The organism is Draconibacterium mangrovi, assembly GCF_010586825.1.
Lineage (GTDB): Bacteria > Bacteroidota > Bacteroidia > Bacteroidales > Prolixibacteraceae > Draconibacterium > Draconibacterium mangrovi.
This window is the reverse complement of the sequence record NZ_JAAAGB010000005.1, coordinates 1-230,686: the sequence shown is the minus strand read 5'-3', so window position 1 is coordinate 230,686 and position 230,686 is coordinate 1. Positions and strand designations below refer to the sequence as shown.

At 41.1% G+C, this 230,686-nt stretch carries 178 protein-coding genes and 3 tRNA genes (1 of these 181 cut by a window edge); 80 read left to right on the top strand and 101 right to left on the bottom strand.

Annotated elements, in window-relative coordinates; all coding sequences use genetic code 11:
- From G4420_RS14440 to G4420_RS14420, 5 genes are all read left to right on the top strand, one after another.
- Positions 1-960, top strand: the 3' portion of a protein-coding gene (locus tag G4420_RS14440) for a RagB/SusD family nutrient uptake outer membrane protein (RefSeq protein WP_163324612.1). 630 nt of this gene lie to the left of the window's left edge; 960 of the gene's 1,590 nt are visible here — the last part of the coding sequence; its start codon lies beyond the left edge, outside the window; its stop codon occupies positions 958-960.
- An 11-nt stretch (positions 961-971) separates the two neighbouring features.
- Entirely contained in the window at positions 972-2,810 is a 1,839-nt protein-coding gene (locus G4420_RS14435; RefSeq protein WP_163324610.1) for a hypothetical protein, read from the top strand.
- 82 nt (positions 2,811-2,892) lie between these two features.
- Complete coding sequence (locus tag G4420_RS14430) at positions 2,893-4,374, top strand: cellulase family glycosylhydrolase (protein WP_204273700.1); 1,482 nt, start codon at positions 2,893-2,895, stop codon at positions 4,372-4,374.
- A 110-nt stretch (positions 4,375-4,484) separates the two neighbouring features.
- Positions 4,485-7,322: a TIM-barrel domain-containing protein gene (locus G4420_RS14425; protein WP_163324608.1), complete on the top strand. Its 2,838-nt coding sequence runs from the start codon at positions 4,485-4,487 to the stop codon at positions 7,320-7,322.
- Positions 7,323-7,490: 168 nt separating this feature from the next.
- Positions 7,491-11,705, top strand: coding sequence for a hybrid sensor histidine kinase/response regulator (locus G4420_RS14420; protein ID WP_163324606.1), 4,215 nt, complete (start codon positions 7,491-7,493; stop codon positions 11,703-11,705).
- Positions 11,706-11,880: 175 nt separating this feature from the next.
- On the opposite strand, the gene G4420_RS14415 is transcribed toward G4420_RS14420, so the two are convergent.
- A complete protein-coding gene (locus tag G4420_RS14415) occupies positions 11,881-12,210 on the bottom strand; it encodes a cupin domain-containing protein (RefSeq protein WP_045028115.1) in 330 nt (109 codons plus the stop codon).
- A 449-nt stretch (positions 12,211-12,659) separates the two neighbouring features.
- Between G4420_RS14415 and G4420_RS14410 the strand changes: the two genes are divergently transcribed.
- The 9 genes from G4420_RS14410 to G4420_RS14370 all read left to right on the top strand — a co-directional run bounded on the left by G4420_RS14410 (position 12,660) and on the right by G4420_RS14370 (position 31,073).
- Positions 12,660-14,762, top strand: a complete 2,103-nt coding sequence (locus G4420_RS14410; RefSeq protein WP_163324604.1) for a beta-galactosidase — start codon at positions 12,660-12,662, stop codon at positions 14,760-14,762.
- 24 nt (positions 14,763-14,786) lie between these two features.
- Complete coding sequence (locus G4420_RS14405) at positions 14,787-17,630, top strand: glycosyl hydrolase (RefSeq protein ID WP_163324602.1); 2,844 nt, start codon at positions 14,787-14,789, stop codon at positions 17,628-17,630.
- A gap of 9 nt (positions 17,631-17,639) precedes the next feature.
- On the top strand, positions 17,640-19,778 hold the full coding sequence (locus tag G4420_RS14400; protein ID WP_163324600.1) for a hypothetical protein: 2,139 nt from the start codon (positions 17,640-17,642) through the stop codon (positions 19,776-19,778).
- A gap of 19 nt (positions 19,779-19,797) precedes the next feature.
- A complete protein-coding gene (locus G4420_RS14395) occupies positions 19,798-21,696 on the top strand; it encodes a glycoside hydrolase family 28 protein (RefSeq protein ID WP_204273699.1) in 1,899 nt (632 codons plus the stop codon).
- Positions 21,697-21,706: 10 nt separating this feature from the next.
- Positions 21,707-24,616, top strand: coding sequence for a glycoside hydrolase family 2 protein (locus tag G4420_RS14390; protein WP_163324598.1), 2,910 nt, complete (start codon positions 21,707-21,709; stop codon positions 24,614-24,616).
- Between the two features lie 39 nt (positions 24,617-24,655).
- On the top strand, positions 24,656-26,164 hold the full coding sequence (locus G4420_RS14385) for a rhamnogalacturonan acetylesterase (RefSeq protein ID WP_163324596.1): 1,509 nt from the start codon (positions 24,656-24,658) through the stop codon (positions 26,162-26,164).
- A gap of 43 nt (positions 26,165-26,207) precedes the next feature.
- Positions 26,208-28,817 carry a glycoside hydrolase family 88 protein gene (locus G4420_RS23275; RefSeq protein ID WP_204273698.1) on the top strand — a complete coding sequence of 870 codons (2,610 nt, stop codon included), beginning with the start codon at positions 26,208-26,210 and terminating at the stop codon, positions 28,815-28,817.
- A gap of 96 nt (positions 28,818-28,913) precedes the next feature.
- Positions 28,914-30,038, top strand: a complete 1,125-nt coding sequence (locus tag G4420_RS14375) for a glycoside hydrolase family 88/105 protein (RefSeq protein ID WP_163324594.1) — start codon at positions 28,914-28,916, stop codon at positions 30,036-30,038.
- Between the two features lie 39 nt (positions 30,039-30,077).
- Positions 30,078-31,073, top strand: coding sequence for a glycoside hydrolase family 43 protein (locus G4420_RS14370; RefSeq protein WP_163324592.1), 996 nt, complete (start codon positions 30,078-30,080; stop codon positions 31,071-31,073).
- A gap of 331 nt (positions 31,074-31,404) precedes the next feature.
- Here the strand turns inward: G4420_RS14370 and G4420_RS14365 are convergent, their stop codons facing one another.
- Together G4420_RS14365 and G4420_RS14360 are read right to left on the bottom strand one after the other, a co-directional pair.
- Positions 31,405-32,262, bottom strand: a complete 858-nt coding sequence (locus tag G4420_RS14365; RefSeq protein ID WP_204273697.1) for a DUF4861 family protein — start codon at positions 32,260-32,262, stop codon at positions 31,405-31,407.
- Positions 32,263-32,286: 24 nt separating this feature from the next.
- Complete coding sequence (locus G4420_RS14360; protein ID WP_163324588.1) at positions 32,287-33,468, bottom strand: glycoside hydrolase family 88/105 protein; 1,182 nt, start codon at positions 33,466-33,468, stop codon at positions 32,287-32,289.
- 394 nt (positions 33,469-33,862) lie between these two features.
- On the opposite strand from G4420_RS14360, the gene G4420_RS14355 reads away from it, so the two are divergent.
- Positions 33,863-34,528 carry a hypothetical protein gene (locus tag G4420_RS14355; RefSeq protein WP_045028091.1) on the top strand — a complete coding sequence of 222 codons (666 nt, stop codon included), beginning with the start codon at positions 33,863-33,865 and terminating at the stop codon, positions 34,526-34,528.
- 291 nt (positions 34,529-34,819) lie between these two features.
- Here the strand turns inward: G4420_RS14355 and G4420_RS14350 are convergent, their stop codons facing one another.
- The 4 genes from G4420_RS14350 to G4420_RS14335 all read right to left on the bottom strand — a co-directional run bounded on the left by G4420_RS14350 (position 34,820) and on the right by G4420_RS14335 (position 43,654).
- On the bottom strand, positions 34,820-37,057 hold the full coding sequence (locus G4420_RS14350) for a carbohydrate binding family 9 domain-containing protein (RefSeq protein WP_163324587.1): 2,238 nt from the start codon (positions 37,055-37,057) through the stop codon (positions 34,820-34,822).
- A 150-nt stretch (positions 37,058-37,207) separates the two neighbouring features.
- Entirely contained in the window at positions 37,208-39,523 is a 2,316-nt protein-coding gene (locus tag G4420_RS14345; RefSeq protein WP_163324585.1) for a glycoside hydrolase family 3 protein, read from the bottom strand.
- A 27-nt stretch (positions 39,524-39,550) separates the two neighbouring features.
- Positions 39,551-41,110 carry a carboxylesterase/lipase family protein gene (locus tag G4420_RS14340; RefSeq protein ID WP_163324583.1) on the bottom strand — a complete coding sequence of 520 codons (1,560 nt, stop codon included), beginning with the start codon at positions 41,108-41,110 and terminating at the stop codon, positions 39,551-39,553.
- Positions 41,111-41,224: 114 nt separating this feature from the next.
- Complete coding sequence (locus G4420_RS14335) at positions 41,225-43,654, bottom strand: glycoside hydrolase family 3 C-terminal domain-containing protein (protein WP_163324581.1); 2,430 nt, start codon at positions 43,652-43,654, stop codon at positions 41,225-41,227.
- A gap of 185 nt (positions 43,655-43,839) precedes the next feature.
- Between G4420_RS14335 and G4420_RS14330 the strand changes: the two genes are divergently transcribed.
- The gene (locus tag G4420_RS14330; RefSeq protein WP_204273696.1) at positions 43,840-44,592 is read left to right on the top strand and encodes an NUDIX hydrolase; all 753 of its coding nucleotides are present in this window, start codon (positions 43,840-43,842) and stop codon (positions 44,590-44,592) included.
- 4 nt (positions 44,593-44,596) lie between these two features.
- On the opposite strand, the gene G4420_RS14325 is transcribed toward G4420_RS14330, so the two are convergent.
- From G4420_RS14325 to G4420_RS14310, 4 genes are all read right to left on the bottom strand, one after another.
- Positions 44,597-45,799 (bottom strand): multidrug effflux MFS transporter, encoded by a 1,203-nt coding sequence (locus tag G4420_RS14325; RefSeq protein ID WP_163324579.1) that lies wholly within the window; start codon positions 45,797-45,799, stop codon positions 44,597-44,599.
- A gap of 90 nt (positions 45,800-45,889) precedes the next feature.
- Positions 45,890-46,684, bottom strand: coding sequence for a rhamnulose-1-phosphate aldolase (rhaD, locus tag G4420_RS14320; RefSeq protein ID WP_163324577.1), 795 nt, complete (start codon positions 46,682-46,684; stop codon positions 45,890-45,892).
- Between the two features lie 32 nt (positions 46,685-46,716).
- Positions 46,717-48,192 carry an L-fuculokinase gene (gene fucK, locus G4420_RS14315; protein ID WP_163324575.1) on the bottom strand — a complete coding sequence of 492 codons (1,476 nt, stop codon included), beginning with the start codon at positions 48,190-48,192 and terminating at the stop codon, positions 46,717-46,719.
- 5 nt (positions 48,193-48,197) lie between these two features.
- On the bottom strand, positions 48,198-49,985 hold the full coding sequence (locus tag G4420_RS14310) for an L-fucose isomerase (RefSeq protein ID WP_163324573.1): 1,788 nt from the start codon (positions 49,983-49,985) through the stop codon (positions 48,198-48,200).
- Between the two features lie 121 nt (positions 49,986-50,106).
- Here G4420_RS14310 and G4420_RS14305 point away from each other — a divergent pair, with 121 nt between their 5' ends.
- Positions 50,107-51,018 carry an AraC family transcriptional regulator gene (locus tag G4420_RS14305; protein ID WP_163324571.1) on the top strand — a complete coding sequence of 304 codons (912 nt, stop codon included), beginning with the start codon at positions 50,107-50,109 and terminating at the stop codon, positions 51,016-51,018.
- 243 nt (positions 51,019-51,261) lie between these two features.
- On the opposite strand, the gene G4420_RS14300 is transcribed toward G4420_RS14305, so the two are convergent.
- The 3 genes from G4420_RS14300 to G4420_RS14290 form a co-directional block, all read right to left on the bottom strand.
- Positions 51,262-53,070, bottom strand: a complete 1,809-nt coding sequence (locus G4420_RS14300) for a glycoside hydrolase family 2 protein (RefSeq protein ID WP_163324569.1) — start codon at positions 53,068-53,070, stop codon at positions 51,262-51,264.
- A gap of 12 nt (positions 53,071-53,082) precedes the next feature.
- Positions 53,083-54,264 carry a glycoside hydrolase family 43 protein gene (locus G4420_RS14295; protein ID WP_204273695.1) on the bottom strand — a complete coding sequence of 394 codons (1,182 nt, stop codon included), beginning with the start codon at positions 54,262-54,264 and terminating at the stop codon, positions 53,083-53,085.
- Positions 54,265-54,418: 154 nt separating this feature from the next.
- The gene (locus G4420_RS14290) at positions 54,419-58,573 is read right to left on the bottom strand and encodes a two-component regulator propeller domain-containing protein (protein ID WP_163324567.1); all 4,155 of its coding nucleotides are present in this window, start codon (positions 58,571-58,573) and stop codon (positions 54,419-54,421) included.
- A gap of 324 nt (positions 58,574-58,897) precedes the next feature.
- Here G4420_RS14290 and G4420_RS14285 point away from each other — a divergent pair, with 324 nt between their 5' ends.
- The 4 genes from G4420_RS14285 to G4420_RS14270 all read left to right on the top strand — a co-directional run bounded on the left by G4420_RS14285 (position 58,898) and on the right by G4420_RS14270 (position 65,991).
- Complete coding sequence (locus G4420_RS14285) at positions 58,898-59,800, top strand: glycoside hydrolase family 16 protein (RefSeq protein WP_163324565.1); 903 nt, start codon at positions 58,898-58,900, stop codon at positions 59,798-59,800.
- A gap of 51 nt (positions 59,801-59,851) precedes the next feature.
- Positions 59,852-62,911, top strand: a complete 3,060-nt coding sequence (locus tag G4420_RS14280) for a SusC/RagA family TonB-linked outer membrane protein (RefSeq protein ID WP_204273694.1) — start codon at positions 59,852-59,854, stop codon at positions 62,909-62,911.
- Between the two features lie 11 nt (positions 62,912-62,922).
- A complete protein-coding gene (locus G4420_RS14275) occupies positions 62,923-64,635 on the top strand; it encodes a RagB/SusD family nutrient uptake outer membrane protein (RefSeq protein ID WP_163324563.1) in 1,713 nt (570 codons plus the stop codon).
- A 138-nt stretch (positions 64,636-64,773) separates the two neighbouring features.
- Positions 64,774-65,991 (top strand): glycoside hydrolase family 88 protein, encoded by a 1,218-nt coding sequence (locus G4420_RS14270; RefSeq protein WP_163324561.1) that lies wholly within the window; start codon positions 64,774-64,776, stop codon positions 65,989-65,991.
- Positions 65,992-66,258: 267 nt separating this feature from the next.
- Here G4420_RS14270 and G4420_RS14265 read toward each other — a convergent pair whose 3' ends face one another.
- The 7 genes from G4420_RS14265 to G4420_RS14235 form a co-directional block, all read right to left on the bottom strand.
- On the bottom strand, positions 66,259-67,533 hold the full coding sequence (locus G4420_RS14265; protein WP_163324560.1) for a zinc-binding dehydrogenase: 1,275 nt from the start codon (positions 67,531-67,533) through the stop codon (positions 66,259-66,261).
- Between the two features lie 143 nt (positions 67,534-67,676).
- On the bottom strand, positions 67,677-67,883 hold the full coding sequence (locus G4420_RS14260; RefSeq protein WP_163324558.1) for a hypothetical protein: 207 nt from the start codon (positions 67,881-67,883) through the stop codon (positions 67,677-67,679).
- 148 nt (positions 67,884-68,031) lie between these two features.
- Positions 68,032-69,993: an SDR family NAD(P)-dependent oxidoreductase gene (locus G4420_RS14255; protein ID WP_163324556.1), complete on the bottom strand. Its 1,962-nt coding sequence runs from the start codon at positions 69,991-69,993 to the stop codon at positions 68,032-68,034.
- A 103-nt stretch (positions 69,994-70,096) separates the two neighbouring features.
- Entirely contained in the window at positions 70,097-71,314 is a 1,218-nt protein-coding gene (locus tag G4420_RS14250) for a PHP domain-containing protein (protein ID WP_163324554.1), read from the bottom strand.
- A gap of 95 nt (positions 71,315-71,409) precedes the next feature.
- Positions 71,410-73,878: an alpha-ketoacid dehydrogenase subunit alpha/beta gene (locus G4420_RS14245; protein WP_163324552.1), complete on the bottom strand. Its 2,469-nt coding sequence runs from the start codon at positions 73,876-73,878 to the stop codon at positions 71,410-71,412.
- 53 nt (positions 73,879-73,931) lie between these two features.
- A complete protein-coding gene (lpdA, locus tag G4420_RS14240; protein ID WP_163324550.1) occupies positions 73,932-75,293 on the bottom strand; it encodes a dihydrolipoyl dehydrogenase in 1,362 nt (453 codons plus the stop codon).
- 7 nt (positions 75,294-75,300) lie between these two features.
- Entirely contained in the window at positions 75,301-76,614 is a 1,314-nt protein-coding gene (locus G4420_RS14235) for a dihydrolipoamide acetyltransferase family protein (protein WP_163324548.1), read from the bottom strand.
- Between the two features lie 194 nt (positions 76,615-76,808).
- On the opposite strand from G4420_RS14235, the gene G4420_RS14230 reads away from it, so the two are divergent.
- Complete coding sequence (locus tag G4420_RS14230; RefSeq protein WP_163324546.1) at positions 76,809-77,528, top strand: GntR family transcriptional regulator; 720 nt, start codon at positions 76,809-76,811, stop codon at positions 77,526-77,528.
- A gap of 241 nt (positions 77,529-77,769) precedes the next feature.
- On the opposite strand, the gene G4420_RS14225 is transcribed toward G4420_RS14230, so the two are convergent.
- The 5 genes from G4420_RS14225 to G4420_RS14205 form a co-directional block, all read right to left on the bottom strand.
- Positions 77,770-79,065 carry a class II aldolase/adducin family protein gene (locus G4420_RS14225; RefSeq protein WP_163324544.1) on the bottom strand — a complete coding sequence of 432 codons (1,296 nt, stop codon included), beginning with the start codon at positions 79,063-79,065 and terminating at the stop codon, positions 77,770-77,772.
- A 49-nt stretch (positions 79,066-79,114) separates the two neighbouring features.
- The gene (locus G4420_RS14220; RefSeq protein ID WP_163324542.1) at positions 79,115-80,476 is read right to left on the bottom strand and encodes an FGGY-family carbohydrate kinase; all 1,362 of its coding nucleotides are present in this window, start codon (positions 80,474-80,476) and stop codon (positions 79,115-79,117) included.
- A gap of 69 nt (positions 80,477-80,545) precedes the next feature.
- On the bottom strand, positions 80,546-81,805 hold the full coding sequence (locus G4420_RS14215) for an L-rhamnose isomerase (protein ID WP_163324540.1): 1,260 nt from the start codon (positions 81,803-81,805) through the stop codon (positions 80,546-80,548).
- Between the two features lie 18 nt (positions 81,806-81,823).
- Positions 81,824-82,138 (bottom strand): L-rhamnose mutarotase, encoded by a 315-nt coding sequence (rhaM, locus tag G4420_RS14210; RefSeq protein ID WP_163324538.1) that lies wholly within the window; start codon positions 82,136-82,138, stop codon positions 81,824-81,826.
- Positions 82,138-83,265, bottom strand: coding sequence for an L-rhamnose/proton symporter RhaT (locus tag G4420_RS14205; RefSeq protein WP_163324536.1), 1,128 nt, complete (start codon positions 83,263-83,265; stop codon positions 82,138-82,140). Before G4420_RS14205 ends, rhaM begins: the two co-directional genes overlap by 1 nt.
- Positions 83,266-83,398: 133 nt before the next feature.
- On the opposite strand from G4420_RS14205, the gene G4420_RS14200 reads away from it, so the two are divergent.
- Together G4420_RS14200 and G4420_RS14195 are read left to right on the top strand one after the other, a co-directional pair.
- Positions 83,399-84,271 (top strand): AraC family transcriptional regulator, encoded by an 873-nt coding sequence (locus tag G4420_RS14200; RefSeq protein WP_163324534.1) that lies wholly within the window; start codon positions 83,399-83,401, stop codon positions 84,269-84,271.
- A gap of 151 nt (positions 84,272-84,422) precedes the next feature.
- Positions 84,423-85,175, top strand: coding sequence for an NUDIX hydrolase (locus G4420_RS14195; RefSeq protein ID WP_246241641.1), 753 nt, complete (start codon positions 84,423-84,425; stop codon positions 85,173-85,175).
- Positions 85,176-85,184: 9 nt separating this feature from the next.
- Here the strand turns inward: G4420_RS14195 and G4420_RS14190 are convergent, their stop codons facing one another.
- From G4420_RS14190 to G4420_RS14165, 6 genes are all read right to left on the bottom strand, one after another.
- The gene (locus G4420_RS14190; RefSeq protein WP_163324532.1) at positions 85,185-85,895 is read right to left on the bottom strand and encodes a hypothetical protein; all 711 of its coding nucleotides are present in this window, start codon (positions 85,893-85,895) and stop codon (positions 85,185-85,187) included.
- 10 nt (positions 85,896-85,905) lie between these two features.
- Positions 85,906-86,604 (bottom strand): fluoroquinolone export ABC transporter permease subunit, encoded by a 699-nt coding sequence (locus G4420_RS14185; protein WP_163324530.1) that lies wholly within the window; start codon positions 86,602-86,604, stop codon positions 85,906-85,908.
- Positions 86,597-87,451 carry an ABC transporter ATP-binding protein gene (locus tag G4420_RS14180; protein ID WP_163324528.1) on the bottom strand — a complete coding sequence of 285 codons (855 nt, stop codon included), beginning with the start codon at positions 87,449-87,451 and terminating at the stop codon, positions 86,597-86,599. Before G4420_RS14180 ends, G4420_RS14185 begins: the two co-directional genes overlap by 8 nt.
- Before the next feature lie 4 nt (positions 87,452-87,455).
- Complete coding sequence (locus G4420_RS14175) at positions 87,456-88,115, bottom strand: TetR/AcrR family transcriptional regulator (protein WP_163324526.1); 660 nt, start codon at positions 88,113-88,115, stop codon at positions 87,456-87,458.
- An 80-nt stretch (positions 88,116-88,195) separates the two neighbouring features.
- On the bottom strand, positions 88,196-88,909 hold the full coding sequence (locus G4420_RS14170) for a LytR/AlgR family response regulator transcription factor (protein ID WP_163324523.1): 714 nt from the start codon (positions 88,907-88,909) through the stop codon (positions 88,196-88,198).
- On the bottom strand, positions 88,902-89,987 hold the full coding sequence (locus tag G4420_RS14165) for a sensor histidine kinase (protein WP_163324521.1): 1,086 nt from the start codon (positions 89,985-89,987) through the stop codon (positions 88,902-88,904). The genes G4420_RS14170 and G4420_RS14165 overlap by 8 nt, the downstream gene beginning before the upstream one ends.
- Before the next feature lie 211 nt (positions 89,988-90,198).
- Between G4420_RS14165 and G4420_RS14160 the strand changes: the two genes are divergently transcribed.
- Together G4420_RS14160 and G4420_RS14155 are read left to right on the top strand one after the other, a co-directional pair.
- Positions 90,199-90,576 carry a MotA/TolQ/ExbB proton channel family protein gene (locus G4420_RS14160; protein ID WP_045028021.1) on the top strand — a complete coding sequence of 126 codons (378 nt, stop codon included), beginning with the start codon at positions 90,199-90,201 and terminating at the stop codon, positions 90,574-90,576.
- Positions 90,577-90,764: 188 nt separating this feature from the next.
- Entirely contained in the window at positions 90,765-91,517 is a 753-nt protein-coding gene (locus G4420_RS14155; RefSeq protein WP_204273693.1) for a DUF5995 family protein, read from the top strand.
- A 54-nt stretch (positions 91,518-91,571) separates the two neighbouring features.
- Here the strand turns inward: G4420_RS14155 and ftcD are convergent, their stop codons facing one another.
- Positions 91,572-93,269, bottom strand: coding sequence for a glutamate formimidoyltransferase (ftcD, locus tag G4420_RS14150; RefSeq protein WP_163324519.1), 1,698 nt, complete (start codon positions 93,267-93,269; stop codon positions 91,572-91,574).
- Positions 93,270-93,594: 325 nt separating this feature from the next.
- A complete protein-coding gene (gene hutI / locus G4420_RS14145; RefSeq protein WP_163324517.1) occupies positions 93,595-94,848 on the bottom strand; it encodes an imidazolonepropionase in 1,254 nt (417 codons plus the stop codon).
- 283 nt (positions 94,849-95,131) lie between these two features.
- Between hutI and G4420_RS14140 the strand changes: the two genes are divergently transcribed.
- Positions 95,132-95,887: a YybH family protein gene (locus G4420_RS14140; RefSeq protein ID WP_163324516.1), complete on the top strand. Its 756-nt coding sequence runs from the start codon at positions 95,132-95,134 to the stop codon at positions 95,885-95,887.
- A 71-nt stretch (positions 95,888-95,958) separates the two neighbouring features.
- Here the strand turns inward: G4420_RS14140 and G4420_RS14135 are convergent, their stop codons facing one another.
- The 4 genes from G4420_RS14135 to G4420_RS14120 form a co-directional block, all read right to left on the bottom strand.
- A complete protein-coding gene (locus G4420_RS14135; RefSeq protein ID WP_163324514.1) occupies positions 95,959-96,465 on the bottom strand; it encodes a nuclear transport factor 2 family protein in 507 nt (168 codons plus the stop codon).
- Between the two features lie 51 nt (positions 96,466-96,516).
- Positions 96,517-96,852, bottom strand: coding sequence for a DUF6616 family protein (locus tag G4420_RS14130; RefSeq protein ID WP_163324512.1), 336 nt, complete (start codon positions 96,850-96,852; stop codon positions 96,517-96,519).
- Between the two features lie 282 nt (positions 96,853-97,134).
- Complete coding sequence (locus G4420_RS14125) at positions 97,135-98,691, bottom strand: arylsulfatase (protein ID WP_163324510.1); 1,557 nt, start codon at positions 98,689-98,691, stop codon at positions 97,135-97,137.
- A gap of 217 nt (positions 98,692-98,908) precedes the next feature.
- On the bottom strand, positions 98,909-99,244 hold the full coding sequence (locus G4420_RS14120; protein ID WP_163324508.1) for a DUF6616 family protein: 336 nt from the start codon (positions 99,242-99,244) through the stop codon (positions 98,909-98,911).
- A 252-nt stretch (positions 99,245-99,496) separates the two neighbouring features.
- Between G4420_RS14120 and G4420_RS14115 the strand changes: the two genes are divergently transcribed.
- The 7 genes from G4420_RS14115 (at position 99,497) to G4420_RS14085 (ending at position 107,561) form a co-directional block, all read left to right on the top strand.
- Entirely contained in the window at positions 99,497-100,729 is a 1,233-nt protein-coding gene (locus G4420_RS14115; protein ID WP_163324506.1) for a nickel-binding protein, read from the top strand.
- 298 nt (positions 100,730-101,027) lie between these two features.
- A complete protein-coding gene (locus G4420_RS14110) occupies positions 101,028-101,771 on the top strand; it encodes an energy transducer TonB (protein WP_163324504.1) in 744 nt (247 codons plus the stop codon).
- Between the two features lie 77 nt (positions 101,772-101,848).
- Positions 101,849-102,211 carry a helix-turn-helix domain-containing protein gene (locus tag G4420_RS23490; RefSeq protein ID WP_163324767.1) on the top strand — a complete coding sequence of 121 codons (363 nt, stop codon included), beginning with the start codon at positions 101,849-101,851 and terminating at the stop codon, positions 102,209-102,211.
- Between the two features lie 167 nt (positions 102,212-102,378).
- On the top strand, positions 102,379-103,803 hold the full coding sequence (locus G4420_RS14100) for an FAD-binding oxidoreductase (RefSeq protein WP_163324502.1): 1,425 nt from the start codon (positions 102,379-102,381) through the stop codon (positions 103,801-103,803).
- Between the two features lie 282 nt (positions 103,804-104,085).
- Positions 104,086-105,756 (top strand): tetratricopeptide repeat protein, encoded by a 1,671-nt coding sequence (locus G4420_RS14095; RefSeq protein ID WP_204273692.1) that lies wholly within the window; start codon positions 104,086-104,088, stop codon positions 105,754-105,756.
- Positions 105,757-105,797: 41 nt separating this feature from the next.
- On the top strand, positions 105,798-106,361 hold the full coding sequence (locus G4420_RS14090; RefSeq protein WP_163324499.1) for a hypothetical protein: 564 nt from the start codon (positions 105,798-105,800) through the stop codon (positions 106,359-106,361).
- Between the two features lie 624 nt (positions 106,362-106,985).
- Complete coding sequence (locus G4420_RS14085) at positions 106,986-107,561, top strand: hypothetical protein (RefSeq protein WP_163324497.1); 576 nt, start codon at positions 106,986-106,988, stop codon at positions 107,559-107,561.
- A gap of 347 nt (positions 107,562-107,908) precedes the next feature.
- Here G4420_RS14085 and G4420_RS14080 read toward each other — a convergent pair whose 3' ends face one another.
- A complete protein-coding gene (locus G4420_RS14080) occupies positions 107,909-108,820 on the bottom strand; it encodes a nuclear transport factor 2 family protein (protein ID WP_163324495.1) in 912 nt (303 codons plus the stop codon).
- A 270-nt stretch (positions 108,821-109,090) separates the two neighbouring features.
- On the opposite strand from G4420_RS14080, the gene G4420_RS14075 reads away from it, so the two are divergent.
- A complete protein-coding gene (locus G4420_RS14075; RefSeq protein WP_163324493.1) occupies positions 109,091-110,215 on the top strand; it encodes a succinylglutamate desuccinylase/aspartoacylase family protein in 1,125 nt (374 codons plus the stop codon).
- 56 nt (positions 110,216-110,271) lie between these two features.
- Here G4420_RS14075 and G4420_RS14070 read toward each other — a convergent pair whose 3' ends face one another.
- Positions 110,272-110,724, bottom strand: coding sequence for a hypothetical protein (locus G4420_RS14070; protein WP_163324491.1), 453 nt, complete (start codon positions 110,722-110,724; stop codon positions 110,272-110,274).
- Between the two features lie 565 nt (positions 110,725-111,289).
- Here G4420_RS14070 and G4420_RS14065 point away from each other — a divergent pair.
- The 3 genes from G4420_RS14065 to G4420_RS14055 all read left to right on the top strand — a co-directional run bounded on the left by G4420_RS14065 (position 111,290) and on the right by G4420_RS14055 (position 113,950).
- A complete protein-coding gene (locus G4420_RS14065) occupies positions 111,290-111,658 on the top strand; it encodes a DMT family protein (protein ID WP_163324489.1) in 369 nt (122 codons plus the stop codon).
- A gap of 284 nt (positions 111,659-111,942) precedes the next feature.
- Positions 111,943-112,614: a hypothetical protein gene (locus G4420_RS14060; protein ID WP_163324487.1), complete on the top strand. Its 672-nt coding sequence runs from the start codon at positions 111,943-111,945 to the stop codon at positions 112,612-112,614.
- Positions 112,615-113,089: 475 nt separating this feature from the next.
- Entirely contained in the window at positions 113,090-113,950 is an 861-nt protein-coding gene (locus G4420_RS14055) for a sigma-70 family RNA polymerase sigma factor (RefSeq protein WP_163324484.1), read from the top strand.
- A gap of 633 nt (positions 113,951-114,583) precedes the next feature.
- Here G4420_RS14055 and G4420_RS14050 read toward each other — a convergent pair.
- The 21 genes from G4420_RS14050 to G4420_RS13950 all read right to left on the bottom strand — a co-directional run bounded on the left by G4420_RS14050 (position 114,584) and on the right by G4420_RS13950 (position 142,576).
- Entirely contained in the window at positions 114,584-115,558 is a 975-nt protein-coding gene (locus G4420_RS14050) for a PliI family lysozyme inhibitor of I-type lysozyme (protein ID WP_163324482.1), read from the bottom strand.
- A 263-nt stretch (positions 115,559-115,821) separates the two neighbouring features.
- Entirely contained in the window at positions 115,822-116,310 is a 489-nt protein-coding gene (locus G4420_RS14045) for a hypothetical protein (protein ID WP_163324480.1), read from the bottom strand.
- Positions 116,311-116,880: 570 nt separating this feature from the next.
- On the bottom strand, positions 116,881-117,372 hold the full coding sequence (locus G4420_RS14040) for a hypothetical protein (protein ID WP_163324478.1): 492 nt from the start codon (positions 117,370-117,372) through the stop codon (positions 116,881-116,883).
- An 897-nt stretch (positions 117,373-118,269) separates the two neighbouring features.
- Positions 118,270-118,491 carry a LapA family protein gene (locus G4420_RS14035; RefSeq protein WP_163324476.1) on the bottom strand — a complete coding sequence of 74 codons (222 nt, stop codon included), beginning with the start codon at positions 118,489-118,491 and terminating at the stop codon, positions 118,270-118,272.
- A gap of 109 nt (positions 118,492-118,600) precedes the next feature.
- Positions 118,601-119,035, bottom strand: coding sequence for a HEAT repeat domain-containing protein (locus G4420_RS14030; RefSeq protein ID WP_163324474.1), 435 nt, complete (start codon positions 119,033-119,035; stop codon positions 118,601-118,603).
- A gap of 102 nt (positions 119,036-119,137) precedes the next feature.
- Positions 119,138-119,359, bottom strand: coding sequence for a LapA family protein (locus G4420_RS14025; protein ID WP_163324472.1), 222 nt, complete (start codon positions 119,357-119,359; stop codon positions 119,138-119,140).
- A 344-nt stretch (positions 119,360-119,703) separates the two neighbouring features.
- Positions 119,704-121,449 (bottom strand): DUF262 domain-containing protein, encoded by a 1,746-nt coding sequence (locus tag G4420_RS14020; RefSeq protein ID WP_163324470.1) that lies wholly within the window; start codon positions 121,447-121,449, stop codon positions 119,704-119,706.
- Positions 121,450-121,633: 184 nt separating this feature from the next.
- Positions 121,634-122,797: an SIR2 family protein gene (locus tag G4420_RS14015; protein ID WP_163324468.1), complete on the bottom strand. Its 1,164-nt coding sequence runs from the start codon at positions 122,795-122,797 to the stop codon at positions 121,634-121,636.
- A 39-nt stretch (positions 122,798-122,836) separates the two neighbouring features.
- A complete protein-coding gene (locus G4420_RS14010; protein WP_163324466.1) occupies positions 122,837-123,691 on the bottom strand; it encodes a hypothetical protein in 855 nt (284 codons plus the stop codon).
- Positions 123,692-124,202: 511 nt separating this feature from the next.
- Positions 124,203-124,955, bottom strand: a complete 753-nt coding sequence (locus G4420_RS14005; RefSeq protein ID WP_163324464.1) for a putative signal transducing protein — start codon at positions 124,953-124,955, stop codon at positions 124,203-124,205.
- A 109-nt stretch (positions 124,956-125,064) separates the two neighbouring features.
- The gene (locus G4420_RS14000; protein WP_163324462.1) at positions 125,065-125,628 is read right to left on the bottom strand and encodes a hypothetical protein; all 564 of its coding nucleotides are present in this window, start codon (positions 125,626-125,628) and stop codon (positions 125,065-125,067) included.
- 83 nt (positions 125,629-125,711) lie between these two features.
- Positions 125,712-126,128, bottom strand: a complete 417-nt coding sequence (locus tag G4420_RS13995; RefSeq protein ID WP_163324460.1) for an RDD family protein — start codon at positions 126,126-126,128, stop codon at positions 125,712-125,714.
- Positions 126,129-126,826: 698 nt separating this feature from the next.
- Positions 126,827-129,250 (bottom strand): ABC transporter permease, encoded by a 2,424-nt coding sequence (locus G4420_RS13990; protein WP_163324459.1) that lies wholly within the window; start codon positions 129,248-129,250, stop codon positions 126,827-126,829.
- A gap of 1,599 nt (positions 129,251-130,849) precedes the next feature.
- Positions 130,850-131,551: a hypothetical protein gene (locus tag G4420_RS13985; protein ID WP_163324457.1), complete on the bottom strand. Its 702-nt coding sequence runs from the start codon at positions 131,549-131,551 to the stop codon at positions 130,850-130,852.
- 242 nt (positions 131,552-131,793) lie between these two features.
- Positions 131,794-133,338, bottom strand: a complete 1,545-nt coding sequence (locus G4420_RS13980; protein ID WP_163324455.1) for a flavodoxin domain-containing protein — start codon at positions 133,336-133,338, stop codon at positions 131,794-131,796.
- Positions 133,339-133,340: 2 nt separating this feature from the next.
- Positions 133,341-134,510, bottom strand: coding sequence for a PepSY-associated TM helix domain-containing protein (locus G4420_RS13975; protein WP_163324453.1), 1,170 nt, complete (start codon positions 134,508-134,510; stop codon positions 133,341-133,343).
- Positions 134,511-134,774: 264 nt separating this feature from the next.
- Positions 134,775-136,004 (bottom strand): DUF4374 domain-containing protein, encoded by a 1,230-nt coding sequence (locus G4420_RS13970; protein WP_163324451.1) that lies wholly within the window; start codon positions 136,002-136,004, stop codon positions 134,775-134,777.
- Positions 136,005-136,028: 24 nt separating this feature from the next.
- The gene (locus G4420_RS13965; protein WP_163324449.1) at positions 136,029-138,461 is read right to left on the bottom strand and encodes a TonB-dependent receptor; all 2,433 of its coding nucleotides are present in this window, start codon (positions 138,459-138,461) and stop codon (positions 136,029-136,031) included.
- Between the two features lie 208 nt (positions 138,462-138,669).
- On the bottom strand, positions 138,670-139,176 hold the full coding sequence (locus tag G4420_RS13960; RefSeq protein ID WP_163324447.1) for a hypothetical protein: 507 nt from the start codon (positions 139,174-139,176) through the stop codon (positions 138,670-138,672).
- A gap of 110 nt (positions 139,177-139,286) precedes the next feature.
- Complete coding sequence (locus tag G4420_RS13955; protein ID WP_163324445.1) at positions 139,287-141,476, bottom strand: DUF748 domain-containing protein; 2,190 nt, start codon at positions 141,474-141,476, stop codon at positions 139,287-139,289.
- Between the two features lie 23 nt (positions 141,477-141,499).
- Positions 141,500-142,576 carry a BamA/TamA family outer membrane protein gene (locus tag G4420_RS13950; protein ID WP_163324443.1) on the bottom strand — a complete coding sequence of 359 codons (1,077 nt, stop codon included), beginning with the start codon at positions 142,574-142,576 and terminating at the stop codon, positions 141,500-141,502.
- A gap of 188 nt (positions 142,577-142,764) precedes the next feature.
- Here G4420_RS13950 and G4420_RS13945 point away from each other — a divergent pair, with 188 nt between their 5' ends.
- Positions 142,765-144,360, top strand: coding sequence for a YfcC family protein (locus G4420_RS13945; RefSeq protein WP_163324441.1), 1,596 nt, complete (start codon positions 142,765-142,767; stop codon positions 144,358-144,360).
- Positions 144,361-144,405: 45 nt separating this feature from the next.
- On the opposite strand, the gene G4420_RS13940 is transcribed toward G4420_RS13945, so the two are convergent.
- The 4 genes from G4420_RS13940 to G4420_RS13925 form a co-directional block, all read right to left on the bottom strand.
- On the bottom strand, positions 144,406-145,152 hold the full coding sequence (locus G4420_RS13940) for a hypothetical protein (protein ID WP_163324440.1): 747 nt from the start codon (positions 145,150-145,152) through the stop codon (positions 144,406-144,408).
- A 157-nt stretch (positions 145,153-145,309) separates the two neighbouring features.
- On the bottom strand, positions 145,310-145,480 hold the full coding sequence (locus G4420_RS13935) for a DUF362 domain-containing protein (RefSeq protein WP_082063502.1): 171 nt from the start codon (positions 145,478-145,480) through the stop codon (positions 145,310-145,312).
- A 344-nt stretch (positions 145,481-145,824) separates the two neighbouring features.
- On the bottom strand, positions 145,825-147,012 hold the full coding sequence (locus G4420_RS13930; protein ID WP_163324438.1) for a glycosyltransferase: 1,188 nt from the start codon (positions 147,010-147,012) through the stop codon (positions 145,825-145,827).
- A gap of 72 nt (positions 147,013-147,084) precedes the next feature.
- Positions 147,085-147,681: an OmpH family outer membrane protein gene (locus tag G4420_RS13925; protein WP_163324436.1), complete on the bottom strand. Its 597-nt coding sequence runs from the start codon at positions 147,679-147,681 to the stop codon at positions 147,085-147,087.
- Between the two features lie 285 nt (positions 147,682-147,966).
- Between G4420_RS13925 and G4420_RS13920 the strand changes: the two genes are divergently transcribed.
- On the top strand, positions 147,967-148,878 hold the full coding sequence (locus G4420_RS13920) for a proline dehydrogenase family protein (protein WP_163324434.1): 912 nt from the start codon (positions 147,967-147,969) through the stop codon (positions 148,876-148,878).
- Between the two features lie 290 nt (positions 148,879-149,168).
- Here the strand turns inward: G4420_RS13920 and G4420_RS13915 are convergent, their stop codons facing one another.
- Positions 149,169-149,741, bottom strand: coding sequence for a nitroreductase family protein (locus G4420_RS13915; protein ID WP_163324432.1), 573 nt, complete (start codon positions 149,739-149,741; stop codon positions 149,169-149,171).
- 308 nt (positions 149,742-150,049) lie between these two features.
- On the opposite strand from G4420_RS13915, the gene G4420_RS13910 reads away from it, so the two are divergent.
- The 4 genes from G4420_RS13910 (at position 150,050) to xylE (ending at position 155,606) form a co-directional block, all read left to right on the top strand.
- A complete protein-coding gene (locus G4420_RS13910; RefSeq protein ID WP_163324430.1) occupies positions 150,050-151,039 on the top strand; it encodes a GntR family transcriptional regulator in 990 nt (329 codons plus the stop codon).
- A 113-nt stretch (positions 151,040-151,152) separates the two neighbouring features.
- Complete coding sequence (locus tag G4420_RS13905; RefSeq protein WP_163324428.1) at positions 151,153-152,634, top strand: xylulokinase; 1,482 nt, start codon at positions 151,153-151,155, stop codon at positions 152,632-152,634.
- A 62-nt stretch (positions 152,635-152,696) separates the two neighbouring features.
- Positions 152,697-154,013, top strand: a complete 1,317-nt coding sequence (gene xylA, locus G4420_RS13900) for a xylose isomerase (protein ID WP_163324426.1) — start codon at positions 152,697-152,699, stop codon at positions 154,011-154,013.
- 216 nt (positions 154,014-154,229) lie between these two features.
- On the top strand, positions 154,230-155,606 hold the full coding sequence (xylE, locus tag G4420_RS13895; RefSeq protein WP_163324424.1) for a D-xylose transporter XylE: 1,377 nt from the start codon (positions 154,230-154,232) through the stop codon (positions 155,604-155,606).
- A gap of 184 nt (positions 155,607-155,790) precedes the next feature.
- Here xylE and G4420_RS13890 read toward each other — a convergent pair whose 3' ends face one another.
- From G4420_RS13890 to G4420_RS13880, 3 genes are all read right to left on the bottom strand, one after another.
- The gene (locus G4420_RS13890; RefSeq protein ID WP_163324422.1) at positions 155,791-155,964 is read right to left on the bottom strand and encodes a MarR family transcriptional regulator; all 174 of its coding nucleotides are present in this window, start codon (positions 155,962-155,964) and stop codon (positions 155,791-155,793) included.
- 14 nt (positions 155,965-155,978) lie between these two features.
- On the bottom strand, positions 155,979-156,557 hold the full coding sequence (locus G4420_RS13885; RefSeq protein WP_163324420.1) for a superoxide dismutase: 579 nt from the start codon (positions 156,555-156,557) through the stop codon (positions 155,979-155,981).
- Between the two features lie 252 nt (positions 156,558-156,809).
- A complete protein-coding gene (locus tag G4420_RS13880; RefSeq protein ID WP_163324418.1) occupies positions 156,810-157,409 on the bottom strand; it encodes a superoxide dismutase in 600 nt (199 codons plus the stop codon).
- A 274-nt stretch (positions 157,410-157,683) separates the two neighbouring features.
- Between G4420_RS13880 and G4420_RS13875 the strand changes: the two genes are divergently transcribed.
- Positions 157,684-158,994, top strand: coding sequence for an MATE family efflux transporter (locus G4420_RS13875; RefSeq protein WP_163324416.1), 1,311 nt, complete (start codon positions 157,684-157,686; stop codon positions 158,992-158,994).
- Positions 158,995-159,105: 111 nt separating this feature from the next.
- Here the strand turns inward: G4420_RS13875 and G4420_RS13870 are convergent, their stop codons facing one another.
- Positions 159,106-159,864, bottom strand: coding sequence for a GDSL-type esterase/lipase family protein (locus G4420_RS13870; protein WP_163324414.1), 759 nt, complete (start codon positions 159,862-159,864; stop codon positions 159,106-159,108).
- 175 nt (positions 159,865-160,039) lie between these two features.
- Here G4420_RS13870 and G4420_RS13865 point away from each other — a divergent pair, with 175 nt between their 5' ends.
- From G4420_RS13865 to G4420_RS13815, 11 genes are all read left to right on the top strand, one after another.
- Positions 160,040-160,477: a PaaI family thioesterase gene (locus G4420_RS13865; protein WP_163324412.1), complete on the top strand. Its 438-nt coding sequence runs from the start codon at positions 160,040-160,042 to the stop codon at positions 160,475-160,477.
- The gene (locus G4420_RS13860; RefSeq protein ID WP_163324410.1) at positions 160,467-161,591 is read left to right on the top strand and encodes a chorismate-binding protein; all 1,125 of its coding nucleotides are present in this window, start codon (positions 160,467-160,469) and stop codon (positions 161,589-161,591) included. Before G4420_RS13865 ends, G4420_RS13860 begins: the two co-directional genes overlap by 11 nt.
- Positions 161,578-163,260, top strand: coding sequence for a 2-succinyl-5-enolpyruvyl-6-hydroxy-3-cyclohexene-1-carboxylic-acid synthase (gene menD, locus G4420_RS13855; protein WP_163324408.1), 1,683 nt, complete (start codon positions 161,578-161,580; stop codon positions 163,258-163,260). Before G4420_RS13860 ends, menD begins: the two co-directional genes overlap by 14 nt.
- A 12-nt stretch (positions 163,261-163,272) precedes the next feature.
- Entirely contained in the window at positions 163,273-164,097 is an 825-nt protein-coding gene (gene menB, locus G4420_RS13850; RefSeq protein ID WP_163324406.1) for a 1,4-dihydroxy-2-naphthoyl-CoA synthase, read from the top strand.
- Between the two features lie 132 nt (positions 164,098-164,229).
- Positions 164,230-165,135, top strand: a complete 906-nt coding sequence (locus tag G4420_RS13845) for a 1,4-dihydroxy-2-naphthoate polyprenyltransferase (protein WP_163324404.1) — start codon at positions 164,230-164,232, stop codon at positions 165,133-165,135.
- Positions 165,132-166,160, top strand: a complete 1,029-nt coding sequence (locus tag G4420_RS13840) for an o-succinylbenzoate synthase (RefSeq protein ID WP_163324403.1) — start codon at positions 165,132-165,134, stop codon at positions 166,158-166,160. The genes G4420_RS13845 and G4420_RS13840 overlap by 4 nt, the downstream gene beginning before the upstream one ends.
- Positions 166,160-167,215, top strand: a complete 1,056-nt coding sequence (locus G4420_RS13835; protein WP_163324401.1) for an AMP-binding protein — start codon at positions 166,160-166,162, stop codon at positions 167,213-167,215. The genes G4420_RS13840 and G4420_RS13835 overlap by 1 nt, the downstream gene beginning before the upstream one ends.
- 88 nt (positions 167,216-167,303) lie before the next feature.
- Complete coding sequence (locus G4420_RS13830; RefSeq protein ID WP_163324399.1) at positions 167,304-168,113, top strand: ZIP family metal transporter; 810 nt, start codon at positions 167,304-167,306, stop codon at positions 168,111-168,113.
- 388 nt (positions 168,114-168,501) lie between these two features.
- On the top strand, positions 168,502-168,867 hold the full coding sequence (locus G4420_RS13825) for a DUF2200 domain-containing protein (protein WP_163324397.1): 366 nt from the start codon (positions 168,502-168,504) through the stop codon (positions 168,865-168,867).
- Between the two features lie 46 nt (positions 168,868-168,913).
- Positions 168,914-169,450 (top strand): DUF2284 domain-containing protein, encoded by a 537-nt coding sequence (locus tag G4420_RS13820; protein WP_163324395.1) that lies wholly within the window; start codon positions 168,914-168,916, stop codon positions 169,448-169,450.
- Between the two features lie 80 nt (positions 169,451-169,530).
- Positions 169,531-170,742 carry a cation:proton antiporter gene (locus G4420_RS13815; RefSeq protein ID WP_163324393.1) on the top strand — a complete coding sequence of 404 codons (1,212 nt, stop codon included), beginning with the start codon at positions 169,531-169,533 and terminating at the stop codon, positions 170,740-170,742.
- A 151-nt stretch (positions 170,743-170,893) separates the two neighbouring features.
- Here the strand turns inward: G4420_RS13815 and G4420_RS13810 are convergent, their stop codons facing one another.
- From G4420_RS13810 to G4420_RS13800, 3 genes are all read right to left on the bottom strand, one after another.
- Positions 170,894-171,526 carry a histidine phosphatase family protein gene (locus G4420_RS13810; protein WP_163324391.1) on the bottom strand — a complete coding sequence of 211 codons (633 nt, stop codon included), beginning with the start codon at positions 171,524-171,526 and terminating at the stop codon, positions 170,894-170,896.
- Positions 171,527-171,678: 152 nt separating this feature from the next.
- Complete coding sequence (locus G4420_RS13805) at positions 171,679-172,887, bottom strand: FprA family A-type flavoprotein (RefSeq protein WP_045027872.1); 1,209 nt, start codon at positions 172,885-172,887, stop codon at positions 171,679-171,681.
- A gap of 181 nt (positions 172,888-173,068) precedes the next feature.
- Complete coding sequence (locus G4420_RS13800; RefSeq protein ID WP_163324389.1) at positions 173,069-173,437, bottom strand: four helix bundle protein; 369 nt, start codon at positions 173,435-173,437, stop codon at positions 173,069-173,071.
- Positions 173,438-173,611: 174 nt separating this feature from the next.
- On the opposite strand from G4420_RS13800, the gene mltG reads away from it, so the two are divergent.
- A complete protein-coding gene (gene mltG, locus G4420_RS13795; RefSeq protein WP_246241639.1) occupies positions 173,612-174,673 on the top strand; it encodes an endolytic transglycosylase MltG in 1,062 nt (353 codons plus the stop codon).
- 102 nt (positions 174,674-174,775) lie between these two features.
- On the top strand, positions 174,776-178,093 hold the full coding sequence (locus tag G4420_RS13790; protein ID WP_163324387.1) for a glycoside hydrolase family 2 TIM barrel-domain containing protein: 3,318 nt from the start codon (positions 174,776-174,778) through the stop codon (positions 178,091-178,093).
- Between the two features lie 82 nt (positions 178,094-178,175).
- On the opposite strand, the gene purT is transcribed toward G4420_RS13790, so the two are convergent.
- A complete protein-coding gene (purT, locus tag G4420_RS13785) occupies positions 178,176-179,366 on the bottom strand; it encodes a formate-dependent phosphoribosylglycinamide formyltransferase (RefSeq protein ID WP_163324385.1) in 1,191 nt (396 codons plus the stop codon).
- A gap of 190 nt (positions 179,367-179,556) precedes the next feature.
- On the opposite strand from purT, the gene G4420_RS13780 reads away from it, so the two are divergent.
- The 3 genes from G4420_RS13780 (at position 179,557) to G4420_RS13770 (ending at position 182,238) form a co-directional block, all read left to right on the top strand.
- Positions 179,557-180,444, top strand: a complete 888-nt coding sequence (locus G4420_RS13780) for a dienelactone hydrolase family protein (RefSeq protein WP_163324383.1) — start codon at positions 179,557-179,559, stop codon at positions 180,442-180,444.
- A gap of 60 nt (positions 180,445-180,504) precedes the next feature.
- Positions 180,505-181,041 (top strand): GNAT family N-acetyltransferase, encoded by a 537-nt coding sequence (locus G4420_RS13775; protein WP_163324381.1) that lies wholly within the window; start codon positions 180,505-180,507, stop codon positions 181,039-181,041.
- 204 nt (positions 181,042-181,245) lie between these two features.
- Positions 181,246-182,238: an inorganic phosphate transporter gene (locus G4420_RS13770; RefSeq protein ID WP_246241637.1), complete on the top strand. Its 993-nt coding sequence runs from the start codon at positions 181,246-181,248 to the stop codon at positions 182,236-182,238.
- A gap of 19 nt (positions 182,239-182,257) precedes the next feature.
- Here the strand turns inward: G4420_RS13770 and G4420_RS13765 are convergent, their stop codons facing one another.
- Positions 182,258-183,658, bottom strand: coding sequence for an NfeD family protein (locus G4420_RS13765; RefSeq protein ID WP_163324377.1), 1,401 nt, complete (start codon positions 183,656-183,658; stop codon positions 182,258-182,260).
- Between the two features lie 200 nt (positions 183,659-183,858).
- Here G4420_RS13765 and purB point away from each other — a divergent pair, with 200 nt between their 5' ends.
- Together purB and G4420_RS13755 are read left to right on the top strand one after the other, a co-directional pair.
- Positions 183,859-185,205 (top strand): adenylosuccinate lyase, encoded by a 1,347-nt coding sequence (purB, locus tag G4420_RS13760; protein WP_246241636.1) that lies wholly within the window; start codon positions 183,859-183,861, stop codon positions 185,203-185,205.
- Positions 185,206-185,294: 89 nt separating this feature from the next.
- Positions 185,295-187,097, top strand: a complete 1,803-nt coding sequence (locus tag G4420_RS13755; protein ID WP_246241635.1) for an ABC transporter ATP-binding protein — start codon at positions 185,295-185,297, stop codon at positions 187,095-187,097.
- Positions 187,098-187,429: 332 nt separating this feature from the next.
- Here G4420_RS13755 and G4420_RS13750 read toward each other — a convergent pair whose 3' ends face one another.
- The 3 genes from G4420_RS13750 to G4420_RS13740 form a co-directional block, all read right to left on the bottom strand.
- Positions 187,430-188,152: a (Fe-S)-binding protein gene (locus tag G4420_RS13750; RefSeq protein ID WP_163324371.1), complete on the bottom strand. Its 723-nt coding sequence runs from the start codon at positions 188,150-188,152 to the stop codon at positions 187,430-187,432.
- Positions 188,153-188,263: 111 nt separating this feature from the next.
- Positions 188,264-188,336: transfer RNA gene (locus tag G4420_RS13745), tRNA-Trp, on the bottom strand.
- A gap of 346 nt (positions 188,337-188,682) precedes the next feature.
- Positions 188,683-188,770, bottom strand: a tRNA-Ser gene (locus G4420_RS13740).
- Positions 188,771-189,054: 284 nt separating this feature from the next.
- On the opposite strand from G4420_RS13740, the gene G4420_RS13735 reads away from it, so the two are divergent.
- Both G4420_RS13735 and G4420_RS13730 read left to right on the top strand, forming a co-directional pair.
- The gene (locus G4420_RS13735) at positions 189,055-189,327 is read left to right on the top strand and encodes an HU family DNA-binding protein (protein WP_038554490.1); all 273 of its coding nucleotides are present in this window, start codon (positions 189,055-189,057) and stop codon (positions 189,325-189,327) included.
- A gap of 85 nt (positions 189,328-189,412) precedes the next feature.
- Positions 189,413-190,093: a TrmH family RNA methyltransferase gene (locus G4420_RS13730; RefSeq protein WP_163324368.1), complete on the top strand. Its 681-nt coding sequence runs from the start codon at positions 189,413-189,415 to the stop codon at positions 190,091-190,093.
- 253 nt (positions 190,094-190,346) lie between these two features.
- On the opposite strand, the gene G4420_RS13725 is transcribed toward G4420_RS13730, so the two are convergent.
- The 4 genes from G4420_RS13725 to G4420_RS13710 form a co-directional block, all read right to left on the bottom strand.
- The gene (locus tag G4420_RS13725) at positions 190,347-191,537 is read right to left on the bottom strand and encodes a glycosyltransferase family 2 protein (RefSeq protein WP_163324366.1); all 1,191 of its coding nucleotides are present in this window, start codon (positions 191,535-191,537) and stop codon (positions 190,347-190,349) included.
- The gene (locus G4420_RS13720) at positions 191,534-192,736 is read right to left on the bottom strand and encodes a glycosyltransferase family 4 protein (RefSeq protein WP_163324365.1); all 1,203 of its coding nucleotides are present in this window, start codon (positions 192,734-192,736) and stop codon (positions 191,534-191,536) included. The genes G4420_RS13725 and G4420_RS13720 overlap by 4 nt, the downstream gene beginning before the upstream one ends.
- 6 nt (positions 192,737-192,742) lie before the next feature.
- On the bottom strand, positions 192,743-194,233 hold the full coding sequence (locus G4420_RS13715; RefSeq protein ID WP_163324363.1) for an LptF/LptG family permease: 1,491 nt from the start codon (positions 194,231-194,233) through the stop codon (positions 192,743-192,745).
- Between the two features lie 122 nt (positions 194,234-194,355).
- Positions 194,356-194,736: an START-like domain-containing protein gene (locus G4420_RS13710; RefSeq protein WP_163324361.1), complete on the bottom strand. Its 381-nt coding sequence runs from the start codon at positions 194,734-194,736 to the stop codon at positions 194,356-194,358.
- Between the two features lie 148 nt (positions 194,737-194,884).
- Between G4420_RS13710 and G4420_RS13705 the strand changes: the two genes are divergently transcribed.
- From G4420_RS13705 to G4420_RS13680, 6 genes are all read left to right on the top strand, one after another.
- A tRNA-Met gene (locus tag G4420_RS13705) sits at positions 194,885-194,958 on the top strand.
- A gap of 212 nt (positions 194,959-195,170) precedes the next feature.
- On the top strand, positions 195,171-195,386 hold the full coding sequence (locus tag G4420_RS13700; RefSeq protein ID WP_163324359.1) for a helix-turn-helix domain-containing protein: 216 nt from the start codon (positions 195,171-195,173) through the stop codon (positions 195,384-195,386).
- Positions 195,387-195,390: 4 nt separating this feature from the next.
- A complete protein-coding gene (locus tag G4420_RS13695) occupies positions 195,391-197,724 on the top strand; it encodes an ATP-binding protein (RefSeq protein WP_163324357.1) in 2,334 nt (777 codons plus the stop codon).
- Positions 197,717-198,850: a hypothetical protein gene (locus G4420_RS13690; protein WP_163324355.1), complete on the top strand. Its 1,134-nt coding sequence runs from the start codon at positions 197,717-197,719 to the stop codon at positions 198,848-198,850. The genes G4420_RS13695 and G4420_RS13690 overlap by 8 nt, the downstream gene beginning before the upstream one ends.
- Complete coding sequence (locus G4420_RS13685; protein WP_163324353.1) at positions 198,840-199,607, top strand: hypothetical protein; 768 nt, start codon at positions 198,840-198,842, stop codon at positions 199,605-199,607. Before G4420_RS13690 ends, G4420_RS13685 begins: the two co-directional genes overlap by 11 nt.
- Complete coding sequence (locus tag G4420_RS13680; RefSeq protein WP_163324350.1) at positions 199,608-201,440, top strand: Eco57I restriction-modification methylase domain-containing protein; 1,833 nt, start codon at positions 199,608-199,610, stop codon at positions 201,438-201,440.
- 639 nt (positions 201,441-202,079) lie between these two features.
- Here G4420_RS13680 and G4420_RS13675 read toward each other — a convergent pair.
- The 5 genes from G4420_RS13675 to G4420_RS13655 all read right to left on the bottom strand — a co-directional run bounded on the left by G4420_RS13675 (position 202,080) and on the right by G4420_RS13655 (position 205,515).
- Positions 202,080-202,820: a hypothetical protein gene (locus tag G4420_RS13675; protein ID WP_163324349.1), complete on the bottom strand. Its 741-nt coding sequence runs from the start codon at positions 202,818-202,820 to the stop codon at positions 202,080-202,082.
- Positions 202,817-203,080 carry a helix-turn-helix domain-containing protein gene (locus G4420_RS13670; RefSeq protein ID WP_163324347.1) on the bottom strand — a complete coding sequence of 88 codons (264 nt, stop codon included), beginning with the start codon at positions 203,078-203,080 and terminating at the stop codon, positions 202,817-202,819. Before G4420_RS13670 ends, G4420_RS13675 begins: the two co-directional genes overlap by 4 nt.
- Positions 203,081-203,150: 70 nt before the next feature.
- Positions 203,151-203,324, bottom strand: coding sequence for a helix-turn-helix domain-containing protein (locus G4420_RS23585; protein ID WP_163324345.1), 174 nt, complete (start codon positions 203,322-203,324; stop codon positions 203,151-203,153).
- Between the two features lie 116 nt (positions 203,325-203,440).
- Positions 203,441-204,142, bottom strand: a complete 702-nt coding sequence (locus G4420_RS13660; RefSeq protein ID WP_163324343.1) for a hypothetical protein — start codon at positions 204,140-204,142, stop codon at positions 203,441-203,443.
- Positions 204,139-205,515 carry a site-specific integrase gene (locus tag G4420_RS13655; RefSeq protein ID WP_163324341.1) on the bottom strand — a complete coding sequence of 459 codons (1,377 nt, stop codon included), beginning with the start codon at positions 205,513-205,515 and terminating at the stop codon, positions 204,139-204,141. Before G4420_RS13655 ends, G4420_RS13660 begins: the two co-directional genes overlap by 4 nt.
- Before the next feature lie 809 nt (positions 205,516-206,324).
- Here G4420_RS13655 and G4420_RS13650 point away from each other — a divergent pair.
- Positions 206,325-208,271, top strand: coding sequence for an ABC-F family ATP-binding cassette domain-containing protein (locus tag G4420_RS13650; RefSeq protein WP_163324339.1), 1,947 nt, complete (start codon positions 206,325-206,327; stop codon positions 208,269-208,271).
- A 7-nt stretch (positions 208,272-208,278) separates the two neighbouring features.
- Entirely contained in the window at positions 208,279-209,037 is a 759-nt protein-coding gene (gene rlmB, locus G4420_RS13645; protein WP_204273691.1) for a 23S rRNA (guanosine(2251)-2'-O)-methyltransferase RlmB, read from the top strand.
- Here the strand turns inward: rlmB and G4420_RS13640 are convergent.
- A complete protein-coding gene (locus tag G4420_RS13640; protein WP_163324337.1) occupies positions 209,028-209,495 on the bottom strand; it encodes an Lrp/AsnC family transcriptional regulator in 468 nt (155 codons plus the stop codon). The genes rlmB and G4420_RS13640 overlap by 10 nt on opposite strands.
- Before the next feature lie 358 nt (positions 209,496-209,853).
- On the opposite strand from G4420_RS13640, the gene G4420_RS13635 reads away from it, so the two are divergent.
- A complete protein-coding gene (locus G4420_RS13635; protein WP_163324335.1) occupies positions 209,854-211,182 on the top strand; it encodes an ammonium transporter in 1,329 nt (442 codons plus the stop codon).
- 68 nt (positions 211,183-211,250) lie between these two features.
- Here the strand turns inward: G4420_RS13635 and G4420_RS13630 are convergent, their stop codons facing one another.
- Both G4420_RS13630 and G4420_RS13625 read right to left on the bottom strand, forming a co-directional pair.
- A complete protein-coding gene (locus G4420_RS13630; protein WP_163324333.1) occupies positions 211,251-211,736 on the bottom strand; it encodes an Lrp/AsnC family transcriptional regulator in 486 nt (161 codons plus the stop codon).
- Between the two features lie 155 nt (positions 211,737-211,891).
- Entirely contained in the window at positions 211,892-213,208 is a 1,317-nt protein-coding gene (locus G4420_RS13625) for a mechanosensitive ion channel family protein (RefSeq protein ID WP_163324331.1), read from the bottom strand.
- Positions 213,209-213,438: 230 nt separating this feature from the next.
- Between G4420_RS13625 and G4420_RS13620 the strand changes: the two genes are divergently transcribed.
- Positions 213,439-214,713 carry a M64 family metallopeptidase gene (locus G4420_RS13620; protein ID WP_163324329.1) on the top strand — a complete coding sequence of 425 codons (1,275 nt, stop codon included), beginning with the start codon at positions 213,439-213,441 and terminating at the stop codon, positions 214,711-214,713.
- A 57-nt stretch (positions 214,714-214,770) separates the two neighbouring features.
- Here the strand turns inward: G4420_RS13620 and G4420_RS13615 are convergent, their stop codons facing one another.
- A complete protein-coding gene (locus G4420_RS13615; RefSeq protein WP_045027763.1) occupies positions 214,771-215,100 on the bottom strand; it encodes a DUF6249 domain-containing protein in 330 nt (109 codons plus the stop codon).
- 529 nt (positions 215,101-215,629) lie between these two features.
- Here G4420_RS13615 and G4420_RS13610 point away from each other — a divergent pair.
- Together G4420_RS13610 and G4420_RS13605 are read left to right on the top strand one after the other, a co-directional pair.
- Positions 215,630-216,196 (top strand): RNA polymerase sigma factor, encoded by a 567-nt coding sequence (locus G4420_RS13610; RefSeq protein ID WP_163324327.1) that lies wholly within the window; start codon positions 215,630-215,632, stop codon positions 216,194-216,196.
- On the top strand, positions 216,193-216,600 hold the full coding sequence (locus tag G4420_RS13605) for a hypothetical protein (protein WP_163324325.1): 408 nt from the start codon (positions 216,193-216,195) through the stop codon (positions 216,598-216,600). Before G4420_RS13610 ends, G4420_RS13605 begins: the two co-directional genes overlap by 4 nt.
- A 264-nt stretch (positions 216,601-216,864) precedes the next feature.
- Here G4420_RS13605 and G4420_RS13600 read toward each other — a convergent pair whose 3' ends face one another.
- The 3 genes from G4420_RS13600 to mqnB all read right to left on the bottom strand — a co-directional run bounded on the left by G4420_RS13600 (position 216,865) and on the right by mqnB (position 219,495).
- Entirely contained in the window at positions 216,865-217,542 is a 678-nt protein-coding gene (locus G4420_RS13600; RefSeq protein WP_163324323.1) for a lysoplasmalogenase, read from the bottom strand.
- Between the two features lie 55 nt (positions 217,543-217,597).
- A complete protein-coding gene (gene rfaD, locus G4420_RS13595) occupies positions 217,598-218,563 on the bottom strand; it encodes an ADP-glyceromanno-heptose 6-epimerase (protein ID WP_163324321.1) in 966 nt (321 codons plus the stop codon).
- Positions 218,564-218,808: 245 nt separating this feature from the next.
- Entirely contained in the window at positions 218,809-219,495 is a 687-nt protein-coding gene (gene mqnB, locus G4420_RS13590) for a futalosine hydrolase (RefSeq protein WP_163324319.1), read from the bottom strand.
- A 186-nt stretch (positions 219,496-219,681) separates the two neighbouring features.
- On the opposite strand from mqnB, the gene folE reads away from it, so the two are divergent.
- Positions 219,682-220,305 (top strand): GTP cyclohydrolase I FolE, encoded by a 624-nt coding sequence (folE, locus tag G4420_RS13585; protein ID WP_045027754.1) that lies wholly within the window; start codon positions 219,682-219,684, stop codon positions 220,303-220,305.
- A gap of 3 nt (positions 220,306-220,308) precedes the next feature.
- Here the strand turns inward: folE and G4420_RS13580 are convergent, their stop codons facing one another.
- Complete coding sequence (locus G4420_RS13580; RefSeq protein WP_163324317.1) at positions 220,309-221,421, bottom strand: lactonase family protein; 1,113 nt, start codon at positions 221,419-221,421, stop codon at positions 220,309-220,311.
- Positions 221,422-221,536: 115 nt separating this feature from the next.
- On the opposite strand from G4420_RS13580, the gene G4420_RS13575 reads away from it, so the two are divergent.
- Entirely contained in the window at positions 221,537-221,773 is a 237-nt protein-coding gene (locus G4420_RS13575) for a CDGSH iron-sulfur domain-containing protein (RefSeq protein WP_163324315.1), read from the top strand.
- Between the two features lie 14 nt (positions 221,774-221,787).
- Here the strand turns inward: G4420_RS13575 and G4420_RS23485 are convergent, their stop codons facing one another.
- Positions 221,788-222,528: a flavin reductase gene (locus tag G4420_RS23485; protein WP_163324313.1), complete on the bottom strand. Its 741-nt coding sequence runs from the start codon at positions 222,526-222,528 to the stop codon at positions 221,788-221,790.
- A gap of 402 nt (positions 222,529-222,930) precedes the next feature.
- On the opposite strand from G4420_RS23485, the gene G4420_RS13565 reads away from it, so the two are divergent.
- Positions 222,931-224,289: a sigma-54-dependent transcriptional regulator gene (locus tag G4420_RS13565; RefSeq protein WP_163324311.1), complete on the top strand. Its 1,359-nt coding sequence runs from the start codon at positions 222,931-222,933 to the stop codon at positions 224,287-224,289.
- A 102-nt stretch (positions 224,290-224,391) separates the two neighbouring features.
- Here the strand turns inward: G4420_RS13565 and fabD are convergent, their stop codons facing one another.
- From fabD to G4420_RS13540, 5 genes are all read right to left on the bottom strand, one after another.
- A complete protein-coding gene (gene fabD / locus G4420_RS13560) occupies positions 224,392-225,279 on the bottom strand; it encodes an ACP S-malonyltransferase (RefSeq protein ID WP_163324309.1) in 888 nt (295 codons plus the stop codon).
- 434 nt (positions 225,280-225,713) lie between these two features.
- Entirely contained in the window at positions 225,714-226,241 is a 528-nt protein-coding gene (locus tag G4420_RS13555) for a DedA family protein (RefSeq protein ID WP_163324307.1), read from the bottom strand.
- A 217-nt stretch (positions 226,242-226,458) separates the two neighbouring features.
- Positions 226,459-227,736 carry a vWA domain-containing protein gene (locus G4420_RS13550; protein ID WP_204273690.1) on the bottom strand — a complete coding sequence of 426 codons (1,278 nt, stop codon included), beginning with the start codon at positions 227,734-227,736 and terminating at the stop codon, positions 226,459-226,461.
- A 237-nt stretch (positions 227,737-227,973) separates the two neighbouring features.
- Positions 227,974-228,390, bottom strand: a complete 417-nt coding sequence (locus G4420_RS13545; protein ID WP_163324305.1) for a hypothetical protein — start codon at positions 228,388-228,390, stop codon at positions 227,974-227,976.
- A gap of 199 nt (positions 228,391-228,589) precedes the next feature.
- Positions 228,590-230,062 carry a P-loop ATPase, Sll1717 family gene (locus tag G4420_RS13540; RefSeq protein WP_163324303.1) on the bottom strand — a complete coding sequence of 491 codons (1,473 nt, stop codon included), beginning with the start codon at positions 230,060-230,062 and terminating at the stop codon, positions 228,590-228,592.
- Positions 230,063-230,686 lie beyond the last annotated feature (624 nt).

The following is a 230,686-nucleotide window of genomic DNA, read 5'->3' as shown; positions in this document are numbered from 1 at the left end:
GCTGCAAAAGCCATGTTAGCGCGTGTTTACCTGTTTTACACCGGTTTTTACGGTACCGATCTTCCGGGAGTAACAAAAGCAGAAGTACTTCAGGGATTGGAAGATGTTATTGCCAGCGGAAATTATTCATTGATCGAAGAATTCAAAAATCTTTGGCCGGCGGCTTCTACAACAGTTAACGAAGCCGGCGACGATTTGGTAACTACTTACGCCGGTAAAGACAACGCCGAAACTGTATTTTCAGTGAAATACAACATCACTTCCGATTATAACGGAAATACCGATGGTAACCACTGGATGGTAATGTACGGACTACGCACGCAGTCGTTCTCTCCTTACGGACAAGGCTGGGGTGCCGGTACTGTGCTTCCTGCATTGTACAATACTTACCAGGAAACCGATGCCCGTAAAACAGCATCGATTATCGCAGTTGCCGAAGAAGGCTTGGATTTCGATAATTCAGACCAACGCGAGTACACCGGATATGCGATTAAAAAGTACACGCCAATGTCGTATCCCGACGGTCATTCGATTCCTGAAGCCAACGGTGCTTCAAACTTTATGATCGGTCAATTCCAGGATTACGTGGTAATGCGTTATGCCGATGTATTATTAATGGCTGCTGAGCTGGGAAGCACAAATGCTCAAACCTATTTCGATCAGGTTCGTGAACGTGCAGGATTGGGCAGCATTGCAGTATCAGAAGCAAATATTTTGAAAGAACGTCGTCTCGAATTCGCCTTTGAAGGAATTCGTTACTGGGATCTTTTACGTCAGGGACTCGACGCTGCCGGCGATGCGCTTGCAGTAAACACCAGAGTATTAGACGGTGGTGCTGAAATGACAAAAGTTATTTCGAAACAAAACTTTACTGAAACAAGAGGATTTCAAATGATTCCACAAAGTCAGATTAGTTTATCGGATGGTGTATTAATTCAAAATCCAGGTTGGAACTTTTAAAAACTAAACAGATGAGAACAAAAAAATTCAATCTATATACAGCTCTTTTAGGATTGATTCTGGCTTTTACCGCCTGTCAACCTGAAGATTACTCGATGAGTGATATTTTAACAAAAGATCAGCTGAATTACAGCATCACCCAAAATCCGGATGATCCGAACATGATCATTCTCGAAAGTCTTACACCCAATGTTACACCACTTTGGCAAACACCAATGGGACGCACTACTGCATTAGAAGATACAGTAAAACTTCCTTTCTCAGGTGACTACAAGTTTGTTTACGGTGTTGAAAGCCCGGGCGGTTATGTTCAGGCCGATACGTTCAAGTTAACATTAACCACCATGAACCTGAATTATGTGAACGACCCGCTTTGGGAAATGCTTTCAGGTGGTGTTGGTAATTCAAAAACATGGTTACTCGACCTTGATGAGAATGGAGTAAGTAAATATTTTGGAGGCCCGCTTTATTTCTACGGAACTGAAAACGGCTGGTTAGCCGGTGGCGATGCCGGATGTTACGGCGCCGACTGCTGGAACTGGAATCCTGACTGGCCGGGCAACTCTTGGCTAATGGGTCAGGGCGATTACGGAACCATGACTTTCGATCTGATTGGTGGAGCTAATGTTTCGGCCGATCACCTGATGATTTCATCAAGAGGATCTGAACAGGGAACTTACTTCCTGGATGCTGATGCAAAAACACTGAGCATGACCGATGCCGCTCCGTTACACGACGAAGGCCGCGACGGACAGGTTGTAAACTGGGGCGCTCTGAGAATAATGTCGCTTACTGAAAATACAATGCAGCTGGCCGCACTTCGTGATGAAGCATTATCAGGCGAAGGACCATGTTTGTTGGTATACAACTACATCAGCCAGGAATATGCCGACAGTTGGGTACCTGAAGTAACTGAAGATCCGGAACCAACATTACCCGATGGATGGCAGGAAGATATTTCCCAAACTGTAAACACCAATATTGTTTGGAAACTTTCAGAAAGTAATCCACTGGATTGGGCAAACCTCGACGGTTCGATGATGAACGGCTGGCAAGCTCCTGAAGATTACCCTGATTGGCTGGGAACACCTGACACCGATGTGTATGGCAACTTTTCGATGACAATGAATTCTGCCGATAACTCAGTGGTTTTTGTAACGCCTGACGGAACAGAAACTGCCGGAACGTATTCGATTGATGAAAAAGGTATTTACTCATTCGATGTAACAGTTCCTTCATTTACATTAATTGGCTGGGCAAGTTTTGCTGCTGATGCCAACAATCAGCTACGTATTCTGCAAATTGAAAAAGATCCGGCCGGAAATGTTACCGGAATGTGGGTTGGTGCAATTAGTTCCGATAAACCCGAATACATGGCCTATCATCTTGTGCCAGGAGCAGGTGGCGACGGCGGCGAAGAACCACAGGGAACCGAAGTTGCATTCGATAACAGCAAGCTGGTAATTGGCGATTTGGAAAGCAACGGCAACCTCCGATTAGAAATATTTAACGAGTATGGAAGTACCGTTTCTGATCCGGGACTTGACAAAAGCGAAATAGCGTTTAACAATAGCATCAATGTTACTTTCACTTTAAGCGGAGTGACCTTAAACGAAGGCGCTGCAGGAAGTTATAACACATCGATGTATTATGCCGATTCTGACTGGAATCCGAACGGAAACGGAGACGTTATTACCGTTAACGGCGATGGAACTTATACCGTTTCGTATGCTCCGGGAACAGCAGCAGAAGGTGTAGTTGTATTTGTAATCGACGTTGCAGGAATGGGAGCCGACATAAGCGACATGGAGGCCGTTACCGCAACCATTGATAAAATTGAATTGTACTAACAACAATTAACCTGCGGAGCTTTTACACTCCGTAGGTTTTATTACATTTTTAGAATAAAAACCACTATCTATTATTATCAGCATGAAGCTAACTGTTCGATTATTACTCTTACTTTTTGTCGTTACACTGGGATCGTGTGGCGATGATGACAGCCCCGTAAACCCTCCCGATGATTTTACTCCTGAATTATCGGCAACTCCTCTGAGTTTGAACTTTGATCAGAACGGTGGCACCGAAACGATTTCAATCACGTCGAATACCACTTGGAACATCAGCAGCAATGCGTCGTGGTGTACCTCGGCCTTGCAAACCAGCAAAAACAACGCTACCATTAATATCAGTGCCGAAGCCAACACCGTTGAAGAAGAAAGAACGGCCACTATTAGCATCTCTGCTGAAGATGTTTCAACAATTACAATTGCAGTAACACAGGAAGCAAAAGAACCTGAAAGTATAGATCCTGAAAATCCGGATTCAATTGCCGCCGATATGACCGGAATGAATAGTAATGCCATAGCACTGGCCTCGCAAATACAAGTGGGCTGGAACATGGTAAATACCCTGGAAGCAATTGGTGGCGAAACCTCCTGGGGAAACCCAAAGGCTACAAACGAATTAATGGCTGCTGTTAAAAATGCAGGATTTAGTGCCGTTCGTTTGCCCTGTGCATGGGACCGGTATCTGGAAGACCAAACTTCTTACAAAATAAAAGAATCGTGGCTCGACCGCGTACAGGAAGTAGTCGATTATTGTATCGACAATGATCTTTATGCCATTCTGAACATCCACTGGGATGGAGGCTGGATGGAACAAAACTGCATTCCGGAGAACCAGGAAGCAGTAAACAACAAACTAGAAATTATCTGGAAACAGATTGCCATAAGGTTCCGCGATTACAACGAGCACCTGATTTTTGCCGGAGCCAACGAACCAAATGCAGATGAGCAGAAAAATGTTGATGTATTGAACGTGTACATGCAAACCTTTGTTGATGCAGTTCGCTCAACCGGAGGAAGAAACGCTTACCGTAACCTGATCATTCAGGCACCAAATACCGATATTGATAAAGCCGACCAGTTTATGACGATGCCAACCGACCGGGTTGAAGATCGTTTATTGGCCGAAGTGCACTATTATACACCCTGGAATTTCTGTGGATTGGATGAAGATGCAAGCTGGGGAAAAATGTTCTATTTCTGGGGCGAACCGAACCATGTTGAAGGCGCCGACGACCGCAATGCCAATTGGGGCGAAGAAGATGTGGTGGAATCGCAGTTCCAAAAAATGAAAGCCAAATTGGTAGACAACGGAATTCCTGTAATTTTGGGCGAATTTGGAAGCATCTACCGCGATCTGTCGATGTATCCTGAAGGATGGCAAGAGAAACACAATGAATCACGGGCCTATTTTATGGAAACAGTTGCCCGAAAAGCCAAAAACAATGGACTGGTACCATTTTGTTGGGACAACGGTTTAATCGACCGGAACAGTTATGAAATTATCGATACGCTTTCGTACAATAGCCTAATAAAAGGAGCTGCCGACGGTTCGTATCCATTTTAAATTTACAAGCAAAGTAACAAACCCGAATAGTGGCCGTTAAGGCAATTATGAACGAATAAAAAAGAAGAGATCAATCATCAAAATATAGCACAAATTAACACGCTACAATAATGAATAAAATTTTTATAGCAGTTCTGCTAAGTATATTCGCAATCTCTTGTTCTACAACCAACTGGGAGCAAACAGGAGAAGCCGTAATTGTTTACCCTCAGCAAGCCGGCAAACAACAGGCACAGGCCATTAAGATCACACCCGTAAACGACGAGATCATCAAGGTGTCGGCAAGCGCCACAAAAACATTTTCAACCAAGGAAAGTCTTATTGCACTACCTCAAAACGAAACTGTTCCTTTTGTAGTTGAAGAAAATGACGACTACCTCATCATTTCAACAGCAAAAACAAAAGTTAAGGTATCAACAGAAACCGGCGAAATCGATTTTCTGGATGAGAATGGAAATCCAATTCTTGAGGAAAAGGGAAACGGAGGAAAATGGTTCGAACCGATTGAAGTTGATGGCATAAGTGCTTATTCAACCCGTCAGGTTTTCGAATCGTCAGACGATGAAGCTTTGTACGGACTTGGGCAACACCAGGCCGACGAAATGAACTACAAAGGCAAAAACGAGGAGCTATTTCAGTACAACACAAAAGTTTCGGTACCATTTGTTGTATCAACAAAAAACTACGGTTTATTGTGGGACAATTACTCGTTATCGCGTTTTGGCGATCCTCGTCCTTATGGTCAGATCGATCAGTTCAAACTATTCGATGCCGATGGAAAAGAAGGTGGGTTAACTGCTACTTACATCGATAATAACGAAAACGATCACGTTTTCACGAGCCGTGTTGAGTCAACCATCGATTACGAAAACCTGGAAACAATTGAGAACTTTCCGGAAGGCTTTGATTTTAATCACGCCCGTATTGTTTGGGAAGGCGACATTCAACCGGAAGAAAGTGGAGTATTCCGCTTCCTGTTGTATTATGCAGGTTACACAAAAATCTGGGTAAATGGCGAATTAATGGCCGATAAATGGAGGACAGCATGGAATCCATCGGTGGCTAAATTCCAGTACGATATGAAAGCCGGTGAAAAATACCACGTAAAACTGGACTGGATTCCTGATGGTGGTGTTTCGTACATCGGATTAAAAGCATTATCGCCGGTTGCTCCTGAATTACAGGACGACATCTCTTTTTACTCTGAAATGGGTGATCAGATCGATTACTATTTCATGAAAGGAAACAGCATGGACGATGTGATCAGCCGCTACCGTACAATTACCGGAAAAGCACAGGTAATGCCAAAATGGTCGATGGGTTTCTGGCAAAGTCGCGAACGCTACAAAACACAGGAAGAACTGGAAAGCACTTTGAAAGAATTCAGAAAAAGAGAAATTCCTATCGACAACATCGTTCAGGACTGGTCGTACTGGGAAGTTGACAAATGGGGAAGCCAGGAGTTCGATAAAGCACGTTTCCCTGATGCAAAAGGAATGATCGATATGGTGCACGACAACCATGCACGAATCTTGATTTCCGTGTGGCCTAAATTTTATTTGGGAACCGAGCATTACAATGAATTCGACAAAAATGGCTGGATGTATAAACAAGCTATTAACGACAGTATCCGTGATTGGATTTATCCGGGTTACATTGGTTCGTTCTACGATGCCTACAGCGAAGGAGCAAGAAAACTATTCTGGGAACAGATTAACGAGCACTTATTCTCAATGGGAATTGACTCGTGGTGGCTCGATGCAACAGAACCTGATGTATTGTCGAATGCCAGCATGGATTATAGAAAAGCGTTGATGAACCCGACTGCTTTGGGATCATCAACCCAATATTTTAACGCCTTTGCACTGATGAACGCCAAAGGAATTTACGAAGGTCAGCGCGAAGAAAATCCGAAAGACCGTGTGTTTATTCTTACCCGGTCAGGTTTTGCAGGTATGCAACGTTACGGAACAACTACCTGGAGTGGCGACATTGGCACTACCTGGGAAGATATGAAAGCTCAGATTTCCGCGGGTATCAACTTCTCAATGTCTGGACTCCCCTACTGGACAATGGACATTGGCGGTTTCTGTGTACAAAAGAAATTTGAGCGTGCCACCGAAGGCAGCGAAGCAATGAATGAATGGCGCGAGTTGAATACCCGCTGGTACCAGTTCGGAGCTTTTGCACCGTTGTTCAGGGTACACGGCCAGTATCCGTACCGCGAGATTTACAACATTGCCCCTGAAAATCATCCTGCGTATAAATCGATGTTGTACTATAACAAATTGCGCTACCGTTTAATGCCATACATTTACAGTTTAACCGGTGCAGTTTATCACGACGATTACACAATAATGCGTGGTTTGGCAATGGATTTTTCAGACGACCGCCGCGTGTTGAATATTGGCGATCAGTTTATGTTTGGTCAATCGTTGCTGGTTTGCCCGGTTTACGAATACAATGCAACAAAACGCGATGTATACTTCCCGAACAACGGTGGATGGTACAATTTATACACAGGTGAATTCCTTGCAGGTGGCCAGAAATTGAGCGTGGAAGCGCCTTACGAAAGAATGCCGCTGTTTGTACGCGAAGGTTCTATCATTCCTGTAGGACCTGAAATTCAGTACACCGACGAGAAAAAAGGTGCACCGATCGATATTTATGTGTACACCGGAAAAGATGCTTCGTTTAAATTGTACGAAGATGAAGGTACAACTTACGCATACGAAGGTGGCGCCTTCAGTACTATCGAATTTACGTATTCAGAAAGTGATAACAGCCTGGTTATTGGCACTCGAAACGGCAAATATCCGGAAATGGTTAACAACCGCGAATTCCGAATCATCACAGTTTCGCGCGATAAACCGGTCGCTATGCTTGGTAAAGCAAGTAATGTAAAAACAGTAAACTATACAGGAGAAGAAATTACCATAGAACTGTAAACCTGAGTTCGACTTTAAAATAACTCAGGGAATAAGCAAGCAAGTTTAGTTTAGTTGATTCGAATTAAGGGGAACAGAATGCCTTTCTGTTTCCCGTTTTTATTTTTATGCTTACATTAGCACAAAGTCGGAAGCAGGACTGATTTACATGAACAATAGTAACCGAAGATGAAGTTTTTACCTTATAAAACCTTACAGTTTTTATTTGTTATTGCCCTTCTATTCCTGCCTGCACTAGGTTCGCAAGCTGTTTCCATTCCGGGTAATGAGCCTTACAAATTTATGCACATCAACATAAACGACGGGCTGTCTAACAACGAAATAAAAGTCATACTAAAAAATAAACAAGGATTTATGTGGTTCGGTACGGCGCAAGGTTTAAACCGTTACGACGGATCGGGTTTTAAAACATTTCTGCACGACATTAACGACAGCACTTCTATCCCGTTTAATGGAATTGAATACTTGTTTGAAGACTTCGACGGCCGTTTATGGCTTCGCTCCTATTCCGAATTTACGGTTTACGACCCGGTACTCGAAAGTTTTTCCGCACCGGGCGAAAATTACCATAACACCAACATTCCCATCTCGGGTTTGCAATCCTTTTTTATCGACAGTAAAAACAATACCTGGCTGCTGAACTCCAACTACGGTATGTACAAGTATAATCCGGCAAATCAAACGGTTGATTCCATTCAGTTTGTATCGAAAATTGACCGACCGAATTACGACAACTCCTTAAGCTATATTACAGAAGATACCCACCACATGATATGGGTGGTATCAAAAGTCGGAGAGCTGTTGCAAATCAACCCGGAAACAAAACAAACCGAGCAAACTTTTTTCCTTGGTGAAGAAGTTTTGAATGAATTCAATACTTTCCAGCTTTTCATAGATTCCGACAACGATATCTGGATTTATTCACCCGGCCTGCCTTATGGCGTGTTCTTTCTTGATCATCAAACCAAAAAAATAAGTACATACACGCAGTCGTCGTCTACTTTTAAACTTTCTACCAATATGGTTTCGTCGGTTCTTGAAGACAATAACGGAGCTATTTGGATTGGTACCGACCACGGAGGAATTAACATCCTAAACAAACAGGATAAAACCATAACGGTTTTGCAAAACAATAGCCAAAATCCACTTGGAATAGCGCAAAACAGCATCACCAACCTGTATCGTGATAATGAAGATATTATTTGGGCGGGCACCTATAAAAAAGGGATTAGCTATTACCACAAAAACCTTATCCACTTCAACCACTACCGATACTCGGCCGAGGTAGAAAACAGCCTTCCCTACAACGATGTAAACTGTTTTGTTGAGGATAACCGGGGAAATCTTTGGATTGGTACAAACGGTGGCGGACTGATTTATTTTAACCGCAACAATAACACCTTTAAAAGTTACCTGCACGATGCCAACGATCCCAACTCCATCAGTGCAAACGTAATTGTCGCGCTGCACATCGACAACAAAGGAACATTGTGGGCCGGAACTTACCAGGGCGGATTAAACCGTTTCAACGGATCGACATTTAAACATTACCTGCATATACCGGAAAATCCTAATTCATTGTCGGACAACCGCGTTTGGTCAATTTTTGAAGACTCGAAACAAAACCTGTGGGTTGGCACATTAAACGGAGGGCTGAATCTTTTCAACCGCACAAACGAACAGTTTATCCATTATACATCGAGCGATATCAATTCTGTAGGCTCCAATTTTATCATGTCGATAATGGAGGACAGCGAGCAAAACCTTTGGCTGGGAACTTCGGATGGGCTTGATGTTTTGAACCTGAATACCAAACGTTTTACGCACTACAGTCCCGATCCGAGCACACCCGGACAGTTAAGCGATAACAATGCAAACGACATCCACGAAGATGTGCGCGGTTTAATTTGGGTGGCAACCACTCAGGGATTAAACGTTTTAAATAAAACGCAGGGCACTTTTAAAGTTTTTACAGAAGCCGACGGACTGGCCAATTCCAATATAAAAACCATTCAGGAAGACGAAAACGGCAACCTTTGGATTGCAACGTTAAAAGGGATTTCAAAGATCAGTGTTGAAAATTATTCACATCAACTGCCCATCAATCAGCTGGAAGTTGACGTCGAGAACTTTGGATTGCAGGATGGTCTGCAGGGTAACGAGTTTAACCAAAAAGCAGCCTACCGTACACGCTCCGGGGAATTGATTTTTGGAGGTGCCAACGGTTTCAATCTATTTAAGCCCGAAGACATTGTTGTTCAAACGCCTGACGAAAAAATCGTACTTACAAACTTCAAAGTATTCAATCAAAACATAAAAGTTAACGAGCCTTTCCGAAAACGGATTATTCTGGATAAATCGATTACCTACAGCAATCAAATTTCGCTGAAACACAAAGAGAATGTGTTCTCCGTAGAATTTACGGCGCTCAGTTATTTCCATCCGGAGAAAAACACCTTTCAATACCAGTTGAGCGGTTTCAACGACGAGTGGCTGGAAGTAAATCGTGGCATGCACGAACTTACATTTACCAACCTTAATTCAGGTGAATACCAGCTGCGAATCAGGGTGAGCAACGATAATTCCAACTGGCGTGAAATGACCCCTCCTTTGAGCATCAATATTCTGCCGCCATTTTGGGAAACCAGTTACGCCTACTTGCTTTACATTCTGATTATCGCAGGCTTGTTATTCATTACCTGGAAGATTTTAGCCGAACGCCAGCGCCTGAAATTTGAAGCAGAACAGGAACACCGCGAGGCCGAACGGATCCACCTGGTTGACACTTTGAAAACCAAGTTTTTCACCAATATCAGCCACGAATTCCGCACACCACTTTCGCTGATTATAGCCCCCATCGATAAACTAATCGAACACAGTAAAAACGACGACGACAAGAAACACCTTATTCTTATTCAGCGAAATGCCCGCCGGTTATTGGCCATGGTTAACCAGTTGCTCGATTTCAGAAAAATGGAGCTTCAAAAAATTAAAGTGAATAAAGACTGGGGCGAAATAATAGGTTTTATCCAAGAGATCTCAGCATCGTTTGAAGACCTGATGGAAAGCAAAAATATCACGTTCAGCTTTTCAAGCAACCACAAAAGCCTGTACACCTATTTTGACAAAGACAAAACCGATAAAATATTTACCAACCTGCTAACAAATGCCTGCAAATTCACCAATAGCGGAGGCAAAATCGGCATGGATATTAACCTGAATTCATCGGCCGAAAAGCCGGTTTTAACAGTAAAAGTATCTGATACCGGAATTGGTATTGCTCCCGAGCAACAGATGCAAATTTTTAACCGCTTTTACCAAACAGATCATTCCGGAACCGAAATTAACCAGGGCTCTGGAATTGGTTTGTCGATGGTAAAAGAATACGTTACGCTGCTTGGTGGCGATGTAAATGTGGAGAGCCAGCTAAACGAAGGAAGTAGATTCACTGTGGAGATTCCTGTGGATTTATTTACCGAAGAAGAAATAGCCGCCAACAAGGAGCTTGAAGTGACAGAACGCAAAACCTACAAACAGCCAACATCAACTACAAGCGAAAAAGTTCCGGCGTACGACCGCGAGAAAAAAACACTTGCTATTGTGGAAGACAGCTCCGATTTGCGTTTTTATTTGAAGGAAAACTTTAAAGACCGATACAATATTATCGAAGCCGAAAACGGAGCAGAAGCCTGGGCTGGCTTTGAAAAACAGTTACCCGATATTGTGATAAGCGATGTGATGATGCCCGAAATGAATGGCGTTGAACTGTGTACCAAGATTAAATCGAACAGGAAAACCAAACATATTCCGGTTATTCTGTTAACGGCTAAAACCGATACTGCGCCGGTTGTCGAAGGTTACGAATCGGGTGCCGATGCCTACCTCACCAAACCTTTTGATTTTAAGGTGCTGGAATCACGAATTGAAAACCTGCTACGCTTGCGCGAACAATTGCGTGTTTCGTTCCAGTCGATGACAGGATTAAATCCTGAAAAAATAAAGGTAGACTCAGAGGACGAGAAGTTTATCAAAAAGGCTTTGAAAATTGTTGAAGACAATATTTCAGAAGCCTCTTTTACTGTTGAAGATTTTGGTGCTGAAATGGCTATGAGCCGCGTAAGTCTTTATAAAAAGCTGTTAGCATTAACCGATCGAACACCCATCGAATTCATCCGCGTTATTCGATTAAAACGAGCGGCCCATCTCCTCGAAACAAGTCAGCTTTCGGTTTCGGAAGTAGCTTATCGTGTTGGATTCAATAATCCGCGTTATTTCTCAAAGTACTTCTCGAAAGAATACGAAATGCTGCCATCGGAATACATCGAAAAAAACCGAAAAACCACAAACGATCTATCAGATGATGTAAAAGACAAGTTCTCTTAGTGTATGGCAAAAGCTTAAACACTCCTGTCATTTCGAAACGCAGCCAGAGATCTGTTCAAGTTTCTTGCAAGTGCTCAGTCGCAGTTATCAGTTTTAGAAAAAAGAATTAACCACAAAGCTGCACAAAGGAGGCACAGAGTTTCACAAAGTTACCGCGCATTCAATCCTTCAGTTCTTACAAAAAATCTTCCCGAACCGGGCTGAAAACATCGATCAGAATTCCGGGCTCCAAACAAAGCGCTCCGTGTAACATATTCGGCTCTATATACAAACCGTCGCCGGGCTCAACAATTACTTTTTCGCCGTCCATGGTAAATTCAAACTTGCCGCTAACACAATAAGTAGTTTGTGTATGAAAATGCGAATGTTCGGCACCCACGGCACCTTTTTCAAATTTTACTTTTACCATCATAATCTGGTTGTCCCAGCCCATAATCTGACGCGCCACGCCATCGCCAAGATCTTCCCAGCGTTTACTGTTTTTAAATACTTTCTCGCTTGCCATAACTTATCGGTTAAATTTTATACGGTTGATACTACAAAACTAAAAGATTTTCAACAACCTTAAAAGTATTGAGATCTTCAACTTTACAGGAAAATGGGTCGCTAAAAATACAGTAAATCAAAGTTCCTTTTGGGAATAAGTGAATCGAGGTCTCAATTTGACTTCGAATTTGTTACTCATTCATTTTTTGCCTTAAGTTATTCTGAACTTCATTCCCAACAATATCCAGAACTCTCCCATTTACAGAAAACTCAGGATATTCATTTTCAAATTTTTCAAAAAAACTTGTCGAAATTCGAGAAAATAAAAACGAAAAAAACACATGTTAAAAAGGGAGAAAAAATTGTGATTTTCGGGCATTTATTACTTAATAAATTCCTCTTAATTAGATATCTTCGGAATTCTTTACGTCATATAAAAACATGATAATCTAAACTTAAATTTCAATTATGGGTACCAACTCAATTTTCAACTCCAAATTCATTCTGGTTTATTTTATTCTTAGTCATTTTATTTTATTCAACAGTTTCGCACAAAATAAGGGCACTTATTTCCCGCCCGAAGAATTAACATCGGTCGGTGCCTATTATTACCCCGAACACTGGGACGAAAGTCAGTGGGAACGCGATATTAAAAAGATGGCCGAAATGGGATTTGAGTTTACCCACTTTGCCGAGTTTGCGTGGGCACAACTGGAGCCGGAAGAAGGCGTGTACGATTTTGCGTGGCTCGACCGGGCAGTGGAATTGGCCGACAAATACAAGCTAAAAGTGGTAATGTGCACCTCAACGGCTACCCCGCCGGTTTGGCTGGTACGCAAACACCCCGATATTCTGAAACAGCACGAAAACGGAACAAAAATGGATCACGGATCGCGCCAGCACGCCTCCTTTTCCAACGAATATTACCGCAGTTATTCACTGAAAATGATTGAGGAACTGGCCAAACATTACGGAAACGACGACCGGATATTTGGCTGGCAATTGGACAACGAACCTGCTGCCAATGTGGATTACGGCGAAGATGCCCAAAAACGTTTCAGAGCATGGTTAAAAGAAAAATACGGTAACATTGAAGCGTTGAATGAAGCATGGGGAACCAACTTCTGGAGCGGTACTTACACCCGATTCGACCAGATAAACATTCCGAAACACTCGCAATGGGGAATGAACCTGTACCAACGTTTGGATCACAGCCGTTTTTGCGATTACGAAACCTCAAGTTTTCTGGATGACCAGGCAAAAGTAATTCGACAATATGCCAATCCCAACCAGTGGATTACCACCAATTACATCCCCTATTACGATGCGCGTTATGCAGGCGCCAGCAAAGAACTGGATTTTATTACCTACACCCGCTACATGGTTTATGGCGAACATACCGGAATTGGCCCAAAAGGTTACCGCGTGGGCGAATACTCGCGCATTGCCATGGCCAACGATTACTTCAGGCCGCTAACACCGATTTATGGTGTTATGGAGCTGCAACCCGGACAGGTTAATTGGGGCTCGATCAACTCGCAACCTTTACCCGGAGCAGTGCGACTGTGGTTGTGGCATGTATTTGCCGGAGGTAGTAAATTCACCTGTACCTACCGTTTTCGTGCCCCCATTTATGGCTACGAGCAGTATCATTACGGCATTGTTGGCCCCGATGGCGTAACGCCTACACCGGGCGGCTTAGAATACGAAAAATTTATCGACGAAATAGAAGTGCTTCGTAACAATCCTTCTGATGGGCAAATTCCGAAAGACTATTTAAACCGGAAGACAGCCATTTTGTATGATCCGGACAATACAGTCGCCATAAACAACAACAAACAAAATTCGACATGGGATACCGAAGGCCATGTGCTGAAGTACTATAAAGCATTAAAAGCATTTGGTGCACCGGTGGATTTTGTCCGCGACTCTATGGACTTTTCACAATATCCGGTAATTGTTGCTCCGGCGTATCAGCAAATGAGTATAGAGCTGATTGACAAGTTAACTGAATATGTAAAAGATGGCGGCAACCTGGTAATGTCGGTTCGCACGGGGCACCAGGATGAGTTCGGACATCTGTGGCAGGCAAAACATGCCGAGCCGCTTTACGAACTGATCGGTGGCGAAATTGAGTTCTATGATTTGCTCCGTCCTTTTGCACCCGACACAGTTATAATGGACAATAAAAAATACGCCTGGACAACCTGGGGCGACATTATGCACACCAACAACGGCACCGAAACCTGGGGAACTTTTAGCGGCGATTATTATACCGGAAAAACAGCTGTAACGTTTAATAAGTTAGGCAAAGGAACAGTTACCTATGTCGGTGCCGACAGTCACGATGGCCAACTGGAACGTGCAGTTCTGGATAAACTTTATGACCGCCTTGATATCGATGTAAAAGATTACCCAAAAGGTGTTATGGTGGAATACCGCGATGGGTACGGAATTGCCGTAAACTATTCGAACATTAACTATAACATGGATTTACCTGCCGGTACCGAAATTCTTATTGGCGACACAACCATTCCAACTGCTGGTGTATTGGTCTGGAAAACAAAATAAATCAATGATAAACTACTTCTGCCGATGACACAAGCAACAAAACTAAACCGATCGTTCATTCTAATTTTCATCATCCTGGTACTCTCATCGTGCGGGGAAAAAACCGTTCCGCAATGGCCGGAACAAACCAACGAAACCAAACCATGGACACGCTGGTGGTGGCACGGAAGTGCTGTGGATAAAACCAACTTAACAGCCAATCTCGAAGAACTAGCCAAAGCCGGATTTGGTGGTGTAGAAATTACGCCCATTTACGATGTGAAAGGCGACGAGGACAAATCCATTTCATTCCAATCTGAAAAGTGGATGGAAATGTTTGAATACACCTTACAAGAAGCTAAGCGCCTTGGTTTGGGTGTCGATCTGGCCAATGCATCGGGTTGGCCTTTTGGAGGTCCGTGGATTGATGCAGAACACGCCTGCAAAAACGTTCAGTATAAAAACTACCACTTAAAAACAGGCGAACAACTAAAGGAAAAAGTTGAGTTTATCCAGCCGTCACTGGTGCGTGCCGTAAATAAAAAAGTGGATATTTCGGAAGTAAAATTCCCCATTAGCAGCAATACAAATCTGCAGGAATTAGCACTCGATCAGGTACGTTTTGAAAAGCCGCTGCCATTGCAAACGTTAATGGCTTATAACGAACATGGAGAAACTATTGACTTGACTAATTTCGTTAACGCCAACGGGATTCTCGATTGGACAGCTCCCGAAGGTAACTGGGATTTATATGCAGTTTTTCAGGGCTGGCACGGCAAAATGGTAGAGCGGGCGGGAACCGGTGGCGAAGGAAATGTTATCGACCATTTTTCGGAAGAAGCAACAAAGTTGTTTTTGTCTGATTTTGATAAAAATGCCCAAAACACCGATTTGTCCGGACTTCGGGCATTTTTTAACGACTCATACGAAGTGGACGATGCCTACGGCGATGCCAACTGGACTCCCCTGTTTTTTGAAGAGTTTGAAAAACGCAGAGGCTACGATTTAAAAACAAAACTGCCGGCTCTTTTTGGCGATTTGGACGAAGAAACCAACCAGCGTATTTTGTGCGATTACCGCGAAACAATTTCTGATCTGCTGCTGGAAAAATTCACTATTGTCTGGGCAGATTGGGCCGAATCGCATAATGCTATCATCCGCAACCAGGCACACGGTTCACCGGCTGCCATTCTCGATCTGTACGAAGCCAGCCACATTCCCGAAACCGAAGGGACTAACCCGATGCGCATAAAAATGGCAAGTTCTGCCGGGCATACTTCGGGCAAACCGTTAATTGCCTGCGAGGCTGCCACCTGGCTCAACGAGCACTTTTTAAGCACGCTGGCCGATGTTAAACAAAATGCCGACAATTACCTGCGTAATGGTGTTAATCACATCGTTTACCATGGCACACCTTACTCGCCTTTGGAAGAAAAATGGCCCGGATGGATGTTTTACGCTGCTGTTCAGTTTGCACCAACAAATACCTGGTGGAACGATTTAAAAGTGGTAAATGAATACATTGCCAACTGCCAGTCTTTTATGCAGAATTCAACGCCAGATAACGACATACTTTTGTATTTTCCCATTTACGATGCGTGGACGGGAAGAGACCGGAATTTCCTTCCACATTTTGGAGGTAGCAACGAAGAACTGACTGCAAAAATCAGCAACAATCTCCTTGCTGAGGGGTATTCGTTCGATTATATTTCCGATAGACAAATCAGGAAGTTAAATTTCTCTGATGGAGAAATTCAATCTGCCGGAGCTTCCTACAAAACCATTATCGTTCCGGCTTGTACCACAATTCCATTGGAGACCTTAAAACACCTTTTTTCACTGGCACAAAACGGAGCAACTGTAATCTTTGAAAATGAAATACCGACAAAAGTTCCGGGATTAAACAATTTTGAAAATCAACAAGCTGAGATCAAAAAGCTAGTTCATGAACTTCAATTTAAAACAGAAGGAAATTACCAATCGGCTTCAATTGGCAATGGTAAAATCATGGTTGGGAATAATGTACAGAGCCTGTTAAATGCAACCGGAATTTACGGTGAAGAACTGGCTCAGCAAGGTCTTTGGCACAACAGAGTTGATCGTGCGGATAGAACCTGCTATTTCATTTCAAACTGGACCGAAAATGAGGTGGATAAATGGTTCACACTGCAGAAATCAGGGAAATCAGCGGTTTGGTTTAATCCAATGAATAACACTTTTGGCAAAGCACTTACTCAAAGAAATAGTGACGGACAAACACAAGTTTACCTTCAATTAAAACCCGGCGAAACATTGATTCTGCAATGGTATTCGAACCAGGTTGAAGCTGAAGATTATTCACTCTGGGAACAAGCAGATACAAAAACGGAATTGACCGGCGAGTGGAAAATTTCCTTTGAAAAAGGAGGCCCCACTTTACCGGCTTCGTATAAAACAGATGCTTTAAAATCATGGTCATTACAATCGGCAGAGCTGCAAAAGTTCTCCGGTACTGTAAGCTACAAAACCAATTTTGAGATCGCCGATAATGGTCATAACAATTATTTGCTTGATTTAGGCAAAGTACACGAATCTGCCGAAGTGTGGCTGAACGGAGAGAAGATATGCACACTGATAGGGCCGGTTTTTCAAATTGTTCTGCCAAAAGAAGTGCTACAAGAACAAAATACACTTGAGCTAAAGGTAACCAACCTGATGGCCAACCGCATTATCGATATGGATAAAAAAAAGGTGAACTATAAGAAATTCTATAACGTTAATTTTGCAGCTCACGAACGAGAAAATGTTGGTACAGACGGCACTTTTACTGCAGCAAACTGGGAACCACAGCCTTCGGGATTGTTGGGACCAGTTACTATTTCTAAGATATCACTAAAAACCGTTGATTAAACCTATAGTATGAAACAATTAACAACCTTTATATTTCTGATTATTTTGCTCATTTCCTGCACCACTCAGAACGAAAATAAGCTGATCGACCGCAAAGCACTTGTAAGCAGAAATAATGTGGTTGTTAAAAATTTCGATCCGCTGGCATCGCTGTCAGTTGGTAACGGGGAGTTTGCCTTTACCACCGATATTACCGGACTTCAAACATTCTATCACGACTACCACGACGGTGTTTCTTTGGGCACCCAATCCAACTGGGGGTGGCACACCACACCAAACTCAGAAGCTTATGAATGGTCGGAAACCCTGAAATATTATGAAGTTCAGGGACGTCAGGTTCCTTATCGTCATCAAATTACTGATGAGGCCAGGAAACAAGCTGCCTGCAATTATTTTAGAGAAAATCCACATCGTCTGCACCTTGGAATAATCGGTTTTGTGCTCACCAAAGAAAGTGGCGATAAAGCCACCATACAGGATATTAAAAATCCCGTTCATAATCTGGATATGTGGACAGGAAAAATTACCAGCAGTTTTGATTTTGAAAGTCAACCGGTAAAAGTGGAAGTGTACTGTCATCAGAATCAGGATCAGATTTCGGCAAAAATTGAGTCGCCGTTAATTGCAACGGGACAACTGGCTGTTCAGTGGAAATTTCCTTATGCAGTGCCCATTCACGTCCATCCCGGATATGATTTTCAATCGCCCGACAAACATCAAACTGAGATGTTACCGGCAGGAGAAAACTCGGTGATCTTCAACCGTAACCTGGATAATGACAATTATAAAGTTAGCGTAAACTGGCAAGGCAATGCACTTTTTAAAATGCAGGCTCAGCACGAATTTACACTTCAGCCCAAAAGTGGTGAAACACTGGAATTTAATTGCCTGTTCGCTCCTGAACCAAATAAAAATAAACCAATATCTTTTGAAGAAACAAAAGCAAATAACATAAAAAGCTGGAAAGCCTTTTGGGAAAACGGAGGTGTTGTTGATTTTTCGGGCTGTACCGATCCGCGTGCCAAAGAACTCGAACGCCGGACTGTACTTTCGCAGTACCTCACTAAAATACAAAGTTCAGGATCGCGGCCTCCACAGGAAACAGGTTTAACCTTCAACAGCTGGTTCGGCAAGTACCACATGGAAATGCATTGGTGGCATATCGCCCATTTTGCACAGTGGCAACGCGAACAACTAGTGGTGAAGCAAATTGACTTCTACGACGAGATGTACAACAAAGCACGACAAACAGCTGTCGATCAGGGATACAAAGGCATACGGTGGCAGAAAATGCAGGGGCCCGACCATGAAAACAGTCCATCATCGATTGGATCGTATCTCATCTGGCAACAACCACATATTATTTGGTTTGCAGAACAAATGTACCGCCAAAATCCATCGGAAGAGATTTTGAACAAATACAAAAAACTGGTTTTTGAAACGGCTGAATTTATGGCCGATTTCCCGGTTTGGAATGCTGAACTAAATCGCTACGATCTGGCACCGCCGTTAATTCCGGCACAAGAACACTGGCCGCGCGAAACAACTTCCAATCCTCCTTTTGAACTGGCCTACTGGTATTGGGGATTAACAACTGCACAAACATGGAAAGAACGCCTTGGAGAACCAAAAGAAGAAGAATGGGAAAATGTGAGATTAAACCTGGCTACTCCGGATAAAAATGAAGATGTTTATCTGGGGATCCAGGGAGCAACTGATTCCTATACCAATCCGGAGCTGATGAGAGACCATCCTATGGTTCTTGGCACTTTTGGCATTCTCCCCCGATGGGATAAAGTTGATCAGGAGATTATGCGCAATACCATGCACGTAATTGCAAAAAAATGGAACTGGGAAAGAACCTGGGGGTGGGACTATCCAATGGCAGCTATGTGCGCCACGCGATTAGGTGAACCAGAAATGGCACTGGAGTTTTTACTGAAGGATGTGCAAAAAAATACCTACCTGAAAAACGGTCACAATTTCCAGGATGACAGATTAAGAATTTACCTGCCCGGAAACGGAGGACTGCTTACTACCATTGGAATGATGTGCGCCGGATGGGATGGTTGCACAGAAGAGAACCCGGGATTTCCGAAAGATGGAAAATGGAATGTAAAATGGGAAAATATTTCACCCACATTTTAAACTGACAAAAAATCAGAATATGATTAAGAAGTTGTTTGCATTAATGGTTTTGAGTTTAGCTTTCTCGTGTACCCGGGAAGCAGAAAAGTATACCAAAAGCGAGTTGGTAAAACATTTGGAAAGCATTTTTTATAACGACACCTTCGCTACAATTCCTGACAAAACTTTTAATGTTGCCGATTTTGGTGCAGTTGCAGACGGAGAAGCGCTGGCAACCAAAGCCATTCAGCAAACCATTGATGCGGCGGCAACAGCCGGGGGGGGCAAAGTAATTTTCCCGGCAGGAACCTATTTATCGGGGGCCCTTTTTGTAAAGTCGAATGTGGAGCTTCATATCGGAGAGGGCGTTGTAATTCAGGCCGTTCAAAACAACGATTATTACCCACGAAAATGGACCCGCATCGCCGGAATTGAAATGGAATGGCCGGCAGCATTGATCAATGTTTACGACGAGAAAAATGTTCGCATTACCGGAAAAGGAGTGATTGATGGAAACGGCAAATACTGGTGGGATAAATTCTGGGGCGACCCAAAATACAGTGGTGGCATGTGGGGCGAGTACAAAGATAAAGGGATTCGCTGGGCGGTTGATTATGATTGCGAGCGTGTGCGACCAGTCGTTATCTGGAAATCGGAAGATGTGCTGCTTAAGGATTTTACCGTAAAACGCGCCGGATTCTGGACCATTTCACTGACCTACAGTACCCGCGTGCATGTCGAAGGACTGGTGGTTCGCAACAATATTGGCGGCCACGGACCAAGTTCCGATGGGATTGATACTGACTCGTCAAAAGATGTGTTGGTGGAAAATTGCGACATCGATTGCAACGACGACAACCTCTGCATAAAAGCCGGTAAAGATGCTGACGGATTGCGCGTAAACCGCCCTGCAGAGAATATCGTTTACCGCAACTGCATCACACGCGCCGGTCATGGATTAATAACTTTAGGAAGTGAGACCTCGGGCGGCATGCGTAACATCGAAGTGTATGGATTAAAAGCCATTGGCACAAATATCGGCATCCGGTTTAAATCGGCAAAAGTACGTGGTGGAGTTATCGAAAACATCCACTTTCACGACATAAAAATGGAGAACGTGGCCAACCCGTTTCATTTTGAACTCAACTGGTACCCCGAGTACAGCTACTGCACCATTCCCGACGATATTCCTGAAGAAGAAATCAAAGACCGCTGGCGGGTGCTGAGCCAGCGTGTTGTTCCTGAAGAAAAGGGAATTCCGGAGTTCAGGAACATCAAACTCAGCGATATTAAAGTAGAAAAGGCTGAACGCGCTTTTTATGCCAACGCTTACCCCGAACGTCATATTCACGACATTACCTTCGAAAATGTTTTGGTTGAAGCCGAAGAAAGTGGCCAGCTGAGTTACGCCAGCAACTGGACGATGAATGATGTTGTGCTAAAAACGGCAACCGGCCAGTCCATTGCACTAACGGAATGCGATAATATTGAGCAACCTAAATTAATTAAAACTAATTCACAACCGGTTCAGGAAGCAGCAAAACAAACGCTTGAAGAACAATTTCAAGCCATCAATAGCAATGTAGATGCTGTTATTATTCCAGTCAATCCAACAGAAACCAAAGCGCTGGTTGATGGAGACAGTACCTTGTATTCGGAGAAATTCAGTCTGTATATATTGAAACAAAAAGATGCCTCGTTGCATTTTTACGAACCGCTTGGTGATGGATTTTACTACTCGGAAGTAGAGGTAATTACCAGCCAGAACGGAAATATGATAGAGGTGAAAGGTCAGAAAGACCATGACTACACCATTTTGGCTAACCGCGCAACCAAACCCAAAAGTATTTATGGCGCCAATAACTGGTCGTACCAGGAAAATACGCGCCAGGTCATTATTGAGGTAAAAGGGAAAAACTTTTCTATCCAAATTGATTAAAACATTAGCTATGAAACTACTGATAAAAACTACCGTAACATTTCTCCTTGCCGCACTTGTTACTTTCGGCTGGGCAAATCCTCAGAAAAAAGAAATTAAATACCTGTCGGGCACCGACAATGAAAACACCGTCGCATGGGATTTCTTCTGCACTACAGGCCGAAAGAGTGGTGTGTGGACAAAAATTGAAGTACCGTCGCACTGGGAGCAACAAGGTTTTGGCGAGTATGATTATGGCCGCGATTACCGCACCTACGGTAAAAAGTTTGAATTCGCGAAAGAAAGTGGTCTGTACAAACACCGGTTTAGCCTGCCGGAAAACTGGAACGACAAACGTATTTTTGTCGTTTTTGAAGGCTCGATGACCGACACCGAAGTGAAGATTAATGGAGAACTGGCCGGCCCAATTCATCAGGGATCGTTCTACCGGTTTAAGTATGACATTACCGACAAACTGAAGGCCAACGGAGAAAATCTGCTGGAAGTTAAGGTAGACAAATGGTCGTCGAATGCATCGGTGAACCATGCCGAACGTTACGCCGATTACTGGATATTCGGAGGAATATTCCGCCCCGTATACCTGGAAGTAGTTCCGCAAAGCTATATCGACCGGATAGCCATTAATGCACAGGCCGACGGATCGTTTTCAATGGAAACTTTCCCGGTTGATGTGAAAGCCGACCAGGTGATCGAGGCCCAAATCCTCGACAGTAAAGGAGATCTGATACAAACCTGCCGGCAAAGGATTTCAGCAGGTGATTCGCTGGTAGAGTTGTCGTGCGACATAAGCAATCCCGCAACATGGACAGCAGAAACACCAAATCTGTATACAGTAAAAGTAAGTCTTAAAAATGAAAGTGAAACCACTTACGAACTCTCTGAAAAGTTTGGTTTCCGTACCATTGAAATACGCGAAGGAGACGGTATTTACCTGAACGGCACAAAGATTAAAATGAAAGGGGTAAACCGCCACGTATTCTGGCCCGAAACCGGACGTTGTATCAATCCGAAAATCGATCTTGACGATGTGAAACTGCTTAAAACCATGAACATGAATGCGGTTCGTTGTGCACACTACCCTCCGGATAAAACTTTTCTTCAGTACTGCGACTCATTAGGACTTTATGTGTTGGATGAACTGGCCGGCTGGCAAAATGCTTACGATACCGAATCGGGTAGCAAGCTGGTAAAGGAAATGGTGATTCGCGATGTTAACCATCCTTCCATTATTTTCTGGAGCAACGGAAACGAAGGTGGCACCAATAAAGAATTAGACGACGATTATGGTTTCTACGACCCCTCGAAACGGCCGGTAATTCATGCGCACCACCGCCCCGGAAACGATTTTAACGGAATCGACTGCAACCATTACGAAAATTATTACAGCTCGAAAAAAATACTGGAAGAAGGCCTGATATACATGCCCACCGAGTTTCTGCATGCTCAGGACGATGGCGGCGGTGCCACAGCATTGGCCGATTTTTGGGAGTTGTTCTGGAACTCGGAACGATCGGCAGGTGGATTTTCATGGGTGCTCGCCGACGAAGGCCTGGTGCGCACCGACATGAATTATGTTATTGATGCCAATCGTGTAAATGCTCCCGACGGCCTGGTTGGTCCGCATCGTGAAAAGGAAGGCAGCTTTTATGCCATGCGCGAGATTTATAGCCCGGTGAAAATTAAAATGGAAAAACTTCCTGAAGATTTTGATGGCAGTATTCCATTGGAAAACCGCTATCATTTTACCAACCTGAACGAGGTGCGTTTTGAATGGCAGCTGGTAGATTTTAGTCTGCCCGAACAACGTGGCGCATTCCATAAAGTAATAAAAAGTGGAACGGCAGAAAGCCCCGATGTGGCTCCGGTTCAAAAAGGCAAGCTGGATTTGGATTTGCCTGCCAATTACAAACAGTACGATGCATTGTACCTACGTGCTTTCGATCCATCGAACAACGAAATATACTGCTGGAGCTGGAAAACCGACGGCAATGCCAACCAGGTGGTTAAACTGGTTGAAAAAGACCTGAATGAAAGCGAAGAAGAGCGTTTAAAAGCTCTGAAAGCTCTGGGAATTGAGGAAGATAATATTTTACCAATTGAACGCCAGGAAGGCGATACCAACATCAGTTCGTCGGTTGAGGTGAATGAAAACGATTCGCTGATCACGCTAAAAGCCTCGGGAATTGCTGTTACTTTTAGTAAAAAAGACGGTACAATCCGGAAGCTTGCTAATGATTTTGGTCTGCCTCTACCCTTTTCTAACGGACCGGTATTGGTGAGTGGAAATGCCAAACTACATGCTATTGAACAGAGCAAAAATGAAAACAGTTACCGTTTAAACATGCTTTATGACGGCGACATCAAACAACTGTCGTGGACCATGTACAACAGTGGCTGGCTGCAGCTTGATTACGAATACCAGGTAGAAGGCGAACAGTATTTTACCGGTATCAGTTTTGATTTCCCGGAATCGGATATCATCAGTGCAAAATGGCTGGGCGAAGGACCGGCGCATGTTTGGAAAAACCGTTTACAGGGCGGCCGTCTCGATGTTTTTCAGCGTTTGTACAACAATGTACTGCCCGGCGATAACAACTGGCAATACCCTCAGTTTAAAGGTTATTTTGCCGATGTTTCGTGGATGGAATTCAATACCGTTTATGGGAAATTTACGGTTGTAGCACAAGAAGAGAACCTATTTGTGCGCCTCTTTGATTTTTATGGAATTTCCGGGCCAAGGAATTACCCGGTGTTGCCAAAAGGCGATATTTCTTTCCTCGACGGCATTCCTCCACTCGGCACCAAACTAGCCATGGGAATCAGCAACGATACCTGGAATCTGGGACCTGCCGGAGAACTGAATAAGATGGACAAACCGAAAAAACGTACCTTATATTTCTATTTCGGTTTACGCAACTAACAATAAAAACTACTCACAGGGATTCATAAAACTTTCAATATGAGACGAGTTCTTAATATTATTCTGGTTCTTTGTTTTTTTGCAGGATGTAAAGAAATTGAAAAAGAAAATTCGGACCGAAAACCAACCATATATATCATAGGCGATTCAACTGTAAAAAACGGACGCGGCGACGGGGCCGGCGGACTTTGGGGCTGGGGCGATCCTCTGGTTCAGTTTTTCGATACGAGCAGAGTAAACATAGAGAACCACGCGCTAGGAGGTACCAGTAGTCGTACTTTCCGAAGTAAAGGTTTATGGGATGAAGTACTCCGGAAAATACAACCCGGCGATTATTTGTTTATGCAGTTTGGTCACAACGATGATGGCCCAATAAACGACGATTTTAGAGCACGCGGTACCATTTATGGAATTAGCGACGCCACGGAAGAGATTGATAATATGCTAACCGGTGCTCATGAAATTGTTCATACTTACGGATGGTACATCAGGCAGTACATTGCCGAAGCCAAAGCAAAAGGAGCAATACCGGTTGTTATGTCGCCTATTCCGCGAAATGACTGGGAAAATGGCCAGGTTCCGCGAAATGATACGAAATATGGATTATGGGCCAAAGAAGTGGCCAATTTAGAAGAAGTTGAGTTTATCAACCTGAATGAAAAAATGGCAACTGCCATGGAAAAATTGGGCGAAGATGCCGTCACCGGTCAATATTTCTTTAAAAGAGATCATACCCATACTTCGGCAAAAGGCGCAGTGCTTGCGGCCACCCTTATTGTTGAGGAACTAAAAAAATCGGATGAATGTTACCTGAAAGATTATTTGCTGACAAATCCTAAAATAAACTTCCCGGTAAAGAAAAAGGTATTTATAATCGGAGACTCAACCGTTGCCAATGGAAACGATGAGATTATTGGCTGGGGCCGCGAACTCTACAATTATATGGATACTACACGCCTTCTTATCTTAAACAAAGCACGTGGAGGCCGAAGTAGCAGAAGTTTTCAGTACGAAGGCCTCTGGGATGAGGTGCTGGCACAGTTAAATTCCGGCGATTTCTTAATCATCCAGTTTGGACACAACGACGGCGGCAACCTCGACAAACCCAAATACAGGGGATCACTACCCGGGACTGGCGATGAGACGATGGAAATTATCCGCGATGATGGTTCGAAAGAAACCGTTCACACCTATGGCTGGTACATAAAAAAATACATACAGGATGCTAAAGCTAAAGGAGTATCTGTTATTGTACTTTCACAAATTCCACGAAATGAATGGCCTAACGGAAAAGTAGAAAGGGTAGATGACAATTACGGCAAATGGGCAAAAGAGGCAGCCAAAGCAGAAAAAGCATTCTTTATTGATTTAAACAACGCTATTGCCGTTGAGTATGAAGCCATGGGGCCAAAAATTGTAAAGCAGTTTTTTCCGGGTGATCATACTCACACAAATGTTTACGGTGCCCGATTTAATGCCCTCACGCTTACCGAAGAGATACAAAATTTAGGAGAGTGTAAGTTAAGAGGCTATACGAATTTGTATTAAACTATAATGAATCTAAACACTGATTACAAAAATCAAAAACGATATGAATAAGAAATTAATTACCATTTTTACTGTTATTTGCACCTTGTTCGGCTTGACAGTATCGGCTCAAAAAGTAAATGATGTAACTACTCCGCTGCATCTGCTTCAACCGGATTATCCCAACCCTTACGGAAAACCGGATGTAGACGATATTATAAAAACCATCGATAAAGTTTATAACTATTTAAATGAAAGCACCCCTGCCAAACTCCAGAATAAAAATACCGGGGAAGAAATTACTGATTTTTCAAAAGTGGATGAAAATACCATTTTTATGCCGGGAGACTTTCGGTTAAACAGTTATGAATGGGGAGTTACCTATGCCGGCATGTTACTCGCGAGTAAAACTTCGGGAGATCCGAAGTACGCAGCTTATACCAGCGAAAGGCTCAATTTTATGGGTAAAGCGCTGGATGCGTTTACAAAGGTTGAAGAACAAAACCCAGGCGCACAATACGCCTTGTACCGCTCCGTTCACCCTCACGCACTCGACGATTGCGGAGCCATTTGTGCAGCCATGATTAAAGCAAGCAACAGCGGAAAAGCCCAAAATCTGGACAGTAGAATAAAAAGTTACATCGATTACATCAGCAACAAACAATTTCGTTTTGAGGACAATACACTGGCACGCAATCGTCCGCAACCCAATTCCCTGTGGCTCGACGATCTGTTTATGAGCGTTCCGGCATTGGCACAAATGGGTAGTTACAGTGGCGACAATAAATATTTTGATGATGCCGTGAAACAGGTGTTACAATTTTCAAATCGTATGTTCAATTACGAAAAGGGGCTTTACATGCACGGCTGGATAATGGATATGGAAGAACATCCGCAGTTTCACTGGGGAAGAGCCAACGGCTGGGCTGTAATGACACTGGTAGAATTGCTTGAAGTACTTCCGGAAGATTATCCGGATAGAGATAAGGTGCTCGACCTGTTAAAACGCCACATAAAGGGATTGGCCGGTTACCAGGATGGAACAGGATTCTGGCATCAGCTGATCGACCGGAACGATACGTACCTGGAAACATCGGCTACAGCCATTTATACCTATGCAATTGCTCGGGCCATTAACCGTGGTTATGTTGATGCAAAAGTTTATGGTCCGGTAGCCTGCCTGGCCTGGAATGCCGTATCAACAAAAGTGAACGAAAAAGGACAGGTTGAAGGTACCTGCGTGGGAACAGGCATGGGTTTTGATCCTGCATTTTACTATTATCGTCCGGTTAACGTATTCGCCGCTCACGGATACGGCCCTGTTATCCTGGCTGGAGCAGAAATGATAGAACTGGTAAAAACACACGACATCAGAATTAACGACAGCTCGCTTCAGTTTTATACCGAAAAAAAAAAGAGTGAATGGAGATTTGATTTTGGAAACGGAAAAGTAGCCGATGGCTTTCAGGCTTTAACTCCTGCAACATCGTATTCAAAAGAGAATGGTTTTGGAATCATTAGTGAGGTTGCTTTAAAGACAGGTCAGAAGAATGGATCAAACAAAGCAAGCGATGACTGGATCAGTTCCGATGCACCGTTTTATTTCCAGTTTGATGTACGTGAAGGCCGCTACAAGATTACATTAACACTGGGAAATACCAGGGAAGCTACTGCTACCACTGTAAAAGCGGAATCGCGCCGTTTAATGCTTGAAAATATTCAAACAAAAAAAGGCGAGATCGTGAGCAAAACCATTGTTGTTGATCACCGCTCGCCACAAATTAATGCCACTGAGGAGATTCACCGGAAAACACGGGAAATGACATACCTGAACTGGGATGACTGCCTAACTCTTGAATTTAACGGTCCCCTCCCTTGCGTATCGTCAATAATAATTGAGGAGGCCAACGATTTACCGGTAATCTACCTGGCCGGAAACTCAACAGTGGTTGATCAGGAATACGAGCCGTGGGCATCGTGGGGACAAATGTTTACACGCTTTTTAAAACCGGAAATTGTAGTCGCCAATTATGCCGAATCGGGTGAAACCCTAAAAGCATTCAGACGCGAAAATCGTCTAAAAAAAATAATAAGCCTGATAAAACCTGGCGATTATCTTTTTATTGAATTCGCACACAATGATCAAAAACCAGGTGGCAACCATGTAGAACCGTATACCACTTACCAGGATGAACTCCGTTTCTACATCAAATCGGCTAAAGAAAAAGGAGCCCAAACCGTGTTGGTAAGTTCAACCAACCGAAGAAAATTTGATGAAAAAGGCAAAATAGTGAATACACTCGAAGAATATCCCGATGCTGTGCGCCAGTTGGCAGCCCGGGAAAATATTCCTCTCATCGACCTCAATGTAATGAGTAAGTATTTTTACGAAAGTTTGGGAGTAGAAAACTCAAAAAAAGCCTTTGTTCACTACCCTGCCAACACTTTCCCCAACCAGGATAACCCCTTGGCAGACAATACACATTTTAGTCCTTACGGGGCTTACGAACTGGCAAAATGCGTTGTTCAGGAACTTATCGACAATGATAACGAGTTAAAAAAATACATTATTGACGACTGGAAAACTTTCGATCCTAAACAGCCGGATAGCTGGCAAAACTTTTTCTGGCCCGACAGCCCAAACTATGACCTAATCAAACCTGATGGTAACTAAAATATTCAAAATCAGTAAAGAAACTGTAAAACATCGGGGGGGAGATCACAAGCATAAAATGCGGTAACCACTTTTAAATCAAACTATTTTTATCATATGAAAAAAGGAATAATTGTACTAATCAGCTGCCTCATAGCAGGATCAGTTAACCTGCTGAACGCGCAACAACTTCCATCAAAAGCTGATGTAATAGAAAAAATGGAACAGACCAATGCCCACCTGATGAAAAAGTGGCCAGATCCGGGGGTGAACGTGATCACAAACAAAGAACGTCCCAGCAACCTGTGGACCCGCGCGGTGTATTACGAAGGATTAATGGCCTTGTATTCCATAAAACCCGATCCGGCCTATTTGCAATACGCGATCGACTGGGGCGAGTCTCATAAATGGGGATTACGATACGGTTCTGATTCGCGAAATGCCGACAACCAGTGCGCCGGACAAACTTATATCGATTTGTATAACATCGAACAAAAACCGGAGCGCATAAAAGACATTAAAGCCTCGGTAGATTTGATGCTCAAAACCGATAAAACTGACGACTGGGACTGGATTGATGCGCTGCAAATGGCCATGCCGGTATTTGCCAAACTGGCCATACTTACCGGAGACAGCAAGTACTCGGAGCGCATGTACAAAATGTATATGGACACAAAAGTTACGCAGGGCTTGTACAATAAAAAAGATGGTTTGTGGTGGCGCGATGCCGATTTTACACCGCCCTACACAGAGCCAAACGGCGAAGATTGCTACTGGAGCCGAGGAAACGGCTGGGTGGTGGCCGCTCTCGTTCGGGTAATGGATATTTTACCCGAAGATGATCCGCACTACAAAGAATACCTGAAAACCTACAAGGAGATGATGAAAGCCGTTCTTCCCATTCAGCGCGAAGATGGTTTTTGGAATGCCAGTCTGCACGACCCGAACAATTACGGGGGCAAAGAGGCAAGCGGCACATCGATGTTTGTATACGGCATGGCGTGGGGAGTGAACAATGGTATTTTGAGCGCAAAAAAATACATCCCGGCTATTACTAAAGGTTGGAATGCACTGGCCACTGAATCGGTTCATGAAGATGGATTTTTAGGCTATGTGCAGGGAACCGGAAAAGAGCCAAAAGACGGGCAACCGGTAACTTACACCAGCAAACCCGATTTTGAAGATTACGGTTTGGGCTGTTTCCTTTTAGCCGGTAGCGAAGTTTACAAATTGTGTAAATAGCAGCTCCGCCTGAATTGATAACGGCATAAACTGAAACCAATGAAAAGACTTTTAACGCTATTATTTTTAATCGCCGTAATTGTTCCCCTTTCTGCACAAAACCGGAAACCCGAAGTGAAAGAGAATATTCCTCTGGACTCCATTCGATTGAGCGATCCGTGCATTCTGGCCGATAAAAATACCGCCACTTATTACATGACCGGAACGGGCGGATTGCTTTGGAAAAGTAAAGATCTGAAATGGTGGACCGGCCCTTTCGTGGTGGCACAAACCGATCCTGATTCGTGGATGGGACCGCGCCCTATGATCTGGGCGGCCGAATTGCATCAATACAACGGCAAGTACTACTATTTTGCCACTTTTACTAACCGCAATGTGATTATCGATACGGTTAGAGGAAATGAGATCGAGCGACGAGCCAGTCATGTTTTGGTAAGCGATAAACCCGACGGGCCTTATGTTCCGATGAAGGACCCGACTTATCTGCCGGCCGATAAACCCACTTTAGACGGAACATTTTGGGTGGATAAAGACGGAAAACCGTACATGGTTTATTGCTACGAGTGGCTGCAAAACTGGAACGGCACCATTGAAAAGATCGAACTAAAACCGGATCTCTCGGGAACGATTGGTGAAGGAAAGGTTTTATTTCGTGCACACGACTCGCCATGGAGCCGCGAAAAAGATGAGCAGGGAAACATCATCCCAAATAAAGTTACCGACGGACCATGGTTATTCGAAACGCAAACCGGTAAGCTGGGCATGTTATGGACCAGCTGGGTTTTTAGCGATTATGTTCAGGGTGTTGCCTACTCCGAAAGTGGCACTTTGTATGGCCCGTGGATACAGGAGAAAGAACCTGTTACACCTCCAAACTTTGGGCACGGTATGCTGTTCCGTACTTTCGAGGGTAAATTACTCCTGTCGGCACACAGTCATAAAGATGTAAACGGTCGTTATGTTCGGATTCCTCATTTGTTCGAGGTGGATGATTCGGGCGATAAACTGGTAATTGTTGGGCCCTATAAGCCTTAGAACCTTGAAATATTCAATGTCAATCAGAAAAAAATTCCTGAATTTACTCTTAAACTAAAGTTTAAAAGGCAAAAACTTGCCGGTCAGGGCTTAAACTAACGTTTAAAGCCCAAAAGGAACGCCCGACAAGGTTTAAACAAACGTTTAAGCCTCAAAAGGAAGACCGGAAGCGTTTAAACAAACTTTTAAGCCTTCACCGGAGCTCCGCCGGCGTTTAAACAAAAGTTTAAGCCTCAAAATTGTTTTTTGCTTTAAACTTTTGTTTAACCCTCCGGATAGCTTTTTCCAGTTTCGGTATAAGACTCTTTATTTCAGATCGATTTATATTCACTTATCGCTTTTCAAGAAAGCCGATAAACTTTTCCATGGTATTGATCTCCGCTTCACGACCGCAAGCCGACGATATCCAGGTTGTTAATTGTTTGCCCGGTTTGCTGATGAGAAGAAACTGCGTACCATCGTCTTTAGTTTTTACAAAATCAGCCGGATCGTACATTATAGCTGCGCCTAACTCAACCAGTTCGGCAGCTACATCTTCCGGATGTAAACCCCAGGTGGCAATCAATCCGTCATTTTTGTAAATCTCCTGCCCTTTGTGGTAATTCACCCCGGTAACAAATTGTACGGGTTCGTCGGTTAAGGCAAAAGCATCCACTTTGGCATTTCGTTCGCCCGAATAAGCCGTAACGCGCACCAACACATCAATTTTCCGCCCCTTGTAAGGCACATCTTCCGATAACATTTCCATGTACGAGCAGGTAGGTTCTTTTACTACGCGAGCCGTACGGTTTGAAACCGGATTCAACCGAATAACTTTCTCGCCGTCCCAAAGACGTACGCCACCCAATCCCACGGTTTCGCCGGCTTTGTAATAATCGGCTCCCCAACCGTTTTTTTGATCTTCAGCCGTTGGATACCACACTTTTTCCCGTAGTTCAAGCTGAGGTTTAGCTTTCGAATAAACATCAATAGCCACTTTATCGCTAAAATAAATGCGCAGGGCCATCCACTCGTTCTCTACAGCCGGACCATGATGCCCGATTGTATTGTACAGATCGCCCGATTCGGCGCTAATTTCGCTCTGTTGCAAACTGTCCGAGCGCATAAATAAACTTACATCGGTTTTATTTTGTGCCTGAGCCGTTGCAATCAGAACAACAGCAAATAACAGCAGTACTAATCTTCTCATCTTCATTTTCGGTTTTGTTTGATTCTATTTATTTAATTCAATGGCAGCCACAATCAAAGGAGCAACACCTTTTTGGTCGTTATCCACTTTTTTTTCAGTAACGTAGTAGTTATAATCGGCTTCGCGATACGGATTTCCTCCCAAACCACAAGAGCCACAAGTATTGGTTAAAGTTACAAATCCATTCTCATCTTCCGTAACCAGGTTTTCAACTAAACTGTCGAAAGCTTTATCAGCGATGTCAAAATAATCCTGCGGCAGCCAGTTGTTTTTAGCTCCTTTGGCAAATGCGTAGATAAACATTGCCGATCCAGATGCTTCCAGGTAGTTGCGGTCTTCGCCTCCTCTATCCATCACCTGGTACCACAATCCTGTTTCCGCATCCTGAACCTTCAGAATAGCTGCACTCAAATCATTCAGAATAGTGATCAGTGTTTCCCTGTCTTTATGATCTTCAGGCAGATTTTCCAGCACATCAACCAAAGCCATCATGTACCAGCCGGTTGCACGGCTCCAGAAGTGTTTCGACTGGCCGGTTTCTTTGTTGCACCAGCTTTGCTCGCGACTTTCGTCCCAGGCATGATAAACCAGCCCCGTTTTTTCGTCGAGGGTATGTTTATACACTTCCTGCAACTGAAAAGTCACTTCATCAAACCATTGCGGCTGATCGAATTCTTTGGCATAACGAGCCAAAAACGGAGAGGCCATGTACAAACCATCCAACCACATTTGATAGGGGTATATTTTTTTATGCCAAAAACCGCCCGAATTTGTGCGCGGATGACTTTTCATTTGCGCTACCAGTGTTTCTGCCCCCAGGCGGTATTTCTCGTCGCCATAATCCTGGTACAACGTAACGATGCTGTTACCGGGCCGCACACGGTCGATGTTATAATCCGAAATCTTGTATTCGTTGATGCTGCCATCCTCGTTCACGAAAAAATCAATATAATCTTTAAGGTAAGCGCCATATTTCGGATCAATATCCTTAAGCTTATATATGGCATCGCCCAAAAAGGCAAAATCGTACTCGAATTTAGGATTATCGCGTTTATAATAGATCAGACTGTCGGCTTCATGCAATACGGTTTCGGCAAATTTTACCGACCACAAAGGTTCGGTTGTTTTTGCTGAATTTTGTTTGGTATTTTTTGAATTGCATCCGATCAGGGCAACAATCAGGAAGATAATTGAAAATGCTCTCATTGGTTTAATTTTGTTTAATAACAAAACTAATCTAACCGCAAGATTTTCAAAAGTAAAAATGTATTATATCGCGGGAAGCTATTCACAAAACAGGTAAAATCAGGTTTATCAAGTCTTTTTATTAGCTGAAACAGAAATAAATGTATTTTAAACTTATTGATAGTTTGTCTCTTAGGTGGAGACAATGGTGTTTTATACTTGTTTATACTTATCAGTTATAACTTGTAATGGCTAAACATAATGTGCTGTATATAGACGTTGGTAAACATTAAGAGAAACACATTCATAATAAGCCGGTTATTATACCTGACAACACTTTTAATAAAATACCTATAAACCTTTTGTTTCTTTCCCGGTTATACATAATTATTTATTTAACATTTAAATTACAATTATGAAATCAATTATTTTACTCTTTTTATTTTTCATTGCTATTTCTCAAGTATCAGCTCAAAAAACAAGAATTTCGACATCAGAACCTGATGCACAAATTTTTGTCAACGGAGAAAAGGCAGGTATCGGCTCGTATACATTAAAACTCGACGCAAAAGAATGTTACAATGTCCGGGCGACCAAACCAGGTTTTCTCATGTATGAAACTACTTTATGTGGAAAAAAAGGAGGCCCTGAGGCTCCGAAAGTTTTCTTTTTTGATATGCAAAAAGATGATTCAGAAATTGCATCTATTCAGACAGATCAATCGAATGTAGATTTTGAAATAGTAGTAAATCCGGATTTAACAGAGGATGAAGCCTGGAAATTGGTATATATGATTGTAACTGACTATTTTGATGCTATTGAAGTCAGTGACAAGGAAACCAGCTACTTAAGAACAGCATGGTCTGTTCAAAGTTTCATGCAAAATACAATTAGAACCAGGCTTATTTTAAAATTAGCTAATTCAAATCCTCTTACATATAAAGTGAAATTAAATAGTGAATATAGTGGCTCTGCAAGAACTAGTGTTAAATCAGACGAACTATTCCGACCTTGGGACAGGGTTTTAAGAAAGTATGAAAATATTATTGGTGATTTTACTACACGTATACAAAAAAGATAATCCGGATTGGCTTGAGGTAAATAAATTACTCGTAATTAGATGCCTCATTTAACAGATTAACTTTTGATGTAAAACAACATTCACCATTTTGTATAAGTATTGGCAGAGGTATTATGTAACATTTGGGTTGGTAGCTAATTCTAACTTTATCTCTGTTTGAGGAGAAACTATTATACAATCTGCCACTACTTATACAATTTTCCCTTCCTCCGTGCTCCATTCCCAGTAAAAAAGCAGGCTTACAAAAGCTTGTAAACCCGCTTCTCCCCTCTTTTACTAAATATTTATGATTTATAGCTGGAAAGTATAAACATATTTCACCTGAAAGATCCGGTTTAAGAATTGGGGTTCGTCCAAACCATTGTCAACATAATCGCTTGTTGGTCGTATTTCGTTGTACACAACGTACAGATCATTTCCTTCTTTTGGATTATAACGCAGGCGGAAGTTGGCAACCGTTACATTGTTAACGCTATTGTATTGTAAAAATGAACTAAACGACAGCTTTGTGTTGTACATGTATAAAAACTTCAGGCGCCCTACATGCGCATTCATTTCCTGGTTCCGGTTGGCAAAAACCACATGGCTGAAGTTGTAATAAGCAGAGAGTTGCAAACTGGCCGAAAGATTATAAATGGGCTCAACCGTTGCAGTAACATTATTACCATCGTAAAACTGACCACCCGACATCATTACAGTTGTAGAAAGGGGCTTTGAAACCGGCGACATCAATGTCATCCGGCTGGTATACGTTTTATATTTATCGGCCGGAACAACAACATTATCATCCAGTTCAAATTCTTCATCAACACCTTCAATGCGGTAATTCAAATCCAGGTTTACAAACCAACCTTTTTTGGTATTTAAACTAAAGCCCGGCCCGTACATACCGGTATCCAGGCCTCCGTCGGTAACACGGTACGATTCGTAAAAAGTTCCGTCAATACTGTATTTAAAAAGTTTCGACCCGGCACCTGGGAGCCAGCCGTACTGAAATTTTAAACGTGGCCCTTTAGTGGCGAATTTTGATAAAAATCCAACCTGGGGATCAAAATTCTCGCCCGTATATGCATAAGATAAATCGTATGCAAAACCTTCCTCGCTTCGCCGTTGCCACGATGCACGATAGAATGTATTTTCAATGCCCCCCGAAAAATCAGTGCCCTCGGGATCGGTGGTCTGAGCCACGCCAGCTTCAATGTAGTCGTCGCCAAAAATGCGGAAAATACCGTCAACACCGTAAGAATACGAATCGTTGATATCGGCACCAACCCGGGAAGTGATAATAGCCCCCACATACGAATTGGTATTGATTACCTGGCGGCGAAAACGTAACACACCAAAATTTTCCGATGGGTTTCCATTATTCTTTTGCGTTTGCATATCCATAAAACCCATGTCCCATTTACCAACACGACCGGTTAACCGCGCACCACCCAAAATTGGCGTCAGGCAACCATCCTCATCCAAACCAATACGGCGACTGTAGAATAACTTACTTGGGCCGCTTAGTTTATAATCGAAAATGCTGGATCGCTCCTGAAAGAACATCCTTTTCTCTGGAAAGAACAGTGCGTAACGTGTAAGATTCACCTGTTCATCATCGGCTTCCACCTGTGCAAAATCGGTGTTAAAAGTAAGGTCCATGGTAAGGTTGCTGGTGAGGCTGTATTTGATATCAACCCCGCCGGTAAGTTTATTGTCTTTTGATGAATCAAAAGCCGTTTCATCCTCATTCAGGTCGTTGGTTCGTTCTACACCGGTAGTGATATAAGGAGCCACATAAACAGGTTTTTTGCTTTCCACACCCGAAAGTTCAATCGTTTGTGCCAGCGATGGTTTGTTGGATGACAGCCGGCCGTATTTCGGATCGGTAGCCGGATACGTATCCACTTCATTGTTATGGCTTACCCCACGGTTAATCAACAATCCCATTTGTACGCGTCCATCTACTTCCTGAAAACGAAGACTGGAAAACGGAATCCGCATTTCAACCGCCCAGCCGGTTGCGGTACGAGCTGTTTTAACATCCCAGAATGTGTTCCAGCTGTAGTTTAATGAAGATGCTCCGTATATGCTGGGCATCATTTGAGCATCGTTTGATACGGCAAAATCAATACGCTGTCCTGCGGGCATGGTACAAAAAGCCAGCGCATTTTCGTTATCATCGTAGGTATCTAATAAAATTCCGAACGAGTCGGGGTTTTTTGATTTCTCGTCGCGCTTTTTACTGGTAGAAACGATGTTCTCCGGATTTTTATAATTCAGGAAAGCGCCTACCCAAAAATAATTATCATCGTAACTGATGTAGGTTTTTGTTTCCTCGCTTGGTGCAGCTTCAAAATTGGGGATGTGCATAATCAGTTCAAACTGTCGTGCCTTTAGCCAGAAGGCTTCGTCGGGCACACCATCGAAATTTACAGTTCCATCATTTTTGGCAATTTGTATAACGTCCTGCCCGAACACGATGATGGAACCAAACACGCATAATACAAGCGGTATTAGTTTTAAAATGAACGTCCTTTTCATGTTATTTTGGTTGCGGCCTAAAGCTTTATTCGAAATTTCGCACATCTGTTCCTGTACGAATAAAGCATTGGCAGATTTGGTTTAGCTGATTCAAGTTTTGGAATAAAAGGGCCTTCGGAAGTTCCGAAGGCCCCTGAAAACTGAATGGTTTTATTTGTATGTAATTACTCTTTCGTCGTTTATTATTCCGCTCCAGTTCAATCCATAGGCAAAATCGTATACATTGCCCATTTCATCGGTATAACAATCCATGTCGCGCGGCACGTCTTCAAACTGCTCTTCTACCGTTTTCATGTTGGCAGGTAACTGGAAAGGCAGCAAACCCGATGGTTCTGCATTACCTGTAACCAAATCCATGATCGCCTGATCCTGCACACCACAGTGAATTAAAATAGCATCAGCACTTTTTTCAAACTCGGCCGGAATAAACGGATTGGCCACATTTACCACCACAATTACTGGTTTATCGCCCATTTTTGCTTTGGTCTCGTTCACCACTTTCATGTCGTAAACATTAGCTGCCTCGGTTGATTTACCCTTATAACTTCTGTTGGTAAAGTCTTCGAACGGGCTTCCGCCTGCAATACTTTCCTCACGGACATACTCGGCAGTATACGGTCCGTACTGAAGTGAAATTGGAACATATCCGTTACCACCTTTTTCCTTATCTTCAAGCGAGTAGCCTGTTCCGCCTTGCGGACTTGAGATCAGACAAATTGCCACATCTGCCTTTTCTGCTGCATCAACAACCTCGAAATAGTTGGCTACCATATCCATATTCGCCGCGTCGCTCCATTTTTCTTCGCTGCGCATACCAAACCAGTTGGTTCCGGCAGGTGTATATTTTTGTGGAATATATACTTTCAACTTTTTCTCAAGCGGCAAAACGCCATCCTTGTTTTTTAGCATCACCACTGATTTCAGCTGCGCTTCGTAACCGGCTTTCATGTATTCCGGGTTACCTACAATTTCTTCCGATTCGGCAACAACCAGGTAAGGATTTTCAAAAAGTCCCGGGCGGAAAATATTTTTCAGCAAACGAACCGCTGATTGCTCGAACCGATTACGCATGTATTCTTCGCCATGTTCTTTAACGCCCATTTCGTAAGCTTCCAAAACGGGTCCTTTTTCGTTATTTCCGCCAAACTGGTCGGCACCGGCTTCAATTACTTTATAGTGACGCTCGGCAATCGTCAGATCTTCAACGCCCCAACATTTTCCCCTGAATTCGTGCACATTTGCAGCATCTGCAGTTATCATCCAGTCGGTACAAACCACGCCATCGTAATCATATTCACCTCTTAACAAATCAGTGATGATGTATTTGTTGTAGGCATTTCCTACATTTTCGCCATTCTTCTGATCGATATTGTATGAGATGGTATAATAAGGCATAACCGCTGTGGCTTTTCCGGTTGGGCCATCCAGTTTAAAAGCACCATCGGTAAACGGTTTTAACTGATCGGAAAGGTTATTTCCGGGATAAACCGCATACGCACCATAACCAAAGTGTGCATCGCGGCCACCTTCTTCAGGGCCACCACTTGGCCAGTGTTTTACCATGGCATTTACACTTTCAAAACCCCAACCACCGGCAATCTCTTTAGCCGCTGATGATGTTTGAAATCCATCGACATAAGCACGCGTGAGGTCGGCTGCCAAACCTGGATCTTCCCCCATTGTTCCGCTAAAACGACTCCAGCGCGGTTCAGTTGATAAATCGATCTGTGGAGAAAGTGCAGTTGCAATTCCCAAAGCACGGTATTCGATCGAGGCGATTTCTCCAAATTTTTTCATTACCGCAGGATCAAAAGTGGCTGCCAAACCCAATGTAGTTGGCCACATTGAAATATCTCCACCGGCACCGGCATTGTATTCGGTTTCCGCTTTGGTTCCGTGGCGCGGGTCGGTACTTGTATTTCCGGGAATTCCCAAACCAAGGCCTTCAACCAAAGCCTGCATGTTGTTGTTCCATTGCGCAGCCACGCCCGGACTTTCAACGGTAGTAATCAACACATGACGAAGATTGTCCTCGGTAAGAAACTTTATTTGCTGATCGGTGAGATCGCTTGATCTTGCGCCACTATCGGCCAACGATTTTCCAATGTATGTTCCGGCACCAAAACCACCACCTCCGGCAGGTATAGACTGGTGCCCGCTGTATAACATTAATCCGGCAATTTGTTCCACCGACATTTTTGAAGCCAAATCCTTTGCACGTTCGTCAACCGGTTTACGCCAGTCTTCGTACACATCCAGTTCGCCGTTTTTGTTCAAATCTTTAAATGCATAACCTCCATCAGTAAGAAGTGCTACTCCCGATTTTGGGGAATACCCCAAAGTTGCTCCACCTTCGTTATGAACAAGATTAAAGTCTCCCGTTTCTTCTTCACTCCACTTGGGGCCACAGCCAGTAAACAAAGCTGCAAAAAGAAAGGCTGCAGATATGATTTTCAGTTTTTTCATAATATGGTTATTTCGTTTTGTATAGTTCTAGTTGGAATAAAATGTATCAAGAAATTTGAGCAATTCAATACTTGGCAAATCGCCACATACCGATGTGGTGTTAAAATGCATCGCTTTCAGATTATCGGGAGTTGCTGCTTCCCACTCTGGTAATCCTTCCGCATTTGGATCACCTGAAGTTGCAAAATTCACCCAGTAATCCGACATCAGGTTGGCCAATTCATAATCCGCCTCGGTCCACGGGCGCGGACTCATTTTCAGGTTATTGTAGGCGTACGGCACTTCTCCGGTATGGAATGCCCCAAAGTCGCTCATTCCATCGGCGTAAGGAACATCGCGCTCAAAACGGTACATAAACACCTTTGATGTTGCCTTTTCATTTTGCAGCTGCATCCATTTGTACGACTGAATACCAAAAGTTTGCAATGCTCCCAAATCGTTCTGAATTGCAATTGCCTCCTTATCAGAGTTGATTGGAAACTTAGCTAAAAACTCATCAGCCATATCACCAAATAGTTGTTTAGCATTGGATTTAAATTGTTCTGCAGAAACAGGTGGAGGTCCAAAACCTTCATCTTCATTCCAACCAATAATTACCGGAATATCGTTTTGTTCACCGTTGGCAAAGATCTCTCTTACCGGTTTTGGCAAAAAATAACCATCAACAATGGGAATTCCGCCACCTCTGACTATCAAAATCTCTTCTGTACTTTTGGCACGTAATTCTTCAAGGGATGATACTCCCAATGACTCGGCGAATTTTACACCTGTTTCTTCACCGGCTTTAAGATCACCGCCTCGACCCAATGCATTCGTTGCAAAAACGGTACCACCACTCTCTGCAATCGCACGATGAATCAATCCTTTTGTTAAAGGACTTGCCACCAAATAATTGATACTGGCCGCTCCGGCCGACTGACCCGCAATGGTAATATTGTTTGGATCGCCGCCAAAAGAAGCAATATTTTTGTTCACCCATTTCAAAGCCTCAACCTGGTCGAGCAAACCATAATTTCCTGAAGCGTTGTTTGGCGATTCAGCAGTCAGTTCCGGATGTGCCAAAAATCCTAAAATTCCTACACGATAGTTTATAGTTATAAAAACAAGGCCTTTTTTGGCCATTTCTTCACCATCGTAAATCGGAACAGCACTTCCGCCACTTGAAAAACCACCGCCATAAATGTATACGAAAACCGGACGCTTCTCAGTAGCATCTTTGGCCGGAGTCCATACATTCAGATAAAGGCAATCTTCGCTTAACGGCTCCCTGGGAGCTATAAACTCTTGTGTCCACATACTAAACGGCATTGGAGTTGACTGTATAGGGCTGGCTGAAAATTCTGTGCATTGTTTCACTCCTTCCCAGGGTTCAACAGGTTGTGGAGCTTTCCAGCGCAAATCGCCCACAGGAGGAGCGGCAAAAGGAATTCCCTTAAAAGTGGTAATTCCGGTGCTTTCATCAAACGAACCACTTACCGTTCCGTCGGCAAGGATTACACTATCTTTAATTTGTTGGGGTGTTTGAGTTGAACATGCCCAAAAAAACAAGGCACTACAAAAAAACAAAGTCACGCGAACGTTTTTCATAGGTAGTAGGTTTACAATTTGTTTAGTCTTAAAAGGTTGTTTTATTCACAGGTTAAGGATAAGGGAACTCCCCCCCTGAACTATTCCAGGGAGAGAGTATTTAACCAAGTCCCACTACCTATGCATTTTTTCAAAATCTTTTTGAGGCACCATTGCTTTTGATACCTTTTCAACTACAATATCGTTGGCAACTGAGAATGTTGCTTTTTCTTTAATGTCGGTTGAAGAAGCTCCAACTTTGATGGTATAATCGCCGCCTTCTGTTATCCAGCTTGTACTTTCTTCATCAAACGAAGCCAAAAGTGCAGCATCAATATCAAAGGTAAGTGTTGCCGATTTGCCCGGTTTTAACAAAGCTGTTTTTCCGAAGGCTACCAGCTCTTCTTCCGGCTTTTCAAGCGATTTACCAGGAGCGCTGGCATATACCTGGACCACTTCTTTACCCGCTACATCTCCGGTATTTTCCACATCAATAGCCACAGTGACTTTTCCATCAAATTTTTTGTCGCTTAATTTCAGATTGCTATACTCGAATGTTGTGTATGACTTTCCGTATCCGAATTCGTAGGCAACCGGCACATCGAAAGTATTGAAATAACGGTAACCCACGTAAATATCTTCCTCGTAAACCACTTCCCAAGGCACACGGCGCATCATCGAGAAACCAGATTGGTCGGCAGTATTATCTTCTGCTCCATCAACTTTTACAGCCTCGCCCGGGAAATTATCCGCAGATGAACCGTCCTCGTATTTCACGGGGAAAGTCTGCGCCAGTTTTCCTGATGGATTTACTTTTCCTGAAAGAACATCAACTACCGAGTTACCTCCTTCTTGTCCCGGTTGCCAGGCACAAAGTACGGCATCAGGAATATTGCTCCAGCTGGCGGTTTCAACAACGCCTCCAATATTCAGAATAACCACCGCTTTTTTACCTTTTGCATGGAAAGCTTCCGTAACGGTTTTTATCAGGTCCTGTTCATTTTTATTCAAATAGAAATCACCTTCAACAGCTTCACGGTCGCCACCTTCTCCGGCATTTCGACCGATGGTGATTAAAGCAATATCAGCTTTTGTAGCCATCTCTTCTGCAATCGATGCATCCAAGGCCATTTCTTCAACAGGAATTTTACCACCCATTAAAGCAGCAATAAAGTTTTTGGATTTATCCTGCGCTTTACTCGCTTCTTCCATGTAGGTTTCGTAAGTGTTTTTAAGTTCGTCGTAAGTTTTGTAACCGGCATTTTGCAGGCCTTCCAACAACGAAACGGTGTAAGCTTCGTTAACGTCGCCACTACCTGTTCCTCCTGAAATAAAATCGTACGAAGTATTTCCAAATGCAGCCACATTTTTAATGTTTTTTGCAAAAGGAAGTGCGCCGTTGTTTTCAAGCAATACCATACCATCAGTAGCGGCCTGGCGTGTTACTTCAGCATGCGCTTTCAAATCTGGTTTGTTTGAAATCTTATATCCATTATAACGTGGTGTTTCAACCATGATATTTAGAATACGCTCAACATTTGTATCCAAGACTGATTCATCCAGTTTTCCAGACTCAACAGCTTCAATCAACGTTTTAATCGTCTCCGGCGAACCCGGTTGGATCATATCATTTCCAGCTTTCATTTGTGCAACAACATCGCTGCCACCACCCCAGTCGGTCATTACATATCCTCCATATCCCCAATCATCGCGAAGAATTTTAGTCAACAGATCATGACTCTCTGAAGTATAAACTCCATTTACTTTATTGTAAGACGACATCACTGTCCATGGCTCACTTTCTTTTACTGCAATCTCAAATCCTTTCAGGTAAATCTCGCGTAATGCGCGTTCGCCAACCACAACATCAACCGACATACGATTGGTTTCCTGATTGTTTACTGCAAAGTGTTTGATGGAAGTTCCCACGCCATTCGATTGGATACCCTTTACCATGGCAGCCGCCATTTTTCCAGCTACCAGCGGATCTTCCGAATAATATTCGAAGTTTCGTCCGCACAATGGATCGCGCTGGATATTCAATGCAGGTGCTAAAAGAACATCGGCACCATATTCCAGCACCTCTTTACCCATCGCTTTTCCAACCGATTCTACTAACTCGGTATCCCACGATGAAGCCAACACAGTTGCAATCGGGAAAGCTGTACAATAATAAGTATCGGTTTCACCTTCGCGGATTGGACTGATGCGCAATCCTGCAGGACCATCAGCCAGAGTTTGGCTCGTAACTCCCAAACTAGTATATTCTGCAGTAACTCCGGCAGTTCCGGGCAAATATCCCCTGATTTTTTCTACCATTTTTCCGTAAGGAGTGCTGGTATCGAGATCGCCGCCAAACATCGGAGGCATTTTTTCGCGAATGGAATCGGGTAAAGGGAAATACATTCCAGTACCAATTACCAACTGGGCTTTCTGCTCCACAGTCATCGACTTAACGATTTCTTTTACGCTTTTTTGTGAAACACTTGCCGACAGACTACCTGATACAAGAAATAGTATAATGAGGGCTAGCACACTGTTTAGTTTTAGTTTGTTACCGATCATGGTGAATGATTTAGTTCTAATTAAAAATTTATTGTTTTAGTTTATCTATATGTTTTATCTACGACGTCGAATATAGAAATAAATTTCACACCTAGTGTCATTGCGACACATTATTATATTTTAAAACATATTCACTTAATACTTCGAGAATTTTTTCTAATTTGTAAGCATAAAAATTAAAGACTTTGACAGAGACCAAGCCATTTAACTCAACAGAGTACATGAATCATATATCACTCGACTGCGTGATATTTGGATTTAATAACAACGAGCTTAAAGTTTTGCTTTTGCATTTAAAATATTCAAAAGAATATGCACTCCCCGGAGGATTTTTAAAATACGATGAAACGTTGGAGCAGGCTGCGCAACGCATAGTTAAAGAGCGCACCGGACTTGACAAGCTGTTTTTAAAACAATTTAAGGTATTTAGCGATCCCGACAGATCAAAATCGAATAAAGCGATATTCGACGCCGACATGGCAGGCATAAAGCCAGACAAGAGTTTTTTTGACAAACGTTTTATCTCTGTAGGATTTTATGCTTTGGTTGACTTTAGGAAAGTAAAACCAACCCCCGACCTTTTTTCCGACCATTGCGATTGGGTTTCTTTAAACACCGATGTTTCGATGCTGCTCGACCATAAACTAATTATAGAGAATGCCATTAGCACCTTGCGTTTACAGCTTAGCCAACAACCCATTGGTTTAAAACTGTTACCCCGCAAATTTACCATGCCCGAGCTTCAGACACTTTATGAAACGATTCTTGGCCGCGATCTGGACCGCCGCAATTTTCAGCGCAAAATGTTAAACTACAATATTCTTGATAAGTTAAAAGAACGGAAAACAGGCGGTGCACACAAATCGCCGTACTTGTATTCTTTTAATATGGAACGCTACCAAAAAGCGTTGGAAGATGGTTTGAGTGGAATCTGGTAAGAGGTTACACTTTTATCCGCAAAGCCCAATTATACAGAATATTTCCTGAGAGAGTACAGAAAAACAACACCAAGCCGAATGGAATAAGATCGCCGGTATGAAACATCGCCATTATACTTCCGATTAGAGCACTAATGGCAAAGCGGGCAATTCCGATAGTAGCATTTGCCGATCCTGCAACTTCAGGATTATGATTCAGAATTGTGGCTGTTCCGTTTCCAAAAACCAAACCTAAACTGCCTACATACAGCACAATCGATGCAAACACTGCCCACAATTGCGGCTCGGGCATCAACACCGAAATGGCTAGCGTAACTCCTGAAAACAGCTGCAACAACAAGCCGTAACGTAAAATCTTTTCAGGATCGTATTTCTTCAGAAGCATGGTATTTAAAAACGAAAGCAAGATGTTAAGAACAACATTCGCACTAAAAAACAGTGGAAAGCGCATTTGGCTTATTTTAAAATACTCGATATAAATAAACGAAGCCGCCGTAATAAAAATGTACAAGCCCGACATGGGCAAACTAATGGCAAACAGCAGAATAGTACTTTGTTTGTTCGCGAAAAATACCCGGTACTTTTCCAACAGCTGCCGGCCTGTAATTTTTCGGGTGATCAGCTCCGGAGCTCGTGATTCGGGAATAAGCAACCACATGGATAAGAACAACAGAATGGCAAATGCCAGCAAAAACCAGAAGATACTCACCCATCCATACCAATGAATTAATGCCGCACCCATAACCGGAGCAAACAGAGGAGCCAGCATAATGATCATACTAATAATAGTAACGAAACGAGCCACCTGTTTTCCGCTGTACCAGTCGCGGATAAACACATTTCCGGTAACCGTTGCAAATCCTCCTCCAAAAGCCTGAAGCACACGCAACAAAAGCACATATTCAATTTTTGTGCAGGTAGTTATTAGCATAGAAGCCAATCCGTAAAGTGCAATTCCGGTGAGAGCAATTGTCTTTCGTCCAAAAGCATCAGACAAGGGTCCACCGAAAAAGTTACCAAAAGCAAATCCCAGAAAATACAAAGTGATGGTTAACTCGGCTACGTTTAGCTTTACGCCAAAAAACGCAGCAATATCGGGTAAAGCGGCTATGTAGGTGTCAATTGCAAACGGCGACATGGCCACCATAGCAGCCATAACCATTGTTAATACGGGAATAAAAAATTTGCCTGAACGGTTTAAACTCATACTTCTCTCGTTTCCATTTGGGCGCGAAGGTATAAGTTTTAAACGAAGACCTGAATTATTATGTGCATGCCTCTTCTGAATTTAACACGTTCATGTATTAAGCAGCTCATCCAACTGATCGGGCGAGAGTCCTTCAGGATCGAAACCGGCACTCCAGGCCAACAACAAAAGTTTCGCTCCTTTATTGGCCACATCCAAAAAGTCGAAGGCCTCTTCCATATCAACTCCGGTGGCTAAAGTACCGTGTTTTTCCCACAACACAACATCGTGAGTTTTTAATCCTTCCAGCGTAAGATTTGCCAGTTCTTCGGTTCCATATCGCGCATATTCGCAGCAGCCAACTCCACGCGGAACATACAACTTAATTTCCGGGCACATTTTCCATAGCGAGTGATTAAACAAAGCCTCATCGTTAAACAATTTATGGTGGCTTAAAACCACCAACTCGCTGGGATGTGCATGAACAACAGCTTTTCGGCCGGTATGATTTGCCGCATTAAAAAGATGAATTTTTATGTGTGCCCTCAATTCAGAAGTGGGTTTAAAACCGGCACTTTTGCCTCCCCACAAAACCGAATAGGCCGTAGCGGTTGAATTAACAGCTATAATTGCTGCAACTTCATCTACCCTATCTACAAGATGCCGCAACCGACAACCCGACCCGGTAACAAAAAGTACCATCCCGGCTGCATCGATAGGAAAATCGAAGGAAACTTCGTAATGAATCCGGTTGATCGATGATTCTGGGAAAAGTCCACTCAAATCAATGGAAATATTTCCCGAGCTTTTTTCGGTCCATTCCTTTTCCCATAAATAACCAGCAACTTCGCTAACCTGATAAATATGTTTTACGACCTCCGCCGGAAGTTTTTTTAATGCATCCACAGTTAATGACTAAGTTGTTCAACACTTCATTACTAAATGTATTGCATGCGTTCTTTAAATTTCTGATACAATTCGCCGTACAGCTTTTGATTTTCCGATGGCTCAATAATTTTAGGATTATAATCCACCAACTGCCGGGCATCTTCGGGCGATTTAGCTACACCACTTCCGGCAAATACGAACAAGGCTGCTCCCAAAACGGTTGTCTCTTTCTGATCGACCAATTGTATAGGCAAATTGCAAACGTCGGCACGCAATTGATTCCAAAGATAGTTTTTTGATCCACCTCCCACACAAATTATTTTCTCAGCTTTAAAACCACCGGCATTTTCCAGCGCCTCAATACCAAATCTCAAACGGTACGCCAGGCTTTCCAGAAATGCCCGATAGATTTCACCCCGTTTAGTATGAATTGTTAAACCGTTTATCGTACCAAAACTATTGCTTCCGCCTTCGCCATAAAACGATGGATTTACCCAAACTGAAGATCCTCCGGGCTGAACTGAACTGGCATCTTCAATCATTTTGGTGTACAAAGCAACACCACTTAGTTCGGAGTAAAAATTCTTGGCAAACCACTCCAAGATTCCTGAAGCGAGGTAATTCTGTCCGATATTGAATAGTCCTTTCACTGCATCAAGCTCAGTGGTTAATTGCGCTGCCAGTTCCTTTTTTGTCGATTTAAAACCGGCACTTCGCGCCATAATAATTTCCCAGGTTCCACTACTCAGCACCAGTTCATTTTCATTGGCCCCCGAACCAAATACTGCAAACTGTGTATCGTGTCCGCCAAAAAATACCGGCACATCCGTTGGAATTCCGGTTTCTCTTTCAGCCTTTTGATGAACGGCTCCGGCGAGCTCTCCGGATTCAGCAATATCACCCAAAATATCAGGTCGAATATCCAAGGCCGCAAATATCTTTTCGGAAGGCTGCCGTTTTTGCATATCCATTAACATAGAAGTACCGGCCATGGTCGCGTCGTTACGCAGCTCGCCCGTCAACTTAAAAATAAACAGCGATGTGATAAACAAAAAACGATGTGCCTTTTCAATCACCTCCGGCCTGTTTTCCTTCATCCATACCATTTTGTTGATGGTATTAAATGCGTACGGAAAAGTGGCAGCTTCGGCGTACAGTTCTTCAAGTGGAATATATTTCCCAATCTCATCCATAATTGGCGAGGTACGCTGACATTGCCACGAAATGACAGGGTACAACAGCTTGCCTTCCTTATCCACAAAAGCACCATCAACTCCAAAAGTGGTAACCGTAACGCCCGCAATCCGTTTTATATCGATTGCGGCCATTACTTTTTTCGAAGCAGCACAAAGCTTCCCCCACATTTCTTCCACATCCCAAATTACGCCACCCGGAAATTCAGGATCAGGACTTGTATTGTTTGCAGTCGATTCCGAAGCCACAATTTTGCCACGCACATCCATAGCAATCACCCGCAGGTTTGTGGCTCCGCAATCGAATACTATTGCCAGATCTTTTTCAGGCATATTCGCTATTTTTTACCGTAAAGTGGCCCGTAAGTTTCACAGGCACGAAAATCTGAACCTTCTCTATTTTCGCCAAAAGATGCCCATGCACTTGGTCTGAAAACCTTATCGCCATCAACATTATGCATGTTCACCGGAATACGCAACATTGAAGCCAGTGTAATCAGGTCGGCACCAATATGACCATAACTAATTGCACCGTGGTTCGCGCCCCAATTGGCCATAACCGAATACACATCTTTAAACGCTCCCTCGCCATTTGTCCGTGGCACAAACCAAGTTGTTGGCCAGGTTGGATTGGTGCGCTCATCCAAAATTTCATGAATATCATCAGGGAGTTCAACCGTCCAGCCTTCAGCAATTTGAAGTACAGGTCCCAGCCCATCAACCAGGTTTACACGGCTCATGGTAACCGGCATTTGTCCAGCTGTTTTAAACTGTGACGAATAACCTCCTCCACGAAAATATCCCCGTTCAGCCTGAGGCCACAGTGTATTATCCAAACACTTCTGCGCTTCTTCTTCGGTAATCTCCCAGAAAGGTTTCATAGCAGGATTTCCTTCGGCATCGCGTTGCTGTGCTGTTGCATCGAGCGTTGTTGAGCCCGAGTTGATAAGGTGAATAATTCCACCTTCAGCCAAACCGGTTAATTCTTTTCCACAAACACGTTTAACAGCTTCCGGACTCCAGTATGTACGCACGTCAGAGAAAATCTGGCTGGTGTTGCTGAGTAAGTGCCCGAACAACATGGAAACACCATTCAAACTGTCGTTTTCAGTTGCAAAAACAAAGGCCTGACGAATGCCGTTCCAGTCGATTGACGAGTTTAGAATAGCCTCAGTAAAATCGGCATTTGGTTTATAATCGGTCCACTGGCGTTGCCCCTGAAAACCACCAAGGATGGCATTTCTTCCTAAACCTTCTTCGCGATAACCTTTGGCAATAACCTTTTCATTACCGATCATCATATCACGGCAGATCAAAGTCATTTTAACCACTGTCTCCCACTCTACTTCTTTTCGGGCAGCATCAGCCTGGTCTTCCGGTTTGTTTACATCTCTACCTTCCTTGCAATTCTCTTTTGTCCAGGCCAGTGCTTTTTGGTACTCTTCCTCATCGTAAATACCTTCGTCAATACGTCGAAGAATCTCTACCGATTCGACAAATTCAGTGCGAATTCCCAAATACTTTTGAAAGAATGATGAATCTACCATTGAACCGGCAATTCCCATCGAACTGTAGCCGATCGACAAATACGATTTTCCTTTCATTTGTGCAACTGCCAGCCCCGATTTTACAAAGCGTACTATTTTTTCTTTTACATCATCCGGTATTGTTGTGTCGCCGACATCCTGCACATCGCGACCATAAATCCCGAAAGCTGGTAATCCTTTTTGCGTGTATCCGGCCAAAGCTGCAGCCAGATAAACCGCTCCCGGACGTTCTGTTCCGTTAAATCCCCAAACGGCTTTTGGCACCAACGGATCAGTATCCATCACCTCAGTACCGTAACACCAGCACGGTGTAACCGTTAACGACACGCCAACGCCTTCTTTTCTGAATTTCTCAGCACACATAGCCGCCTCGGCTACACCTCCGATACACGTATCGGCAATAACACATTCTACCTTTTCACCGCTCGGAAATTTTAACTGATCGCTGATCAAAGCTGCTGCTGTTTGAGCAAGCGTCATTACTTGTGTTTCAAGCGACTCCCGAACACCACGTTCACGTCCGTCAATAACGGGACGAATACCTACTTTTGGCAAGTCGCCAATTAGTCTGTTAGCCATAACTTATTGTTTAGATTTATATTTTATCGCATTTATTTAATGAGCACAAAGTACCACTAAACCCTCCCAAAAGCAATGGCTATTTTTATTACATTTGTATCTGATTCTAACATCAGCTTAAATGAACTTACCTAAAATAAAGCCTGAAAAGGGCGATCCGTCAGATGTTGTTCAGCTATTTCCAAACTATAATATTCAGCTACTTTGCTGCCGCCATTGGTGGCTTGAGAACTGGGAGTACTCGGAACTGTCATTCCCCTACTGGCGCATATACCACAACAATGCTGAAGGCGCCAAAATCATGCACAATGAAACGGAGTACAATTTATCTCCCCACAAAATAATTTTGATATCTCCGAACACTTCCTACTCAACACGTTTATACGATCACAAGATACCAAAGGAAGGCTTCTCATTGGTAGGAGAACGTGTTGATTTGAATTCCGACCGACAAATAGCCGCTTCAAAACCAAGCCTTCAACATTTGTTTATACACTTCAATATTGGAATACCTTACGACAATATCTCACCCGGAGTTTTTAGTTTTGAACTCAACGAACATCTCCAGTCGAAACTTGAGCTAATAAAAAACCACCTGAACAAGGAGCATAAATTTTTTAGCTTCCACATCAGTTTGGTGATAAAAGCTTTAATTGCTGATTTACTTACCGACCTCCCCGAATCAAACTGGAACCTAATCTCAAACGATCATCGGATTATCAGCTGTTTACGATACATTGAAAGACATTTAACGGATGATTTAAGCAATCCAACGTTAGCCGAAAAAGCCAAAATGGCGACAAATGCTTTTATCCGTCTTTTTTCGAACGAGGTTGGTATCTCGGTGCAAAAGTATATTCGCAACAAACGCATTGACAGTGCATGTATTATGCTTCACCACTCTAATTTGAGTATCGATGAAATAGCTCTAAAAACAGGTTTTGCCGATCGCTACCATTTCTCCCGGATCTTTAAACAATATACAAGCATTTCTCCGGCGCGATACAAGAAGGAATTTGGGATGAGTACCTGATTAACATTTGTGATTTTTGGAATCACAAACTTGAATAAAAATAAAAACCATGAACTTAAAACTCTCCCTCATTCCCTCTCTACGAGTAGAGAGGGACGATTGTGTCGAAGGTACAATCAGGGTGAGTCTAATAACTTTGAGCAAAATTGTGCTATTGATTTTCGAGAGACTTTCAAAAAAAACAGCAGCAAGAAATTCCTGCTGCTGCTTCCAAATAATCAATATCTATTTATTTCCAAAAATCTATTCGTATTCTGCTGCTTTCTTTTCGTAATACTTTTGCAATTCGAAGAAAGCTTTCTTTTTATACCCTTTTTCAGAAATCAAACCTTTGCGGTTCCAGCCATCCTGAACATCGGGCAATTGACGAAGTGGCGACATAAAATCAACCAGAATCCAGGGAGTCATTCCTGCCAAACCGTCTATTTTATCAAACATACCAATACTTTCATGGTATAGATATTCCTGAAATTCTTCACTCCAACGGGTAAGACTATCGGCGTGAAACCCTTGCAAGGCGCCACCTCCAAATTCGCTAACAATAATTGGCTTGTCTTCATCCGATGATATAATTTTTTCGCGGCACTCGTCGGGTAAACCTCCGTACCATCCCAAATATTCGTTAAAGCTTACAATATCGAGGTACTTCATCAACGGATCATTAATGGTGTAATATTTTTCTTTATTTCCATCTCCGGGTTGATCCTTTTTACACGCCGCCGACAACAAACGGGTATTGTCAATTGAGCGAATATGATCGGCAACTGCGCCCAAAAATGCGTTTCGCGAATCAGATGGAGTTGTTTCATTTGCGATAGACCAGATAATTGAACTTGCACGGTTATAATCGCGGTTGATCACTTCGAAATACTGTTGTTTTGCTTTTCGCAGAACGTTCTGATCTTCCCAGTCGATTCCCCAGTACAAAGGCAATTCTTCCCAAAGCAGAATACCCATTTTATCCGCCTCGCGAAGAATATTTTCCTGGTGTGGATAATGCGCCAAACGGATAAAATTACATCCCAGTTCTTTTGCCCAGCCCAAAACTAGCTGTGCATCTTCAACAGAATTGGCACGGTCAGCACGAAGCGGATTTTCATCGTGCAACGAAATTCCTCTCAAGAAAACTTGTTCTCCATTCAAAAGAATTTTTTTACCTTCGGTCTCAATCGTTCTGAATCCGATTTGATCGCTTACTTTATCATTTGCGGCAGAAATAGAAACCTCGTACAATTTTGGATTTTTGGGCGACCACAACTCCAGATTTTTTACATTGATGGTAAAATTGCAAGTCCCGTCGGCATCAACATTAATTTCTTCGTTAACCTTTAATTCAGGAATTTCAATACGTGCTTTCTTTGGAAAAAGCTTTCCGCTCAATTCCAGTTTTCCGTTAATCTGTTTGGTTTTTGAATTAAGTGCGCTTTTGTCTAACGACAGGAAATAGTTGCACACAAAAGTTTTTGGAACCTCGATTAATTTCACTTCACGAGTAATACCTCCGTGATTAAACCAATCGGTTACCGGAGCAGGAATTCCACCTTTTCTGCGGCTGTTGTTTACACCGATAATCAGAAAATTGTCCTTCTCTTTAAGCACGTCGGTGATCTCGAAAGCGAAAGGCGTAAAACCACCTTCATGAACTCCCAGTACTTTTCCGTTAAGTGTTACGGTGCTAATATAATTGGCAGCACCAACATAAACGAAATAGCGTTTGTCGTTCGAAAGATCAGTTTTATGAAAGGTTTTCCGGTACCAGATACTTCCTTCGAAATAGGAAAGTTCAGTTTTTTGTGCATCCCAGGCACCAGGCACCCAAAGCGTTTGCGCATCGTCGAAACTATATTCAACCCGGTCTGATTTGTCCTTTTGTTTTACATTTTCATAAACGGGCATAAAACCGATTTGCCCTTGTTCGTAAGGATCAAGTACATATTTCCACTTCCCGTTCAGGCTGGTGAATTCCCGTCCGTTTGCATTCTGAATAAAAACATCCTGCGCCAAACCAATAAATGGCAACAGGAGCAATGCAAATACTGCTAATTTCTTCATTATTTCTATCTATTATAATTCGTTTGTTTCGTCAAAAATGCTGAGGTTCCACTGATCCATCCATTTTAGAACCGGTAATCCGTTTTCAAATTGAATGGGCAACCAAATGTAACTGGCCTCGATTGGCTTTTTAGGTGTCCAACGATCGGCCATAAAAATAAAGGCATCGTCCTTCCCCGTAACTGGCAAAATATATGTGCTTTGCGAGTGGAAAGTTAAGTCGGCATCCTCGCCAACACATGGATTTGGATGTTGTTCCCAAGGTCCCCAAATCGATTCGGCGGTAAACATTCGCGCAGCGTTCGGATCCCAACCAGTACAACCGGACGTTATCATAAAATACTTTCCGTCTTTCTTAAAAATGGCAGGCGCTTCGTTGTGCCCGCCCGGTGCAACACGAATATACTTTCCTGTGTAACTTAAATAGTCATCGCTCAATTCGGCAATATGCAGCGTGAGGTTTTCTTCCGAAGAATAAATGTGATAGGCTTTACCGTCATCATCAACAAAAAGTGTCATATCGCGCGACATTTGTCCTCCTTCAAAATCACGACAGATAAACAAACCATTATGAACAGCCTGCATCCAGTCATCGGTCCACCAGTCGGAAAAATCATCCATGGTTAAACTGCTGGTTTTCTGCTCTTCAGTCATGTTCTGCGGCCAAACTCCTGCATTGGGTCGCAATGAGTGCAGATAAGTGTAAGGCCCGGTAACATTGTCGCTAACAGCAATCCCAACACGTGCAGCACTGTACCCTTTACCTTTTAACTCGAGGTGAAAATACAATACAAATTGTTGCGTTTTCGCGTTGTAAACAACCTTCGGACGCTCCATTACACAACCGGTCTCAATATCGCTTCCAACACTATCGCTAACCGGCAACACAACCCCTTCAGTTTTCCAGTTGTATAAATCTTTTGAAGAGTAACAATTCACTCCCACCCGGGCCGAACTGGTATTTTCGCTTTTGTATTCGCCAAACCAATAATAGGTGTTATTGTAATACAAAATTCCACCGCCATGGGCATTTATGTGCACACTATCGGCATCGGGCCAGGGTTGCCCCGGAGTAAAACTTTGAAATCCTTGCGGCACTTCTTTTTTCGGGCTGCATCCCATTAATGCAATCAATAACGAGGCGCACAAAAAAGTAAAGAGAATAGGTAAATGTTGGTTCGATCGTGGTTTCATGATAAACGGTTATTTTGCTTTATAGATTTTAATCTAATCTGTCGTAACAAAGTGAAGCAAAAATATCAGTCCGTTTTCGCAATCAGTGGCATAAATTCAACGTAAAATTGTACATATTCGATATACCAACTTGCATACTGTTTTACCCGCTCAATCAGGTATTTTTCTCAATGTACTCTTTTGGAGTACAACCGTAAAAGTCTTTAAAACAACGGCTAAAATACGACGGGCTGGTAAATCCAACCATATAAATCACTTCACTAATCGATCGTTTTTTCTGCACCAGCAGACCCGATGCGACCTTTAATCGTTGTGTACGGATAAATTCGTTGGCCGTTTGCCCGGTAAGTGCTTTTATTTTTCGATATGCCTGATTGGCGCTAACTTTTAGTTCGGCACTAAAAGCTTCCACATCAAAATCGGTATTGTCCAAATTATTCTGAACCGATTGAACAGCTGCTTTCAAAAATTCCTCGTCCAAAGAGGATAATTCTATGTGTTCGGGCTCCAGAATTTGTTCTGTCCGCAGTCGCTCCCGCTTTTGTTTTTGCAGGTTAAGCAGGTTATAAATTTTCAGCGACAGAGAAACCATATTAAACGGTTTGTAGATGTAATCAACCGCCCCAAGCTTTAATCCTTTTATCTGATCTTCCTGCATGGTTTTGGCCGTAAGGAAAATTACCGGGATGTGCGAATAATTCAGGTCGTTCCGCAGTTGGGTGCACAGTTCAAAACCATCCATTTCGGGCATCATTACATCCGAAAGAATAAGATCGGGAGTATTTGCCTCAATTTTCTCAAGTGCTTCCTCACCATTATCGGCGCACTTTACATTAAAATGTTTCGATAAGCCGGTACACAAAAACTCCTTCAAATCCGCATCGTCTTCAACAACCAACACATGTGGTTTTGTATTATCCGATCCGCTAAAAGACGTGTCGTGTAAAATATTATCAAACGTGGTATCTTCGGGATGAGCCAAAGCCGTTACCGAATCTTCCGGTTTCCATTTTTCACTTTTTTCGGCCTGTGCAGCCAGCTCGCTGTTCAGCGGCAAAACCAGTCGAAAACAGCTTCCCTTTCCTTCTTCGCTATCCAGACCTATCGATCCGCCATGCTGCTCAATCATTGCCTTGGCCATAAACAAACCAATTCCGCCCGTACTTTGGGTGCGTAGCTGCTTTATCTGGAAGAAACGCTCAAATATTTTCTCCTGGTATTCTTTTGCAATTCCAATACCACTGTCCTGAACTTCAATCACCACCTCTTTTTCTTCGTTGGTGATTGTTCGCTCAAATGCCTTTATCGAAATAGCGCTGTCATCGGGCGAATATTTGAAGGCATTCGACAAGAGATTAAATATTATTTTCTCCATTTTATCAGGGTCGAACCAGGCCATGACAGTCTCGGGAGTGGTATCTATTTTAAATTCTATTTGACGCGAATCGGCCATTGGCTTAAAGAAATTGAAAACCTCGTAAAGCAGATTAGACAAATTACAATGCTGAATGTAAAGACTTTCCGGAATACCTTTCTCAATCTTTCGGAACTCAAGCAATTGATTTACCAAACGTAAAAGTTTATAGGCGCTGGTATTTATTAAATGTGCCAGTTTGTGCGACTCGGCACTCAGTTTTTTGTCGTCAAGCAATTCTTTCGACGGCCCTAAAATTAGTGTTAGCGGTGTTCTTAATTCGTGTGTAATATCGGTAAAGAACAGCGTTTTTTGTTCGTTAAGATTTCGTAATTCTTCGGCCCTCAAATGCTCAAATGCCAGCTCGCTTTTCTTTTGTGCATTTATTATCGAGTATTTCATAAAAAAATACAGAACGGCAAAAAACAATAAACCATAAACGATATAGGCAGCAATTGATTTCCACCAGGGCGGCGACATGGAAACCTGAAAGGTCGTAGCCTTGGTAAAATCAACATCGTTGCCGGAGCTTGCCACAACTTTAAACGTATAATTACCGGGCGGGAGGTTGGTGTAGGTGGCTGTATTTCGAGGTCCGGCACTGTTCCACTGCGCATCAAAACCTTCCATTCGAAAGAAGTATTCGTTTTTCCCCGGATTTTTATAGTCCATATCCGAAAAACTAAAAGTCACCATTTTGTCCTTATACGACAGGTTCACCTTTTCCGCGTAAGGAATGTCAGAGTCGATTCCATATTCTGTTCGGAGCTCCAGCTCATCGTTCATGCTTTTGTCGTAAATCAACAGGTCGGTAATTACCACCTTTGCCGCTTGCTCCGTTTGGCTAATATTTTCTGGCTCCTGTACGATAAAACCGGTGAGGTTACCCACTACTATTTTTCCATCTTCAAGAACGAATTGTGCATTTCTTTCCACGCGATCATTTTGGTAATCCTGCGAAAAATGTTTGCTTACAATTGTCTCATTTTCTGCATCAAACTCAACAATACCTCGGTAAGTACGAATCCATAAATCTCCCGATTTGTCTTCCATTATTCCCGATATCAGATCGTTTTGCAAATACTCTATTTCAGGAAAACCTTTAAATTTCACCACCTCATTTCCCGATGAATCAACTTCCTTAATTTTCCGGTTTAATCCTGATGTTGTTCCAATCCACAGGTTGCCAAATGAATCTTCCAAAATGGCATTTACGGCATTGTCGTTTAACGATTTTTTATCGGTGGTTGAATAAAAATATTTGTCGAATTTACCGGTTTCCGGATGGTAACAATTCAAGCCGTTTTCCGTTCCGATCCAAACATCTCCCGAGCTATCTTCCTGCAAAGCCCGGATAATGTTGCTGGTTATATGGTCATTTTCAGAGCCGGCTGAAAAGCTTTCAACCGAAACAACCTTCTTTCTGTTGGTTTTTAAAATCACAAAACCACGCTCTGTAATTCCCGCATAAATTACGTTAGGGTATTTTTTTGATGGAAATAATTCAATCACTTTATTTCCCGGAATTGCTATTTCAGTATTCTCGTTATAGTATTCACGGCTTGCAAGATCGAGTTCCATATCGCGGGAAAAATGATAATGAATAAGCCCGGCATCTTCGGTGCCAATCCAAAGTCCTGTACTATCGGCATACATGTCGAAAATGGTATACGCTATAAACTCACGGCCGTCGTGAGTATATATCAGCTCACCATAATCTTTCTTTAAAACATACACTCCATTTTTGTTTTCGTACTGCAAAAGGTTGTACGAAGTGCCAATCCACAATTGATCGTTGAAAGCAGCAAAACTTTTAATGTATATTTTGTTTCCAAGATTATCGACCGTTCCCGGCAACACGTAACGACTTAATCCATTATCGGTTATCGAGGCTCGGTCGATTTTCGAAGACCCCACCCAAAGCAAACCACTTTTATCGACAAAAATGGCGGATACGGCATTTGACGATAAACTTCCCGGATTATTAACCGAAGCTTGATAATTCCAAAACCTTGCTTCTTCGGGCGGAAGTTGCTGCTGGTCGTATTTCAGTAGACTTAAACCTTCGTTCCACGATCCGATCCACAGATTATCAAACTGATCGTAATAAAGTCTGAATACAACATCATCACCAAGGCTGTTCGATCTGGCCGTTTCGCGATAAGCAGTAAAGCGAGTTATTTCGCCATCGGAATTTACCTCTGCTTTGTTCAAACCTCCGCTCCATGTTCCAAACCATAGGTTTCCTTCTTTCGATTCAACAATTTGTGTGATGGTAGAATTTGAAAGTGAATTTGTACCGGGCTCAGCAACATAACGCTTATATTCATCGCTTTCAGGATAAAAACGAAGCAAAGCATTGTAAGTGGCTATCCATAAAATCTGGCGCGAGTCTTCGTAAATATCACTTACCACCTCTCTTGCCAGGTAATGTTTCATTTCATTGTTTTCCGGATCGAGCTTATACAATCCATCATTCCATGTACCAATCCAAATAATCCCTTTGTGATCTTCTGCCAACGATAAAATCCGGCTTCGTATCTTATATCGTTTAAAAGCACCGGTTTCCAGGTTCATAAAATTTAAACCACTTGCTGTTCCAATCCACAAATTACCGGCCTTGTCAACCATTAACTTTGTAATCTCTCGGTTTGAGATAGACGTGGAGTCATGGAAATGTGGGTGATAAGTAACATAGTCGTAACCATCATAACGTGTCAGGCCGTTTAAAGTGCCAAGCCACATAAATCCATTCTGATCCTGAGCGATGGTGTTTGATTTATCGATGGTAAGTCCGTTTTCTGTTCCCAGGTGAGAAAAGTAAAGCTCGTTTTGTGCCAACGCAGCACAAGAGCAAAAAAGAAGAACAAAAAGCAGTTTAGTAATTCGTAACATGTTAGTTTTTGCGTTTGTGCAAATTTATATGAAATTTGAAAAAGATGGTTTGCTTCATTCAATATACGTTAAAAACATAACAAGACCTAGGCTCCCGAACCATCGCCTCATAAAGCACTGTATATCTACACACTACGCACATCCGACCTTTTGTACAAATCCTGCATGTCAAATTTGTAACAGCTTTTGTCAATTTTATACAATCGATTTCAATTAATTGAAAGTGTACATCGATTTTGTTCAATTCATTCCATCTTTTTTACCTGAGTTTTGCAATGTTTCCTGGAAGAAGAGAAACAAACCAATAAACGAAAACTTTAATTTATGAATCGTACTAACCATACGAAAACTATTCTTACAAAGCTTTTTCTTGTACTATGCATTTTTGTTGGGTACAATAGTTACGCCAACAACAAACAGGATTCAGAGAAAAACAGGCCAAAAGATTACCAACTGATTTGGGAGGATAATTTTGATAACGATGGTTATCCTGATGCACAAAACTGGAATTTTGAATATGGTTTTGTGCGCAACCGTGAACTACAATGGTATCAACCCCAAAATGCTTATTGCAAGAATGGACGTTTAACAATAGAGGGTAAAAGAGAAAATATTTTCAACCCAAATTTCAATCCACTTAGCGATGACTGGCGCACGAATCGTTCGAGCGCAAAATACACATCAGCATGCCTTATTACTAAAGACCTGCAAGAATGGCCTCCGTTTGGCTACTTTGAAATAAGCGCACGTATTAATATTTCAAACGGTGCCTGGCCCGCTATTTGGTTGTTAGGAACCGAGCAAAGCTGGCCACAATGCGGCGAGATAGACATTATGGAATTCTATCGAATAAATAATGTTCCACACCTTTTGGCAAACGCAGCGTGGGGCTCGGAATTAAATTACCAGGCCAAGTGGGACGACACAAAAATTCCATTACAACATTTTACGAAAACCGATCCCGACTGGGCCGATAAATTCCACACCTGGTCGATGCACTGGGACAAAAAACAGATCAGCATTTACCTTGATAACGAGTTACTGAACCAAGTCGATCTGCAACAAACAATTAATCCTGACGGAGGCAATCCTTTTACTTCCGATCAGAAATTCTACTTGTTGCTCAACCTTGCAATTGGCGCAAACGGCGGCGATCCTACACACACGGAGTTCCCCATTCAGTTTGAGGTTGATTATGTGAAAGTCTACAAAGAAACAACGAACTAGATATTCGAAATTATAACTATTTCAATTTTAATAATTAAATCACGAATCTTTATGAAAAAGAAGAGTAAATTGAATCAATGTCATTTCTGCAATGGGATTTTAAAAACCATGGCTTTGGCATTGATGTTAATCATTGTTCACGGAACTGCAGCATTTGCCGGCTCCGGAACTGCATTACAAGAAAAATCAATCACTGGTACAGTGCTTAGCACTAGCGGCGAGTCAATACCCGGTGTATCGATTTTAGTAAAAGGAACTACACACGGAACGATTTCCGATATTGACGGAAACTTCACGCTTAGCGATGTTCGCTCTGAAGACATCCTTGTTTTCTCTTTTATCGGTATGAAAGAAGTAGAGGTTACTGTGGGAGATCAGGCGAGTATTAAAGTTACCATGGAAGACGCCGTAATTGGTGTTGACGAAGTTGTGGTTGTTGGTTATGGTACGCAAAAGAAATCGGACATTACCGGTTCGGTAAGTTCTGTATCGGAAGAGCGACTGGCCAAAATACCTGTTTCAAACGTTATGCAGGCTGTTCAGGGTGCTGTTTCAGGTGTTAGTGTAACACAGGTTTCTTCTATCCCTGGTGAAGCTCCGCAAGTTTTGGTTCGCGGTGGCGGATCGTTAACAGCTTCTACTGATCCGTATGTTGTTGTTGACGGTATTCCTATCTCTAAAATGGGAGGATCGATTAACGATATCAACCCTAACGACATCAAATCAATCGAGATTTTGAAAGATGCTTCGGCAACTGCAATTTATGGTATGAATGGTGCCAACGGTGTTATTCTTATCACTACTAAAAGCGGAAAATCATCAACACCTACCATTAAATATTCAGGTTATCTTGGTGTAGAGGAATTTGCCAATATTCCTGAAATGGTATCAACCGACGAGTTGCTTGCACGTTATGCTGAAGGAAATCGCATCAACGGTTCACCTCTGTACGAAGCTCCGGTAAAATACCAGTACGAGGTAGAAAACTACAAAAACGGTCATACTATCGATTGGATCGATGAAGTTTCGCAAACCGGTGTTCAGCAGAATCACAACATCAGCATTTCGGGTGGAAGCGAGAACTTAAGCTACTACATCTCGGGCGATTTATTAGACCAAAAAGGTGTTGTAAAAGGTTATAACTACAAACGTAACTCAATACGAACCAACATTGATGCACAGGTTACCAGTTACCTGAAAATCGGTACCAACTCATCGATTGTCTATCACAACCGCGACGGTGGCCGTGCTAACCTGCTAAATGCAGAAGCAATGAGCCCGTACGGAAGAATGTACGAAGATGACGGCACCTACACCATTTACCCGATGTTTGGTGAAACTTTGTGGGCCAACCCAATGCTTCCTACTACTACAAGTCCTGAGCGTCGTCAGTTTAACGTAAACCTGAATGGTTTTGCTTATGTAACTTTTGGCGACATCTGGAAACCACTTACAGGATTAACTTACCGCTTGAATGCCGGTCACTCTACTATTCAAAGCCGCAATAGTAACTACACCGGTCAATCGGTTAACGATTTGTTGGGAACAGCAACTATTTCAAGAAGTGAAACTCAGGCATATACCATTGAAAATATTCTTCGTTACGACTATGATATGAACAAACACCATATCGATCTGACCGGAGTTTATTCTTCTCAGGAAAGAGTTTACAATACCAACTGGGCACAGGCAAGCGACTTTGTTAACGACGAGCTTGGATGGGACAGAATGCAGGCAGGTGCCAGCTCAAGTGTTAGCTCGTATGCCGACAGATATGCTGCAGTTTCGCAAATGGGACGTTTAAACTATTCGTACGACAGCCGTTACCTGTTTACAGTTACTGTGCGTCGCGATGGTTCATCCGTTTTTGCTGATGGTGTAAAATATGGAACATTCCCTTCAGTAGCTCTTGGTTGGAACATTCGTCATGAAGGTTTTATGGCAAATGCCGAAAAAATTACCAACCTGAAACTAAGATTATCGTATGGTAAATCAGGAAACGAGGCCGTTAGTGTTTACCGCACGTTTACAACTATGGCTGACCGACAAATTCCATTTGGCGGATCAACAAATATTGCCATGGTTACCGACCGTTTAGGAAACAGCGATTTAAGCTGGGAAACCAAAGAAAGTCTTAACCTTGGTTTGGATTTTGGCTTCTTCAACAACCGAATTAACGGTTCGCTTGATCTTTATTCTGCAAACAACTCTGATCTGTTGCTGTCGCGTAAATTGCCATCTGCTTCAGGATTCGGTTCTGTAACAGCAAACATTGGTGAAACTTCAACAAAAGGTATAGAACTTACACTGAATACTGTTAACGTTGCCACAGCAGACTTTAAATGGAACAGTTCTATTGTTTTCTCGAACAGCAAATCTGAGATCGTTGAATTGTATGGCGATGGTTTAGACGACATCGGTAGTGGCTGGTTTCTTGGCGAACCTATCGGCGTTATCCGCGATTACAAAAAAGTGGGCATCTGGCAGGAGGACGAAATTGCCAATGGCGATCATTTAGATTGGGATCCGGTAGCTAAACCTGGTGATGTTAAAGTAGCAGATATCAGTGGTCCTGACGGCGTACCAGACGGTGTTATTACCGACGACGACCGCGTTATTCTGGGTCAAACAGCTCCGAAATGGACAGGTGGTTTAACCAACACTTTCGCATATAAAAACTTCACACTGAACGTATTTATCCAAACGGTGCAGGGAGCTATGCGCAGCAACCGCCACATTGGAATGGCATCAGACGAAATTGAGCGCCGTAACAGTTTTGCCGACATTGGTTACTGGACTCCTGAAAACCAAAGTAACGAATGGCGTTCATTGAATAAGAACTCAAATCCACACGGATACGGATTCCCGGTTAAAAATAACTTCACGCGTATTAAAGACATTACGCTTAACTACGACGTGCCTCAGCATTTGCTCGACAAAGCCGGTATCAGTGCTTTAAGCCTGTACCTGAGTGGACGTAACCTGTACACCTTTACCGACTGGATTGGTTGGGACCCTGAAGAAAGAGATACTCCTCGTGGATGGAACAATTGGGATATTAACTATCCGGCAGTAAGAACAGTAGTTTTTGGTATTAACCTTACTCTATAAAGAATACAACAATGAAGAAGAATAAATTTCACATATTGATAGTGATGGCTTTAACTTTTTTGGCCATCTCTTGCAGCGAAGACTTTTTGGACGAAACACCATATTCTTCCTATGCACCTGAAACATTAACCGATGAAGCCGGTATTGAAGCAGCTTTGAAAGGTTTGCACTATAATTTTGGTAGACTCTGGACCTGGTCAGACCAACAAGGATGGGCCGGTGTTTGGCAAGACGGAACTGATGTATGTTCTCCCGGCGGCGTTCAGGGCGTAGAAATTCCGTTTTTTAAATACGAAGACCTGAACTCGGAGAATGCCGCAGTTAGCTACATGTGGTCGATGTGCTACCTGATCATCAACAATGCAAACAATGCAATGGTAGCAATCGGCGAAGATGGCGATCCTGCTAAAATGGCCGAAGCAAGATTTTTCCGCGGATACTGCTATAACATCCTGGCAACGTTGTATGGCGATGTTCCGTTGCTTACAGAACCAACATCTTCTGCACGAACCGACTTGGAGCGCACACCTGTTGCTCAGGTTAACGCTCAAGTTGTTGAAGACCTAAAATATGCATCGGAGAATTTACCTGACATTACTGGGACAGTAAGCGAAAGCCGCGCCAACAAACACATGGCTATGCAAAGTTTGGGCGAAGTGTATTTGCGCCTGGATCAACCAGCCGATGCAGAAACTGTATTGACCAGCATTATCAATAGCGGACTTTTCTCAATTGTTGAGGAACGTTACGGTGTTGCTATTGATGTGAATGGCGACTATTTCAGCGACATGTTCAAGTTCGGTAACCAGCGTCGCTCAGAAGGAAACTCTGAGGCGATCTGGACTTTCGAACTGGAGTACAACAAAGGTGGAATCTCTGGTGGATTTACAAACGCACCTCAGCAACGTCGTAACTGGGTCCCGGCTTATCACAATGTTCCGGGAATGACTTACGTTTACGATGGTGTTGACGAAAGTTTTGTTCATCCATACGGAGGTCGTGGTAACGGCCGTATTCGCCCAAGTAACTGGGTAAAATACGAGTTGTACGAAGATGGCGACATCCGTAATTCGGAAAACAACATCACAAGAACATTCTACTACAACGCTCCGGGGTATAGTGCAACCTGGGGTATAGATGCAAACGGTTTCAGAGTTGCAGCAGATTCGCCGGATGCAGTTATGGTAAAAGACGTTATGGAAGGCGACACAGCAATAATTGCAGCCAGCGATACTTTAGAAGTTGCATACCCTTATACACGTAAATGGGATTCATTCGATCCTACCGACCAGTGGGGATGGACAAACATTAAGGATTTCCCAATTATGCGTTTTGGCGAAACTTACCTGCTTCGTTCTGAAGCTCGTTTTAAAAACGGTAATGCTGCCGGTGCTGCCGACGATATTAACGTTTTACGCGACCGTGCTTTTAAAACTGCACGCGAAGAAAGTGGCAACAGCGAATTAGGAAAAGTATCGTCAGCCGATATCGACCTTGATTTTATTTTGGATGAACGCGCACGCGAATTGTTTGCTGAAGAAAACCGCCGTATGACATTGATGCGTACCGGAACTTTAGTTGAACGCGCTGCATTGAACACAGAAAGTACCATTAAAGGTACAATCAGTGGAATCAGTGAGATTAACCTGTTGTTACCTATTCCGTTAAGCGAAATTCAACGTAACAAAGATGTTCAGTGGGATCAAAACCCGGGATATAATTAGGATTTATTCATGAGAAACCACGGTTTAATAGTTGATGGTTCTCAAGTTTAGCTAGATTAGTTAGTATGAATAGAAATGCCCTTCGGGGCATTTCTTATTTTTATACGTGTCAATGTTATTTGTCCAAAACAATTCATCATGTTAAAAGCCACTTTCTTCTTCGTCATTCTAATCCTGTTTTTCAGCTGCAAAACACCCGACAGCAACAGTCAATCATTGATTTCAGTAATCGACCAATCATTGGAGCTTGCCACACAACAAAGTTTACTAATGGCTGAATCATTAAAAGATCAACCGGATAAACTTCCGCAAACGATTGACAAAAACGGCAAGTTGGTTACCTGTAATTCGGATTGGTGGGTTAGCGGATTTTTCCCCGGTGTATTGTGGTATTTGTATGAAAATTCTCCGTCCGACTCATTAAAACATTGGGCAGAAAACTTCACTCTGCGTGTTGAAGACCAGCAATACACAACAGACAATCACGATGTTGGCTTTATGATCTTTTGCAGCTTTGGAAATGGGTATCGCATCACCGGAAATCCGGAATACATAGAAGTGATCCATAATGCATCAAAATCGTTGATCACACGTTTTAACCCAACTATTGGTTGCATCCGCTCTTGGGATTATGCCAGCTGGAGTGCACAATGGCAATACCCGGTTATTATCGATAACATGATGAACCTGGAATTGCTGGAATGGAGCGTCAAAACCTTTAACGACACTACATTTAGCTACGTGGCACGCACACACGCCAACACCACCATGGAAAACCACTTTCGTGACGATTACAGCAGCTACCATGTAATTTCGTACGACACCATTACCGGTGCTGTAGAGAAGAAAAACACTTCGCAGGGATATTCTGATGATTCAGCATGGGCACGCGGTCAGGCATGGGGACTTTACGGTTACACTATGATGTACCGCGAAACAGGCGATAAAGCTTATTTAGAGCAGGCTGAACATATTGCCGATTTTATCATCAATCACCCCAATCTGCCGGAAGATAAAATTCCTTACTGGGATTTTAATGCACCGGATATTCCCAATGCTTTGCGCGATGCTTCAGCAGGAGCAATTATGTGTACTGCTCTACTTGAATTAAGCGCTTATGTTTCGCCAGAAAAAGCAGAAACGTATCTCAACATTGCCAAAACTCAGCTTCGCAGTTTAAGTTCTGATAAGTATCTAGCCAAACCCGGAGAAAATGCAAACTTCATTCTAAAACACAGCGTTGGACACATGCCTAACAAAAGCGAGGTTGACGTTCCGTTAAGCTACGCTGATTATTATTTTGTTGAAGCTTTAATGCGTGCTAAAGAGTTAATAAAAGAAGGGAAGTTGAAATAAAAACAAACAGCAGCAAGAGAACCTCGCTGCTGTCGTTTACGTTTATTTTCAAGTTTATATCTAACACCCGATTGACGTCAACACACCAATCTTCGATTAAATTCGAGTATCAAATCAAGTATAATCTATCGTCCCAATCCTTGTACTTTTTCGGTTTTGTTTTGTTATAAAAAGACTCACGTAGCTTTGGCTATGCTTACTTTTTCTAAGTTCACAAAACACAAAAAATTACGACGGCTTAAACAACACTTTATACTTGATTCGACACTAGAGTTTATCGCCATTTTCCAATAAAAAGGCTTCTGCTTCCACATTCCACAATCCCATGTACTTTTTGCAAAGCTTATCCAGCTCGGCATACACCGGATTTTCTTTCCCTTTCTCTTCAAATTCAGCAATTGCTGTAAGCGGAAAATCAAAATGTGTATAAATCAATTTCTTACCACCAGGAATATTTGGAAGATTCAAAGTTGCTTCAGGTACTGCATTTAAACCACCAATGTGGGTTACCAATCCTGCCGGATCCAGTCCTGCAGTCATAATTTCCAGCGCTTCTTTCATGTCATCGGTGTTACCGCCTGATGTTCCAACAATATGTGTGTAAGCGTAATGTACGTTATAGAAATTCATTTTTGCCGTGAATTCGGTGTTCGATGGGCCGGCGAAAAAGTTAAGACAACCATCGAAACCAAGAATTGCATCGCCCTGCTCTACTACCGGAGCAACCGGAGCAAAAACAAATACATCGTCGTAACCTTTACCACCGGTTAATTCTTTTAATCCGGTTACCGGATCAGCCATTTCTGCAGTATTGATGTATTTCAATTCGATTCCGCGCTCTTTCGCGAACTCAACGGTGTAGAGCTCAGCTGCACGGTCAAGCCTTGTCTGGTCGATATCGGTAACCACCATCAATGATGGTTTTCTATCTTCGCGGCGCAAAACGTAATTGATAGCTGCCAGTCCCATTGGACCAACACCGGCAAGAATGGCCATTTTACCACCGTCAACAATTTCCATTTTGTGCACGTAGCTTCCGGCAGTGGTGTGGTAATTGGCATGCATTGCACCAATAACACAGCTTAAGGGTTCAGCCAGCGACGCAGGGTAATAACCAGGTCCTTCATAGGCCAGCAAACAATCCTGCACCAGCACATCTTTTGGAATGATCACGTAAGTGGCATCACCGCCAATGTATTTGTACGAATAACCCGGAGCACTCAATACGCCCACCGGCCCATCTTCGTAATAAATTGCCGGTTGAATGGAAAATTTTTGTCCTGCCGTAAATTTATCCTGCCAGTTGGCTCCTACTTCAACAATCTCTCCGGCAAACTCGTGCCCAATCATAATCGGATTTTCAGCAATATCATCCGGAATACGTTTGTGATCGCTCGCCTGGTTGGCAGCTTTGTAACTCGACATACACAAACTGTCGGTTACCACCTTGGCCAAAATCTCATCATCACTTATTTCAGGTAATTCAAATTCCTCTACCCGAAGGTCTTTTTTACCGTATAATCGAACTGCTTTTGTTTTCATTTTCTTTTATATTTTCAGATTGAAAAGGTTGAATTAGATTGATGCAGATTGAAGCTCCTATCTCGAAACTCGTAGCTCGTGGCTCGAAGCTTTTTCATCACTTATCAATAATCCTTTCCAATTTTTGTTCCTCTGCTTTTTTACTACTTTGCTTTATTAACGGTTATTTTTACCGGCTTGCCGGAAATCCTTATGTTTTCCATGCGTTCCTTAACGTTTCCCGTTCGTTCCTTAACGTTCCTCATGGGTTCCTTAACGTTCCTCATGGGTTCCTTAACGTTCACCGTGCATTCCTTGTCGTTCCTCATGAGTTCCTTAACGTTCCTCATGGGCTCCTTAACGTTCTCCATTCATTCCTTAACGTTCCCCATGAGCTCCTTAACGTTTCCCGTTCATTCCTTGTCGTTCCTCATGCGTTTTTAACGGCTCTCCATGCATTCCTTAAGGTTTCCCGGACAATTTCACACGGGTCACTCCTTCTACTTTTGCCTTCAATTCCTAGTGTAACATCGACTGTCCACCCGAGATTGGCAGCGCCTGTCCGGTTTCATTCTCCTGGTCGATCAGGTATAAAATTCCTTTCACCACGTCTTTTGGCGAACATCCTTTTCCAAGTGGCACCTGGTCTAAATAAAACTGCTTCACATCGTCGATTGTTTTTGCACCCGGCACTTTCCCTGCATTCAGGTACTGAATAAACAATCCGTTTTCAGGATCGCTCCACAGCGGACCTTCGTAAAAGTTACCCGGACAAACCGAATTCACCTTAATTTTTTCGGGTGCCAGTTCCAATGCAAACGACTGAGTAAGCCCGATTCCACCGAATTTACCACCGGCATAGGCGAAATTCTTCTTGCTTCCTTTTAAGCCCGATTTTGAGTTGATTTGAATGATATCAGAGTAATAATCCGGTTTAAAAGCATTTTGAAGTTTCAATATTTTAGAGGCTACTTTTGTACAATAGAAATAAGCGTTGTAGTTGATTTTGGTAACAAACTCGAAATTCTCCGGAGTCATTTCATCCAGACCACCCGCACGTAACACGCCTGCATTGCTTACAAACACATCCAAACCACCAAAAGTAGCAACGGTTTCCTTCATCAAATTGGCCAGGCTATCCATATCGGCCACATTGGTTTTTACAAAAATCGCCCTGTTGTTGCCTTTCATGGCAGCCAGTTCGGCAGCCGTTTTATTTCCAACCTCTTCGTTAATATCAGCAACAACAATATTGGCACCTTCTTCGGTTAAATGGCGGGCAATACCTTCGCCAAATCCCATGGCAGCTCCTGTTACAATTATGGTTTTATTCTGAACGCGGCCAACAGATGTTCCGGCAGCAATTTTACGGCGGTAATTCTCCACCTCCCAGGTATCGATAAATGCAATTTGTTCAGGCGTCATAAAATGCTGACCGCCGAACGACTCCGAATAAGCGCTGATCTTCATCGCATCTTCAAACACATCCAAAATAGTGTTGCACTGTGCCGCATGATCGCCAACAGCCAACAAACCAATTCCTTTCAGCAAAATTACTTTTGGTGCAAAGCCGTTTGCTGAAATAAAAGCCGCGATCTTTTCTTTGGCCTCTTTCAACAGGTATTCAACGTTTTCGGTTTGCTCAATAAATACATATTTCGATTTGCAGTAAACGATCAGGTCAGGCGTAAATGGCCTGGCCACCTTTTCAAATGCTTGTGCATCTTTTGCGAATTGTGCAATTACTGCATTGTTACGAAGCTTCAGCGTCTTGATTTCCTCTTCAGAAACCATCATTCGAATAGCAGGAACAAATTCAGCAATATCATCGCGAATTGGAAGTGTTTCTGCCGACAATTCCTCTTTCAACGCACCGTTCAGTTTTGCAAATACTTCGTTGTAAATCGTTTCAATCTCATCGATAGAATCGGCGGCCACAAAAATTCCGTGGTTTTGTAAAAAGATGATCTGCGCAGCTTTCCCTTTTTCTGCGTTGAATTTGGCCAATTGCTTTTCAACCTCTTTAAACAGTACATAACCCGGATCGATGTATGGAATATAAACCACCTGGTTGCCAAACAACTCACCGAGATATTTTTCAACCTCGTTGCCACACATCAAACCATTTACTTTTGTTGGATGCAGATGCACCACATAAGCATATTCAATGGCATCGTGCATGGATGTTTCTACCGACGGACGGCGGTCTTTTGTGATGGTAGCTTCCATCAGGTCGTCTTTAATCTGGCGTTCGCGCTCAAACAGATCAGCGCTGTATGTTTTTTCTGAGATCAGCCCAAGCTTTTTGCGATCGAGCTTTGCAAAACCATCTTCGGTAATTGTGGCCAATGCATGACCACTGGCTTTCACCCAAATATTTTCGTCGTTTTTGTACGAGGTGTTTCCACCTCCGGCAATCACCATCTCCGGATTTTTGCCATAGAATTGCGATATCTTAATAAGATTTTCTAATCCTTCCATTTTTTCTTTTTCGCTTTGAATTTTGCTCGCAGATTTCGCAGATCAGCGCAGATTTTCTTCTTCTATTTCTCTGCGAATAGCTGCGCTCTCTGCGTGAATTTTTTTATGCGATCATTTCTTTTATAACCGCGTTACCCAGGGTGATAAGATCGGTAACGGAACGCTCAGTACGATCGCCGTTTGCCAAAACAAATCCTTCTTCGCCATGGGTTTTTAGGTATTGATGGGCTGCGATAACACAAGCTCCGTTGTACGATACTTTTTTCAAATCTTCGGGCAGAGTATCTTCTCCGTCAACTTTCACTTCGAGAGGGAAAACTCCCGGTGTATTGTGTTCCGATCCCAGAGAAATTACATATCCTTTTTTGCTGAAATATTTAATGAACTCTCGCAGTTTCTGTACTGAATTCCGCGACGGAATCAGTTCGATCATGTGCACGTTCATGGCCTTTAATTGCTCATCCATAAATTCCCAGTCACGTTCGAAATAAGTGATCAGATTACCTTTTCTGTCATCAAGCAAAACCGGATAACAGGGAATTCCACCAGCATCCAAAATATACTCGCTTATGCGCTCCACCGGCGGGAATGATGCAGGTGATTCAGGAACAAATGCCGTACCCCCTGCTTTCAGCAATTTCCCGCGGATTTCGTTTTCAATTGCAGGAATATCGTCAGGATTCGACTTGGGCTCCACATCAAAAAGTTCGGTGTAGAACATCATTTTGCCCGACTTTTTCGGATAGTTCTCTTCCACCAAAATACGAACAGCTTTGGCAATGTGCCTTTCTCGCACCAATTCTTTGGCGTATTTCGATTTTATGTCATCGTAAGTCAGGCTCATTTCCGGGTAGATCGATTGCAAAAGATAGTTCACCTTTTCAATCATCTTCGCCACTTGTTTCTGGCTTTCAGCAATCAAATCATCCAAAAACTTTTTGCTTTCTTCCGAAACGCGGTAAGGATAATTCAGCCCTTTACCGCTGAAATAAATGCGCCCCGGATTATTTGGATCATTGATGGTAACGTTGCGGCGTTGAAGCTCCGGAATCAGCCCGATAAACTCAACATTAAACAACGGAAATACGCCGTATTTTACCGCGTAATTATAAAATTCGTTATAACCGTCGGAAACAAAAAAGTCGTTAATCCCCAACACATCAACCTCTTCGTCTTTTGCCAGATCAAAAATCTGCGCAATATTATCGAAAGAGCTAAATGAGTATGGTGTATGGATGTGACCATTAACATGAGGAACGCTAACATCGCCTCCAATTCGCATTAATGTTTCAATATCCGGGTATTCTTTTAGAAAATTCATATCAGTTATCAGTTATTGGTTAAAAAGCAAGTGTGAATATAAAAAATCCTTTCCTACCAAAACTTTTTCACACTATGCTTTTCAACTAACCAAGATTATATACCTAACTTATTTCTGCGGATTTGCTCGGCGTTTGTATAGTTGTTTTTCACAACATGACCTTTCAATGGAACGATTTTTTCGTGAATCGCATCCAGGAACCAGTCAACTTGTGGGAAGAAATACTCTTCCAGTTCGTACGCCGGCGTGATCCAGTTACGCGAACCAACAACTACAGGCGGTGCATCCAATTCGTCGAATGCCAGTTCGGTAATATTTCTTGCCAAATCATTCAGGAATGAACCACGTGAGTTGGCATCGCCCGAGATGATAATTCGTCCGGTCTTTTTCACCGACTCCAACACTTTTTCGTAATTGAAAGGAACAAGCGAACGGGAGTCGATAACTTCTGCTTCCATTCCGTATTCTTCTTTCAATTTATCAGCAGCTTCAAGAGCGCGGTACAATGTTGCACCAATGGTAAGAATTGTAATGTCTTTTCCTTCGCGTTTTACATCCGGCTCGCCAAACGGGATTTCGTAATATCCTTCCGGCACTCCGCCTTCGTGGAATTGCTCGCCAATGTCGTAAATACGCTGACTTTCGAAGAAAATCACAGGATCGGTTCCCTGTAATGCAGTGTTCATTAATCCTTTGGCATCGTACGGAGTTACAGGGAATACCACTTTCAATCCCGGAATATGCGCTACCAGCGAAGTCCAGTCCTGCGAGTGCTGTGCACCGTATTTAGATCCTACAGAAACGCGAACTACCACCGGCATTTTAATTACGTTACCCGACATGGCCTGCCACTTCGGCATCTGGTTGAAAACCTCATCACCACAACGTCCGAGGAAGTCGCAATACATAATTTCAGGAATTACGCGTCCGCCACACATGGCATAACCAATGGCAGTACCAATAATCGACGCCTCTGAAATTGGCGAGTTAAATAAACGATTGTACGGAAGAGCTTCAGTTAGTCCGCGGTAAACGGCAAATGCACCACCCCAATCGCGGTTTTCTTCACCGTAAGCTACCAATGTTGGATCTTTGTAAAAACGATCAACTACAGCTTCGAAAATACCGTCGCGCAATTGGTATTGTTTTATTTTTGAGAATGGTTTTCCGTTGGCATCAAAAGCAAAACGCTCCTTTTTAGCCAGCTGCTGTACACGTGGATTTTCTTCCATTGGGTGATTTACCTCAACTTCGCGGTCTTCCATTTTATCCAAACTCTCGTTCGAAAACATCATGTCACCGATCAGTTCAGGATATTTTTCCATATCCATGTGAGGAGAAACTTTTTCATCAATAGCCAGTTTCATCGCGTATTTCATCAACTCAACGATGTCGGCTTTAATATCAGCAAGCTCTGCTTCTTTTGCAACTCCTGCTCCAACCAACTCGCTCGCATACGAAGCGATACAATCCTGTTTTTCCCATGCTTCCACTTCCTCTTTACTACGATACGATGAAGCATCAGAAGGTGAGTGACCACTGTAACGGTAAGTTAAAACGTCGAGCAGAACCGGACCTTTTTTGTCTTTCAGCAGTTCCATTTTGCGTTTGTACGCATCAATAACTGCCAGCGGATTGTAACCGTCAACACGCTCGGCGTGCATACTGTCGCGGTTTACACCGGCACCAATACGAGCGGCAATGTCGTAACCCATAGTTTCACCACAGGTTTGTCCACCCATTCCGTACTGGTTATTCATGATATTAAAAATGATTGGCAGACCACCTTTGTAAGCGCCTTCCCAAAGCTGCTCAAACTGGTCCATCGATGCAAAAGCCAGACCTTCCCAAACAGGACCGCAAGCCATAGAAGCATCACCAATATTGGCAACCACAATACCATCTTTTTTATTTACTTTTTTGAATAATGCAGCACCCACAGCAATGTCGCCCGAACCACCAACAATAGCGTTGTTCGGATATACTCCAAACGGTGTAAAGAAAGCGTGCATCGATCCACCTAAACCTTTATTGAAACCTGTTTCACGGGCAAAAATCTCGGCCAGTGTTCCGTAAATAAGGAAACGACGCGCCAACGATTTTACGTTGCCTTCGTGACCTTCTTTTACAATATTCAGAATTGTACCATCAAAGAAGTTGGTCATTACGTCCATCAATTCGTCGTCGCTCATTTTGTGGATAGCCGACATACCTTTGGCCAAAATCTCGCCGTGAGAACGGTGCGAACCAAAAATAAAATCCTCAACTCCCAAATGATAAGCCATACCAACAGCTGCCGATTCCTGTCCGATTGACAAGTGAGCAGGGCCAGGATGGTTGTACTCGATTCCTTCGTACTCTCCTTTGATTTTTATGAGATTCAACATGGTTTCAAACTCACGAATCAGCGACATATCATGGAAGATATTGATGAATTCGTCATTCGAAAAGTTAGCTTTTTCCTCTTCAATACTTTTGTTGTATTGATTTACAGGTATTTCTTTGAATTGAATTGAACCCGGTTTTCTTACTTCAACCGGATCAATAAATTGCGACTTAGGCATAATATTTTGTTTTATTAATTTTTACTTGTTTTTCTTCTTTGTCAGTATGGTGTTTAATGACCGAAACTAAAAATGGTTTCTTTAAATATCTCCGAAACTGTTGGATGTGGGAATACCACTTCTTCCATTTCTTTCAGTGTCATTTCGGCTTCTATGGCCATGCAGGCTCCGTAGATCATTTCACTCGATGGATTTCCAATCATGTGAACTCCCAGTACTTCGCCATAATTTGCACCTACCAACACTTTGCACGATCCGCTGCCACCTTCATTTTCGGCAACAAATCGTCCGGCGTAAGCCATTGGCAGTTCAGCTATTTTATAGTCGATTCCTTTTGCTTTTGCTGTTTCTTCGGTAAGTCCTACTCCTGAAATTTCAGGATTGGTGTAAACCACTCCTGGAATGGCATTGTAACGCATTTTATCCGGGCGACCTAAAAGGTTATTTACTACCACTTCGCCTTCGCGGCTGGCAGTGTGTGCCAGCAATGAGAACCCTGTTACATCGCCTGCTGCATACACGTTAGGAATATTGGTGCGCATTTTTTCATCGACTTTAATTCCGCCTTTGAACAACTCGACACCTAAATTCTCAAGACCAAAACCTGTAATGACCGGCTTGCGGCCAACGCTCATCAATATTTTATCACCTTCAATTTCTGTTACTTTCCCGTCTTTTTCGTAGGTAACTTTTGTTCCGTCAACTTTGGTAACTTTCGACGACAGATTGAACTCGATGCCTTTTTTTGCGTACATCTGACGCAACATAGCACTTTGTCCTTTGTCCATTCCGGTCAGTATCTCATCCAGCATTTCAATGATGGTAACCTTCGTTCCAAGGCTGTTAAAAATACTGGCGAACTCCATACCGATAACCCCTCCGCCGATGATCACCAACGATTTTGGCTGCTCTTTTAATTGCAAAATCTCGCGGTTGGTCAAAATCTCTTCATTACCCTGAACACCGGGAATTGGGGGCACAAAAGCTTCAGATCCGGTACAGATCATCAGATTAGCAGCAGTATAGGCTTTACCCCCTGCTTCAATCTCAATACCTTCGACACCTCTCTTTTGTATCATTGCTTCGTCGTTGACTACATCCACGTTAAACTGCTTCATTTTCAAGCCAACGCCGCCAACCAATTTCTTTACCACTTTATTCTTACGGGCCATCATTTTATCGAAGCTAAACGACAGATCGTTCGCTTCCACACCGTATTTACTTCCGCTTTTTGCGCTATCGTAAATCTTGGCTCCGTAAAGCAATGTTTTTGTAGGAATACAACCTTCGTTCAAACAAACACCTCCAAGTTCTTTCTTCTCGAAAAGAACCACTTTCAGTCCCTTTGCTCCGGCTCTTTCAGCGGCAACATATCCGCCCGGTCCGGCACCTATTATTGCTAAATCGTACTTCATTTCGGTATTAATAGTCAAAGGTTAAGTTTTCAATTTCAATAGCTACCTGCTTCACAAATCGTGTTGCCATTCCGCCATCAAGCGCCTGGTGATCGTAAGTCAAACTCAAGCCCATGTATGGCACAAATCCGTAAACGCCATCACCAAGATCTTTTGGTCGCGGCACAATTGTATTTACACCCAGAATAGCTACCTGTGGAAGATTAATTACCGGGGTAAACATTTCAACGCCATAATTTCCGAGGTTTGAAACCGTAAACGATGCAGCCTCGGAAGAAAGCAGCTCAGGATCGATACTTCCGGTACGGCAGGCATCGGCAACTTCTTTAAACTGATTGGACAGTCCGATAATCGACAGGTCATCTGCATTTTTAATTACAGGAACCATCAAACCTCGGTCGGTATCAACGGCCAAACCTAGATGTACTTTATTGAAATATTTCACACTATCTCCAAGGAAATGTGCATTTACATCAGGAAATTGTTTCAGCGCTTTGATAACGGCAAAACAAACCATATCGTTTAATGTAATATTCGGAGCACCTTCATTGGCTTTAATTTCTTTACGTAGGGCCAATAATCTTCTTGCATCGGCACCCAAATGGTGAGTTAACTGCGCCGAGTTCTGCAACGATTGGTGCATTGCTTTGGCAATCAGCTTTCGGATATGCGGCATTTTTTTGATTTCGAAATCACCGGCATAAACCGGATTTGTTCCAAGGTCTGACGCCTTAACCGTTCCTGCCAACCCGCTTCCGGTACCTACGGCTTCCAAACCTTCGGCTTTGGCAACTTCTTTTGCCAGTGGCGAAAGTTTTGGCTGCGATGCTGCAAACGCTTTCACATCGCGCTCTATTACACGTCCACTAGGACCTGATCCTTCAATCGATTCGTAAGGAACTGCTTCTTTCTCAGCCAGATTTTTGGCGCGAGGAGAAATTTTCACTTTTTCACCTTCAGCCTTTTCTTTCAGAACAACCTTAAGCTCTTCTTTTTTCTCAGCAGGTTTTTCTTCCACTTCTTCTTCTACTTCAGCAGCGGCAGCAGGTGCAGTTCCGGCAGAAAACTCATCTATGTTTTCGCCAGGCTGGCCAATAACGCCAATGGTTTGCAAAACAGGAACCTCATCTCCTTCTTCGCAAAACACAGCCAATAAAACACCATCTTCCTCAGCTTCCTGCTCGAATGATGCCTTATCAGTTTCATAAGCAAAGAGCGCCTCGCCCTTTTTCACTTCCTCTCCCACTTCTTTCGTCCATTCGGTAAAGATGCAGGATTCAACAGACTGCCCCTGGCGGGGCATTATTATCGGTGTAGCCATAATTTTATTAATTTTTGACAAACTTATATGACCCTACTTGTATTTACAAGTTAATTCTTTGTTTTTATTTAAAACCCTAATTTACAATCTTTTCAACACATTTACAAGTAACTTGTAAATACATTTATTTAATTTTGTATTTACATCTAAAGAGAAAATCGCTTATATTTGTCACTCGAGAAAAAAGAATCATTATGCGTCTGAGCAAAAATCTACCGCAATACAAAGTTGTTTACGAAATCATTCGCAAACACATATCAGATGGGGTGTATTTAAAAGGAGACATTCTCCCATCAGAAAACGAACTTTGTGCGGTACATCAGACGACACGCCCCACTATACGAAAGGCACTTGACCGCCTGGTTCACGAAGGTTACATTAAAAAGAAACAGGGAAAAGGAAGTATTGTAATGGGCGTTCCGCAGGGTGTTGGAATTCTGTCGCTATCAGGAACCACCAGCGCTGTGGGACAGGAAAACCTTATTACGGAGATTATTGTAAAACCGGAGATCCGGCAATGGGACACTTCGAATCTGGCATACCCGCTACTGAATGACGAAGAAGAATTTGGCTGTATTTATTTCGAACGACTACGCATTATGAACAAGCAGCCGGTTTTTTATGATATTACCATGATGCCCAACATTAACCTGCGGCGTTTTATCAGCCGAAACCTGGAGAACAAATCACTGTTCAACATACTGCGCACGATGTATGACATAGAAGTTACCGGTGGTGAGCAGCGATTGATGGCCATTCTTGCTGACAAGAAGATTCAGGAATACCTGAATGTAAAAGAGGGCCATCCGATACTTCATATTAACCGCAAGATGGAAACCAGCCGTGAGGGCTTTTTCCTCTACAGCCAGGTGTATTGCAACAGCGAGAAGTACGCTATTTTTGGAACGTTTTAAGAACCAAACAGGCAAATATTTTACCGCGTAAATCAACAACAGCAATGAAATGAGATTACCATTGTTTCACGCAAAGGAAATAAGAAGCGCAAAGCTCGCAAAGGCTCAGGCTATTGCAGAATTCGCATTGCGTGCTTTGCGAAAACTTAGCGCTCTCTGCGTGAACCTTCTTTTGGTTCTTCAGAAGAGAAACTTTGAAATGAAAAAGGGCCACAATCGCAGCCCTTTTTACTTAATATTGTTAGGATAGAAATTTCTTTCTTAAATCCTCTATCTGTTCCTGATTGATCGGAACCAATTTCCCAAGTGAAGCGCCCATAGTCAGTGATTTGGCACTAAACTCAGCAACTTCCAGTTTATCGAATGTTCCCAGCAGTTTATCGCCGGTTACCAATACTGAATCGTTGTTAATGATGACCGCCGGTGTATTTTCACCCAAAGTATTCAAAATGGTTTCTTCGCCTGCAAAATGCGATCCGAACGGCACATTTGGAATATCCTGAAGGAAGATCCAACTCTCAGGAATCGTACGAACATCGATTTTCTCACCTGTTACGCTATATGCCATCAGGTAAGGCGTTTGTGTAAGAATGATGGAATTGATGTGTGGGAAGCGTTTGTAAATCTCCTGGTGCAGCCAGGTTGAACGACTCGGAATTTTTCCGGGCTCACGTTTGCCATCTTTAATCTGCACAATGTCTTTTAGCTGAATATCCCAGCGTGCTACATTTGTTGGCGTGATCAGGAAATCATCGCCCTTCCAGCGCACCGATACTGTTCCGTATGAACTGATCATCATTCCCTGATCGCAGGCACGTAAAACAATACGCTGTATTTGCTCCCGAATGGCTCGTTCATCAGAAGGATGTTCCACTTTCGTCATCTCCGGCAACAACCTTGGAATCTGATTTTCAAATGCATCGATCTGCTCATCCGACAGATAATTGGGTTTACCAATTGTGCTTCCGTTAATCAAGGTACGGGCACAAAATTCCATGGTCTCGAAACGCTGATAGGCATCACTTAAATCGGCACCACCTACAACTGTTCCGTGGTTTTCCATAATTACTGCGTTCACACCTTTTGCGAACTCATCAGCAATTACATCGCCGAGTTCATTACTTCCAGGCAGAGCGTATGGTGCATAACCAATTGGTCCGCAAACATGTTTTGCCTGTGGAATTACATTGGTATCAGGAATTTGACGAACAATACTAAACGAAACCAATGCCGGCGGGTGCGCATGAATTACAGCCTTAATCTCCGGACGACATTTGTAAATTGCAATATGAAACGGATATTCCGATGACGGCTTATGACGCCCATCAATGGTTCCGTCTTTTTTTACACAAATAATATCTGTCGCACGCAGCGTTCCTTTGTCGATTGCCGAAGGTGTTACCCACACATCCCCGTCGTCGTCGATTATCGAAATATTACCGCCGGAAGTTGTAGTCAACCCTCCTTTGTAGATCTTATCAATAATCATGATGATCTGGTCGCGCGGATGCATCCATTTCGTATTCAAATTTCTCATGTTATATATTTTAAACTGTTAGCTGTCGGTACGGTAAAATGTCCTGTGCTTACTCCTGAATCCCAAGATCAAGATTTGCAACATCGGCTTCCGACAATGTATCGGAAATAACCATTGCTGCTCCCAATGCACTGGAGTTGTCAATTTCTGAAATCAGAACTTTTTTAGCAGGGAAACTTTTTTTCAGCAACTCGATAAAAATCGGGTTGCGCGCAAAACCTCCTGAAACATAAAGAATCTTGGTATCATCATTTTCAGGAACGGCCAGATTAATACTGGTTAAACAGAGTGCCGTAAGATCGATCATCAACTTGGTGTAAGCTTCTTCGTAATTCGCAAAAACACTCAGGTCAACTGCCTTCAGCCCCTCTTCAAAACTTTCCTTGCCATTGGGGAAATATACGGAAGCCTCGCCGTATTTGTTTGAAAGCGCATCAACCAATTCCTGATCGTTTTTCACTTTTTTAAATCTGTCTTGCGCGACATCGAAATGTTTGGCCAGTTTTTCGGCCCAAACTTCGTGGAAATGCCCCATGAACAAACGCGAAGATTTCACCTGCTCTTTATTTGGCGTAAGGAAACACAAGCAGTCCTGCTCCAGTTCACTGGCAGTTAAAGGCTCCTCGTTGTATGGATTCATATTGATACACCATGTTCCGGTTGAAACAAGGATAAATTTAGCCGGACTGGCTTTTAGATAAGGCACTAGTGATGCCGAACTATCATGAATACCGGTTCCTACTTTTACTTCTTTTCCTGCCACATCGGCCGGGAAAACCACATCGTTGTTTATTGGCTCCGGTAAAGCAATTTCGTTATCCGAAATCCACTGATGGTATTTCATTTGATCGAAATCCCACATAAAGGTGTGACAACCTATCGATGTAGGTTCCGATACAATTTCGTTTGATAATGTGTACGATAAATATTGTGGGAAATGTAAAACAGATTTTGCCTTTTCGTAAACCGCTGTTTTCTGGTCTTTCATCCATAAAATCTGAATTCCGGAATTCAGCAACAGCCCCAAAGCAGGACTGGCAGTTTTTCGGCAAAACTCATTTTTCCCACCATACTGTTCAAAAAGACCCGCTGCAATCGTTTCAGGAATCTCCTTTAAATAGTTGTAAACCGGTGTCAGACGTTGCCCTTTCTCATCTAAAAACATCAGCGATGCGCCGTAAGTTGAGAAATTCACACCTTTCAAATCGTATTCGTTACCGGCGACAATTTCTTCCAGGCTTTTTCTTATCCATGATGTTATCAGATCAATATTGTCGCACTCAAATCCATCATCGTCGGATATCACCGGGAACTTCTCTTCGTGTTGTTTTACAACTTTGAAGTTACTGTCGAACAACAATATTTTTTTGTTGGTTTTTCCTATGTCGAAAACTGCTATTACTTCGGTCATTTTTGCAGGTAAAAAAATCCTTTTCCACCTTATTATCAGGCAAAAAAGGATTCAAATTATAAACTCAACTTATCTTTTTAACAGCACGTCTTTTTCGTACTGCTGAATTTCACCAATATAATCCATACCTGTAGGAACGCCTTCCTGCAAACAGTAGTAATCCCAAACAGCGCCGAATGGCATTGTTTTCAGTTCTTCCAACATCGCCAATCGTTCGAAATTCTTACCGGCTTCTTCAACTGCAACCAAATCTTTTGTTGGCTCCAATGCTGCAATAAGGAAAGCTTTCATGGCGGCTCGGGTTCCGGTTACATAGGCTCCGATACGGTTAATCGATGCATCGAAGAAATCCAAACCGACATTTACACGATCGAGAAAATCGTTGCGCATAATTTCAGAGGCAATCAGCTGAACGTCTTCGTTTAATGTTACAACGTGGTCAGAATCCCAACGTACCGGACGAGTTACATGTAACAACACCTCATCAACAAACTGAAGCACAGACGAAATTTTATCGCCCACCTGCTCGGTTGGGTGGAAGTGCCCGTTATCCAAACAAATTAATTTATTGTTTTTAATGGCATAACCCAGGTAAAAATCGTGTGACCCAACTGTCATCGACTCCACTCCGATACCAAACAATTTACTCTCCACAGCATCTTTCATCTGTTCTTTCGGGTACTCGGTTTCCATAGCTTCGTCAAGCGACTTTTTCAACAAAGTACGGTACCCGTTTCTGTCAACCGGAACATCTTTCGATCCGTCCGGAATCCAGGTATTGTGTATACAAGGAGTACCCAATTGTTTACCAATTTCAGCTGAAATCGCCCGGCAACGTTTTACGTGCTCTACCCAGAACTTACGGTTTTCTTCGTTTTTGCTCGACAAGGTAAAACCATCGGCAGCACGTTCATGCGAGAAGCAAGTGGCGTTAAAATCCATGCCAATTCCCTGTGCTTTACACCAATCTATCCAGCTTTGAAAATGTTTTACCTCAATTTCGTTGCGATCAACTTTTTCGCCCTGAAAATCGCCATAAATGGCATGCAGATTCAGGCGCTGTTTCCCGGGAAGCAATGCCAGTACTTTTTCAAGGTCGGCACGCATTTGCTCAATGGTTGTTGCCTTACCCGGATAATTCCCGGTTGCCTGAATTCCACCTGAAAGTTCGCCATCAGCCGTTTCAAAGCCACCAACATCATCGGTTTGCCAGCAATGCAACGAAATATTTACATCTCTCATTTTGGCAATGGCAGCATCAGTATCTACGCCAATTGCAACATATTGTTCTTTAGCTATTTCGTAAGCTTTTTTGATTAATTCACTCATATAATTTACTTAATCGTTTTATTCCATAAAAAATACTTCCTCAAGCGGAATCGAAACAGGCGAATTATCCGGATTTGATTTCATGATATCTTTCATATAAGCCCACCACTTTTGTACAATTTCTGTTTGCTCCAAATCCTGCGAACCACTGTCGCCAATTACCTTCTGAAACGCAAACAAGGTGTTTGTTTCGTCATCCAAAAAAATGGAGTATTCGCTTATTCCGGCCTCTTTTAGCAATTGTTTCAGCTCAGGCCAAATTTCAGCGTGTCGTTTTTTATATTCCTCCTTTTGCCCCTCGTTGAGGTACATTTTAAAAGCCAGTCGTTCCATTATCCCAGGGCATTTAATTCAGGATATAACCATTTGGCTATTCCTATTACGATAACCGATAAAAGAATGGTTCCGATTCCGATAAGAATCATATTGAAAGCCTTCCGTGAAACACTTCGCCACTCTTTCCGGTAAAATCCCCATAAATTGGCAGTCAGAATGATAGTTGCCATGTGGAGCGTCCAGGAGCTGGCGCCGTTGCCGATTTTGGTTTCCCCCATTCCGTAAAAAAAGAACTGAAGAAACCAGGTGGTTCCTGCAAGTGCACAGAAAAGATAGTTACGCAATAATGGCGTTTTTTTGTTGACAAAATCGCTGCCTGTTTTATTTTTCAAGATCAGCGCAAGCGACCACAAAAAGTTGGTTGTTAACCCTCCCCACAAAATCACAAAAAATATGATGTTGTTTTCGAAGAGGTATTTAAATCCGCTGCCATTTTCTGTTACAAAAGAATAGCTCTGTTCCACCGCCATCGTCCGGGCCACTTCAGCCATTTCTTTTCCGGTATCGATACCGAAACTAAAAAACGCACTCAAAACACCCGAAATAACAGCTATTATAAGTCCTTTTGCCAGTTTAAACTCCTCGTTAACACCTTCCTTATTACCCGCCAGATCGCGGTCTTTGATAATTCCGGCTCGTCCGCTCAGGATAATCCCAACTACCAGAATAACAATACCCAGTAACACAATTCGTCCACCAGTAGAACTAAAAAGATCAGAAAAAGAAAGTCCATCGGGAAGTAAATCGGCAACACCCGGAATATTACGTAAAATCGGTAATCCGAGCGATCCTACCACTGAAGTGATACCTAACAAAACAGAATTACCCAGCGACATGCCCAGGTAACGAATTGCCAAACCATAAGTTAGTCCGCCAACGCCCCATAGCAAACCCATTATATAAGTATTGCGGATAACGCTTCCTTCGGCTGATTGTAATATTCCCTGCCAGTCGGGGATCGTTAAAACAACAGCCAGGTAAGGCATAATTAGCCATGAGAATATTCCTCCTGTTATCCAGTAGATTTCCCAACGCCATTTATTCACCCAGTTATAAGGCATGTACCAACTTCCGGATGCCATACCCCCAAGCGAATGAAAAATAATTCCAAGTAAAGCCTGCATTTTGATTAATTTTTAATTGGTTTCAAAAAAGTTATAAGTTCTATCTTTTAAAGTCTGGTCAAAAATATTATGCTTTTTTTAGCTCATCAATACAGAAAGTGGCAAATAATTTATATTTTTTGGCACAATTTCAATGAACGAGTATTTTAAATATCTAACAACAAGTGAAGAAGATATAGACTGGGGTTTATATTTAAAGGTGGCCGGATATGCCCGGATAAAAGCCGATACCCAATACCCAACAAAAGATCATCCGTCGGAATATTATTTTGAATGGAAAAACGGACGGGTTCTTCATGAATTTCAGCTGAATTATATAACTGAAGGCACAGGAATATTTGAGAATTCAACGGGAAAATTTCAGGTAAAACCGGGGAGTTTAATTATAATTTTTCCCAATGAATGGCACCGGTACCGCCCGATAAAAAAAACAGGATGGTTGGAAAACTATGTTGGTTTTAACGGACACATTGCCAACCAGCTTCTTAAACACCCAACGTTTTCGTCGCAGCAACCGGTTATCCAGTGTGGCATTCGTGAAGAAATTATCGACTCGTATTTAAAAATATTTGATCTGGTTGAGAAAGAGCAACCCGGCTACCAGCAAATTGCTTCAGGAATGGTTGTAAAACTGCTGGGGTACATTATTTCATTCGAAAAACGAAAAGGATTCTCCGGAAAACAAATCTCCAAAGTAATTGAAGAGGTGCGTTTTTTAATGCGTCAAAATGCGGCTCAGGAATTCGATTTGGAAGAGCTCGCACGTCGGCACAATGTTGGCTATTCGTATTTCCGGAAAATGTTTAAAAAATACACTGGTGTTTCGCCCGGCCAATATCATTTACAATTGCGTATAATACGTGCCAAAGAACTGCTGATTTCTACCGATAAAAGCATTAAAGAGATCAGCCTTGAGCTTGGCTTTCAAACCATTCATTATTTCAGTTTAATCTTTAAAAAGAAAGTTGGCATGAACCCTTCGGAATTTCGCAAACGCATGAATTAATGATTTAAAAAACGTTTCAAAATTTAATGTTGGTATTTCTTTAAAAATCCGTAAATATCATTGCTCATCCTTGCAAACAGAACTAAGTTCACTCAAAGAATTGAGATTCAAAAAAAATCGGTTATTTTGTAGTTTCTAAAATATTCAGACATTGGCTAACAATTTTCATCTTAACGTTTCTGAGGTACTCGATCATATCTCTTTGGATTGTGTAATATTTGGTTTTCACGACAATGAATTAAAAGTATTAATGCTTCGGTTGAAGAGCACAAAGGAATACAGTTTGCCCGGAGGTTTTTTAAAACACGATGAAACACTGGAGCAGGCAGCTGAACGGACCTTAAAAGAGCGAACCGGACTCAATAATATTTTTCTTAAACAATTTAATGTTTTTAGCCAACCAGACAGGGATAAACCTCAAAAACCCAATCCCGAATTCTTAAAAAACGAACCTCCTGAGGTGCTTGAATTTTTCAAAAAGCGTTTTATTTCTGTTGGATTTTATGCGCTGGTTGAATTCTCGAAAGTCGATCCTAAGCCCGATGCACTTTCTGAATCCTGTGAATGGATAAGCCCGTTTGCCGATGTTGAGATGTTTATTGATCACAGGGATATTATCGACAAAGCACTGACAACCTTGCGCATACAGCTGAATCAGCAACCAATTGGACTAAAATTGCTGCCCCGGAAGTTTACCATGCCGCAACTACAAAAACTTTATGAAACGATTTTGGGGCGCGAACTCGACCGTAGAAATTTTCAACGAAAGATTTTATCGTATAAAATCCTGAATAAACTTAATGAACGGAAAACAGGCGGAGCCCATAAAGCACCGTTTCTTTACGAATTCAACCGTGAGAGCTACAAACAAGCACTTGAGGATGGTTTGAGTGGCATTTGGTAGACATTATATCTACACAAAATGTTTCCGAACAAAAGTGCGGCTAACCCACCACAATAAAGAAAGGAAGAATACAAAACCAATAACGGTAAATAAACCTATCGACAGGTTTTGTGTAGCTTTATCGATTGCCTGAAATACCCAGTGCGTTGGAAAAACACCAAACAGATGCACAAATTTTTCGGGAACAAAAAACGCTGCTACCGGAATCAACACCAGCATATTAAACGCTTTTATATACACCATTCCCTGCATGCGGTTTTGTACCATCGAATTGATGGCCAATGCATAAACCGGCACCACCAACGCCGCCAGAAACGAAATAAGCAGTATCGCCAACACCGATACCTCGCAAATAGTTTGCACCGACAATAAAACCAGGTTTAAAACAACTGTAAACAAATACGGTATCAAAAAACGCGAAAGCACATATTCCATCTTGTTTAGCGGAACAACTCCATAAACTTTTGCCACATCCGACTCTTTCTCATCAATAAGCACCATGCTACTGATAAAGCTAAACATCTGAGTGTCTTCAATAACACCAACCACTAAAAACAATGAAAGGTAGGGAGCCAGAATCGCATATTTTTCAATCAACGGAGGCACTGCCCATATAATTAGCGCAAACAAAATTACGGGCAACACCAAAAATGATCTCAGTGACGGATCGCGAAAGATCAACTTAAAATCAGTAAAAGCCAGTTTAAAAATCTTCTTCATTTCCGGTGTTTTATTGGTGAACAATTTTTCTTAAAAATCGGCGATATGCAAGCCAGTAAAAAAGCGGAATAAACACCACAATCGATGCTATTGCAAAACCAAAATTAATTGCTGTGCCGCTTACCGAATAATCAATGAGATCGAGACTTCCCTGTATGGGGAAAATGTATTTCACTACTCCCATTTCAAAAACACCGAGATATTGGAGAAGTGGCAGGTTTACAAATGCCAGGAAAACAGGGATGGAAGTCATGGCAAATTTTAAAAACTCGTTGGAGAAAGTCAGCATGTATAATCCCAACAGCGAGGATAGAATACAAATTGAAAGTGAACCGACGGCATACCAGGCAATATTAAAGTCAAATCCTTTTACGGAAAATGCCAGTCCCAATGAACACACCATTCCAATTAACGAGACTGAAATAACTTTCGACAAAAACAGATGATGCAGATTAAACGGTGTTACAAATATGGCTTGCAAAATCTGGTGTTTCATCTCGATATAAATGGCCAGTGCAATAAAAAAGTAACCAATTACCGAAGGGTCATTCAGAACAAGTGCGACCAGCAGTTTATCCAAACTGCCAATATCGCGCAGAAAATACAGCACGAGTCCATACATGAGTGTTACCACAAAACTGATCATTATTATGCTGTTCTTTTGCAGCAAAACAAACTGCCATTGTAGTTGCGAGCCAAATCTATTCATCACCAAGCGATTTTCCGGTTACACGAATAAAAACCTCTTCCAAAGTTGCCTCCAGCGTATGAATGCGTTTCACCTCATCCTGTTTTAAAAATTCCAGAAATTGCGGATTTGCACCAAGATCTTTCAATGGAAACTCCTCCGACTGCCCGTTTTTCAAATCAACTTTAACAGCCTCTTTACCATAACTGCTTTTCAGGTTACGGGGCGTGTCGGTCAGCACCAGTTTCCCATCTACAATAAACGATACACGGTCGCAAATACCATCGGCAGTTTCCATGCTGTGCGTGGTTACAAAAATGGTTTTCCCCTGGTTCTTCAGATTTAGGATGTGCTGTTTTATTTTGTGCGCATTTACCGGATCGAGGCCGGAGGTTGGCTCATCGAAAAACAAAATATCGGGATCGTGCTGAATGGCACGGATAAAATTCAGGCGCATTTTCATTCCTTTCGAATAGGTTTCAACCGGCTTATCCATGGCATCTGCAAGGTCTACCATTTCAAACAGCTCTGTACTGTTATGTTTTTTCCCGTTTGTGTAGAAAGCCGCAAACAACTCCAGGTTTTCTTTCCCGCTTAATTTCAGGTAATGATTGGGTAACTCAAAACCAACACCTATACGCTCGAAATACGAATTATTCCACTCCGAAAGGTTTTTCCCATCAATATTTACCTGTCCCTTGTAGCCTTCCAGAATTTTATACAACACCTTTTGTGCCGTACTTTTCCCGGCTCCTGAAGGCCCGAGAAAACCAAATATCTCACCTTTTGCAATGGAAAAGTCAAGGCCTTTTAATGTTGGCCCATCGTTTCCGGGGTATTGAAACACCAAATTTTCAACCTGTATCATTCGTTTAGTTTTTATCAAAAGCCGGTTTGGCCAGTTTTATATAGTCAGCAACTACCTGCATTAAATCGTTCTTTTTACCAAAATACACCGGTTGTTTTTTTTCTATGCTTTCCCTGGGATTGATTACGCCGCTGACTTCCAGTTGCTCCTGAATACTGATGCCCAGCTTATACAAAAAGAAACCCTGTGTTTTTACCGGAATATCAGAACGAAACAAGCCCTTTTCCACCTCATATTCAACCATCTTTTCAAAACCTGTCACAACCTGCGACAGCAACTCGTTGTACAAATGTTTTATGGAAGGCGAATTGAGATTTTGTGTCAGGTTATGCAAAAAATGACTGTGCAGCGGATTTTCATCATCAAAGCGAAATCCGTGTTCGTACAAAGCAGAAAAGAAAGCCCAAAAATCGGGGTAATCTTCGCGCGTCACCGATTCTGTGTACTTTGATTTAACGGCCACCGATTCGTTTACCAGGTACATAAACAAATCGAGTTTATCGTTAAAATACTGGTAAACGCTGCCTTTGGCAATTCCCAACTGTTTTACTACCATCGAAATGGAAGATTCGTCGTAGGTCTTCACCGCAAACTCCCTTAAAAAAGCGTCTGTGATCTGCTTTTTCTTTTCTTTCTTCAGTTTTATGAATGTTTCTTTTGGCATAATTATGACTACCTGGTCACAAATATAGAAATAAATATGACTACATGGTCACATTTATCAAATAAAAAGATAAGTTGAATTTAAGATTGAAGTTTTTTTAGCACCGAATCCTTATAACTGCGACTTACAGGAATTTGCTTTTTGCCAATTTCAATGATTTCGGCAGTAAACGAATCAATCGCATTCACAGCCACAATAAAGGAGCGGTGCACGCGCAGAAAATCCTGTTGCGGCAATTTGGCTTCAATACTCGAAATGGTTTCGCGGGTAACAATGGTTTTATCAACCAAATGGATCTTTATGTAATCGGCCAGACTTTCAATGTAAAGGATCTCCGGGAAATTTATTTTTATCATTTTGCGGTCGGAGCGCACAAAAATCGACTCGCTTTTTTCGGGCTGAATTCGCGCCGGTTCTTCAAAATCTACCTGCTGATTTTCGCTCAGGTATTTATTAATACTTTGCATTAAGCGGCCAAACGAGATGGGTTTCAGTAAATAATCAACGGCCTGCAAATCAAAACCATCAACCGCATACTCGCGATAAGCCGTGGTGAAAATTACTTTCACCGCATTGTTAATCGACCTGGCAAACGACAGGCCCGAAATTTCCGGCATATTTATATCCAGAAAAACCAGATCAACCGCTTGGCTGCTGATCACATTAAAAGCCTCGACAGCATTTTTACACAACGCAACAATTTTTACGGTTTCGATCTTCCGGAGGTGACTTTCCAGAATTTCGCGCGCCATGGGCTCGTCATCAACTATTATGCAGCGTATCTTTTTAGTCATTTTTCCGCTTGGATTGTTCAGTTTTTGTCAGGTCACAAATTACAAGTTTTGCACTGTGCCAGTTGTCTTTTACTGCGTGCGCCAGTTCATAATTGTTCGGATAATTCAAATCCAGACGTTTTCGAATATTCAGAAGTCCCAGCCCGCCATTTTTGTGCTCGTTACCCTCATCAATAAACGAATTTCCAATTTCAAATTCCAGGCAGTCATTGTCTACCCGCACCTCGATTTCTATTCTCAAAAATCCATCCACTAAGTTACCATGTTTAAAGGCATTTTCAACAAACGGAATCAACAACATCGGCGCCACCTGAATTTCCTCATCCACTTCTGTCGATTTGAAATCCACTTTCAGCGTATCCTGAAAACGTACTTTTTCCAACTCGATGTACTCCTGAATATGCAGTACTTCTTCTTTCAAACTTACCAGCGGTTTATTTACCTGGTACAATATATAATCGAGCAAATTCGAGAGTTTCAGAATAATATTGGGCGTTTGTTTCGACTGCTTTAGGGCAAAACCATAAATCGTATTTAAAGTATTAAACAGAAAATGCGGATGAATCTGGCGTTTTAAATAATGCAACTCCTGCTCCTTTAACTGAAGCTGCGTTTCAAGTATTTTGTTCTGTAACTCCTTGTTTGCCGTAGCGGTTTTAAAACTCTGATTCAGAATACTTACAAAACTAATTACGCCAACAACAATAATAACCAGCAGCAAAACAAAGAAGAAATTTTTGCTCATTGGCGGCATCTCATCCAGGTTAAATTTAAGCACCAAAATCAGGCAGGTATAAATAAGTAACGAGATGACATAGGAAATGTAAACAAAAGTATAAAAACTGTACAGCGCAAACTTCCAGTAACGTTTAGCCAGCAGATACCGCGGAATAAGGCGGTAATTAACAAAGTAGGTAACGGCAATGGTAAGCGGCAATAATCCGCTCGAAAACCACAGCGCATAATCTACTTTATCCGAATTGTAGCTAAAAAAATAGAAAAAGAAAAACCATACCGCCACCCAGAACAGCGAATGGAAAAGAATCGTTTTAAAATTTATTTTCTTCCAAAAGTTCATTAATACAATACTACTTATTTTTCGTGAACCGGCATTTTTTTAGCGACGAATTACGGGTTTTCATCGCTTTGTTGCATTCATAACATTTCATTTTCGGTTTATAAGCTTAATTTTGAAAAAACACGTACAGAATCTTCCATCTGTCGCAATAAAATAAATGCGATCATTTTCTGACATACATTTGATTAGTATTTATTTAAAAACTAAAATTATGAATGCACTGATTGAAAAACTTAACGATGGCGGCCCTGCTTTTACTTACATTATTGTACTTACATTTTTGATATTAATCGGGCTGTTTGTGCGTGGAATTTTAATGAAAGGGGAAAAATACAAGACCATTGAATTAATGAAGCAAATAAGTTGGTTTGCGGTAGCCTGGGGATTTTTGGGGCGTACTTTCGGACTGATTATGATCTTCGATAAAGTTCAGGCAATGGGCGATGTGGCGCCAAGTGTTTTTGCCGACGGATTAAAAATAGCCCTTGTTGCTCCTTTGTGCGGAATTCTGGTATTTGCTTTAACGCGATTGGGTATTGTTGTACTCGTAAGTCTGCAAAAAAACTACCAGCCGCAGGAAAACAATTGAACACTATTGTCATTTCGAACGAAGAGAGAAATCTGTTACTTTTCAACTATAATGTAACAGATTTCTCCTCATTCTTCATCGAAATGACATTTCACTTTTTTTTGCCTTTCTATCCGCATAGCGCATAATTTCAACACTTGCCTCGTTTTGTTGTTGCTTAATAATAACATCAACAAATTAAGCACTAAATGATACCAATCGAAAGCATCGATGACGTTATCCTTATCCTGGATTCTATTATAGAAGACTCGTTGAAAACCGGCGACACACTGGGTTATTTTGCTGTGCTATACCAAAAGGTAACTGTCAGGGTAAAAGAGGAAATTCAGAATAATTATTTTGATGACGGCCCGCGAATGGAAAAGCTGGATGTTGTTTTTGCCAAACGTTACATCGATGCCTATTTTGCTTGGAAAAACAATGAGCCGGTAACTCACTCGTGGACGATTGCCTTTACGGAAACCCGAAACAATAATCTGCTGGTGGTTCAACACCTTTTATTGGGAATGAACGCCCATATTAATCTCGATCTAGGTATTGCGGCGGCAGAAATTTCAAAAAGCAATAACATCGCTGAGTTGGAAGATGATTTTAACCGGATAAACGATATTCTTGCTTCGATGGTAGACGAAGTGCAAAACGGACTTTCTTCCATCTGGCCATTTCTCCGAAAGCTCCTTTCGTGGTTGGGTCAGGCCGATAATTTACTGGTGGATTTTAGTATGAAAATCGCGCGTAACGGCGCCTGGAAATTTGCCAAAGAAATAGCTACAGTTAATAAAAACGATTGGCCGGAAACAATTACAGTCAGAGATAAAAAAGTAGCTGATAAAACCCGGCTAATAACGGATCCCGGGAAAGTCATCCGCTTTTTGTTCCGTGTAATACGCTGGACCGAACGAGGCACGGTTGCCGATAAAATTGAAAAATTAAGGCGATGAAATTTGCTTTCACCGCCTTAGTTTTTTGTTTATGCGCTAAGCGCGTAAAATTTATTAACCTTCAATCTTTTTATTTACGATTTCCAGAATTGCCGCCTCTTTTTCTTTAGCTGCCTTCAGCAAATTCTCTGCTTTTGTCAAAGCCTTCTCCAGGTACTCAGCATCGGCAAAACCAGCTGCATTGATTTTTACATTCAGGTAAGCACCGTGAACTGCCGTTCTCGCACACAAAGCCCCTACTCCGGCATCGGAAACCGAATTCGGATTACCAACTTCGGCCATGGCCTGCATCACTTCCAGCGAGTCGTGCGCCAGTTGCATCACTTTTAACGGAACTTCAATGGCATTTTTTGTTGCATCGTGAATGGCTTGTTTGCGTTCGGCTTTTTCCTGTTCGCTGGATTTTGGCAATCCAAAAGCAGCCATAATTTTATTGAAAGCATCGGTATCTTCATCTACGCAGTTCAGCAATGCGGTGTGGTAGTATTTGCCTTTTTCAGCCCAGTCTGAGAATTCTTCCCAACGCTCATCCCAGCCACGTTTATGTGCCGATAAGTTGGCCACCATAGCACCCAGGGCACCACCCAATGCACCAACATAAGCGGAAATAGAACCACCGCCCGGAGCCGGTGATTCAGAAGCTGTTTCATCTTTAAACTGCGTTAGAGTCATATCAATCAGCTTTTTCGCCGATTTATCTTCGATCACATATTCAATGATCTTCTTTTTAGGATCGAATGGCCCAAGTTCATCCAACCCAAGGGACTTTATGGCAATCTTTATAATCTCCTCATCCGAAATTCCGGTTGACCGTTCCTGTTTACGCAGAAAATATTTCCCGGCATCCAACATCGCCTGAAGCGGAATTAATCCCACCAACTCTGAACCGGTTACACGAATTCCACGTTCAGTAGCTTTTTTGCAGGTTTCATCAAAAGCTACGTGCACAGGCGTAACTGTTATGTCGGTCAGGTTAATCGATATTTGGGCAACACCATATTCTTCGATATACCAGCCAATGGCGCGGGTCTTTTTCAGACTACCCGGTATGCGAACCGGTTCACCGTTTTCATCAGTAACAATTTTTCCGGTAATGGGATCTCCTTCGCGTTTTACACGCCCTGCCTCACGAATATCAAAAGCAATGGCATTGGCGCGGCGGGTTGAGGTTGTATTCAGATTGATATTGTATGCTACCAAAAAGTTACGTGCCCCAATTGCCGTGGCACCACTTCCGGCAACTCTTTTATTCCACTCATTCGGTCCAAAATCGGGTCTCCATTTTTCAGTTGTAATGCGCTCTTTTAAAGCCTCGTACTCTCCTGAGCGACAATTGGCCAAACTGCGGCGTTCTTCTTTAAACGCAGCAAACTCGTAACTAAATACCGGAATTCCCAGTTCTTCACCAACGCGTTGCCCAAGTTTTCGGGCGTATTCAATGGCTTCTTCCATGCTAACATTGGCAACGGGCACTAAGGGACAAACATCGGTGGCTCCAAAACGCGGGTGTTCACCATGGTGCTGACTCATATCGATCAACTCGGCAGCGCGTTTTATTCCGCGAAAAGCAGCTTCGATAACATCATCCGGTGTACCAACAAAAGTTACCACTGTGCGGTTGGTGGCTTTTCCCGGATCAACATCCAGCAAACTTATATCGGCAACACTTTCAATAGCATTGGTAATTTCCTTGATTATACTCATATCGCGCCCTTCAGAGAAGTTTGGAACGCATTCAATTATCTTTTTCATAGTTTAATTTTAGTCGGGAGTCCGAAGCCGGAAGCCCGAAGTTTGTATTCCCTTGACAATACGAAAATAGAAATACACGTAGACTTAGCTCATGATTTTTTGCAGTGATTGTTCATGATTTATCATCAGGTAGTATTTTTCAAAATCAATCTAATTTAAGCACTAGAAATGAAATATCTTGAGGACTGATAAGATTGAAGAGATTGATAAAGATCGATTTGAGCACCATCAATCTAACTCAATCTTCCATCAATCTGTATGTACTTTCTGTCAGAATATCCTTCCAGACAAATCACTGGTATAAATCCAATATTGAAAGCTAAACCTAGAAGTTTTGCACCTCTCCGTTAATGATCACCGTTTCTACCAGGTTTGAACCGTATGCATACGGCAAATACTCAATTCCCGGAACTTCGCTGGTAATAAAAAGGTTCGCAATCTTTCCGCGGGCAATACTTCCGTAGCTTTCGCTAATTCCCATGGCGTAGGCCGTATTTAGCGTGGTGGCATTAATCACCTCTTCAGGCAACATTTTAAAGTTTATGCAGCCCATTGCCGAAATCAAACTCATATTTCCACTTGGCGATGATCCCGGGTTAAAATCGGATGCCAGCGCCACCGGCAAACCGGCCTCTATCATTTCGCGCACCGGCGACAATTTCATATTCAAAAAGAATGCTGCTCCCGGTAATACTGTCGGCATGGTTTCCGAATCTTTTAGCGCTGCAATTTCTTCCTCTCCCACATATTCCAGATGATCGACCGAAAGGGCATTGTATTTCACCCCGGCCTGAATACCACCTGTTAATCCCAGTTCGTTGGCATGGATTTTTGGTCGCAAACCGTATTTCAAACCGGCCATAAGAATTCGTTCAGTATCTTCCACCGAGAAAAAACCCCGGTCGCAAAAAACGTCAATAAAATCGGCCAGTTCTTCGGCAGCTACCTGCGGAATCATTTCATTAATGATGATATCGACATATTCTGCCGGATTGTTTTTATACTCCGACGGAATGGCGTGTGCCCCCAGAAAATTGGCACGCACACAAATGGGCGAAGTGCGTTTAATCCGTTGAATAACACGCAACATTTTCAATTCATCTTCGGTGTTCAGGCCATAACCACTTTTTATTTCCACTGCACCGGTTCCCATTTTTACAATCTCCAAAACGCGCTCCATGGCACTTTCGTACAGCTCATCTTCCGAAGTTTCGTGCAACAGTTTGGCCGAATTCAATATTCCTCCTCCCCGGCGCGCAATCTCTTCGTACGACAAGCCCTTTATGCGGTCTACAAATTCTTTTTCGCGAGGTGCCGCATAAACCAAATGCGTGTGCGAATCGCAAAAACTGGGGTAAACCAGCCGGTTCGAGCAGTCGATCTCTATCAGCAGGTCATCATCAAAATATTTGTCTTTTAGCTGATCCATTGTGCCGAAGTCCTCAATCAATTCATCGCGGATAATCAGAAAGGCATTTTTTATGGTATTCACTTTTGTCATTTCTTTTCCGGCTCTGAACAAAACGGGTTGATCTTCAACCTGAACCAGTTCTTTTATATTCTCGAGTAATAATTTCATCTGTTTATAATTATTTATTTTTTAAGGTAACAGATGGAACTCCCATGAAGATAATCATTCGCGTTTGTTTGAAAAATTTTCTCATGGTCGTTTCATTTGCCTTGCTGTTATTCTGTTTGTTTTAAAAAGGTACAAAAATGCATGCATAAATCAACCTTTTACATCCTGATTTTGGAATGATGGATATCAGCAAATCAAATTCGGGCCCGGAAAAACAAAAAATTGCGGGGTTAACCTTTATCGTGTTCTCACGTATTAGTGGGAAACTTTAATCACAACTATTATGAAAAACTTATTTCTTCTTTTTGGGCTTTTAGCTCTGCTAATGGCTTGTCAAACTGTTGATCCGGCGCAAGAGAAAGCTGCTGTTGAAACTACGCTTACTGACTTTTATGCTGCCATGGAAGATTTTAATTACGATGCCGTGAGAGCACTGTGTACTTCCGATTTTAGTCTTTACGAAACCGGATTCGACCATCAGGATCTGGATGGTTTTATTGAATCGGTGAAATCGATGGAAGGCGCAGCTTTTAATGTTGCTATCGATATAAAAAGCACCGAAATATCTGGCAATATGGCTTTTTCAGTGGTTAATTTTAATGCCGATATTGCAATGGGCGATGCAAAAATGAGTATTGAAGCCTACGAAACGTATGTGTTCAAAAAAGTGAACAATAAATGGCTGATGCATTACTGCCATAGCACACACCTACCCGATAAAAGCGATGTAAATCTGGCCAGCCTACACTTACTTAAAGTACCAGAAGGCGGATCAATTGACGCAATACTAAATGCCATGGATAAATTTAACAAGGCCATTGCCGAAATGGGTTTCTGGGATTGTGGTTACACCGTTATGCAAGTGGTTCCGGGTAGTAACGACGAGTACAACTACTTTGTAAAAGGAAACTGGAAAAACCAGGAAACCTATGATGCCGTACACAATAGTGAAGCCTGGCAAACTATTTCGAATAATTTCCCGGAAGAAGCTTCGAAACTAATGGAGAATCAGATCTATCTGAAGGTTGAGGATTTGTAACAGAATCTATTCATATCAGTAAACCATCCATATTTCGTATGAATAATGGATGGTTTATTTTTTATTACGAATTATAAATCTGAAGTAACAAATTCCGATTCCTGTAACGATTCATGAAAATGGATCACTTTCCACTTGCTTTCTATTTTTTGCAGCATCAGGGTACTTCCACATTCCGGGAAACTTAAAGTGGAGCCCGGAAAATAAAATTTCCCTTTATAGGGCATGGTAACAATAGCAACATCGCGGGTAACTATCCGAATATCGGGAGACGAAAAGCTAAAATCTACTTTTTCAAGATTATCGAATATCCCATGAACCTCTTTGGTAAAAGCATCCACATTCATTGTTTCTCCATGAATTCCGATGTACTTAAAATCTTTATCGAGTAAAAAATTTGCCTCGAAGGCCTGTTTTACATCCATGTTTTTCATACCATCCATCATGGTATTAATGGTGGTTTGCACCTCTTGGGCTAAAACTTCTTTTTCTGTTTCAGAAAGTGGTTTTTCAGCGTTGTTTGTACATGCAGCAAGCACGAACAAACCTGCGGTTAAAAGGATTGAAATGGTTCTCATTTGATTAGTAATTTTGATTTGAGTTAAAGTTATGGTGATTTTTGAGAATACTTACATTGAAATGAGTTTGCCAATAATTTCATCGGGAGTAGTCAATTCTCCCGACACGTTTTCCTGATGAAAATAGTTGTACCATCCGGTTTCCATCACAAGGGCTTCAAATTCTTTTTTTATATCCAAGGTTGGAAATTTCCAGACGGCATAAAAATCAAAATTAGCCCGATGGGTTGTGGCCTCATCGTTTATGCCCCAGCCAACAATTTCTACTCCCTTGTTGAGCAAGTCCTGCACATGCGGCCCTATTTGTTCAAGGTAACTGCCACGCTCGTCATCCGACAGTTGTTTCCAGGCATCGCGGGCACTCCATAATTCAATAAAACATTCCATGATTGTTTGGTTTTTAATTGATGAATTAAAGTATTCCGGCCAAATAAGTCTGAGACTGCCTGCCCAGCTTTACAATCATATAAGTCACAAAACAAACAACTGAGAAACAACACATTAAACTCCTTCCTAATACACAACTACTAAACGACGACTTGAAATAATACTGCAGTTAATGAAAAAATAGAAAGGAACTCATCATTAATGATCTTCCTAATCAACTTTCCATGAAAACAAAAAGGGCACCCAACCGGATACCCTCTATCGTTTCTATAAATTCTGACTTTACTGTCGTGTATCAGATTTCAAAATAGCATCAATCGCTTTATTGATATCTAATGAGGCAGCAGCCTGCCGCGGAGGAAAATCCTTAAAGCTCGACAAATGTTCCGTTAACATACCAATAGCCGGTTGCATTACCCACGATTTGTGCATAATCAATTCGAAACCATAGATATCATCATATTTTTCAAACGGGTCTTTCCGCAGGTTAAAAAGCTGTGGCATGGTATGCGTTACCATATCGTCGAAATAACGTTCCTTGGTGGCAAAATGCATTTTCCATGGGCCAACACGCATAGCTGTTAAACCCGATTCATAGTAGTAGAAGAAATAGTTTCGTGCCGATTCATCGGTTTTTCCTTCCCAGTAATCCAGGTTGTTAAATCCGTCGATGTACACTTTGTAGGTCATATCGCCAATGGTTTTCCCGGCTTTTAATTCGTCTTTTATTTCAGGCTCGCCAACGGCTGCCATTATGGTAGGCACCACATCCTCGTGCGCCGAAATGCCGTTACGGATTAATCCTGCAGGAATGTTTTTAGGCCAGCGCACCATAAACGGAGCACGAACACCACCTTCGTAAGTAGTCATTTTTTCACCTCGGAACATGGTTACACCGGCATCGGGGAAAGTACTTTGCTCCGGTCCGTTGTCAGTAGTGTAAATCACAATAGTATTTTCGGCTATTCCCAGTTCATCAAGATAATCCAGAATTTCACCCACCTGTCCGTCGTGTTCCATCAAACCCGAACCAAACAAGTCCATATCGGTACTTATCGGTGTTGCCAGGTTACGCGACTCTTCTTTCAGGTGCGTGTAAACGTGCATACGGCTTGTTGCATGCCAGATAAAGAAAGGTTTACCGGCATCATGTGCCCGTTTTATAAAATCTTCGGTTTTGGCAACCAGTTCATCGTCGAAGGTTTCCATACGTTTGCTGGTGAGTTTTCCGGTATCGGTAACTTTCTGTTTGCCAATTACACTAAAACGCGGATCTTCTGTTGGGTCATAAGTATCGGTGGCATACGATTCGATGATACCACGCGGGCCATACTTTTCATAGAATTCCTTGTTTTTCGGGTAATCAGCCTGTTCTTCTTCTTCCGAAACGTTCAGGTGATACAGGTTTCCAAAAAACTCGTCGAATCCATGCACGGTTGGCAGGTGTTCGTTGCGGTCGCCCAAGTGGTTTTTTCCATACTGTGCGGTCATATAACCAAGTGGTTTCAGCAACTCGGCCAGGGTTGGATCTTCCTTTTTCAGGCCCAGCGGATTACCGGGCTGCCCAACGGTAGTTAATCCTGTACGAACCGGTTTTTGTCCGGTAATAAAAGCAGCACGACCAGCCGTACAACTGGGTTGTGAATAGTGGTCGGTAAAAAGTACGCCTTCTTTTGCAATCCGATCGATATTCGGCGTTGGGTATTGTAATCCCAGACTGTAACAACTTAGCGCGTTGGGAGCAACGTCATCAACCATGATGACAAGGATGTTGGGTCTTTCCTGTGCAATAACAAAAACGCTCATGCACATCAAAAACAAGGTCAATAGTTTTCTCATTTTAATAATTTAAAGTTCATAATCATTTCTTTCTAAAACATTTGTCAGGGCCTAAAGTTTTTTGGGTGAACTGTTTGGCGGCCCATACATTTTCTATCAAGTTATGGAATTCTACATAAATTTAAAAGGAGTTTTTCAAAAAATTTGTGTCTCAAGTTCAGAACAAAAATTCTTATCAGGAGCTAAAAAGGGCGACTAAGATTGATCATTATTTCTGCTACATGGCGATTAACTTTTCAATAATATCGTCGGTAGTATTTATTGCTCCGGAAACATTTTCCTGGTGGAAATAATTGTACCAACCAGCTTCCATTACTACGGCTTCAAACTCCTTTTTCGTATCCGGCGAAGGGAATTCCCAAACAGCATAAAAATCAAAATTAGCCCGATGTGTTGTAGCCTCGTCATTAACTCCCCAGCCAACAATTTCTACACCTTTTTCGAGCAACGATTGTATATGTGGCCCGATCTGGCCAAGGTAGCTGCCACGCTCTTCTTGCGACAGTTGCTTCCAGGAGTCTCTTGCGCTCCATAATTCAATAAAACATTCCATGATTGTTTGATTATAGTTAATCCCTACAGACACACCGCCCCCGGCCTGCCTGAATTTCCATTAAATAAGTTACAAAATAAACACCTGAAAAACAACATATTACCTGATACTAGACAGAAGACCTTGTCGTTCACTTTTTAGACAGATTCAATGAGATACAACTCATTTGATTAGGAAGTATTTCTTTGAAAGTATTATAAAAGCAAATCCTTTCCCCTCCTTCTGTTCTTTTGAACAAATAAAAGTGTGACATTGAACATTTTACACCCGGCAAACGTTTCTTTCTATAATTGCATCCACTACGTTAACCCGGCTATCCTTATATACATTCTGGCCAATCCCCGGTGCTTAACCATTAATTACAAGCTTGAGAATATGCCTTACTTTATCGACAATCACGAGCTAAATGGTGATACCCACACCGAAACAATAGCACAAAAGCACCTTAAGGATATAAAAGTTCAACACCGATATAATTGCCGGAAACTGGGTTACTGGTTCGACGAAAAACGAAAGATCGCCTTTTGTTTATTCGAGGCCCCCAACCGCGCATGTATCGAACAACTGCACCAGCAGGAACATGCAAATGTTCGCAACCATATTATTGAAGTCGACTCCCGGATCATTGATTTTTTTCTCAAACAAATCGAATCGAAAACCCAAACCGAAAAGGTAGACATTAATAGTATCAGTACACAGCCGCTTACAACAATATTGGCACTTAGTATCGATTCGAATGAATTGTACAGTTTAGAATTAGAAGAGCGACGTTCGCTGCTAAAAATGTTTAAAAAACTGGTACTTGACTATTGCAAACACTTTGAAGGGAACGTTATTTTGCGCGACCAATATTCCTCGCAGCTTACTTTTGATACAGCCAGTGCTGCGGTTTATTGTGCTTTAAAAATCCACAAAGAATTTACCCCTCTCCTAAAAAACCTTCAGCGAAAGTTATTTCTAAAGGTGGGAATAAGCGGATGTTTCCTGGATAATATAAACAATATTGAATTTCAGCAATCGGTAAAACTGGCTAAAAGGTTGTGTTACATTGCCACCTCGAAAATATTGGCTACCCTCGAAGTGCGTAATTTGTTTCAAAGCGAGAGTATGAAAGTAGTGATTAAAGGCGACCGCATAAGATCCGTGTCGCCCGACGAGTTGCGTTTTATTACCCTGCTAATGGAATATATGGAGAGGAATTGGAAAAACCATGACCTGCACGCCTCAATGCTCGAAGATCACCTGGGATGCAGTAAATCGCAGATCTACAGAAAAATGAAAACGCTTATAGGCCAATCGCCAAATTCGTTTATTAAAGCCTACCGCCTTAATCGCGCCAAACAACTTCTGCGAGATAAAAGCGGTAACATCTCCGAAATAGCATTCGATACCGGTTTTAGCAGCCCATCCTACTTCACGAAATGTTTTCAGAAAGAATATGGAATAAAACCTTCCGACTTTCAATTGGAGATGGTCAAAGTCTAAAACCATCTATAAAATACCTAATGGTCTTTTTTTATCTTTTTTTGAATCAAAATTGATAACACCTGTCCGCTCTTCTGCCTTAAATTTGCATGTAACAGTTCAATGGATTAAAATTGAAGAAGGGCCCCAAAGCATCAAACCCTATAAATTTTAAATGTTAGTTAGATCCTAAACATCCGGTTTGTGGTGTTAAGGCCAGCGATTGAAAACAATGGAAAAAGAGATATAGAAACAACAGAAAACAAAGAGAAAGAAACAAAGTAAGATTAAAATTTGAAAACTATTAAAACTCAAAGTCATGAAAACAATTAAATTATTATTCGTTTGCATGTTGGCAACCCTGTTTGCTTACGCACAAGAAAATGTTCCTCCCTACATGATGACAGATGTGGAAGTAACACCTCCCAAGTTTACAGCAGTTAAGTATAATGCTGCTGATAATACTAATTCTCTAAAAGCCTACATCGCCAACAATTTTAAATACGATGCAGAATTTGGTGGGGCTACTGAAGGTACCGAAGTGATTAAATTTACCATTAATACCGATGGTAGCTTGTCGGATATTGAGGTGGTAAACAGTGTTTCGCCGGCAGTTGATAACATTCTAACAAGTATACTGGAAGAAACTAATTACATGTGGATGCCAGGTAAAAACAACGGAGTTCCGGTGGCCATGGAAAAAGAAATAGCCTTTCAGATAAAACTGGGAATGACCGAATCGGCAGCTGAAGATCGCGATTTTACCGCAATTGCCCAGGACCATTTTACCAAAGGTGCTGAAAAGTTATTCTTCGACCGTAAAACCAAAAAAGCCATTAAATGTTTCGAGGCAGCCGCCCGCTACCGTCCATACGACCAAAGTACTTTGTATATGCTGGCACTTTGTGAAGTTGACCGCGGAAATACCGAAGCAGCTCAGGCATATGTTGATCGGTTTAGGAAACTGGGAGGAGATAAAGAAATCCTGGAACAACAACTGGCACAAAACGTGAAAAGCATTGAAGGATACGAACTACTTTCGCAACTTTTTGCAACTAAATAATTAAACGTATTACTTTAAAGGTTAAACACAGGCCGTTTCGGGAACTTGTTCCGGGATGGCCTTTTTAAGGCTAATTTATAATCGCCGGTTTACAGAGGCAAAATAAACCTTTCAATACGAATCATCATCCGGTAATTTATATTACTTCCGTTCTTAATCTCTATTCAATCTCCCTCAATCGTTCTTTAATCCGGTGTGATGCAAATATTGTATTTATTGATTCATGGAGCCGACCGCATTTCTACCGAAAAATCCGAAGTCGTACCGGTACTTCGCCCAACGGTTTTATTCGCGACCTACGCATGAGCAAAACGCTTTCATTAATGAAACAACGAAATAAAAATAGTATCGAAATAACCCTGGATATTGGTATCAGCAATCCATTGTATTTCACCAAATGTTTTCACGAGAAAAATATGGAATTCTTCCTTCGCGGGTAGCCGTATGAGATAGCAACTCACCATCCCGCGCGTACTAATCCTCACTCAATTAAGCTTTGATTACCAGGATAATATTTCACAACGAATTGACACTGCTATTCCTGCAATGTCAATTCGTTGTGAAACTGGCATGCATAAGTTTCAGTTTTAACCAAAATTATAAAGTCATGGAAATTATTACAAAATCCGGTAACAAAACAAACATCGAACAGCAGCTGATCGACGATTTTAGCGCATTATTGGGTGGAACATTGGTAACAGCTTCGGATGCCAGTTACAACGAAGTTCGTCAGATATGGAACGGCATGCACGACAAAAAACCGGCACTGATAGCACAGTGTTCGGGAGTGGCCGATGTGGTGGCATCGGTAAACTTTGCCCGCGAAAACGACATCCTGTTTTCGGTGCGCGGCGGCGGCCACAATGTTGGCGGTAGTGCCTCTAACGATGGCGGACTAATGATCGACCTATCACAAATGAAAGGCATTCGTGTCGATCTTGAGAAGAAAACCGTTTATGCACAGGGCGGTGTAACCATTGCCGATCTCGACCGCGAAACGCAGGTATTTGGGTTGGTAGCTCCGTCAGGAGTGGTATCAACAACAGGCGTCGCCGGCTTAACACTTGGGGGCGGGTTTGGCCATCTGCGTAAAAAATACGGATTAAGTATCGACAACCTGATATCGGTGGATGTGGTAACTGCCGACGGACAATTTATTACCGCCTGCGAAAAACAAAACTCCGACCTGTTTTGGGCCGTACGTGGCGGCGGTGGAAATTTTGGTGTGGTTACTTCTTTCCAGTATCAATTGCACCCGGTAGGGCCTATGGTAACCTTGTGTGCTCCTTTTTACCCTGCCGAAGAAGCGCCTGAGTTATTGCCGGCATGGCAGGCTTTTATGGATGAATCACCCGACGAGGTATCGTCCACTGCCATGTTCTGGACTATTCCTCCGGATCCTCATTTCCCCGAAGAAGCGCACGGCCGAAGAGTACTTATTCTTGTCGCTGTTCATTGTGGCGATGTGGAGAAAGGGCAAAAAATGCTTGAACCTTTACGCCAACTGAGCACACCTTTGGTCGACCTGAGTACGCCTCTGCCCTGGACGACACTGCAAACCATGTTCGATCCCTTCTTCCCGAAAGGTGAACAACTGTACTATTTTAAATCGAGATATATTAACCGGATGGACACAAAAACTATCGATGCCATTGTGCCAAAAGCAAGTAATCCGCCACAACCTATGGTGCTGATCGCCATTTGGCATATTGGCGGAGCCGTGAGCCGTGTAAAAGACGATGCCACGCCTTTCTCCGGTCGACAATCGAATTACCTGTTTAGTATCGATGCCATTTGGGCCAATGCCGCTGCAAATGATGAAGTAATAAGCTATGCCCGCGACTTTTTAGATGATCTGAAGGAATTTTCGCCGGGTGGTTTGTATGTCAACTTTGCCGGTTTGGGCGAAGAAGGAACAGACCTGGTAAAATCGGCTTACGGGGAAAACTACGAGCGCCTGTCGGTGATCAAAAAGAAATACGATCCGGGCAATTTATTCCGCATCAACCAGAATATTAAGCCGGCTGAATAAGAAGTACAGCATTTTGAAAAACTTAATAAATGGCATGTCAAGACTTGTCTCCCATTTCTCAAAAAAGTTTGTCCCAATTTTATCTGGGTAGGTGACCGTCCGTCATCAGACGGACGGTTAGAAGATTTGGAATCTTTTTTAGAAGTTTATCAGCATTATAACCTTCATTATTCTCAGAAATTTATAATCAGGAGAATCCAGAACATTATTAAAAGAATGACCATTAAAACTACTCTGCTATTGCTTATTTCTTTTCTGTTCCTCGTTTTATCGGGTTGCAGGATGAAAAATAAGGAAAAACAACAATTAAGTTATACTACGATAACCTGCAATGTAATACCTGAAACAAGTGATGATGACTGGTACAGTACCAACAAAAAAGCACCATTATTTAATAATCTTGGCAATTATTCCTATCCAATAACTACCAAAAATGAGCTGGTTCAGCGATATTTCGACCAGGGATTGATTTTGGCTTATGCATTTAATCATGCCGAAGCAGCGCGTTCGTTCTATTACGCAGCGAAACTCGATCCTAATTGTGCCATGGCCTATTGGGGCTACGCATACGTGCTGGGGCCAAATTACAATACGGCAGGCTACATGGAAAGCAAAAACTATCCGCCAGCATCCAATGCCATACAAAAAGCGGTTGCACTGGCCGATAAAGTTACGCCAAAAGAACAAGCACTAATTCTGGCTATGGCTGAACGTTATACCAAAGCTGTGCCCATAGACAGAGCTCCTTTGGATAAGGCTTTTGCCGAGGCGATGAAAACGGTGTTCGAAACTTTTCCCGAAGATGCAGATATTGGTACTCTTTATGCCGAATCGTTAATGAACCTGCATCCATGGGATCTGTATAATGCCGACGGAACACCAAAATCCTGGACGACGGAAATTGAGGAAGTACTGGAAAAGATTATAGCGCAGAATCCACTACATCCGGGAGCTCATCACTTATATATTCATGCAGTTGAATCCTCAAATACTCCGGAAAGAGGTATTCCTTCTGCCAAGGTTTTCGACGACGGGCTTGTACCCGGAGCAGGACATTTAGTGCATATGCCTTCGCATATTTATATTCGCACAGGGCACTATCATAAGGGAACTGTTGCGAATATAAATGCTGTTGCATCCGACAGCTCATACACCACTGCCTGTCATGCCCAGGGCGTGTATCCTCTAACTTATTATCCGCACAATTATCATTTTATGGCAGCTACAGCTACACTGGAGGGAAACAGTTACTGGGGAATTCTAGCATCAGAGAAATTGGGAGAAATGGTTAGTATACAGTTGATGAAAGAGCCCGGCTGGGGAACTCTTCAGCATTATTACACTATCCCGTACTATGTGTATGTAAAATTCGGGAAGTGGGATAAAATTCTTACTTTACCCGATGAGACGCCTTCATTAAGTTATCCTTCTGCAGTTCGTTCTTATGCCCGGGGAATGGCATTTCTGGCAAAACAAGATGTTGCCGGAGCGCAAAAGGAACTTGACAATCTTGAAATTTTAGCGCAGGACGAAAGTTTGAAAGACCTGACCATTTGGGATATTAACTCAACTTACGAGTTGGTTCAGATAGCGCACCATGTTTTGAAAGCTGAGATTCTGGCTACGCAAAAAGATTATTCGCAATCGGTTAAATTACTAACCGAAGCCATAACAATCGAAGATGCATTAAACTACAATGAACCTCCTGACTGGTTTTTCTCGGTACGCCATCATTTAGGGGCGGTTCAGATTGAAGCTGAAAACTACCGTGATGCCATCGAGACTTACCGGGAAGACCTTGCCAATTTTCCACGAAATGGTTGGGCTTTTCACGGTTTGAAACGGGCTTACAATAAGCTTGGAAACAGTGATAAAGTTGCTGAAATCGATCAACAATTAACAGATATATGGGCAACTGCAGATATTCCAATCAACAGTTCAAGGATTAAATAATCTCTTTTTTGGCTGATTGAAACTCCTTATTATAAACTGAGATGAAAACACTTTCAATTATAACTATTTTACTTTTAGGTTTAGTGCACCTTCCCACACAAGCGCAAACCAACGATATAAAAGCCAGAATCGAAGAAGCCATGAGTGCCGGACCACCTTCGATTACTAAAAATGCCACCATTCTCGACTACTCGTCAGAACCCGACGGAAAACCAATCGTTTTGCGTGAAGGAACCAACGGGTGGACCTGTTTCCCCGATAATCCACATATGGACGGTTATAATCCCATGTGTATCGACGATCAAATTATTGAGCTTTTCAGTGCCATAAAAGAAAAACGAACACCTGATATTACCCGAACAGGCTTTGGCTATTTTTTGCAGGGAGGAGCTCCGCGCAGCAATACAAATCCCTGGGATACCAGTCCTACTCCCGACAACGAATGGATGGAAATACAAGTGCCGCATATCGTCGTTGTCTCACCGGACGAATCAGTTATTGAAGGAATACCAACAAATTCGGATAACGGCGGCCCGTGGGTAATGTGGAGCGGAACGCCCTATGTTCACATCATGATTCCGGTACCGAAATACATGCAGAAGTAATTCCACACGTACTTCCCTTCACCTGGAAATGGACTCAAATGAGGAAATAATTCCCAAATTGAGAAAGGTTGAAAATATAATATTTTGTTAAACATCTAAAGGTCAGACCTCATTCAGCTTTGGTATGACTCTTGGTAAAGATGATACAGGGGAAAGCGACTTCTGTATTTATGATTGGTTTTGTGCTTAGGGGTTTGTAAACTATCAATCATCTTCAAAAAGCGTCCATAGAGCTTTCCCCTTCTTTTTTCTACCAACGATTATTGAGACCCTCCCAACATTTTTGTATTCCACCATAGAATGACATTCAATGTAATAAGTACAAGGCAGCGGACATTTGTGAATCGTGCCGGGATGAAAGATTTAATTGTTCGTTGCTGCCTTACCCCACCTGCTTATGTAATTGCGAGGGAGGAACGACCAAAGCAATCACGTCCAATCACCCTTTAATCCCTCCCGATGCGATGATCGGGACAGAGGATTAAAGACCAAACTTCATTGCAAACAATATCCTTCCTACAAAACACATAGGATAACTTTTATTCCGCAATATCCGTAAGAAAAGTTACGTCCATTTTCTGTTGTGGAAAAACCAGACTTTTTATTAACCAAAAATTACCAATTATGAAAAATTTCAGAAAATTGCTGTGTCTGGTTTTCTGCGTCAGCCTTTGTTTTGCTTGTGCAGATTTTAATGAAGATGTTACCTCCGACCTGAAAAGCGGTAAGTACGGCTCCGATAAAGATGGAGACGTAAAAATGGTAACTGTTCCATTTAAAGCGCATTACCTTGGAACGTATATGCCCAATGGAGACAAATGCGATGCAAATATTATCGTCGACGGTGTTGGCGAAGGAACGCATGTGGGAGTTTCCACCGTCCATTTTGATTTTTGTATTCTTGGCGCGTCAGCTGGTGGAGATTCAATCTTTTATGGCAATACTTACGCCTACATTCTAGCCGACAACGGTGATACACTGTTTATCACTGTTGAAGGAGCTGTAGTTTCTCCGCCGTTGGAAGATCACCCGGATTATGTTGTTAACTACTGGAGAGATCCGTTTGAAATAGTTGGTGGATCCGGACGTTTCGAAGGAGCCACAGGAGGAGGTTGGTCGGATGATTACAACAGTACAGAAGACAACAACTCGCACCATTACTGGGAAGGAACCATTACAATGCTAAAAGGCAAACGGTAAGAGCCGGATCTTTATACCCCAATACAAAAGGCTTGACAACTTGTTAAGCCTTTTTTGTTGCAATAATTATTGAGATTGCTTCTCCGTCAGCCGACGGATCGAATGACACGATAGAATAATAATCAGGGCAGTGGACAGAAATGAATTATGCCGGAATGAATAAGGTTATTGTCCGCTACCGGGTATATAACCTGAAATTGCCATTGCAGAGGAGAAACCACCAAAACAATCCAAAAGACCACGCAATGTCCCGAAGTTTCGGTAGCGCGGAAGGGATTAAAAAAGACCATCCAAAACGGACGGTCCTTTCTTAAAAAAAAGTATTTCAATAAGTAGTAAGGTATTTCTTATTCAAGGTTACTGGTACTCATATAAAGACTTTGCATGGTAATTTTTCCATCTTTATTAAAATAATCCGACATCATTACCGGTACCTCCAGTTTCTTTTGGGTAGCTGGATCTACTGCCGACCATGTCCACCAGGAATAAACAACGGTCATATCTCCGTTATTATAATGGATACAGTCGGGATAACCCTGTTGTTTCACAGTAATCTTATCGTATTTTTCAAAATCAGCCATCCAGCCTTTTTTTGCATCTTCCAGTGGAAATGATTCATTCCACGGCATGGTTAAATCGCTGAACCGGGCATTTTCGGTATAAAACGCCACCAGTTCGTCGAGGTTTTTATTACAGTAGGCATTAACTGCCTTTCGTACCGTTGTAATGTATGGATGATTATCATACACTTCACCGTTTTCGGAGGTGGTACCGCTTTTGCGAATGGCGTCGAATGTAGCGGTTGGGAAATAAAAACCAATATGTGTAATTTTTCCGTTGTCGTTAAATTTGTAGAGGTTGTGATACGGTATGGCTATATTAATTCCGCTTTCAATGTGTGTGCCGGTAAACAACAACCAATCCTGCACCCATGTTCCTCCTTCTCCGTAATCGATGGCATCCGGATACGCAGGTTTGTCATCTTTTACTTCCAGATTTTCGTAAGCTTTGCTCCACGATTCGGTAGCATTTTTAAACACTGCGCTTGATACTTTGTCCCAGGTCCCGTTCATTGAGCGAAAAACACTGTCGGCAAAAAAACTTTGAAAGGCTGCGGCATCGCCATCCTGAAAGGCTTTCCACATTTCGCGTGTTTTGTTAATGTATTCATGTTCCGAATACACTGTTCCGTTTTTGGTTTGCGCAAAGGCGCAGGTGCCCCATACAAGCACCAGTAAAAGGCAAACAAGTTTTTTCATGTTCTTTTTATTTGGTGAAACTTAAAATTAAACAGATGAGATCAGGCATATCGCGGATCAGGACGAAAGCTCCATTAACATAACCGTCTATACGTTAGAATCTTTAAAAGGATACCAATAGCATCGCAGGCATCGAAGGATTATTGTTGCCGGTTAGTAGTGAGGAGAACAGAAAACAAATCCGTGCAGCCGTTACCGTGCTCATTTATTGTGCAACGTCAACTTTCAGTTCTGAAAAAGCGTATACCATAACAACCAAAATGAAAAATCATGAAATCTTTACCTTTCGCCGGCCCAATCCCGCCAGTACATCAACGCGTATCCGTATTCAGAATCTTTCTGCTGGTACTTCTTCTGTATAGTTTGCCCATAGTTCTTTATGCACAAAGCAGTGAAGCACTAAGCATTGGCACATTAAAAGCTGTTCCCGGAGAAATTGTTTCGGGGAATTTAGTGGTCGACAGCGGTGTGGACCAGGGAACAACTATCCCTGTAAGCATAATTTGCGGAACTAAACCGGGACCGGTGCTCACGCTGTTAGCAGGATTGCATGGTACCGAATACGTACCGATAATTGCCCTGCAACGGTTGAAATCGCTGGTGCAACCAAATGAGCTATCAGGAACGCTGGTGCTTATTCACGTAGCCAATACACTTTCGTTCAAAGAAAAAATGGTTTACAATAATCCGGTAGATCATAAAAACATGAACCGTTCATTTCCCGGGAAAAAAGAGGGCACTCTTACCGAAAGAATGACCTACACCATTACCTCCGAGGTGCTGCCTAAAAGCGATTATTATATTGATTTACACGGAGGTGAGTTTAACGAACGTATTATCGATTACCTGTATTTTTACTACAATTGCCCCGATCCGGAGATGGATAAAAAATCATACGAGCTGGCACATGCCATGAGCAACAAATACCTCTTCCCTTTCGATTATACGTGGATAGCAGATACTGCTGCTTCGGAGTTTTCTGATTTTGAAGCACTGCGACAGGGAGCTTCGGCGATTACCCTGGAATGGGGCGACCGCGGGATTGTTACTGCCGAAGAACTGGAAGTGGCTACCAGCGACCTGCTAAATGTTATGCGTAAAACCGGCATGCTCGAAGGAGAAGCTTACACGAATGAGCACCCTGTTTACCTGGAAAACGAACAGGCCATGACCTGTAATTATGATGGTATTTTTTATCCCTTAACCGACCGCGGGCAATATGTAATTAAAGGGACCAAGTTTGGTTACACCACCGACTATTGGGGGAAAGTTGTGGAAGAATATTTTACACCAATTTCGGGAATAGTTATTGTAACCATTGCTACTCCTGCAATAAAAAAAGGCCAGGTTGTAGGCCGGGTAGCCGAGGTTCGGGAAACGTTTGAAAGGAAGTAGGCTAAAAAATGCCGGAATGATCGAGCAGGAAAACCCCGGCAATTCCTGCCCGGCGGTCAAAAACTGATTGTAAAACTGAGTCCAAACTGATCGGGTTGTTTGAAACCGGTATACGCCGATGAATTAAACCGAAGCAAGGCAATTTCCACCTGCTTTTTACGCGAAGCACCGGCAATCCAAAAGGGAACACCAACAGCAGTTGAGGCCATTCCCAAAAGCATAAGTGTGCTGCCAAACACAAACTGATTCTGATTATCATCGTCCCAGAATTCCCAGAAATCATCTAAACTAATAGCGACAATAACCAGTCCTGCAGAAAACGCCCCAACGCCCGACCAGGTAAGTATTTTCCCGGCTTTTACATTGGCCTGAGCCCGTTGTAAGGCATAGTTTAACTGTGCCTTGCTTAGATCGTTGATATCCTCGACACCATACGACCTTGTATACCACTGCCCCTGCACGCTTAACGACATCAGGCCCAAAACTATCACTACCAGAATTTTTTTCATTGTTGAAATCTAAAGGTTAGTTGAAATCAGTTCGTTTTCCCTCACATACGCTAAAAAACCAAACAATACGAACGGTGTAAATAAGCTCTCAGGCTATTACGGTTTTACGGAGTAAAGGTTATCTAAGCCTTGGATTGTTATTGCTGAAGGAATGATAAAATACCTACCCGCATACTTCAACGTTGCCCGGTTTTTACACCCACAAAAGCTCCAGTTATCGACAAGGCGAATCAAATTCCCCAAAAGATCCACGATCCTGCCGGTATAGATGTGTCCGGATTAAAAAGAACCATCCTGGTTATTTGTACTAAAGATAACCCATGATTAATAGCTTAGGTCTTTTTGGTGCGGTGTAACGTAATTGAATTCCAAATGCTTTTACACAACATTCCGGACAAATATTACAAAAGGCTTTTTTGATGAAATAACGGCTGCCCGAAACAATTTAGTTGCCGGATAAACAGTGCACCAATTACAAATCAGAGCCTGGCAGAAATTTGCACTACCGCAAACGATAATGGATTGAAGAATTTAATAGATTTGCTGCGTTTTATCAATCCTGTATATGAAAGGTCTTTTTACAATTGGTATGCTGATAATGTCGAATACATTCATGACGATAGCATGGTATGGACATTTGAAATTTAGTGAAATGAAGTGGTTTAGTCAGCTTAGTATGATTGGCATTGTGTTAATCAGCTGGGGAATTGCTTTGTTTGAATATTTTTTTCAGGTTCCGGCAAACCGTTTGGGATTTAAAGACAACGGCGGACCGTTTTCTTTGATCGAGTTAAAGGTATTACAGGAAGTGATAACCCTTGTTGTTTTCACCATTTTTACCATTCTTATTTTCCGAACAGAATCATTCAAATGGAATCATTTTGTGGGTTTCGTTTTCCTGATTTTAGCAGTGTTTTTTATTTTTAAGAAGTAAACGGCAATACCGTACAGCCTTCTGTCTGGATACGTTTCAATTCAAAAAACTTTCCCCCTCTCCCGGTAATGATGGTAACGATCTTAAATACCATCGGGGATTAAAAACAGGCTTTCACCAACAGGATGGTTAAAACATGTAAGCAGAGTGCTGAACAAGGCACGACTTACAAATCGGCGTCAGCAAAGGATTTCATAACCCAAGCGTCACAAAATCGTATAGAATAACAGACATTGCAGATTGGTGTATGACTGAAACAATTTTATGAAGACCAAAAAACCGACATGAAAAAGTTACTATACATAGTGCTTATAGTTTCTGTTCTTCCCTTGTTTCTATCTGCTCAGGATGGCATTTTTTCAAATACGCCTTCTGAACCGGCGATGCTGCACAGCAAGCGCGATTTCAGCATTTTTGTGTCAACAGGCTACCTTTCAGCAAACAATCCTTACAATTCAAGTTTATCAGGGGGGATAAAAATGCGCATGTTTTTGGGAGAACGATTCAGCTTCGATTCAGGTTTTTTGATCGGGGAAGACCATTCACAATGGGGTATCGGAACGATAGGTTTACCTTTATGGATGCTGGGCATGGGGGTTTTAGCTGATGAAGAGGATGATATTGGAACAGAATTTTGGACCTTTGTATTTTTTGGGCTTACAATGCTTCTCTCCAGCGAACATATTGCCTATCATATTCCCACGCACAACAATATCGAAATCTCTCCATATGTAAGTTTTCTTCGGTTTAAACAGTTTTCGAATGTTGTAAGTCCGGAACATCCCGACGGGTACGATGGAGCTACCTGTTTTGCCCTGGGAATGGAGTTAAACACGTATTTCAATAAGTTTATTGTAGCTCCGTATGTGGATTACAACATAGCCTATTCCGGAAACTTCAGAGGTTTTAATGTTGGGATAAATTTGGGGTATTATCTGCCAACAAAACGAAAATAAAAAGTTATCCTGATCAAAATACTCCGGCTAATTTTTGCTGTTTTCATTTCCCCTCCACAAATCAGATATTCCGCTTTGTTTCTCCGTCAGCCGACGGAGGAAATGTCAGGGTAAGGCTTGTGTGTTGGCCGACAAAGGGGATCCAGGAGGGGGTACCGCGTTTGGTTTAATCCAGAGGATTAGCTTAAAATCTTACAATGCGCATTGCAACAAAGCCTGTATTTCTTTCGTAGTAGTAGCTGTGGAAAAATCGGACCACCTTACCACCAAAAATCGGAGTCACTGATCGCAGGAGAGATATTAATGCATACTTTTTAAGTATAGCATACAGGCTTTGTTACAAAAGTATATAATATGCATGTTGCTGTGCGAGTGCGTAGTCAATACCTGTACGGACCTGGTTTAAAAACCAGAGAGAGGTGGTTAATCGGTTCGGCTTTCCCGGTGTACTATTGCATGCTTTTTTAGGAAAACTATGAGACAGTTAAAGATTACAACGACTATTACTAACCGTGAAAGTGCTTCGTTAGACAAGTATTTGCAGGAACTTGGCAAGGAACAACTTATTACGGTTGAGGAAGAAGTTGAATTAGCACAACGAATTAAAAAAGGCGACCACGATGCTTTGGAAAAATTAACCAGAGCTAACTTGCGTTTTGTTGTATCGGTGGCAAAGCAGTACCAAAATCAGGGATTGAGCCTACCCGATCTGATAAACGAAGGAAACCTTGGATTGATTAAAGCAGGTCAGAAGTTTGATGAAACACGTGGGTTTAAATTTATTTCCTATGCAGTGTGGTGGATTCGGCAATCAATTCTTCAGGCAATTGCCGAACAATCACGTATTGTCCGTTTGCCATTAAATCAGGTAGGTTCGTTGCATAAAATTAACAGGACAATCGCAAAATTTGAGCAAGAACATGAACGGAAGCCATCGCCGGAAGAATTAGCAGAAATACTGGAGTTACCTGCCGAAAAAGTTGCCGCTACGCTCAGGGTATCAGGAAGACATGTTTCTGTTGACGCCCCCTTCGCGTATAGCGAAGAAAATAGTCTTTTGGATGTTTTGGTAAATAAAGATTCACCAAACGCCGACCGTGAGCTGATGACGGAATCACTGCAAAAAGAGGTACACCGTGCATTAGAAACATTGGTAGAACGCGAGAACGACATTATCAGACTGTATTTCGGTCTCGGTTGCCGGGAAATGACACTGGAAGAAATCGGAGAACGATTTGGATTGACCCGCGAAAGGGTGCGGCAGATAAAAGAAAAGGCTATCCGACGCTTACAAAAATCATCACGAAGTAATTTATTGAAAACATATCTGGGCTAAGTAAGGATTATCGATTAAGGATGAAGGATGAATTAAGGCTGCGAGCCGCTGGTTGCCGGCTGCCAGAGATTGCTTCTCCCGAATCGTAAAACTCATCGGCATCGCAATGACGCGGTATATACAGGAGCAGGGCAGCGGACAGAAGTAATTCATAACAGGATGAATAAGTCATTGTCCGCTGCCGGGTCCCCACAACAAACAACGTCGTTGCGATCCGCCAGCTGGCGGAGAAGCAATCTTTTCCTCGTGTAAGGATTCGCGTGCTGACAGATTTTTTTGCACCGTCCTTCAGGGCGGTGATATAGGAGTAAATAGCATTTTAGGCTTTAGCCTTTAATGAGAAAATTAATGGCTAAAGCCGTTCTTGTGGTCTCAAAATTACACCGGGCTAAAGCCACGGTGCAAAAAGGTGTTTCAAAGGATGAAGGAAGCTACCAGTTGCTAGCTGCAAGTTACAGTTATTGGGCGCTTGGCCATATAACTGTTTAGCATTTGGCAATTTTAAATTCAAGCCCCACTCCGTCATACAATTTAAGTGCTGAGGTTTGGGAAGCAGTTATCAGGTAACACTAAACTTTTCCGTATTCACTCAATAACTAATTTACTCAATAACTTATTCACTCAATAACTAATTCAATACTCACTAACCCTATCAACTTTCAGCTGGCGCATGGCTTCTCCTTCGGTAAGTTTGTAGCTTATTTGCCGTATACCGCCGGTTGGATTGGCGTTGCTGTCGCCATCGTTATATACCGGAAAACGTTGCACCAGGCGATTCTCAACCACGGCAAACGCATCGTGCCCCATATAACCTTTGTTTAGCTCAGTGTTTTCGGCTACCGGTGGAAAATTCACTTGGCTCATCGACTTTAAATTATTCACCGAAAAAGCATAAACATTGCCGTAACTCCCGCTGCCATCCGATTGGGTATACACAAATAATTCGGGCGATCCGTCGGCATTCAGGTCTTCCACCTCGGCATCTGTTACCCGCGAACCTGTAATTTCAAAGGTTTCGTTGTAGTCGTGTGGCAGGCCAAAAGTGCTTACGGTAAAGGTGTTTGCCTTGTTATTTCGGATAGAGGAAACCGTAAACCCAACATCCTGTAAACGTAAAACCTTAATAAACGAGGTTTTATCAACCTGGTTGGTATCGAGCGGCTCATCAATTTTTGTGTAGCTTCCGGCAAACGTGGCTCCACCTGAGCAAAAGAAGTAAAGCATGTTTTCGTCGGCCTCGTTTTTAGTGGAAATGGTTAACGAATCGTTGGAAAAGGAGTAAACAATGGCCTTGCCGTGGTTCACCGATTCGTAGGTGTTATCATCGGTTTTAAAAGCCCGTGCATCAAACGAGCAAGTTGGGTTATTTTTATCGGCACGCGAACGCACCGATACATAAATGGAATTATCAGCACCTTCTTTTACCCTTACCGCCACCCAGTCGTATCCCTCGTGGCGTATGGCATAAGTATCGTTTACGTAGTTACCGTAAAGGGTAGGTTTTTTAGTGGATTCGGGCACAGCTTTATCTTGCGTTTGTTTTGGATTAGTACAGTTGGTGAGTACCAGAACGATGAGGCCAACAAGCAGGGTGTAATTTGTTTTCATAATTTGCAGGTGTGATTCATTGCTATTAACTCCTTCAAAATAGGAATTGTTTGAATGGAATAAAAGGATTTGTGAAAGAATTGAAGGATGAATCAAGGAAAAAGTTGAGCGAAGCTGGAACTGGTCATAGGACATTGGTCACTGGATATTAGCAGGCAGAAAAGCAATCTAAAAGGGCACAAAAAAAAGATGCACCGTTACCGATGCATCTTCTGAACTTACCGAAAAATTAACAAACTCCCTGATCACATGCCCCGGGAATATTATCTTGTTTCTGTTTCTACTGGTGTTTCTTCGCTTCCCGTAGTTGTTTTTTCAAAACGTTTACTCAGGTCGTCGTAAATCGATTTGGCTCCCGGGATATCCATTTTAGCCGCCATTTTCACCGAGTTGTAATACATCAGTGCTGCCACATAACTTTCGGCGCCGGCTTCCATCGTGGTATCGTCGAGGTTATCCGACAAAATACGCACCTGGCGCAACAGCGGCATCAGCTGGTTATGCACCGTCATATCGTTCCGCATGCCATCGACATCCATATACGGAGGTGCAAATTGTGGTGCACGGCTCAGGTAGTCGAGCGCTTTATCAACAAAAGGCTGGGTTTTGTCACTCATTTTGGGGAGTTCGCGGCGTTCGTCGGCCGACAAGGCAATCACATAAGGTTGCAAAGCGGTGCTAATCGTTGTCAGTGCTTCATTTACTTGAGTAACTGTTTCGGCCGGAATGGTAAAATTGATTTTGTTATCCATTTTTGTGTGTTTTAATAGATTAAAAATTATTATTGTTTAACACTGAACCGAATTTACAACACCCCTTTCCTTTCTGCCAAAACACGCAGCGTGTAATTTTTATGCTTTGCGACATATCACTGATACACAACACATAAACAAATCTACCTCAAGCCCTTTCGAGAATTCAAGGGGGTACTTCCGAAGGTGTCACTCTACCTTCCGAAGGTACTCTTTGGGCTTCTGAAGGTATCGTTCGGGCTTCTGAAGCTGAAGCTCCGCGTTCAAAAGTTAAAACTTGTGCTTCCGAAGGTGTCGTTTGAGCTTTTTAAGCTGAACGTTGAGCTTCCGAAGCCGGACGTTAAGCTTCCGAAGGTGGAATTTCGGCTTCCGAAGCTGAAGCTTGAGCTTCTGAAGGTGTCAATTCAGCTTCCGAAGGCGGAATTTGTGCTTCAGAAGGTAGTAACAGTACTTTTGTTGCAAAAAAAGGGTGCTCGCTACTCCGTATCTTTTGTTTTTGAGCAAAAGAAAAGGGAACACCTCAATGGATGCTCCCTTACAAATAAATAATCCTGTTATATAAAGAATGAATCAATCTTCTTCCGGCTGTTCATTTTGCCCCGTATCCTTAGCGTAATTGCTTCGGATAAAACGTTTTTTCAAATCCTCGTAAATGCTTTTGGCTCCGGGCACATTAATGCGCGATGCCTGCCGAACCGAGTTGTAATAATTAAGGGCATTGGTGAAACTATCGCCACCGGTTTTTAATGCCGAATCATCCAGTCCGTTGGTAAGCTGTTTGCTTATGCGCAGCAGTTCAATCAGCTGGTCGTGTACCTGCAGATCGGTGCGCAGCTTTTCGGCATCCATGTATTGAGGAACATACTCAGGGGCCAAAAGCGTATAATCGCACGTTTTTTCCACAAAAGGATAGGAACGATCGCTGATTTTGGCGCTGATCTGCCGCTCGTGGGGCGTTAAAGCAATTAAATAAGATTTTAAAACGATAAGTGCATTTGTAATTAACTGGCTAGCCTCGTTAATTACCGGCTCGGGAATCCCCGTAGGTGTTTTGGTTGCCATAATTTGTGGGTTTTAGTTATTAAAAAGGTTACGTTTTATAGTATTTGGTTAATAAGTATACAAGTTATGGTAAATTATGGGCTTTTGCAAATCCTGTTTTGAACTATGGTCGGTTGAGGTGATAAAATAAAAAACCACCTCCCCACTGATTTAATTTCCCCTACTGCCAGGAGGGGTGGCAGCGATATGAGATTTTAACTCTGATGATTTATATGCTTTCACTGACGGAGTGGTGATTTAACTTTGCTAATTGCGGCGCATAGATCTTCCCTGCCCTGATCTGCTTTGGCTGATGCGCCTTTTCCGGTTTACCTTTTACCCCCGGATTACTCGCTCCGTCTGCCGACGGATCGTTCATCCGGGCTTACTAAAATCAAATCCCTACGGGATTATTTGATATCCTAAACGAAAAGGGCCAAAGGTCCGTAACGTTTAAGCGTTGTTCGTAAGGGCAACGAATAGTTACGCAGATTTTCGTTTCCCCTCCTGCCAGGAGGGGTGGCAGCGATATGAGATTTTAACTCTGATGATTCATATGCTTTCGCTGACGGGGTGGTGATTTAACTTTGCTAATTGCGGCGCATAGATCTTCCGTGCCCTGATCTGCTTTGGCTGATGCGCCTTTTCCGGTTTACCTTTTACCCCCGGATTTCTCGCTCCATCTGCCGACGGATCATTCATCCGGGCTTACTAAAATCAAATCCCTACGGGATTATTTGATATCCTAAACGAAAAGAGCCAAAGGTCCGAAACGTTTAAGCGTTGTTCGTAAGGGCAACGAATAGTTACGCAAATTTTCGTTTCCCCTCCACTAAATCAAATATTCCGCTTTGTTTCCCCCATTCGGAGCAAAAACCGCGCGATGCCCCTAACTTTCTGGGGCGCGGCAGCGGTGTTTTACTCCAGGTTTTGATGTAGTTGTTTTTCCAATCGTTTTATTTTCTTTTTTAACCTGGAGATATCAAAAGCACTGCTTACTGCACCAAGTATGAATCCCAGGAACAATAGTGATAATCCGTATGGATAATGTTGAAGTCTGAAAAATGCGCCCACCAGAACCATTACTGCTCCGATAGAATAAATGATTCCAATTACTTTTGTTACTTGTTTGTCGGTCATCTTATTTGATTTAGTTATTAGTGGTTGTTATTAACACTGCTCGTTGCACCGAAGTTTCGGGGGCGCGGCAGCGGTAGTAAAAATTATAATTATAGTTTAAATCCGGAATTTACCATCGCATTGGTTTTTTAAGCATTTCTTTCACAATCCCAACCCAGTCTCTCTTTTTCCATTTGGGCATTTCATTGTGAACCTCATTATTAATAACTCGGTTTTGCTCTTTTTCTTCTTCTTCCTCCCAATATTTAAGTTTGTTATCAATCTCTGCTATTATAACCGGGTCGTTCGTTAATTTACGTAATGCCTGTGCTGATTCAAGCGAAACTAATTTCACCTTATCATTTAAACTTTTTCTAAGCGCCGAAACCGCATTTACAGCTCTTAAATTTCCTAAATGTTTAGCCGCTAACAACCTAACATCATACAAACCATTCTCCAAGGCAAAAACGAGTTTCGACGTATCCTGCATTCTATACCATTGCTCAACTCTTTTTTGAGTAAGTTTGATTAGCCCATTTTTATGAAGAAATGATAAAGTGGTCATTAATCTTGATTTTATTTTTTCGCTTGTTTCAACCGAGGCACGGATTACAAATCCGCGCCAGCGGAGGATGCCCCTAACCTTCTGGGGCGCGGTAGCGGTGTTTTAATCCAGGTTTTGATGTAGTTGTTTTTCCAATCGTTTTATTTTCTTTTTTAACCTGGAGATATCAAAAGCACTGCTTACTGCACCAAGCATAAATCCCAGGAACAACAGTGATAATCCGTATGGGTAATGTTGAAGTCTGAAAAATGCGCCCGTCAGCACCATTACTGCTCCGATAAAATAAATGATTCCAATTACTTTTGTTACTTGTTTGTCGGTCATAATTATATGATTTAGTTATTAGTGGTTGTTATTATCACTAAGCGAAGTGATTCACTGCAGCGGTGTTTGTTCAATTTCTTTTTTGCCTGATGCGCAACGAAAAACCCAGAATATTCAGTGTAAGTCCTAAAAAGGTTACCCCTCCGGCTATCATTTGCATTCATCCTGAACCGGGATTCTCAACGGTTAAAATTATTCCTGCAATCAGTATTACAAGGCTTACGATGTAAATAATAATGTTTGTTTTCATTTTGTAGGTTTTAATTAGTAGTGTTGTTATTGAATGTTGTTCGTTTCTATTTAGTAGTAGGGTTTACAAATCCGCGCCAGCGGAGGTTTCGTTGTTAATTATTCTCCAAATATTCTTCTAATGTTGGAATCAAGTATTTTACATCGATAGAGTCGAAACTCCACTTTTTTCTAGCAAAGCTCACAATATCAGTATGTCTTTTATCAATTGATGAAGTTTTCCAAATTGCGTTATCATTCTCTAACTCAGCATAATCTTTTATTTCTGCTTGCTGATTTAATAATGGGTTCTTTTTATATGATTCTAGTTTTTCTTTGAACGCTTTATTTCCAATCGATGCATTATGTGAACCTGAAATTAACATTAGATTACCCAATGAATTCAATTTGTTTGATATAAACTCTTCGGAATACTCATTTTCTTCATTTACATCGTATCCGCAGGTTAGTTCTTCTCCCACTCTGGGTGTTCTTGGAGAAATGTGTTCTATCTGCTCATTATCCAATGAGAACTTTTTTATTTTATAACCTTTATTTTGTATCGAGTTTTCATATTGCCAAAGGAGGTAGTTCAATACTCCATTTCCATACATCCCTCCGTTTAAATAGTTTTTAACATTAGAATCACCCCAATACCAAGATTCATTCAGCTTATTCTTAATTGCAGTAATCAACGATGGTAAATCTCCATTGAATGATAATAGAATTGAATTCAAACGTTCTTGAATATTGGCACGACTATTAATTAGTTTGGCTCTAAATGTTAAAATCTCCAACACTCGAAATAGAGTGTTCAATTTCTTCTTATCATCTCCAAAATACTTATATCCTTTGATGATAAATGGATAAATAAATGCGGGAGCTTTCAGTTCAAATAATTTTGCAGAATAGTCATCATCTGACTGCTCATATTTCTTCATATTTGAGAATGAAGTATGAAGTTCTGAAATGTAATTTTTAATCCATTCAACTTTATTTTCAGATGACTTAAATACCTCTTTTATATCATTTAATGTTCTGTAGTTATACCCCTTTATGTAAGCATTATTGTGATAAATTAAGACACTATCCTCATTTAAGCGTTTATAGTCATTGATAAGTAAATAAATAAGTTTGAAAATATTAGATACATTCTCAATATTAGATTCCGTTTCTTCAGGCTCGCTGTATACATACATTTGATACATGAAATAAGACTTGATTTTTTCCATGTTTGTCAAGTCTTTACCTCTGTTATTTTCAAGCTCAAACATTAATGCAGAATCCTTTTTCCCTGCTAATTCAATAACAGTCAAATCAGTTCCTTCAATTTTTTCAAGAATGTTTAAAATCTTTTCTGTAGGCAATTTTGAAAGCTCAACAATAAAATAGTTTTTTGCCTCCTTAATTCTTTCTTGAGATTGTGTACTAACTTCATATTTATCCTTATTGTCAACGATCAATGCATCATAACATGCTCTATCATATTCTACAGGACGTAATTTTATGTTCCCTCCGTTTTTCAAGAAAATTGTCTCTTTAGTTAAAAAGTCAAAATCCTTTAATTCACTTTCCGATTTTCGTGTAGCTAAAACATTTAATATAGAACGTATAAATATGGTTAGTGTCGTTATTCTTTGTTGTCCGTCAATGATTTCATATTTAACATCTTTCTTTATCGTCTCGAGCAAAAGGTTACCATAAAAGTAATTGTTTCCTCCTTCAATTTGTTCTATCAAATCATTTAGAAACGTTTTCCATTCTGGTTTCTCCCAAGAATATGCTCTTTGATATACAGGTATTGTGAATGACTTCTGTGAACTATCAAATAATCCTAAAGTTGTTTTTCTATAAAAATCCATATTTTAATATTTTCCTTTATTGTTCGGAGATTCCCTTCAATGAACGCCAACAATCACTTTAATGTGGTCGGGCGAGATTTCGAAGAGAAATCCAGTCAGACCCGCAGGAGAGTGAGCAGAAGGTCTGACTTGTCATACCGCTGAAATCCCCGCCTGCCATATACAATGTGTTATGCAACGTTTTTTATTCTCTAATTTTTTTGAGTATTTCCGAAATATCTCTATCATAGTCATCTATCCATACAGTTTTCACTCCCAAAGACTCTGTGTCTTTTTCTTCAAATCTATTTTGCATTTCCATCAGAAAGCTAACCGTCTCATCAAAGTCAATATTTGCTATTACTTTTTCATTAAAGATTTCAGGATTTTCATCTAATATCTTCCTTAATCTTTCTTCAACCCAGTTTCTTTCTGGTCTTATTTTCAGAATATAATGGTACTTTTTCTTAGTCTTTTGAGAATTTGCAATATCCAATAAACGACGAATATTTGGGTCAGAAAGTGATATTCCTATAAAAAGACAAACCTTATCTCTGAACTTATTTATTTGGACAATATTATTCCAACTATAGATATTGTTGTACTGCTCATGGTAAACAAATTCACCTAAAGTTATAGAGTTATGTATGTTTATTCTTCCTTTCTGGGGTAGATATCCATGAACATGGTAAATTGGTAATGATTTGTTATCAGGATTGATACCTTGACCATATACAGACTGAAATGGTATGTCTATACCTTTTTCATTAAGTTTTGTTTCTATAACATCATCATAATTGTAGGTTATTATACCATCTAGATTGGGACTGTTGCCAGGGGCAACACACAACTTAATTATCTCATCCATTATATGCGATTCCACATCTTTATCATATGTTTCATAGAGAGCACTTCGAACATCTTTTTCAAATTTGTTTTTAATCTTCTCATCGATGAGTGTTTCTTGTAGATAACGACCTGCAACTAGCGGATTTGGATTGAATAGTTTAGTAAATACTTTTGAAATAACGGAGGCTTTTTGAGGCTCTTCTTCAATTGTTTTAAATAAAAGTCTTTGCAGAAGGTTATTCCAATTGGGTAAGCCATATATAGAAGAAATACCTGCACCTAAAACTAAATTGAGACTGCCATCTTTAAAAGCTATTTTTAAATTACGAATTGCTGTTTTAGAAGTAGACTTCCTTGTTGCAGGTAATTTGTGAGTAAGATTTTCAATGTTTAATCTATTTATTGTAGCAATACTACTCTTCAACATATTCATATAGCTGGTAGAATAGTTGAGTTTCATATTTTCAATGTTCTCAATCATTTTTTGAGATGCATTTATATATTCATAAATATTGCTCATCTTGGTTTAGTTTAATTGTAAAAATTGTGTTGCATATTTTTAAGGAAGTGGAAAAATAATTTGCCAATTTAAGTCAGGATTATATATCAAATCAGATTCAATTTCATCCTCTGTACACCAAGCTCCAATGAAATCCTCAACCATTCCCTCCGTCATTGTAGAATGTATGCTATATGGTCTTTTTTGCTTTCTATTGATATATGAAAGTCTGTACCAATCTTCCTCGTCAATGAATTGAAAATTATCCTTCCCATAAATATATCCTACTTCAAAGTAATTTTGGTCAAAGTTAAATTCACCTTTTACATTTTTGCATATTGAATTTTCTAGAACTTTACTCTGAAATTGAGCAATTTCGCACATAATCTTACAGTTATCAATGACTTCTATGCTTGATAAGTGATGATTAGTTAATCCATTCGCAGGAAATTTATAGGAAAATATCTCTCGATATTCTCTAGCCCAAACAATAAACTTTCTAATCTCAGCACCCTTTGTTTTGTTATATTTTGCAACTATATCTCCAAGTAAATTTATTGTTTTTGAATGTGTCATTGTAAATAAGTCATCTTCATTCCATTCCACGAATGGAGAGGTCAAAACAACTGCTCGTGCGCAATTAAGAAGAGAGTAGTATAAAAGGTATGGTTCTACAATTTTAAGATTTACTTTATTTGCATGTTCGACAGAGCTTAATAATATTGTTGATGACAATATCATTTTAATCGCTATGAAATCCCTTATAGTCCACTGAGAGTTAATTGTATCATTCCATGATTTCGTAAGAGCTGAGGATTTTACACTTAAACTTGAGTAATTTTTCTTCACTTCTTTTTCTGAAAATGTTCTATCCAGCATTACATAAGGAAAGTTATCTTTTAATTCATCAGTCATATTTGAGTTATAAATTTTTAGATAATAGAGAAAGCATTTTATTTTAAAAAATAGTCCTTGAAATCTTGTTTTACATTTCATATTTAATTGTCATATCTCTTGATTTAAAATGTTGCATAACGTACGTATAAGTATATTACCCATACATCGCTTATAGCGTCAAAATTAGATTTTCTTATAAGTTGTTTATTTCAAATAATCTATCCGCTTGTAAACATTTACAAATCCGCCAGCTAACGGATAGTCGTTTACAAACGGCTAATCCAAGTACTTCCGGGGTCTTTCCAACACAACGAAATCTTCTCTGTGACCGGGTAAGGAGTGTTAAAAATAACATTTGTTTACATAAAATAAAATAATTGTGGAAAAGTTTTGATAATCAAGGGGATTAAAAGAGTTACGAGCTGCGAGACACGAGTTGCGAGTTATTGGTCATTGGTCATTTGTCATTAGTCACTGGGCATTGGTCATTGGTCACTGGTCATTTTGGTCACTGGGTGATGATCGCTTTTTAGGCGTTAAAATTGTGGCCGCAATCGAAACAATGCGATTTTTTACGGATCAAGGGGAAAGGAGTACTGAATAGCAGCGACAAAACCAGGTACAACACATCCCATTTGTAGTCGATCGCAAATCCGTATTTGGTGTTATCCGATTTACAGTTGGGGCAAATAAGCGCATGTTCGTCGGCGGCACGGGAATTATACCGATCTACCAGCTCTTTATCCAGGTAATATTCAACCGGGCGGGTTCGCAAATACTTAAATACGTCGCGGTCGAAATCGAACAATTCATAGAAAAAATCATCCCAGGTAAAATGTAATTTTTTGTTCGCCAGCACTTGAAATTCCTTTTCTTCTTCAACAATTTCAGCCACTTCGGCGGGGTTTAACAGCGTGGTTTTTATTTCAGCAGGCTTATCCAGCAAAGCCGGGTTATTACGAATTGCCGATTTGATGCTTAAAATCTCCTGTTGCCTGTGGTATTCCGACTGAAGGATTTCGCTGATTTTGTACTCCCCCATTTCATCCGGCAAACAGCCTTTTTTCAGGTGTTCGAGCAGTGCAGCGGCCGGCTCAAGCTGGTGCGACGGTACTTTTAGTTTTACACCTCCAACGGCAACCGCCCGAAAGGGATGTACCCAAACTATATTTTCATCAAAAAGAAAACAATCGATGCCTTCGGTTTCCAACCGGCCTTTTAAAAGGTGGCAGTCCACCGGAATGTTTGAAGTGAATAGTGTTTCGAGTTTAATTCGTGTCATTTATTGGTTTTTAGGGTTTTGCGTGCCGACTGGGTTTTTATAAATAAAACTTGATTGTATCACAATATCATGGATGGCTTTTGCTTTTTAAAAGTATCGTCTTCTCCGCTTACCACTCCCACGGAATAATATCTTCCTCTTCGATAAAACCAAAATTCGATATGGTATGTGTACTTGTAATTTCGGAGATGCTAATTACCCCATTTACATCGCTTGTATCTATGGAGGAGGTAAGCACGGCATGTTCTTCATTTACAGCCAGGCTAAAAACTTCGTCATCGTATATAAACCGAATGGTACCGTCGGTTTCAATTTTCAGCAATTCAAACGCGGCGTGTTTAAAAGGTATTTCGTAAACTCCGGTGAGCCCCGTAGCACAACCGGCACCTGCTGTACCCGTTAAACAGGTTCCTCCGCCGTAAATAAATTTGAGGTCTTTATTCATCTCAAAATCGATGATACCATTTAGTGTATGCAGGTCTTCATTGTAGCGATAGGTAGGAAAATCAATATGTAGCACCGGTGGTTCGGGGCCGGAAATCAATACGCCGTCCACTTCAGTATAACCTTCAACAAACAGATAGAACATTGGCCCATCGTCGTCGTTATCGAAAATACAGGCTCCAAGCGGGAGGATAAGGATCAGGATAAACAACAGTTTGTAATTTCTCATGACCGGAAATGTTTGTTTGCTCTTTTGAGTATGTGTTATAAAAGTAACTATTGTTTAGTTAAAACAAAAGAGGACACGAAGGATTAGTTGATCGCAGCAACAGGATGTTTATAAATAACTATCGATTGTACCACAATATCATGTATGGCTTTTGCCTTTTTATTGCCGCTTACGGTGATTAAGGAAAGCCAGCCCAGCAAAGCTTTTATGATGTAGCGGATTACTGCCAGCGGGAAAAGAATATTCTTCTCCGGGTTGTTGGCTCGTTTTACGCGAATTCCAAACAGAAAATGACCAATTGTTCCGCCAAAGATGCTGGTAAAAAGCGGGTCGTAAAGCAGGAAAATAAATACAAATGCCGCTATCCGTGCAAAATCGGGAACGTTTTCGAAACGATCGAACAAAGCAACAATGCCCAGCATAAAAATCAAAAGGATTACCGAGTCGGTTATCACTGCTTTTACTCTTACAAAAACTCCGGGGTAGTTTTGGTTTTCCATTTTTTATTTATTGGTATTTCTTTTTGGGTATGAATTACAATGTTGTGCTGCAGAGGGATAACTGTATTAAATTGAATAGAAGGATTATTGATGAAGGATTAAGGATTAAGGATGAAGGATGAATCAAAGCTACGAGCTACGAGTTGCGAGCCGCTGGTTGCTAGCTGCGAGCCACGAGTTACTAGATACGAGTTGCGAGTTGCTGGTTGCTGGTTGATAGAGATTGCTTCTACCGATTCGTTAACTCATCGGTATCGCAATGACTCGATAGTATTGAGTGTCAGGGCAGCGGACAGTGGTGAATCGTGCCCGGATGAAATCATTCATTGTCCGCTGCCGACTTTAGCTAACAAATAATGTCATTGCGAGGGAGGAACGACCGTGGCAAACCGAATGGAAGGATTAAGGATTAAGGATGAAGGATGAAGGATGAATCAAAGCTGCGAGCCGCTAGTTACTAGCTGCGAGCCACGAGTTACGAGATACGAGTTGTGAGTCATTGGTTACTTGTTGTGTGTTTTTATTAAAGCATTTTTGCATTCACGCATTTAAGCATTCCAACATTCAGTCCTTCAATCCCTCAATCTCATTCAATCTCCATCAATCTTAAGATCAATCTGCAACAAGTAGGCAGTTGGCAAAATCGCAGTAGGCAATTTTACAAAGCTACTGCTCATTAAAGCATTAAATCATTCACCCTACTCATACCTCAACGTATGCGCCGGGTTAATCCGCAGTGTTTGCAGCGTTTTATAACTGATGGTAAGCAGTGCTATGGAAATGGCGGCAATAAAACCAACAATAAACTCGAGCGCTCCGAGGTGGATGCGGTAGTAATAATTATGCAGCCAGTTGCTCGCCACCCAGTAAATAAGCGGACTGGCCACCAGGGTTGACACGCAAACCAGGATAACGATTTCTTTCGAAATGAGGTAAAAAATACTGTAACCCGAAGCTCCCAGTGCTTTGCGCACCCCCACTTCCTTGGTGCGTTGCTCAACGGTAAACGAGGTAAGTCCGAACAGTCCGAGTGCGGCAATAAAAATCCCCAGAATGGCAAATACCACCGATAGTTTGGCGTTTTGCCTTTCGGATTTATACATGTGCGCAAAATCTTCGTCCATAAAGAAATAGCGCATCGGGTTGTTCGATGCAAAACGTTTCCAGCTTTCTTCGATCTGGTTAATGGCCGCTGCCGATGCATCGGTGTTGAATTTCACCGAAATATAGCCCCAGTTATTGTCGTCTTCCTTAAACCGCATTACATACGGGTTGATGCGGCTGTGTAGCGATTCGAAATGAAAATCGTTACAAACGCCAATAATGGGCATAAATTTTTTATCGCCCTCGTCGGTAAATACAACAATAAAGCGGGTTTGAGTGTAATCGTCGATACCAAACTCTTCAATGGTTTTCCGGTTTACCACACAAGCTTCGCGGTCGGCACCAAACTCGCGGTCGAAAAAGCGCCCGTCGCGGAGTTGCATGTTATAGGTTTTCAGAAAATCGTAATCAACATAAGCGGTTTGCATCAGGTAGGTCTGTCCGTCGTGGCCTTCCAGCATATAACCGTTGTTGTTATTGTTATGCCCCGGAACAGCTGTCGACGCCGAAACAAACTCAACGCCGGGTATTTTCAGAATTTCCTGTTTAAATGCTTTTACCTGGTCGCCAATAGAACCGGCACTTCCTATCACCATCAAACGGTCTTTACCAAAACCAACATCTTTATTTACCATGTACGTTAGCTGGCGGTACATAATGATGGTTCCAACAATAAGAATAATGGAAATAAGAAACTGCACCGACACCAGAATGCGGCGTAATTTCCCGTTTTTTGCCCCGTCGCGAAGCTTTCCGCGCAACACCGTATTGGGATTAAACGACGAAAGATAAAAGGCCGGATAAGCGCCTGCAACAAAACCTACAAACAGGGCAAAGGCAATGAGCAAGGGAATATAGTAGAAATGCTGGATGAGGTTAAATCGTACCTGTGTATCAAAAACGTCGTTAAAAAACGGTAGCGACACAAAAACGATAACCACGGCCAGAATCAGTGCGATAAACGAAATCAAGGTAGAATCGGTAAGGAACTGCAGAATGAGCATTCCTTTTGACGATCCGCTTACCTTCTTCACTCCAATCTCTTTGGCGCGTTTTGTGGCCTGCGCGGTCGACAGGTTCATAAAATTAATGGAGGCAATAACGATAATTAAAATGGCCACACTACTGAAAATCACCAGGTATTTCGGGTCGGTGGCCGGTTTTACTTCGTGTTCGATTTCCGGCTGAAGGTGTATTTTTGTTACCGGCTGCAGGTGAAAACTGTAGCGATTGCCCTGTGCAATAAAATCCTCCAACATTATACCCATCATTTCCTGCACCCGCGGCCCAACGTATTTTTCAATCAATCCTGAAAACTTATCTTCCACATTAGCTGCCGAAGTATTTGGTTTAAGCAACACATAGGTGGAGAAACTGTTGTTGAGCCACTCGGGATCGTTGGCTCTTCGGTTGGTCATAAACGACGTGAGAATGTTGGCGTTAAAATGTGTTTCCTCGGGGAAGTCGGCCATTACTCCGGTTATGCGGTAAGGATCCTGCCCGGTATTAACACGCAGCATTTTATTGATAGGATCTTCGTTGCCAAAGATCTTTTTTGCTGTCGACTCCGACAAAACCATGGTATTGGGTTCATTCAGCACGGTTTTGCTGTTGCCTTTTAGCAGCGGAATAGAAAACAGCTCAAAAAAGGTAGAATCCACTTCAGCAAAATCGTCGATCACATACGCGATATCTTCTTTTTTTATAATGGTTTCGCCCCAGGTATTTAAGCGGCAGAATTTTTCAACTTCAGGGAAATCGTTTACCATGGTTGGCCCAAGTATCGACGCCGAGTACGAGGCATTTACTTCCTGTTCGCCAATCTTACCGTCTAAGTTTACCCGGTAAATACGGTCTTTGTTTTCGTGGTACTGATCGTAACTTAACTCGTGAATAATAAAAAGTGCGATAATAATACTGCAGGCTATTCCAATGGCCAGGCCAAAGATGTTGATGGCAACGTATCCTTTCTGCTTCTTCAGCGCCCGCAAGCTGTGTTTCAATAAGTTTTTAATCATGTTTCAATAGCTTTAGTTTTCCGTGAATGAATGAACCGGATGTTTTAAAGACGCACGAAGTTGTTGTTGGTTACAGGGTTATGAAAGATTATTGATAAAGGATGAAGGATTAAAGAAAGCTGCGAGCTGCTAGTCGCTAGTCATTGGTCATTGGGCACTGGGCACTGGGCATTTGCTGACGGGGATATAAACCGGAACTGTCATTGCGAGGGAGGAACGACTGTGGCAAGCCGAATGAAAGGATTAGGGATGAAGGATGAAGGATTAAAGAAAGCTGCGAGCTGCTAGCCACTAGCTGCTAGTTACTGGTGGTAGGCTGTTGGCAAAATGGGAATCTTACATCGCCCTCACAGACGATCCTAAAAAGTACCGGGGCTTTGCCCCTAAACGAACAGGACCAAAGGTCCGGCACGTAAAAGCGTTGTCTGTAAGGGCAACGATAGTCATGATAAATTAAAACGAACAATAATAAATCATACCAGGATAAAATAATTAATTGTCCGCTGTCGAGTTTCGCCCAGGAAAAAGTCATTTCGAGGGAGGAACGACTGTGGAAGCCGAGTGAAAGGATTAAGGATTAATGATTAAGGATGAATTAAAGCTACGAGCTGCGAGTCGCTAGCTGATAGAGATTGCTTCTACCGATTCGCTTACTCATCGGTATCGCAATGACATCAAACCGAGTGAAAGGATTAGGGATTAAGGATTAAAGAAAGCTACGAGCTGCGAGCCACTAGCTGCTAGTTGCGGGTGGTAGGCTGTTGGCAAAATGGGAATCTTACATCGCCCTCACAGACGATGCTAAAAAGTACCGGGGCTTTGCCCCTAAACGAACAGGACCAAAGGTCCGGCACGTAAAAGCGTTGTCTGTAAGGGCAACGATAGTCATGATAAATTAAAACGAACAATAATGAATCGTGCCGGAATGAATGAATTCATTGTCCGCTGCCGAGTTTCGCCCAGGAAAAAGTCCTTGAGAGGGAGGAACTACTGTGGCAAGCCGAATGAAAGGATGAAGGATTAGGGATGAAGGATTAAAGAAAGCTGCGAGCCGCTAGATGCTAGTTGCGAGTGGTAGGCTGTTGGCAAAATGGGAATCTTACATCGCCCTCACAGACGATGCTAAAAAGTACCGGGGCTTTGCCCCTAAAAGAATAGGACCAAAGGTCCGGCACGTAAAAGCGTTGTCTGTAAGGACAACGATAGTCATGATAAATTAAAACGAACAATAATGAATCGTAACGGGATAAATAAATTCATTGTCCGCTGCCGAGTTTCGCCCAGGAAAAAGTCATTGCGAGGGAGGAACGACTGTGGCAAGCCGAATGGAAGGATGAAGGATTAATGATTAAGGATGAATTAAAGCTACGAGCTGCGAGTCGCTGGTCATTAGTCATTGGTCATTGGTCACTGGGCATTGAGTTTTTAATAACGCATTTTTGCATTTACGCATTCAGGTATTCTCAAGTAAAAAGATCAATCCCTCTAAATCGCCCTTCGCCAAGGGGGACGGCGCCGTGAAACTCGTCTGGATATGTCAGAAATGAAACATTTCAATTTCTTATTTTCGAAAGGCAACAAGATTTTTTGTGAGATAGTCTATTCGTTCGGGTAAAACTTATCCAGGTATTCGCGTACCAATTGTGCAACATCCCAATAATCGATAAACTTAAAATTTTTAGTCGACCACGATCGTTTGGATTGTTTCCACAATGAACGCACTTCATCGTCGTTTAAGTTTTGTTTAGCGGTTAATTCGAGGTTTATAAATATGAATTCGAGAATTTCATAAACATCCTTTTTGTTATTGTCGGGATTAAAATCAACATTTATCGTTCCTCCTTTATCATTAATCTCCTTTTTTAAACGAATAATGTAGGTGTAAAATTCAAATTCAATGCTCGATCGCTCGTTCATGCACATTTCCAGCTCCGAAATAATATCTTCACACACTTTGGCCGAATCTGCCGTCCCCTCCCATTCGTTGTCACCTTCTTTTACCCGCTGTGCTTTTAACAGTAATGTTGTATCAGTGGTATATTCCGAATAATGAGATTCCCATACCGTTGTTATCGCATTTTCCAGCGTCGCATTTGTTTTATCCGGTTTCAGAAACTCGGTTATACCAAAAAACACCGCCATTAAAAAGGAGACAACCAGAAACCATTTAATGGTGTTTAAAATGGGCTGACGCGCATCATCATTGCGGTCTTGTTCCTTTAACAGCAACTTTGTTGAAAGAGCAAAAAGGATAGCGCATAATCCAATAGCTCCATATTTGAGTGCATCTATAAATTCCATTTTTCTTCTCTATTTATAGCGTAGGATTGATTTGTAATCCGGGCTTGTATTGCAATTTAACTATAAGTTGCTTAATAGAAAAGTGTATGATTGATTTACCCGCTACTTTTTAAGATTTATTTCTTTAAGCTGGGGCAAGCCAAGTGAAAGGATGAAGGATTAAAGAAGCTGCAAGACACAAATTGCAAATTACGAGTTGGCCATCTCTTCGGTTTTCCAACTTCCGACTCCCAACTTTCCACTCAATAACAACTCCAATGATACCGTCCGGAAGATTTAAAAATTTCCCAGGCTGCGGAATCCGGAAAGATTTGCTGCAGGGCTTTTTCAACGCCGGCACCCATTGCTTTTGAGCCGCAGACATAAACATGTGCACCGTGATTGATAAATGCCGCTACTTCGTGGTGTTTTTTCAGTAGCCTATCCTGCACATATATTGGATTTTGCGGGTTACGCGATTCCACGGCATCGAACAAAAAGTTGGCGTGCTGTTGACTTATTTTGCTGAATTCGGAGTAGTAACGGTTTTCAGAATGATGCAACTGTTCGCCCCACAGCAGCCACGCACTTGACGGGAAATCATGTTGCTCCAACTCATTTACAAAAGCACGGAATGGTGCTACTCCGGTTCCGGCGGCGATCATCAAAATCGGAGTATTTCTATCGGCCGGCATGTGAAAATCGGAATTTGCTGCCAGGCGAAAACGAATAAGACTACCGGGCTCAATGCTTTCGTTTAACCAGCTGGAAGCTGCTCCCAAATGTTTTTTACCATTGAACTGAAAACGCACGGTTTTTACCATCAGACCAATTGGCTTTTCGGCATTTGGCACGCCGCTTATGGAAAACTGCCGAATGCGGATTGGAGGCAACAACGAAAGCAACTTTTCGCCGGAAATTTCTGCCGGGAAATCGTTAAGCAGATCAAGTACATTTGCATTTTTTAGATAGGTATTTAGTGCCTCATTTTGAGTAAGCAATTCAGCCAGCGATTTATTTGAAGTCGCCCCGGCATAAGCCTTTATCAACTGCCGATTTACGCGTGTAATTTCTTTTTCCCTTGCAAAAGCAGCTGCCAGTTGTGGTGCCTCTAACTTTTCGCAAAGCGCCTGAACCAGTTCTGCAGGATTTTCGGGAATTACATCCAGCAGATCGCCGCTTTTATAATTTCCGGCTGCTTCCGGGCAATCAATTTCCAGATGATAAGTGGAATTGTTTTCGGCATCTACCGATAACAATTCACGCTGCTTTAAGGTGCCGTGGTACCATTTTGAGCGTTCCATGACTATTTCAGTTGTCTGCTCCTTTCCCGTTTTTAACCGGGTCAGCACCTCTTTTATCCACTCCACTGCCGGCTGTGCAAACTCTTCGTCACAGTCTTTTCGTGGCAACATTTCTTTTGCTCCAAGCTCCTTCAACTGTTTCTCCAGGGCTTTTCCGGCCTCGCAAAAGCTGTCGTAACTTGAATCACCCAAAGCACAAACAGCAAATTCCAGATGTTCCAAAACCGGCATATCTGCGGCTTGCAATTGGTTGTAAAACTTTCGGGCTTTTACCGGTGGTTCGCCATCGTCGTGCGTGCTAACCACCAGCAACGCGCGCTCCACATCTTTTAATTGTTGCGGTTTAACTTTCGACATGCTGCTCACCCGGTTCTCAATATTTTGCCGGTTCAGCTGCTTCGCCAGTTCTTCAGCCACAGTTTTTGAGTTGCCCGATTTTGTGCCGTACAAAACCATAAGCGGTGCCGATTCTACCGGATGCGAAAAGAGATTTTTAAAAAACATATTTACAATTTTGACTGCAATAAACGCGCTTGGCGACTACTTTTTCTGCGTTTGTTGTACCACACAAAAAAACCGGTAACCGGCAAGCTGGCACTCACCAGTCCCAGTATAAAAACGAGTATTTTTCCGGGCAGCCCCCAGATTGCCCCGGTATGAAGATCGTAATTCATATGATCGAGCTTATCGGCAAAACCGGCCTCATCGTATTTTTCCACTTCCAGTAGTTCTAAGGTGTAACGATCGAAAAAATACTCATCGTTATGATAATAGCGCCCCTGGTGTTTATATAAAACCACTTCAATGGCATCGTCGACCTCGCGCAATTGCGGTGTCATATAAATGCGTTTTGGATCCGGGTATTGTTCCAGTGCCAGATAAAAAGCCCTGTCGATGGCCGGAATGCTATCAGCAGTTACCGAAGAAGCCGGCTGAACAATGGAGTGCGGATGCTCATGCGCAGCTTTGCTCTCCCCTCCTGATGCCACGTAATAAACGCCATGTTCGAACCACTTAAAACTCCACACCAGGCCGGTGCAGGCGATGATCAGCAGAAACAAGGCTGCATAAAACCCGGGAACATTGTGCAGGTCGAGGTTCAGCCGTTTCCACCCTGCCGACCATTTTATACGGAAACTCCTTTCGCGGTTTTTGGCGTTCCATTTCACCGGCCACCACATAATAATTCCGGTAATCAGCAATACCACAAACAGCAGCACTCCGATTCCCACCACCGGTTTTCCGATTGCCGGCGGGAGCCATAGGAAACGGTGTCCTTTAATTACAAACTGGAAAAAATCAAAGTCGCCATGTAAAACGGCCTCTTTTTTATGCAACATCTTTCCGCTGTAGGGATCGAGAAATACAACGCCAAAATCCATTTTATCGTTTTCGGTATAATAAAACCCCACAGCAGCTGCGCCCGTTTCATCTTCGTACGTGAGCCCCGACGGTGTTTTCCCCGGCATGTAAAACGAGGCAGTATCAACCAATTGACTGGGCGGAACAAAAGCTTTATTCTGTGCTTCAACGGTTCGCCACGGTTCCACGACTTTCATTATTTCGTTTTGAAAAACATAAATGCAGCCGGTGATACTGACGATAAAAACAATAAGACCGGAACCTAAACCCAGCCAGAGATGTAACTTTCGAACAAGCACTTTCCAATTTTGCATGCTTTGCAGTAATTTTTTAATGATTCGAATCAAAAGTTGAGCTCGTAATTGATAGCTGATTTTTCTCCCTTTTTCACCTCTATCCTGAAGGAAGAAAGCGAGAAAATACTTGATCATCCTTTAGGCTTTGAGGTAAAATCAAGGGTTTTACCTTATAATGTTGTTCAACCCTTGATTCGCATGAATTTTAAAAAGGGATCTCCATGCCCCCCATAGCGGAACACGGAGATCAGTTTATGAACTACAAGTGTTTTTAGTGTCAAATTAGAATTTAAAGAATCCGGCAGTGAAATTGGCCTGCACTTCGGCACCTTTTGTTGCTGTGTAATTTACCGGATCGATTTGATAGACATATGAATTTACATCTTCAGGAACAACCATGTAAATGTGCTGGCCATCGTATAAACTTGTTGATATCAGTTTACGACCCAATCCTGAATGCTCCGGCACTCCGCTGATATAATCAATTGTTTTTGCCGAAAGATCAAGAACTGCCGGTTTTAACGGACCATCTGCCCATGCCGACTGCTCGCTTCGTTTTGCGGTATTCATTTCAACAAAAACTTTGTTGTTACCCAGGTAAACCAAGTGAGCTGTCGTCAGACTGTCGGTAACGGTATTAAAATCGAAGATGTAGTTGCTGTCGAATTCGCTGTCGCCACTGTTAATACGCAAAATCGCAGGATCTTTTGTAAACTGGCTAAATCCATTGGCAGGATTGGTATGCGACAGTGCATATACATTTCCAATTTCGTCCTTTATCAATCCTGATTTTGTACCAAAACCTCCAACCGGACCGGTACGATCGTCTTCAATAACTTTTACAAACTGCAACCCGGGATAGCTAAAAACAGCTACCTGAGCCACATCGGTGTGCGCGGTGGTATAAGTGGTTGGGTCGCTGATGTAGAAACTTACAAACAGAAAATCGCCACTTTGTACCATTCCCGAATACGACGGGCCGAATTGATCTGTAATTTCAGAAACTGCAGTACTTACAGAGCTTTCGGCAGTTACTGTTTCAGCATCAATTTGATGCAGTGTAATCACATCCGACGATGATGCCATTTCAATCGCCAATAACATTCCGTCTTCAGCTTCCACAACGTCCTGCAGGCTGTTGCCAAACGACGAGTTTCCACCGGTTTCCACCAGTTCTCCATCGGTATTTTTTTCCAGTGCAATAATATCGGTCAGCTCAAAACCACCGGTGGCATAAATACGATCGTCCACCTGATTGTAGGTATAATACCCTAAATGATCGATACCCTGACCTACGGCCGAAAGGCTTCCGCTCATTACATCTTCGAACAATACGGTGTAATAAGTATAATTTCCGTCGGTGCCCTGATAAGCCAGACTTAAAGCATAATTTGCATCGCCGGTAATCACTTCCGGCACTTCGTTCTCATCGCTGCAAGCGCTAAACAACAGCGTTCCTACTGCCAGTAAAGCAGTCATGGTTAATAGGGGTAATAGTTTTACTCTTTTCATATTTTTGAATTTTAATTAAATATTTTAGATCGTATACCGGAGCTTAATGCTAAACGAGCGTCCGGGTTTTTGTAAGTAATATTTATCGTAAAGTTTTGTATCGAACAAATTGCGGCATTCGGCGGCAATGTTGTATTTGCCGCTTTTTAGCGAATAACTTAATTCGATATCGTGTGAAATCTGGCGCGGAATAACATACTTGTCGCTGCCGGCTCCGAGTTCGGTCCAGGTTAAAAAGTATTTCTCCACAAAATTTACAAAGTAGTTGACATTAAGCGTTGAGCCGTCGACCAGCACATTTTTAGCTGTTGCTCCGGCATTAAAATTGGCAAACAAATATGGTTTATTTGGCAAACGAAAACCATAGTGGTAATTGGTTTGCCAGCCCGATCCGGTGTACGACTCGTTATAGATCAGCTTGGCTCGATCGGTAATATCCTGATAAGTTACGTTGGCTCCGGCGTGGAAAACGTCTTTCCAGGCATATTGCAGATTTCCTTCTACGCCCAGTACTCGCGTGTCGCTGAGGTTATCGTAACGTGTTTGCGGACTGGAAACCGTAACAACGGTATAGATCAGGTCTTTTGCCTCGCGGTAGATCAAACTACTTCCGACCGACAAATGATGGTTACCCAATTTTTGTGTGCTAAAAGCTGCTCCAAGGTTGATATTATCGCTTTGCTCCGGCCCCAGATCGGGATTGGCTTCTACAAACAAACCATCGCCAAAAATTTCTTCGGGCATGGGCATTCGGGCAGTATGCTCGTACGAGAATTTCAGCTGCAATTCCGGCATAACAAAATAGCTGGTTGCCAGTCCGTAGCCAAAGTTGAACTGTTTGTTATCCACCGCCTCAACACGCTGGGTTTCCAATGCAAAATCGAACAGTTTTGAGGTAGCGGCATGAATGTGGTACATTTTCCCAAACAGCGTGGTACTCCATTTATTATTCAAATCGAATTTGTAAGCCAGGCCAAGCACCTGTTTGGTCAGGTCTTTAGGAAAACGGTTGGCCGGCTCGTCGGGGTGCTCCGTGTCGTGTGCTTTTCGGTGAAAATAATTCAATGAGTAATTTAATGCCAGCGAACTGCGGGTGCTCAATGCATAACCGGCATTTAGCTGGGTATTAAAATCCGTTTCGTCAAGTGTGGTGAAGGTGCGGTAAAACTCGCCATCGGTCGACCGCTCACCATTGGATGTATAAATTATCGATTGTTCTCCCAGCCAGTTGTATCGCACCCCCTGCAGCGTGTCGATCACTTCCGACCGGCTCCGGTTCAGGGCACTGTACAGGCTTACATCCAATCCTTCGGTCAGCAAATCTTTTTTATTGTAGCGCAATGTGGGCATCACCGATTGGCTGTTCCGAACAATACCGCCGTAAACGGTATTCATGGTAGCGCCGTGCTGCACCTGCTTGTCGTTTGCAGAAAGCATAACGCCCAGCAGTAACTGGTCGGCAAATGATTTATCCACCAGTCCGGTTTCCAGCTTTAACGAACCGGAGCGGTAACGATCGTGAAAACGACGCACCCAGGCGGTATCCACAACCGTGTTGTTTTCCACAATACGCGCCCATACTTTATAATCGTTGTCGGAATAATTATAAAACAAATTGCCGCGTAGAGTAAAGCCTGTTTCCTCGTTGGTATGAGCGCCATTCAACGACGTACGATGGGTGTTAAACGATCCGTAAGCATACGATGCATCGAGGTAATTATTGGTGCGGTTGGTAATGATATTCACCGCTCCGCCCAATGCATCGGTGCCCAGCCAAACCGGCACAACCCCTTTGTACACGTCAATACGTTCGATCATATTTACAGGCAGATCGCCCAGTGTAATCGAACCAGCATTATCCATTGGAATTCCGTCCATAAAAAACTTCACCTGGTCGCCGGAAAAACCGTTTAGCGTAAAACTGAGGTCCGAGCCCATTCCTCCTTCTTCCTGAATACGAACACCGGGAATACGATCTAACACCGATTTTGCATCGCTGGTGCTGTTGAACAATTCTTTGGTAGATACCGAAGAAACCTGGTATGCCTGCTCGATTACACGCCGTGTAGCGGATTTCCCACTCACCACCACATCGTTGATCATGTAATTTTCAGGCTCCAAAACCAGTTGCAAGGCAGGCGACTTTCCGCCTTTTACCTGCACTTCCCGGTTGAGCGATTGAAAACCGATGGAGCTCACCTGTAACTTATAAGTGCCGGATGAAATATTTTGAAAAGTGAATTCCCCGTTGATATCGGTGATTACTCCTTTATTGCCCGGATTTAGAACCAGATTCACTCCCGGCAATGTTTCGCCGTCAGCCGTTTGAACGATTCCGGCGAGCTCCACCTTTTCGGCAGATTGCGCCCTAACATTTTGCTGCAATAGCAAAACCACCGACAAGCTCAGCAGAATATTTTTAAAAAGATTATTTCCAGAAATTGTTTTTACCTCCATTGTTTTCACGAATTCTATCAAAGTAGTGTTCGCAAAAATAGAGGGATACAAATGGGTGCACAATCCCCTATTGTAGTGAAATCAGGTGCTGTCACAGATCGGACAGGCAGCACTTACATACCACATAAAAGAAAGATTGCCAGCATATTACCGGCAACGAATTTAATATTTTCAGAATTTTGCATCCCCTGTTTTGGGGATTATGTTATTACAGGCCAAAACCGATGTGTAATCCCATGCTTAAATGCACGTGCTCGAAATTATAACCCAGCTCTACCATTGGTCCCATGTGGATATTACCGACCTGGAAATCGTAGGCTGTTTCGAAGTGTAGGGCGAAGTTTTTCTCATCCCAGTCTTCGCCTTCAAAAGCAATTCCGGGTGTAAGTGCAAAATGAAGCCTGTCAGCAGGTGTATAACTACCAACAATACCAATTGTATTGTGGTGGTGTTCGTCGAAAATACGCTCATAAGCCAGTCCCACTCCAAAATTCGAATGACCGATATTTCTGACCACGTGGAGATGCAAACCATAGCTAAATTCTTCTTCACCAAAAAAATAGACAGCCGAGTTTCCGATTCCTATTTCAGTTTTGTGTCCGTGTGTATGGTCGTGGTGTTCATGATCATCATGATCGAGTTCCTGGGCGTTAACATTCAAAACAAAAAACAGGGCAATAATGCCACCTAATAAACTGATATAACTTTTTTTCATTGTAATTTTAATACCTATTCAAACAGTCTCAATCCAACGTTTAAGTTTGTAAAATGTTGAGTAATGCCTATCAGTTTCTGCTTATTTGTATTTATTTCTCTGGAAGTTTTTTAGTGCTCTACCTCGTCTTCGGCAAGTTTATAAGAAATTTTGAATTGTGGCCGGCTGCCAATATTCAACACTTCATCTTCGTTGTATTCCAGCACACGAATCGTAGTTGAATCGTTCTGCTCGTGCAAATAGCTCTGCACCAATTGATGACGATTGTTTTCGCGGGAAATGATTACACTGTCAACCATCGTTTCGGGAGCAAGCAGGCGTTCGTAATCCTGCATTACCAGCGAATCGCGTTGCGTTTCAGTTTTCAAATATTCGAGGTATTCTTTGTTGTTACCTCTCGGACTCTTACCTGTTTCTTTGGTGTAATTATCTTGTACAATCTGTGCAGCCGCATCAACACGTTCCAGTTTACGGTCGTTCATATATTGCATCTCAATCAGCAGCCCCGGTTTTTGTTGTTCCAACTCCAACAGTAAATCGAGCGAACGATGTTGTTTGCGCGTTAATGTGGTATCGCTGTATACCATAGTAATTTCTTCCAGTTCTTTCGGATCGGCACCCAGCAAATTTCCAAGTGCCCTGAAAGGTGAGGATACAATTTTGCCCATAAATCCTTTCAATGTGTTCCACACAATTTTTCCCACATCGGTTCTCGGATCCGACAAATCGCCGGTTACCGGAATATCCAGGTTCACATCGCCATTTTTGTCTTTCAGAATGAATAAGGCAAGCTTTATTGGAATATCGTACAATCCTCCCGATTTTCGACCCATTTCAACATTACGGATTACCAGTTCGTTTTCGCTGTTCAGCTGTTTATTAACGATGGACGTTTTGTTACGGTAATACATATCGCCAAATAAAATGGGCAGTCCGGCGTAGTGTTTCGAGTAAATATTAATATCGGGCAACTGAAAATCGGACAACACATAATTCAGCTCAATATGCTGAAACGGATCGTAAGGATTCAAACCCAGTTCAGCTTCCAGGTTGCCTCGTTTATTCAGTTTCATATTCGAATTAATCTCCAGCCAGTTGCTGTTTAGTGAGAGCGAATCCATATCGACATGCACCTGCGACAGTTCGTAATTAAAAACTTCCTGCAAACGTTGATCGCTAAAATCGATAAGTCCATCGTCGATCACAAGTTTATCGATCATAATATCGTAAGGTTCGTTTTCTTCGCTTTCAGTCGTGTCTGCAACTGTTTCAGCCTCCACCGGCACCATCATTTTTTCGAAATTTGATAAGGAGTCAATCAAAGCAAAATATACATAAGGTTTTGTAATTTCTATCTTCCCAACCTCGGCCTGGTATAACAAGGGCTTCGAATGGTTTAAATCCAGGTTGGCTTTTGCTGCTCCCAACACATTTCTGTCGTTCAGATCAGTAAACATCAGGCTATCTACTTCTGCATTTCCGCTCATCGAAAAGTTTGTCAGATCGTTCTCATTACCATTAAATTCCACCGTAGCATCAAGCGTTCCTTCCATTTTATTAAATTGCATGTACTCCTTGATATAAGGCAAAGCAATATCGAGAACCAGTTTAGTTAGTTTTATATCGCCTGAGAAATCGCCCGTTTTCGAGTTATAATCAAATGTGGTGCTAATGCTACCTCCATGACCAACATTAAAAGCCAGATCGGCTGTACTTTCTTCGCCTCCCCAATAAATTTGAGGAATTAGAAAGCTAAGGTCCTCCATTTTTATATTATGATTTAGTTTAGTATCGGTGTAACTCACCGTTCCGTTCTTTATTTCCAGTAAATTCAGGTCCAGACGGTACGGTTTTGCCTGCGTGGTATCTTCGTCGACCTCTGCTTCTTCCGTATCAAAAAACTCAATGATATCGGAAAAATTAAATACCGTATCGGTTTGAATGACCTGCGAATAAGGATTTACCAGTTGAAATTGCTGCACATTAATTTCGTGTTTAAGAAAACGCAACGGTTTAAGATTGAGTAAAAGCGTATCGAAACCAACAAAAACATCGGTATTGTTCTGTTCGTACATCGCCATATTAAACACCCGCAAGGTAGATGTAAAATAATTGTACTTTATTTTTTCGATAGCGATTGTGCGGCCTGAAAGTTCCGCGCCGTTTTTATTGATGTAATTTTTAATAAAACCCGGCGCCAGTGCCAGTGCGACCACCACAATAAAAGTCAATGCCAGCAATATTATCAATACAATACGCTTCCGTTTTCCGGTCTTTTGTTTTCCTTCTTTTGTTTCCATTCTGTGCAGCTGTTTCAAATCCATTAAAATGCTTCTCCTATTCTGAAATAAACTCCCCAGTCGTCTTTACCCAACGCAGCATCAAGCCCGATGTTAAAATTGGCCGATTTAAAAGCCTGATAGCGATAGCCTACACCAAATCCGGGATATAAATCCCAGTCAAACTCTTTGGTTGGCGAGCCGTAAATAGTAGCCAATCCGGCAAAACCAACCAACCCCATTCTACTGGCAAAATTGTAACGGTATTCGCCCTGAATTGCCATTAGTCCATCGCCACGGTATTTGGCTTCCGAGTAGCCACGAATATCGTTACCACCAAGCACAACCTGCTGTTCGAAAGCTATATCGCCCAAACCAAAAGTACCCGAAAAGCGGGCAGCGAGAACATCGCGTCCGTCGTGAAAAGGAAAATACTGATTGTACTCGGTAATAATTTTATTGGCTTCAATATCGTTGCCCATCCACTGCGGAAAGGAATTCCACTTTAAACGTATCTGATTTCCGTCGGTGGGATAATACACTTCGTTTCGGGTATCCCACAAAGCAATGTACTGCAACGAATGCGTATCAGTGGTTGCATCGGGTATTATCTCATCTTCGTATTTCGTAAAATGATGCGCATATGTATAGCTTATGCCCGCATAAAGCGTGTGGAATACTTTTCGCTGAAGTCCTATACTAATCAGTTTTGTCTTTGTTTTATAATCGTAAAATCCGGGCGTTACATCATAATCGTAGTAAAACTGCGAAATATGATTTCCGGTAGCCCCATATAATTGAATACGCCAGGTGTCTTGCGCCAGGTGCCAGCGGTTAAAAAAGCCAATAAATTTTGATCCGTTGGTAGTAAAAACACCGGTAATCCCCGACAAGGATTTTGGAGAAATAGTATCGTTTGGGTTTAGCCGGTACATAGCCAGCGGCAGCACACCGTACATAAATTCGAGGTTACGGTTGTAACTCATATACGGCATCAGGTTAAAGTTAAAGTTTTTCTGTTCTTTTTCCTGTGCAACGGAAGTACTGTCGCTGGTAGCCTTTTGACCATAACTACCAAATGCTGTTAACGATATGAGGAGTAAAATCAAATAGTTTCGCATTATTTCTAAGTGTGTCGTTTAAATTTACTTCTAACAATTTAAGAAAAATCAATCACATAAAAAGAACTTTTCATAATGTTTATCAGTATAGTAGTATCAAAATAGAATCCAGTCTCCCGTTAGTTCAATTTTCGCTTTCGCCTGATCTGATATAAATTCTTATATTACGTTTTTTAAATCATTCATGCATGTTAAAAAAAGTTCCGCATACCTACGTCATCATATTTTTTCTGATTGTTTTTTGTGCTTTGCTAACCTGGATTATCCCCGGTGGTCAATTTGAACGCGAGAGTGTTGTTGTTAATGGCGTTGAACGCAGTGTAATACAAACCGGTTCGTTTCATAAAACCGACAGCCATATACAAACATGGCAGGTTTTCTCGTCTTTTTTTGATGGAATTTTGAGTACCTCGAATATAATTGCGCTTATTCTATTGATCGGTGGTTCGTTCTGGATTCTTAACGACAGCAAGGCAATCGACATTGGTATCTATACTTTTCTGAAACGTTTAAAACGGCTTGAACGATTGAAAGCACTTTCTTTTATTGGCGTGCATAATATTGTTCTTGTTTCTATAATGACCATCTTCAGCTTGTTTGGGGCCATTTTCGGCATGAGCGAAGAAACCATCGCATTTACCATCATTTTTGTTCCGCTGGCCATATCTATGGGTTACGACTCGATTGTTGGTGTTTCGCTCTGTTTTATTGCTGCAGCAATGGGTTTTGCCGGTGCCTTTTTAAATCCGTTTACCGTTGGTGTTGCGCAGGGACTATCGCATATCCCCCTGTTTTCAGGTTTGGAATACCGAATTCTGATGTGGGCGGTAATCAACTTTTTTGGCTTTGCATTTATTCTGCGTTATGCCGCCAAAATAAAAAAAGACCCGACAAAGTCAGTTGTGTACGACGATGATGCCTACTGGCGATCGCGCAACGAAACCACAGCTGTAAAAATTGAAAAGATAAAACCTACAGCCGCTTGGTTTACCCTGGCAGTAATTTCGGTTGCACTTATCGTATTCTCCATCACCATCCCTCAAAGTTCAATAACCATTGGCAACAATGTATTTTCTGTTCCGGCCATTCCGGTGGCTACGGTGCTTTTTATTGTTATGGGCGTTTTAACCCTGTGGCGGTCGGTGCAATATTTTATTTTAACCCTGCTCACGTTCACCATCGTTTTCCTGGTAATTGGCGTTATGGGGCACGGCTGGTATATTAAAGAAATTGCAACCATCTTTTTTGCCATGGGAGTTTTTGCCGGCATTGCGGCCAATAAATCGCCCAATACCATTACCAAACTTTTTTTAGATGGTGCCAAAGACATTCTTCCGGCAGCAATGATCGTTGGCCTCGCCCGCGGAATAGTTGTAATTCTTGAAGACGGACAAATTATTGATACCATCCTGTTTTATGTTTCCAATTCGATGCAAAACTTCGGCGAAGTTGGAACAGTGGGAATTATGTACCTGATACAAACCATGCTAAATGTGTTTATCCCTAGCGGATCAGGACAGGCGGCCTTAACCATTCCTATTATGTCGCAGATATCGGATTTGATTGGAATTTCGCGCCAGACAACTGTTGTAATCTTTCAACTGGGCGATGGTTTTACCAATATGATTACGCCTACAAGTGGCGTATTAATCGGGGTTTTGGGAGTAGCACGTATACCTTACGAAAAGTGGTTTAAATGGGCGGCTTCGTTTACTTTAATGCTGATAGTAATTGGATTTTTATTGATTCTACCAACTGTTTTTATGGAGTTGAATGGGTTTTAAATATAAAGTGCTTCAATGTAGAAAATGGATGGTTTGATTCCCGAACTAAAAAAAGACTGTTTGCTCGTTCAACACTAGTTCTCCGTTCATTACGTCCACATAAAAATTCCAGATTGTTTTAGAAGCTATCTTCCAGCATAAACGCATTTCAATACAATTGCCCCGGCGATAGGGAACGATCATCATTTCGGGATTATCGTCGGTATAAAATGCATCTGCAGTAATTACCGTTTCCTTTCCTCCTCCCCAATCATAATATTGAAATTTTCGGCCAATTAATGTTTGTTTGGCTTCATCATATGAAACATCTTCTTTCAGTGGCAAGTGAATAACCGAATACCAGTGACCATAAGTTTGGTAAACTCCTTTGGCTGAAACATACATTCCTATTTTCGTATCATAAACTTCAATGCCATTGTACACCTGGTTTTTAAATCGTACCATCCAACGATTTCGGTCGTTTTCATTTTCCTGAACCAGGACTCCGCCGTAACTTGCCCAGCTACTACTAAACCGTTCGGGCTTAAGCTGCGAAAAATCCGTTACCCCGTATAATTCACGATTAGCATTAATAAACGAATCTATGATGTTCTCAACCGATTCAGTATCATTAATAGTTTCGGTAAAAAGCTCACTTCCCCAGTGAGTCTCATTCTTTCTATCAGGAAAACCAAAAGAATCGATCTCGAAATACATTTTTAAATCCGATTGAAAATCATTGAACAGATCATTACGTTCTGCATCTGATAAAATACAATACTTGCCTGGATATTCAGGATCTGAAAATTCCATATTATCCTTATTACAGGCAGACAACAAACCAAGCAATAAGATACTAAACAGGATTAGGTTTTTCATATTCGCAAGACGGGGAATATGCGGGAAAGGTTGCGCAAGGGCATAAAAAAAGCCCGCATGCGCGAGCTTTAATGTCTTTATGATGAGCGGACTATTCTTCAATAGCAATTGCCTCAACCGGACAAACTTCTGCGCATGAACCACAGTCTGTACAAAGCTCTGCATCGATGGTATAGATATCACCTTCTGCAATTGCGTCAACCGGGCACTCATCGATACAAGTACCGCATGCGATACATTCATCTGAAATTTTGTATGCCATAACAATGAATTTTAAAGTTAAACATTCTCGTTTTCAGCAAAAGTACAAAGTTTGATATAAAATCAAAGTTCAAAAAACATTTTATTGACATGTTTTACAGTAACATCCTAAAAACAACTAACATTCAATACATTACTACCTATGCACATATTAATATTCAATTAATCTTCATTTTGTTAATTTTACTAATGCTAATTTTTCGGAATGGAATCATTCCATATTATTAATCCGAAGGTTTCCAACAGGAATATCACGGCACTAAAATCTGAGGTTCAACAAATTAATCTATAGAAATGCACAATTTTAAATTGTTTGAGAGAAGTTGTTCTTCGACTGCAGAAGCTTTAATCCAGCTGCTCCTGATTCAATAATTTTACCTGCAGCTGCAAATCCACTTTCTGATAAAATTTTTCGTGGGCGAAATTCAGAAATTTCAGGATTTTAAAGGCATTGAATTTTTGGAAGAAACGTACCTGAAAAGTTTCCAAACGCGAACAATTGTTGTTTAAATCCTCCAGCTCAATACTAAATTTATCCAGCTCTAGAAATTCCTTTACAGGCATATTTAAATTGTTCAAAAACTCCAAATAATCGTTTGGGTGAATTTTAAATAAACGATCTTTTTGAGCAAAAAACTGATGCAGGTTTTTAAACGCTTCGAAATTGTATGTAAGTGTCAGGTCCTCCTCCCCTTTCATCCATTTTTGCAAAATCGGGCCGGTACCAAAAGGCACCCGGTTCGATAATCGTGCTGATGGATAAACTTTTGTGGACGTTATTTCTCCAACCCGGCCAATTTGCACCAGGTTTTGCAGGAAGTAAAAATCTTCGCCAGCCTGTCGCCTGTTCATTCCTCCACGTTTAACGTAAGCTTCAGCTTTTACGGCAAAGGCCGAACCAATAGTGAACAGCGAATACGGATAACCACAATAATGAAGTGCCCTTTTGTAATAATCGAGGTACAGTTCGTAAAGCTCAATCCCCTCGCGGTGCTTTTTATCCAGCTGTTGTTTTTGATGTTCGAAAGCCAGTGTAGCACCAACCTGTTTCGGGTGTTCCCAGAAATGCCTCTCAATTTCAACCAGGTAGTTTTTTGCCACCAGTGTATCGGCATCCAACGACACTAAAATTCCATCTTTGTTATCGTTGAGATTGAATCTGCTGATGGCTTCATCCATTCCCTTTTTGCGTGCCAAACCTGCTCCTGCCCATTTCTTTTTCAGGTTTATGGGGCCAACAGCATAAAACCGAATGTCGGTTTTTGGGTTGGTCGCTATCCATTCATCCGCCTCAGCTTTTGTTTGTTTGTTTATTCGGATTGTTTCTTCGTCCGCTGCCTCCGATTGGTTGATAAGCAGAATCACTTCAACCATACATCCCGGCAAATCACATGCATTCAGCGAGTTCAAAGTTTTCGTCAACTCCGTTTCGCGTAAACACGGAATAACAACAATTATTCCCGGCGCTGCTTCGGGCAACTCATTGATGAGGTTTTTGTGCTGATTCTTTTCCAGGTATTTATCGGCGAACATAGGACAAAGCTAAAATAAAAAGCAAAAAAAATCCGGGCGCTAACCCGGATTTCCCTATATGCTTATGTTGTATTATTCTGTTTTTGTGGCTTCGTATTCTTCGTTCAAGGCCTTTAAAACATCGGCAGTAATATTATTTACCTCAGGGCCAACTAATACGTTTGCACCATTTAAAATGTAATCGTAACCGGCTTTTTCGTTGTAACGATCCAGGTAATCCATCATATTGTCCAGGATTTGATTGTTGTTGTCCTGCTGGATTTTAGCCAGTTTTGTGGACAGCTCCTGATCAAGCTTTTGAATTTCCTGCTCTTTACCCAATAAACGATCACGTTCCTGAACGGCACGTTGTTCAGTCAAAAAGCCTCCGCGCTGAAGTTTTTCCTGGAAAGCAGCTGCTTCCTTTTCAAACGACTGGCGTTTAGTTCCGTACTCAGTAGTATAAGCTTCCTGTTGTTTGGTAAACTCATCGTGCAAATCTTGCGATAAGGTGTAATTTAAAAGCACTGAATCGGCTTTAATATAAGCGATTTTCAAATCGCCGCCCGTTCCGGCAGCTGCTTTAATTGGTGTTCCTTCACTGGCGCCGTTACCTGTAAAATGTAAAACGTACAAAACTGCAACTGCAACAAAAAGCACTACACTAACTACTAACGATGTTCCTTTCATCTTTTTTATTTTTTACTTCATCAATATACTGAATTTAAGTCGCGCTACGGGCAACTGTAATCTTCAATAAATTTTTAGGTTCAACTTTTTAAATCCCGACAAAGATACTTTTTTAGCGGAAATGCCCTACTCTAATTAACAATTTTTTCATGTTATTAATAATCAATAAGTTCTATAAAAAAGCTGCCTAAAATCATGATATGCCAATGATAAACGTCATTGCACGAGGGGAGTCTCACATAGTATTTTTATGCTGCGAAAAATAGTATTTACCTAAATTATAAAATGTTGAATAAGTTAATAGCAAATATGCTGCCTTACATGCCCAAAAAACTGGTTTGGGTTTTCTCGAAAAGGTACATTGCAGGCGAATCGATGGAGGAAGGTTTGCTTGCCTCAAAACTATTGAATGAAAAGGGAATTGAAGTTACGGTTGATATTTTAGGTGAATTTATTACCAGACTTGATGAAGCAGAAAAAAACCGTGACGAATACCTGGAAGTGATTGAGCGTTTTACTTCGGAGAATGTAAAAGGTAACTTCTCGATAAAACCCACCATGTTTGGGTTGCTTCTGGATAAAGAGGTGTGCTACAACCTGCTTCGCGAAGTGGTTCAGTTCGCTGCGCAAAAAGATTCTTTCATTCGTATTGATATGGAAGACTCGCAATGTGTTGATATCGAATTGGATATTTTCCGCCGTTTAAGAAAGGAATTTCCAAAACATGTTGGGTTGGTGCTTCAGGCGTATTTACGCCGTACCGAAAGTGATTTGGTAGCACTGAACGACCTGAACAACGCCAATTACCCGATCAGTTTCCGACTGTGTAAAGGAATTTACGTTGAACCCGAAAATATTGCTTTTAAAGAATACGAAGAAGTTCGCAAGCATTTCCTGAAGGACTTGAAATACATGTTCGAAAATAAAATGTACGTGGGAATTGCTACTCACGATAAATATCTGGTTGAGGAATCGATGAAGATGATCGGTGAAATGAATATCCCGAAAGATATGTACGAATTCCAGATGCTGTACGGGGTAACACCCGAACTGCGCCAGTTAATCGTCGACAACGGGCACAAAATGCGTGTGTATGTTCCGTTTGGCGAAAAATGGTTTAACTATTCAACCCGAAGATTAAAAGAGAATCCAAAAATGGCTCAACATATAATTAAGGCACTTTTTATAAGGGGGTAATTTTTAGGAGTTAAACCGAAAAGGATGGCAGTGCCATCCTTTTTTTTATGCTTTTCCTGCAACAAACTCACATCCTTTTGAGGTCAACGTTAAAGCTGTTTTCCCTTTCTAAGGGAAAATGTCGACAGACAAAAGGGTAATGAGACAAAATATTGAAATTAATTACCCCTCACCCTAACGGGAGCTCCCCTTATAAAAGGGAGCCTATTCTTAGCAAATCCTGTGAATTATAATTAAGTTCCTTTTTAGTTCTGTATATGTTCACATGGAATCATTAATGTTCGATGCTTTTAATCATTTATAATAACGATTTCATCAATCGGCCGTTTCGGTACATGATGTACTCCATTTTCATCGCGCCAGTATTTTATTTCACCATCTTTAGCCTCATCAATTACAACTTTTTCGGCAGGTTTTCCCAACGCAATAATATATAGTAACTCTTGTTTTTCATTCAGCCCCAGCAATTTTGCTACCTTGGCTTTGTTTACCGACCCAATCATACAACCGCCAAAACCATCTTCAACAGTTCCGAGTAAAATACTTTGCATGGCAATTCCATCGTCGCAGTAATGGTTTTCGGCAATATTCAGGTCTTTAATTACAGCAACATAGGCCACTGGTCGCTCCCCTTCTGCCGGCCCTTTCCAGTTCGTCAAATATCCGGCCCATCCCAGAAAAGGAAAAATTTTTGCGCACTTTTCAGCTTTGGTAACAATGGCATATTTTAACGGTTGTGCATTTCTGCCACTCCCCGAAAGCCGGGCCAACTCTATCCATTTGGTAATTTGTTCTGAAGAAATTTTTACCGCCTCATCAAAGCGGCGATAACTGCGATTACGGGTTATAAGTTCTTTGATCATGATTTTTACTTCTTATTCTGAAGTAAAATTAATAAGCTAAATTCAAATTAAAAGAAAAAAGGATAGAACCTGAGGCTAAAAAAGAATTGCTGACCAAACTTAACCACTAGAAAAAATAACCTCACTCTACCCTTTTATTCCAAAACGTGTTAGCTTTGGAACTATTGCGCCGGCCAACTTTAATAAATGTTAAATACAGTTAATGTACTATTTACTGTACACTTGTATTACATTGGAGGCAATTACAATTATTATTATTAGATTTGTAGAACAGAACAGAATAGGGGTTCTGAAATAAAACCATTCTAATGAATATAAAATTCACGATCGAAAAGAACTCAAATGTTCTGAAATTTCAGCAATTGGTTGACGCCATTCTCGACTCTATCAGTAGGAATGAGTTAAAAGAAGGCGACATGCTTCCTTCGGTAAATCAGATAATGAAAGATTGCCAACTATCGAGAGATACCGTTTTTAAGGCTTATGCTGAGCTTAAAAAACGTGGTGTGGTAGAATCGGTTCCCAACCGAGGTTATTTTGTTACCCGAAAAATTACCAAGATATTTTTGTTTCTCGATACGTTTAAGGCATACAAAGAAGTGCTTTATCACTCTATTCTGAACCATTTGCCTAAAAACATTAGTGTTGATCTGCATTTTCACCATTACAACATCGACCTTTTCGATAAGATTATTACCGAAAGCGTGGGACGTTACACCAAATATATTGTAATGAATTTCGAACACAAAAAGGTGAAAAGTATTATTGATAAAATTCCGGAAGAACAGTTGCTTATTATCGACTGGAAAATAAATGGAGAAGGAAAATCGAGTGTTTTTCAGAATTTCGGTGAAGCCGTTTATAATTGCCTCGATGAAAATAAAAGTGCTATATCGAAATACAAACGTTTTACGCTTTTTTATCCTGATTTCACTTATCACCCGCGTGAGATTGTGGACCATTTCGAACGTTTTGCTAAGAAATATAATTTAAACCACAGGGTGATAACAACCTTCGATGAATTTAACTTAAAGAAAGGAGACCTTTATCTTCTGGTGAGCGATCGTACGCTGGCAAAATTTCTTGATCAGTGTTCTGAAAAAGGATTTGAACCCGGCCGCGAAGTCGGCGTGATCTCGTACAACGAAACACCAATGAAAAAATACGTTAAAGAAGGCATAACAGTAATTTCAACCGATTTTAACCAAATGGGAAAAAAAGCAGCTGAGTTTATAGTACAGGGCAAGCCTGTAAATGTTGAGATTCCAACAACCCTAAAACTCAGGTCGTCGCTGTAAACATGTTTTAAAACATTTTTTTTAAAGTTTGAGATCATACAAAATAGATTTATTTTTGCACCGTATCAGAACAGAACAGATTAAAAACTAAATAAATAAATTCACTTATAATCATGCACTTATTAGGACTCGATATCGGAAGCTCTTCAGTTAAGGTTTCGTTAGTAGAAGCAAACAGTGGAAACCTGGTAGCTTCATCGTTTTACCCAAAACAGGAAATGAAAATTACCGCACACAGAGCAGGCTGGGCAGAACAAGAGCCGGAGCTTTGGTGGAAAAATCTGAAGTTGGCTTTGGCAGAAGTTCTCTCAATCGCTAATATTGATAAAGAAAGTATTGAGTCGATTGGTATTTCGTATCAAATGCATGGTTTGGTAATGGTAGACAAAAACCTGGAAGTTTTGCGCCCCTCGATTATTTGGTGCGACAGCCGCGCTGCTGTTTATGGCGATAAAGCTTTTGAAGAAATTGGTGGCCAGCGTTGTTTAACCAACCTGTTAAACTCACCGGGTAACTTTACCGCATCGAAACTAAAATGGGTAAAAGAAAATGAACCCAAGACTTTTGGGAAGGTTCATAAAATTATGCTTCCTGGTGATTATATTGCGATGAAACTTACTGGCGAAGCACAAACAACCATCAGCGGTCTTTCTGAGGGTATTATGTGGAATTTCAAAGAAAACGACCTGGCTACAATGTTGTTCGACAACTACGGTTTTTCGTCCGATATTATTCCTGAAATAGTACCTACTTTTGCAACATCGGGCCAGCTAAGCGCTAAAACGGCTGCCGAACTTGGTCTATCAACTAAAACAAAAGTAAGTTACCGTGCGGGCGACCAACCCAACAACGCATTGTCGTTAAACGTGCTGAATCCTGGAGAAATTGCCACAACAGCCGGAACTTCCGGAGTGGTTTATGGTGTAAGCAGCGAAATTAAATACGATCCGCAGTCGCGGGTAAACACATTTGCTCACGTTAATCATACGCAGGAAGATCCACGACTTGGAGTTTTGCTGTGTATTAACGGAACAGGTATTTTAAATGCCTGGCTGAAACGAATGGTGGCCGAAGATCTTTCGTATGAAGCAATGAATGACCTGGCTTCAAAAGTGGCTATCGGGTCGGATGGCATCTCTATCCTACCCTTTGGAAACGGTGCTGAGCGTGTTCTTCAGAACAAAAACATCGGGTCACAATTTAGCGGTATAAGTTTTAACATTCACGATAAAGGGCACCTGCTGCGTGCAGCTCAGGAAGGAATCGTTTTCTCGTTCAATTACGGAATGGAAATCATGAGAAATATTGGTATTAATCCGTCTGTTATTCGTGCAGGGAAAGCAAATATGTTCCTCAGTCCAATTTTCAGAGACACGCTTGCTGGAATCTCAGGAGCCACAATCGAATTATACAATACCGACGGATCGGTTGGTGCTGCACGAGGTACCGGAGTTGGATCAGGATATTACAAATCGTTTAATGAGGCATTTGGCAGCCTGACAAAGTTGGAAACCATTGAACCTGACTTGAAGAAAAAAGCTGAATACGAAGAAGCTTACGGCAACTGGAAGAATTTATTGGAGAAATTCATCTAAACAATATTAACTGGAGTTACAGACAAATTAACAACAACAATAATAATTTAAGAATTAGCAATATGAGTACAAAAGTTTACTTCCCATCAGTGGAAAAAATCAAATTTGAAGGAAAAGACAGTAAAAATCCAATGGCTTTCCGTTACTACAATCCTGAAAAAGTAGTTTATGGTAAAACCATGGCCGAGTGGTTTAAATTCTCAATGGCATGGTGGCACAGCCTTTGCGCCGATGGTGGTGATCCATTTGGTGGCCCTACACAAGATCATCCATGGGTTGGTGCTGCTGATGCTTTGGAAGCAGCAAAAAATAAAATGGACGCAGGTTTCGAATTCATGTCAAAAATGGGTATCGAATATTATTGTTTCCACGATATCGACTTAATAGATGAAGGCAACAGCATTGAAGAATACGAAGCTAACCTGAAAGCAATTGTTGAGTATGCAAAAGAAAAACAAGCTGAAACTGGTATTAAACTGATGTGGGGAACTGCCAATGTATTCTCTCATGCACGTTACATGAACGGTGCCAGCACTAACCCTGATTTTGATACTGCAGCACGTGCAATGCTTCAAATTAAAAACTCAATCGATGCTACAATTGCACTTGGAGGTAAAGCTTATGTATTCTGGGGAGGACGCGAAGGTTACATGTCGTTGTTAAACACCAACATGAAACGTGAAAAACAACACCTTGGAACAATGTTGCAAATGGCCCGCGACTATGGTCGTTCAAAAGGTTTTACCGGAACATTCTTAATTGAGCCCAAACCAATGGAGCCAATGAAACATCAGTACGACGTAGATACTGAGACAGTTATCGGCTTCTTAAAAGAATTTGGGTTGGAGAACGATTTCAAAATTAATATTGAAGTAAACCATGCTACTTTGGCCGGTCATACATTCGAACACGAATTACAATGCGCCGTTGACAATGGTATGCTTGGTGCAATTGATGCTAACCGTGGCGATGTTCAGAACGGATGGGACACCGACCAATTCCCAATTGACTTGTATGAATTAACACAGGCAATGATCGTTATTCTAAAAGGTGGTGGTATTCAAGGCGGAGGTACTAACTTCGATGCAAAAATCCGTCGTAACTCAACCGATTTAGAAGATTTATTCATTGCACACATCAGTGGAATGGATGTTATGGCACGTGCATTGGAAACTGCAGCTGCTATTCTGGAAGATTCTCCTTACGAAAAAATGCTTGCCGACCGTTATGCGTCATTTGACGGAGGTAAAGGAAAAGAATTCGAAGAAGGAAAACTTTCTTTTGAAGATGTATATGAATATGCAAAAGCCAATGGCGAACCAAAACAAATAAGTGGTAAGCAAGAATTGTACGAAGCAATTGTAAACATGTATATTTAATTAGATAAGGAACCTGAGTATTTTGAATCTATTCTTAGATTTATTATGAGATGATTATATAAATATGAATAATTAAAGTAGCCATTTAATGCATATATATAACACATATCTAAATCAGATAGATCAAGACTTATCTTAAATCATATTTAAAGAAAGCCCGGTTCAAAAATTTGTTTGGATTGGGCTTCTTTACACCAAACTAACATTACCAATACTATGAAAAATAATAGTTTTTATATTTTTTCGATAACCATTGTAGCCACACTAGGAGGCTTGCTGTTTGGTTACGATACAGCGGTTATTTCAGGTGCCGAAAAATCGGTACAAGCCTTCCTCATCGATAGTCAGGGCCTAAGTACTCTAATTCACGGCTTAACCATTTCAAGCGCCTTAATTGGCTGTATTATTGGTGGTGGAATATCGGGTATTTTTGCTCTAAAAATTGGCCGTAGGAAATCGCTGATGATCGCCGCTTTGCTTTTCTTTATTTCAGCGCTGGGTTCAGGATATCCCGAATTCTTATTTTTCGACAAAGGCCAGGCCTCTTTAGGGCTGCTATACATGTTTAATTTCTACCGTATTATTGGAGGAATTGGCGTTGGAATGGCATCGGCTATTGTTCCCATGTACATTGGTGAAATTGCCCCTGAAGATATTCGTGGACGATTAGTTTCGATAAACCAGTTTGCGATTATCTTTGGAATGTTGGTTGTATACTTTGTTAACTGGGGAATTGCTAATGGTCAAACGCTGGAATGGATCAACGAAATCGGATGGAGAAGAATGTTCTTATCCGAGTCGATACCTGCTGGTTTATTTGGACTATTGCTGTTTTTCGTTCCCGAAACACCACGATACCTCGCTTTGAAACAAAAAGATAGCGAAGCCCTTGTTATTCTTGAAAAAATAAATGGAAAAAGCAGGGCAAAAGAAATTCTTAATGATATTAAAGCAACCGTTGAAAGTCATTCAGGCAAATTATGGTCGTACGGAAAATTGGTAATTATTATTGGTATTCTGCTTTCAGTATTTCAGCAATTTGTAGGAATTAATGTGGCATTATATTACGCACCACGCATATTCGAAAGTATGGGAGCCGCAAAAGATGCTTCGATGTTGCAAACCATTGTAATGGGATTAGTGAACGTTATTTTTACCGTTGTAGCCATTGTAACGGTTGATAAATGGGGACGTAAACCACTATTAATGGTTGGTTCAATCGGGATGGCAGTTGGAATGTTTGCTATAGCAGGCTTAGCTTTATTCGAAATAATAGGAATTAGCACACTTATATTCATCATTGTTTATACTGCTTCATTTATGATGTCGTGGGGACCTATTTGTTGGGTTCTTATTTCGGAGATCTTCCCGAATAAAATTCGTGGTCGTGCAGTTGCAATTGCAGTTGTTGCTCAGTGGGCAGCTAACTACTTTATTTCATCAACCTATCCGGCCATGATGGAGTTTAGCGGTGCTGTAACTTATGGTTTTTATGGATTAATGAGTTTACTGTCTTTCTTCTTTGTGTGGAAGATGGTACCCGAAACAAAAGGAAAAACTTTGGAGGAGATGGAATATCTCTGGAAAAAATAGTTTTTATACCGATTAAACAAGAAAATGTCGCATTCTTTCACTTTGTTCAGAATGCTCCTTTGTTGTAGTATTGGCATTAACCATTGTAATCTTTAAATTTCCATACGCACTTTTAAAGAACAATTGGTATTTAGTTGAAACGATAAAAAAAACGGGATTGTTAAAATCCCGTTTTTTGTTCTCCTCATTTTGGTTCCCAAAAACAACGCTTTGGTGACACAATTTTTTCTTCGGCCTTCAGCACTTTCATTGCTTTATCTACTTCGTTTTTATCCAATCCTGAAGCTTCAGCAATTTCGCCGGCCTTCAACGGTTTTCCAGCTGCCTGCATGGCCGCCAGTACTTTATCTGTACTCATTCCTATTCCTTTTTTTAGGCAAAACGTTCTGAAACAACTTTCCAGTCAACAATTTTCCAGAAATCGGCAACATAAGCCGGACGTGCATTTTGTTTATCCAGATAGTAGGCGTGCTCCCAAACATCGCAGGTGAGAATAGGCTTTTTACCATCGCGTAATGGATTGCCGGCGTTACTTGTCTGAACGATTTCCAGATCGCCGTTTTCATCAACAACCAACCATGCCCAGCCCGAGCCAAACAAAGTGGCAGCTGCTTTCGAGAACGCTTCTTTAAAAGCATCAAACGATCCAAATTTGGCATCAATAGCGGCTTTTAATTCATCCTTGGGCTCTTTACAACCATCAGGGTTAAATTGTATAAAATAGAAAGTGTGGTTCCAAACCTGTGCTCCGTTATTAAAAATTCCACCTTCGGACTTTTTAACAATGTCTTCCAGACTTGCGTTTTCAAACTCTGTTCCTTCCACCAGGTTGTTAAGGTTGTTCACATAAGCCTGGTGATGTTTTCCATAGTGGAACTCGATTGTTTTTTCACTTATTACTGGTTCCAATGCATTATTTGCATACGGAAGTTTTGGTAAACTAAATGCCATAATTTTCCTTGTTTAAAGATTACTAATTTTGATTTTTGTCTGCTAAAGGTACAACGTTTTTGGGCCAAAAAGGATTAGCTGGAGGTTTAATTTGGAAGGAGTTTAAATAAAATTTAGGCGAATCAGAATCATCGAGAAGGTTGCAAAAATGGATTAGAATTCTCACAATGAGAATCTTAATTAACATAAAACGACTCAAAAGAGCAATAAAAACCCCGGAGCCTCTGCCCCGGGGAAAAAACCAAAAATCAACTAACCTTTAAACCGCCTGGCGACTTCATCCCAGTTGATGAGATTCCAGAATGCATTCACATAATCCGGACGTCTGTTTTGGTAGTTCAGGTAATATGCATGTTCCCATACATCAATCCCCAAAATTGGAGTTCCCTGAACTTCGGCCATATCCATCAGCGGATTATCCTGATTGGGCGTAGACGAAACCACCAGCTTATTGTTTTGAAGAACCAACCATGCCCAACCCGACCCAAAGCGAGTCAAAGCTGCCTTGGTGAAGGCTTCCTGAAAATTTTCTATGCTTCCAAATGAATCATTTACTGCGTCTAATAAAACTCCTTCCGGAGTCGGTGCACCACCTGGTGCAATTACTTCCCAGTACAAATTGTGGTTAAAAAATCCACCACCGTTGTTTCGTACTGCTGTCGATTGACCTGAAACTCCACTTAAAATTTCTTCTATTGATTTTCCTGCAAGATCAGTTCCTTCAACTGCTCCATTCAGGTTTGTTGTATAACCTGCATGGTGCTTACTGTGATGGATTTCCATCGTTCTTGCATCAATATGTGGCTCCAGTGCCGTGTAATCGTATCCTAATTTTGGTAATTCAAATGCCATTTTATTATTATTTAAAGATTTAAATATGTTTATTTCTCTTTGGCAAAAATAGACGCTATTTAGAATTAATCCAAATCTTCGAATAATAAAACACATTGAAATCCTTTATTGTTCATAGAAGGAATTAATAAATACAGAACTTCAATGAATTAATTCTGAAAATTGAGACAAAAGCCCAGTATATAAGCAGAAAAGAAACCGTAAAAATTTTATTTACTTTTATCTTTTTAATGGCCTGATCAATAATATTACCTTTGCCCCCCAATAAAAAAGGATGAATAAAAGCATATTAAAACTTGCCCTTCCCAATATCATCAGCAACATAACCGTTCCGTTGCTGGGCTTGATCGATCTTGCCCTGATGGGGCACCTTGGATCGGAAATTTACATTGGTGCCATTTCGCTGGGGAGTGTGATTTTTAATATCATTTACTGGGGGTTTGGTTTTCTGCGTATGAGCACTTCCGGATTCACAGCACAGGCATTCGGCGAAAAAAAACCGGCCGAAGCCATTACCATCCTGGTTCGCGCCTTGATTCTAACTTTTATTATTAGTGTTTTCATCTTGCTACTACAGTCCCCCATCGCTTGGGGAAGTTTTAAAGTTATAGGCGGAAGTCCTGAAGTTGAAAAGCTTGCCGAAGCCTATTTCCGAATCCGCGTTTGGGCAGCTCCTGCCGCTCTAAGTCTGTTCGTTTTTAGCGGGTGGTTTTTGGGTATGCAAAATGCACGCTACCCCATGATTATTGCAATTGTGGTTAATGTTGTAAATATTCTGCTGAGTGCATTTTTTGTTTTTGGCCTTGATATGAAATCAGAAGGTGTAGCTTTAGGAACGGCTATTTCGCAGTATGTTGGGCTATTAACCGCCATTGTTCTGTTGCTAAAAAAATACCGGAGTATGTTGCCTAATGTCACCAAAGCCGGTATTATCGACCTAAAATTTATGTCAAGTTTCTTTAGGGTAAATTCCGATATTTTCATCCGCACTTTCTGTATTATAGTTGTATTTACCTTTTTTACCTCGAAATCGGCCAGCATTAACGACACAGTACTTGCCGTTAATTCAATCTTACTTCAGTTTTTAATGTTCTTCTCCTTTTTTATCGATGGTTTTGCTTTTGCCGGCGAAGCATTGGTAGGTAAATTTATAGGAGCCAAACAGATTGAAAACTTAAAAAAGGTAGTAAAACTGCTGCTTTATTGGGGACTGGGACTGGCAATTATTTTTACCCTACTCTACTGGACGGGCACCAATTTTATTTTAAAACTTCTTACCTCGCAGAGAGATGTTATCCAAACCGCTCAAAAGTTTCTGGTTTGGGTGGTGCTTATTCCAATTGCAAGTGTTGGCTCATTTATTTGGGACGGAATCTATATCGGCGCAACAGCATCGCGCCCCATGCGAAACAGCCTGCTGGTTTCAACTTTGCTGATTTTTGCACCGGTTTATTATTTCTTAAATCCGGTTTGGAATAATCACGCCCTTTGGATGGGAATGTTGCTTTTTATGGTTTCGCGGGGAGTTATTTTATCGCTTTTATATAGAAGGACAATATTGAAGCCATTGACTAAGAAAGAATAATAATGATTAGAAAAAATATCCAATACTCAATTTAGAATGCTCAATGATCAAGTATTCGAAATTGGATATTGGATATTTAGAATTCAATCTTGAAAATTATATCGTATCCGATTATTCACCAACAGCTTTCAGCCAGGCCGCAGCCATCAATTCGGCACCGGCCATTGAAGGGTGCACTCCGTCGGGTGTCCAGTAGGTTCCCGGAGCGTGTTTTATTGCCTCATCAAATACTTTCTGAAAAGGTACCCAAATGGTTTCAAATTCGTCCGATATCTTTTTTGCAGCTGCCTGGTATTGTTGCATGGGTTCAATCCATGTTTCGTCAACTGCACTTGTTTTAAGTACATAAAATGGCTCGCACAAAACCAATTTCACTCCCGGGAAAGCTTCCTGCGTACGTTTTAGCAAAGCGCGGTAATCATTCTCGTAAATCTCAATGGTACCGTCGTAATTCCCGTTGCGTGTGTGCCAATAATCGTTCACACCAATTAAAATACTCAGCACATCAGGTTTTAATTCAATACAATCTTTGTCCCAGCGATCGGCCAGCTGAAACACTTTGTTTCCACTAATACCCCGGTTATAGATAGAAAGTTGTTCTGCAGGATAGGTATTTAATAGTTGCGAAGCTGCAAGCAAAGCATAACCGTTTCCGAACGACCAGGCACGGTTAGGTGATTCATTTTGTTTGTCGCGACCGGCATCGGTTATCGAATCGCCCTGAAACAATACCGTGGCACCTTTTGCAAAAATTGATGCTGCCTTTTGTTTCGGTTCCGAAACACATGACGAAACAATACCTGAAATACTTGCCGCAGCCACGGCTCCTGCGGTTGATTTGTATAAGAAGTTTCTTCTGGAAATACTCATTTGGATCTATTTAAGTTGATTTACGAAAAACAAATGTAACGAATTTATTGGGCTGTTTAACACTTTCTCAATGTTGAAATCTCCCTCATTTCGAAATCCAAACTAAAATTACAAAAGCCATTTTGGCAATTTTCGAAAACTATCCGTTATTTTAGTCTCGTTTTAGGATAGCACTATGGATTTTACACTATTATCATTCGACACACCCGTTGAACTGATCAATCAGGCCATTAGGGACACGCTGGTTGGCAGCCTCGGAATTGAGATTACAAAAATTGAGGAAGGAAGAGTTGAGGGAATGTTGGATCTCTCTGCAAAAAATTCGCGCCCGGGAGGCATTTTACATGGTGGCGCCAACCTGGCAATGGGCGAAACTCTTGCCGGTTTGGGCAGCATGTTACTGGTTGACATGAATGCGTATGAAGTGCTCGGAATAATGGTAAACGGCAATCACACAGGCGTGTTAAAAAAAGGCAAGGCGCTGGCAGTTGCAAAAATCGTTCATCGGGGCAAACAAACGCATGTGTGGAATGTTGATATTTGCAATGAAGAAGGGAGATTGATTTCATCTGTACGTGTTACCAATATGATTACTGAAAAGAATGACCGATAACGAAAGATTAATACATCTGATCGACGAACTCGTTACGCTTAACTGCTCTTTTGCTCTCTGGTCGGTGCCCGGCGACAAAACGCTCGAGCTGCTTATTTCGTGCCAGGAAGCATTGTTTTATCCCAACGAGGTGAGCCGCCTAAACGGGCAGGAAGGATTTGTTTTTGCACCTTATCATGTCAGCGAAGAGACACCGCTGATTCTGTTAAAACCAGACATTTACAAAACGGGCATAGAGGAAATCCTCAAACTCAATATGAACGATGTAAAAGCCGGGCAGAAAGAACAGGCGAACTACACTTCGCACTATATAATTGAAAAGGAAGAATATCTTTCCGACATTGAGCAAACCGTAAATACCATAAAAAATACGAAACTGGCAAAGGCGATTGTTTCGCGCATTATTCCGGCAGAACGAAAAAATGAATCGCTGGGGAAATTATACATCCAGTTATTCGAACAAACGCCAAACGCTTTTGTGTATATGGTTAACCTGCCAAAAGCCGGTTTGTGGATGGGAGCTACTCCTGAGATTCTTTTAAAATCGGAAGGAAAAACCATGGAGACCGTTTCGCTGGCTGGTACGCAGCCCCGTGTTTCGGGGACAGAATACGGCTGGAGCACCAAGGACATTGAAGAGCAAGCTTTTGTCTCACGCTATTTGGTTGACCTGCTGTATCGATTTAATATTCACCGCTACACCACACGCGGACCGGAAACCCTGGAAAGCGGAAAAGTGGCGCACCTGTTCACCAGTTTTCTGTTTGCCAAAAAGAAACTGGACGACTGTCTTGGTGATTTTATCGCCGAGTTGCATCCAACACCGGCGGTTTGTGGTTTCCCAAAATCGAAAGCCGATAAATTTATAAGTACCATCGAAAAACACAACCGGCGTTACTATACCGGATTTCTTGGTCCCTGGCAACTAAAAGATTCAGTAAGATTATTTGTAAATTTGCGCTGCATGGAAATAATTCCGGAGAAATACATGCTTTATGCAGGTGGCGGAATTACTTCGCGGTCGGTTCCCGAAGAAGAATGGGAAGAGACCAACAACAAAGCAAAAACCTTGTTATCGGCAATAGAAGCTATACGACAGAATGATCTCAACTAAAAAACACGTTCAACAACTGGCAGCACTCCTTCATCAGAAGGGCATAAATGACGTGGTTATTTCTCCCGGATCGCGAAACGGGCCAATGATAAACACTTTTGTGGGAAGTGGTTTATTTAATTGCCGCAACATAGTTGACGAACGCAGTGCAGCTTATTTTGCAATGGGATTGTCACAAGCCCTGAACAAACCGGTTGCTATTGTCTGTAGCTCGGGAACAGCAACCTTAAACTACGCACCTGCCATTGCCGAGGCGTATTATTTAACTATTCCGCTGATCGTTATCACTGCCGATCGTCCGGAGTACTGGATCGACCAGCTTGAAAACCAGTGCATCAATCAAAGAGGTATTTATTCCAATTTTGTAAAAAAGGAATACAACCTCCCGTTGGAAGAATCGGAAACCGAATTATGGCAGGCTGCACGCGAAATAAACGAGTGCTTAAACGCTGCTGTTTCGGGGAAACCAGCGCCGGTGCATATCAATGTTCCGCTGGAAGAACCGTTACATGATTTGCTGGACGAAGAAATACCGGCAACAAAAGCGATCGATACTAAAGAATCAGTTTTAGACATCAATAAAGCAAGCCTAAATAAGTTAGCTTCTGAGCTTGACTCGTCAAATAAAGTACTGATTTTGGCCGGGCAACAAAATCCCAATCAGGAATTGGAAAAACTTCTGGTAAGGTTTATCGAAAAAACCGGTGCCGTTGTTTTAAAAGAACATCTGGCCAACCTGAAAGATGAAAGTTTTTGTGGAAGCGTCGATACGCTGATGGCGGCCATTCTGGCTGACGTTCCTTCTGATTTTCAACCGGATATTCTGATCACTTTTGGCGGACATTTTGTTTCTAAAGCACTGAAACAATTCTTGCGCAAAAACAAAGCCGGTCAACATTGGCATCTTTCGCCGGCCAACGATCATTACGATACTTACCAATCGCTTACAGAAGTGGTGAAAACCGATGCAATCACCTTTTTCTCACAATTACTCTCTGAAGTAGGTGAGAAAGAACAGGAATATTTGCATCGTTGGAAAAACAAAGAGAACGAAGTCAATCAACTGCGAGACAAATATATTTCAGAAAGCCAGTTTTCTGATCTGAAAGTCATTGCAGAAGTTGGCCAATCAATTCCCGAGAATTCGGTTGTGCACTTGGGAAACAGTTCACCTGTTCGATACGCGTTAATTGCCAACTGGCCAAACAACACCACTTTTTTAAGTAATCGTGGCACCAGCGGAATCGACGGACCAATGTCAACTGCAGTGGGTTATGCGTCTGTCTCTGAAAAAATAAATACAGTCCTAATTGGTGATTTGTCGTTTTTCTACGATTCAAATGCGCTTTGGAACAATTATATCAACGAGAATCTGCGGATTATTGTAATCAATAATGGAGGTGGGAACATCTTTAGTTTGATAAAAGGACCGGGCGAATCACCCGCTTTCCAGCAGCATTTTTTTGCCGAAAACAAATTTAAAGCACAAGGTATTGCCCATACTTTTGGATTGGATTATTTAAGTGCTGAAAATGAGTCGGAGTTAAAAGACTCACTCACGGAGTTGTATTCCCCAATAAGAAAAAATGCCACAATCCTGGAAGTTTTCACCGATGCAGAAGTGAATACTAAAACATTCCGGGGCCTTTTTAAGTTTGTAAAACAATAAAAACAACATACAATGAATACAAAAAGACAATGGGAAACCATTAAAGAATACGAAGATATCTTTTTCGATTATTACGATGGAATTGGCAAGATCACCATCAACCGCGAGCAGGTGCGGAATGCATTCCGTCCAACAACGGTAAACAACATCAGCGATGCTTTGCACCTTTGCCGTGAAGACAACCGCATAAATGTAATTGTGCTGACAGGTGCCGGAGATAAGGCTTTTTGCTCGGGTGGCGACCAGAATGTAAAAGGAACCGGCGGTTATATCGACGAAAATGGTATTCCACGACTGAACATACTTGAAGTGCAAAAACAAATTCGCAGCATGCCAAAACCGGTAATTGCCATGGTGAATGGTTATGCCATTGGTGGCGGCCATGTGTTACACGTGGTTTGCGACATTAGTATTGCCAGCGAAAATGCCATTTTTGGTCAGACCGGACCAAAAGTGGGTAGCTTCGATGCAGGATTAGGATCGTCGTACCTGGCCAGTGTTGTGGGCCAAAAGAAAGCACGCGAAATATGGTTTATGTGCCGTCAGTACTCGGCTGCCGAAGCGCTTGAAATGGGCCTGGTAAACAAAGTTGTTCCGCTTGACCAGTTGGAAGACGAGGTGGTTTCCTGGGCTCAAAAAATGCAGGAACACAGTCCGCTGGCACTGCGTATGCTAAAACTTGGATTGAACGCCGAACTCGACGGTCAGATTGGAATTCAGGAGTTTGCAGGAAACGCTACCTTGCTTTATTACCTCACCGAGGAAGCACAGGAAGGAAAACATGCCTTCCTTGAGAAACGTAAACCTGACTTTAAAAAATACCCAAAATTTCCGTAATAAAGCCGCGAGATACGAGCCACGAGTTACGAGTTGAGCGAAGCGAATTGAAAATCGGCCACAGTCAAATCCCGACCGCAGCGTCGGGGTATCCAGTATCAAGTATCCAAAATCTAGCATCAAGTATCAAGTATGGCAACAGCAAAAAGTTGGGTAAAAGCATCACGGTTACGCACCTTGCCTCTGGCATTGTCGGGCATTTTAATGGGCTCGGCACTGGCAGCATTTTGGCATGGGTTTAACTGGCAAATTTTTATTCTTGCAATGCTTACTGCCACGTTGATACAGGTGTTTTCGAACTTTGCCAACGATTACGGTGATTTTCAAAAAGGCACCGACAATCATCAGCGTTTGGGGCCAACACGAACGATGCAGGGTGGCGAGATTACCATCAAAGAAATGAAATCCGGGATGTCTGTAATTGCCGGATTAAGTTTTCTGTTGGGAATTATTTTGGTTTTTGTTGGAACGTGGCATCACAGTCCAACAGCATTTTTTGTATATATAGGACTGGGAATACTGGCTCTTTTAGCCGCCTATTTTTACACGGCCGGCAAACGTTCATACGGTTACATTGGACTAGGCGATTTGTTTGTATTTCTCTTTTTTGGTCTGCTGCCCGTGATCGGTGTTTTTTACCTGCACAACAATGTTATTGAAACTGTCGTGTGGCTGCCGGCCATTAGTATGGGATTATTCAGCACAGGAGTTTTAAACCTGAACAATACCCGCGACATTGAAAACGATAAAGAGTCGGGGAAAATTACGATTGCAGTAAAACTTGGGCCACTTAAAAGTCGCATTTACCACGCAACAATTATTTTATTGGCGTGGATTGCGCTGATCGTTTTTACACTTCAGCAACAAAAAACGGCGTGGCAGTGGTTATTTCTGTTGGTATTGCCGGTTTCAATTATCGACCTTGTAAAAATATTCCGCATAAAAGACAGCCGCCAGCTTGATCCGTTTTTAAAACGACTGGCATTGCAAACTTTGGCATTAACGTTACTGTTCTCGCTCGGATTGCTACTATCATGATAAAAGCACGCTACCAAAAATATGAGTTGCATTTTAAACAACCTGCCGAAACATCGCGCGAGGTGTTAAAAGCACGCACAGTTTGGTATCTGTTTTTGGAAGAGAATGGTGTAACGGGGCTTGGGGAATGTGCTCCACTTCCGGGATTGAGTATTGAAACGCCTGAACAAGTTGAAGAACAGCTGGAAAGAATATCTACCAATCCTGAGAATTTCATCAATAATATTGACTTGCTACAAAATCTCTCATCCTTGAAATTTGCACTGGAATCTGCACTGCTGGATTTGAAACATGGAAGAAAAAGAGAACTTTTTCCATCAGCTTTTACATGCGGAGAAGCCGGTATTCCAATCAACGGACTGATATGGATGAATGAAATTGAAAACATGCAAGACCAGATAGAAGATAAACTGGCAGCCGGTTTTCGATGTATCAAACTAAAGATCGGAGCGAAAGATTTTGAGTTGGAACTGGAATTATTAAAAGCTGTTCGCGAGCGTTTCTCCAGCGATCAGATTATTCTAAGGGTAGATGCCAACGGTGCTTTCGATGGAGATTCTGCTCCAGTCAAATTGAAAAGGCTTGCAGAAGTACAACTTCATTCCATAGAACAACCAATTCTTGCGGGTCAATGGAACAAAATGGCTGAATTGTGTAAAACCACTCCCCTGCCGATTGCTTTAGATGAAGAGTTAATCGGTATCAACAAACGCGAAGAAAAAATACAACTACTGGATACAATACAGCCACAATACCTGGTTTTAAAACCCAGTTTACATGGTGGCATTTCGGGTTGCGACGAATGGATTGAACTGGCCAACGAACGTTTTATAGGCTGGTGGATCACATCGTACCTCGAGTCGAATATAGGATTAAACGCCATTGCTCAGTGGGCTTTTACCAAAAACACTACCATGCACCAGGGATTGGGAACCGGTCAGCTTTTTACGAACAATATTTCCTCTCCATTAGAAATTCGTGGCGAAAAGCTGTGGTACAACACCGCAAAATCATTCGAAATGTAATGGAACTGTTTCCATCACATATTACCATAAACGGGCAATCGGAAAACATAAAAGAGTTGCTGCAACAGAAAGCTGATAGCGAATGGGAACAAACCTGGTTGGAATTTCTGGAAGAATGGTACAATACAAATGATTATATAGAAGTACAAACATCGGGCAGTACTGGAACACCAAAAACCATAACACTAAAAAAGGATTTTGTAGCAGCCAGTGCATTGCGCACCATTCGCTTTTTTGAGTTACAGGATGGCGACAGCATATTGCATTGTTTGCCCAGTCGATACATTGCAGGAAAGCTAATGACAGTGCGGGCACTTATTGGAAAACTCGATTTATTGCTTATTGATCCGGCATCAGACTTTACAAAATTGTCAGACAATAAGCCCATAAAGTTTGCTGCTATGGTAATTAACCAGGTAACAAAATACCTGGCACTGCCTGAGCAAAACATTGAAAACCTGTTGATCGGCGGTTCTGCAATTCCAAAACTTTTGGAAGACCAGCTGCAACAAATTTCGACACAATGTTATTCGAGTTACGCCATGACCGAAACAGCAACTCACATTGCACTTCGCCAATTAAATGGCAGCAATAAAACCGATAGCTACCAATGTCTCGATGATATTTCTGTTGAACTGGATGAACGTGATTGTATTCGTATTGTAATGCAGGGACTTGAAAACGGCGCCATCCAAACCAACGATTTGGGTGAATTAAAAGATAGTAATCATTTTAAAGTACTGGGCCGCGTTGATAATGTCATCATTTCCGGAGGCATAAAATTTCTGGCCGAACAAATTGAGGAGAAATTGGCTAAAGAAATGCCCCTGCCCTATGCCATCAGTTCGGCGCCGGACAAACATCTTGGAGAGAAAATAATTCTGCTAATTGAAGGAAAGGTTGATGGTGAAGTTAAAACCATCATTCAAAACCACTGCACCAAATTGCTTTCAAAATACGAGCAACCAAAAGACATCCGTTTTATCGAAAAACTTCCACGCACTGAAAATGGGAAGATAGACCGAAAAAAGTTGAAATTGATTTTAAAAAATTAGGCTACAACAAAAGCTGACTTTAAAATGCTGAACAATAATTTTGTTAGCTTTGTTTTACCCTATTCGTTTAGATACAAAAATTAGAATAATGGAGAAACTATTAGAATATAATCCCATATTACTGGCACTGGGTGCTACACTTTTCACGTGGTTTTTAACCGCAGCCGGAGCCTCCATGGTATTCTTCTTTAAGTCGATAAATAAAAAGATTTTGAATTCGATGCTCGGTTTTGCAGCAGGCGTAATGATTGCCGCCAGTTTCTGGTCGCTTTTGAAACCGGCAATCGAAATGGCAGAAGCACAAGGAGAATTGTCGTGGAAGCCGGCAGTTATCGGATTTTTGGCCGGAGGTGCTTTTCTGTTGTTGATCGACAAAATTCTGCCTCACCTTCACCTTGGTTTGTCTATCGACAAAGCCGAGGGAATTCAAACAACCTGGCAACGAAGCATCCTTTTGGTGCTGGCTATAACTTTACACAATGTACCTGAAGGCTTGGCTGTGGGTGTTGCTTTTGGTGCCCTGGCCAATAATCCCGACATGGGGATTCTTACCGGAGCCATTGCTTTAGCCATGGGAATCGGGCTGCAAAACTTCCCCGAGGGAGCGGCAGTTTCTATTCCGCTGCGCCGCGAGGGACTCTCGCGCTGGAAAGCTTTTAACTACGGACAGCTTTCAGGAATTGTAGAGCCAATGGCCGGAGTGCTGGGAGCTTACCTGGTTTTAACCATCGAACCACTGCTGCCTTACGCACTTTCGTTTGCAGCCGGAGCAATGATTTTTGTGGTGGTTGAAGAGCTGATCCCGGAATCGCAGCGAGGCAACGAAACCGATTTATCGACCATTGGTGCCATGTTGGGTTTTGCTACCATGATGCTGTTGGATGTTGCTTTGGGATAAACAAAACACGATCATTCTTCTTCCGCTGAGTTTCGGCTTGTGTATTAATGAAAATAGGCCGGCTGGGAAGTGGTTGCCTAAAAACTAAATGATCAAAAGCTCAACACGGTGCTTTCGGCTCATCATTAAATGTTTAATAATTGCCGAAAATGATTTTTCCCCGTCATTAAATAATTAAACGCTTCCCACGATGTTTTCTGCTCGTGATTAAATGATTAACCACCTCCCACGAATTTTCCGGGCCGTGATTAAATGATTAAACGTTTCCCACAAAGTTTTTGCCCCGTAATTAAATGATTAAGCCCGGGTACAAAGTTTTTCAATGTAATAGAAATATGGTTACTTTTAGGTGAGTAAACACGAACATTACTGAAAATATTGAATGAATATGAAAACTACACCGGAGCATAACAAGCGGATAGCGGAAATGACATTTGCGGCAGTATATCCGCACTATGTAACAAAAGTGGAGAAAAAAGGAAGGTCGAAAGAAGAGCTGCACCAGGTAATTGAGTGGCTGACCGGTTTTGATGACGATAAGCTGCAGGAAATGATCGATGAGAAGGTGACATTCGAAACGTTCTTCGGGATAGCAAGCCTGAACCCAAATGCGGAATTAATTAAGGGCGTAATTTGCGGATACCGGATTGAGGAAATTGATAGCGTTCTGACCAAACAGGTACGGTATTTAGATAAACTGGTTGACGAACTGGCAAAGGGCAAAAAGATGGAGAAGATATTGCGGGAGAAGTAAATCAGAACTAAAAGCTAAGGCATTATTCCAATATCAAACCAACAAAATGACTAACAAAAACCAAATAGAAGGCCTGCTAAAAAAGCAGGAACTTACCGATTACAAATGGATCGATCCGAAAGAAATTGTTGTGGCGCAATGGGTGCGCGTAAAGTGTTATTTTGGATGTAGCGACTATGGTCTTGGATCGTGCCCGCCTAATACGCCTTCCGTTGACGAGTGCGAGCGTTTCTTTAAAGAATACAAAAGTGCACTGCTTATTAAGCTGAACAAATTTGCCGATAAAGATGCGTATCCATCCAACTGGTCGCGGGAAATGACCAACAAACTTTTGGGTGTTGAACGGGCCATATTTCTGATGAACCACCCAAAAGTTTTCCTGTTAAACCAAACCTGTTGTACCCTTTGCCGCGATTGTTCGGGCAACCGTCTCGACTGCCACGACAAAAGAAACGCACGCCCCAGCCCCGAAAGTTTTGCAGTAGATGTGTACCAAACCGTACAAAACGCCGGCATGAAAATTAATGTGGTAGCCAACAATCCTGGAGATATGAACCGGATTGCCATACTCTTGATCGAATAAACCGGATATTCGAAAACCATCTGCAAGCTGAATGGTTATTCTGTAATGGCCCGTAAAAAGACCGCTAAAAACAACTTTTTATGAACGTAATTTTAAGTATTGGGCTCTTAATTTTCACGGGATATTTACTGGGCGAACTCGCTGAAAAAATAAAACTCCCCAAAATATCGGGGTACATCCTTGCAGGAATTCTGCTAAATCCCGATCTGTCAGGAATAATGTCGGACGAATTTGTCGGACACACCGATCCGCTGCTTTCAGTTTCCTTATCGTTTATCACCTTTTCAATTGGCGGCTCTTTATCGGCTAAGAAATTACGTGCCACCGGAAAAACCATATTCTTTCTCACCCTTTTCGAGTCGTTGTTTGCTTTTTTAATGGTTTTCCTGTTCATGTTTCTGAGCCTACGTTTTTTTCTACCAACTTTTCAATTTACGAGTGTAGCACTGGCCGTTAGTCTTGTGTTAGCGTCCTTGGCTGCCCCAACCGATCCGTCGGCAACGCTGGCCGTAATTCACGAATACAAGGCTAAAGGCGAAGTAAGCTCAACAATGCTCGAAATTGCCGCTTTCGACGATATTGTGGGAATTGTCATCTACACACTGGTAACCGCATTTGCCGCTTTCTTTTTGGGCAGCACCGATATCAATATAGGAAAAACAGTTCTTGAACTGGGAATTGATGTTGGCGGAGCCATTCTTATTGGCGCGGTAATTGGTTTTGTATTTCAGCTTATCACCAAAATTTTTAGCAAACAGGAAGAAGGAACATTGATTGTATTAACGTTCGGAGCGATATTGATGAGTTACGGTATTTCGGAATATTTTGGTTTCGAGTCGCTGCTGTCTACCATTGCGCTGGGAGCCGTTGTTGCCAATTTTAATCCGATATCGGATAAAATATTTAAACTCATCGAACGCTACACCGACGAACTGATTTTTGTGATCTTTTTTACACTATCTGGATTACATTTGCAACTATCGTCAATTACCGGTAGCTATTTGCTCATCGTTATTTACATCATCGCAAGGATGATCGGTAAGTTTGCCGGTATTTACAGTGGCTCACTACTATTCAGCACCAGTCCGAAAGTGAAAAAGTACACAGCCGGCGGACTAATTCCACAAGGCGGGATAGTAATTGGCCTGGCGCTGTTGCTCACCAAAGATCCTGTCTTTAAAGAAACCGGTTCAATGATAATGGGTGTAGTTATTGGAGCAGCACTTATTCATGAAATTATTGGACCGATTTCTTCGCGTTTATCGTTAAAAACAGCTGGTGAGGTTGAATAGGAAGATATTTTCAGATTAGATATTGTGTATACTCATTTTATCACCCCCTATAATCCCCCAAAGGGGGATATTTCCTCCCCTTCGGGGAGGGGTCAATAAATAGGATTTTTAGAATGACGTTTTGAAAAAACATACATCAAGAACGGAAATCCTAAAGTTCAGTAAGTACATTCAACGAAACCAGGTGCTCTATTACGCCCCATTCTTTTAAAAACCAATTATTCCCGTCGATGTAAAACGAGCTGATTGATGAATTATTTATGGAGAAAGAACGTGGCTCATTCAAGCTTAAATTAAAGGTTCGGTACATCATCATCTCCAGCACCAAACCATGCGACACAATCAGTACTTTCTGATCCTTAAACTTTAGGGCAATAGCTTCAATTTCAGATGTAACGCGCTTATACATTTGCTCAATACTTTCGCCACCGGGAACAACAAACCCGGCATCCCGTTCTTTAAAACGCCGAAATTCTTCGGGGTATTTTTCTTCAATCTTGGCAAAGTTCTTTCCTTCAAAAATACCAAAAGAGCGTTCGCGTAAATTCACATTGTATTCGTGTGGTAACACCAGTTGTTTATTGATGATGTTTGCTGTTTCAACAGCCCGTTCAAGGTCGCTGCTTACAAGTACATCGAATTCACGTTTTGCCAGTGCCTCTGCCACCAATTCGGCTTGTGTAATCCCGTTTTCAGATAGCTTGCTGTTTCGCTGCCCCTGTATACGCTTCTGCCGGTTCCACACTGTTTCTCCGTGTCGTATAATTGTTATTTCTGTAGCCATTTCTTATTTAATTTTGTGCGTAGGCAAACTGTTTTTCTTTTGTTACAAATAAGTTAGTGTAACAAGAATATCATGTTTTTGTTAGGAACAATCCGGATAAAAAACAAAAGCCACCCCGAAGAGCAGCTTTTGATTTATCTGATAAAATCATCTTAGATCTTTTCCGGAGCAGGCATTTCCAGGAGTTTATCAGCCATGGCATCGGCCAGTTTAATTAACTCCTCCTGCGTTTGAACCTTCATATTGCCTTTTTCTTCGATTGGTTCGTAAACCATATCCCACTTGATTTTTTCGGCAAAAGTCTTCAGGTTTTTCACGCCGCCACCGTTCCACGAGTAGTTACCAAAAATACCAAGCAGGTGGTCTTTCGGCGCCATGTGCTCGATGGTGGTTAGCAGTGTTTCCACATTCGGGAACATGGCATTGTTATACGCCGCGCTACCCACAATAAATCCTTTGTATTTAAAAATGTCGTTGATAATGTACGACGAGTGTGTTTTTGAAGCATCGTAAACACGGATATTTTTAATACCGCGAACTGCAATCTGACGGGCAATGGTTTCTGCCATTTTCTTGGTGTTTCCGTACATCGATCCGTAAACGATAACCACCCCCTGATCCAAATCGTACGAACTCCATTTGTTGTAGCGTTTCAAAATCCAGTTAAGGTCGCTGCGCCAAATAGGACCGTGCGTTGCCGCAATCATTTTAATGTCCAGGCCGGCCAGTTTTTTAATGGCGCGTTGTGTATGCGGACAATATTTTCCTACGATATTCGTGAAATAACGCATCACTTCAACTTCGTAGAAATCGAGGTTGATTTCGTCGTCGAAAATACCACCGTCCATTGTTCCGTAGCTACCAAAAGCATCACCCGAGAACAGGATTTGATTGGTTTCTTCGAAAGTCACCATAGTTTCAGGCCAGTGTACCATCGGAATCATCTGGAATTGCAGCTTGTGTTTTCCAAGGTCAAGCACATGATCGTCGTGTACCATGTGTATATTTTCCGGTTTCATGTAGTATGATTCCACAAAACCAAAAGTCTTTTTATTTCCTACAAGCGTAATATTCGGGTAACGGTGAACGATGGCTTTTAAGGCTCCCGAGTGGTCGGGTTCCATGTGGTTAATGATCAGGTAATCCACCTCGCGGTCGCCAATAATCTCTTCAATGGCATCGAGGTAATCATCGATAAATGCGCGCTCAACAGTGTCAACCAACGCGATTTTTTCATCAACAATCAAATAGCTGTTATACGAAACCCCATGCGGGATGGGCCAGATGTTCTCGAACAAGTGAGTACGGCGGTCGTTAAATCCCAAATAATAAATATCTTCTGCAAGATTTACTTGTAGCATAATTTTCAGTTTTTATATCATTTTTCGAAACACGCACAAAATTAGTGAATTTCGGCTGACAGCCCATAAAATTATTTCCATACCCGCTTATTTAGAATATGGGTTAAGGGAATGTTAGGTAAACGAGATTGAAATAAGATTGAAATAAGATTGAATTTGAGATTGATGCAGATTGACAGTTCTATCGCGAGAGTCTCTTTCGCATTGAGGCCAGTATTTTTAGAAGTTCGAAACTTTCTTTATGCAAGTCTTTTATAAACGAGGTTGTTAATATTCCTGAACTGACAATTAAATCAAGCCACATTTCAGTTTCATCGGCCTCTTCAACTACAATTGAGAGTTTTGAGAAGAACTCGGCTTTCGACCGCCCGCGAAGTGCTGCTCGATAATTGGCATAAACAGAAGTGCCCGACCGGATTAACTGTTTATTTAACACTCTGCCTCTTTCTGATGACGGAAGCATTTCAGACAATTCTATAATTTTAAGGGCAAATTCTTTTAATCGGTCGCGAATTTGAATTTTATAATCAAGCCAGCTTTGATTTGTCATAGTGTATTTGAGTTATAATTTATAACCAAATTATGAAAAATTATCCTGACTGCAATCCTCACAATCTTTTTTCAATCTATTTCAATCTTTCTTTCAATCTCCATCAATCTGTTATCAATCTTTCTCCTCTATCTGAAAGAATTTTATCTTTGAGGCAGAATTCAAAATAGAACTATGTCGATTGATCAGAAAAGCCGTGCCATGACATTCCCCCGAGTTGGGAAATTCATTATTATATTTTTTGCTATTGCCTTTATCCTTGCCGGAGCGCGTGGATACCAGCTATACCGCTATGTATTTGACGAAAATGTAAAAAACGATTACGTAATTCTTGTTACCGAAGAAGATGACATTAAAAGCATTAGCGAGAAACTGGAAACCAACGAGATTTTATTTAACATGAAAGCCTTTAAGTGGGTGGCTAAAAAGAAAAAATATGCCGATTATATGCGCCCCGGGCGTTACGAGTTAAAGAAAGGAATGACTACCAACGAATTGGTGAACATGCTTCGCAGTGGTGCGCAATCTCCGGTAGACATCACTTTTAACAATGTTCGTTTTAAAGAAGAACTGGCCGGAAAAGTAAGCAAATACATCAAAGCCGATTCCACCTCAATATTACAACTGTTTTCAAATGACCAACAGATAAATGACTGGGGATTTACCGAGGAGAACTTCCGTGCCATGTTTATTCCAAACACCTACGAAATGTACTGGACAACTTCGGCAGAAGAATTTGCACATCGCATGAAAGCAGAGTACGACCGTTTTTGGAATGACACGCGCACAAAACAAGCTGCAAAAATGGGCTTAACACCACAACAGGTGGTTACTTTGGCCTCCATCGTTCAGTCGGAAACTATAAAACCCGACGAGCTAAAAACAGTGGCCGGACTGTATATCAACCGCCTGAATAAAGGTATTGCATTACAAGCCGATCCAACCGTTAAATATGCTGTTGGCGATTATTCCTTAAAACGGGTTTTGAACAAACATCTCGAAATCGATTCGCCTTACAACACTTACAAATATGCGGGTTTGCCACCGGGGCCAATCTGTTTTCCGGAAATCACATCGGTTGATGCCGTTTTGAATTACGAAGATCACAACTACCTGTACATGTGTGCCCGCGAAGATTTTTCGGGTTATCACAATTTTGCAAAAACGCTGAGCCAGCACAACCGGAATGCAAAAAAATACCGTGATGCGCTGAACGAACTTCGCATTTATAAATAAGCAGCAAATTTTGACGTAATCCCCCGAATCATCCTAAAAAATATAGGTGTAAACCTGTATTATATCGTCATAATTTATGATAACGAATTGAATGATATTAAAATGAAGAAACTGATCATCCTTGTGCTTAGCTTATGTGCTACAACACTTTTTGCCCAAAACAATATTTGGGAAGACCCCGCTTATATTTCAAGAAACAAACTGCCCGGAAGAGCCACTTCCTACTCATACAAATCTGCCGATAACGCCCTGAATTGCGATCGCGAAACCTCGAGAATGATTTCGTTGAACGGAACCTGGAAGTTCAATTTTGTAGAAAAGGAGGAAGACCGACCGCTTGATTTTTACAAACAGGATGTTTCCGGCTGGGACGATATTGAAGTTCCATCGAACTGGGAAATGGAAGGTTATGGCACGCCAATTTATGTAAATGCCGGTTATCCTTTCCGTCCGGAACTCCCTGCCGAGGCGCAGAAAGATCCGATAGCCTGGTACAAAAAAAATTATGATGTACCAGAAGGACTGTCAACGGAAGAAGTTTACCGTAGGTTGTATGCCGATGTGGCTTCAAAATTAGCTCCGCAGCCACCTGTTATTACACGCGATAATGCAGTTGGATCGTACGTCCGCACGTTTACTATTCCGGAAGAGTGGAACAACCAAAAAATTGTTTTGCACTTTGGCGGCGTTAGTTCGGCCATGTTTGTTTATGTAAACGAGCAAAAAGTGGGTTATAGCCAGGGTAGTCGTTTGCCTGCCGAATTCGATATCACCGAATATGTGCAAACCGGCGAAAATAAAGTTGCTGTTCAGGTTTTTCGCTGGTGCGATGGCAGCTATTTGGAAGATCAGGACCACTGGCGCATGAGTGGAATTCACCGCGAAGTATTGCTTATGGCGCAACCCAAAGTGGCCATTGAAGACTTTTTTGTACGTACCCGTTTGGATGCCAATTACCAGGATGCACTGCTTCAGATTCGGCCCACAATAACACGTGGAACCGATGTTAACACAAAAGGATGGACACTGGAAGCAGAATTGTACTGCCCTCAAAACAACAAGGTTCTGCAGGCACCACTCACCAAAAATGTTGACGCTATTATTTATGAAGGATATCCACAACGCGACAATGTATATTTCGGATTACTGGAAGCAAAAATCATTAGCCCGGATCTGTGGTCGGCAGAAAAACCAACACTTTATACTGTCGTTCTTACCTTAAAAGATGCAGACGGAAATGTTGTTGAAGCACGCTCTGCAAAAATTGGTTTCCGCGAAATAGAGACAAAAAACGGGCAGCTGTATGTAAACGGAAAGTCCATAAAATTATATGGTGTTAACCGTCATGATCACGATCATGAGCGCGGGAAATCGGTTACGCACGAAGATATGAAGAACGATGTGTTGTTGATGAAACGTTTTAATTTTAATGCGGTTCGCACCAGCCACTACCCTAACGATCCGTATTTCTACGACATGTGCGACAAATACGGCCTTTATGTGCTCGACGAAGCCAATATTGAAACACATGGTTTAATGGGCTACCTCACCAATCAATCGGAGTGGCATATGGCATTTCAGGATCGTGTGGTTCGTATGGTGGAGCGTGATAAAAACCACCCGTCGATTATTGGCTGGTCGTTGGGTAACGAGTCGGGAACAGGACCAAACCACGCCGGTGCTGCCGCTTGGGCGAAAGATTTCGATCCAACACGTTTTATCCATTACGAAGGTGCACAAGGACAACCGGATCACCCGGATTACACTGCTTATGGTTCAGAAGCCTTCCGGAAAAAAGGACGAACCGCCAACCCGACCGACCCGCTTTGGGTGGATGTAATCAGCCGCATGTACGCGAATCTCGAGGATTTGGAAGCGCTGGCAAAAAGCCCGTACATCAGTCGCCCGATTATGGAGTGCGAATATGCACATGCCATGGGTAACTCGCTGGGTAATTTCCAGGAATACTGGGATTTAATGCACAGCTACCCCAACCTTATCGGTGGATTCATCTGGGACTGGATCGATCAGGGAGTACTTACGACTGATGAAAACGGAAAAGAATTCTTTGCCTATGGTGGCGATTTTGGCGACACTCCGAACGACAATAACTTCTGCATGAACGGAGTAATTGCATCCGACCGTACACCGAAACCACAAACCTGGGAAGCAAAATATGTGATGCAACCAGTACAAATTACTGCTGTTGATCTGGAAAACGGATTAGTTCGTATGCTCAGCCGTTTTAATTTTGCCAATCTTAACGAATACAAGGTTAGCTGGACATTAAACGAAGATGCAACAGAAATTCAATCAGGCACGTTGGATGGCTTGAGCCTGAATCCGGGCGCAAACAAAGTGGTTGAGATTCCTTTTAAAACTATTAGTCCAAAAGCAAACGCCGAGTATTGGTTGCGTATCAGTGTTCAACTGAAAGAAGACAAGAACTGGGCAAAAGCCGGTCATGAGTTGGCCAAACAACAATTCAAACTTCCGTTTACGGCAGAAACTGCTGCAACAGCAATAAACTCCGACAATATTACTTTCGATGAAACTGATGATCAGGTCGTGGTTAGCGGCAAAAATTTCAAAGTGAGTATTGGCAAAAAAAGTGGGTTGATCGAGAGTTACGAAGCTGGAAATAAACAAGTAATCACAACTGCACTGAAACCTTATTTCTGGCGGCCATTAACAGATAACGATGAACGCGGTTGGCGAGCACAACAACGTATTGCCATTTGGAAAGATCTTCCGAAAATGCTAAGTGTAACTGATATGGATGCTGATGCATCGTCGGCTGCCATTTCTGTTGAGTTCGCTTACAAAGAGCTAAGTTTAAAATTAAACTACACTTTTGCCAACGATGGAACCGTAGATGTGAATTTTGACCTGTCGATTCCAGAGGAAATGCCGGAACCAATTCGAGTTGGAATGAGCATGGGGGTATCAACCAGTTTGCAACAAATAAGCTTTTATGGAAAAGGACCTTTTGAAAATTATTCGGACAGAAATGGAGCCGCCGATATCGATATTTACAAGGGAAGCGTGGACGACTTCTACTACAACTACACCAAACCGCAGGAAAGCAGTAATCACACCTGCGTGCGATGGCTGGCACTTACCAATAATAACTCAGGGCTGATGGTACTTGGTAAATCTCCGCTGCAAACATCGGTTTGGCCATACACCGCGGAAAATATTTATGAAGCACAACACCCTACCGAACTGGAAAAAGCCGATGCTTTAACGGTGAATATCAGCCACAAAATGGCAGGCGTTGGAGGTAACGATTCGTGGTCGATAAACGCACGCCCAATCGATAAGTACCGCTTGTTGGAAAAAGCTTACAGTTATGAATTCAAGCTGGTTCCGCTGTCGAAAGCTAAAGATTTGCAACAAATTTATCGTGACACAAAATAGAAAAGGCAGACTTTAATCTAAACCATTAAAAAACCGGCTTTGTTCCTCAAAGCCGGTTTTTATTTTTATATCCTATTGCACACTATAGCTGTACAACAACCGAACTACTTGCTTTATTGGCTTTTTCACGGGCTTCTTCCACCGAGTTTGCTCTTGCCAGGCAAACTCCCATCCGGCGTTCGCCTTTAACTTCAGGCTTACCAAATAAACGCATTTGCGTATCCGGCTCACTCAAAACTTCTGTCAGATTAGAGAAAGCTACCTGTTTTGATTCTCCTTTTACCATAATCACGCTACTTGCCGATGGTCCGTGAAATTTGATGTTCGGTATGGGCAAACCAAGAATCGCTCTTACGTGCAAGGCAAATTCGCTCAAGTCCTGCGAAATCATCGTTACCATTCCGGTATCGTGCGGACGTGGCGAAAGCTCGCTGAAATATACGGTATCGTTTTTCACAAAGAATTCCACTCCAAATAAACCGCGGCCGCCAAGTGCTTCCACAACGGTTTTTGCAATATGCTGTGCTTCTGTTAATGCCTTTTCCGACATGGCTTGTGGTTGCCACGACTCCTGATAATCGCCACCTTCCTGACGATGTCCAATCGGCTCACAGAATGATACTCCCCCAACGTGACTGATCGTCAGCAAGGTAATTTCATAATCAAAATCAACAAACCCTTCTACAATTACACGGTCGCTGTTTCCGCGGGCACCTTGCATGGCATAATTCCACGCATAGTCGATATCGGCAGCACTTTTCACCACACTTTGTCCTTTACCCGACGAACTCATAATCGGTTTCACCACACAAGGAAATCCAATATCTTCGATCGCGGCTTCAAACTCTTCTTTCGATCCGGCAAATTTATATGGCGAAGTAGAGAGCCCGAGTTCTTCGGCCGCCAAAGTTCTGATTCCTTCACGGTTCATGGTCAATCGTGTGGCATTAGCCGTTGGAATTACATGAAATCCTTCCTGCTCCAACTCCAACAATTTGTCGGTGGCAATGGCTTCCACTTCCGGGATGATATAATCCGGTTTTTCGGTTCTGATAATTTCTGCCAATCGTTCGCCATCCAGCATTGAGGCTACATAATAACGATCGGCAACCTGCATGGCAGGCGCATTTTCGTAACTGTCAACCGCTATCACTTCCACGCCATAACGCTGAAATTCAATTACCACTTCTTTTCCTAATTCACCTGATCCCAACAAAACTACTTTTGTTGTCGACGGCGAAAATTTTGTTCCTAAAACTACCTTTGTGCTCATCCCTGTTTTTTCAGTTTTTTTTGATGCCGCAAAAATAGATTTATTTACGATAGTACATTTTAATACCAGTATCGAACTCCGTTTTACTAACATTTTGTTGAAACAGAAAGCGACTTGTAGTATGAAAATCTAATCCAGCATTTGAACAAAGCGAAATCCCCAACAGTTATTTGAATATAAATAACTAACAATGAAATCAATAAAGAAAGAACAAATTAGCCAGGAGGTTTTCGACCTTTACGATGACTATGCTCACAACCGAATCGATCGCAGAAAGTTTGTTGAACGACTTTCCGCCTATGCCGTTGGGGGTTTAACCGTTTCGTCGCTTATGAGTTTTATTATGCCCAACTACCAGGACAAAATTCAGATAAAAGCAGATGATGCCCGATTAAAAACGGAAACCATTGAATACAATTCGCCAAAAGGCGGAGGAAAAATCAGTGGCCAATTATCGCGTCCGACAGACAACTCCGGCAAACTACCCGGAATTGTTGTTGTACACGAAAACCGTGGTTTAAATCCACACATTGCCGATGTTGGCCGACGTGCAGCACTGGCAGGCTTTATATCGGTTTCACCCGATGCGCTTAGCCCGCTGGGCGGTTATCCCGGAAACGACGATGATGGGCGTACCATGCAAAGCAAGCGCGACAGAATTGAAATGTTGCAAGACTTTATTGCTGCCTTTGACTATCTGAAATCGCACCCCGAATGCGATGGTAACATTGGCGTAGTTGGCTTTTGTTTTGGCGGCTGGATTTCGAATATGATGGCGGTTGAAGTTTCCGATTTAAAAGCCGCCGTGCCATTTTATGGGGGACAGCCTTCGGAAGAAGAAACCAAACAAATTGAAGCCCCGCTACTGTTGCATTTTGCAGAGCTCGATACGCGCGTAAACGCAGGCTGGCCGGATTATGAAGCAGCACTGAAAAAATACAATAAAGAATACACGGCACATATGTATCCGGGCGTAAACCATGGATTCCATAACGATACGACTCCGCGTTATGATGAAGCTGCGGCAAAACTTGCCTGGAGCAGAACCATCGACTTTTTCAAAGAAAAACTGGTCTAAGACCTTTGCTCTCCTCTCGAACTTCCGGCATAATTTTGTTTCTTTACAAAAACAGAAATTATGTCGGTTATTATTGATGGTAAAAGCTACCTCACGTTTGAAACACCACGTTTAATTCTTCGCCCGGTTCAGGAAAGTGATGCACTTTTTATTCTTCGTTTGTTCCGCTCTGAAAATTGGTTGAAATATATTGGCGAGCGGGGTATTCACTCGGCAGATGAAGCACGTACTTATATTCGTGAGAAAATGTACCCTCAACTAAAAAAGGAAGGCTACGGGAACTACGTGGTCATCCGAAAAACGGACAATGCCAGTATCGGCACCTGCGGTCTATTTGACCGCGAAGGACTGGAAGGAATCGATATTGGTTTTGCCTTTCTACCGGAATTTGAAGGCCAGGGTTATGCTTTTGAAGCTGCCGAAAGACTAAAAAAAGCTGGGATTGTAGATTTTAAAATCAAGAATATAACTGCAATTACTGCGAAATATAATCTGCGCTCGCAACGACTATTAGAAAAACTCGGAATGCGTTTTACAAAACACGTGACTTTACCCAACGACACGGAGGAAATCATGTTTTATCGCTTAAAACATTGAACATAGGTTAAACACCGAAAGAATATTTATACTAAATTGCGGCCATAAAATAAACCTTAACCGCCGCTCTTTTCCTGACCGCCATGCTTGTCTTTGCTGACGATCATAGAAATCTGCAACGGATTTTGAATTAAAAGATTAGCAACTAACATTTTTAACATGTCACCGATTTTTAATCAGCTGTTGATACCATATATCATAGCTATGATTTTAGCTATGACAATGGGTGGAAGTGGCACAGCACCGGCTTTTTCAGCTGCGTACGGAGCCAATGTGATCAGAAAAAGTTTAATCCCCGGCTTATTCGGAATAATGGTTTTCCTGGGCGCTTTTCTTGCCGGAAAAGGAACAGCGTCTACCATGGGTAAAGGATTGCTAAATCCAGAATTGATGTCATTCACACTGGTATCAATCATTCTTTTCTCCATTGCGTTTTCGCTGGTAATCGCCAACCTTGCCGGAATTCCACAATCAACCAGCCAGGCAACGGTTTTAGCGGTTACAGCACCTGCCCTCTATTTTCACGATCTGAATACTCAGAAACTTTTTGTTGAGATCATTCCAACATGGTTCATCCTTCCTGTTGCATCATTTTTTCTAAGTCTTTTAATCGGAAAATATGTGTATAAGCCCATGCGTCGAAGAGGTTTAACCATGCCGCGGGCCCAAAACGAAAACCTTAAACCTGTTTACAATACCATTTTAGTTTTAATGTCGTTGTATGTTGCCTTTGCAATTGGTGCCAACAATGTGGCTAATGCCGCCGGTCCGATTGCCATAATGACGGCAAACGAATTAGATATTTCAGTTGATAGTAATTTTATACTGATAATGATGTTATCGACCCTGATCATTGCTCCAAGTTTTGGCATAGGCAGTTCAATTTTCGGACATAAAATAGTAAAGAATACAGGAAAAGAAATTGTGCTTTTTGGCAAGTTCGAAGCAGTTATTATAGCCTTTATTTCTGCCAGTCTTTTACTGTTTGCTTCTTTGACGAAGGGAGTTCCTACCTCTCTGGTTCAATTAAATGTTGCAGCAATTTTGGGTATTGGCGTTGCAAAACTTGGAACTAAAAATATATTCAAAAGAACACAGGTTAAACGGTTCTTTACCATGTGGGTAATTGCTCCGTGTATCTCATTTGGATTGTGCTTACTATTAACTTTCCTGGCTGATAAAGCAGGATATCTTTAACAAAAGCGATTACTAAAATCTATTCTTCATCCAGCTCCACATATAGTTGTGTTGCTTCAACTTTGGTAACCACTATTTTTTCATCTTTATCAATAAAACCGGTAACAGCTACAGCATCGTAAACTTCGCCTTCAATGTTTATTTTTCCTCCGGGGCGCAAAACGGTCTGCGCAATACCTTTCCTGCCTTTTAAGTCGAAAAGCCTGGTTTCAACACTAACAAAACCTTCGTTAACATGCTGAACTGTGTTTAAAGCAAAGTTTTTAAACATGCCATGCTCTGCCGTAAACATTCTTTTCCCGAGGTAAAGCGCCAATACAAAACCACTAAACACGCCGATTACTACCGTGGCAATTGCCTTCCCAACACCTTCCATCTCAACACCTTCAAAATCGAAGTTTACATTATCGATCAGGCTTAGAACCAGGCCAACAAAAACAAACAATATTCCCAGGGCTCCGGCAACTCCAAAGCCCGGAATAACAAATATTTCCACCGCAATAAGTATCAGCCCGACAATAAACAGCGCAATTTCCCAATGTTCGGCCAGTCCTTCGAGGTAGAGCGGCATAAAATAAAGCAAGGCAGCCAAAATTGCTATTCCCAGCGGGAAACCGATTCCCGGCGACTGCATTTCAAAATAAATACCTCCCACTATTGCCATAATCAATAAGCCGGATACCATTGGATGCACCAGAAAACCGATGATCTTTTCAATAAAAGATGGCTCGTATTCAAACAACTCATAATCATCAATTCCTATTTGCTGAAGCACTTCATTAACGTTTTCGGCTGTTCCTTCACAAAAACCATTTTCCATCGCTTCCGATGGTGTAAACGTAAGCACTTGCCCGGTGTCTGAAACGCCTTCAATAAAGATTCGCTCATCCACCATTGCCTCGGCAATTCTCGGATCTCGAAACCAATCTATAATTGTATCACCGTTGGCTGTTATCGTTGTATCTTTTCCGTGTGCTTCAGCCGTTGCCCGCATGGTCGATCGCATGTAACTCTGGTATTTATCAGGCATTGCTGCACCGGTTTGATTGACCACCGTTGCAGCACCAATACTTCCTCCCGGACGCATATAAATACCGTCGCAGGCAATGGAGATTAACGCTCCTGCCGATGCCGCATTATTGTCGACAAAAACATAAACCGGGATTTTACTTTGTAGAATTCGTGTGCGTATAGAATCGGCATCAACAACAGTGCCGCCATAAGTATTCATGTGAATTAGAAACACGTCGGCTTTTACCGAATCGGCTTCTGCAAAAGCCTGGCTCACCTGGCGTCGTGTGCCAGGGGTAATTTCGGATTTGATATTCAGAAGAAATACTTTTTTCTTATTGACCTCCTGCGTAAAAGCAGCTAAAGTGGCGAGTACAAATAACAAAATCCAGAAATTTTTCAGCTTCATGGCATTGATTTTTTTCAAGTTCCAAAATACAAAAAACAAATTACAATTAATGTCTGATTCAGAAAAGCTAAAAACTCATGTTCAGTAAATAATACAATCGCAAACCTGCGCTGCGGTTAAAGAATATTAAATTCATTCGGCTGCCAAATAGCTAGTCCGCTTAATTTTATAAATTTGCAGCTTAATTCTAAGTAATGACAATGGAACTTAATACATTAACAGCAATTTCGCCGGTTGACGGCAGGTATAGTAACAAAGTAGAAGGGTTGGGAAAATACTTCAGCGAATTCGCCCTGATAAAATACCGTTTGTTTACTGAAGTTGAATATTTTATCGCCCTTTGCGAAATTCCTTTGCCACAACTTGCTGATATTCCTGCAGATAAACTGGACAAACTTCGTGAGCTTCACAAAAACTTTTCGCTGGAAGATGCACAACGCATAAAAGACATTGAAAGTGTGACAAACCACGATGTAAAAGCTGTTGAGTATTTTATAAAAGAAGAATTTGACAAGCTGGAACTTGCTAAATACAAAGAGTTTATTCACTTTGCGCTTACCTCGCAGGATGCAAATAATACCGCCATCCCAAAATCGATACAAGATGCCTTGGAAGAGGAATATTACCCGCTGTTGCAGGAGCTGATCGAAAAACTGCTGACACTGGCTTCAGAATGGAGAGATATTCCAATGCTGGCAAAAACACACGGACAACCGGCCTCACCAACAAAAGTTGGTAAAGAGATCAAAGTATTTTTAGAGCGTATTATGGTGCAGTTGGTTCAGCTTAAATCAATTGCTATCGATGCAAAATTTGGTGGAGCTACCGGTAACTTTAATGCACACTTAGTAGCTTATCCTGATATTAACTGGGAAGATTTTGCCAACAAGTTCCTGAAAGACAAGCTGGGATTGAACCGTTCGCAATTCACTACACAGATTTCGCACTACGATAACCACAGCGCCATTTTTGATGGATTGAAACGTATCAATAATATCATTCTTGATCTTGACCGCGATATCTGGAGTTACATCTCCATGAATTACTTCAAGCAGAAAATTAAAAAAGGTGAAGTGGGTTCATCAACCATGCCACATAAAGTTAACCCGATCGATTTTGAAAACTCGGAAGGAAACATTGGCATTGCCAATGCAGGTTTTGAGCAGCTGTCACAGAAACTTCCGGTTTCGCGTTTACAGCGCGACCTGACCGACTCAACCGTTACCCGTTTTATCGGTGTTCCGTTTGGTCATACGCTAATTGCCATCAAATCAACGTTGAAAGGTTTGAACAAATTGCTGATCAACACTGCAGCCATCGAAAAAGACCTTGAAAATAACTGGGCAGTGGTTGCCGAAGCAATTCAAACCATTTTGCGTCGCGAGTTTTTCCCAAATCCTTACGAGGCCTTGAAAGATTTGACCCGTAAAAATGAGGTGATTAACAAAGAGGCTATCCACAATTTTGTTGATGGTTTGGACGTTAGTGATTCTGTAAAAGAAGAGTTAAAAGCGATTACACCACAGAACTACACAGGAATTTTTTAAAAATAAGGAAGATTTTTAATCCGGAATGCCAGCTTCGGCTTCCGGCTTTCATCTTCTGTCTTCATCATATGAAAGACTTCTTAAAACTCATGAAACGATTTGTTCCACCCTACCGGGGGAAAGTCGTCATGAACATTATTTACAATATTTTAGGTGCACTTTTCGGAACTTTTTCGTTTGCTATGCTTATCCCGGCACTCGATATTTTGTTTAAAACAAAAGAACTGGTAACCGAAAAAGTGGAATGGGCCCTTACTGCCGATTCAATAACTAACAATGTAAACTATTACATCAGCTCATTCATTACTAAATACGGCGAACAGGATTCGTTGCTGCTTATTGGTTTAATTTTGGTAATTGCCACACTTTTTAAAGTTGGTTTTACCTACCTGGCCGATTTTGTACTTATAGCCTTACGCAACGGTGTTGTTTACGACATCCGCGCGCTTATTTACCAGAAGATAATTGGTTTGCCGCTCGGTTATTTTTCGGAAGAACGAAAAGGTGATATTATGGCCCGTATAACCAGCGATGTGCAGGAAGTGGAGAACTCGGTTGCCAACTCGCTGGGGATGATGATTAAAAACCCGATTCTGATAATCGTTTATCTATGTGTAATGATTTACATGAGCTGGTCGCTAACTTTGTTTGTGTTTGTTATGTTACCAATAACCGGGTTAATTATCGGGCGAATTGGCCGCAGCCTGAAACGTGTGTCGACCAAAGGGCAAAATAAACTGGGTGAAATTCTATCGATTATTGAAGAAGATCTTTCGGGATTGCGGATTATTAAATCGTTTAATGCCGAAGAAAAAGCCATCGGACGTTTTCAAAACGAGAACCAGAACTACCGGCTGATCATGAACCGCTTGATGTGGCGCCGTCACCTGGCACACCCGGCCAGTGAATTTCTGGGAACCATTGTTATTGTTGTTGTTTTGTGGTATGGTGGTCGAATCATTCTTGGCGGAAACGACTCGTCGCTCACTGCTGCAGAATTTATTGGCTACATGGTGTTTTTCTACGGAATCATCAATCCGGCGAAAGCCTTCTCAACAGCACTTTACAGCGTCGAAAAAGGACTGGCATCGATGCAACGTATCGATCACGTTCTTTCAGCAGAAGTTACCATCGTTGATAAGAAAGATGCCAAAAACATCGAGTCGTTCGAAAAAGATATTGTTTATAAGAATGTAACTTTTGCTTACAACAAAGCAGAAGTACTTTCGAATGTAAGCCTGAATATTCCGAAAGGAACAACCGTTGCGCTGGTAGGATCTTCGGGTAGCGGAAAAACCACCATGGTTGATCTCTTGCCGCGTTTCTGGGATATTACCTCAGGGAATATTGAAGTGGATGGAACCGATATTCGCGACCTGAAACTAAAATCGCTACGTAAGCTGATTGGAAACGTAAACCAGGAACCCATTTTATTTAACGACACCATAAGAAACAACATTGCATTTGGCGTTGATAACGTTAGTGACGAAGCAGTGATACAGGCAGCAAAAATTGCCAATGCGCACGACTTTATCCTGGGAACAGAAAATGGTTACGACACCATAATTGGCGACCGTGGCGATAAACTTTCGGGCGGACAAAAGCAACGCCTTTCTATAGCCCGTGCCATTTTACGGAATCCACCAATTTTGATATTGGATGAAGCCACTTCGGCTTTGGATACCGAATCGGAAAAACTGGTACAGGAAGCATTGGAAAACCTGATGAAAAACCGCACATCGCTGGTTATTGCACACCGTTTATCTACAATTAAGCATGCGAATCTGATTTGCGTACTACACGAAGGTAAAATTGTAGAGCAAGGCACACACGAGGAATTAATGGAGCTTGGCGGGCGCTACAAGAAATTACATGGCATGCAGATGTTTTAATGTAGCGGCTAGCGGTGAGCTTCTAGCTACGAGTTGTTAGAGTTATTAATGGTTTCAAGTTGCAGAAAAAATATTTAGTCACAGTTCCAGTGATCAGTTCTTCAATTTAACAAAGAAGCTGCAGGAACAATCAAGTATCAAGTCATGAGAATCATGTTAAGAACGTTGAGTTGTTTAGGCAGAATGGCTTTACGGGTTTCAAACTTCAGTTAAGAGTAGCCAGAATCTAGCATCCAGCTACAAGTTTTCAATTTAACAATTTGGCAGTTTATTATTTCACAGAGTTACACGAAGAATCAAAAATCCAGTATCAAGGATTCAGCATCGAGTTTCTAGCCGCGAGATGCAAGTACATCCACCAAATGAATTGTTTTAATAGGTAGTTTTTGTTTTTTAATGTAGGCATCCATATTCATCAGGCACGAAGCTTCGGTAGATACAATATACTCTGCACCTGTTTTTAATGCATGTTCAACCTTTTGCTCGGTCATTGCCGTTGAAATGTTATGGAATTTAGCTGCGAATGTACCCCCAAAACCACAACAGGTCTCGAGCTTTTCCATTTCTATTAACTCCAGACCTTTTACTTCACTTAATAATTTCCGGGGTTCTTCTTTAATACCATATTCGCGCAAACCGGCACACGAGTCGTGAAACGTAACTTTATGATTGAAAGTAGCTCCAAGTTCAGTTACTTTTAAATGATTCACCAAAAAGTCGGTAAACTCGAACACCTTTTTCCGGGTCTTATTCGTCTTTCTGAGCAACTCCTCATCATCTTCAAACAATTTATGGTAATAGTTTCGAATAAAGCCTGTACACGACGCTGAAGGTGCTACCACAACGTTTGCCAATTCAAAATCATCGAGAAATTTTTTGGCTACAGTTTTTGCCTCTTTCCAATACCCGCTATTAAATGCAGGTTGTCCGCAACAGGTTTGTTTTGGATTGTATTTCACATCGCACCCCACCTTTTCCAGCAGGTTTACAAAACTTCCTGCCGTTTCAGGATAAAACTGATCGATAAAACATGGAATAAAGACGTTGATTTGCATTGCCTCGAATTTGTGGTGAAAATAACACTTATAAGCTGAAGATTTAAATATTTCACCTGGAATTTAATTCAATAAAAAAGGCCTTACTAAAGTAAGGCCTTTGTGCTTTTGCACGGGAGGAGAGACTCGAACTCCCGACACCTGGTTTTGGAGACCAGTGCTCTACCAACTGAGCTACACCCGTGTTTCATTTTGCGTGTGCAAATATAGTAATTCAATTCAAATTACCTAAGCCAGCGAAAGAAATTATTTGAAATATCTGGAATCATCCTGAAAGGAATATTCGTTGTCTTTTTTTTGCTTGTTATTATAACCAAATAAGAATAAAAAAGCACTAAAATTTCATAGATTTTGTCTGCTTCACCTAACGAAAACCCGGATTTTGGAACATAATTTTCGAATATGTCATCAAAACCAGACCCACAAACATCATATTTTCCTAAAAAAGAGCCAGTTAAAACCCAAACAGAGCAAAAAGTTATCAACAGTTTGGAGCAAAAAAAAATCCATCAGAAAACTCTGATGGATTTTGGCGGAGAGAGAGGGATTCGAACCCCCGGTACCTCGCGGTACAACGGTTTTCAAGACCGCCGCATTCGACCACTCTGCCATCTCTCCAGATGCGGTGCAAAAGTAGATTAATTTTTCAAAGTACAAAACACTTTTCGACAAAAATTTCAGAAATTACTTAAAAAAAAAGGGTGCTAGGGTTTGGTTTTTTAAAACATATTTATGAATTTAGCTAAAACTTAAAAAAGTTCTCTGAAACGCTTGATTTTACTGAATGTTTGACGAATTTTAACCCTTGAAAAAGTATATAGATTCTGAATATTCGATACAAAGTACATAGAACTAAGTTATTTATTTTCAATCACTTAATTAATTATTTAAAATTTTGCCTTATGAACAAAGCTCAATTACTTGATGCGATGGCCGAAAAAGCTGGCCTTTCTAAAGCTGATGCTAAAAAAGCTCTTGATGCATTTGTAGGTGCTACTACAGACGCTCTTAAAGCTGGGGACCGTGTTGCACTTATTGGATTCGGCTCTTTCTCTGTTTCAGAACGTGGTGCCAGAACTGGTAGAAATCCTCAAACAGGAAAAGAAATTACAATTCCAGCTAAAAAAGTAGTTAAATTTAAAGCTGGTGCTGAATTAGCAGACGCTGTATCGTAACGAAATACGAGTAGGTAAAAAAAACTGATTAAAGGGAAGCCAAATGCTTCCCTTTTTCTTTTAACGACATCAAACTTGAATAAAGATGGACAATAAACTTGTTGAATACCTTTTAAGCTATCTTACACCACAACGACAGGAACTTTTTGAAAAAGTAATAAATAAGCGTACCAGGCACCTTACGGTTGTTTTGGAAGACATTTTTCAGAAACAAAATGCAAGTGCAGTTTTGCGCACCTGCGATTGTTTTGGTATTCAGGATGTACATATTATAGAAGACCGCAACGAATTTCAGGTTAACCGCGAAATTGCCATGGGAGCCTCAAAATGGTTATCACTGCATAAATACAATAGCAAAGAAAATAACGCTCTTGATGCAATACAAACTCTAAAAAAGCAAGGTTACCGAATTGTGGCCACCACTCCGCACAACAACGACCTCGAATTACAGGATTTTGATATTACGAAAGGAAAAACGGCGCTGGTTTTCGGATCGGAACTACCGGGTATAACAGAAACCATTATGCAGGAAGCCGATGAATTTCTGAAAATTCCGATGTATGGTTTTACCGAAAGTTTCAATATTTCTGTTTCTGCAGCAATCATATTACACCATCTTACAATGAAAATGAGAGATAGCAATGACCTGAACTGGCAATTGAGCGACGAAGAAAAGGATGAACTTAAAATGCAATGGATACGAAAAACCATTAAACGAAGCGAACTGATCGAGAAACGTTTTCGGGAGGAAAACAAAAAGAAATAAGCATTTGGCCTCCAAAAATTGACAGGTAATGAATATTCTCTACTATTCTATAATCTAAAAGCCAGCCGGGAATGATGAACTTCGATTAACGATTTGCGAATTACAATTTTAAAGAAAACACAGAGGAGTTGAAACACACTTCATAATTCTGCATTCGTTAATCATCATTCGAAATTCATTTTTAAATGAAATCAATGGAGAAGAGATAACTCCTTCCGCCTGAGTATAGATTCTTAAGCGTAAACCATAAAAACTATCCAGCCCTTTTTGATTTCTCCCAATTTACCGACTGACGGCCTTTTACATAACGAATAATCCCAAAAATTGTGGCAGAATTGATCATTACAAAATAATACGGCACAAATAATGCTTTCATCCGCACCTTTTTGTTTTCGAAATACCAGCCAAACGCAGCAGTCAGGAATAACAACATCTGCAGATACAGCACCAGCGCATAAAAGTTACCGACACTCCAATTATTGGTACTTACCACCAGCAACAGGTTTACAATAAATAAAAGGAAGAGGGCCGGTGGTGCAAAAGCCCAGCGCAAAACTTTGTGCGAAAGATACTGCCAGCTCAAAATGCCATTTTTGAATGGATTTAGTAATCCTTTTAATCGTATAATGGTCTGAATCCCTCCGGCAGCAATTCTAACTTTACGCTTCAATTCTTCTGTTACGTTTAACGAGGCTGTTTCCTCGGCATAAGTATTTGGAGCATATGCAATTTTATATCCGCGTTGGGCAATACGCATCGAGATAATAAAATCATCGAGCAAAGTATCGGGTTCCACATCCTCAAAAAGTTCGGTTCGTATGGCAAACAGTTCGCCAACTGCACCAACTACCGAATTCAGTTCCCAGTCATTACGCTTAATCCACGATTCCATTTTCCAGTACAAACCTTCACCTGCACCGGCTGCAGTTTCTTCATCTTTCTGAACAATACGCTTCTCCCCTGCCACACAACCAACTTCCGGATTGCTGAAACACTTTACAATCTCGCGAATGGATTGTTTTCCTAGAACCGTGTTCGAGTCGGAAAAGATCACAACAGGTGCTTTTACAAATTTCATCCCCCGGTTCATGGCATGCATTTTCCCTCTTCGTTCCGGCTGATGATATACTTCCAGCCCATTAACTTGTTGTAAAATTTCCGGGCTTCCGTCATCCGATCCATCTGTAACCCATACATATTGAATTTTTTCTTTGGGATAATTAAGCGAAAAAGCATTCTTAACTTTCTGATCAATGTAATCTTTCTCGTTAAATGCTGTTACAAACAAACAAACTTCGGGCTCGTAGTCATTGCTTTCCAATGAAATCTTGCGACGGCCGAGCACCTTTTTCAGGCCTACCAACAACCACAAAACAAGCGCATACCCAACATAGGTATATAAAAGTATGAATAGTAATACCCAGAATAAAAGGCTTAGGATCATTTAGTGTATTGTTTGTAAAATCCGATTAGTTTTTTCGATATCGCTAAATTATCAAAATTCTGTTGGATAAAAAGAGTGGCATTCCTTCCAATACATTCAAAATTATCACGGTCTTCAAGCAAATTGAAAACAGCATCAACAAAGCCGGTTGCATCGTTAGCCAGCAAAATATTCTCACCATCGGTAACATCAATACCTTCGGCACCGATGGATGTTGATACGATACTTTTTCCCAACGCCATTCCTTCAATAATTTTTATACGCATACCGCTTCCCGAAAACAACGGAACAATCATAACAGCTTTCGAATTCATAAACCGATACGCATCGGCAACTTCTCCTTCAAAAATAACACCATCAACATTTAATTTGTCAATTAACCACTGTGGAGCATTTCTTCCAGCTACGTGAAAACGCAGATCGGGATATTTGTTGCGAATCTTTATCCAGCAGTTTTCGATAAACCACAAAATACCTTCCTGGTTGGGCGCCCACTCTAACGATCCGATATGAAAGAGCGACGGATATTCAATATTGGTTTTATCCGGAACAACTGCCGATAAATCAATACCGGTTTGAGAAACCTGTTTATCTTTTTTGTTTCCCAACGAATCCAGTATCTCACCGTCTCGAGCAGTTATCGGAACTAAAATATCGTACGAGTTTAACAATCCGGCCTCGAATCTTTTAATCCTTTTTGAAAGATTTTGTAGGTATAACTTTTTTAGACCTCGCGTTAGTTTTGCCGACCTTTCCCAAATTTCAAACTCAACATTATGTGCTCGATAAACCACTGTTGCATTGGAATACTTTCGTATTACCGGAATGTACGGACAAACATAAAGTCCCTCCAATTGGACAATATCAAATTCGTTTTCAGATAACAATTCTGCTAATGCTTCACTAAAATTCTCATCGACAAAACGAACTGCATTGTAGGGTTTTTGCGAAAAGAGAAGATTCACCAAAGCGGCAAAAGCATTAATTTTTGCAGGAACATTTACCAACTTAAATGTTGCCAGTTGTTTGATTTCGTCGGGAATTTCATCCGGAGATAGATGATGTTTTGCGGTATTCATTGCCAGCACGGTTACACTATTTCCCTGCTGTGCTAATCCTTTTATTAAATTCATACAGGCAATGGCCCCACCATCTCTGGCTGGAAACGGAACCTTATTTGTTACCTGCAAAATGTTCATTAGGATCTATTCGTTTGATTTCTTTTTCTTGAAAAACCGTTCAAGTCCCAGGCGGGCAAAAAACTTTGTATAAGCTTCGGCTGTCATGATAGCCGAATCGGTAGCTGCTTTATACGTTAACCACACACCAATTGGCAGAAAAATATACGACGAAAACCACATTCCGTTAAACATATCCCAAACGTCTTCGCGCGCAGTTTTTTCACCACTCATGGAAACAATGTAATATAAAATAAACAGGAAAATAGACACCACTACCGGCATTCCCAATCCTCCTTTTCGGATAATTGCTCCTAAAGGTGCCCCGATAAAAAAGAAGATGAGCACTGCAACCGACAGCGTAAATTTCCGGTGTCGCTCCATGCGGTATTTATTCAGCGTTTTCTTTTTATTGTAAAGCTGCCCCTGAAACATATTTACTTGTTGCATATTGCTTCGGGCACGATCGAGTGCAGTTTTGGCAATATCGGCTTGCACCCATTTATCGAGTCCAGAATAATAAGCCTCAAAATCAAATATCGAATCGGCTTGTGTATACTCAATATCGCGTTTCAACGAATCGGCTTTTGCTGTCAGATTATACATTCTCCGCGTAATTGTCGGGTTTATACTTATCTGCATCATATAATTACGCAAGCGGTCGTAATAATCATCCGATAAACTGTCATCGGCAGCCACCAACTGATCGATGGTGAGCATTCGGTATTGATTTTTAAAAATACTTTCGTCGCGGCGGTTAAATTCAAAATCCCGTACTTTTACCCTGATCGTTTGTTCCTCAAAACGATTACGCTGATACGGATACGTTTCCTTTCTACCCCGGTTTTGCGATTTCTGCTCCTGCTGCTCCTGGTAAGTTACTCCGCTAAACAAGTTCAGCACCATGTACTTTTTATCCTCCGTAATGCGCAATAATCCCGAATCGGCAACCGTAACACTTTCATTGGGTTTATTTTTGGTATGGTCGTATATCAGCAGATCGTACAGCATTTTTGTTTCGTTATCGCGCTTGCCAATTTTAATACTGTAACCATCCATCTCGTTGGTAAAAACGCCTTCCTGTAAGACCAGCTCGGGCCGTTGTTTTTTAACACTGTATAAAAGTGTCGAGAATTTCAGGTTTGTTTTCGGAAGAACATTATTGGAAAAATAAAAAGCAATTCCCGTAATTAGTATGGCGATAACTATTAATGGGCGCATGATTCTGAAAAGCGAAATTCCGGAAGCTTTCATTGCAACCAATTCGTAATTTTCGCCCAGTGCCCCAAAAGTCATAATTGACGCCAACAGCATAGCCAGCGGAAATGCCAGCGGAAGTAAAGCAAACGATGCATAAAACATCATTTCGCCCAGCACTTTAAAATCAAGTCCTTTTCCAACCAGGTCGTCGACATACTTCCACAGAAACTGCATAAGCAGCACGAAGACCACAATAAAAAAGGTCATAAAAAATGGCCCTAAAAATGATTTTATAACAAAAAGGTGCAGACGTTTCATGTACTTTCTTTCATTCTGGAAACGCTTACAAAACTAAGTTATTTTAGGAATTAGTAAAGTAAAAAAGGTTAAGAAACGTTATTGATGCCGGAACACAGCTGTTAATAATCTGAAAAAACGAATTACGAACCTAAAACGTGTTTTAAATCGGCTATCTGCGAATCCCACAAACCACGGGTTTCTTCAATTTCGTCTTCTTCGGCAAAATCAGTTATTAACAGCGAAACATCGCCGGTTAGTTCATCGCGTGTTATCTTAAACTCGAAGTACGATTCATCTTCTTCATCTACCCAGTTAAACCGTACTAAACGGTTTTCTTTATGAAGTGTCATTTCTGCAGTTTGCTCCGATCCGTCCCAAACAAAAGTGTAGCGTTTTCCCCGGACGCGAACATCATCGGCAAACCACTCGGTTAGCCCCGAGGCAGTGCTTAGTCTGTTATAGAGCACCTTCGGAGAACAATTAATTAAGTATTCCAGATTGATTTTTACTTTACTAGTCATAAGTTTGATTTTTGGCAATATAATTAATAAGAATGTAACTTACAACTAGTTAAAATCGGCTAAAGAAACTTATTTTGAAAAATTACGAAAATGGTTAGCGGGAATAAAAATAAATACTATATTTGCACCGCATTTTTGAAAAACAAATGGCGAGGTAGCTCAGCTGGTTAGAGCGCATGATTCATAATCATGAGGTCGGCGGTTCAAGCCCGCCTCTCGCTACTAAAAGGTCAGTATTCACTGGCCTTTTTGCATTTATTGGAAATATATTGGAAATATCTCAATGATTTCCTTATCCCATTTCTCACAAATAAACGATCATCCAAGATTAATAAAGAGGAGTTTTTTCATTCTGCGACAATCATAATATAATTCAGAAAATCTGAACTCTCATTCATTATATCTATATTTGATTCCAGAAAATCTAAATTATCATGACTAGACTTGGAACTTTTTTAAGTAAAAAATCTATTAATAAAGCAGAGGTCTCAAGAAGAACAGGAATAAGTACATCAAGACTAAGTGAATTGACACTAAAATCATCAACAAAACTAAGAGCAGATGAACTTTATCTTATTGCCATTGCTATAGATGCTTCACCCTGCGAGGTATTAGAAGCAGTTTGCGGTCATTTAACCCTTCAAAATTAACAGCATGGAAACAGATACCATCAAATTGGAAAAATTAAAAAGACTTTTGAATGAAGAGCTGATAAAAGAAAAGTCTGATAATAATTTAATCCTATCACTTTCACATGAAATAGCAAGTCTTGATTCTCAAAACGTACGTTTTTCAGTTGATGCAGGAATTATTAATAGACTCGGAAAAGAATTAGTTGGAAGACATGAATCAGCGGTTGCTGAATTAGTTAAAAACTCGTATGATGCTGATGCAAAAACAGTAGATCTATTCTTTGAAAATTCGAACAAACCTGGCGGAACACTGAGAATTGAGGATTCAGGAGTTGGTATGACAAGAGAACAACTTATCAAAGGGTTTATGACCATATCTTCTAGTGATAAAATTCATAATCCTAAATCTCCAAGGTATGAAAGAACTAGAGCTGGGCAAAAAGGTATTGGCAGATTTGCAACTCAAAGATTAGGAAGTAAACTTACAATAATAACTCAAACTTTAGAACAAGAAAAAGCACTAAAAGTAACTATTGAATGGGACAGTTTTACAATAGACTCTAACCTTCTCCTCATAACAAATCATATTAATGAGGTAGAAAAAGAAAAAGATGAAGGAACTACTTTGATCATTGAGAATCTAAGAGATACTTGGACATTAGCTATGATCAAACGTGCTTATCGATATATTTCAGAATTACTCCAACCATTTCCATTATCCGATAGATATGAAGAAAGTAAAGATGATCCCGGTTTTAAAGCCTCTTTCTATTTGGATGGAGATAGCGTTTTGAATGAAGAGAACGTTTTTTATAAAAATGCTACTGCCGAAATTGAAGGATTTGTTGATAAAAGTGGGGATGGTTTTTATACTTTAAAAAGTAGTCATTTTGAAATGGTCGATGAAATATACCCTATTGGAGCAAATAAAAAGAATGAAGACTACAAAAAATTTACATCTCTAAAAAATATACATTTTAAAGCGTATTATTTCATTTATAATGTTGGCTTAGTTCCTAAACAAGTTGAATCCGCAATTAGACAAAATGCCGACGAATATGGAGGTATTCGCTTATATCGAAATGGCTTTAGAGTACTACCATATGCAGAAAAAGCAAATGATTGGTTAGGTCTAGATGCATCGGTAAGAAGAAGAGCAATTTTAACACCTCATGGTAATAATAATTTTTATGGATTTATTGAGCTTTTTGATAAATCAGGAGAGATTTTTCAAGAATTGTCCAGCAGAGAAGGATTGCTTGAAAACAAAGCCTTCGAGGAATTAAAAGATTTTGCCTTCAAAGTATTAATTGATGCTACTATTAAAATTAGTGCGTTAAGAGGACGAAAAAATAAAGCTTCAGCAAAGGAGTGGGAAAAAAAGAAGCCCAAAGAAATAATCGATGAAGTTGCTGCTGCTTTTGAAGAACAAGCTAAAAAACAAGAAGGCTCTTCGAGTAAAGATCATCAGGACAAATCATCAGATGAAGACAGCTCAAATAGTGAACAAAACAAACGCGGTTTTTCATCAGGTGAATATAAGGACTTTGCGAAAAAATTGAGGGAAAGTGCAGAACGGGATGAGGAAGAGAAAAAAATATTACTCCAGGAAGTACAATTATTACGCATTTTGGCAAGTTTGGGATTAACAATTGGAGAATTTGTACACGAAATTAAACACCATTTAAGGGCATTTGATTTAGATGTTGATTTCCTGCACAGAAAACTATCTGAGGATTCATATATAAAACGGACAACAAGATTAAAAACAAATCTCGAGTCATTTAAGACTTATACTTCATATTTTGACAAAACTATCTCGGAAAATGTCAATAGAGAATTGGAACCCGTGGAATTAAAGGATGTTGTTAGATCATTTTATAAAGTAATTAAGCCAGATGCATTAAGAAGTGGAATTGAGTTATTAGAACCAGCATTAGAAGGATATGATCTATTTACTTGTCCAATGCATAAATCAGAATGGGTCTCGATCTTATTTAATTTTTATTCCAATTCCAAGAAAGCTATTAAAAGAGCTAATTCTCAGGGAAAAATTTTTGTGAAAGTCGGGAAAATAAGAGATAAAGTTTTCTTAGAGTTTTCTGATAATGGGGATGGAATTCCGATTGAAAAATATGAACTTGTCTTTGATGAATTTTTTACGACCAGCGCCCCATCCGGAACAGATGCTACTGAGATAGAGGAAACAACAGGAACTGGATTAGGTCTTAAAATAGTATATGATATTGTTTCAGGTTACGGTGGCGAGGTGTTCATCACTACCCCTGAAAATAATTTCTCAACTTCTGTGAGAATTGAATTACCAAAAACGGAAATAGAATACAACCATGAGTAAAAAATATAAAGTTCTCTATATCGATGATGATGCTTCGAAGCATGGATTCTCTCAAATTGAACCAATGATAGATACTTTAGAGGAAAGTGAAATGATTAAAATAACTCCTTTTCAAAGTGGTCCATTTGATAAAATCGCAAAAGAGCTATTTGAGTCGATTAATGATTTTGATGCAATTATTTTTGACTATCAATTAGATGATAGAGTGAATGATCAAGGAGAAAAGGGAAATATTAAAGCACCTGTATTAGCACAGCATATTAGAACCGAAACTACTGATAAGGGAAAGCAATTAAAAGATTTACCATTTATTCTTTGCTCAACTGATGATAAGCTTCAAAAGTCATACACTACAGATCATACTAGTCATGATTTATTTGATCTGAAGTTTAGAAAAGATAAGAGCGACTTATTAACTGTTTCAAATCAAATAATTGCACTAATTGAAGGATATAACAAAATAAGGGAAGAAAAGAAATTCGACACATTGCTGGAAACAAAAATATCTCATCTTGATGATAGGATATTTTCAAGATTCCAAGATCATGCTGAATCTATCCCTCCTCATGAGTACTCACGAATGATTTTAAAAGACCTTATATATATCAATGGTCCTTTAATTGATGAAGCAACTTTTGCAGCAAGGCTCGGTATTGATATATCTAAATCTGCGGATTGGGATTATCTTAAAGATAAAATTTTCCTAGATGCAAAATATTCAGGTGTTTATGCGTGTGGATGGGAAAGATGGTGGATGGATCGAATTATAACCACATTTAAAGATTTAACCAGCTATAATTTAGCTTCCATAGATGCTCTTCAGAGAGTAAAGTTGATTGTAGAAAATTCAGGATTGAAAGAACTTACGGTCTCTGAGAGAATTGAAGGCTGTTCAAGCTATAGATATTGGACAGTGTGCAAATCTTACAATAAGCCATTAGACCCACGAGAGGGATTTAAAGCAAAAACAAAAACAGAACCAAAACCTTGGCAGGACTATAATTATATATCAAAACATGGAGCTGTAAACAGAATAAACTTTGAAGAAGGTCTGGATGTACATGCCACAGATTATGATAGATATCGACTTGTCATTGAACAGTTAAAGGAAGCAAATGAACAGTAAAATACCAAAGCGAGTGTTGCTTCACAGAGAGGAGATGGCATCTGATTTATTAACGTTAGCTAAGCTTCTTGAAAAACACTACCTAAATACAGGACAATTAAGGAAGGCTGCTTCATTACTTAAAGAAGTGAACTATATCCCCAAAATTCAACAGAAAGACGAAGTTAATTACAACTATCTAGGTTATCATGTTGACCAAATTGATTTCATCTTCACTGAAGCACCTTCACATACTCATCCTGAAGGATTAGAAAACATTACATTGCACTTTGACATTAACCTAATTAAGGAATATACTCAAGATCGTGCCTATTCTGATCCGTTAAAACACTTAGAATTTAATATTGTTGTTATTGGTTATAAAGATGGGAAAGAACATATAATTTCTTATCATCTAGATAGACATCCTGAAGGCGAAAATGATCCAATTGAAGCGCATCCAAAATATCATTTCCATTATGGTGGACGAAAACTAGATAAAAGTAATAAAGATTTTGGGCAATCAATTATTTTAGATAGCCCGAGAATTATGCATTATCCAATGGATATTGTATTAGGAATTGACTTTATTATATCTAATTTTTTCCCAGAAGTATGGCAAGAGCTAAAGAAGGAAAATGACTATGTAACAATTATATCTGAATACAGAAATCAGTTTATCAAGCCTTACTTTTGCTCTCTTGCAAATCACTGGAATGGGATGATAAATGGGGAATCCTATTGGAATTCCGAACAGATTTGTCCTCAATTATTTTAAATGAAAAGAGAATTATTTCAATATCTAAAATCATATTCGTTCGATCCATTAAAAATTGACCGATTAATTATCTCTGCTTTTTTAGTTTCTAATAAAATTACAGATCCAAACAATCGTTTACTTAAGAGTCTATTAATAAAAGAGTCTGACCCTGACTATAATAACCTATTAAAATTTATAGAGTTAGGAAGAATAACTGAATTTGAGCAACTTATCGAATTGTTTGAATTTGTTATATCACCGGAAGAGAAAGTTATTACAGGTGCCATATATACGCCACACGTAATTCGAAAATATATCATCAGCCAAACAATTTCTAAATATGAAAATATTGATGATTTATTGATTTGTGATCCTGCATGTGGATGCTCAGGCTTTCTCTATGATGCGGTAATCATATTAAAAGATAAGACAAATAAAACCTATCGAGAAATATTTGAAAATAACATATTTGGATTGGACATTCAAGAATATTCGATCTCACGTTCAACAATATTGTTGACTTTATTGGCGGTTTTATCAGGTGAAGACGAAAAGGAATTCACTTTCAATTTATTTAAAGGTAATGCGTTAAGTTTTCAATGGGAAGAGCATTTAGAAAACTTTGCGGGTTTTGATATCGTAGTTGGAAATCCACCATATGTGTGTTCAAGAAATATTGATAACGAGTCTAAATTATTATTAAAAAATTGGACTGTTTGTTCTACCGGTCACCCCGATTTGTATATTCCTTTTTTTGAGATAGGATTATCAATCTTAAAAGAAGATGGAGTTTTGGGTTTTATTACGATGAATACATTTTTAAAAAGTGTTAATGGTCGTGCATTAAGAGAATATTTTCAAAAAGTAACGTATGATTTCAAAATGCTTGATTTTGGAAGTCAACAAATTTTTCAATCACGATCAACGTACACATGCATTTGCATAATTCAAAAGTCCAAGTCCGATTTTTTACAATACATTAGATTATCATCTTTAAAATCATTATCAGGCAATGGATTCCCATATAATTCGATTTCCTATTCGTCCCTAAATGCTTTTAAAGGATGGAATCTTCAACAAATTGATTTATTATCTAAAATAGAATCAACAGGTACTCCATTGGGTGAAAAATTCAAAACTAGAAACGGTATTGCGACCTTAAAGAATAGCATATATATTTTCAATCCTATAAAGGAAGATGGTGAGTTTTACTATTTATCAAATGGTCTTGAATATAAAATTGAAAAAGAAATCTGTAAAGATATCATCAATCCTAATTTATTAACTAAGCTGGATTCAATTAGCTCAATTAAGAAAAAAATTATTTTTCCTTATCGATATGAAGATGGACATGTTAAGCTTATATCTGAACCTGATTTTAAAAAATATTATCCTGAGACTTTTAAATATCTTTTCGAAAACAAGAATTCACTTGATAAGCGAGATAAAGGAAAAGGAAATTATGAGAATTGGTATGCATATGGGCGTAATCAGTCACTTGAAAAACTAAAGTATAAATTATTCTTTCCACACATTGCTCCATCTACTCCAAATTTTGTTCTTAATTCAGATGAAGATCTTCTATTTCATAATGGACTTGCACTGATTAGTGATAACGAGAGAGATTTGCTATTTCTTCAAAAACTATTAAGTACACGACTTTTTTGGTTTTATATTGAAAACTCAAGCAAGCCTTATGGCTCAGGGTACTTTTCATTGAGTCGAAATTATATTAAAAATTTTGGAATATATGATTTTGACGAAATTGAGATAGACAGAATAATTGCTGCAGATAATCCTTCAAAATTAGACAAATTTATTGAATTAAAATATGGAGTCAGATTTGATTAACAGGACTAATCAAGATCATTTGCAGGTCACACAATCCAGCAGATATTCCAAAACGCAAATTCAAAAAAATAAAACATTACGAGTCATAATAAATAACCTACGTATAGCTTAGGAGGAAACACGATTTTCAATTTTGCTCGGAAAAAAAATGTCGCATTTGAAGACCTTCATCGTTTTGCCCTTTTTTATTCATTTCCGCCAAATATTCCGCTATAATGTATTCAAATGAAACAATCTTTATTATACTCCATGAATAACCCTTTTGCGCGCGCATCTTTTAGTCCCCCAATAAAAGCTAACACCAATTATAAAAAATCACAAAACACGAGCTTATAAAACCTTATACTAATAATTATAAAGCCTATTCCTATCGTTCTCCACTACGAGAACCGGCTTCAGTAGAATAGATACCATTGTTTCATTAAAAGTAAAAATTTGAATACGGAGAATGAGAAGCGTAATTTTTCTTGTTTGAAAATAATGTGCTCCTATTTTTTTCAAGTTAGATATAAAAATAAAATTCCGATGGAAATGCCAATTTTAAATTCAAAATGATTATTGCACTCAGTTTCCTAGTAATAAATTACTTTCTCTTTGCCCCCCTAGCCCCCCAATATTACGGTTTATGTATTTAAGTGTTTATTGCACTAAATTGCGTTTAATTTTAAATACCAAATAGGATTGAATAGAATCAGGAAGTTGTTCATAAATTACATTTCCCCTTTTTAAATAACGTTTGCCTTCCGGATGGCAATCCTTTAGGAATTTATACTCATTTACCGAAATGTCCAATTTCTTTATATTCTTTTTAACTATTATAAATTGGGCATTGGAAGCATTCTTTTTCATGTTTGAAGCGCTACTGTCAGAAATCCCTAAAGCCTTACTTAAATATGAAACAGGCAATGGGTAAAATTGAGGTTTTGTTCTCTTTCTATATAATTTATATCTATTGTATTCCAAATTACACCTATATCCTTGCTTATCGTAGAAGTACTTCCTTTTAGCAATAAAAGTGATCATAGTAGCATCAACAAAAGCCTTGAAGGTATCAAATTCATTGTAATCCCAAATTACAGCCTTGGAAGTATAGCCGTCCATCATTTTAGTAATTATTGTAAAACTACATATCCAATATCTTTTGGTTTCTTCGTTGTATTCTACCCATGATTTTTCAAGAAGCCAAGCCAACCTACTTTTAAACGTTGCAAGTGTAATTTTCAATTGGTTATATACTCTATTCTTTAAATTATTAGTTAGCATAAAATTTCCACTACACTGTACTTTCAACCAACACAATAACTGGAGCTCATTCTTTCGCTTTTCACGAACTGCATATTCACAGAGTGTGATTGGAATTATCAAAAAGTTTTGATTCATCTTGCAGAATAATTTTCATTAAGAAGATTTTCAACATCTGATGTCCTATAATAGATTTTACCTGATATTTGCGAAAAAGGTAATGTCCCATTTTCTCTCCAAGTTTGCAAAGTACGCTGAGAGATATGAAGCACCTGTTTTACTTCCGCTCCTATCATCCAACCATTTCTAAGTCTCTTTTTGGGGTTCTGTTCTAACGATTTGAGCAACCTATTCAATAACCTTTTTACTAGTCTTAATTCTCTCTCTATACCGTCCATGACACTTTTATTTCCAATATATTTCCATTTTTACCAACTTCCCTTACTTCATAGGCATTCCAATAGCTAGCTAACCGCTTGAACCCTCCTCCAAGGCCCTTTCTATGTCAGATTTCAAATAGTAATTCCTGCGTCCAATTCGTTTGGGTTTTAGAATACCGTTTCTATCCCAGTTATTTAAAGTTCCACGAGATACCTTTAATAACAACCTCACTTCATCAACTGTGTAAATCCTATTCTCCATAATTAAATTCTGTTGAAATATTTTTGACAAGATTACTCCGAAATAGGCATAAAAAAAGGGGCTAAGAAAAGCAAAAATAAGCCCATCTTAGTCCCTCTAATAATCAAGCAGTTTCCTTATGCTATATCTTCAAAATATTTTCTTATTGTGTCGGAATCAACTGGAGAATTTATTAACCCCCTATCATAAAAATTAAAGCCCAAGCCAACGGTAAACTCCCCCAGGTATTCCCGTATTTTAATATCTGTCAAATTTGAGTTGTGTTCTTTCAAATAACAAAACATTGGATAGAATCCCTTGATAAATTCCTTTTTATATTTACCCAATCTCGGAGCATCTACTATTCCATCTTCCGACAATAAATAATCAAATTGCATATACTCAAAATCCTCAAAACGCTTTGTTATCATTTCCATAATAGTTGAGGTTAAAATCTTTGAGGTAAATTTGGGTGTATAATTGGAATTAACTTTAATTGTAATGCTTTCAACATTATAATCAGGTTCAAAATTCACATATTCCATCAACTCTCTGTAATCTTTACGAAAATCGGACAATTGTTTAAGTCTATGCGTTTCTGTTACCGCTAAATAACATTGATACAAATCCAAATATTGAGTTATATAAATTTTCAATGCAGGGAACTCTATCCCTTTAGACAACAAAGTTATTTTCTCAATTACCGCAGCCTCATCAATATTTATGGAAGATTTTTTATCAGTTTTTTGCGCAACAAAGCCTAAACTATCCTTATTCTTAGCCTCCTCCATTAAAGTGAATAATGTGCAAACGCTATTAATTTCTTGTTTTAAACTCATACCGCATTCGTTTTTACAACGGTTAAAACACCTTCCGAAATATTTTTAGTCTCAGCCATACTCCTTTCCAGTTCTTTTAAATCTTTGTCCAAGTACTTATCAAGTGTTCTCAAATCCGAATGCCCTGTAATATCCCTTACTTTGTGAATTGGTACATGAAAAGAATTAAGCAACAGACTTACGGCGGTTCTCCGCCCCATATGACTACTCATAAACTCGTATAACGGATCTTTAAACTCTACCAATCGACGTCCAACCCTTCTTTCAATAACAACTGCCCTATCAAGTTCTGCTATCTCTCCAACCTCTTTAAGGTATTTATTAAACTTCTGGGAGCTAATTATTGGAAGTTTAAAATCATATTTTTTCAAAATATCTAGTGCAGGTGCAGCATACCCAACCAAAGGAACATTTATTTCCGAACCTGTTTTAAAAGAAATAAAGCTCCACCAATTACCACGAATGTCTTCTTTTTTAAAACGTTCGACATCACTCCAACGCTGACCAGTAAAACATGCAAAACAAAAAACATCTCGCACTTTTTCCAACCTTTTATCATCGCTAAAATCGTGATTATAGAGCTTTGTAAGTTCTGCAAGCTTTAGTGTTACAATTTTGTTCTTGGGTTCATTTTTAAGCTGTCGTTTTGCTTCAAATTCCGTTTTCATAAAATGGGTGGAGGTGTGGTAGCCTCTTTCCATACTCCATTTCATAAAATTTTTCAAATTTGAAATATATTTTTCGGAAGTGGCATTCAATACCCCTTTCTGTTGCGATTCAACACGGTTTTTCATTCTACCAACAGGTTTTTTACTCTGGAGATAGCTTTTGAATTTATCATAGAAAACCAAGTCAATTCTATCAAATGTTAACTTGTAGTTCTTTTTCTTTTCAAAATCAAGGAGAGCCTTTTTAAGCGTTTCAAATTTCTGAATAGTCCTATGTGACAATTCATTCATTCTTTCGTTTATATATTCGTCATATACATCAATAAAAGGCTTATCCCTATCTGAATAAATTGGGGTAGTACCTGTTTTTGCAAACTCCTTTACATTAATGGAAATTTCATCAAACTTCATGTTTGGAAAATCATTCCGCAAATTATTGTATTTGTCTAGAATACTATTCTTGAACTTTTCCAATGATTCATTAACCGTCACACTACTTGTAACTTGATGCTTAACCTCCTGCTTTTTAAAGTCCCAATGTTTTGGTAATACACTGTGCTCCGTTTTAATTTTTAAAATGTGTTTTGCATCGTGAATTAAGAACAAATAAACCCTTGTTTTATCTGGACTCAATACTTTATTCCCATTTTTGTCTCTAATTTTGGAAACGTAAGCCTTTTGTAAAAAATAATTTGCTGTTGCCATATTCCTTTAGTTTCTCCTACACAATTAGTTACAAAGGAATAAAAAAATTCCACAATTGGAAATATATTGGAAATAAAGTGTGTTTTCAGATGTACTTTATTGTATTTTATTGCATTTCATTGAACACCCTATTTTCCTCTATCTATCTATCTTTCTGCATATTATATTATTTTTCAATTTTGCACAAAATAGGGTTCAAGCCCGCCTCTCGCTACTAAAACGAAAGGAGTCAGGTAATTACCGGGCTCCTTTTTATTTTATATTCACTAGTTAAAAGAAGACCGATTTCCACAAAACGAAAGGTAATTAGACAAAGAAAAGAGCTATCCAGCTGACGCTCTTTTCGTTACCACTAATATTTGTAGTTGAAGACTAACTATATGTTATTTCGGTTGTAGTTCAAGAAAAAGGGTAGAACATTTATGGACGCTTTTTTGAAGATGATTGATAATTTTACAAACCCCTAAACATAAACCAATCAAGATACATATTCTACCCTTATAATTTATCTTTTAAAATTGCACTACACAAGTTACGGATTAAACATTATAATACCAAATGGTATTTTATCTAACACTTCTTACACTACTGCATAAATGATGTTCATCCATTTGAACAAACTCCATTATTTGCGATATAACTTGTGCAATTCACCTTGCCTAACTTCAAAATAAAACATAGAAGATCACACTTAAACCCTTAATATTTTTTGTGATCGGTAAACAAACCAATATCAATAAAATCACACTCCCGTTTTTGCACTGTCCCGTCTGTTCGAAATAATTATCTTTGGGCAATTTTTGTACAGAATGATATCGATAGATAAAATAAATCTCAGTTTTGGCGGTTTCGAACTGTTTAAAGAAATCAGTTTCCTGGTTAATCCAAAAGACAGAATTGGACTGATTGGTAAAAACGGTGCCGGAAAAAGTACACTGCTAAAAATTATTACAGGCATAGAAAATCCAACGGCTGGCGTCGTTGCTGTTCCGAAAGAAACAAGCGTTGGTTATTTACCTCAGCAAATGGTGGTTTCGGACACGCGCACTCTTAAAAACGAAGTCACACAGGCGTTCGAGGAACTTTTAGCAATTGAAAAGAAAATAGCAAATCTAAACCAGGAAATTGCCGAAAGCGAAGATTATCATTCTGATGAGTATTTGAAAAAGCTGGATCAGGTTACTGAATACAACGAACGTTACCAGCTTTTGGGCGGCGACAACTACGAAGCCGAGCTGGAACAAACGCTTCTGGGATTGGGTTTTGAACGAACCGATTTCGACCGGATGACCTCGGAATTCAGCGGAGGTTGGCGTATGCGTGTTGAGCTTGCAAAATTACTGCTAAAAAAGCCCGATGTATTTTTACTGGATGAGCCAACCAACCACCTCGACATCGAATCGATTCAGTGGCTGGAAGATTTTCTGAAAACATACAGCGGAGCCGTTATTCTGGTTTCGCACGATAAAGCATTTTTGGATGCCGTTTGTAACCGCACCATAGAAATTTCGCTGGGTAAAATTACCGACCAGAAAATGAATTACACTCGTTTTATGGACTGGAAAGCCGAACAGCGTGAGATTAATTTGGCAGCCTACACCAACCAGCAAAAAATGATTGAAGATACCGAGCGGTTTATTGAACGTTTCAGGTACAAATCATCAAAAGCGGTACAGGTGCAATCGAGAGTAAAACAGTTGGAAAAGCTGGATCGGATTGAAATTGAAGAAGAGGACAACTCAGCACTGAAGATCAGCTTTCCGCCGGCACCTCGCTCAGGTCGCGTTGTGGTTGAAGCCAAACATATCAGCAAATATTACGATTCGTTGCACGTACTTGACGATATCAACCTCACCATCGAGAATGGTGAAAAGATAGCGTTTGTTGGCCGTAACGGAGAAGGCAAAACAACGCTTGCCCGGATTATCATGAACGAGCTGGAACACAACGGCTCGATGAAACTGGGCCACAATGTTAAAATTGGCTACTTTGCTCAAAACCAGGCGCAACTGTTAAATGGAGAGCTTACGGTTTTTGAAACCATAGATGAAATTGCAGTTGGCGATATCCGAACCAAGATCAGAGATATTCTTGCTGCGTTTTTATTCCGCGGCGAAGACATCGATAAAAAAGTAAAAGTATTAAGTGGGGGTGAAAAGTCGCGACTGGCAATGATTCGCCTGATGCTTGAACCGGTCAACTTTCTAATTCTCGATGAACCAACCAATCATCTCGACATGCGCTCGAAAGAGATTTTGAAAAACGCATTGGCCAATTTCTCGGGAACGGTACTCGTCGTTTCGCACGATCGTGATTTTCTTGATGGCTTAGTGAATTGTATTTATGAATTCAGAAATAAAAAGGCAAAACAACACCTCGGCGGCATTTTTGATTTTCTGTACCGAAAGAAAATGGAGTCGATGAAAGAATTGGAAAGCAAGAAAAAGAATACAAAAGCCGCAAAAGTTGTAACTTCGGATAAACAAAATGACGAGCTGTCGTTTGATGAAAAGAAAGAGATAAACCGTACCATTTCGCGCATGGAGAAAAGTGTAGCCCAGGCCGAAGAAAAGATTGCGGAACTGGAGGCAGACATCGAAGAAATGGACAAGCTGCTTGCCAAACCCGAAAATATTAATGACCATTCGGTTTTTGAGCAGTATGAACAATTAAAATCGAACCTGGAAGAAAGTATGCTCGATTGGGAAAATGCCCACGAAGAACTGGAAAACTGGAAGGCTAAAAAAACCTGGTAAATAAAAAATGATGAAACAAAAAGGAATAGATAAAGAGGATTTTCTGTTTGGAACAAGAGCTATAATCGAAGCCATAAAAAAAGGCAAAACAATCGACAGAATCCTGATAAAAAAGGGTTTGCGAAACGAGCTGATCACCGAACTACAGGAACTGATAAAAGAAAACGAGATTAGCGTTCAGTACGTTCCTATCGAGAAAATTAATCGTATTACACGAAAAAATCACCAGGGAGTGCTCGCCTTTGTTTCGCCCATTGAGTTTGATAATGTTGAAACAGTAATTCCGGGGATTTACGAAGAAGGTAAAACTCCTCTCCTGCTTGTTTTAGACCAGATAACCGATGTACGGAACTTCGGAGCCATTGCGCGTTCGGCTGAATGTGCCGGAGTTCAGGCCATTATTATTCCCGAAAAAGGTATGGCACGTATTGGTGCCGATGCTGTAAAAACATCGGCAGGTGCCATTCACAACATTCCAATCTGCAAAACAAACAACCTTTACCATACGGTTCGATTTCTGAAAGATTCGGGCATTAAAATAGTTGCTGCCACCGAAAAAGGTGACAAACTTTACACGAATGCCGATATGAAATCGCCACTGGCCATTGTAATGGGATCAGAAGATACGGGTGTTTCTGCTCAAATTCTGAAACTTGCCGATGAACAATTAAAAATCCCGATCTTAGGACAGATTGAATCTTTAAATGTTTCGGTATCTGCTGCTTTAATGATTTACGAAGCAGTCAGACAACGAAATCAGGCCTGAACAGGAATAGTACGCTTAAATGACTCTTCAAGAGAAATAAAAGTTTCGGTACTGGCAACACCGCTAATTTTTTGAATTTTTCCGCTTAAGATATTTTTTAAGTGCTCGTTATCCTTAGCGTAAACTTTAATAAAAATGGCGTATGCTCCGGTGGTGTAATGACACTCAACGATCTCAGGGATTTCTTCCAAACCTTTTACCACTTCGCTGAACAGACCTCCTTTTTCCAGGAAAATACCAATGTAGGTGCAGGTCTTAAAATCAACCTTTTTGGGATTAATGTGATAGCCAGATCCAACGATCACTTCCAAATCTACCATTCGGTTAACACGTTGGTGCACAGCCGCACGTGAAATACCCACTTCTTTTGCAACATCTTTAAAAGGTATTCTTGCGTTTTTGGTAATTATATCCAGAATTTTTAAATCCCAGTCGTCTAAGTTATTCCTTAAAGTCATCTTTAACAATTTTCTACAAAAGTATCAAAAAACTAACATAATTTCAAAGTAAAGTAAGCGTAAACACAATATAGTAACAAAATCACAACAAAGAAGCCCAGACTTACAAAAAACACAAAAATATTATCAGTTTGTTAATTAATATTTCAAATTGCTTTCATTATTCCACAAATAATAGCCATTTTCATGTTAATTAATACTTTTACAATAGATTTTTATAAAAACAGACAGCAATAAAAATCTAAAACAGGTATAGACAGCTTAATTTCAGCGATAAAAAACATCTCAATTTCAACTTGAAATAATGAGTTGTATGGTGCTGTGCAGACTTAAAATTAGTAACCTTAAAATTATAGACATGAAAAATTCAACAAGTTGGTGGTTTATTCTTGCCCTTTTGATAATTGTTGCCGCTCTTGGTGTAATTATACCTACCGGAGTTGGAGAAATTGACACTTCGAACCTCGACGCCGGTGATACGGCCTGGATGCTAACAGCAACAGGTTTGGTATTGTTAATGACTCCGGGATTAGCATTCTTTTACGGAGGAATGATCCAGTCGAGAAATATTATTTCTACAATGCTGCAAAGTTACATCGCCATGGGAATTGTAAGCGTGTTGTGGGTGGTAGTTGGTTTTAGCATTGCCTTTGGCGACAGCATCGGAGGTGAAGGATTTGGCTTGTTTGGTAATCCATTAACATTCTTTATGTTTAGAGGAGTTAACGGAGGAACGCATCCCGATTTTGCACCAACATTCCCTTTTGCAGTATTTGCAATGTTCCAGTTAAAATTTGCCATAATTACACCGGCTCTTATTACCGGATCATTTGCCGGAAGAGTACGTTTCAGAGCCTACATGTTATTTATGGTACTCTTTATATTATTTATTTATGCTCCGCTGGCACATTGGACCTGGCATCCAAACGGATTCCTGCGTAACTGGGGAGTACTTGACTTTGCCGGAGGAACAGTAGTACATATGTCGGCAGGTTTTGCGGCTTTGGCCGGAGCGATTTTCCTTGGAAGAAGAAAAGACGCTAACAAAGAAATTAAGCCGGCAAACATTCCTTACATTTTATTAGGTGCAGGAATGCTTTGGTTCGGATGGTTTGGTTTTAACGCAGGTTCTGCATTGGCAGCCGACTCTGTTGCTGCATCGGCATTGGTTAATACCAACACTGCATCGGCAGCGGCTATGTTAACCTGGATATTCTTTGACGCGGCACAAGGTAAAAAACCATCTGCAGTTGGTGCGGCTATCGGACTTGTTGTAGGTTTGGTTGCCATTACTCCTGCCGCCGGATTTGTAAATGTTGGATCAAGTATATTTATTGGTGTTATTGCCGCTATAATTAGTAACTACGCCATTACACTACGTACAAAATCGAAACTGGATGATACGCTGGATGTCTTCCCTGCACACGGAATGGGTGGTATTACAGGTATGTTGTTTACCGCTGTTTTTGCCAACGAAGTGGGATTGATTCACGGGGAAATCACCACTTTCTTGTACCATTTACTGGCACTGGTTATTGTTGGAATTTTCACTTTCGGAGGTTCGTTGTTAATGTACAAGATAACCGATATGATTGTTCCGATGCGAATTTCTCCACATGGAGAGAAAGTTGGTTTGGATATTAGTCAACACGACGAATCGTATAACTTTGTTTACTCAGAAGATTAAAATATAATAACCTGATTTAGAATTCAATACATTGACGCATAAAAAAGGCCGGATAAAACCGGCCTTTTTTATTTTATAGGTACTTGTCGTTTAAAGTCCTGTTCCAAAGAAATAAATGTTTCGGTGCGGGCAATTCCCTCAATATCCTGCAATTGCTCGTCGATCAGACGTTTCAAATGCTTGTTTGTTTTCGTTTGTATTTTAACAAAAATAGCATAGGCACCTGTTGTGTAATGACACTCAATTATTTCCGGAATATTTCGCAAAGCTTCAGCAACTTGTGTATGGTATTTGGCTTTATCGAGATAAATTCCCATGTAAGCACATGTGTTGTAACCCAGTTTTTGCGGGCTAACCACAAATTCGCTTCCATGCACAACACCAATATTTAACAAGCGCTGAACACGCTGATGAATAGCAGCACCTGAAACTCCACATTCACGGGCAACTTCTAAAAAAGGTATTCGGGCATTTTTTGTAATAAGCTTTAATATCTTTTCATCCAGCTCATCAATATCAGCCGGTTTTTCTTCTAAATAATCATTCGACTTCATGTTTCTAATCTTCTGAGTTAGTTTCAAATTATAGCACAAATGTAGGTAAAATTTACAATCACTAATCTGTGATGCTTTAAAACATATCATTGCTTACAAACTGTAAGAAATTCATTTTTTTAAAGAAGTCAAAACCAACGCAATTTACACCGGATTTACCGACGTGCAATCTTTTCAATATCAGCGCCTGAAGGCTCTTGAAAGACCCTCAGTTCGAACTCGGGAATAACAGCAAATATATGGTCGAAAATGTCAGCCTGAATACTTTCATAATTTGCCCATTCCTGGTCGCTGCTAAACACGTAAATTTCGATGGGCAAACCTTTGCCGAACGGTTGCAACTGGCGTACTAAAAATGTAAGATCCTGATTGATTTTTGGATGCTGTCGAAGATACACTTCCAGGTACTTCCTGAAAATACCAACATTGGTTTGATGCCTGCCACTGATATAATCCTCCTCGGCCAGATTCTTTCCTTTGTTGTATTCCTTCAGTTCTTTTTCCTTTTCCTGAATATACGACCGGATAAGATCGAACTTTTCGAAACGCTCCAACATGTCCGCATCGCAAAATTTAATGGTATTGGTATCGATTGCAACCGAGCGTTTTATACGGCGGCCTCCCGATTCTTCCATTCCTTTCCAGTTAAAGAACGATTCGGAAACCAACGCGTACGTTGGAATAGTGGTAATGGTTTTATCCCAGTTCTGAACTTTTACTGTATTTAAGGTAATATCGATAACTGTTCCGTCGGCCTTGTGTTTTTCCATCTGAATCCAGTCGCCAATTTTCACCATATCGTTTGCCGACAGCTGAATAGAAGCCACAAAACCAAGTATCGTATCGCGGAAAACCAACAATAAAACGGCTGCAATTGCTCCCAAACCTGCTAAAAGAGCTGTTGGATCTTTTCCCAGCAGAACAGAGATCAGTAGTATGCCAGCCATAAAAAACACAAAAATTTTCACGAGCTGCACATAACCTTTTATAGAGCGATTATGCGAAAACTCGGTAGTATTATAAATCTGTAGTGCTGCATTTAAGGTTGAGTTGGCCACAAAAACAATAATGGCAATAAAATAAATGCGCGATATTTTCGTCAGCAAGCTGTTAAGCCCCCAATAATAATCCTGCGATAGAGACTTGTACACCTCGGGCGCCAGTTCGCTTACCTGCTGGTGAATATTAGGATACGAAAAATCGGCACTATAATACAATATAAATGCAGGAACCAAATGCGCCAGCCCCTTAAAAACCTTGTTTTCGATTAAAATATCATCCCAGTTTGTTTTTGTACGGTTGGCAATCCGCTGCACAATCGCTAAAAAAATCTTGCGTGTAATAAAATGTGCCAGCCAGGCCACAAAAACAATAAGCACAAGGCAAATTAATGCGGCCAGAGGTTTGGCTAAAATTTCCATTGTTCCGATTTCACGGATATGATCAAGTAAGTAGCGGTAAATAATATTCATAGATCTAAAGGTTATTCTTTCAGTTTATTTTAATCGACTTCAAAGTCAACTTACTGCACATTTCTGCTAACAATTTATGATTAATAGTTGAAAATAAAAACCTCCATCAATTCGGATTGCTAAACAAATTGAGCAACTTGAAGATTGTTAATAGAAAAGTAATTGCAATTGTCATTCTTTGTGTCAATATCTATCTTTATTTTCAGCCAAAAATAATAAATGAGCATAAAATGAAGTTGAAGTTTTCTTTTATTCTGGTAATAATCCCCTTTTTATCGTTCGCACAGCCCAAATTCAATACGTATTTTAAAGACAAAACTTTTCGCTTCGATTTTCTGCTGGGCGGAAACAGTAAAGAAGTTGTGGTTTATCCGCAGCAAATGAAACAGGAGCCGTTTTGGGGTGGTTCGAAAACAAACCTCATCGACGTGTTTAATTACGGAAGTTACCGTTACCGCGTTTTCGATGTGAAAAGCGACGAGCTAATTTACAGCAAAGGTTTTAGCACGCTTTTCCAGGAGTGGCAAACCACTGCCGACGCCAAAACCAGCAATAAAACGTTTTACCAGGCAGCACTTTTTCCGTTTCCGAAAAACGATGTGCGCCTTGAAATTGATGCCCGCCAGTGGGACGGAACATTTAAAACAATTTATACCACCGATATCGACCCGAAGGATTATTTTATTTTGAAGGAAGAAACACCCGGCTTTAAAACAAAGGAAATTATTAACAACGGCGATCCGGCAAAAAAGGTAGATATCGCCATTTTGGCTGAAGGATACACCGCTGCCGAAATGGAAGCTTTTTATGCTGATGCAGCAAAAGTATCAGGCTATCTGTTCGACACTGAGCCTTTTAAATCCGAAAAAGCAAACTTTAACGTGCATGCTGTTTTTGCCGCCTCGGAAGATTCGGGAACCGATGTTCCGGGTGAATACATTTACAAGAACACCTATTTTAATACCAGCTACTACACCTTTGATTTGCCGCGCTACCTCACCACTGCCGATATGAAAACGGTTTACGATGCTGCGGCCAGTGTTCCTTACGATCAGATTTATGTACTGGTAAATACCGAACGCTACGGCGGCGGCGGTTTCTACAATTTTGTAACCGTTTGCACAGCGGATAATGAACTGACACCAAAAATTATCGTTCACGAATTTGGCCATGGATTTGGCGGACTCGGCGACGAATATTACAATTCGTCGGTTGCTTACGAAGATTTTTACAACCTTGAAATTGAACCCTGGGAACCCAACATTACCACTTTGGTTGATTTCGATAAGAAATGGAAAAATATGATCGACGCGGACACGCCGGTTCCAACACCACGAAAAGATAAATACCGAAATACCGTTGGTGTATACGAAGGTGGCGGCTACATGGCCGAAGGAATTTACAGCCCGCATATCGACTGCCGAATGAACACCAATGAAGCCGAAGGTTTTTGCCCGGTGTGCCAGGAAGCCATTCGAAAAGTTATTCGCTTTTATTCGGAATAACAAAAAGCGGATGAGTTAATTAACTCATCCGCTTTTTTATTGTAACGCCTCTGCTAACTATTCCTCTTTCTTCTTCAACAGTTTCGAAGTGATAAAGTAAGCTACAATTAAGCCAACTCCTCCAAGAACCAGGATTGCGGTAAAGAAGGCAACAACTTCATCCATTACGTTCGACAGTGAATAGCCAACAACCACTCCCAATCCTACTGCAATTAAAAAGATTCCCCATTTAACCAGCGAAAGCTGCGAGCATTCACCTTTAAAGATTCCGGCATCGAGCCCTTTTTCTACCAGCGCCAGGCGCTCTTTTGTACGTGTTGTCCAGTATACATACAAGATGGCGAAGATTGCCAGAAAAAAACCGATTGGTACGAAAATTCCTTCCATGATATTAAATTTTAAATTGTTTTTTTATTCTGTTTTCGCTCTTTTGACGCCACTTTGTTTTGGCGGTTACAACTTTTCAGATTTTTTTTCTTGTTAATGAATCGTTTCACGCAGATTTCGCAGATAAACGCAGATTATTATACCATATAAAGGCACTGTAGAAGTCATTAGTTTAAATAAAGATTTTGATTAACTAGTTAGCTATCCCTTTGGTTGTAGACATTTCATTCTTGTAAAAAAGAAACTTCATTGCTCGCTCCCTTTCAGGTAGGTTTCCGTCGGCTGATGGATGAAGGGTTAAAGAATACAATAACCACTTCATATTCCTTTAGTCTTTGTAGTTATTAAATATATCCTGGTGATTTCTATTGTGCCTATTATGGTAATAACTATTAGTACAAAGTTTAAAAATGAAATCTCCTCTACCTGTCTTAGTGCTTTTTATTTATCTGTGTAATCAGCGTTATCTGCGTGAAATATTTTCTTAGTAACTTGTAACCAGAGAAACATTCTTACGTCAAAAGGACAGATGGAGCAAAAAGATGATATCTATTACATCGAGAAAGTAAAGGCCGGACAGACCAATTACTTTTCGTATATCGTTGAGCGATACCAGGATATTGTTTTTTCCATTGCAATGAAAGTTCTTAAAAATCGTGAAGACGCCGAAGAAATGGCACAGGAGAGTTTTATAAAAGCTTACAAATCGTTGCACACTTTTAAAGGCACTGCAAAATTTTCGACCTGGCTGTACCGAATTACGTATAACAATTGTATTTCGGAGGTTAGGAAACGAAAAATGCATTTTGCATCAACCGACGATGTGCAGATTGCCGACGAAGCTGAAGAAATGAACCTGGATGGAATACCGGAAGAAAACAGGGCACAAGCCATAAAGGCCGCCATGGACAAACTTCCGGAAGATGAATACACACTGATACTTTTGTATTATTTCGAGGAACAATCGATCGAGGAGATCAGCAAAGTAACAAAACTCTCGGAAAGCAATACAAAAGTGAAGCTTTACAGAGCTCGTAAAAAGCTCTATACTATTTTGAATGAATTAATGAAGGACGAATTATACACTATATTATGAACGAATTGGAAGACATAAAATTAAAAGCATTCCTGCAAAACATGGAACTGGAAAAACCAGGTTCTGGTTTTACGGTGCAGGTGATGAATAAGATTTTTGCGGAGGATAGTGCATTGGAACAAATTAAATCGGAAAAGATCCTTGGAAAAGGGTTTTGGATTATTTCGATACTTTTTGTGGTGTTACTGGCAGCCATTTTCGTTGTAAGCAACACCGGAATGCAGGCCGACAGCCAAATCGGACAATTACTACCCGAAGCCGGACAAGGATTATCGGAAGGCTACGAGTCGTTCTTCAGCAAATTGGGAACAATGCCATTAAGCATTGCCGGAATTACTATCGGCGTTTCAGTACTTATCTTCATCGACAAAATTATTAGCTCGAACAGTAAAGTATTTGCGTAATCATAAACTCCTCATTTTGAATTAAAATCAAAATGAGGAACACAAATCACTACCCTCTCTCCTGTCTCTCCCTTCCTGGAAGGGAAAGACGATTAACCTTCATAAGAAATGACCAATTAAAATAATTGCATCGAATTTGTTTTAAACCATCAACCGATCGTCCTTCCTTGCTGGCAGGGAAGGATAAGAGGATGGGTATAATAACACACCTACTCTATGAGTTTCATAAGAAACATTAATCCCGGCTGACAAGTCGGGATTTTTTTATTCGTATTGTTTTAATAGCCCCAACATTATTAAATATTGGGCAGCAATGTAAGTTGTCATTATAAATAAACCTTCGTAAGGAATTGCGACAAGAAAACGATTGACAGCGATCAGCGAATCGGACAGAACAAAAAATAACGAACCAGCAAATACCAGGCTAAAACTTATGGGGTGACCATTACCAAAACGGTTTAGTGCCATTGCCGACATGGTTAAAATGGCAACCATGTATACAAAAATGGCAAAACGCAGTACTAAATCCAGTTGTGGAAAAAGCACGATATACACAATTAAACCAAATGCCAGATAAGGGATCAGCCACATGGGTTTCTTTTTCAGAAACGATGTTTTCCCTGAAAGATTGATGGTGCGCAAAAACAGGAAAATATAGAACACCTGTGCCACCAGAAACGAAACTATACCCAATACAAACCAGGTAAAATCGGCTGAAAACATCATAGACAAGTCGCCCAGCCAAGAGAAGAGAAAACCTGCACCGGCAAACTGCAACACCTTTTTATCGATATTCTTTGAGTGCAAAAAGAAATAACCGGCAATCCATATTAAAAGTAAAGGCTTTGCAATATGATCTATTTGGGGATTCTGCAAATACTCACCGATAAGGTCAGACGCTACAATTGCCCCAAAAAGAAGGTGAAGAAAAATCTTTTTCATCAATCGCTGTTTGAGGTAAAATTAAAATTATTCGGGTAAAAAACGAAACCGGAACCTAAAAACAGGCTTCCGCCATCAGGTATTTATTTACGTACTCGTTAACGCCTTCCTCCAATTCAACAAAAGGCTTTTTGTAACCTGCATCGCGCAATTTCTTCATTTCAGCCTCGGTGAAATACTGGTATCTTCCGCGCAAATCAACGGGCGTATCAATAAATGAGATATCCGGATTTACATTCATACTGCTGAAAACAGCTTTTGTAAGGTCTAGAAACGAACGGGCTTTTCCGGTGCCTACATTATATATGCCCGTATTTTCCTGATTCTCCAAAAAGTACATCATCACATCGGCAATGTCTTCCACGTAAATAAAATCGCGGCTTTGTTCGCCATCTTTAAAGGCTTTATGGTGCGAACGAAACAGCTGCATGTGCCCTGTTTCTTTTATGGTTTTATAAGCATGTAAAACCACCGAAGCCATTCGACCTTTATGGTATTCGTTGGGTCCGTATACATTAAAAAATTTCATTCCTGCCCAAAACGGCGGTGTGCGGAATTGCTTCAGTGCCCAAACATCAAAATCGTGTTTAGACCAACCATACAAATTAAGCGGTCTTAAATCCTGAATTTTTTGATGTTCATCAGAAAAACCCTCTTCGCCATTGCCATATGTGGCCGCTGACGACGCGTAAAGAAGTGGTACCTGAATTTCGGAACAAATGTTCCAGAGGCGTTGCGAATAAATTAGGTTCAGTTGCTGATAAAGTTCGGGCTCCTGCCCCACCGTATCGGTACGTGCACCCAAGTGAAAAATAAAATCCACATCCTGAGCATTTTTAATTAACCAATGAAAAAACTCATCCCGGTCAATGTACTCGCGGTAATTTTTTTTCAGAAGATTTAAATCTTTCCATGGGTCATCGAACTTATCAACCAGTATCAGATCTTTGTATCCTGCTTTGTTGAGTTTCCCTACTAAATAACTTCCGATAAACCCGGCTGCTCCTGTTACAACTATCATTTTTAAGCGGTTTCGTGTGGTACGCAAAAACGCTGTTTTCTGAAAAATGTGGCTTTCTACTAAAGAACAAGCCACTTTGCTTTTTATTGTACTCGTTGCAAAATAAATTTAACTTTTCGTATTTGCCAAAAAATTATGCCTAAACGCACGCCCAAATGCAAAACAGCTTGTTTTTGCTACTACAATTTAACACTATCAATAGTTTAGGATTCGATCATCTATACGAAATAAAGTATATTTCGATTTTAACCCACAGGAGCAGGAACTTGTTTTAATATAACCGACAATGCTTCTTTCAGGCGGACAAGTGCCAAAGGAATATTCCATTTTGCAGAGTCGCGGGGTTCAACATAATTCGATATCGATCGTATTTCGTAACATTGTACGCCCATCCAGTTGCAAACATAAAAAACGGCAGCGCCTTCCATCGATTCAACATGTGCAGTAAATTTTTCCCGCATTTCGGCAATACTGCTATCGCGCCCGTAACTTTTGTTGGTGGTTATTCCTTTTACTTTTTTCAGTTTTATCCAACCGTTTGAATTACTTGCTTTCAACAAACCATTTTCAAACGGAAAATCGTTCATACCAATATACCCCGACTCAAAAAGTGTAAGAAACTCATGCTGTTTCTCGATACCCAAATCTGCAAATTCTTCGCTAACCACGTTCACTACCTCACCTATTTTTAGCTCCTGGGTTAAACTTCCGGCCAAACCAATATTAATAACAGCATCGTATTTTTTTTCGCGAAGTGCGTTTGTTAAGTGAAAAGTTACAAACGAGCTTCCAATACCTGATACCAAAATATCAATATTGAAGTCTCCAAATCGGTAAGTTTTTACAAAATGACTTTCCTCCTCTACTTTCTCCAGCTCATCAACAATCAATTTTATCTCCATTGTAGTGGCTGCTACAATCAAAATTTCCATAAGTTAAATTTTGTATTTTCTGTTTCCGATACGCTTCGGAACAATGTCCATTATTACACCAAATCTGTATTCCATCCTTGCTTTTTACACAAGTCATCGTCTCACTCCTTATCAAATCCATATACTCATTCATACTGATTTTATAAAAAAAAGTTAATCTTTGTATGGATTAAAATTCTAACAACAATGTGTTCATTAAAGAATAACAACTCAAACGGATACCAGCGAACTGACCTGTACAACGAGGAAGCAACCGAACAACTTTCGGAGCATTATAAAGAGATTTTGCAGATCGTTGGTGAAGATCCATCGCGCGAGGGACTTGACAAAACACCCGACAGAGTGGCAAAAGCCATGCAATTTCTGTTGCAGGGTTACCAGATTGATCCGGTAGAAATCCTACAATCGGCCATGTTTAAAGAAGATTACCGCCAAATGGTGATCGTAAAAGATATTGAGATTTATTCGATGTGTGAACACCACATGCTTCCGTTTATCGGGAAAGCGCATGTTGCATACATTCCCAACGGAACCATTACCGGGTTAAGTAAAATTGCCCGTGTTGTTGATGTGTTTGCCCGCCGCTTGCAAGTGCAGGAACGGTTAACAACACAAATTAAAGATTGTATCCAGGACACGCTAAAACCACTGGGTGTTGCCGTTGTTATTGAGGCACAACACCTGTGTATGCAAATGCGCGGTGTGCAAAAACAACACTCCATTACAACCACCTCCGATTTTACGGGTGCTTTTGAAAAAGTGGCTACCCGCGAAGAGTTTATCAAACTAATCAGTACCAAACTGAGCTAAAAGCTACAGGAACTCAATACAAACCGGCGCCGGCAAACTAATTTGTTTCCCGCTGAATTGTGGCATTCCGCTTTCTTCATCCAACTGAAAGACCGTAATATTATGACTGCGCTGATTGGCAACCAACATCCATTTTCCATCGGGTGTTATTCCAAAGTTACGAGGCCAGTCGCCTTCCACCGGCACTGTTCCTAAAAATGTCAATTCCTGATCGGCCTTAACTTTAAAAACAGCTATGGAGTTATGCCCCCGGTTGGAACCATACAAATACTGCCCGTCTTTCGAGAAATGAATATCTGCGCAATAACTCACGCCATCAAAATCTTTTGGCAAGGTGGAAATATTTTGAAATACCGACCACTTTTCTCCGGTTTTACGAATTGCCGAAATGCTTGAGTTAAGCTCATTAATTACATAAATTACATTTTCATTGGGGTGAAAAACAAAATGCCTTGGCCCTGAACCGGCCGGCAGCTTTACAAATTCCTGCTCGTAACGCCCCAAATTCCCATCTTCAAAATGAAAGATATTTAACTGATCGGTTCCCAGGTCGGCACTAAAAATGCTTGGCTCTTTTGTTGAAAATTTAATGGAATGAGCATGTGGCTGAGTCTGATTAGGATGTACACTCTTGCCTGTATTTTTAACAACTGTCAAAGCTTTCTTCAGGCTACCATCTTCATCTACCGGATAAATGGAAGTAGTTCCTCCCCCATAGGTTGCAATGGCCACGTACTTTCTGTCGGGCGAAACATCAATATGGCAAGGACCACTTCCATTTGCGGCCTGCTTATTCAAAAAGTTTAATCCTCCCATCTTGTCGAGTTGGTAGGCAACTACATAACCACCCGATGGTTCAACTTCGGGCGTGGTACGTGAAACGGCATACAAAAACTTCTTTTCGGGGCTTAAACGCAAAAATGACGGATTATCAATTCCCTTAAAAGTGGTGAGCAAATCAATGTCTCCGGTTTTGGTATTTAAACTGCAGTAGTTTATTCCTTCCGCACCTTCAGAAGTAAAAGTTCCTACATAAAAAAGCTGTTTTTCCTGCGCGAATCCGGCAGTTACACCAAGTAAAATTAGCAGGCAGTTAAACAAAATAGTACGTAACATATTTGTATATTTAATGAACGTTAAACAAAAAATGAGCACAATTTGAATCGTTCGAAGAAGTTTACTTTCGAAATAAATTTAATCTTGTGCCAATGTATAACAAAAATTTTAATGTATGAAGAAACCTGTAATAGCTGAAAAAGCACCAAAAGCACTTACGCTTGAACCGGGCACCTATTATTGGTGTGCCTGCGGACGAAGTAAAAACCAACCCTTTTGCGACGGATCGCACCAGGGAACGGAATTTACCCCACTACCTTTCGATATCGATGAGAAAAAGGAAGTTTGGCTTTGTCAATGCAAACACTCCAAAAAGACACCATTTTGCGATGGCACTCACCGAACCTTATAGGCTTTAACAACTTTCTAAACCTTTGTAAAATCGTCTTTTGAAGCGTTGCAGATCGGACATTTCCAATCGTCAGGCAAATCTTCAAAAGGCGTTCCCGGAGGTATTCCAAGCGCCGGATCACCCTCTTCCGGATCGTACTGATAGCCACAAATATTGCACGAATAGATTCCGTCTTCACTCACCGTATGCTTGTGTTCTTCCTCTTCTACCTCTTCGTATACAACAGGTTCCGGCTCTTCTTCCAGTTTATCTTTATCAATATAAGTTGGCGCATTTTTCGGCGAACGCATTTTATATTTGGCATGATAATAAGCATAGGTAAGCGGTTCTTCATCCGACAGTTTATCACCATCCACCACTTCGGCTGTAATTAAATAGTGTGAACCCACATCGGCGTAGTCAATCACTTCACAATCAAACCACGCCACCGACGAATCAACAACGATTGGAGCACCGGTTTTTGCCGTTATGGTTTCTACGCCCTGAAACTTGTCGATATCGGCTCCCGACATAAAGCCAAACTTACCGATCAACGAAGTATCAACCTCTTTCTTCAATACTGAGATCGAAAACTTTTTACTATCAATAATCTTTTGGGCTGAGTAGTTATTTTTATTACAACTTATGGCAATTTTCGATGGCTCGGCAGTAATCTGAAAAGCCGTGTTTGCAATATAACCGGCTTTCTCTCCGTTCAATTCTGTAGCAATTAAATACAAGCCATAACTTAATTTATGAAAGGCGGAATAATTCATTCTTTTCAATTTTTGAATTTCGTTTGTTTAAATTTAACAATACATTTTCAATTTCACCTGCCATTACACCTATAAATGCTAACATTTTGCACAAGCCCTGTATTAGCAACAAGAAAAAATGTATGTCGATTTTTGAAACTACAACACCAAAAGGAAGCCGGAGTTCAGAATGGCCTCTACTTACCAGGAAATATTGCGGAAATAAGGAACCAATTTAATGTAAATTACTTTTTTTGGCACAAAAGACAGAAGAGGAAAAACTTACAAATCCAAGCAAAATCAAGTAAAGTGGATACAAATAATTTGATATTGGGAATATCTTCTAATTATTTTCCAATATTTGGACATTTTGTTTGATAGATTCTTACATTTCACTATTTTTAAGCACTCTAAATAAAAGAAATGGCCAACCAAAGACCCAGGAACAACTACAAAGTGTACATTGTGGAAGACAATGTACTTTACGCCAGAGTGCTAAAAAAGCAACTTCTGGATGATCAATTACAGGTAAAAGTGTTTCACAACGGGACAGACTTCATTAATGCAATGAGCGAAAAGCCTGATGTGGTAACGCTTGACTACACGCTTCCCGATATGACAGGGAAAGAAGTACTTGCTAAAATTCAGGAGAAAATCCCGGATACTCATGTAATTGTAATTTCGGCACAAGACGATATTTCAACAGCTATTGAGCTGATGAAAAACGGTGCCTACGATTACATTATGAAAGCCCCCGACACCCGGGAAAAGCTGAGCAATATTATCCGAAATATTTACCGGACTGACCAACTTCAAACCGAAAACACCAATTTAAAAGAAGCAGTTGCCGAGAAATACAATTTTAAAAACCTTATAAAAGGTAACAGCCGCGAAATTGAGCACGTGTTTGAGTTGATGAACAAAGCTACTCAAACCAATATTTCAGTATCCATTTCGGGAGAAACCGGAACAGGTAAAGAACTGGTTGCCAAAGGAATTCACTACAACTCGAAACGCAGCGCCAAACCGTTTATAGCAGTAAACGTGTCGGCTATCCCCGACGGGCTGATCGAGAGTGAATTGTTCGGACACGAAAAAGGTGCATTTACAGGTGCCGATTTCCAAAAGATCGGAAAATTTGAGGCCGCCAACGGTGGTACACTTTTCCTTGATGAAATTGCCGACCTGAATTTAAACCTTCAGGCAAAATTGCTGCGGGTTTTACAGGAACGAGAATTAGTACGCCTGGGAGGACACGATGTCATACCACTTGATGTACGCATTATTTCGGCAACACATAAAAACCTGGCCACTTTGTCGGGCGACGACCAGTTCCGACAAGACCTTTACTATCGTTTACTGGGCTTACCAATCGAAATTCCGCCCTTACGCCAACGCGGAAACGACAAAATTTTGCTGGCTAAGTTTTTTGTTGATGAGTTTTGCCGCGACAATGAAATGGAACCCAAAACCCTGTCGGCAGAGGCAAAACAAATGTTATCGAACTACCACTATCCCGGAAACATCAGAGAGCTAAAAGCAATCATGGAACTGGCTTGTGTTATGTGCAGCCGCGATGTGATTAAACCGAGCCACCTGAATATGAATGTTGACGAGAGCGTACAAAACCTGCTTGCCCAGGAAAAAACGCTGGAAGAATACAACAACGAAATTGTAAAATTCTTTTTGAATAAATACAATCAGAATGTACGCCTGGTAGCATCGAAATTAGGAATCGGAAAATCGACTATTTACCGAATGCTACAGAAACACATGGATTAATCAATTAATTATAACCATAAAAAAATCCCGGACTTAAAAGGTCCGGGATTTTTTTATCTATATCGCTACCCCAAACGTCAGTCTGAGCGTAGTCGAAGACTTCTATCCTTCGTAACTGTTTACGCCGGCAGTTTCCATCGAGCGGTCAACTTTTTTAACCAGCCCCTGTAACACTTTACCCGGACCAACTTCGGTGAACGAAGTAGCACCGTCGGCGATCATATTTTCAACGATCTGTGTCCATTTTACAGGAGCAGTAAGCTGAGCGATCAGGTTTTCTTTGATCACTGCAGGATCAGATACCGGTTTTGCATTCACATTCTGGTAAACCGGACAAGTTGGCTGATTAAAAGTAGTTGCTTCAATAGCAGCAGCCAGTTCCTCGCGGGCAGGCTCCATAAACGGTGAGTGGAAAGCACCACCTACAACCAGTTTCAACGCACGTTTTGCACCTTTTTCGGTTAACAACGCACAAGCCTTGTCAATTCCGGCTTCAGAACCTGAGATTACCAACTGTCCCGGACAATTGTAGTTTGCAGGAACTACTACGTCGTCGATTTCGGCACAGACAGCCTCAACAACTGCATCTTCCAAACCAACAATTGCGGCCATTGTCGATGGCTCAACTTCGCATGCTTTTTGCATGGCCATTGCACGCTGTGCAACCAGTTTCAAACCGTCTTCAAAGTTCAGTGTTCCATTGGCAACCAGTGCCGAGAACTCTCCCAATGAGTGACCGGCAACCATATCAGGAGCAAAATCCTTCAATGTTTTCGCCAATAATACAGAGTGTAAGAAAATGGCTGGTTGTGTTACTTTTGTTTGTTTCAGGTCTTCAACTTCACCTTCGAACATGATGTCGGTGATATTGAAACCTAAAATATCGTTTGCTTTTTCGAATAATGCTTTTGCTTCAGCAGAATTTTCATATAAATCCTTTCCCATTCCCGGGAACTGCGCTCCCTGACCAGGGAATACAAATGCCTTCATAATTTTTTGTTTTTAAAAATCCGGCGACAAAGTTACACTAATTTTATAAGGACAAAATCCTTTTATGCACCATTGCCAATAATTTGACAAAATGTTTGCGGGGAAATCGAACATCGGGTTATATGGGTCGAGAATTGGGTAAACATGATGCCCCGACGCTACGGTCGGGATTTCGCTACGCTCAACTGGATACTGGATACTGGATACTAGATTCTGGATTTTAGATTCTGGATTCTGGATACTTGATACTAGATGCGACAAACTGTTAAATTGAAAAATTGTTCTAATTGTAAGATTGTAAAACCTGCACCCCGAGACATAACTTACGCCCCCTTTTGACTTTTTACTTTTACCTTTTGCCTTGATACTGGATTCTGGATACTCGATACTGGATACTAGAAGCTAGTGGCTCGAAGCTAGTGGCTCGTAACACTTCAACCTTTAAACACCAGGTAAATAACCATATATTTCAGTATAAGCCCTAAAATACTTACCACCAAAAAACGGCGGAAATCGTAACGTAACATTCCGGCGGCCAGTGCAATTACGGGCGACGACAAGGGAAACAGGTTGAATACAAAAATGGTAAGCATACCAAAGCGTTTAATTTTTTGCTCGGCTTTTTCAATGCGCTTCTGCCCCATCAGTTCAATAATTTTGTTCGGACGCAATAAGCGGCCAATTAAATAATCGATACATTGCGCGGCAACTGCAGTAACCATGGCTGTAGAAATCAGATCAATCCCCGGGTAATAAGGCAAATAATAAATAAATGCCAGCTCAACCGGCATGAGCAAAAAGAAAAGGTAACCGGCAAAATGAATAAGACCAAAGGAAAAGATATTCTCTGTTTTACCGGCATAGAGTTCGCGACCGATGGTGAAAGAGAACAGGCAAATAGCAACAACCGAAGCAAACAAGATAAAATAGAACTTTTTGGGTATTGCTATTTTGCCGTTCATTTGTAAACAGGATTATAAGTCAATAACTAATATGATAGTAAAGTTACGCAAATGTTCTGATGCTTCTAATTTAATCGACCACTGACTTAATACGTTCGTTAAGCAGCGAATTTTAACCGATAACTCTATACTGTAAAAGAAAAACGCTAACGGATTCCGTTACATTGCAGCGAGAATCCGTTAGCGTTTTTATAGAAATACAATGATGAAATACGAATTAAGGCACGTACTCACTCACCAATCTCACCATCAGATCATTTAGTTTTTCAAGCTCGAACTCACCAATTGTTGGCTCCAGGTGATCATTTCCAATACCACTGTCGTCGGTTATAAACACATACGTTCCGTTGGTTAATATGGCGAAGGAACGCATTAAATATTCGGTTGCCTTATCAATACCCGAAGCGGTGATAGGCACTATTTTAATTCCTTTATCGGCGGCTTTTATCAGGTTGGATTCCAGACTTGAAATTACGTCCTGCGTGTAGTGCGGAGGAGCATCCAGCAACAAAAACAGTATGCGGGCCGAGGCATCATTATTCCACGAACTCTGCGTAATGGCCACATCGAGTGCCGAATGCACAGCCTCCGGGAAATCGCCGCCACCGTCGGCCGACTGTTCCGAAATAAAAGAAACCAGGCTGCTTTCGTCGCTGGTAAAACTGAATGGGCGCGTAACAAACTCATCACCCTCATCCCGGTAAAACACCGACCCGAAGCGCATTTCCAGCGAAGGGTTATTTTCTCTTATCCGCACAATTACATCATTTAACTCTGCTTTCAGGTAGTTGATCTCATCGCTCATCGAGCCCGTTGCATCAACAGCAAAATATACATCTATTACTTTATTGTTTTCTACAGTCTTATCAAGAAACACTGTATTTATTCCGTCGGCGTATTCCAGCGCATCGATAAGTTCTTCGGCCCCGTCAAACGCAATACGGGCCGTTAACCCGTCGAGATTCAAATCCGACCATAATGAAGCCTTCCCCTTATTATCCGTTTTGGTTTTCCATACTTCCACCTCATCGGAAAAGAGACTGATTTCGGCATTTGCAACCGGCGATTCGTTTTTATCGAACACCACAAAACTGTACCTTTTTATTTCTTTCAGGTTCCATTTATTTACATCCTCGTAATATTCCTGGTTGTTTAGCAGGTTATTCCAAAACTCCCAGTTATCGAGGTCGTTCCACTCGCCGGCAGTTAACACTCCCGGTTCGTATTGCCCGTTTGGATTTCCACCTCCCCAATCGCCGGTACTTGTTGGCGATCCGGTCCCGCTTGATCTTCCCGAGCCATCAGCAGCAGCATACTCATAAGCGCCATCCCCCGTACTTGGTTGTGGAGTTTCAGGATCGGTTACCTCGCCAAACAAGCTGGTTTTGCCATCTGCCGTTTTCTTACCGTTTGTATCGTCATCTCGCCAACAGCCCCACATCAATAATACGGTGGCTATTAAAGTCAGTCTGATTGTTCTGTTTAGTAGTTTCATAAGAAGTGTTTTAATTTTGAAGTGTTTCCCTTTAGATTGGTGTGACGGTGAAAAGGTTGCGTCGGAGCGAGTTAATTTCCTGTCGGTAGTATCGTCCAACCGGATATTAACGGTCACTTGTATATGTTCGGGCGGTCCCGATGCAATCGGGAGTGTCAGACCCGCAGGAACGTGGGCGTAAGGTCTGACTTGTCAGACCGCTAAAACTCCCGCCTGCCATATTACAATATGTTAGGCTTAGTTTGTTTTTTCCATTTTTAAGTAATACTCAATACTTCCGACATTTTTTTCTCTCCAAATTTTCAAATTCTCTCCATCAAATTTGTAGTTGTGTTCTCCACTGAGGACATAAGATGGTCCGTACATTGCCGGAATTGCAAAAAACAATGTGTCAATGAAATCTATTTTAGTTCCATTGATTTTCAACTTTCCAGCCCCGTGTCCATAAGGCAAATTAGTCAAACACTCATAATATCCATTTGAAATATTCAAAATTACAGTCCCGGAAAGATTTTCTGAACTTAAAGTCTCAAAGGTGCCACTAAACGATGAATCTTCGTTTGTATTCAAGTCCAATGTTTGCAGCTCGCTTTTTTCGCAACTGTAAAAACTGACAGCAATCAATAATGTCAAAAAGATCAGATGTTTTTTCATAGCTTTTTTTTCACAATAGATTCATTTTATGCAGCTAAGGTTGCTTTTGTTCAAATTAAGCCTAACGGTGGTGGTATGAGGTCGTGGCAGTCAGACGAGAGTCTGAGTGTCCGACCGAAACTGAGGTTGTGACGAGATTCGACTTATCGAATCCGCAGAAACCCAGCCATGACTTATACCACGTGTTGTGTGTAGTATTTTACCATGGTCTAATTCTAAATTTACGAGCAAAGCCAAAATGCAAAATAATTTTTTGATTTGTTAGAAACGGTAGATTATAGTCTTTATATCTAAAAAACCATTTATTAGATTCACTGAGTGTTCCAATAAGTCCAAAATCAAAAAGTTTTTCCATGATATATTCGTGGTTAACATTTTGATTCTTCATATAATTCATAAGAGTTATGTCCTTTTCAAATTCTTTCTTTAATTCTTCCATTTGGAAGACTCCTCTACCTAATTTCATTATAGCCTGGGTTGATTCCTGCCAAACCGGTAGGTGGCTTTGTACTTCATCTCTAAATTCGCGATAAAACCAGTCACTATATTCGTTTTCTGCAAGCTGGACTGCCTTAAAGTTTAGTTTCCCTTTTTGATTTAATTTGCTACAACATTTCAGAAATTTCACAATGTCTCGTGGTCTTTCAAACGTTCTATTATACATGTAATCCCACAATGATTTTATATTGGGAGGTAGATATTTGTCTTGATTAAAAGTAGCTAATTCCCATGCATTAAAGATTTCATTTTTTTTAATTGGTAGCGATGCGGCAATTCTATAATTAACTAACTGATAGAGGGAATAGGGTGATTTAGATTCTGTTGTCCATTTTAAATGAATGATATAATCATCAAGTTTGTTTAAATCATTATCTGTTAAATTATTAAATATGTCTGAACGAAGTGCTAAAATTGGTATAAATGAAAAATAGTTTTTCAATTCAATAAAACAATTTTCAGTACTACGTATTAGTGCTAATAAAAGTAAATTTAGTTTGGGGTCTCCGGATGTATAACCTTCATCCAATTCATCAAAGAAAATGTAATATGTGCTTTTGACTTTCAGGTTTTTAAGTAGTCTTAGAATAATTTCAAATGCTTTCTGATAGTGAACAGAAACCATTGTCTCATTTTCAACTTTGTTTGTAGAAGATATGTTAAGCCATTTTTCTAAAATTGAAACTTTGTTTTCAGAACTTTCAAGTGTTCTTAAAGTTTCTGTAAAACCTAAACTATTGGGAAAATTTGTTTTGATGAATAAACTTAATTCAAAAACTGCTTCATGAGGCTCATTACTTTGGTCTTCAATAATAAGTTTGCAAAGCTCCATTAAGATTAAGAAAGACCAAATCGGAACAAATTGAGCCTTTCCTCCTAATGTCTTATCTTTTAAATTTCGTACAATTTGAATTGGAAAATTTTTTAAAGACATCGACCGATAAAAGCAATTATATTTTGGCTCAATCTCATGAATTAGTTGTTCTATAATTGCAGTCTTTCCTGTACCTTTTCGCCCAATTATGTACCTATATTTTCCCGATTTAATATCATCAAATTCTGGTATTCGTAAAAAATATTGTGGTAGTTTATTGTCGCCTTTGGCCTCATCCTCACCGAAATAGACTTTCCAAAAATTATAATATGGTGCTTTTCTTTTGTTTGTATAATTCATATTTGTATTGGTTTTATTTTGTTTCAAAATTTAAATATTACACACAACGGTGGTGAAACATCACCAGGTAATGTTATTTTCCTTATATCGTTATATGAGGTGTTGTTATACACCCCATATGGTAGGTAAAACACACTTAATCTATAATTCTTTCTTTTTATGGTAATTTCAGGGTACGTATTCAACGGCTATGGTTTTTATTCGGAGTTTAAAGTTAGCATAATAAAGAATTAAAACAACACCGGTTTAGTAAGCGAACGTATCCTCGCGAGTGATTTGTTTCTCCTTTCACCCCTATGCCTTACCACACGCGGCTTTCCGAAAACCATACAATCTCCGCGCCCTTGCAACTCACTGATTACAGGCTTCCTGCAGCCGTGTAACTACCCGGCAAACTTTGTGGATGGCGTGTTGCAGCACTGCAAATGGCAAAAAATTTTGTTTAGACCCCTCCTGCAGCCGTGTAACATGCCTGCAAATTTGTTTAGACCCACCAAGCAGCCGTGTAACTACGATTAATTTTTGTGAGACCCACCTCGCAGCATTGCAACAGGCAAAAAATTTTGTTTAGACCCCCTATGCAGTTTTGCAGCAGGGGTAAAATTTTCGTGAGACCGGGGCCGC

Bases quoted from the DNA above. Each gene is read 5' to 3' on its own strand.
- G4420_RS13675 (WP_163324349.1), bottom strand. From the start codon at position 202,820: ATGAATCAAAACTTTTTGATAATTCCAATCACACTCTGTGAATATGCA.
- G4420_RS14280 (WP_204273694.1), top strand. From the start codon at position 59,852: ATGAAAAAGAAGAGTAAATTGAATCAATGTCATTTCTGCAATGGGATT.
- G4420_RS23275 (WP_204273698.1), top strand. From the start codon at position 26,208: ATGAATAAGAAATTAATTACCATTTTTACTGTTATTTGCACCTTGTTC.
- menD (WP_163324408.1), top strand. From the start codon at position 161,578: ATGATCTCAACTAAAAAACACGTTCAACAACTGGCAGCACTCCTTCAT.
- mltG (WP_246241639.1), top strand. From the start codon at position 173,612: ATGTCGATTGATCAGAAAAGCCGTGCCATGACATTCCCCCGAGTTGGG.
- folE (WP_045027754.1), top strand. From the start codon at position 219,682: ATGTGTTCATTAAAGAATAACAACTCAAACGGATACCAGCGAACTGAC.
- G4420_RS13610 (WP_163324327.1), top strand. From the start codon at position 215,630: ATGGAGCAAAAAGATGATATCTATTACATCGAGAAAGTAAAGGCCGGA.
- G4420_RS13635 (WP_163324335.1), top strand. From the start codon at position 209,854: ATGAAAAATTCAACAAGTTGGTGGTTTATTCTTGCCCTTTTGATAATT.
- G4420_RS13765 (WP_163324377.1), bottom strand. From the start codon at position 183,658: ATGAAGCTGAAAAATTTCTGGATTTTGTTATTTGTACTCGCCACTTTA.
- G4420_RS13820 (WP_163324395.1), top strand. From the start codon at position 168,914: ATGACTAACAAAAACCAAATAGAAGGCCTGCTAAAAAAGCAGGAACTT.
- G4420_RS14350 (WP_163324587.1), bottom strand. From the start codon at position 37,057: ATGAAAAGGACGTTCATTTTAAAACTAATACCGCTTGTATTATGCGTG.
- G4420_RS13930 (WP_163324438.1), bottom strand. From the start codon at position 147,012: ATGTTCGCCGATAAATACCTGGAAAAGAATCAGCACAAAAACCTCATC.
- ftcD (WP_163324519.1), bottom strand. From the start codon at position 93,269: ATGAAAAAGATAATTGAATGCGTTCCAAACTTCTCTGAAGGGCGCGAT.
- G4420_RS13905 (WP_163324428.1), top strand. From the start codon at position 151,153: ATGCACTTATTAGGACTCGATATCGGAAGCTCTTCAGTTAAGGTTTCG.
- G4420_RS14000 (WP_163324462.1), bottom strand. From the start codon at position 125,628: ATGAGAAATTACAAACTGTTGTTTATCCTGATCCTTATCCTCCCGCTT.
- G4420_RS14340 (WP_163324583.1), bottom strand. From the start codon at position 41,110: ATGAAAAACGTTCGCGTGACTTTGTTTTTTTGTAGTGCCTTGTTTTTT.
- G4420_RS13925 (WP_163324436.1), bottom strand. From the start codon at position 147,681: ATGAAAGGAACATCGTTAGTAGTTAGTGTAGTGCTTTTTGTTGCAGTT.
- G4420_RS14030 (WP_163324474.1), bottom strand. From the start codon at position 119,035: ATGACCACTTTATCATTTCTTCATAAAAATGGGCTAATCAAACTTACT.
- G4420_RS14265 (WP_163324560.1), bottom strand. From the start codon at position 67,533: ATGAAAACAAAAGCAGTTCGATTATACGGTAAAAAAGACCTTCGGGTA.
- G4420_RS14045 (WP_163324480.1), bottom strand. From the start codon at position 116,310: ATGGATAACAAAATCAATTTTACCATTCCGGCCGAAACAGTTACTCAA.
- xylA (WP_163324426.1), top strand. From the start codon at position 152,697: ATGAGTACAAAAGTTTACTTCCCATCAGTGGAAAAAATCAAATTTGAA.
- G4420_RS14205 (WP_163324536.1), bottom strand. From the start codon at position 83,265: ATGCAGGCTTTACTTGGAATTATTTTTCATTCGCTTGGGGGTATGGCA.
- G4420_RS14075 (WP_163324493.1), top strand. From the start codon at position 109,091: ATGAAATCTTTACCTTTCGCCGGCCCAATCCCGCCAGTACATCAACGC.
- G4420_RS13910 (WP_163324430.1), top strand. From the start codon at position 150,050: ATGAATATAAAATTCACGATCGAAAAGAACTCAAATGTTCTGAAATTT.
- G4420_RS13540 (WP_163324303.1), bottom strand. From the start codon at position 230,062: ATGAATTATACAAACAAAAGAAAAGCACCATATTATAATTTTTGGAAA.
- G4420_RS14090 (WP_163324499.1), top strand. From the start codon at position 105,798: ATGAAAACACTTTCAATTATAACTATTTTACTTTTAGGTTTAGTGCAC.
- G4420_RS14250 (WP_163324554.1), bottom strand. From the start codon at position 71,314: ATGAATTTTCTAAAAGAATACCCGGATATTGAAACATTAATGCGAATT.
- G4420_RS14220 (WP_163324542.1), bottom strand. From the start codon at position 80,476: ATGACCGAAGTAATAGCAGTTTTCGACATAGGAAAAACCAACAAAAAA.
- G4420_RS14140 (WP_163324516.1), top strand. From the start codon at position 95,132: ATGAAAAACTTATTTCTTCTTTTTGGGCTTTTAGCTCTGCTAATGGCT.
- G4420_RS14165 (WP_163324521.1), bottom strand. From the start codon at position 89,987: ATGAACTTTTGGAAGAAAATAAATTTTAAAACGATTCTTTTCCATTCG.
- G4420_RS13870 (WP_163324414.1), bottom strand. From the start codon at position 159,864: ATGAGTATTTCCAGAAGAAACTTCTTATACAAATCAACCGCAGGAGCC.
- G4420_RS14155 (WP_204273693.1), top strand. From the start codon at position 90,765: ATGATACCAATCGAAAGCATCGATGACGTTATCCTTATCCTGGATTCT.
- G4420_RS13835 (WP_163324401.1), top strand. From the start codon at position 166,160: ATGGAACTGTTTCCATCACATATTACCATAAACGGGCAATCGGAAAAC.
- G4420_RS14015 (WP_163324468.1), bottom strand. From the start codon at position 122,797: ATGAGCAATATTTATGAATATATAAATGCATCTCAAAAAATGATTGAG.
- G4420_RS13810 (WP_163324391.1), bottom strand. From the start codon at position 171,526: ATGGCTACAGAAATAACAATTATACGACACGGAGAAACAGTGTGGAAC.
- G4420_RS13735 (WP_038554490.1), top strand. From the start codon at position 189,055: ATGAACAAAGCTCAATTACTTGATGCGATGGCCGAAAAAGCTGGCCTT.
- G4420_RS14225 (WP_163324544.1), bottom strand. From the start codon at position 79,065: ATGAGAAATTTGAATACGAAATGGATGCATCCGCGCGACCAGATCATC.
- G4420_RS13755 (WP_246241635.1), top strand. From the start codon at position 185,295: ATGAAACGATTTGTTCCACCCTACCGGGGGAAAGTCGTCATGAACATT.
- G4420_RS14125 (WP_163324510.1), bottom strand. From the start codon at position 98,691: ATGAGAAAACTATTGACCTTGTTTTTGATGTGCATGAGCGTTTTTGTT.
- G4420_RS13945 (WP_163324441.1), top strand. From the start codon at position 142,765: ATGTTAAAAAAAGTTCCGCATACCTACGTCATCATATTTTTTCTGATT.
- G4420_RS13975 (WP_163324453.1), bottom strand. From the start codon at position 134,510: ATGCAAAATTGGAAAGTGCTTGTTCGAAAGTTACATCTCTGGCTGGGT.
- fabD (WP_163324309.1), bottom strand. From the start codon at position 225,279: ATGAAGGCATTTGTATTCCCTGGTCAGGGAGCGCAGTTCCCGGGAATG.
- G4420_RS13885 (WP_163324420.1), bottom strand. From the start codon at position 156,557: ATGGCATTTAGTTTACCAAAACTTCCGTATGCAAATAATGCATTGGAA.
- G4420_RS14275 (WP_163324563.1), top strand. From the start codon at position 62,923: ATGAAGAAGAATAAATTTCACATATTGATAGTGATGGCTTTAACTTTT.
- G4420_RS14405 (WP_163324602.1), top strand. From the start codon at position 14,787: ATGACACAAGCAACAAAACTAAACCGATCGTTCATTCTAATTTTCATC.
- G4420_RS14230 (WP_163324546.1), top strand. From the start codon at position 76,809: ATGCGTCTGAGCAAAAATCTACCGCAATACAAAGTTGTTTACGAAATC.
- G4420_RS14050 (WP_163324482.1), bottom strand. From the start codon at position 115,558: ATGAAAACAAATTACACCCTGCTTGTTGGCCTCATCGTTCTGGTACTC.
- G4420_RS14160 (WP_045028021.1), top strand. From the start codon at position 90,199: ATGAATGCACTGATTGAAAAACTTAACGATGGCGGCCCTGCTTTTACT.
- G4420_RS13580 (WP_163324317.1), bottom strand. From the start codon at position 221,421: ATGTTACGTACTATTTTGTTTAACTGCCTGCTAATTTTACTTGGTGTA.
- G4420_RS13545 (WP_163324305.1), bottom strand. From the start codon at position 228,390: ATGAAAAAACATCTGATCTTTTTGACATTATTGATTGCTGTCAGTTTT.
- G4420_RS13630 (WP_163324333.1), bottom strand. From the start codon at position 211,736: ATGAAGTCGAATGATTATTTAGAAGAAAAACCGGCTGATATTGATGAG.
- G4420_RS14175 (WP_163324526.1), bottom strand. From the start codon at position 88,115: ATGCCAAAAGAAACATTCATAAAACTGAAGAAAGAAAAGAAAAAGCAG.
- G4420_RS13860 (WP_163324410.1), top strand. From the start codon at position 160,467: ATGACCGATAACGAAAGATTAATACATCTGATCGACGAACTCGTTACG.
- G4420_RS13955 (WP_163324445.1), bottom strand. From the start codon at position 141,476: ATGGAAACAAAAGAAGGAAAACAAAAGACCGGAAAACGGAAGCGTATT.
- G4420_RS14020 (WP_163324470.1), bottom strand. From the start codon at position 121,449: ATGGATTTTTATAGAAAAACAACTTTAGGATTATTTGATAGTTCACAG.
- G4420_RS14035 (WP_163324476.1), bottom strand. From the start codon at position 118,491: ATGACCGACAAACAAGTAACAAAAGTAATTGGAATCATTTATTCTATC.
- G4420_RS14080 (WP_163324495.1), bottom strand. From the start codon at position 108,820: ATGAAAAAACTTGTTTGCCTTTTACTGGTGCTTGTATGGGGCACCTGC.
- G4420_RS13880 (WP_163324418.1), bottom strand. From the start codon at position 157,409: ATGGCATTTGAATTACCAAAATTAGGATACGATTACACGGCACTGGAG.
- G4420_RS23585 (WP_163324345.1), bottom strand. From the start codon at position 203,324: ATGGAGAATAGGATTTACACAGTTGATGAAGTGAGGTTGTTATTAAAG.
- G4420_RS14040 (WP_163324478.1), bottom strand. From the start codon at position 117,372: ATGGCAACCAAAACACCTACGGGGATTCCCGAGCCGGTAATTAACGAG.
- G4420_RS13865 (WP_163324412.1), top strand. From the start codon at position 160,040: ATGGATTTTACACTATTATCATTCGACACACCCGTTGAACTGATCAAT.
- G4420_RS13640 (WP_163324337.1), bottom strand. From the start codon at position 209,495: ATGACTTTAAGGAATAACTTAGACGACTGGGATTTAAAAATTCTGGAT.
- G4420_RS14300 (WP_163324569.1), bottom strand. From the start codon at position 53,070: ATGAAGAAATTAGCAGTATTTGCATTGCTCCTGTTGCCATTTATTGGT.
- G4420_RS14285 (WP_163324565.1), top strand. From the start codon at position 58,898: ATGAATCGTACTAACCATACGAAAACTATTCTTACAAAGCTTTTTCTT.
- rfaD (WP_163324321.1), bottom strand. From the start codon at position 218,563: ATGATAGTTGTAACAGGAGCAGCCGGGTTTATCGGAAGTTATTTAGTA.
- G4420_RS14295 (WP_204273695.1), bottom strand. From the start codon at position 54,264: ATGAAACCACGATCGAACCAACATTTACCTATTCTCTTTACTTTTTTG.
- purT (WP_163324385.1), bottom strand. From the start codon at position 179,366: ATGAGCACAAAGGTAGTTTTAGGAACAAAATTTTCGCCGTCGACAACA.
- G4420_RS13840 (WP_163324403.1), top strand. From the start codon at position 165,132: ATGATAAAAGCACGCTACCAAAAATATGAGTTGCATTTTAAACAACCT.
- G4420_RS23485 (WP_163324313.1), bottom strand. From the start codon at position 222,528: ATGAATTATTCCGCCTTTCATAAATTAAGTTATGGCTTGTATTTAATT.
- mqnB (WP_163324319.1), bottom strand. From the start codon at position 219,495: ATGGAAATTTTGATTGTAGCAGCCACTACAATGGAGATAAAATTGATT.
- G4420_RS14390 (WP_163324598.1), top strand. From the start codon at position 21,707: ATGAAACTACTGATAAAAACTACCGTAACATTTCTCCTTGCCGCACTT.
- G4420_RS13845 (WP_163324404.1), top strand. From the start codon at position 164,230: ATGGCAACAGCAAAAAGTTGGGTAAAAGCATCACGGTTACGCACCTTG.
- G4420_RS13680 (WP_163324350.1), top strand. From the start codon at position 199,608: ATGAAAAGAGAATTATTTCAATATCTAAAATCATATTCGTTCGATCCA.
- G4420_RS14430 (WP_204273700.1), top strand. From the start codon at position 2,893: ATGAAGCTAACTGTTCGATTATTACTCTTACTTTTTGTCGTTACACTG.
- G4420_RS14395 (WP_204273699.1), top strand. From the start codon at position 19,798: ATGATTAAGAAGTTGTTTGCATTAATGGTTTTGAGTTTAGCTTTCTCG.
- G4420_RS13920 (WP_163324434.1), top strand. From the start codon at position 147,967: ATGTTGAATAAGTTAATAGCAAATATGCTGCCTTACATGCCCAAAAAA.
- G4420_RS14325 (WP_163324579.1), bottom strand. From the start codon at position 45,799: ATGAGTTTAAACCGTTCAGGCAAATTTTTTATTCCCGTATTAACAATG.
- G4420_RS13660 (WP_163324343.1), bottom strand. From the start codon at position 204,142: ATGAGTTTAAAACAAGAAATTAATAGCGTTTGCACATTATTCACTTTA.
- G4420_RS14270 (WP_163324561.1), top strand. From the start codon at position 64,774: ATGTTAAAAGCCACTTTCTTCTTCGTCATTCTAATCCTGTTTTTCAGC.
- G4420_RS14425 (WP_163324608.1), top strand. From the start codon at position 4,485: ATGAATAAAATTTTTATAGCAGTTCTGCTAAGTATATTCGCAATCTCT.
- xylE (WP_163324424.1), top strand. From the start codon at position 154,230: ATGAAAAATAATAGTTTTTATATTTTTTCGATAACCATTGTAGCCACA.
- G4420_RS14025 (WP_163324472.1), bottom strand. From the start codon at position 119,359: ATGACCGACAAACAAGTAACAAAAGTAATTGGAATCATTTATTTTATC.
- hutI (WP_163324517.1), bottom strand. From the start codon at position 94,848: ATGAAATTATTACTCGAGAATATAAAAGAACTGGTTCAGGTTGAAGAT.
- G4420_RS13970 (WP_163324451.1), bottom strand. From the start codon at position 136,004: ATGAAAAGAGTAAAACTATTACCCCTATTAACCATGACTGCTTTACTG.
- G4420_RS14065 (WP_163324489.1), top strand. From the start codon at position 111,290: ATGAAAGGTCTTTTTACAATTGGTATGCTGATAATGTCGAATACATTC.
- G4420_RS14410 (WP_163324604.1), top strand. From the start codon at position 12,660: ATGGGTACCAACTCAATTTTCAACTCCAAATTCATTCTGGTTTATTTT.
- G4420_RS14290 (WP_163324567.1), bottom strand. From the start codon at position 58,573: ATGTTACGAATTACTAAACTGCTTTTTGTTCTTCTTTTTTGCTCTTGT.
- G4420_RS13695 (WP_163324357.1), top strand. From the start codon at position 195,391: ATGGAAACAGATACCATCAAATTGGAAAAATTAAAAAGACTTTTGAAT.
- G4420_RS14070 (WP_163324491.1), bottom strand. From the start codon at position 110,724: ATGAAAAAAATTCTGGTAGTGATAGTTTTGGGCCTGATGTCGTTAAGC.
- G4420_RS14245 (WP_163324552.1), bottom strand. From the start codon at position 73,878: ATGCCTAAGTCGCAATTTATTGATCCGGTTGAAGTAAGAAAACCGGGT.
- G4420_RS13615 (WP_045027763.1), bottom strand. From the start codon at position 215,100: ATGGAAGGAATTTTCGTACCAATCGGTTTTTTTCTGGCAATCTTCGCC.
- G4420_RS13980 (WP_163324455.1), bottom strand. From the start codon at position 133,338: ATGTTTTTTAAAAATCTCTTTTCGCATCCGGTAGAATCGGCACCGCTT.
- G4420_RS14055 (WP_163324484.1), top strand. From the start codon at position 113,090: ATGAGACAGTTAAAGATTACAACGACTATTACTAACCGTGAAAGTGCT.
- G4420_RS13985 (WP_163324457.1), bottom strand. From the start codon at position 131,551: ATGGAATTTATAGATGCACTCAAATATGGAGCTATTGGATTATGCGCT.
- G4420_RS13555 (WP_163324307.1), bottom strand. From the start codon at position 226,241: ATGAACGGCAAAATAGCAATACCCAAAAAGTTCTATTTTATCTTGTTT.
- rlmB (WP_204273691.1), top strand. From the start codon at position 208,279: ATGATGAAACAAAAAGGAATAGATAAAGAGGATTTTCTGTTTGGAACA.
- G4420_RS14215 (WP_163324540.1), bottom strand. From the start codon at position 81,805: ATGAGTGAATTAATCAAAAAAGCTTACGAAATAGCTAAAGAACAATAT.
- G4420_RS13990 (WP_163324459.1), bottom strand. From the start codon at position 129,250: ATGATTAAAAACTTATTGAAACACAGCTTGCGGGCGCTGAAGAAGCAG.
- G4420_RS14085 (WP_163324497.1), top strand. From the start codon at position 106,986: ATGAAAAATTTCAGAAAATTGCTGTGTCTGGTTTTCTGCGTCAGCCTT.
- G4420_RS13875 (WP_163324416.1), top strand. From the start codon at position 157,684: ATGAATAAAAGCATATTAAAACTTGCCCTTCCCAATATCATCAGCAAC.
- G4420_RS13780 (WP_163324383.1), top strand. From the start codon at position 179,557: ATGAAATCAATAAAGAAAGAACAAATTAGCCAGGAGGTTTTCGACCTT.
- G4420_RS13800 (WP_163324389.1), bottom strand. From the start codon at position 173,437: ATGACAAATCAAAGCTGGCTTGATTATAAAATTCAAATTCGCGACCGA.
- G4420_RS13890 (WP_163324422.1), bottom strand. From the start codon at position 155,964: ATGAGTACAGATAAAGTACTGGCGGCCATGCAGGCAGCTGGAAAACCG.
- G4420_RS14435 (WP_163324610.1), top strand. From the start codon at position 972: ATGAGAACAAAAAAATTCAATCTATATACAGCTCTTTTAGGATTGATT.
- G4420_RS13960 (WP_163324447.1), bottom strand. From the start codon at position 139,176: ATGAAAAAAAGTTATATCAGTTTATTAGGTGGCATTATTGCCCTGTTT.
- G4420_RS13730 (WP_163324368.1), top strand. From the start codon at position 189,413: ATGGACAATAAACTTGTTGAATACCTTTTAAGCTATCTTACACCACAA.
- G4420_RS13690 (WP_163324355.1), top strand. From the start codon at position 197,717: ATGAGTAAAAAATATAAAGTTCTCTATATCGATGATGATGCTTCGAAG.
- G4420_RS13805 (WP_045027872.1), bottom strand. From the start codon at position 172,887: ATGCTACAAGTAAATCTTGCAGAAGATATTTATTATTTGGGATTTAAC.
- G4420_RS13620 (WP_163324329.1), top strand. From the start codon at position 213,439: ATGAAGTTGAAGTTTTCTTTTATTCTGGTAATAATCCCCTTTTTATCG.
- G4420_RS13720 (WP_163324365.1), bottom strand. From the start codon at position 192,736: ATGAACATTTTGCAGGTAACAAATAAGGTTCCGTTTCCAGCCAGAGAT.
- G4420_RS14360 (WP_163324588.1), bottom strand. From the start codon at position 33,468: ATGAGAGCATTTTCAATTATCTTCCTGATTGTTGCCCTGATCGGATGC.
- G4420_RS13685 (WP_163324353.1), top strand. From the start codon at position 198,840: ATGAACAGTAAAATACCAAAGCGAGTGTTGCTTCACAGAGAGGAGATG.
- G4420_RS14010 (WP_163324466.1), bottom strand. From the start codon at position 123,691: ATGACTGATGAATTAAAAGATAACTTTCCTTATGTAATGCTGGATAGA.
- G4420_RS14235 (WP_163324548.1), bottom strand. From the start codon at position 76,614: ATGGCTACACCGATAATAATGCCCCGCCAGGGGCAGTCTGTTGAATCC.
- G4420_RS14095 (WP_204273692.1), top strand. From the start codon at position 104,086: ATGAAAAATAAGGAAAAACAACAATTAAGTTATACTACGATAACCTGC.
- G4420_RS13965 (WP_163324449.1), bottom strand. From the start codon at position 138,461: ATGGAGGTAAAAACAATTTCTGGAAATAATCTTTTTAAAAATATTCTG.
- G4420_RS14365 (WP_204273697.1), bottom strand. From the start codon at position 32,262: ATGAGAAGATTAGTACTGCTGTTATTTGCTGTTGTTCTGATTGCAACG.
- G4420_RS14310 (WP_163324573.1), bottom strand. From the start codon at position 49,985: ATGGCTAACAGACTAATTGGCGACTTGCCAAAAGTAGGTATTCGTCCC.
- G4420_RS13650 (WP_163324339.1), top strand. From the start codon at position 206,325: ATGATATCGATAGATAAAATAAATCTCAGTTTTGGCGGTTTCGAACTG.
- G4420_RS13940 (WP_163324440.1), bottom strand. From the start codon at position 145,152: ATGGAATTTTCAGATCCTGAATATCCAGGCAAGTATTGTATTTTATCA.
- fucK (WP_163324575.1), bottom strand. From the start codon at position 48,192: ATGCCTGAAAAAGATCTGGCAATAGTATTCGATTGCGGAGCCACAAAC.
- G4420_RS13750 (WP_163324371.1), bottom strand. From the start codon at position 188,152: ATGCAAATCAACGTCTTTATTCCATGTTTTATCGATCAGTTTTATCCT.
- G4420_RS13715 (WP_163324363.1), bottom strand. From the start codon at position 194,233: ATGAAACGTCTGCACCTTTTTGTTATAAAATCATTTTTAGGGCCATTT.
- G4420_RS13995 (WP_163324460.1), bottom strand. From the start codon at position 126,128: ATGGAAAACCAAAACTACCCCGGAGTTTTTGTAAGAGTAAAAGCAGTG.
- G4420_RS14135 (WP_163324514.1), bottom strand. From the start codon at position 96,465: ATGAGAACCATTTCAATCCTTTTAACCGCAGGTTTGTTCGTGCTTGCT.
- G4420_RS14100 (WP_163324502.1), top strand. From the start codon at position 102,379: ATGGAAATTATTACAAAATCCGGTAACAAAACAAACATCGAACAGCAG.
- G4420_RS13670 (WP_163324347.1), bottom strand. From the start codon at position 203,080: ATGGACGGTATAGAGAGAGAATTAAGACTAGTAAAAAGGTTATTGAAT.
- G4420_RS14305 (WP_163324571.1), top strand. From the start codon at position 50,107: ATGAACTTACCTAAAATAAAGCCTGAAAAGGGCGATCCGTCAGATGTT.
- G4420_RS14130 (WP_163324512.1), bottom strand. From the start codon at position 96,852: ATGGAATGTTTTATTGAATTATGGAGTGCCCGCGATGCCTGGAAACAA.
- G4420_RS14370 (WP_163324592.1), top strand. From the start codon at position 30,078: ATGAAAAGACTTTTAACGCTATTATTTTTAATCGCCGTAATTGTTCCC.
- G4420_RS13655 (WP_163324341.1), bottom strand. From the start codon at position 205,515: ATGGCAACAGCAAATTATTTTTTACAAAAGGCTTACGTTTCCAAAATT.
- G4420_RS13830 (WP_163324399.1), top strand. From the start codon at position 167,304: ATGGAGAAACTATTAGAATATAATCCCATATTACTGGCACTGGGTGCT.
- G4420_RS14110 (WP_163324504.1), top strand. From the start codon at position 101,028: ATGAAAACAATTAAATTATTATTCGTTTGCATGTTGGCAACCCTGTTT.
- G4420_RS14335 (WP_163324581.1), bottom strand. From the start codon at position 43,654: ATGATCGGTAACAAACTAAAACTAAACAGTGTGCTAGCCCTCATTATA.
- G4420_RS14345 (WP_163324585.1), bottom strand. From the start codon at position 39,523: ATGAAAAAACTGAAAATCATATCTGCAGCCTTTCTTTTTGCAGCTTTG.
- G4420_RS14375 (WP_163324594.1), top strand. From the start codon at position 28,914: ATGAAAAAAGGAATAATTGTACTAATCAGCTGCCTCATAGCAGGATCA.
- purB (WP_246241636.1), top strand. From the start codon at position 183,859: ATGGAACTTAATACATTAACAGCAATTTCGCCGGTTGACGGCAGGTAT.
- G4420_RS13915 (WP_163324432.1), bottom strand. From the start codon at position 149,741: ATGATCAAAGAACTTATAACCCGTAATCGCAGTTATCGCCGCTTTGAT.
- rhaM (WP_163324538.1), bottom strand. From the start codon at position 82,138: ATGGAACGACTGGCTTTTAAAATGTACCTCAACGAGGGGCAAAAGGAG.
- G4420_RS13775 (WP_163324381.1), top strand. From the start codon at position 180,505: ATGTCGGTTATTATTGATGGTAAAAGCTACCTCACGTTTGAAACACCA.
- G4420_RS14355 (WP_045028091.1), top strand. From the start codon at position 33,863: ATGAAATCAATTATTTTACTCTTTTTATTTTTCATTGCTATTTCTCAA.
- G4420_RS13605 (WP_163324325.1), top strand. From the start codon at position 216,193: ATGAACGAATTGGAAGACATAAAATTAAAAGCATTCCTGCAAAACATG.
- G4420_RS14260 (WP_163324558.1), bottom strand. From the start codon at position 67,883: ATGGAGAACGTTAAGGAGCCCATGAGGAACGTTAAGGAACTCATGAGG.
- G4420_RS13600 (WP_163324323.1), bottom strand. From the start codon at position 217,542: ATGAAAAAGATTTTTCTTCACCTTCTTTTTGGGGCAATTGTAGCGTCT.
- G4420_RS13790 (WP_163324387.1), top strand. From the start codon at position 174,776: ATGAAGAAACTGATCATCCTTGTGCTTAGCTTATGTGCTACAACACTT.
- G4420_RS14400 (WP_163324600.1), top strand. From the start codon at position 17,640: ATGAAACAATTAACAACCTTTATATTTCTGATTATTTTGCTCATTTCC.
- lpdA (WP_163324550.1), bottom strand. From the start codon at position 75,293: ATGAAGTACGATTTAGCAATAATAGGTGCCGGACCGGGCGGATATGTT.
- G4420_RS14420 (WP_163324606.1), top strand. From the start codon at position 7,491: ATGAAGTTTTTACCTTATAAAACCTTACAGTTTTTATTTGTTATTGCC.
- G4420_RS13625 (WP_163324331.1), bottom strand. From the start codon at position 213,208: ATGAATATTATTTACCGCTACTTACTTGATCATATCCGTGAAATCGGA.
- menB (WP_163324406.1), top strand. From the start codon at position 163,273: ATGAATACAAAAAGACAATGGGAAACCATTAAAGAATACGAAGATATC.
- G4420_RS13550 (WP_204273690.1), bottom strand. From the start codon at position 227,736: ATGAAACTACTAAACAGAACAATCAGACTGACTTTAATAGCCACCGTA.
- G4420_RS14180 (WP_163324528.1), bottom strand. From the start codon at position 87,451: ATGATACAGGTTGAAAATTTGGTGTTTCAATACCCCGGAAACGATGGG.
- G4420_RS14005 (WP_163324464.1), bottom strand. From the start codon at position 124,955: ATGACACGAATTAAACTCGAAACACTATTCACTTCAAACATTCCGGTG.
- G4420_RS13575 (WP_163324315.1), top strand. From the start codon at position 221,537: ATGAAGAAACCTGTAATAGCTGAAAAAGCACCAAAAGCACTTACGCTT.
- G4420_RS13565 (WP_163324311.1), top strand. From the start codon at position 222,931: ATGGCCAACCAAAGACCCAGGAACAACTACAAAGTGTACATTGTGGAA.
- G4420_RS13710 (WP_163324361.1), bottom strand. From the start codon at position 194,736: ATGACTAGTAAAGTAAAAATCAATCTGGAATACTTAATTAATTGTTCT.
- G4420_RS13935 (WP_082063502.1), bottom strand. From the start codon at position 145,480: ATGGCATACAAAATTTCAGATGAATGTATCGCATGCGGTACTTGTATC.
- G4420_RS14190 (WP_163324532.1), bottom strand. From the start codon at position 85,895: ATGAAGAAGATTTTTAAACTGGCTTTTACTGATTTTAAGTTGATCTTT.
- G4420_RS13815 (WP_163324393.1), top strand. From the start codon at position 169,531: ATGAACGTAATTTTAAGTATTGGGCTCTTAATTTTCACGGGATATTTA.
- G4420_RS14185 (WP_163324530.1), bottom strand. From the start codon at position 86,604: ATGAATAGATTTGGCTCGCAACTACAATGGCAGTTTGTTTTGCTGCAA.
- G4420_RS13950 (WP_163324443.1), bottom strand. From the start codon at position 142,576: ATGCGAAACTATTTGATTTTACTCCTCATATCGTTAACAGCATTTGGT.
- G4420_RS14255 (WP_163324556.1), bottom strand. From the start codon at position 69,993: ATGGAAGGATTAGAAAATCTTATTAAGATATCGCAATTCTATGGCAAA.
- G4420_RS14120 (WP_163324508.1), bottom strand. From the start codon at position 99,244: ATGGAATGTTTTATTGAATTATGGAGCGCAAGAGACTCCTGGAAGCAA.
- G4420_RS14415 (WP_045028115.1), bottom strand. From the start codon at position 12,210: ATGGCAAGCGAGAAAGTATTTAAAAACAGTAAACGCTGGGAAGATCTT.
- G4420_RS14385 (WP_163324596.1), top strand. From the start codon at position 24,656: ATGAGACGAGTTCTTAATATTATTCTGGTTCTTTGTTTTTTTGCAGGA.
- G4420_RS14170 (WP_163324523.1), bottom strand. From the start codon at position 88,909: ATGACTAAAAAGATACGCTGCATAATAGTTGATGACGAGCCCATGGCG.
- G4420_RS14200 (WP_163324534.1), top strand. From the start codon at position 83,399: ATGAACGAGTATTTTAAATATCTAACAACAAGTGAAGAAGATATAGAC.
- G4420_RS13770 (WP_246241637.1), top strand. From the start codon at position 181,246: ATGATTTTAGCTATGACAATGGGTGGAAGTGGCACAGCACCGGCTTTT.
- G4420_RS13725 (WP_163324366.1), bottom strand. From the start codon at position 191,537: ATGATCCTAAGCCTTTTATTCTGGGTATTACTATTCATACTTTTATAT.
- G4420_RS13825 (WP_163324397.1), top strand. From the start codon at position 168,502: ATGAAAACTACACCGGAGCATAACAAGCGGATAGCGGAAATGACATTT.
- G4420_RS14060 (WP_163324487.1), top strand. From the start codon at position 111,943: ATGAAAAAGTTACTATACATAGTGCTTATAGTTTCTGTTCTTCCCTTG.
- G4420_RS13700 (WP_163324359.1), top strand. From the start codon at position 195,171: ATGACTAGACTTGGAACTTTTTTAAGTAAAAAATCTATTAATAAAGCA.